Source organism: Streptomyces sp. H39-C1, assembly GCF_027158125.1.
Taxonomy (GTDB): Bacteria; Actinomycetota; Actinomycetes; order Streptomycetales; family Streptomycetaceae; genus Actinacidiphila; species Actinacidiphila fildesensis.
In genome coordinates this window covers 1-161,947 of the sequence record NZ_JAPVLS010000011.1, presented here as the reverse complement: position 1 = coordinate 161,947, position 161,947 = coordinate 1, and the positions used below count along the sequence as shown (strand labels likewise).

General features: G+C 71.9%; 141 protein-coding genes, 1 tRNA gene, 1 rRNA gene and 2 pseudogenes. 52 read left to right on the top strand and 93 right to left on the bottom strand.

What is annotated here, in order from left to right:
• The 6 genes from O3W51_RS10360 to O3W51_RS10335 all read right to left on the bottom strand — a co-directional run.
• Positions 1–633: aldo/keto reductase (locus tag O3W51_RS10360; protein WP_269285288.1), on the bottom strand; the 633-nt coding region annotated here is incomplete at its 3' end.
• A 45-nt stretch (positions 634–678) separates the two neighbouring features.
• Positions 679–1,719: an ABC transporter permease gene (locus O3W51_RS10355; protein WP_138354788.1), complete on the bottom strand. Its 1,041-nt coding sequence runs from the start codon at positions 1,717–1,719 to the stop codon at positions 679–681.
• The gene (locus O3W51_RS10350; RefSeq protein WP_269285286.1) at positions 1,712–3,310 is read right to left on the bottom strand and encodes a sugar ABC transporter ATP-binding protein; all 1,599 of its coding nucleotides are present in this window, start codon (positions 3,308–3,310) and stop codon (positions 1,712–1,714) included. The genes O3W51_RS10355 and O3W51_RS10350 overlap by 8 nt, the downstream gene beginning before the upstream one ends.
• Positions 3,311–3,312: 2 nt before the next feature.
• The gene (locus O3W51_RS10345) at positions 3,313–4,365 is read right to left on the bottom strand and encodes a sugar ABC transporter substrate-binding protein (RefSeq protein ID WP_138354786.1); all 1,053 of its coding nucleotides are present in this window, start codon (positions 4,363–4,365) and stop codon (positions 3,313–3,315) included.
• 187 nt (positions 4,366–4,552) lie between these two features.
• Complete coding sequence (locus O3W51_RS10340; protein ID WP_138354785.1) at positions 4,553–5,353, bottom strand: SDR family NAD(P)-dependent oxidoreductase; 801 nt, start codon at positions 5,351–5,353, stop codon at positions 4,553–4,555.
• Positions 5,350–6,696 (bottom strand): L-fuconate dehydratase, encoded by a 1,347-nt coding sequence (locus O3W51_RS10335; protein WP_138354784.1) that lies wholly within the window; start codon positions 6,694–6,696, stop codon positions 5,350–5,352. Before O3W51_RS10335 ends, O3W51_RS10340 begins: the two co-directional genes overlap by 4 nt.
• Before the next feature lie 109 nt (positions 6,697–6,805).
• Between O3W51_RS10335 and O3W51_RS10330 the strand changes: the two genes are divergently transcribed.
• Together O3W51_RS10330 and O3W51_RS10325 are read left to right on the top strand one after the other, a co-directional pair.
• Positions 6,806–7,828 carry a hypothetical protein gene (locus tag O3W51_RS10330; RefSeq protein ID WP_138354783.1) on the top strand — a complete coding sequence of 341 codons (1,023 nt, stop codon included), beginning with the start codon at positions 6,806–6,808 and terminating at the stop codon, positions 7,826–7,828.
• 171 nt (positions 7,829–7,999) lie between these two features.
• On the top strand, positions 8,000–8,947 hold the full coding sequence (locus O3W51_RS10325) for a PAC2 family protein (protein ID WP_138354782.1): 948 nt from the start codon (positions 8,000–8,002) through the stop codon (positions 8,945–8,947).
• Positions 8,948–9,030: 83 nt separating this feature from the next.
• On the opposite strand, the gene O3W51_RS10320 is transcribed toward O3W51_RS10325, so the two are convergent.
• The 5 genes from O3W51_RS10320 to O3W51_RS10300 all read right to left on the bottom strand — a co-directional run bounded on the left by O3W51_RS10320 (position 9,031) and on the right by O3W51_RS10300 (position 16,102).
• Positions 9,031–12,063 (bottom strand): NPCBM/NEW2 domain-containing protein, encoded by a 3,033-nt coding sequence (locus O3W51_RS10320; protein WP_443048264.1) that lies wholly within the window; start codon positions 12,061–12,063, stop codon positions 9,031–9,033.
• Positions 12,064–12,320: 257 nt separating this feature from the next.
• Complete coding sequence (gene mshC, locus O3W51_RS10315; protein ID WP_138354780.1) at positions 12,321–13,550, bottom strand: cysteine--1-D-myo-inosityl 2-amino-2-deoxy-alpha-D-glucopyranoside ligase; 1,230 nt, start codon at positions 13,548–13,550, stop codon at positions 12,321–12,323.
• Positions 13,551–13,721: 171 nt separating this feature from the next.
• A complete protein-coding gene (locus O3W51_RS10310) occupies positions 13,722–14,624 on the bottom strand; it encodes an SCO1664 family protein (protein WP_138354779.1) in 903 nt (300 codons plus the stop codon).
• Complete coding sequence (locus tag O3W51_RS10305; RefSeq protein WP_138354778.1) at positions 14,588–15,178, bottom strand: DUF3090 domain-containing protein; 591 nt, start codon at positions 15,176–15,178, stop codon at positions 14,588–14,590. Before O3W51_RS10305 ends, O3W51_RS10310 begins: the two co-directional genes overlap by 37 nt.
• 186 nt (positions 15,179–15,364) lie before the next feature.
• Complete coding sequence (locus O3W51_RS10300) at positions 15,365–16,102, bottom strand: histidine phosphatase family protein (RefSeq protein WP_138354777.1); 738 nt, start codon at positions 16,100–16,102, stop codon at positions 15,365–15,367.
• Positions 16,103–16,149: 47 nt separating this feature from the next.
• Here O3W51_RS10300 and corA point away from each other — a divergent pair, with 47 nt between their 5' ends.
• Both corA and O3W51_RS10290 read left to right on the top strand, forming a co-directional pair.
• Complete coding sequence (gene corA / locus O3W51_RS10295) at positions 16,150–17,142, top strand: magnesium/cobalt transporter CorA (RefSeq protein WP_138354864.1); 993 nt, start codon at positions 16,150–16,152, stop codon at positions 17,140–17,142.
• Positions 17,143–17,448: 306 nt separating this feature from the next.
• Positions 17,449–18,054 carry a hypothetical protein gene (locus O3W51_RS10290; protein WP_138354776.1) on the top strand — a complete coding sequence of 202 codons (606 nt, stop codon included), beginning with the start codon at positions 17,449–17,451 and terminating at the stop codon, positions 18,052–18,054.
• A gap of 144 nt (positions 18,055–18,198) precedes the next feature.
• Here the strand turns inward: O3W51_RS10290 and O3W51_RS10285 are convergent, their stop codons facing one another.
• Complete coding sequence (locus tag O3W51_RS10285) at positions 18,199–19,248, bottom strand: LLM class F420-dependent oxidoreductase (protein WP_138354775.1); 1,050 nt, start codon at positions 19,246–19,248, stop codon at positions 18,199–18,201.
• 126 nt (positions 19,249–19,374) lie between these two features.
• On the opposite strand from O3W51_RS10285, the gene O3W51_RS10280 reads away from it, so the two are divergent.
• Together O3W51_RS10280 and O3W51_RS10275 are read left to right on the top strand one after the other, a co-directional pair.
• Positions 19,375–20,355, top strand: coding sequence for an aldo/keto reductase (locus O3W51_RS10280; RefSeq protein ID WP_138354774.1), 981 nt, complete (start codon positions 19,375–19,377; stop codon positions 20,353–20,355).
• Positions 20,356–20,696: 341 nt separating this feature from the next.
• A complete protein-coding gene (locus tag O3W51_RS10275; protein WP_269285298.1) occupies positions 20,697–22,862 on the top strand; it encodes an ATP-dependent DNA helicase in 2,166 nt (721 codons plus the stop codon).
• A 105-nt stretch (positions 22,863–22,967) separates the two neighbouring features.
• Here the strand turns inward: O3W51_RS10275 and O3W51_RS10270 are convergent, their stop codons facing one another.
• A complete protein-coding gene (locus O3W51_RS10270; RefSeq protein WP_138353263.1) occupies positions 22,968–23,576 on the bottom strand; it encodes a hypothetical protein in 609 nt (202 codons plus the stop codon).
• A gap of 47 nt (positions 23,577–23,623) precedes the next feature.
• Between O3W51_RS10270 and O3W51_RS10265 the strand changes: the two genes are divergently transcribed.
• Positions 23,624–23,812 (top strand): DUF5703 family protein, encoded by a 189-nt coding sequence (locus O3W51_RS10265; RefSeq protein WP_138353264.1) that lies wholly within the window; start codon positions 23,624–23,626, stop codon positions 23,810–23,812.
• 110 nt (positions 23,813–23,922) lie between these two features.
• Here O3W51_RS10265 and O3W51_RS10260 read toward each other — a convergent pair whose 3' ends face one another.
• The 3 genes from O3W51_RS10260 to O3W51_RS10250 all read right to left on the bottom strand — a co-directional run bounded on the left by O3W51_RS10260 (position 23,923) and on the right by O3W51_RS10250 (position 26,650).
• Positions 23,923–24,774: a chaplin family protein gene (locus O3W51_RS10260; protein WP_269285278.1), complete on the bottom strand. Its 852-nt coding sequence runs from the start codon at positions 24,772–24,774 to the stop codon at positions 23,923–23,925.
• Positions 24,775–24,947: 173 nt separating this feature from the next.
• Positions 24,948–25,181 (bottom strand): chaplin, encoded by a 234-nt coding sequence (locus tag O3W51_RS10255; RefSeq protein WP_138353266.1) that lies wholly within the window; start codon positions 25,179–25,181, stop codon positions 24,948–24,950.
• 131 nt (positions 25,182–25,312) lie between these two features.
• Positions 25,313–26,650: a M20/M25/M40 family metallo-hydrolase gene (locus O3W51_RS10250; protein ID WP_381587868.1), complete on the bottom strand. Its 1,338-nt coding sequence runs from the start codon at positions 26,648–26,650 to the stop codon at positions 25,313–25,315.
• A 208-nt stretch (positions 26,651–26,858) separates the two neighbouring features.
• On the opposite strand from O3W51_RS10250, the gene O3W51_RS10245 reads away from it, so the two are divergent.
• The 3 genes from O3W51_RS10245 (at position 26,859) to O3W51_RS10235 (ending at position 31,290) form a co-directional block, all read left to right on the top strand.
• A tRNA-Leu gene (locus O3W51_RS10245) sits at positions 26,859–26,946 on the top strand.
• Positions 26,947–27,166: 220 nt separating this feature from the next.
• Positions 27,167–27,580: a hypothetical protein gene (locus tag O3W51_RS10240; protein ID WP_138353267.1), complete on the top strand. Its 414-nt coding sequence runs from the start codon at positions 27,167–27,169 to the stop codon at positions 27,578–27,580.
• Positions 27,577–31,290, top strand: a complete 3,714-nt coding sequence (locus O3W51_RS10235; protein ID WP_138353268.1) for a caspase, EACC1-associated type — start codon at positions 27,577–27,579, stop codon at positions 31,288–31,290. Before O3W51_RS10240 ends, O3W51_RS10235 begins: the two co-directional genes overlap by 4 nt.
• A gap of 28 nt (positions 31,291–31,318) precedes the next feature.
• Here O3W51_RS10235 and O3W51_RS10230 read toward each other — a convergent pair whose 3' ends face one another.
• The gene (locus O3W51_RS10230; RefSeq protein ID WP_138353269.1) at positions 31,319–33,517 is read right to left on the bottom strand and encodes a DEAD/DEAH box helicase; all 2,199 of its coding nucleotides are present in this window, start codon (positions 33,515–33,517) and stop codon (positions 31,319–31,321) included.
• A 544-nt stretch (positions 33,518–34,061) separates the two neighbouring features.
• Between O3W51_RS10230 and O3W51_RS10225 the strand changes: the two genes are divergently transcribed.
• Positions 34,062–34,280: a helix-turn-helix domain-containing protein gene (locus tag O3W51_RS10225; protein ID WP_269285296.1), complete on the top strand. Its 219-nt coding sequence runs from the start codon at positions 34,062–34,064 to the stop codon at positions 34,278–34,280.
• A gap of 23 nt (positions 34,281–34,303) precedes the next feature.
• Here O3W51_RS10225 and O3W51_RS10220 read toward each other — a convergent pair whose 3' ends face one another.
• A complete protein-coding gene (locus O3W51_RS10220) occupies positions 34,304–35,776 on the bottom strand; it encodes an SDR family oxidoreductase (protein ID WP_138353270.1) in 1,473 nt (490 codons plus the stop codon).
• Between the two features lie 290 nt (positions 35,777–36,066).
• Between O3W51_RS10220 and fahA the strand changes: the two genes are divergently transcribed.
• Complete coding sequence (fahA, locus tag O3W51_RS10215) at positions 36,067–37,314, top strand: fumarylacetoacetase (protein ID WP_138353271.1); 1,248 nt, start codon at positions 36,067–36,069, stop codon at positions 37,312–37,314.
• Between the two features lie 224 nt (positions 37,315–37,538).
• On the opposite strand, the gene O3W51_RS10210 is transcribed toward fahA, so the two are convergent.
• Positions 37,539–38,771 (bottom strand): alpha/beta hydrolase family protein, encoded by a 1,233-nt coding sequence (locus tag O3W51_RS10210; RefSeq protein WP_269285274.1) that lies wholly within the window; start codon positions 38,769–38,771, stop codon positions 37,539–37,541.
• A 91-nt stretch (positions 38,772–38,862) separates the two neighbouring features.
• Between O3W51_RS10210 and O3W51_RS10205 the strand changes: the two genes are divergently transcribed.
• The gene (locus tag O3W51_RS10205) at positions 38,863–39,456 is read left to right on the top strand and encodes a TetR/AcrR family transcriptional regulator (protein WP_244809104.1); all 594 of its coding nucleotides are present in this window, start codon (positions 38,863–38,865) and stop codon (positions 39,454–39,456) included.
• A 47-nt stretch (positions 39,457–39,503) separates the two neighbouring features.
• Here O3W51_RS10205 and O3W51_RS10200 read toward each other — a convergent pair whose 3' ends face one another.
• The 3 genes from O3W51_RS10200 to O3W51_RS10190 all read right to left on the bottom strand — a co-directional run bounded on the left by O3W51_RS10200 (position 39,504) and on the right by O3W51_RS10190 (position 42,602).
• Positions 39,504–40,472: a pirin family protein gene (locus O3W51_RS10200; RefSeq protein WP_138353274.1), complete on the bottom strand. Its 969-nt coding sequence runs from the start codon at positions 40,470–40,472 to the stop codon at positions 39,504–39,506.
• Between the two features lie 86 nt (positions 40,473–40,558).
• Positions 40,559–40,732 carry a hypothetical protein gene (locus O3W51_RS10195; protein ID WP_187144815.1) on the bottom strand — a complete coding sequence of 58 codons (174 nt, stop codon included), beginning with the start codon at positions 40,730–40,732 and terminating at the stop codon, positions 40,559–40,561.
• 112 nt (positions 40,733–40,844) lie between these two features.
• Complete coding sequence (locus O3W51_RS10190; RefSeq protein WP_138353275.1) at positions 40,845–42,602, bottom strand: acyclic terpene utilization AtuA family protein; 1,758 nt, start codon at positions 42,600–42,602, stop codon at positions 40,845–40,847.
• A gap of 132 nt (positions 42,603–42,734) precedes the next feature.
• On the opposite strand from O3W51_RS10190, the gene O3W51_RS10185 reads away from it, so the two are divergent.
• Positions 42,735–43,910, top strand: coding sequence for a DUF3533 domain-containing protein (locus O3W51_RS10185; protein WP_138353276.1), 1,176 nt, complete (start codon positions 42,735–42,737; stop codon positions 43,908–43,910).
• 14 nt (positions 43,911–43,924) lie between these two features.
• Here the strand turns inward: O3W51_RS10185 and O3W51_RS10180 are convergent, their stop codons facing one another.
• A complete protein-coding gene (locus O3W51_RS10180; protein ID WP_381587941.1) occupies positions 43,925–44,515 on the bottom strand; it encodes a hypothetical protein in 591 nt (196 codons plus the stop codon).
• A 149-nt stretch (positions 44,516–44,664) separates the two neighbouring features.
• On the opposite strand from O3W51_RS10180, the pseudogene O3W51_RS10175 reads away from it, so the two are divergent.
• The 4 genes and pseudogenes from O3W51_RS10175 to O3W51_RS10160 all read left to right on the top strand — a co-directional run.
• Positions 44,665–45,018: pseudogene (locus tag O3W51_RS10175) on the top strand (ASCH domain-containing protein); the annotation flags it as partial.
• Positions 45,019–45,090: 72 nt separating this feature from the next.
• The gene (locus O3W51_RS10170) at positions 45,091–45,633 is read left to right on the top strand and encodes an NUDIX domain-containing protein (protein WP_244809813.1); all 543 of its coding nucleotides are present in this window, start codon (positions 45,091–45,093) and stop codon (positions 45,631–45,633) included.
• A 238-nt stretch (positions 45,634–45,871) separates the two neighbouring features.
• Entirely contained in the window at positions 45,872–46,297 is a 426-nt protein-coding gene (locus O3W51_RS10165) for a YidH family protein (protein WP_244809106.1), read from the top strand.
• A 24-nt stretch (positions 46,298–46,321) separates the two neighbouring features.
• A complete protein-coding gene (locus O3W51_RS10160; RefSeq protein ID WP_269285268.1) occupies positions 46,322–46,630 on the top strand; it encodes a DUF202 domain-containing protein in 309 nt (102 codons plus the stop codon).
• Between the two features lie 24 nt (positions 46,631–46,654).
• On the opposite strand, the gene O3W51_RS10155 is transcribed toward O3W51_RS10160, so the two are convergent.
• On the bottom strand, positions 46,655–47,578 hold the full coding sequence (locus O3W51_RS10155; RefSeq protein ID WP_164293760.1) for an NADP-dependent oxidoreductase: 924 nt from the start codon (positions 47,576–47,578) through the stop codon (positions 46,655–46,657).
• Positions 47,579–47,618: 40 nt separating this feature from the next.
• Entirely contained in the window at positions 47,619–49,151 is a 1,533-nt protein-coding gene (locus O3W51_RS10150; protein WP_138353280.1) for an MFS transporter, read from the bottom strand.
• Between the two features lie 150 nt (positions 49,152–49,301).
• Between O3W51_RS10150 and O3W51_RS10145 the strand changes: the two genes are divergently transcribed.
• Positions 49,302–49,742 carry a MarR family winged helix-turn-helix transcriptional regulator gene (locus O3W51_RS10145; RefSeq protein WP_138353281.1) on the top strand — a complete coding sequence of 147 codons (441 nt, stop codon included), beginning with the start codon at positions 49,302–49,304 and terminating at the stop codon, positions 49,740–49,742.
• 34 nt (positions 49,743–49,776) lie between these two features.
• Here O3W51_RS10145 and O3W51_RS10140 read toward each other — a convergent pair whose 3' ends face one another.
• Both O3W51_RS10140 and O3W51_RS10135 read right to left on the bottom strand, forming a co-directional pair.
• Positions 49,777–50,670 carry a hypothetical protein gene (locus O3W51_RS10140; RefSeq protein WP_138353282.1) on the bottom strand — a complete coding sequence of 298 codons (894 nt, stop codon included), beginning with the start codon at positions 50,668–50,670 and terminating at the stop codon, positions 49,777–49,779.
• A gap of 65 nt (positions 50,671–50,735) precedes the next feature.
• On the bottom strand, positions 50,736–51,443 hold the full coding sequence (locus O3W51_RS10135) for a FadR/GntR family transcriptional regulator (RefSeq protein ID WP_138353283.1): 708 nt from the start codon (positions 51,441–51,443) through the stop codon (positions 50,736–50,738).
• Between the two features lie 115 nt (positions 51,444–51,558).
• Between O3W51_RS10135 and O3W51_RS10130 the strand changes: the two genes are divergently transcribed.
• The 3 genes from O3W51_RS10130 to O3W51_RS10120 are packed head-to-tail and all read left to right on the top strand — an operon-like array spanning position 51,559 to position 54,508.
• Complete coding sequence (locus O3W51_RS10130) at positions 51,559–52,095, top strand: gluconokinase (protein ID WP_138353284.1); 537 nt, start codon at positions 51,559–51,561, stop codon at positions 52,093–52,095.
• 36 nt (positions 52,096–52,131) lie between these two features.
• Complete coding sequence (locus O3W51_RS10125) at positions 52,132–53,529, top strand: GntP family permease (RefSeq protein ID WP_138353285.1); 1,398 nt, start codon at positions 52,132–52,134, stop codon at positions 53,527–53,529.
• A 40-nt stretch (positions 53,530–53,569) separates the two neighbouring features.
• Complete coding sequence (locus O3W51_RS10120) at positions 53,570–54,508, top strand: MBL fold metallo-hydrolase (protein ID WP_138353286.1); 939 nt, start codon at positions 53,570–53,572, stop codon at positions 54,506–54,508.
• Positions 54,509–54,726: 218 nt separating this feature from the next.
• On the opposite strand, the gene O3W51_RS10115 is transcribed toward O3W51_RS10120, so the two are convergent.
• Together O3W51_RS10115 and O3W51_RS10110 are read right to left on the bottom strand one after the other, a co-directional pair.
• A complete protein-coding gene (locus O3W51_RS10115; protein WP_232485619.1) occupies positions 54,727–56,007 on the bottom strand; it encodes a glucarate dehydratase family protein in 1,281 nt (426 codons plus the stop codon).
• An 80-nt stretch (positions 56,008–56,087) separates the two neighbouring features.
• Positions 56,088–57,011 carry an ADP-ribosylglycohydrolase family protein gene (locus O3W51_RS10110; RefSeq protein ID WP_138353288.1) on the bottom strand — a complete coding sequence of 308 codons (924 nt, stop codon included), beginning with the start codon at positions 57,009–57,011 and terminating at the stop codon, positions 56,088–56,090.
• Between the two features lie 156 nt (positions 57,012–57,167).
• Between O3W51_RS10110 and O3W51_RS10105 the strand changes: the two genes are divergently transcribed.
• Entirely contained in the window at positions 57,168–58,253 is a 1,086-nt protein-coding gene (locus O3W51_RS10105) for a phosphotransferase family protein (protein WP_164293766.1), read from the top strand.
• A gap of 6 nt (positions 58,254–58,259) precedes the next feature.
• Entirely contained in the window at positions 58,260–59,474 is a 1,215-nt protein-coding gene (locus tag O3W51_RS10100; RefSeq protein ID WP_138353290.1) for an acyl-CoA dehydrogenase family protein, read from the top strand.
• A gap of 227 nt (positions 59,475–59,701) precedes the next feature.
• On the opposite strand, the gene O3W51_RS10095 is transcribed toward O3W51_RS10100, so the two are convergent.
• A complete protein-coding gene (locus O3W51_RS10095) occupies positions 59,702–60,127 on the bottom strand; it encodes a hypothetical protein (protein WP_138353291.1) in 426 nt (141 codons plus the stop codon).
• A gap of 124 nt (positions 60,128–60,251) precedes the next feature.
• On the opposite strand from O3W51_RS10095, the gene O3W51_RS10090 reads away from it, so the two are divergent.
• A complete protein-coding gene (locus O3W51_RS10090) occupies positions 60,252–61,424 on the top strand; it encodes a helix-turn-helix domain-containing protein (RefSeq protein ID WP_269285258.1) in 1,173 nt (390 codons plus the stop codon).
• A 1-nt stretch (position 61,425) separates the two neighbouring features.
• On the top strand, positions 61,426–61,872 hold the full coding sequence (locus O3W51_RS10085) for a GNAT family N-acetyltransferase (protein WP_138353293.1): 447 nt from the start codon (positions 61,426–61,428) through the stop codon (positions 61,870–61,872).
• An 85-nt stretch (positions 61,873–61,957) separates the two neighbouring features.
• Here the strand turns inward: O3W51_RS10085 and O3W51_RS10080 are convergent, their stop codons facing one another.
• From O3W51_RS10080 to O3W51_RS10065, 4 genes are read right to left on the bottom strand one after another with little or no spacing between them, the layout of a single operon-like run.
• The gene (locus tag O3W51_RS10080; protein WP_138353294.1) at positions 61,958–62,944 is read right to left on the bottom strand and encodes an NADPH:quinone oxidoreductase family protein; all 987 of its coding nucleotides are present in this window, start codon (positions 62,942–62,944) and stop codon (positions 61,958–61,960) included.
• 13 nt (positions 62,945–62,957) lie between these two features.
• The gene (locus O3W51_RS10075) at positions 62,958–63,557 is read right to left on the bottom strand and encodes a TetR/AcrR family transcriptional regulator (RefSeq protein ID WP_138353295.1); all 600 of its coding nucleotides are present in this window, start codon (positions 63,555–63,557) and stop codon (positions 62,958–62,960) included.
• A gap of 56 nt (positions 63,558–63,613) precedes the next feature.
• A complete protein-coding gene (locus tag O3W51_RS10070; RefSeq protein ID WP_138353296.1) occupies positions 63,614–65,263 on the bottom strand; it encodes a class I adenylate-forming enzyme family protein in 1,650 nt (549 codons plus the stop codon).
• Entirely contained in the window at positions 65,260–66,042 is a 783-nt protein-coding gene (locus tag O3W51_RS10065) for an SDR family oxidoreductase (protein ID WP_138353375.1), read from the bottom strand. Before O3W51_RS10065 ends, O3W51_RS10070 begins: the two co-directional genes overlap by 4 nt.
• A gap of 257 nt (positions 66,043–66,299) precedes the next feature.
• Between O3W51_RS10065 and O3W51_RS10060 the strand changes: the two genes are divergently transcribed.
• A complete protein-coding gene (locus O3W51_RS10060; RefSeq protein WP_138353376.1) occupies positions 66,300–67,646 on the top strand; it encodes an alpha/beta hydrolase in 1,347 nt (448 codons plus the stop codon).
• Positions 67,647–67,695: 49 nt separating this feature from the next.
• Here the strand turns inward: O3W51_RS10060 and O3W51_RS10055 are convergent, their stop codons facing one another.
• The 3 genes from O3W51_RS10055 to O3W51_RS10045 form a co-directional block, all read right to left on the bottom strand.
• Positions 67,696–70,521: a penicillin acylase family protein gene (locus tag O3W51_RS10055; RefSeq protein ID WP_138353297.1), complete on the bottom strand. Its 2,826-nt coding sequence runs from the start codon at positions 70,519–70,521 to the stop codon at positions 67,696–67,698.
• A gap of 243 nt (positions 70,522–70,764) precedes the next feature.
• The gene (locus O3W51_RS10050) at positions 70,765–71,553 is read right to left on the bottom strand and encodes an aminotransferase class IV (RefSeq protein ID WP_138353298.1); all 789 of its coding nucleotides are present in this window, start codon (positions 71,551–71,553) and stop codon (positions 70,765–70,767) included.
• Between the two features lie 5 nt (positions 71,554–71,558).
• The gene (locus tag O3W51_RS10045; protein WP_269285253.1) at positions 71,559–72,278 is read right to left on the bottom strand and encodes an N-acyl homoserine lactonase family protein; all 720 of its coding nucleotides are present in this window, start codon (positions 72,276–72,278) and stop codon (positions 71,559–71,561) included.
• 178 nt (positions 72,279–72,456) lie between these two features.
• Here O3W51_RS10045 and O3W51_RS10040 point away from each other — a divergent pair, with 178 nt between their 5' ends.
• Both O3W51_RS10040 and O3W51_RS10035 read left to right on the top strand, forming a co-directional pair.
• Positions 72,457–73,890 carry an amidase gene (locus O3W51_RS10040; protein ID WP_269285251.1) on the top strand — a complete coding sequence of 478 codons (1,434 nt, stop codon included), beginning with the start codon at positions 72,457–72,459 and terminating at the stop codon, positions 73,888–73,890.
• Positions 73,891–74,017: 127 nt separating this feature from the next.
• On the top strand, positions 74,018–74,479 hold the full coding sequence (locus O3W51_RS10035) for a MaoC family dehydratase (protein WP_138353301.1): 462 nt from the start codon (positions 74,018–74,020) through the stop codon (positions 74,477–74,479).
• Between the two features lie 5 nt (positions 74,480–74,484).
• Here the strand turns inward: O3W51_RS10035 and O3W51_RS10030 are convergent, their stop codons facing one another.
• Positions 74,485–75,102 (bottom strand): TetR/AcrR family transcriptional regulator, encoded by a 618-nt coding sequence (locus O3W51_RS10030; protein ID WP_138353302.1) that lies wholly within the window; start codon positions 75,100–75,102, stop codon positions 74,485–74,487.
• Positions 75,103–75,168: 66 nt separating this feature from the next.
• The gene (locus tag O3W51_RS10025) at positions 75,169–76,329 is read right to left on the bottom strand and encodes an acyl-CoA dehydrogenase family protein (RefSeq protein ID WP_269285249.1); all 1,161 of its coding nucleotides are present in this window, start codon (positions 76,327–76,329) and stop codon (positions 75,169–75,171) included.
• A 63-nt stretch (positions 76,330–76,392) separates the two neighbouring features.
• Here O3W51_RS10025 and O3W51_RS10020 point away from each other — a divergent pair, with 63 nt between their 5' ends.
• Together O3W51_RS10020 and O3W51_RS10015 are read left to right on the top strand one after the other, a co-directional pair.
• Positions 76,393–77,043 carry a TetR/AcrR family transcriptional regulator gene (locus tag O3W51_RS10020; protein ID WP_138353304.1) on the top strand — a complete coding sequence of 217 codons (651 nt, stop codon included), beginning with the start codon at positions 76,393–76,395 and terminating at the stop codon, positions 77,041–77,043.
• Complete coding sequence (locus tag O3W51_RS10015) at positions 77,036–77,542, top strand: DUF402 domain-containing protein (protein WP_198358251.1); 507 nt, start codon at positions 77,036–77,038, stop codon at positions 77,540–77,542. The genes O3W51_RS10020 and O3W51_RS10015 overlap by 8 nt, the downstream gene beginning before the upstream one ends.
• Before the next feature lie 68 nt (positions 77,543–77,610).
• Here the strand turns inward: O3W51_RS10015 and O3W51_RS10010 are convergent, their stop codons facing one another.
• From O3W51_RS10010 to O3W51_RS09995, 4 genes are all read right to left on the bottom strand, one after another.
• A complete protein-coding gene (locus tag O3W51_RS10010; RefSeq protein WP_164293779.1) occupies positions 77,611–78,714 on the bottom strand; it encodes a Zn-dependent alcohol dehydrogenase in 1,104 nt (367 codons plus the stop codon).
• Between the two features lie 166 nt (positions 78,715–78,880).
• On the bottom strand, positions 78,881–80,281 hold the full coding sequence (locus O3W51_RS10005; protein WP_138353307.1) for an aldehyde dehydrogenase family protein: 1,401 nt from the start codon (positions 80,279–80,281) through the stop codon (positions 78,881–78,883).
• Positions 80,282–80,449: 168 nt separating this feature from the next.
• On the bottom strand, positions 80,450–82,687 hold the full coding sequence (locus O3W51_RS10000) for a molybdopterin-dependent oxidoreductase (RefSeq protein ID WP_269285244.1): 2,238 nt from the start codon (positions 82,685–82,687) through the stop codon (positions 80,450–80,452).
• Positions 82,688–82,818: 131 nt separating this feature from the next.
• The gene (locus tag O3W51_RS09995; RefSeq protein ID WP_244809108.1) at positions 82,819–83,439 is read right to left on the bottom strand and encodes a TetR/AcrR family transcriptional regulator; all 621 of its coding nucleotides are present in this window, start codon (positions 83,437–83,439) and stop codon (positions 82,819–82,821) included.
• Between the two features lie 118 nt (positions 83,440–83,557).
• Between O3W51_RS09995 and hmgA the strand changes: the two genes are divergently transcribed.
• The 3 genes from hmgA (at position 83,558) to O3W51_RS09980 (ending at position 87,069) form a co-directional block, all read left to right on the top strand.
• Complete coding sequence (gene hmgA, locus O3W51_RS09990; RefSeq protein ID WP_138353310.1) at positions 83,558–84,865, top strand: homogentisate 1,2-dioxygenase; 1,308 nt, start codon at positions 83,558–83,560, stop codon at positions 84,863–84,865.
• On the top strand, positions 84,862–85,608 hold the full coding sequence (locus O3W51_RS09985) for a GntR family transcriptional regulator (RefSeq protein ID WP_138353311.1): 747 nt from the start codon (positions 84,862–84,864) through the stop codon (positions 85,606–85,608). Before hmgA ends, O3W51_RS09985 begins: the two co-directional genes overlap by 4 nt.
• Before the next feature lie 90 nt (positions 85,609–85,698).
• A complete protein-coding gene (locus O3W51_RS09980) occupies positions 85,699–87,069 on the top strand; it encodes a type ISP restriction/modification enzyme (RefSeq protein ID WP_187144816.1) in 1,371 nt (456 codons plus the stop codon).
• A 181-nt stretch (positions 87,070–87,250) separates the two neighbouring features.
• Here the strand turns inward: O3W51_RS09980 and O3W51_RS09975 are convergent, their stop codons facing one another.
• Positions 87,251–87,514, bottom strand: a complete 264-nt coding sequence (locus O3W51_RS09975) for a hypothetical protein (RefSeq protein ID WP_138353313.1) — start codon at positions 87,512–87,514, stop codon at positions 87,251–87,253.
• Between the two features lie 277 nt (positions 87,515–87,791).
• Between O3W51_RS09975 and O3W51_RS09970 the strand changes: the two genes are divergently transcribed.
• Entirely contained in the window at positions 87,792–89,534 is a 1,743-nt protein-coding gene (locus O3W51_RS09970; RefSeq protein ID WP_198358252.1) for a serine/threonine-protein kinase, read from the top strand.
• On the opposite strand, the gene O3W51_RS09965 is transcribed toward O3W51_RS09970, so the two are convergent.
• The gene (locus O3W51_RS09965; RefSeq protein WP_138353315.1) at positions 89,504–90,298 is read right to left on the bottom strand and encodes an SGNH/GDSL hydrolase family protein; all 795 of its coding nucleotides are present in this window, start codon (positions 90,296–90,298) and stop codon (positions 89,504–89,506) included. The genes O3W51_RS09970 and O3W51_RS09965 overlap by 31 nt on opposite strands.
• A gap of 244 nt (positions 90,299–90,542) precedes the next feature.
• Between O3W51_RS09965 and O3W51_RS09960 the strand changes: the two genes are divergently transcribed.
• On the top strand, positions 90,543–91,733 hold the full coding sequence (locus O3W51_RS09960; protein ID WP_198358253.1) for a DUF5925 domain-containing protein: 1,191 nt from the start codon (positions 90,543–90,545) through the stop codon (positions 91,731–91,733).
• Between the two features lie 131 nt (positions 91,734–91,864).
• Here the strand turns inward: O3W51_RS09960 and O3W51_RS09955 are convergent, their stop codons facing one another.
• The 3 genes from O3W51_RS09955 to O3W51_RS09945 all read right to left on the bottom strand — a co-directional run bounded on the left by O3W51_RS09955 (position 91,865) and on the right by O3W51_RS09945 (position 94,539).
• The gene (locus O3W51_RS09955) at positions 91,865–92,239 is read right to left on the bottom strand and encodes a GntR family transcriptional regulator (RefSeq protein ID WP_198358254.1); all 375 of its coding nucleotides are present in this window, start codon (positions 92,237–92,239) and stop codon (positions 91,865–91,867) included.
• A 62-nt stretch (positions 92,240–92,301) separates the two neighbouring features.
• Positions 92,302–92,922: a CGNR zinc finger domain-containing protein gene (locus O3W51_RS09950; RefSeq protein ID WP_138353318.1), complete on the bottom strand. Its 621-nt coding sequence runs from the start codon at positions 92,920–92,922 to the stop codon at positions 92,302–92,304.
• Positions 92,923–93,021: 99 nt separating this feature from the next.
• Positions 93,022–94,539 carry a carboxyl transferase domain-containing protein gene (locus O3W51_RS09945; RefSeq protein WP_138353319.1) on the bottom strand — a complete coding sequence of 506 codons (1,518 nt, stop codon included), beginning with the start codon at positions 94,537–94,539 and terminating at the stop codon, positions 93,022–93,024.
• A gap of 173 nt (positions 94,540–94,712) precedes the next feature.
• Here O3W51_RS09945 and O3W51_RS09940 point away from each other — a divergent pair, with 173 nt between their 5' ends.
• Complete coding sequence (locus tag O3W51_RS09940) at positions 94,713–95,720, top strand: lytic polysaccharide monooxygenase auxiliary activity family 9 protein (protein WP_198358255.1); 1,008 nt, start codon at positions 94,713–94,715, stop codon at positions 95,718–95,720.
• A 95-nt stretch (positions 95,721–95,815) separates the two neighbouring features.
• Here O3W51_RS09940 and O3W51_RS09935 read toward each other — a convergent pair whose 3' ends face one another.
• A complete protein-coding gene (locus O3W51_RS09935; protein WP_138353321.1) occupies positions 95,816–96,262 on the bottom strand; it encodes a MarR family winged helix-turn-helix transcriptional regulator in 447 nt (148 codons plus the stop codon).
• 85 nt (positions 96,263–96,347) lie between these two features.
• On the opposite strand from O3W51_RS09935, the gene O3W51_RS09930 reads away from it, so the two are divergent.
• Positions 96,348–96,722, top strand: a complete 375-nt coding sequence (locus tag O3W51_RS09930) for a cupin domain-containing protein (protein ID WP_138353322.1) — start codon at positions 96,348–96,350, stop codon at positions 96,720–96,722.
• Here the strand turns inward: O3W51_RS09930 and O3W51_RS09925 are convergent.
• The 8 genes and pseudogenes from O3W51_RS09925 to O3W51_RS09890 all read right to left on the bottom strand — a co-directional run bounded on the left by O3W51_RS09925 (position 96,715) and on the right by O3W51_RS09890 (position 106,432).
• A pseudogene (locus O3W51_RS09925) lies at positions 96,715–97,575 on the bottom strand (esterase/lipase family protein). The gene O3W51_RS09930 and the pseudogene O3W51_RS09925 sit on opposite strands and share 8 nt — an antisense overlap.
• Before the next feature lie 111 nt (positions 97,576–97,686).
• Positions 97,687–98,925: an MFS transporter gene (locus O3W51_RS09920; RefSeq protein ID WP_269285233.1), complete on the bottom strand. Its 1,239-nt coding sequence runs from the start codon at positions 98,923–98,925 to the stop codon at positions 97,687–97,689.
• Positions 98,926–99,148: 223 nt separating this feature from the next.
• On the bottom strand, positions 99,149–100,135 hold the full coding sequence (locus O3W51_RS09915; RefSeq protein ID WP_138353325.1) for a slipin family protein: 987 nt from the start codon (positions 100,133–100,135) through the stop codon (positions 99,149–99,151).
• A gap of 237 nt (positions 100,136–100,372) precedes the next feature.
• Positions 100,373–101,341 (bottom strand): helix-turn-helix transcriptional regulator, encoded by a 969-nt coding sequence (locus O3W51_RS09910; protein WP_269285230.1) that lies wholly within the window; start codon positions 101,339–101,341, stop codon positions 100,373–100,375.
• 199 nt (positions 101,342–101,540) lie between these two features.
• Positions 101,541–102,569 carry a S1 family peptidase gene (locus O3W51_RS09905; protein ID WP_138353327.1) on the bottom strand — a complete coding sequence of 343 codons (1,029 nt, stop codon included), beginning with the start codon at positions 102,567–102,569 and terminating at the stop codon, positions 101,541–101,543.
• A 322-nt stretch (positions 102,570–102,891) separates the two neighbouring features.
• Positions 102,892–103,629: a DUF1684 domain-containing protein gene (locus O3W51_RS09900; RefSeq protein ID WP_269285228.1), complete on the bottom strand. Its 738-nt coding sequence runs from the start codon at positions 103,627–103,629 to the stop codon at positions 102,892–102,894.
• 194 nt (positions 103,630–103,823) lie between these two features.
• Positions 103,824–104,714 (bottom strand): LLM class flavin-dependent oxidoreductase, encoded by an 891-nt coding sequence (locus O3W51_RS09895; protein ID WP_269285226.1) that lies wholly within the window; start codon positions 104,712–104,714, stop codon positions 103,824–103,826.
• 467 nt (positions 104,715–105,181) lie between these two features.
• Complete coding sequence (locus O3W51_RS09890; RefSeq protein WP_269285224.1) at positions 105,182–106,432, bottom strand: DUF5685 family protein; 1,251 nt, start codon at positions 106,430–106,432, stop codon at positions 105,182–105,184.
• A gap of 290 nt (positions 106,433–106,722) precedes the next feature.
• On the opposite strand from O3W51_RS09890, the gene O3W51_RS09885 reads away from it, so the two are divergent.
• Both O3W51_RS09885 and O3W51_RS09880 read left to right on the top strand, forming a co-directional pair.
• Positions 106,723–107,166, top strand: a complete 444-nt coding sequence (locus O3W51_RS09885) for a cell division protein SepF (RefSeq protein WP_138353331.1) — start codon at positions 106,723–106,725, stop codon at positions 107,164–107,166.
• Between the two features lie 243 nt (positions 107,167–107,409).
• The gene (locus O3W51_RS09880; RefSeq protein ID WP_138353332.1) at positions 107,410–108,198 is read left to right on the top strand and encodes a polysaccharide deacetylase family protein; all 789 of its coding nucleotides are present in this window, start codon (positions 107,410–107,412) and stop codon (positions 108,196–108,198) included.
• A gap of 36 nt (positions 108,199–108,234) precedes the next feature.
• Here O3W51_RS09880 and O3W51_RS09875 read toward each other — a convergent pair whose 3' ends face one another.
• From O3W51_RS09875 to O3W51_RS09865, 3 genes are all read right to left on the bottom strand, one after another.
• Positions 108,235–109,449 carry an acyl-CoA dehydrogenase family protein gene (locus O3W51_RS09875; RefSeq protein WP_138353333.1) on the bottom strand — a complete coding sequence of 405 codons (1,215 nt, stop codon included), beginning with the start codon at positions 109,447–109,449 and terminating at the stop codon, positions 108,235–108,237.
• Positions 109,450–109,499: 50 nt separating this feature from the next.
• Positions 109,500–111,275 (bottom strand): MFS transporter, encoded by a 1,776-nt coding sequence (locus O3W51_RS09870; RefSeq protein WP_232485612.1) that lies wholly within the window; start codon positions 111,273–111,275, stop codon positions 109,500–109,502.
• A gap of 213 nt (positions 111,276–111,488) precedes the next feature.
• Positions 111,489–113,126: a glycosyltransferase family 39 protein gene (locus tag O3W51_RS09865; protein ID WP_269285218.1), complete on the bottom strand. Its 1,638-nt coding sequence runs from the start codon at positions 113,124–113,126 to the stop codon at positions 111,489–111,491.
• A gap of 374 nt (positions 113,127–113,500) precedes the next feature.
• On the opposite strand from O3W51_RS09865, the gene O3W51_RS09860 reads away from it, so the two are divergent.
• The gene (locus O3W51_RS09860) at positions 113,501–114,511 is read left to right on the top strand and encodes a phosphatase PAP2 family protein (protein WP_381587906.1); all 1,011 of its coding nucleotides are present in this window, start codon (positions 113,501–113,503) and stop codon (positions 114,509–114,511) included.
• Between the two features lie 85 nt (positions 114,512–114,596).
• Here O3W51_RS09860 and O3W51_RS09855 read toward each other — a convergent pair whose 3' ends face one another.
• The 3 genes from O3W51_RS09855 to exaC all read right to left on the bottom strand — a co-directional run bounded on the left by O3W51_RS09855 (position 114,597) and on the right by exaC (position 116,978).
• Positions 114,597–114,815, bottom strand: coding sequence for a proteinase inhibitor I78 (locus O3W51_RS09855; protein ID WP_138353336.1), 219 nt, complete (start codon positions 114,813–114,815; stop codon positions 114,597–114,599).
• A gap of 169 nt (positions 114,816–114,984) precedes the next feature.
• Complete coding sequence (locus O3W51_RS09850) at positions 114,985–115,362, bottom strand: DUF779 domain-containing protein (RefSeq protein ID WP_138353337.1); 378 nt, start codon at positions 115,360–115,362, stop codon at positions 114,985–114,987.
• A gap of 92 nt (positions 115,363–115,454) precedes the next feature.
• Entirely contained in the window at positions 115,455–116,978 is a 1,524-nt protein-coding gene (exaC, locus tag O3W51_RS09845; protein WP_138353338.1) for an acetaldehyde dehydrogenase ExaC, read from the bottom strand.
• A gap of 186 nt (positions 116,979–117,164) precedes the next feature.
• On the opposite strand from exaC, the gene ctaD reads away from it, so the two are divergent.
• Positions 117,165–118,859, top strand: a complete 1,695-nt coding sequence (gene ctaD / locus O3W51_RS09840) for an aa3-type cytochrome oxidase subunit I (protein ID WP_164293798.1) — start codon at positions 117,165–117,167, stop codon at positions 118,857–118,859.
• Positions 118,860–118,894: 35 nt separating this feature from the next.
• Here the strand turns inward: ctaD and O3W51_RS09835 are convergent, their stop codons facing one another.
• From O3W51_RS09835 to O3W51_RS09825, 3 genes are all read right to left on the bottom strand, one after another.
• A complete protein-coding gene (locus O3W51_RS09835; protein WP_138353340.1) occupies positions 118,895–120,163 on the bottom strand; it encodes a glycosyltransferase in 1,269 nt (422 codons plus the stop codon).
• Positions 120,164–120,342: 179 nt separating this feature from the next.
• Positions 120,343–121,674 carry an ABC transporter substrate-binding protein gene (locus O3W51_RS09830; protein WP_138353377.1) on the bottom strand — a complete coding sequence of 444 codons (1,332 nt, stop codon included), beginning with the start codon at positions 121,672–121,674 and terminating at the stop codon, positions 120,343–120,345.
• 49 nt (positions 121,675–121,723) lie between these two features.
• A complete protein-coding gene (locus O3W51_RS09825; protein ID WP_232485613.1) occupies positions 121,724–122,293 on the bottom strand; it encodes a hypothetical protein in 570 nt (189 codons plus the stop codon).
• Between the two features lie 93 nt (positions 122,294–122,386).
• Between O3W51_RS09825 and O3W51_RS09820 the strand changes: the two genes are divergently transcribed.
• Genes O3W51_RS09820 through O3W51_RS09810 form a run of 3 tightly spaced genes read left to right on the top strand, consistent with a single transcriptional unit; the run spans position 122,387 to position 126,166 of the window.
• Positions 122,387–122,866: a hypothetical protein gene (locus O3W51_RS09820; RefSeq protein ID WP_138353342.1), complete on the top strand. Its 480-nt coding sequence runs from the start codon at positions 122,387–122,389 to the stop codon at positions 122,864–122,866.
• 1 nt (position 122,867) lies between these two features.
• On the top strand, positions 122,868–125,462 hold the full coding sequence (locus tag O3W51_RS09815; protein ID WP_138353343.1) for a branched-chain amino acid ABC transporter permease/ATP-binding protein: 2,595 nt from the start codon (positions 122,868–122,870) through the stop codon (positions 125,460–125,462).
• Complete coding sequence (locus O3W51_RS09810) at positions 125,459–126,166, top strand: ATP-binding cassette domain-containing protein (protein WP_269285208.1); 708 nt, start codon at positions 125,459–125,461, stop codon at positions 126,164–126,166. The genes O3W51_RS09815 and O3W51_RS09810 overlap by 4 nt, the downstream gene beginning before the upstream one ends.
• Here O3W51_RS09810 and O3W51_RS09805 read toward each other — a convergent pair.
• Both O3W51_RS09805 and O3W51_RS09800 read right to left on the bottom strand, forming a co-directional pair.
• A complete protein-coding gene (locus tag O3W51_RS09805; RefSeq protein WP_232485614.1) occupies positions 126,135–126,734 on the bottom strand; it encodes a LysM peptidoglycan-binding domain-containing protein in 600 nt (199 codons plus the stop codon). The genes O3W51_RS09810 and O3W51_RS09805 overlap by 32 nt on opposite strands.
• Positions 126,735–126,888: 154 nt before the next feature.
• Entirely contained in the window at positions 126,889–127,425 is a 537-nt protein-coding gene (locus tag O3W51_RS09800; protein WP_138353346.1) for a transglycosylase family protein, read from the bottom strand.
• Between the two features lie 466 nt (positions 127,426–127,891).
• Here O3W51_RS09800 and O3W51_RS09795 point away from each other — a divergent pair, with 466 nt between their 5' ends.
• Both O3W51_RS09795 and O3W51_RS09790 read left to right on the top strand, forming a co-directional pair.
• On the top strand, positions 127,892–128,707 hold the full coding sequence (locus O3W51_RS09795) for a hypothetical protein (RefSeq protein ID WP_138353347.1): 816 nt from the start codon (positions 127,892–127,894) through the stop codon (positions 128,705–128,707).
• A gap of 223 nt (positions 128,708–128,930) precedes the next feature.
• The gene (locus O3W51_RS09790) at positions 128,931–129,179 is read left to right on the top strand and encodes a hypothetical protein (protein WP_138353378.1); all 249 of its coding nucleotides are present in this window, start codon (positions 128,931–128,933) and stop codon (positions 129,177–129,179) included.
• Between the two features lie 74 nt (positions 129,180–129,253).
• Here the strand turns inward: O3W51_RS09790 and der are convergent, their stop codons facing one another.
• From der to aroH, 5 genes are all read right to left on the bottom strand, one after another.
• The gene (gene der, locus O3W51_RS09785) at positions 129,254–130,711 is read right to left on the bottom strand and encodes a ribosome biogenesis GTPase Der (RefSeq protein ID WP_138353348.1); all 1,458 of its coding nucleotides are present in this window, start codon (positions 130,709–130,711) and stop codon (positions 129,254–129,256) included.
• Positions 130,712–130,760: 49 nt separating this feature from the next.
• The gene (locus O3W51_RS09780; protein ID WP_138353379.1) at positions 130,761–131,345 is read right to left on the bottom strand and encodes a lysophospholipid acyltransferase family protein; all 585 of its coding nucleotides are present in this window, start codon (positions 131,343–131,345) and stop codon (positions 130,761–130,763) included.
• 68 nt (positions 131,346–131,413) lie between these two features.
• Positions 131,414–132,091 carry a (d)CMP kinase gene (cmk, locus tag O3W51_RS09775; protein WP_187144819.1) on the bottom strand — a complete coding sequence of 226 codons (678 nt, stop codon included), beginning with the start codon at positions 132,089–132,091 and terminating at the stop codon, positions 131,414–131,416.
• A gap of 212 nt (positions 132,092–132,303) precedes the next feature.
• Entirely contained in the window at positions 132,304–133,389 is a 1,086-nt protein-coding gene (locus O3W51_RS09770) for a prephenate dehydrogenase (protein WP_138353350.1), read from the bottom strand.
• Positions 133,386–133,748: a chorismate mutase gene (aroH, locus tag O3W51_RS09765; RefSeq protein WP_138353351.1), complete on the bottom strand. Its 363-nt coding sequence runs from the start codon at positions 133,746–133,748 to the stop codon at positions 133,386–133,388. Before aroH ends, O3W51_RS09770 begins: the two co-directional genes overlap by 4 nt.
• Before the next feature lie 254 nt (positions 133,749–134,002).
• Between aroH and O3W51_RS09760 the strand changes: the two genes are divergently transcribed.
• Together O3W51_RS09760 and O3W51_RS09755 are read left to right on the top strand one after the other, a co-directional pair.
• The gene (locus O3W51_RS09760; RefSeq protein WP_138353352.1) at positions 134,003–134,365 is read left to right on the top strand and encodes a DUF952 domain-containing protein; all 363 of its coding nucleotides are present in this window, start codon (positions 134,003–134,005) and stop codon (positions 134,363–134,365) included.
• A 7-nt stretch (positions 134,366–134,372) separates the two neighbouring features.
• Positions 134,373–135,113 (top strand): nucleotidyltransferase domain-containing protein, encoded by a 741-nt coding sequence (locus O3W51_RS09755; RefSeq protein ID WP_269285200.1) that lies wholly within the window; start codon positions 134,373–134,375, stop codon positions 135,111–135,113.
• On the opposite strand, the gene O3W51_RS09750 is transcribed toward O3W51_RS09755, so the two are convergent.
• The 11 genes from O3W51_RS09750 to O3W51_RS09700 form a co-directional block, all read right to left on the bottom strand.
• Positions 135,078–136,097: an ADP-ribosylglycohydrolase family protein gene (locus O3W51_RS09750; RefSeq protein WP_269285198.1), complete on the bottom strand. Its 1,020-nt coding sequence runs from the start codon at positions 136,095–136,097 to the stop codon at positions 135,078–135,080. The two genes, O3W51_RS09755 and O3W51_RS09750, sit on opposite strands and share 36 nt — an antisense overlap.
• Positions 136,094–136,876 carry a nucleotidyltransferase domain-containing protein gene (locus O3W51_RS09745; RefSeq protein WP_198358263.1) on the bottom strand — a complete coding sequence of 261 codons (783 nt, stop codon included), beginning with the start codon at positions 136,874–136,876 and terminating at the stop codon, positions 136,094–136,096. The genes O3W51_RS09750 and O3W51_RS09745 overlap by 4 nt, the downstream gene beginning before the upstream one ends.
• 129 nt (positions 136,877–137,005) lie before the next feature.
• Positions 137,006–138,277: a pseudouridine synthase gene (locus O3W51_RS09740; protein WP_198358264.1), complete on the bottom strand. Its 1,272-nt coding sequence runs from the start codon at positions 138,275–138,277 to the stop codon at positions 137,006–137,008.
• Positions 138,277–138,939, bottom strand: a complete 663-nt coding sequence (gene scpB / locus O3W51_RS09735) for an SMC-Scp complex subunit ScpB (protein ID WP_138353357.1) — start codon at positions 138,937–138,939, stop codon at positions 138,277–138,279. Before scpB ends, O3W51_RS09740 begins: the two co-directional genes overlap by 1 nt.
• Complete coding sequence (locus tag O3W51_RS09730) at positions 138,936–139,976, bottom strand: segregation and condensation protein A (RefSeq protein ID WP_269285193.1); 1,041 nt, start codon at positions 139,974–139,976, stop codon at positions 138,936–138,938. Before O3W51_RS09730 ends, scpB begins: the two co-directional genes overlap by 4 nt.
• Before the next feature lie 104 nt (positions 139,977–140,080).
• Complete coding sequence (locus O3W51_RS09725) at positions 140,081–140,632, bottom strand: hypothetical protein (protein ID WP_269285191.1); 552 nt, start codon at positions 140,630–140,632, stop codon at positions 140,081–140,083.
• On the bottom strand, positions 140,617–141,690 hold the full coding sequence (locus O3W51_RS09720) for a ParA family protein (protein WP_138353360.1): 1,074 nt from the start codon (positions 141,688–141,690) through the stop codon (positions 140,617–140,619). The genes O3W51_RS09725 and O3W51_RS09720 overlap by 16 nt, the downstream gene beginning before the upstream one ends.
• A 353-nt stretch (positions 141,691–142,043) precedes the next feature.
• A complete protein-coding gene (ald, locus tag O3W51_RS09715; protein ID WP_138353380.1) occupies positions 142,044–143,159 on the bottom strand; it encodes an alanine dehydrogenase in 1,116 nt (371 codons plus the stop codon).
• A gap of 231 nt (positions 143,160–143,390) precedes the next feature.
• The gene (locus O3W51_RS09710; protein ID WP_443048262.1) at positions 143,391–145,742 is read right to left on the bottom strand and encodes a tetratricopeptide repeat protein; all 2,352 of its coding nucleotides are present in this window, start codon (positions 145,740–145,742) and stop codon (positions 143,391–143,393) included.
• Between the two features lie 237 nt (positions 145,743–145,979).
• Positions 145,980–146,603: an NUDIX domain-containing protein gene (locus tag O3W51_RS09705; RefSeq protein ID WP_203675201.1), complete on the bottom strand. Its 624-nt coding sequence runs from the start codon at positions 146,601–146,603 to the stop codon at positions 145,980–145,982.
• A 122-nt stretch (positions 146,604–146,725) separates the two neighbouring features.
• Positions 146,726–148,378, bottom strand: a complete 1,653-nt coding sequence (locus O3W51_RS09700; protein WP_138353361.1) for a CTP synthase — start codon at positions 148,376–148,378, stop codon at positions 146,726–146,728.
• A gap of 409 nt (positions 148,379–148,787) precedes the next feature.
• Between O3W51_RS09700 and O3W51_RS09695 the strand changes: the two genes are divergently transcribed.
• Entirely contained in the window at positions 148,788–150,593 is a 1,806-nt protein-coding gene (locus O3W51_RS09695; protein WP_244809116.1) for a glycoside hydrolase family 15 protein, read from the top strand.
• 98 nt (positions 150,594–150,691) lie between these two features.
• Here O3W51_RS09695 and O3W51_RS09690 read toward each other — a convergent pair whose 3' ends face one another.
• The 6 genes from O3W51_RS09690 to O3W51_RS09665 all read right to left on the bottom strand — a co-directional run bounded on the left by O3W51_RS09690 (position 150,692) and on the right by O3W51_RS09665 (position 156,662).
• On the bottom strand, positions 150,692–151,828 hold the full coding sequence (locus tag O3W51_RS09690; RefSeq protein WP_138353363.1) for a glycosyltransferase family 4 protein: 1,137 nt from the start codon (positions 151,826–151,828) through the stop codon (positions 150,692–150,694).
• Between the two features lie 194 nt (positions 151,829–152,022).
• A complete protein-coding gene (recN, locus tag O3W51_RS09685; protein ID WP_138353364.1) occupies positions 152,023–153,765 on the bottom strand; it encodes a DNA repair protein RecN in 1,743 nt (580 codons plus the stop codon).
• A gap of 52 nt (positions 153,766–153,817) precedes the next feature.
• Positions 153,818–154,714: an NAD kinase gene (locus tag O3W51_RS09680; RefSeq protein ID WP_138353383.1), complete on the bottom strand. Its 897-nt coding sequence runs from the start codon at positions 154,712–154,714 to the stop codon at positions 153,818–153,820.
• Between the two features lie 44 nt (positions 154,715–154,758).
• Complete coding sequence (locus O3W51_RS09675; RefSeq protein ID WP_244809118.1) at positions 154,759–155,565, bottom strand: TlyA family RNA methyltransferase; 807 nt, start codon at positions 155,563–155,565, stop codon at positions 154,759–154,761.
• 7 nt (positions 155,566–155,572) lie between these two features.
• Entirely contained in the window at positions 155,573–155,785 is a 213-nt protein-coding gene (locus O3W51_RS09670; protein WP_138353366.1) for a hypothetical protein, read from the bottom strand.
• Positions 155,778–156,662 (bottom strand): histone, encoded by an 885-nt coding sequence (locus tag O3W51_RS09665; protein ID WP_269285187.1) that lies wholly within the window; start codon positions 156,660–156,662, stop codon positions 155,778–155,780. Before O3W51_RS09665 ends, O3W51_RS09670 begins: the two co-directional genes overlap by 8 nt.
• A gap of 181 nt (positions 156,663–156,843) precedes the next feature.
• Here O3W51_RS09665 and O3W51_RS09660 point away from each other — a divergent pair, with 181 nt between their 5' ends.
• Complete coding sequence (locus tag O3W51_RS09660; RefSeq protein WP_138353367.1) at positions 156,844–157,191, top strand: SCP2 sterol-binding domain-containing protein; 348 nt, start codon at positions 156,844–156,846, stop codon at positions 157,189–157,191.
• Positions 157,192–157,321: 130 nt separating this feature from the next.
• On the opposite strand, the gene O3W51_RS09655 is transcribed toward O3W51_RS09660, so the two are convergent.
• Complete coding sequence (locus O3W51_RS09655; RefSeq protein ID WP_138353368.1) at positions 157,322–158,341, bottom strand: HAD-IIA family hydrolase; 1,020 nt, start codon at positions 158,339–158,341, stop codon at positions 157,322–157,324.
• A gap of 74 nt (positions 158,342–158,415) precedes the next feature.
• On the opposite strand from O3W51_RS09655, the gene O3W51_RS09650 reads away from it, so the two are divergent.
• Positions 158,416–159,684 carry a DUF1015 domain-containing protein gene (locus O3W51_RS09650; RefSeq protein WP_138353369.1) on the top strand — a complete coding sequence of 423 codons (1,269 nt, stop codon included), beginning with the start codon at positions 158,416–158,418 and terminating at the stop codon, positions 159,682–159,684.
• A gap of 90 nt (positions 159,685–159,774) precedes the next feature.
• On the opposite strand, the gene O3W51_RS09645 is transcribed toward O3W51_RS09650, so the two are convergent.
• Together O3W51_RS09645 and rrf are read right to left on the bottom strand one after the other, a co-directional pair.
• Positions 159,775–160,611: a hypothetical protein gene (locus O3W51_RS09645; RefSeq protein WP_194445647.1), complete on the bottom strand. Its 837-nt coding sequence runs from the start codon at positions 160,609–160,611 to the stop codon at positions 159,775–159,777.
• 1,213 nt (positions 160,612–161,824) lie between these two features.
• Positions 161,825–161,941, bottom strand: a 5S ribosomal RNA gene (gene rrf, locus O3W51_RS09640).
• Positions 161,942–161,947 lie beyond the last annotated feature (6 nt).

Genomic DNA, 161,947 nt, shown 5'->3' with positions numbered 1-161,947 from the left:
GGCGGTGGAGCGCTCGGCGCACACCGGCAGCAGGTCGTCGTACGCGGTGCGCTCCAGCAGGGTCCAGCGGCCGGCGCAGAGCACCACGTCGACGTCGAGGTCGGCGACGAGCCGCGCGAGCACCCCGCTGTCGTTCATGCCGAAGCCGATGGCTCCCACCAGGCCCTCGTCGCGCAGCGCGGCGAGCGCGGGGAAGCCGGTCGCGTAGACCTCCGGCAGGTGGTCCTCGACATCGTGCAGATAGACGATGTCGACATCGTCGGTGCCGAGCCGCTCCAGGGAACCCTCCAGCGTGGCCCGGATCCCGTCGGCGGTGAAGTCCCACTCACGGGCGCGGGCCGGGGTGTCGACGAAGCCCTGGCCGTCGGTCCGCTCCCCCGGGGCCAGCGGCCGCAGCCGGCGGCCGACCTTGGTGGACAGCACGTACGAGGAGCGCGGCCGGCCGGCGAGCGCCCGGCCGAGGCGCTCCTCCGACAGGCCGAGGCCGTAGTGCGGGGCGGTGTCGAGGTAGCCGCAGCCGAGGTCGAGGGCGGCCGCCGTGACGGCGGCCGCGGTCGCGTCCGGCATGGCCCGGTACAGATTGCCCAGCGGCGCGCAGCCGAGGCCCAGGCGGGGCAGTGGCGGTACGGGCATGTGTCGGTCCTTGTCGTCGCGTCGGCCGGTCGGTCAGTCGGTCGGTCAGTCCTGTTTCTCGCCGCTCGCGAAGCGGGAGATGATCAGCGCCACGATGATGATCGCGCCGTTGAGGAACTGGTTCCACAGCGGGGGCACACCGCCCAGCGTCATCACATTGACGACCAGCTGCAGGGTGAGCACCCCGGTCAGCGCCCCGAAGAGGGTGCCCCGCCCGCCGTTGAGGCTGACGCCCCCGATGACGGTGGCGGCGAACACCTGGAAGATCCAGCCGTTGCCCTGGCTGGCCGAGACCGATCCGTAGTGGCCGGTGTACAGGATTCCGGCGAACGCGGCGAGCAGCCCGCCGAGCCCGAGCACGATCCAGGTGATGCGGTCCACGCGGATACCGGCGGCGCGCGCCGCCTCGGTGTTCCCGCCGATCGCGTAGAGCGCCCGGCCGTGCCGCAGATAGCCGAGGGCCAGGCCGCCGACCGCGAAGAGCACCAGGCAGATCCAGATGGCGGCGGGCGCGCCGAACCAGGAGGCCTTGCCGAGGTAGGCGAAGGACTCCGGCACGTTGACGATCGACTTGCCCTCGGCCACCCCGATCTGGAGGCCGCGCAGCATGGTGAGCATCCCGAGCGTGGCGATGAAGCCGTTGACACGCAGCTTGAGGATGAGGAAGCCGTTGATGCCGCCGATCACCACGCCGACCGCCAGGCAGACCGGGATCGCGGTCCAGGACGGCAGTACGCCCAGACCGTGGAAGGTCGCGGGGCCCGACGAGGGCAGCACCAGCCACATGGCGATGACCGGGGCCACGCCGATGGTGGATTCCAGCGACAGGTCCATCCGGCCGCTGATGAGGATGAGCGCCTCGGCCAGCACCAGCAGGCTCAGTTCGGTGGACTGCTGGGCGACACCGATCAGGTTGTCGGAGGTCAGGAAGGCCGGCGAGACGATGAAGCCGATCACGCACAGCACCAGCAGCACCGGGATCAGCGACAGGTCCCGGTAGCGGGCCAGCTGGAAGCTCAGACCTCCCGGCCGGCGCGTCTTGGAGGTGCCGACCGGCTCCACGGTCAGCTGGGTGGTGTCACTCATCTTCGTCGTCTCCCTTACGGCCGCCCGGGGTCACGGGCAGTCCTTCCATCGCGGAGACCACGTCCCTGTCGGTCCATCCGCTGTCGAACTCGGCGATCACCCGCCCGTGGAACAGGGCCAGTACGCGGTCGCAGACCCGCAGGTCGTCCAGCTCGTCGGAGACGATGACCGCGGCGTTCCCGCTGTCCGCCACCTCCCGCACCACACCGAGCAGGGAGTCCTTGGACTTGACGTCGACGCCCGCGGTCGGCCTGATCGCCACCAGCACCCGCGGTTTGCGGGCCAGTGCCCGCGCGATGACGACCTTCTGCTGGTTGCCGCCGGACAGGTCGGAGACCGACTGGCCGGGTCCCGAGGTCTTGATGTCCAGCGAGTCGATCATCGACTGCGCGAACTCCCGGGTGCGGGAGGGCAGCACGGTGCCGTACGGGCCGAGCTGGTCCGTGACGGTGAGCGTCGCGTTCTCCGCGACGCTGCGGCCCAGCACCAGCCCCTGCCGGTGCCGGTCCTCCGGCACGTAGCCGATCCCGGCGCCGAGCGCGTGCGGCACGCTCCCCGGCCGTACGGTCCGGCCCGCGACGACGGTCCGGCCGGCGGTGGGCTTGCGGAGCCCCACCAGGGTCTCCCCCAGCGCCGTGTTGCCGCTGGCGGTCGCCCCGGCCAGGCCGAGCACCTCGCCGGGGCGCACGGTGAAGTCGATGGCCCGGTAGGCGCCGTCGAGCGCCAGCCCCTCGGCGCGCAGCACGGGTTCGTCCTCCCGCCGCACCGTGGCGCCCGCCTGCCAGGCGGTGGCGGACTGCGCCGAGTCCCCGGTCATCGCCTGCACCAGGTCGGCCTTGCCCAGCTCCGCGACGGGCGCGGTGAGCACATGCCGGGCGTCACGGTAGACGGTGACGGTGGTGCACAGGTCGTACACCTCCTGGAGGTGGTGGGAGATGAACAGGAAGGCGACGCCCTGCCGCTGCAGTTCGCGCAGCCGGGCGAAGAGCCGCTCGATATCCGCCGCGTCGAGCTGGGCGGTCGGCTCGTCGAGGATGATGAAGCGGGCGCCGAAGGACAGCGCTCGCGCGATCTCCACGAACTGCCGCTGCTCGACGGTCAGATCCTTGGCGCGCGCCGCCGGATCGACCTCGACGCCGTACTCGGCGAGCAGGTCACGGGCCCGCTGGCGCAGCTTCGGCCAGCGGATCCGGCCCTCCCCGAACCGGCCGGCCGCGAGGCCGTACCGGTTCAGGAAGAGGTTCTCCGCGACGGTCAGATCCGGGACGACCATGGACTTCTGGTAGACGCAGGCGACCTTCGACTGCCAGGCGGTGGTGTCCCCGAACGCGGGCGCCGCCTCGCCCTGGAAGGCGACGGAGCCCGCGTCCGGGGCGTGCAGCCCGGTCAGTACGGAGACGAGGGTGGACTTGCCGGCGCCGTTGCGGCCGACGAGCGCGTGGGACTCGCCGGCCTGCACCGTCAGCCGCACCCGGTCGAGCGCGACGGTCGGCCCGAAGCGCTTGACGACGCCCTCGGCGTGCACGGCCGGCGGCGGTGCCCCGGCCGCCGGCTCCTGGCGGGGGAGTTCCTTGGCTGGTGCCTGGGACATGGTCAGCTCTTTCCGAGCTGGTTGGCCCACAGCGCGGCGTCGTCCACGTTGCTCTTGGTGACGAGCGGGGCGGGCAGCTGGTCCTCCAGACCGTTCGGGATCTTGATGATGTTGGAGCCGTGGTCGGTCGGACCGGGCTGGAACGTCTTGCCGTCCAGCGCGGCCTTCGCGTAGAAGAGCGCGTACTTGGCGTAGAGGTCGGCGGGCTGCGAGACCGTCGCGTCGATCTTGCCCTCGCGGATCGCCTTCAGCTCCTCGGGGATCCCGTCGTTGGAGATGATGGTGATGTGGCCTGCCGTGCCCGGCGGCTTGAGCAGGTGCTTCTGCTCCAGCAGGGCGAGGGTGGGCTGCAGGAAGACGCCGCCGGCCTGCATGTAGATGCCGTTGATGTCCGGGTCCGAGGCGAGGGTGGCCTGCAGCTTGGAGGAGGCGACATCGCCCTTCCAGTCGGTGGCCAGCTCGATGACCTTGATGTTCGGGAACTTCTCCTTCATGCAGGACGCGAACGCCTCCGAGCGGTCCCGCCCGTTGATGGAGTCGAGCGCGCCCTGGAACTCGACGACCTTGCCCTTGCCGGCGAGCTGCTGGCCGAGGTATTCGCACGCCTTCTGCCCGTACGCCTTGTTGTCGGCGCGCACCACCATGTAGACGTCGCCCTTGTCGGGGCGGGTGTCGACGCTGATGACCGGGATCTTCTTGTCCGCCAGGCGTTCCAGGGTGGAGGCGATGGCGCCGGTGTCCTGCGGGGCCATCACCACCGCCTTGGCGCCCTGGTCGGTGAAGGTCTGGGTGTTCGCGACGAGCTTGGTGATGTCGTTCTGCGAGTTGCTGCGCGGCAGTGCGGAGACGACCCCGTCCTTCACGCCCTTCTCGATGTACTGCTGGTACGAGTTCCAGAAATCGCTGTCGGCACGCGGCAGGTCGATACCGACCTTGCCCGAGGTGCCCGCCTTGTCGTCGCTGCCGCGATTGCAGCCGGCGACGGCGGTGACCGCGAGGAGTGCCGCGCACGCCGTGACCATGGTGCTCGTGAGGGAACGCTGCCGCAGTCTCATCGTCGAGTCCTGCCCTTCTTGGTGTGTAGCGGCTCGGAATGCTTACGCCCTGGGAGGCGATGGGGAGTGGATCAGCGAGCGGTGTCCTGCGGCTTCGGATCCAAGGCGGAGGAGGGAGGCGACGCGGAGCGTCGTCGACCGACGACAACGCCGGAGCCGGAGTCGCAGGACACCGGGAGCCCGCTCCCTATTGCCCCCCAGGGCGTTGGGGGGTGGGGCGGAGTCTCAGTCCTTGCATGCCACCGTCGACGGCCAGTGCCGTCCCGGTGACGCTCCCGGCGGCGGGGCTCGCCAGGTAGGCGATGGCCGCGGCGACCTCGTCGGCGGCGACGAGGCGGCCCAGCGGTTGCCGGGCGTTCAGTGCGGCGCGCTCGGCGGCCGGATCATCGGCACGGTCGAGCAGTCTGCCGATCCAGGGGGTGTCGGCGGTACCGGGATTCACGCAGTTCACGCGTACGCCCTCGCGGACGTGGTCGGCGGCCATCGCGAGCGTCAGCGAGAGCACCGCGCCCTTGCTGGCGCTGTACAGGGCGCGCTGCGGAAGTCCCGCGGTCGCCGCGATGGAGCAGGTGTTGGTGATGGACACACAGCCGGGGCGGTCCGCGGCGGCGGCCCGCAGGTGCGGCAGCGCGGCCCGCGCGGTGCGCACCATGCCGAGGACGTTGATGTCCAGGACGCGGAGCCATTCGTCGTCGTCGTTCTCCTCGACGGTGCCGATCGCGCCGATCCCCGCGTTGTTGACGAGGATGTGCAGGCCGCCGAGGAGTCCGACGGCCTCGGCGACCGCGGCCCGTACCGCGGGGCCGTCGGCGACGTCCGCCGTGACGGCCAGGGTGCCGGGCGGCGCTCCCGCGGGATCGCGGTCCAGGACGGCGACGCGCGCGCCGCGCGCGGTGAGCAGGGCGGCGGTGGCGGCGCCGATGCCGGAGGCGCCGCCGGTCACGAGGGCGGTGAGCCCCCGCAACTCACGGTCTTGGATGTTGTTCATGCGGATCCTTCCTGGCGGGCCTGCGAAACAGTGCGGTCCTCCTGCCGGGCCTGCCAGACCGGGCCTTCCGGGTAGCGGTGGTCGGCGATGGATCGGGGTTTCATCCGGGCGGAGAAGCCGGGACGGGCGGGGGCGCGGTAGCGGCCGTGGTCGATGACGACGGGGTCCTCGAAGTGCTCGTGGAGGTGGTCCACGTATTCGATGACCCGGTCGTCCCAGCTCCCGGAGACGGCGACGTAGTCGAACATCGCCAGGTGCTGCACGAGCTCGCACAGGCCGACACCGCCCGCGTGCGGGCAGACCGGCACCCCGAACTTGGCGGCCAGCAGCAGGATCGCGATGTTCTCGTTGACCCCGGCGACGCGGGCCGCGTCGATCTGGACGAAGTCCACGGCGCCGGCCTGCAGCAGCTGCTTGAACATGACGCGGTTGGCGGCGTGTTCACCGGTGGCGACCTTGACGGGCTGCCCGGCGCGTACCGCGGCGTGCGCGAGGATGTCGTCCGGGCTGGTGGGTTCCTCGATCCAGTACGGGTCGTAGGCGGCCAGGGCCTTCATCCACTCCAGCGCGGCGGAGACGTCCCAGCGCTGGTTGGCGTCGACGGCGATCCGGATGTCCGGGCCGACGGCCTCGCGGGCGATCCGCATCCGGCGCAGGTCGTCGCCGAGATCGGCGCCGACCTTGAGCTTGATCTGGTGGAAGCCGTCGGCGACGGCTTCCTTGGACAGCCGGGCGAGCTTCTCGTCGGAGTAGCCGAGCCATCCCGGTGAGGTGGTGTACGCGGGGTAGCCGCGGTCGCGCAGCAGCGCGGCCCGTGCGGCCCGGCCGGGTTCCGCGGCGCGCAGGATGTCCAGCGCCTCCTCGCGGGTGAGCGCGTCGGTCAGATAGCGGAAGTCGACCATGTCCACGATCTGTTCCGGGCTCATCGAGGCGAGGAACTCCCAGACCGGCTGGCCGGCCCGCTTGGCCGCCAGGTCCCAGGCCGCGTTGATGACGGCGCCGGCCGCCATGTGCATGACGCCCTTCTCCGGGCCCAGCCAGCGCAGCTGCGAGTCATGGGTCAGTTCCCGGTGGAGTCCGCCAAGATCACCGGTAATACTGTCCACGCCGCGTCCCAGTACATAGGGTCGCAGGGAGCGGATCGCGGCGGCGGTGACATCGTTGCCGCGGCCGATCGTGAAGCAGAAGCCGTGCCCCTCCAGGCCGTCGGGGTCATCGGTGCGCAGAACTACGTAGGCGGCGGAGTAGTCGGGGTCGGGGTTCATGGCGTCCGAGCCGTCGAGCTGCTCCGAGGTCGGGAAGCGTATGTCGTAGACGTCGACCTCGGTAATGGTCGGACTCATGTACACCCCCGTCGTGAGACATCGGATCTTTTTTCGAACAACCGATGTATAGCGCCGAAAACCTCGCGAAGTCCAGGGGGTAGAGCCAACTTTGTGGAAGACAGATCGGATGTCTCGCGAGAGACTCCTGAAATGGCTGCGTCGTGGGGCGCTGGTGACCGCTGTGGTGCTCCTGGTCCCCGTGGTGGCCGTGGCCATCGCGCTGCGGCTCGAATACGCCGGGGATCCCGGCGCGGCGGGCCGCACCCGGGGGCATGACGCGGTCTGGCTCGGGCACGCCTGGGTCGACGGCCGGCACACCGCGGCCGACCTCGAAGCCCTGCGCGTCCAGGCCCAGGGCACCGGGATCCGGGACCTCTATGTGCACACCGGACCGCTGGAGCAGAACGGCAGTCTCGATCCGACGCTCTACCCGGGCGCGGCCTGGCTGATCGGCGAGGTCCACCGGATCCTGCCGGGCGTCCGGGTGCAGGCCTGGCTCGGCAACGTCATCGCGCACCACAACGGGGACGACGGGCTGCACCTGCCCGACGAGGCCACCCGCGCCCGCATCCAGGCCAGCGGTCAGCAGGTGCTGGCCGCCGGATTCGACGGCGTCCACCTCGATCTGGAGCCCAACTACTCCGGTGACAAGGACTTCCTGGACATCCTGGACCGGTTGCGCGCCACGACTTCGGCGCACGGCGCCGCGCTGTCGGTGGCCACCCACCAGATCGATCCGCTGCCGGGACTGCACACCATCGCGCTGTCGATGTTCGACCATCCCAAGTGGTGGTCGCAGAAGTACTTCGCCGAGGTCGCCCGCCGCGTCGACCAGGTCGCGGTGATGGCGTACGACTCGGCGATGCCACTGGAAAGCCTGTTCGGGGGTTACCTCGCCCAGCAGACCGCCCTCGCCCTGGAGGTCACCCCGGCCGGCACCGACCTGATCATGGGGCTGCCCGGCTACCACACCAGCACGAGCGGACACCATCCCTCCGCCGAGACCGTCACGGCCGCCGTGCGCGGCGCGCGACTGGGTCTGGCCAGGCACGGAAAGGACCGCGAGGCCTTCGGCATGGCGCTCTACGTGGACTACGCCGCGACCCCCGGCGACTGGGCCGCGTACCGGTCCGGATGGGGCGGGCGCTGACCGCCGCGGGAGCGGATCGTGACCGGACGCGTACGTGCGATGACCGTGGGGATCATCCTGGTACGAGGGCTGCGGAGAGGGCCTCCGTAAGCCGTAGGCTGGTCCCGCACTGACACGAACAGCAGCCGGCAGGGGACGGCCTCGCCCCCTCCGGCCGGAAGGAGGCGCTGGGTGATCGAGCTCGAGGGAGTACCCGAGCTGATCGACCCGGTCATGGTGGCCGCGTTCGAGGGCTGGAACGACGCCGGCGACGCAGCCTCCACCGCGGTCGGCCACATGGACCGGGAATTCAAGGGGGAAGTCTTCGCGGCACTGGACGCCGAGGACTACTACGACTTCCAGGTCAACCGGCCGACCGTCTGGCTGGACGCCGGGGTACGCAAGATCACCTGGCCGACCACGCGGCTGTCGGTGGTCCGCGTCCAGAACCCCCGGCCCCGTGACCTCGTCCTGGTCCGCGGCATCGAGCCGAGCATGCGCTGGCGCTCGTTCTGCAACGAGATCCTGGGCTTCGCCCATGAACTCGGCGTGGAGATGGTCGTCGTGCTGGGCGCGCTGCTGGGCGACACCCCGCACACCCGCCCGGTCCCCGTCACCGGAGTGACCTCCGACGCGGACCTGGCCGTCGCCCTGAACCTGGAGGAGTCCCGCTACGAGGGCCCGACCGGCATCGTCGGCATCCTGCAGGAGGCGTGCACGCACGCCGGCATCCCGGCGGTCAGCCTGTGGGCCGCCGTCCCGCACTACGTGTCGCAGCCGCCGAACCCCAAGGCGACGCTCGCCCTCCTCAACCGCCTGGAGGATCTGCTCGATGTGCGGATCCCGCTCGGCGAACTGCCGGAGGACGCGCGCGCCTGGCAGGTCGGGGTGGACCAGCTCGCGGCCGAGGACAGCGAAGTCGCCGAGTACGTACAGACGTTGGAGGAGGCCCGCGACACCGTCGAACTGCCGGAGGCGTCGGGCGAGGCCATCGCCAAGGAGTTCGAGCGCTATCTGCGGCGCCGCGACCCCGACACCGGCGAGGCCCATCCCTACCTCAGGGACACCTCATCGGGACCGCACCCCGCCCGGGGCGCCGCCAAGGAGGAGCCCGAACCGGACGACTCCGACGACGAGTAGCCCGGTACGCGGGACGACCGGCCGCCGGCCGGGTGCGCGCTGCGCATCCGGCCGGCGGTCGTCCGTCACGGGGTCCCGACGGGTCAGGCGCAGCTGAACTTCGCCGCGGCCCAGTCCCCGTGGTCACCGCTCTTGGAACCGTTGGTGTCGGTGATCTTCAGACGGACGTGGCGCGCCCCGCCGAGCGGGACGTCCACCGGCACGGTCGCGGAGGCGCCCGTCACCTTGGGCGAGGTCCACAGCACCTTGCCGTCGGCCTCGACCGAGAAGGCCACCTCCCCATAGCCGTTGATCTCGTCGTCGATCCCGGCGTCCGCGGTGAAGCGGGTGCAGCGGCCGCCGGTGTAGAGCTCGATGTCGGAGTCGGCGTGGGCGCCGATCCCCTTGGGGTAGACCGTGCCCGCCAGGGTGATCGGATGACCGTCCTCGGCGCCCGACTCCCCGTTGCTGCGATCGCGTTCGGGCGGCCCGTAGCCGTTCCCCTCGCTCAGCCACACCATGTCGCTCGCCCAGGTGTCGGCCACCGGTGGCGGCGGCATCGCGGAGACCGCGAACGGCTGCGCCGTCACCCGGGCCTGCCCGCCCGTCCGGTAGGCGGCGGAGGCCGTCAGCACCGCCTCCCCCGGTGCCGCGTTCTGCGGCGGGGTGACGGTGACCTGGACCCTCCGGGTCGTCCCGGCGGGAATGCGGCCCACCGGCGCAGGGGCGGTCACCGACCAGCCGGCCGGCGCCTTCAGCGTCACCTGGACTCCGGTGGCGTCCCTGCTGCCCGCCGTCACGTCCACCGGCACGGTGGCCGGCACACCCGCGCCGACCTCCTGCGCCGGCGGCGACGACACCACGGCGGCGCTGCCCGGCGCCTTGCCGCCGAGCGCGCTCGCGCCCAGCAGCCGGAGGGAGAACGCCTTCGCGGTGCTCAGCGACGGGGTCTTGACCTGCACCACGCCGCCCCGGTCGGCCGTGTCGAACCACCAGCCGCGCGAGGCCGCGTCGAAGGCGGCCTTGGAGGTGTACTTCGGCAGCGCGGACCCGTCCAGCAGCAGACCGGCAGGCGCGTCACCGGTGTGCACGGTGAACTGGTACGGGCGGGCGGTCTGCTTGCCCTGGAAGGTTCCGTTGCTGGCTCCGACGTCGACGGTCACGTCGCCCGCGCCGGACGACGGGGCCTTGACGGTGACCTTCTGCCGCGCGTACTTCCCGGCCCGGCTCTGCCGGGTGACGCCGTCGTCCTCGTACAGCGTGAAGGACGACGTGCCCTGCGGGTAGACGTCCCAGGCGACCGGCGAGGCCGGGGTGCGGTCCTGGTAGGACCTGATGCCGGGCCACATCGGCACGGCGGCACCGGCCTTGACGAACAGCGGCAGCGTGCCCAGCGGCGCGCTGTAGCCGTTGACCGTGGTCGGGCCCTGGTAGACGCGGCCGGTCCAGTAGTCGCTCCAGGTGCCCTTCGGCAGATAGATGCCGTCGCGCACCGCGGTGTCCTGGTAGACCGGCGCCACGAGGAAGTCCTCGCCGGACAGGAACTCGTACTTCGCCGCGTCGGACGCCGCCTTCGGGTCGTCCGGGTACTCCAGCGCGAGCGGCCGCACCTGGCCGACCCCGGTGCGGTTCGCCTCGGCCGCGTAGGAGTACGTGTACGGCAGCAGCGACTCCTTGAGCTTGAGGTACTGGCGGTTGATGGAGGTGTACGGCTCCCCGTACCGGTAGGGCTGCTTGTCGTTCGCGGCCCAGCCGTCCATCGTCATCACGGCCGGCAGGAAGGACTTCCACTCCAGGTCGCGGGTGTAGGTCTTGGGGCTGCCGCCGAAGATGCCGTCGATGTCACCCGAGGTGTAGGCGAGCCCGGACATCGTGGCGCCCGCGTACGTCGGGATCTGCCAGCGGATGTACTCCCAGCTGCCGGACTGGTCGCCCGACCACTGCACGCCGCAGCGCTGCGCGCCCGACCAGCTCTCGGGAGCCCAGGTGAAGCCGCGGGCGTCGCTGTTGTCCTCGATGCCCTGGTAGGCGTCCTTGCAGCCGTCGAGGGCGAACTTGTAGCCGCCGCCGACCCAGGCCACGTCGAGCTTGGCGATCCGCTGGCCGGCCTTGACCTGGTCGGCGAGTTTGCCGATGCCGTCCTCGGTCCACAGGCCGGTCTTCATCTTGCGGTCCTGGAGACCGGCGGAGGTCTGCGGGAGGTTCTCGTAGCCGCAGCCGTAGCCGTCGTTGACGAGCATCCAGCCGTTCGGCATGTCGTTCTTGACGTAGTCGTCGGCGACCTTGAGGGAGTCCAGGGTGTGCCGCTCGCCCCGGTTGGCGTTGTGCAGATAGCAGTCGGAGTCGCCGACCTCGAGCCCGTACACGGGCGGCAGGAAGGGGCGGCCGGTCAGCTGGGTGTACTGGCCGATGACGTCCTTGGCCGACGGGCCGGCGAAGTAGTACGCGTCGAAGCGGTTCTCCTGCTCGGTCGTCGCCACCGGATCGGTGAAGGCGTACGTGCCGGGCGCATAGGTGTTGCGGAAGGCGCCGTAGCCGGCCGTGGACAGGTAGAACGGGACGGAGTTGGGGTGCCCGCCGTCGTTCCAGTTGTCGTCGACGCCGACCTCGACGGTCTGGCCGCGGTGCGAGGTGTTACCGCGGCCGTTCTGCATCCCGGCGCCGTAGAACTGCTCGGTGGCGCCGCGCTCCAGGGTCTGGGTGGTCCTGGTGCCGTTCCACGTCAGGCCCTTGGACTCGGCCCAGACCTTGGTGCCGTCGGCGCGGTAGAGGGCGAAGCGCAGCGGGGACTTGTACGCGCGCAGGGTGACCTGGGAGGTACTCAGCTCGTACCGGTCACCCGCGTCCCGCCACCGGGTGGCCGGCGCGGCGCCCTGCGGCAGCACGATGTCGGTGCCGGTGGGGTCGCTGAACTTCCCGTCGGGCGCGAGCTCCACACGGAACGTCTGCCCGGACACGAAGGTGACCCGGACCTCGGCCTGGCCGGCCGTCAGGTGGTAGACGGGCCCGGCGGCGGAGAATCCGGTCAGATTCCCGACGGTGGTATCGGCGGGCGCGGCGGCGTGCGCCGTACCCGGTACCGGGACGAGGAGGGCCACGAGCAGGCCCAGCATCACCATCAGCGGCATCGCAGACATTCTGCGATGTTCTTGAGCATTCCTGTGCATGAACACCTCTCCGGCTGCATCTGCGCGCAGTTGGAAGCAAGAAATGAGCAACTGCGAGCGTGTATAGCGCAGATGCCGTGCTCCTGACCAGAGGGCCGTCGGGTGCCGGGTCACCGCTTCCGGCGCGGCGGGCCCCGTTCCGCTGTCCGCCGGGCGCAACGAAACGGCCCCGGCGGCGATCCGCCGGGGCCGTTCGGTTGCGCTACGAGCTGTCGTACGGGCTGTCGTTAGAGGGCGACGCCCAGGAGTGCGTCGACCGCGCGGGAGACCACACCGGGCGCTCCCTCGTCCGTGCCGCCGGACAGGGCCTGCGAGGCGGCCCAGCGGTCCACCGCGGCGAGCGCGGCCGGTGCGTCCAGGTCGTTCGCGAGCGCCTCGCGGATCTCCTCGACGAGCGCCTCGGCCGGCGGCCCGTCGGGACGGGACACCGCCGCGCGCCAGCGGGCGAGGCGTTCGACGGCGTCGGCGAGCACGCCGTCCGTCCACTCCCAGTCGGCGCGGTAGTGGTGGGCGAGGAGCGAGAGCCGGATCGCGGCGGGGTCGACCCCGTCACGGCGCAGCTGGGAGACGAAGACCAGGTTGCCCTTGGACTTCGACATCTTCTCGCCGTTGAGGGCGACCATGCCGGCGTGCACGTACGCCTTGGCCATCGGGAACTCGCCGGTGAGCACCTGGGCGTGCGAGGCGCCCATCTCGTGGTGCGGGAAGGCGAGGTCGGAGCCGCCGCCCTGGACGTCGAAGCCCATCCCGAGGTGGTCCAGCGCGATGGCCACACACTCGATGTGCCAGCCGGGCCGGCCGCGGCCGAGGGAGGCGCCGTCCCAGCTCGGCTCGCCCTCACGGGCGGCCATCCAGAGCATCGGGTCCAGCGGGTTCTTCTTGCCGGGACGGTCCGGGTCGCCGCCGCGCTCCGCGGACAGGATCCGCATCGCGGTCGCGTCCAGCCGGGAGACCTGGCCGAAGTGCGGGTCGGAGTCGACGGAGAAGTAGGTGTCGCCACCCAGTTCGTAGGCGGCACCCAGTTCCAGCAGCCGTTCGACCAGCGGGACGATCCCGGGTATGGCCTCGACGGCGCCGATGTAGTGGGCCGGGGGGAGCATCCGCAGCGCGGTCATGTCCTCCCGGAACAGGGCGGTCTCACGCTCGGCGAGCGCGGTCCAGTCGTCTCCGTTGGCGATGGCCCGCTCCAGGAGCGGATCGTCGACGTCCGTGACGTTTTGGACGTACTGCACCTGACGCTTCGTATCGAGCCACACGCGCTGCACGAGGTCGAACGCGTTGTAGGTGGCCGCGTGCCCCATGTGGGTGGCGTCATAGGGAGTGATCCCGCAGACATAGATGCGGGCGACCGGACCGGGGTCCAGGGTTACCGGGCCACCGGTCGCGGTGTCGTGGAGGCGGAGGTCGCGGCCACTGCCGGGAAGGGCAGGGACGTCGGAAGCGGGCCAGGCATACATGAGATGAGCGTAACCGGACGTGGGTTCCGGAAACGAACCGGCGGCAGGCACGAGTGCGGATGGGCCGGATTGGCCGTCTTGACTTTTCCGCGCGCCGCCGCCCGGGAGGGTCGGCTCCGGGTCCTCGGCCCGACGGCTGTGCCGGCAGGGCAGACCTGCGGCTGGAGACTCCTAGACGGGCGGCCAGGGAATGGCCGGCCACTGGCCGCTCGGCCGCGGGTAGCGACCGGTGCGCAGCAGATCCGCCACTCGGGTGCCGACCGCTGCCACCTCGGCGTCGGTGAGCAGCTCCGCGAGCCGGGCGCCCAGCCCGCCCTTCAGGGCGTCGGTGAGGCGCCGGAGCACCTCGACGGCGTCCTCGGGCAGCGGTTCGTCCGCCCAGCCCCACAGGAGGGTGCGCAGCTTGTCCTCGGCGTGGAAGGCGATGCCGTGGTCGATGCCGTAGAGCCGGCCGTCCGGTGCGGGCAGCAGATGGCCGCCCTTGCGGTCGGCGTTGTTGATCACGGCGTCCAGCAGGGCGATCCGGCGCAGCCGCGGGTCGTCGGCGTGCACCAGCAGCGCGGTGCGGCCGCCGCCCACCTCGGCCCGGACGACCGCCTTCCAGCCCTCGCCCGGCTCGTCCTCCTCGACCAGGGCCAGCAGCTCCGGCGCCTGGCCGGACTCCTCGTCGGCCTCGTCGATCCACAGCTGGCACATGCCCTCGCCGTACGGGCCGTCGCGCAGCACCGTCGGTGGTACGAGGCTCCAGCCGGTGGCCTCCGAGACCAGGTACGCGGCCACCTCGCGCTCGGCGAGGGTGCCGTCGGGGAAGTCCCACAGCGGGCGCTCCCCGGCGACCGGCTTGTACACGCACTCGGCGGTCCGGCCGTCGAGGGCGACCTCGCAGTACAGGACGGCGTTGGAGGCGTCGCGCAGCCGCCCGCGCACGGTCAGCTCGCCGCGGGTGAGCAGCTCCATGGCGTCCCCGGCAGCGCCGGACGGGCCGCCGGGCGGGCCGGTGGTGTCACCCGGATCGCCGGACGTACCGGCGTCGCCGGTCAGGCCCCCCGCCGGTACCCGTTCTGGCGCGGGCATACGTGTCCTTCCGGGTCCAGGGGCAGGCTGCACAGCGGGCACGGCGGACGGCCCGCCGAGACCACGTCCAGGGCCCGCTTGGCGAAGGACCGGGCCTGCGCGCCGGTCAGGTGGACCCGCAGCAGCGGCGGGCCGTTCTCGTCGTCCTCGCGCAGCTCCTCGGCCGCTTCGAGGGTGGCGTCGTCGGCGTCGGGCTCGACCTCGACGAGCGCCTGGGCCTCCAGGACCATGCGCTCCTGGGTGCTGTCCCAGGCCAGCGCCATGGTGCCGACCCGGAACTCCTCCTCAACGGGACTGTCGAGCGGCGCGGTGTCGGCCAGTTCGCCCGGCGCGACCGCGGGCACGACGGTGCTGCCGCCGGTCCGCCGAACGACCTCGTCCAGCAGCTCGTCGATCCGTTCGGCCAGCGCCGCGACCTGCGTCTTCTCCAGGGCGACGCTGGTGGTGCGGCCTGCGCCGGTCGCCTGCAGGAAGAAGATGCGCTGGCCCGGCTCACCGACCGTGCCGGCGACGAACCGGTCCGGTTGTTCGTAGAAGAAGACCTGACGGGGCACGTCCTGCTCCGTTTGCTCGACTGTGCGGCTGCTCGACTGTGGGACTGCTCAGCTGTGGCGGTGCTCAGTTGCGGCTGTGCTCAATTGTTTGGGCTCAGTTATGGGTGTGACCGGCCGTTCCGTACCGCCGGACACGGTCCGGGGCGGCGGAACACTGCCGGTCCACCACCCTACTGCGGAAGCCGATCACGGTGTGCCGGTGCCACCACCGACCACCGCGTCCCCCGTCGTGCCCCCGGCGGCGTTTCCGCCTGTTTCCGACGCTTCGGTGGCCGCCGCGGACGGCGCGGGCGCGAGCCCGGTGAGGTCGCCGGTGTCGCCGAGCCGCAGCAGGAACGGCCGGTAGGCGGTGTAGCGGATCGCGGTCACCGAGCAGGGGTCGACGGCGATCCGCTGGAAGAGGTCGAGGTGCATGCCCAGGGCGTCGGCGGCGATGGCCTTGATGATGTCGCCGTGCGAGCAGATGGCGTAGACCGCGTCGGGGCCGTGGCTCTCCTCGATCCGCGCGTTCCAGTCCCGTACCGCGTCGACCGCGCGCGCCTGCATGGCCCGCAGCGACTCGCCGTCCGGTCCGGGGAAGACCGCGGCGGACGGGTGGCGCTGCACGGTGGCCCACAGCGGTTCGTCGGCGAGCTCGGCGAGCTTGCGGCCCGTCCAGTCGCCGTAGCGGCATTCGCCGATCCGGTCCTCGGTGTGAACGGGCAGCTCGGGGCGGGTGTCCAGCATCGGCTGGACGGTCTCCCGGCAGCGCTGCAGCGGGCTGGTGACGACGGCGGCCAGCGGCACCACGGACAGCCGGGCGGCGAGCTCGGTGGCCTGGGCGCGGCCGCTGTCGTCCAGGGCGACGCCCTGGCTCCAGCCGGCCAGCACTCCGTCGGCGTTGGCGGTCGACCGCCCGTGGCGGACAAGGATCACGGTGGGCATGCGGGCCAGCCTACGTCGGTGGTGTGACTTCGCCGGATCGCGGAAGAATAGCCCTCGTGATCGTGGACTGCGCCATCTACAAGGACGGGCACCGGACCGAGGGGCCCGACGACCTCTCCGATGCCCTGGACCAGGCGCGGGCGTCCGGCGACGCCTTCCTCTGGATCGGACTGCACGAGCCGACGGAGGACGAGTTCGACCTGGTGACCTCCGAGTTCGGCCTGCATCCGCTGGCCGTCGAGGACGCCCTGACCGCACACCAGCGCCCCAAGCTGGAGGTCTACGACGATTCGCTGTTCGTGGTCCTCAAACCGCTGGAGTACGACGACGCGGCGGCGACGGTCACCGCCGGTGAGCTGATGGTGTTCATCGGTGACGCCTTCGTGGTGACGGTGAGGCACGGCGAGGGCAGCGCGCTGGCCGAGGTGCGGCGGCGGCTGGAGAAGGATCCCGAGCTGCTGAAGCACGGACCGCCCTCGGTGCTCTATGTGATCAGCGACACAGTGGTGGACCACTACGTGGAGATCGCCTACGAACTGCAGGTGGACCTCGAGGAGTTGGAGTCGAGCGTGTTCACCCCGAATGCCGGGGACACGGCCAACACCGCGAGCACGATCTACACCTTCAAGCGCCAGGCACTGGAGTTCCGCCGTGCCACCGGTCCGCTGATGGACCCGATGGCCCGGCTCGCGGGCGGCGGGGTGCCGTTCGTCTCGGCGGCCAGCCGGCCGTTCTTCCGCGATGTCGCCGACCACCTGACCCGGGCGAACGAGCAGGGCGAGAGCCTGGACCGGCTGCTGTCCGACATCCTCGCCGCGCATCTGACGCAGGTGGGAGTGCGGCAGAACGACGACATGCGCAAGATCTCGGCGTGGGCGGCGATGGCCGCGGCGCCGACGATGATCGCCGGCATCTACGGCATGAACTTCGACCACATGCCGGAACTCCACCAGACGTGGGGTTATCCGGCCGTCATGACGCTGATGGCGGGCATCGTCGCCCTCCTGTACGGGTTCTTCAAACGGCGCGGGTGGCTGTAGCGGGGTGGGGCGGGTGGTTGCGGCCGGGCGGTGCGGGTGGCGGTGACCGTGTGGGGTGGCGGGCAGACTGTGCGCGGCGGGTCGCCGTGACCGTATGGGGCGGGTGCCCCGCGAGGCGTAACTCCTGGCCCGCTGAGGCGTTGTGTTTGCTGACGGCCGTGGCGGGGAAGACCCCCGAGCCCCCACCACGGCCGCAGATCCCAGCGATCCGGTCGAGCCTCCTCATCCCGCACTGTCCTACCTCCTGGGTAAGGTGCAACGGGGGCTGAGGGGCCAACGAGGCCGTGAATCGCGAAGCAGGTGGACATGTTCAGCAAGGCGACGAGGAGCCGCCCGACCACGCGCCGGTCGGGTCCGGCGGGGTCGGACTGGTCGCCGTACGAGCGGCTCGAGGACGCTTCCGACGCCTACTTCCTGCACGCGGACGTCGCGTTGGACGCGATCAGGGGGGTGCTCGGACGCCGCAAGGTCCTCGGTTTCACCCTGGAGCGGGTGGTGGATCTGACGGAGGCCGGCACGTCTGTCTGGCAGGAGGCGGCGGTCTGCGACGGCCGGCGGCTGATCCTGTGGCACAGCGAGGAGTTGGCCGACGACAGCGCACCCGGCGGGACCGTACTGGACTCGTCGGTGCAGGTGCTCCCGTTGAACTCCATCGGCCATGTCGGGATGCGGACGCTGGTCGGGAGGAACGAGCAGGGAGTGCGCGTCGACCGCGGGGTGTACCTGGTACTCGCGACATCGATGCCGCACGAGTTGAGCGCCGTGCAGGGCGATCCGGACTCGCCGGTCGCCGCCGCCCGCTTCCGTCCGGAGGCGTTCCGGTTCAGCAAGTCGCTCGACGACGGCGGACCGGGCCAGATAGCCCGGCTCGTCGCGTTCGGACGGCTGCTGGGGCGGCTGGTGCCCAGCTAGGGCGTGTTGCGAAAGTCCCGCCTGGCCCACGACGCCTGGCACGCGCCCTAGAACCCGACGGCCCTCAGGCCGGACGCCGGTCCGCCGCCGGGACCTGCATACCGGCCCCGGCCCTCCGCGGGACCGGGGCCGGTCCTCTGCCGGCTACGCGAGGCCCGCGCGCTCCATGGCCTCGACTCCCGCGCGCAGTGCGGCGACCCGCTCGTCGAGCGTCCAGCCGGCCGGGGTGACGGTCAGGGTGGTGACGCCGGCGGCCGCGTACTCCTGCATGCGGTCCGCGATCCGCTCGACCGGGCCGAGCAGGCTGGTGCGGTCGATCAGCTCGCGCGGGACGGCGGCCGCGGCGCCGTCCTTGTCGCCCGCCAGGTACTTGTCCTGGATCTCGGCGGCTTCCTTCTCGTACCCCATGCGCTGCGCGAGCCGGTTGTAGAAGTTCTGCTTCCTGCTGCCCATGCCGCCGACGTACAGGGCGGTGTAGGGGCGGAAGATGTCGGCGAGCGCGTCCACGTCGTCACCCAGCGCGAGCGGCAGCGTCGGACAGACGTCGAAGCCCTCGAGGGTCTTGCCGACCTTGGCGCGGCCCGCGCGCAGCGGGGCCAGCGAGGTGTCCTCCATGTTCTCGGCGGCGCAGAAGAGCGTCAGCGCGCCGTCGGCGATCTCGCCGGTCTGTTCCAGGTTCTTGGGGCCGATCGCGGCGATGTACAGCGGGATGTGCTCGCGCACCGGGTGCACGGTGAGCTTGAGCGCCTTGCCGGGGCCGTCGGGCAGCGGCAGCGTCCAGTGCTCGCCCTCGTGCGAGAGCCGCTCGCGGGCCATCGCCTTGCGGACGATCTCGACGTACTCCCGGGTGCGGGACAGCGGCTTGTCGAAGCGCGTGCCGTACCAGCCCTCGGAGACCTGCGGTCCCGAGACGCCGAGGCCCAGCCGGAAGCGGCCGCCGGACAGCGAGTCGAGGGTGGCGGCGGTCATCGCGGTCATCGCGGGGGTACGGGCCGGGATCTGGAAGATCGCCGAGCCGATGTCGATGCGCTCGGTCTGCGCGGCCACCCAGGAGAGCACGGTCGCGGCGTCGGAACCGTACGCCTCCGCGGCCCAGCAGACCGCGTAGCCGAGCCGGTCCGCCTCCTGGGCGACGGCCAGGTTGTCCGCATCCATCCCGGCGCCCCAGTAGCCGAGGTTGATTCCGAGCCGCATGCCGCTCCCCTTACTGATGAGTAACGTCTCTGTCACTCCGGACTTTAGCGCCATGGCGTGCTTCGCGCGCCTGTCGGGTTCGTCACTGCTGCCCAATCAGCCACTTCACCAGTAATCTCAGCGGTCATGGAACAGAGGCACCTCGGCCGCACCGGGTTGCGCGTGTCGCGGCTTGGCCTGGGCACGCTCACTTGGGGGCGCTACACCGGGGAACGCGACGCGGCCGACCAGCTGAAGACGTTCTGGGAGGCGGGCGGCACGCTGGTGGACACCGCCGACGTCTACGCGGACGGCGGCGCGGAGTACCTGCTCGGGCGGCTCATCGAGGAGTTCGTCCCGCGCGCGGATCTGGTGATCGCCACCAAGGCGGGCAGCGTGCCCGATCCCGACCGGCGCTTCGACTGTTCCCGCGGCCATCTGCTCTCGGCCCTCGACGCCTCCCTGCAGCGGCTCGGCACCGACTACGTCGACCTGTGGCAGGTGCACGCCTTCGATCCGGCCACCCCGCTCGACGAGACGCTGCAGGCCCTCGACATCGCCGTCACCTCCGGCCGGGCCCGGTACGTAGGGGTGTCCAACTACTGCGGCTGGCAGCTCGCCAAGGCCGCGACCTGGCAGCGCGCGGTGCCCGGCCGCACCCCGCTGGCGAGCACGCAGATGGAGTACTCGCTGCTGCAGCGCGGCATCGAGCGCGAGGTGCTGCCGGCCGCACTCGACCTGGGCATCGGGCTGCTGCCGTCCTCGCCGCTGGGCCGGGGCGTGCTCACGGGCAAGTACCGCAGCGGCACCCCCGTCGAGTCGCGCGGCGGCTCGGAGGAGATGGCGGCCTTCGTCGACCCGTACCTCGACGACACCGCCCGGCTCATCGTCGACGCCGTCACCACCGCGGCCGACGGGCTCGCCGTCCGGCCGATAGACGTCGCGCTGGCCTGGGTCAGGGACCGGCCGGGAGTGACCGCGCCCATCGTCGGCGCGCGCAACGCGCAGCAGCTGGCGCAGGCATTGTCAGTGGAGGCCCTTAGTCTTCCGGGTGAGATCTGCCAGGCGCTGGACGATGTGTCGGCGCCGCTGCACCGTTACCCGGATCACGACTGGAGCACGCTCTGAGCGAGCCCGGCCGGGGATCCGCCGCACCACGCCGCACCACGGAGGCCCACGTGACCGAGGACCGCACCGACCAGGACGTCGCGACGCCCGGCGCCGACGGGCAACCGCCCACGGCCCCCGCCCGCCTCGCCGAGACGGAGCGGGCCCAGGAGCGGGTCATAGACGATGCCGCCGCGCCGCTCGTCCCCGCCCCGGCCGCGCGGGCCGGTGCCCGTGCCAAGCCCGCGGTCGACCTCGCGGACCTCGCCGCCGCCATGCGCTCCATCGAACGCGGCGACAACCCCTCGGCCCCCGCCCCCAAGGGCGATGCCGCGGCCGCCCGCCGCAAGCGCCGCGACGCGATGGCCGCGGAGACGGCGAAGCTCCAGGCCGCCGAGGCGGCGGCCGTGGCGGGCGTTCCCGTGCCGGGGGCGGAAGCTGCCGAGGGGGCCGAAGCCGCGGAGGGGGCGGAGGGTTCCGAGGGGGCGGACGAGGCGGCTGTCGTCGATGGTCCGGAGGCCGCTGCTCCGGAAGGTCAGGACGCCGCGGAATCCGCGCCTGCCGAGTCCGCCGAGTCCGCCGAGTCCTTTGAGCCGCCCACGCCTTCGGAGCCTTCGGAGGCGGAGGCCGAGAGCACCGACCACGCCGAGGAGGACGAGGAGGACGAGCCCGAGGAGGTCGTCGACGCCGAACCCGTCGCGGCTGAACCCGTCGCGGCCCCGGCTCCGGCCGTCCCCGCTGAACGGCCTGTCCGGGAGCGGGCGGAACAGGAACCGGTCCGTCTCGCGCGGGTGCCGGTGGTGTACGACCCCGCCGCCGTCGAGGCGGTGCGGGCCGTGCTGGCCGAGGGCGGGGCGCCGGCGGAGCTGGCCGAGCCCGCGGTGGCCGCGCTCGGCGAACGGGCGGCGCAGGCGCTGCGCGAGGATCCGTGGCAGGTGCTGTCGCTGGCCGGCGTGCGGGTCGAGCACGCGGACGGCTTCGCGCGGGCGCTGCTCGGCGCCGACTGCGGGCCCGACGACGAGCGCCGCGTACGGGCCCTGGTCGTATGGCTGTTGGAGCGGGCCGCCGAGCAGGGGCACACGGCCCTCGAATCGTCCGTGCTGCGCACCGCGCTGGAGAAGCAGTCGGTCTCCGGCGCCGAGGAAGGACTGAGCGCCGCCATCGCCGAGGGCCGCGTGCTGGTGTTCCAGGACACCGAGGACGTCCCCGGGGCGAAACCCGCCGCGGCGGACGAGGGGGACGAAGGGCCGCCGGTCCGGCTGCTGCTCGGCCTCGACCGCTACGCGCTCGCCGAGGAGAGCCTCGCGGACGGCCTGGACCGGCTGCTCAAGACCTTCGAAGGCGACGATCTCGACTGGGAGTCCGCCGCGGCCGCCACGTCGTCGCCGTCCGCCGCCGCGCTGGTCCGCGCCGCCGCCGTCAGCGGTCTCGTCACGCACACCGGCGGAGAGGCGGCCCGCGCCGAGCCGGCCGCGCTGGTCGCCGCGGCGCGGGAGCTGGGGCTGCGCGCGTACGCCGCCGCGTACACCGCGGAGGGTCGGCGACGGCTCGCCGCGCACCTCGGCGAGGACACCGCCGTCACCGTCGCCGGGCTGCTGTCCGGGCAGGAGGGTCCGGGCCGGGAGGCCGACGGGAGCCTGGCTCTGGACGTGCTGGCCGTACTGGACGCCCCGCAGCTCGACGTGGAGCTCTCGGCGACGCTCGTCGAGGCCGTTCCTGACGGTGCACGGCTGGTCCTCAGCGGCGACCCCGGGGTGCTGTGGTCGGCCGGGCCCGGCCGGGCCTTCGCGGATCTGCTGGCGGCGAAGACCTGTCCGCAGGTGGCGTCCCGGACCCCGGACCCGGGGCCGATCGGCGAGCTGGTGTCGGGGATCGGCATCGGGGAGCTGACGGCGGTGGAGGCTCCCGGTAAGGAGGTCGTCATCGTCCCGGTGCGCGACCCCCGCGAGGCGGTGCACCGCACGGTGCAGCTGGTCGCCGACTCGGTGCCGCGCGTCATCGGAGTGCCCGCCACGGAGACCCAGGTCATCACGCCGGGCCACGGCGGCGCGGTCGGCACCCAGGTGCTGAACGCGGCGCTCAAGGAACGGCTCAACCCCGGCCCGGGCCGGTTCGGCGGCTTCGACCCGGGCGACCGGGTGGTGTACGCGCCGGAGCCTGGCCTGACGCTGCCCGGCACGGTGCTGTCCGCCGATCCCGAGGGTCTGAACCTGGACTGCGCGGGCACCCGGGTCCTCGTACCGCGCGACCAGGTGGCGGCGCTGCGGCACGGGTGGGCGATGACGGCACAGCAATCCGCCGGGCTCCGCTGGCCCGCCGTGGTCGTGGTGCTGCCGGGCGACGCGGTGCAGGCGCTGACCCGTGCGTGGGTCTACACGGCCTTCGGCCGGGGCGAGCGCCACCTTTCGGTGGTGCAGGGCGCCGATCAGGGCCTGGCCCAGGCGGTGGCCGGCATTCCGGCGAAGGACCGCACGACCCGGTTGCGTTCGGTGCTGCGCGAGCAGGCGCGCGAGCAGGCGGCGGAGTGAGCCGCGCCGGGGCGGACGGAAACCCGTCCGCCCCGGCGCATGCTCTTGCTGCGGAGTCCGGGTCTTGTTGTCCGGGTTTAGTTGTCCGGGTTTAGTTGTCCGGGTTTAGTTGTCCGGGTCGAGGGCGCTCAGCTCGTCGTCGAAGACCGAGCTGACGTCGAACCGGCAGATGATCAGCTGGGGGTCGGCCTGATCGAACGGGGTGGCCAGCCAGTCCCCCGGATCGGTGGGCTCCGCGGCGGAGACCCAGAGGGTCGAGTCGCCCTCCTCGAGCCCGAACTCCTTGTGCCGCTGGGCGATCTCGTCGGGCTCGTACTCACCGAAGAGAATGCCGACGGCCGCGTTCACCCCGGTGTCCGGTCCGGAGTCGGCGTCGGCGACCCGCCGGGCCTGCAGCAGCAGCCGCTGCGGCTCCACGATGCTGTAATCGCGGCGGATCAGCACGCTGATCGCGGCAGGTTCATCGGAGCCCGCGTACTCGGGCAGCGTGTCACCGGACGGCACCTCGAACGGCGTGACCTCGTCATAGGCGTCGTAAAGCAGCTCGTCATAGGCCTCGGCGGCCGTGGCGAGGTCGTCAAAAGCGGTGTAGACGGCGGGGTCGTCCTCCCCCGTCCGGTTCTCGATCGCCTCAAGGTGGCGGTCCAGCGCGGCTTTGACCGCCTCAGCGGCGGCACGTACCTCGGCAACGGTGGGCTGCACGTCATCAGACATGGTGCAGACGCTATCCGCACCAGGGCGTTGCCCGCACAATAGATGCGATGCCGGAATACGAATTCACAGAGATGTACGTCCCCCGGGGTGTGTCCCGGAAGGACGCGACGCGACTGCTGACCGATCACGCGGAGTACGGCCACTGGGAGTTGGACCGGCTGCGCCTCTACCCCGACGGGAGCCGCCGGGTGCGGCTGCGCCGCCGGATCATCCGTCAGGTCAGAGCAACCTGGTGAGCTGATATCCACCCATAACGTATAAATGGGACCCCGCCACCGCGGGGTCCCATCGAGCCGTGCGCCGAGCCGCGCGGCGGCCTTCCGGCCACCCTGCGGCTCTCCTGCCGTCAGCGACGGGCGGCGCGGTTACGGCGGTAGAGCATCCCGCCGCCGAGCAGCAGCGCGGCACTGGTCGGCAGCGCCATCCCGATCGAGCCGCCACCGGTGGCGGCCAGCTGAGCGGTCGGGTGGTGCGCGGCCGGAGCGTAGGGCGACGAGGGCCCACCCGGGTTGGAGTGACCGGTGCCGGGGTTGCCCGGGGTGCCGGGGTTACCGGGCTGACCCGGGGTGCCGGGGTTGCCGGGCTGGTCCGGGTTGCCCGGAGTCCCCGGGTGCCCCGGATTCCCCGGGTGACCGGGCTGGCCCGGATGTCCAGGCTGACCGGGGTGGCCCGGGTGGCCCGGAGTACCCGGGTTTCCGGGGTGCCCCGGAGTGCCCGGGTGGCCCGGCTGGCCCGAGCAGTCGTCGCCGTGCGGCGCGTGCCACTCCGTGTTCCCGCAGCCGTTGCCCATCGCGGGGTTGAGCCCGCCGATCACGGTGATGCTGTTGCCGCACGCGTTGACCGGGACGTCGACCGGAACCTGCGCCGAGTTGCCGGAGAGAACGCCGGGCGAGTGCGAGGCACCGCCGTGCGCCACCGCCCCGGAACCGCCTGCTCCGCCCCGTCCTCCATGGCCCGAGACGTTCGCGCAGCTGTTGCCCATCGCCGGGTTCAGCAGCCCGATGACGTTCGCCGTGTTCCCGCACAGGTTCACCGGTACATGCACCGGCACCTGCACGTTGTTGCCCGACCCGACGCCCGGCGAGTCGGACGTGGTGCCGACCGCACCCGAGTCCGCAAACGCGAAGCCGCTGCCGGCAGCGAGAACGCCGCCCGTCGCGACCACGGTGATCAGGCCCTTTTTCGCGACCTGTCGCATAGCCTTCCCTACCTTCGCTCTCAGTGAGGCCCCGGGGTCGCGGCCCCGGGAAGGGAACGGACGGCTGTGAAATCCTTGTCCGATTCCCCCATAAAGACCGAGGGGCCCCGGAGCGCGGAAATAAGCACTCCGGGGCCGGCCCGGTTCAGACCCTCAAGGGGTCGAACATGACGTCACTTGTTGACGCAGCTGTTGCCGAAGGCGGGGTTCAGCAGACCGATCACGGAGACCGTGTTGCCACAGGCGTTGACCGGGACGTGGACGGGGATCTGGATCAGGTTGCCCGAGAGCACGCCCGGGGACTGCACGGCAGCACCCTGCGCGCCGGCATCGGCAACGGCCAGGCCCGCACCGGCGAGTACGAGACCACCAGAGACAGCAGCAGCAGCGACGATCTTCTTGATCATGGTTTCCTCCTAGTTCGAAATGCGGTCCCAGCCGCGGACCGCACAAGTCGTAACGACCCCGAAGGAAACGAGCTACGAAACTGCGGGAGCTTTCACCCGTCTCAGTTCGACTGACACAGGTGGTCGAATCATCAGCAATTTTCGATGAAACGGTCCAGCACTCGAACGCCGAACTTCAGCCCGTCCACCGGAACCCTCTCGTCCACACCGTGGAACATGCCCGCGAAGTCCAGCTCCGGCGGAAGCTTCAGCGGCGCGAATCCGAAGCAGCGGATTCCGAGGTCGTCGAAGGACTTCGCGTCCGTCCCGCCCGACAGGCAGTACGGCACCGCCCGCGCGATCGGGTCCTCGGCCTTCAGCGCGGTCTGCATGGCGTCCACCAGCGCACCGTCGAAGTCCGTCTCCAGCGCCTTGTCCGAGTGCACCGACTCGCGCTTCACCCGCGGGCCGAGGATCCGGTCCAGGTCGGTGAGGAACTCCTCCTCGTAACCGGGCAGGAAGCGGCCGTCGACGTGCGCTGTGGCCTGGCCGGGGATCACGTTCACCTTGTAGCCCGCGCCGAGCATCGTCGGGGCGGCGGTGTTGCGCAGCGTGGTGCCGATCATCTTGGCGATGCCGCCGAGCTTCGCCAGCGTCGCGTCCATGTCCTCCGGGTCCAGCTCGGTGCCCAGGGCGTCCGACAGCTCGTCGAGGAAACCGCGCACCGACTTGGTCATCCGCACCGGGAACTTGTGCCGCCCCAGCCGCCCGACGGCCTCGCACAGCTCGGTGATCGCGTTGTCGTTGTTGGTCATGGAGCCGTGCCCGGCCGTGCCGTCGACGGTGAGCCGCATCCAGTGCATGCCCTTCTGCGCCGTCTCCACCAGGTAGAGCCGCAGGTTCTCGTTGACGGTGAAGGAGAAGCCGCCGACCTCGCCGATCGCCTCCGTGACCCCTTCGAAGAGGTCCGGGTGCTTGTTGACGAGGTGCCGAGCGCCGTAGACGCCGCCCGCCTCCTCGTCCGCCAGGAACGCCAGCACGATGTCACGCGGAGGCCTGCGGCCGCTGCGCAGCCGGTCGCGCACCACCGCCAGCGTCATCGCGTCCATGTCCTTCATGTCGACGGCGCCGCGCCCCCACACGCACCCGTCGGCGATCTCGCCGGAGAACGGGTGGTGCGTCCAGTCGTCGGCGTTGGCCGGCACCACGTCGGTGTGCCCGTGGATCAGCAGCGCGGGCCGGGAGGGGTCCTCCCCCGCGATCCGGGCGACGGTGGACGCCCGTCCCTTGTGCGACTCGAAGATCTGCGGTTCGAGACCGACCTCGGCCAGCTTCTCGGCGACGTACTCGGCCGCGGCGCGCTCGCCGGGCCCCGAGTGATCCCCGTAGTTGCTGGTGTCGATCCGGATCAGATCCCGGCACAGGTCGACGACCTCGTCCTCACCGGTGATCTTCCTGTCGCTCCTCGCGCCCGAAATCGACTCGCTCACGCTGTCTCCTCGTCCCTCACGCACTCCCGCGCCCGCATCCGGCGACCGCGGCGGATTCCGCTCCCCATACTCCCCCCCCCCCCCCCCGCACCCAAGAGCCACCCGCCCCACGTCATGATCCCTTCACACCGGCACCCGTGATCGGGCCCCTGGGATCTTTGCTATGGTTTACCTCGTCGCCGCGGCCGAGAGGCCTGCGGTACACCCGGTCCGGGTGGCGGAATGGCAGACGCGCTAGCTTGAGGTGCTAGTGCCCTTTATCGGGCGTGGGGGTTCAAGTCCCCCCTCGGACACCACGTTTTTGATCATGTTGCGGGTCAGGACTCTTCCTGGCCCGTTTTTTTCGTCCGCGCGGCCGGACGCACCCTGCGCAGTACAGCGACGGGGCTGCGGGTATTCGGCCGAGCCTCGGGCCCTGGCCGAATACTCTCTGTCGTCAGCCGGTGATCCAGCAGTACGCTCTGTCATTTGCCGAGGTGGCTCACCTGTAGGTGAGCCGGTAACGGGGGGTTCTGGATGGTTGACGGGGAGCGGGCCTGGCGGCTCGAAGTACTGGCAGGCGGCGACACCTTGCGGCAGGAACGCCTCACGCGGGCGCTGCATGACGAGCTCGCGAAGGCCGACGGGGCAGCCGTCGGATTCCTGGAGGCCGGGCCGGCCACCGGTGACGGCCATAAGGGTGGGGTCGCCGGCGACGTGGCGTTGTGGGGCTCTATCGCCGCTGCCGCCCGACCCGCGTCCCAGGTCCTCATCGCCTTGGTCACGGAATGGTGTGCCAAGGAGCGCAACCGGAAGGTCGAGATGACCTACCGGGGCAACTCCGTCACGATCAGCGGGCGTCCGGACGAGATGCAGGAGCAGATGATCCGCGACTTCCTGGGGACAGTCCGCGAGGACGAAGGGAACAACGGGGAGAACGAGGCGGAGTGACCCGCCTCGTCCGCCGCAAGGCGCTACTGATCGGCAACGAGAACTACCACGACAGCCGGTTCGGACGGCTCCCGTCCACCCGGGCCGACACCTGGCAACTGCGCCAGGTTCTGGAGCACCGCACCATCGGTGCGTTCGCGTCCGTGAAGACGGAGACCGACCTCACCGCGGACGCCATGCGCTCCGCGATCAGTGAGTTCCTCGAAAGCTGCGAGTCCGACGAATTGGCCCTACTCTACGTCTCGGGGCACGGCACCCGGCTCGTGCAGGCCCGCGGCGAGTTCTACTTCGTCGCCTCGGACACCGACTTCGACGCGGTTGCCGCGACCGGGGTGAGCGCCGGGTTCGTCAACGAGCAACTCGAAGGGTGCTGGGCCCCGCAGAAGATCGCCCTGATCGACTGCTGCCGGAGCGGTGGCTTCGCCATGGGTCTGCGCACAGTCGACGGACCCGCTCCTCCCTCCGCCAAATCCGGTGAGGCCGCGCCCCTGACCAGTCGGGGCGTGTACGTGCTCTCCTCGTCACGGGCGGGCGAGGACTCGTTCAGCGGTGCCGAGAGCGACGCCGGCGTCGAGCCCTCCGTGTTCACGGCGGAAGTCGTCGAAGCACTGCGTACCGGCAAGGTCGGCAAGGACGGGACCGGCGAGGTGTCGGTGGACGACCTGTTCCACTATGTGAACGGGCGGATGCGGGCCAAGGGCTCGCAGCAGATACCCGTCAAGTCCGCGCACGGTGTCGACGACCGCATGATCCTGGCCTCCTGCCCGCTGGGAAGCGCACCGTTGCTGGTGCCGCTGACGCGGCGGCCGCCCGCCGAGCCCGGCACGCCAGCGGCGCCAACCCGCACCGCCGGTACCTGGCCGACATGGGACAGCCTCCTGAGCTACTACCGGGAGTGTGTCCTGGCGGACACGACGGAGACCCCGCTCATGCCGGTCCGGGACGAGGGAACCTCGTACGTCTGCCTGACCGGAACCGAGCGGTTCCTCTCCGGCGATCTGGACGACGACGACTGCACCGCCGTGCCCCCCGAGGCGGCCGCGCTGGTCGACGCGGCGGCCGAGCAGGACGCGGAACTCTGGGCGGGCTACCCGGCAGTGGTCCTCAACGGCCTGCGTGACGGGCGGACCTGGCGGACGCCGAAATTCGCTCCGCTCCTGGTACGCCGCGTCGAGGCGGTCCAGGAGGCCGGCGAGGTCCGCCTCAAGCCGTACGGACCCGTGCTGCCGCACCCCAGGCTGGCTCGCGACTGGCTGGGGGTGGAGCAGGCGGCCGACCTTGTCGACACCTACCAGCAGACCTGGCACGCCGGGCAGCACGATCGGATGGCGGTCGAAGTACGCCAGTTGCTGAGCCAGGAGTACGAACTGCCCTGTGTCCAGGAGCCCCGGCCGGACCAGCTCGCCGACTGGATCGACATCCGTACCCCGGGCAATGGTGCCCGCAATGCCGCGGTCCTCTTGCTGGTGCCCCGCGACAGCAAGATCACTAAGAAGCTCCTCGCGGATTTCGAGAACATCTCCCGGAAGAGCGCGCAGATCAGGGCGACGGCGCTCGCCGCACTCTCCCCCCACCCCGCAGAACGCGCGGGACCGGCCGGGTCTCCCGCCGAACGGGACCCCGGTTCCGTACGGCTCGTAACACCGCTGCCGTCCAACGAGGCCCAGTCCGCAGTGCTGCGTTCGGCCATGACGCGCCGCCTCACGGTGGCCACCGGGCCGCCCGGCACCGGCAAGAGCCAGCTGGTGGCCAATCTCGTCGCCACCGCTGTGGCGGCCGGCCAGAGCGTGCTGGTGGCCTCCACCAACAACCAGGCCGTTGACGAGGTGTGGCGCCGCTGCGAGCAGCTGTCGCCGGGGAGCGTCGTGCGCACCGGTCCCGCGGGCGGCGACCCCGACTACGCGGAGGCCGAGGCGACGACGCTACGCCGGCTGATGGTCTCCCCCGCCCCCGCGGTAAACGTCACCACCGCGGGGATGGACGTCGACGTGGCGAACGACCGGCTCGACGCCGTCCGGCAACAGCTCGCCCGCTCGGCGCACACCGAGCGGGTGTTGCGCGGGGCGGGCGAGGACCGCGAGCAGCACGCCGCCAGGCTCCACCTGCCTGTCTCCGCGCTGCTCGGGCTCCTGGCAGCGGTGCGGGACCCGGGAGCCCTGGAGCAGAAGGCGACGCGGAGGGCCACCGCGCGCCTCTTCGGCGAATGGCGTCGCAGAAAGCTGCTGGCCCGTTTCGGCATCGCGGCCTTCGACGGCACCACCATGGACGCCTGCACCGCGCTCGCCGACTTCACCCGTGCCGAGCGGACCTGGCGGGCCGAACGCGAGCGGGCGGCGACCGGGATGGACGACGCCGGCCTCACCGCTGCTCTCGACCTGGCGGAGTCCGCCGTCCGCACCTCATCCGCGGCGTTGCTCGACAGCGCCGTGCAGGGCGCCGGCCGAGCGGGACATCAGCGCATCGCCGGGCTCCTGACCGCCCGTGACGCCGGTGGCAGCGACTGGGCCGCGGTACGAAACGCCCTGCCTGCGGCGCGGGGCTGGGCCGTTACCAGCCTCTCGGCACGGCGGTTCCCGCCGGATCCGGCTCTGTTCGACCTGGTCGTCGTCGACGAGGCCAGCCAGTGCGCGATCCCGCACGTCCTGCCCCTGCTGTTCCGGGCCCGCCGGGCGCTGGTCATCGGCGACCCTATGCAGCTCACCCACATCACCACGATCGACCCCGACGGGGAAGCGGTGATCCGGCGCGCGGCCGGGCTGCACTCCGACTGGCTGGAGAAGCAGCGCCTCGCCCACCGGCGCCACTCCGCCTTCCATGCTGCGGAGCGCGCGGCGGGCGGCAGCCTCCTCCTGGACGAGCACTTCCGCTGCCACCCGGACATCGCCGATGTCTCCAACCGCCTCTTCTACGAAGGCCGGTTGACCGTGCTCACCGACATCCGTGCCCGTCCCGCCCTCGGCCGCCGTGCGGTCATCTGGGCGCCGGTCACTGGCCGTGCCGTACGCCCGCCCTCCGGCAGTTCCTGGGTCAACCACGATGAGATCGACAAGGTGGAGGCCAGCGTCCGGCATCTGCTGGAGCAACTCCCGGACGGGACCGGGGCCACGATCGGGGTGATCACACCTTTCAAGGCCCAGGAGGAGGCCCTGAAGCGGCGACTGCTCCCGTACGGCGACCGGGTGCGCACGGGCACGGTGCACACGTTCCAGGGCGGTGAGCGTGACGTCATGGTCTTCTCCCTGGTCGCGGGAGACGGCATGCACCCGGGGGCGATCAGCTGGGTCGACCGGCAACTGAACCTCTGGAACGTCGCTATCACGAGGGCTCGATCGCACCTCATCGTCGTCGGCGATGTCGAGCTCTGGCAGCGCCGGGGCGGCGTGGGAGCCGCACTGGTGCACGCTGCCAACGCCACAGACAGCGACCTGGGTGCCGCTGAACCGGACGAGCTGCTCAAGCGCCTGTACAAGGCGCAGTCGGGTCGCCCAGGGGCAACGGTGCAACTCGGCATCTCCGTCAACGGCCACCCCGCTGACGCGATCGTACGGACGGACAGTGGCTCCACCGCCGTCCTCCTGGACCGGGGCCCGGACGAAGGCGCTGACGAAGCGCGGCATCTACGGCTGATGCTGCGGCGCCGCGAACTGCTGGACGCCGAACGGGTACCCGCCTGGCAGTTGTACGACGAACAGCCCTCGGGCGGACGTTGACACCGGCGGTCGTGCCACGGGCGTCGGCTCACGAGGCTTCGTCCCCCGTGGCGGAGGTGGCGAGGCGGAGTTGTTCCTCCGCCACGATCTGGCGGGCCAGGGACTGTTCGGAGATGTCGACGGCCTCGGGGGTGGACTCCGCGGTGTCGCTGCGGCGGGCGTAGGCGTCGAAGAGGCGCTTCTTGCCGTCGAGGATTTCGAGCATGCGCTGGTCGATGCTGTCGGCCGTCAGGAGGCGGTGGACCTGTACCCGGCGGATCTGGCCCATCCGGTGGGCCCGGCCGATGGCCTGGGACTCCATGGTGGGTTTGACCTGGGGTTCGCAGAGGATGACGACGGACGCCGCCTGCATGTTCAGACCGACACCGCCCGCCTGGATCTGGCTGAGCAGCACCGCGTGGCCGGGGGTGGCCGTGAAGTCGTCGACGAGTTGCTGGCGTGCGGTGACGGCGACGCTGCCGGTGATGGGACCGAGGGCCGCGTCGCCGAGGGCTTCCCGCACCGTGATCAGGACGTCGCGGAAGAAGGAGAAGACGACGACCTTCGCGTTGTTCTCCGCGGCCTCCCTGACGAGTTCCAGCAGGCGCTGGAACTTCGCGGACTTCTCGGGGTCGGCGTAGGCGGCCCGTCGCATGGCCATGAAGTTTCCGGCGGTCACGGCCGAGCGGTAGGCGGCGAGGTCGGCGGCGGTGAACTCCTCCCACTCGTCGACCTGGATGAGCTCGGGGAGTTCGGTCAGCACGTCCAGCTGATTGCGCCGGAGATAGGCGGGGGCGACGGCGCGGCGGAACACCTCGGATCCGGCGACGGCGTCGCTGTTGCGGACATGGGGCACGAGATCGGGCTGGAGGTAGTGGACGAGGTTGCGGAACTCCTCGACCCGGTTCTCCATCGGTGTGCCGGTGAGGAACAGGACGTGGTCGGTACGGGCCGTCCAGCGGGCTACGGATCGGGAACGGCGGGCCGCCGGGTTCTTGACGTAGTGCGCTTCGTCGACCACGAGCATGCCGACCGTGGTCTCCTTCGGGACCTCCAGGGTGTTCAGGCCGTCGAACGTGGTGACGGCGACGTCACCGCACCGGAGCCACTCGTCCAGCGCGGCTTCGCGGTAGGGGCCGTGCACCCGGTACGCGTCCAGGGTGCTGCGGGATTCGATCTCCCGCGTCCAGTTGATCAGGACGCTGGCCGGGCAGACCACGAGAAAGTGCGTCTGCCCCTCCGCCTTGAGATGGGCGAGTGCGGCGATGGCCTGAATGGTCTTCCCGAGCCCCATCTCGTCGCCGAGAACCACCCGGCGCTGGGTGAGCGCGAATCGGGCCCCGAAGTCCTGGTAGCCGCGCAGCGAGACCCGGCGGTGGGTGTCGTCCAGCCGCTGGGCCCGCACCCGGCCGGAGATGTCGGTCGGCAGGAAGCCCTCGGCCGCGTCCACGTCCGGCGCCAGCCCGGCGATCTCGGCGAGCAGGCTGTAGTAGTCGGGGGAGCGGACCTGGAAGTCGATCCACGCCTCGTCGGCCGGAACCGGTGGCCGCAGCAGGTCCGTGGAGGCCTGGGCGAGCAGCAGCGGCGTGGCGTCGTAAGTGCACTGGACGAGAAGGGCGTCGATCGCCTGGACCGCGGCCTGTGCCTCCTTGCGGCCCGTCCGTCCGGCGAACAGCATGCGCAACCGCCCCCGGGCCGGCCGGGCGCCGGCCATCAGCGGGTCGAGTTCCCCGTCGATCCGACCGGCCGCCGCGACGGCCCGCGGAATGTCCGGCCCGGCGTTCACCAGCTGGTTCAATGCCGTTACCAGCGCCGTCGTACGAGGATCGGCGCTCGCGTCGGGATCGATGCGGACGGTGACATGCTCCTCGACCGCCTCGGCGATCTGCCGCGCGGCGGCTATCGCCTGAACCGCGCTCTGCACACCGATCCCGGGGAGCTGCTGGAGCGCGTACCGCCGGGCGTCCAACACCTGCCGGACCGTGGAGTACCCGGCCTGCTCCAGAGCGGTCAGCCGCAGCCGTCCCTCGGTCACGTCCTTGAGCCGGGAGACCGGAATGCCGTCCAGCTCACGACGGACCAGCTCGTCCTTCAACGGAGTCAGGGCGCTCCGGACCGCGCCGCGGACCCGCTCGTGATCGGCGATCACTCCCCTGGCAGCCGCCATGAGGGCGTCAGCCCGCAGAAGCACCTCCCTGGCCCCCTTGCCGGCAGGCACCGCCTTCCGCTCCAACCCCACCCCACCCATGGCGCCCCTCGTGATCCGCCCGCTCCGGTCCCGTCACATGATTCACCGGCCCAGGGCCGTCCGGACGGCTTATCCCGCATCACGTTCTCCGGCGTGCGGGGCGGTGGGGTGTTGTCCCCGCCCCCGGCGCGCGGGCTGCCCGCGACGCACGCGGTGAATGCGCCGCGGTCCGCCTGGGTCGGCAAGCTGTCGATTCCGGGCGGCCTGGCGCACGAGGTGGTGGCGTCGGGCAGCACCACGATGAGGTCGCTGTACTTCGAGCGGGGCCAGGGCCCGACCGGATGGACCGGTATCCAGCCCGTCGCGGTGGGCCCGCTGCTCACCCAACTCATCCACCAACTGGCCACCGGTGTGCTGCCCGCCCGCGTGCGCGCCGAGGCCGTCCTCATGGATCTGCTCGAACCGGTGCCCGTCGCCACCCTCGACGTGCCCCTGCCGCGCGACGGACGCGCCCGGGACGTCGCTCAGGCCCTGCTGAAACGACCCGGCCAACCACCGGACGCTCGCCGAGTGGGGCCGCACCGTCGGCGTCGGCGCGCGCACCCTGCTCCGGACGTTCGCCGCCGACACCGGCGTCCCCTTCGGGCGCTGGCGGACCTCGCTGCGGCTGAGCGCCGCGCTGCCGTACCTGGCCGCAGGCGAACCCGTCGGCCGCGTCGCGTCCCTGGTCGGCTACGACACGCCCAGCGCGTTCGTCGCCTTCCGCCGCGAGACGGGCCTCACCCCGGGTGCCTACTTCCGCACACCGCCGCGCGGCGAGTGAATGAGTCGGACGGGCAGGCCGGGTTACCAGGCGGCCGGGGCGTAGTCCTTGAGGAAGCAGCCGTAGAGGTCTTCGCCGAGTTCGCCGCGGACGATGGGGTCGTAGACGCGGGCGGCGCCGTCGACCAGGTCGAGGGGGGCGTGGAAGCCCTCTTCGGCCAGGCGCATCTTGTCGGGGTGGGGGCGCTCGTCGGTGATCCAGCCGGTGTCGACGGCCGTCATGAGGATGCCGTCCGTCTCGAGCATCTCCTGGGCGCTGGTGCGGGTGAGCATGTTCAGGGCGGCCTTGGCCATGTTGGTGTGCGGGTGGCCCGGGCCCTTGTAGCCGCGGCTGAACTGGCCTTCCATCGCCGAGACGTTGACGACGTACTTGCGGCGCGCGGTGGCCGCGGCCATCGCCGGGCGCAGCCGGCTGACGAGGACGAACGGCGCGGTGACGTTGCAGAGCTGGACCTCGAGGAGCTCGAGCGGGTCGACCTCCTCGACGCGCTGGATCCAGGTGTTGGTGGCGTCCAGGTCCGGTACGAGGCCGCCGGCGTCGATGGCGGTGCCGGCTTCGATTCGGGCCGGGGACGCGGAGCCGGTGGTCAGGGCCAGGGCGGTGATCGACTCGGGTGTCAGGGCGTCGTGGCCGGACGACGACGGGCCGGGCAGCGCGATCTGCGCGCCGCTGCCGAAGTGGCCCAGGACGGTGCGCGAGGGCAGCTCGCCGGCCGGCAGCGGGGCGAGTTCCGCGGCGACGAGCTCCGCGTAGGCGCGGGGGCTGCGGCGGACGGTCTGCGCGGCGTTGTTGATCAGGATGTCGAGCGGGCCCTCGGCGGCGACCTCGTCGGCGAGCGCGATCACCTGCGCGGGGTCGCGCAGGTCGATGCCGACGATCTTCAGCCGGTGCAGCCACTCCGGGCTGTCGGGCATCGCCTTGAAGCGGCGGATCGCGTCGTTCGGGAAGCGGGTGGTGATGGTGGTGTGCGCGCCGTCGCGCAGCAGGCGCAGCGCGATGTACATGCCGATCTTCGCGCGGCCGCCGGTGAGCAGGGCGCGGCGTCCCGTGAGGTCCGTGCGCGCGTCGCGGCGGCTGCGGTTCTCCTTCGCGCAGGGCGGGCAGAGCTGGTGGTAGAACGCGTCGACCTCGACGTAGCGGGTCTTGCAGACGTAGCAGGAGCGGGGGCGCTCCAGGATGCCGGCGATCTCCTGCGTCACGGACGTCGTGAGCATGTTGCCCAGCGTCTCGTCGTCGATGCGGTCGGCCGCGCCGGTGGCCGTGGCCTCGGTGACGGCCTTGTCGTTCGCCGTCTTCGAGGCGCGGCGCTCCTGGCGGCGGCGCTGCTTCACCGTGCGGTAGATGCCGGCGGTGGCGCGCCGGACGGCGATGGCGTCGGGGTGGTCGACGTCCAGCTCGTCGAGCTCCGCGAGGACGCTCAGGCAGAGCTCCAGGCGCGCCGGGTCGATGCCCGTCGAATCATCGCGCCGGGTTTCCGTCTGCTCACTCGCTGTCATGCCGTTACTGCCTTCTGGATTGTCTGTTCCGCCCCGAGTCCACCCGAGTCAGGCGGAACTCTACGTACGCACGTGTAGCACCACCAAACTCGAGGCCGTCGGCGCCCCCTGGATCTACCGTCGGTGTCCGGACCGGCACTTACCGTTGCCACGGTGCAGGTGCGGCGCAGGTGCATGGCCCCCGCGTCCGGCCCCGCGTGCGGCCCTCCTCCGGCCACGTCCGGCCCTTGAGACGGAGCCCCGGAGGCGGGAGATAGTCTCGGGACGTTCGTTCTCTCCCTGGAGGCCAGTTGAGCGCCAGCAGCCCGCTCACCGTCCCTGACGACTCTCCGTTCGGCGTACACAACCTGCCGTACGGCGTCTTCACCACCGCCGACCGGCCGGAACAGCGCCGGATCGGTGTCGCCATCGGTGACCACGTTCTCGATGCGGGCGCGGCGGCCCGCGCGGTCGGTGCGCTCGCCGAACCCGGATTCGCCGCGCTCGACGCCCCCTCGCTGAACCCGCTGCTGGCCGCCGGCCGGCCGGTCTGGACCGCGGTGCGCGCCGCGGTCACCCGGTGGCTGACGGACGAGGCCCTTCGTGCGGCCGTCGAGCCGTGCCTGGTGCCGCGCGCCGATGTCACCCTCCACCTGCCGTTCGAGGTGGCCGACTACGTCGACTTCTACGCGTCCGAGCACCACGCCACGAACCTCGGCCGGATCTTCCGGCCGGGCTCCGAGCCGCTGACGCCCAACTGGAAGCACCTGCCGATCGGCTACCACGGCCGCTCCGGCACGATCGTCGTCTCCGGCACGCCGATCACCCGCCCGTCCGGGCAGCGCAAGGCCCCGGCCGACCCGGTTCCGGACTTCGGCCCGTCCCGCCGCCTGGACATCGAGGCGGAGCTGGGCTTCGTCGTCGGCACGCCGACCGAGCTGGGCAGCCCGGTCGCGCTCGCCGACGCCGCCGAGCACGTCTTCGGCGTCTGCCTCGTCAACGACTGGTCCGCCCGTGACCTCCAGGCGTGGGAGTACGTGCCGCTGGGCCCGTTCCTCGGCAAGTCCTTCGCCACGTCGGTGTCGCCGTGGATCGTCCCGCTGGACGCCCTCGCGCAGGCCCGCACCACCCCGCCGGAGCGCGACGTCGAGCCGCTCCCGTACCTCGACGACCGGGACGCCGCGGCCGAGCCGTCCGGCTTCGACATCGCCTTCGAGGTCCGGCTCAACGGCCATGTCGTCTCGCGCCCGCCGTTCGCCGCCATGTACTGGACGTACGCGCAGATGCTCGCGCACATGACGGCCAACGGCGCGTCCCTGCGGACCGGCGACCTCTTCGCCTCCGGCACCATCAGCGGTCCCGAGCGCGAGACACGCGGCGCGCTCATCGAGCTGACGTGGAACGGCCAGGAGCCGCTCAAACTGGCGGACGGCAGCGAGCGCACGTTCCTCGACGACGGCGACGAGGTCGTCATCACCGCGACCGCGCCGGGCCCGAACGGAACCCGCATCGGCTTCGGCGAGGTGGCGGGACACATCGTGCCCCGCCCCACCGCCTGACGGTCACGGCCTGACGGTCTCCGCCTGACGGACTCCGCCTGACAGTCACGGCCGCAGGGCCGTCCGACCGCACACAAGCGCCCGCTGGACGTCGTTCCTACGATGTCCAGCGGGCGCTTTCCGCTGCTGGGCGTGTGCCGTCTGCGCCGCGTGGTCCTTGAGCGGGCCCTGCCTAGGTCTGCCGGTGCTGTCCGGCTCGTTCACCGCGGTGCTGTCCGGCTCGTTCAGACGGTGGTGGCGGTGCTGGTGGCGAGGGTGTCGTCGAGCCAGTCGTAGATGCGGGCGAGGGACAGGCGCATGGCGCCGGGGTGGCAGTGCGCGCCGGCGCCTCCTTCGGCGGTGAAGACCATGAGGGTTTTGGGGCAGGTCAGGTGGTGGTCGAGCTGCTCGGGCTGGCCCTTGAAGAATTCGTCGTCGGCGGCGTCGCAGACCAGGGTGGGGCACCGGATCTGTTCGGCGATGCCGTGGTGAAGGGTGTAGTCGAGGTAGGAGGCGCTGAAGGCGCGGGGGGTGTCGACGCCCATGACGTACATGCCGTGGTTGATCGCCCAGCGGGCGGTGGCATCCTGGGCCATGAGCTGCTCGAAGCCCGCGTCGAGTTCAGGGGCCGAGTCCGCGCGCAGGAGACGTTCGGCCGCGGCGCGGTCGCCGGGGATGTTGCGGACGGAGATCTGGCCGAGGTCATAGACACCGTCCACGGCTATCAGCGCGGCCAGGCGGTGCTCGAAGGCCGCTGCCCGGGGGGCGAGCACACCGCCCATGCTGGAGCCCAGCAGCGCGATACGGCTGGGGTCGACCTCGGGAAGGGTCTCGGCGAAGTCGATCACGGGGGTGATGACGTTCTCCCAGTCGGGGCGGAAGACCAGCCCTTCGCGGTGGCGCGGGCCGGGCTGTCCTGGGCCGTCGAAGGTCAGCACCGTGTAGCCGCGCTCCACGGCCGCCAGCGCGCCGCTGAAGTGGAGCTCCTCGGCGGTGCCGTCGAAACCGGAGTGCATGATCAGCGTCGGCCGGGGTGCGCCGGTGGTGTCGGCCCGGTAGAGGTAGCCGGGCAGCGTGGTGCCCTCGTACGGGATACGGACCGGCTCGATACGCGGGGTGGACAGCGCGGCGGCTGCTTGGAAGCAGGCCACGCTGCGGTCGTAGGCGTGGTCGTGGCGCGGGTCGCACGGGTGCCCGTGCAGGAAGAACTCAGCCGACCGGTAGTAGTTCGATGCCCGCAAGAACCCGTCCCGCGCACTGACCGGGTGACCGGCCTCCAGCGCCTTCCGCGCCTCGCCGGCCACCCGGTCCGCCGTCGCGAGCCACTCCGTGTGCCAACTGTCGTAGTCACCCTCAACGATGCGCTCACACGTCGAGACCACCTCACCGAAATCAGCGCCGCCATAAGCGATGTGACTCATCGAACGCAAGGTCTCGTACCAGAACTGGGTGTTGTCCGGGAACAGCAGCTGCTTCATCACGCTCTCCTTAAGCACAGATCTGTGCGTACGCCAGAACTGTAGACCCTCCGAGCGCAGCGAAGCAAATATTTGTGCTTACGATGTGGGGGTGACCCCGAAACCGTCGACTCCCCGCATCCGCAAGAGCCCCGAGCAGGTCCGCTCGGCCGTCCATCAGGCGGTCATCGACCTGCTGTCCGACCCCGGGGGCGCGGACCTGACCATTCCCGCGATCGCGCAGCGCGCCGGGGTGAACCACACCAGCGTCTACCGGCGCTGGGGCAGCCGTGAGGCGCTCCTGGCCGACGTGGTCGTCGCCCGGCTCGAGCGCGACTGGCCGCTGGCGGACACCGGCACCCTGCGCGGCGACCTCATCGCCTGGGCGGAAGCGGGGGTCGCGAGCATCCGCAAACCCGAAGGCCGGCTCCTCGTGCGGGCCGTCGCCCTGTCGATGCCGGGCAGCGCCCCGGCGCAGGGGGAACGCGCCCAGCACTTCGAACGCCGGATCCAGTCCATCGAACGCATCCGTGAGCGGGCCGCGGCCCGCGGCGAGATCCCCCCGCCCCTCGAAGAGATCCTCGACCAGCTCATCGCACCGCTCTACGTACGAGCGATCTTCGGCATCGACCCCCCGGCCACGGGCTACCCGGAACTCCTAGTGGACCGGCTGCTCAGCAACACGGGTGAGCCGGGAACGGCCTGAGCGACCGTCACCCGAAGAAAGATCCGTCCCCGGATCGAAAGCCCGGCTCAGCGCACCCGTCCCCGCGGCTTCAGGGGCACGGGAGGCAGTTCCGGGGCGGGCAGCGGAGCTCCGTCGTAGCCCCTCACATCCCCGAAGCGAGAGCCGCTCATCCAGTCCGAACGGGCCTGTGCGATGTCCTCGTTCGACCGACCGACGAAGTTCCACCACATGACGATCTTCTCGTCGAAGGGCTCGCCGCCGAGCAGCATCAGGCCGCTGTCCACGTCGGCGCGGATCGCGAGGTCGCGGCGGCCGCAGCCGAGGTAGAGCATCGAGCCAGGGGCGAGGCTTACGCCGTCGACCTCGGCCTCGCCGGACATCGTCAGGGCCGCGTACTCGAAGTCGGGGCGGAGCGGCAGGCGGGTGTCGGTGCCCGCTGCCAGGGCGAGGTCGGCGCCGACGAGGGGGGTGTGGGTGGTGCCGGGTGAGACGGCGCCGTCCAGTTCGCCCATGATGACGGTGGCGTGCAGACCGCCGCCTCCGGTGACGACCGGCAGGTCGGCGTGGTGCTCGAAGGCCGGCGCGGTGTTCCGGTGGGCCTCCGGGAGGGCGACCCAGAGTTGGGCGCCGTGCAGGAGCCGGGGGTGGTCGCGCGGCGATTCCTCGGAGTGCGAGATGGCCCGGCCGGAGGTCATCAGTCCCAGCTCGCGGGGGCGTACGGTCTGCAGACTGCCGAGGCTGTCGCGGTGCAGCACCTCGCCGTCGTGCAGCCAGCTCACCGTCTGCAGGCCCATGTGCGGATGCGGCGGGACCTGCATCCCGGACTCGCGCGCGATGTCGTCGGGGCCGTAGTGGTCGACGAAGCACCAGGCGCCGACCATCCGGCGGCCCAGGTTCGGCAGGAGGCGCCGTACCTGGGTGCTCTCGCCGAGCGTGACGGTGCGCGCGGTGAGGAGCTCGTGGACGGGCTCGGCCGAGACGTCTTCGCGGCCGCCGCACACGGTCGGTGCGGGCTTCACATCGAGGTTGCTCATATCCCGATCATTGCGCACCGGCCCGCCTGGACGTCGGGTCCGTGCCGACGGGTCCCTGCCGACGGGTCCCTGATGCCGTACGCCTGTCAGATGCCCGGGTGCACTCCGTGGACCAGGTCCATCGCCTCGCTGGTGTAGCGCTCGCGGGCGCTGAGGTCCAGGTCGGGGAAGTAGTCCTTGAGCCGGGTGACCACCTGCTGCTCGGACTCGTGGCAGTCGCGCAGCAGGAAGATCGCCTTGTGCAGAATCGACTGGTCCATCGAAATGCCCCCCTCGGAATGCCCACCCGCCTCTTGCGGTGGGCCGCTTCCTACGGTACGCAGACGACCGTCAGCACTTGGGCAAAGAGATCTACACGCCGGGCAAAGAGATTCACGCTCCAGGCAAAAGATCCATGGGAATGTCGACCGGGCGGGCCCGCAGATACTCGCCCAGGCTCTTGGCCTGCGGGTCGGGGCGGGTGGAGGCGGCGACGCCCTCGCCGAGCAGGCCGTGCAGGACGAAGTTGAGGGCGCGCAGGTTGGGCAGTTCGTAGCGGACGACCTCCAGCTCGGCGGACTCCGGGAGCAGCAGCCGCAGCTCGTCGACGCCGAGGTGGGCGCGGAGCCACGCGTAGGCCTCGTCGGTGCGGGCCCACAGGCCGATGTTGGCGTCGCCGCCCTTGTCGCCGGAGCGGGCACCGACCAGCCGCCCGAGCGGTGCCCGGACGGTGGGGCCGGACGGCACGGCCGGGCGTGGCTCGGAGCCGGCGGCCGGCCGCTCCTGACGCACCCGCGCCACCGTCGGCGGCCTCGGCACGTCCAGTCTGGTGCCGTCGGCCAGCACGACCTGGGCCGGCACCTCGTCGGCGGCGACCAGCGCGGGCCAGTACACCCCGTACTCGGTGGGCCGGGGGGACGCCTGTTCCAGATAGAAGCCGGGGTAGCTCGCCAGCGCCGTGCCGGCGACCGCGGTGAACAGCGCGCGGCCGACCTTGTCGCGGTCGGGGTCCTTGACGGTCAGCGTCAGCCGGGCGGTGTCGGCCGCGGGCCGTTCCATCCGCAGGTCGAACTCGTCGAACCGGTCGCTGCCGCCCGTCGCGTCGAGCAGGGACGCCTCCGCGAACCGCGCCTTGGCCTCGATGTCGAGGCCGGTCAGCACGAAGGTGGCGCTGTTGCGGAAGCCGCCGAGGTAGTTGAGGCAGACCTTGAGGGTGTCGGGCGCGGGCTCGCCGCGGGTGCCGGTGACCCGGACCCGGTCGGGGCCCTCCTGCTCCAGGCGCAGGGTGTCGAAGCGGGCGACGACATCGGCGTTCAGGTACTCGGGCCGCTCGATCTCGTAGAGCAGTTGCGCCGTGACGGTGTCGACGGTGACCGCGCCGCCGGTCCCCTCGTGCTTGGTGATGACGCAGGAGCCGTCGGGGTGCATCTCGGCGATGGGGAAGCCGGGGTGCACCGGGTACTCGATCTCGGTGAAGAAGGAGAAGTTGCCGCCGGTGGCCTGGGCGCCGCATTCGATGATGTGGCCCGCGGCGACCGCCCCGGCGAGCCGGTCCCAGTCGTCGAGCGCCCAGTCGAAGGCCCAGGCGGCCGGTCCGGTGACGAGCGCGGCGTCGGTGACCCGGCCGCAGATGACCACGTCGGCGCCGGCGCGCAGCGCGCGGGCGATGCCCCAGCCGCCGAGGTACGCGTTGGCGGTGACGGGCTCGATGCCGGAGTCGGCGAGGAGCCGGCCGGTGGACAGGTTGGCGAACCCGTGACCCTTCTCGCGCAGCTCGGGGAGACGGTCGAGGAGGTCGTCGCCCTCCAGGTGGGCGATGGTGGGGTGGAGGCCGCCGAGCGCGGCCAGTTCGCCGAGTTTGGCGGCGAGTCCGGCCGGGTTGAGGCCGCCCGCGTTGACGACGACCTTGATGCCGCGTTCCAGACAGCTGCCGAGCACCTCGTGCATCTGGGCGAGGAAGGAGACGGCGTAGCCGGCGTCGGGGTCGCGCTGCCGTGCCTTCCACAGGATCAGCATGGTCAGTTCGGCGAGGTAGTCACCGGTCAATACGTCGATCGGCCCGCCTTCGACCATCTCGCGGGCGGCGGACAGCCGGTCGCCGTAGAAGCCCGAGCAGTTGGCGATACGCAGGACGTCGAACGGTGCCGGCATGACGGTCACTCCTGGTCGGTGCTGGGCAGTGGTGGCCGCGCGCAGCATTTCGCGTGCAGTGGCCACCCGGCAAGGGGCCCGTACGGAGCACCCCCTCTCGCGTCGAAAGCGTAGGCCGCCTAACGTTCGTGCATGAGCTCTGCAGGGACGACCCCTCCGCCGCCGGACGAAACACCTTCCACCGCCCAGGATTCCGGTTCCACCACCCCGGATTCCGGCGCCTCACGGGGTGTTCCGGCGCTGCCGGACGGATCGGGCGGGTTCGCGGCCGAGCTGCGGGACGCGATCAGCTTCCGGGCTTTCCTGCTGGTCGTCGGAGGTCTGCTGATCCAGCTGGCCTTCATCGTGTCGTACCTGGGCGCGTTCCACTCCCCCACCCCGCACCGGATCCCGGCCGCCGTCGTGGCGCCCGCGCAGGTGGCGGGCAAGGTGGCCGCACAGCTCAACGGGCTGCCGGGCGAGCCGGTGAAGGCGGTCGTGGTGGCCGACGAGGCCGAGGCGCGGCGGCAGATCATGAACCGTACGGTGGACGCCGCGATCCTCATCAACCCGGCGGGGAAGACCGATTCGCTGCTGGTGGCGTCCGCGGGCGGCCCCTCGGTGTCGCAGACCGCCGCGCAGATCGCGCAGAGCGTCGAGAAGACCCAGCACCGGCAGGTGACGGTCACCGACATCAAGGCCCCCAACAAGGAGGACGGCCGCGGGCTGAGCTCGTTCTACCTGGTCATCGGCTGGGTGGTGGGCGGCTATCTGACCGCCTCGATCCTGGGTGTGGCGGGCGGCGCCCGGCCGGTCAACCGGCACCGTACGGCGATCCGGCTCGGCACCCTCGCGCTCTTCTCGGTGGTCTCCGGGCTCGGCGGGGCGATCATCGTGGATCCGGTGTTCTCGGCGCTGACAGGCCACTTCGTGGCGCTGTGGGCGATCGGCGCGCTGGTGGTCTTCGCGGCCGCCGCCGTCACCACGGCTCTGCAGACGCTCTTCGGCATCATCGGCATCGGGCTGTCGATCCTGCTCTTCGTCGTGATGGGCAATCCGAGCGCGGGAGGCGTCTATCCGGCGTCGCTGCTGCCGCGCTTCTGGAGCGCGATCGGGCAGTCCCTGCCGCCGGGCGCGGGCACCACGGCGGTCCGCAACACCGTGTACTTCGGCGGGAGCGCAACGGCCGGCCCGCTGTGGGTGCTGGCGGCGTACGCGGTCGCCGGTGTCGTCGTCGCGATGGCGACCGTCGTGGTACGCGACCGCCGGGCGGGGTCCGGTACCGACGGTGTCGCGGATCCTGTCACCGGGGCGGTCACACCAGGCTGACGTGACCGGTGCGGTCACACCGGGCTGACCTGGACGATCGCCTTGCCGGTGTTCGTCCTCGGTGAGGTGTTTGACCTTGGCGGCGGATCCGGCGCTGCCGATGACGCGCCCGGCGCCGAGCAGCCGGGCGATCTGACCGGCCGCGGTGCCGACGCCGCCGGCGGCGGCCGAGATGAACACCGTCTCCCCCGGCTGGACGCGGGCGACCTTCGCCAGGCCGACGTACGCGCTGAGGCCGGTGCCGCCGAGCACGCTGAGGTGGCGCGCCGCGGGACTCCCGGCAGATCCGGCAGCACCCGGGCGCCGGCGGCCGTCACCAGCGCGTGGGCGTGCCAGGCGACCCGGTGCCGGACGAGGCCGCCGACGGCCGGCGCCGGGTCGTGGGACTCGACGACGCGGCCGATCGCGCGGCCGTCCAGCGGCGCGTGGAGATCCCAGCCGCCCTCGTCCATCACCTCGCGCATGCAGGGATCGACGGACAGGTAGATGTTCTCGACCGGGGCGGGACCGGGGCCCGGTACCGGGACGGCCTCCTCGACGAAGGCGAAGTTCCCGGCGGTGGGGAGTCCCTGGGGCCGCCCGACCCGGCACGTCGGCCATGTCACCACTCCGGAGATGGCACGGTCGCTCGCCGTGCGCGTCCTGATCCGCGAACTGCGCGCCACGCGCGCCGCCGTCACGGGCCAGGAGCCGTCCCAGGAAACGCCTTTGACGCCATTGCCCAGCCTTTGACGCCGCGACCTAGGCTGGCTCCATGGGCTCCTACGATGATCTCCCGCCGTTCGAACTCGCCTTCCCCGGTCCGCTGCGCGACCGGCTGGTCGCCGCGGTCCTGTCCGGGGAGAAGATCTCCACGACCGGGCTCGTCGAGGACTACGAGTACTGCGGCGACGCGCTGCCCGTCGTCGGCGAACGGTCCGCCCTGATCGATTCGGCGGACCGGCCGGTGGCCGTGCTGGAGACCACGGAGGTCCGCGTCCTGCCGCTCGCCGAGGTGGATCTGGCGCACGCGGTGGACGAGGGCGAGGGCGACCGGACCGTCGCGCAGTGGCGGGCGAACCATGAAGGGTTCTGGCACAGCCAGGAGATGCGCGACGCGATCGGCGACCCGGAGTTCACCGTCACCGACGAGACCCTGGTCGTCGCCCAGCGGTTCCGCGTCGTGGAACGCCTCGACCCGGTGACCGGCGCCCCCGCCCGACCGCGTTCCGCGGACGAGCTGCTGGACATCGTCGACGAGAACGACGAGGTCGTCGGCCAGGAGCGGCGGGCCGAGGCGTACGCCCGCGGGCTGCGGCACCGCTGCGCGTTCGTGCTGGTGAAGGACGGCGAGGGACGGACGTTCGTGCACCGCCGCACCGCGGTGAAGCTGGTCTTCCCGTCGCTGTACGACATGTTCGTGGGCGGGGTCGTCGGAGCGGGCGAGACGTACGACGAGGCCGCGCTGCGGGAGGCCGAGGAGGAGCTGGGGGTGTCGGGACTGGCGCGGCCCGTACCGCTGTTCAAGTTCCTCTACGAGCGGGACGGGCACTCCTGGTGGTCCCAGGTGTACGAGGTGCGGTGCGAACTCCCGGTCTCCCCGCAGGTCGAGGAGGTCGCCTGGCACACCTTCCTGACCGACGGCGAGCTGGAGCGGCGGCTGGCCGAATGGCAGTGGGTCCCGGACGGCCTCGACGCGTTCCACAGGCTGCGTGAGTGGCGGGGGCGGCCTCCTGTGGCGTAGCCGTCCTGGCTCAAGAACGTGCTGGTGAAAGCCCACAACCGGAGCCCGGTGCGCACGGACCGGCCCGGAGGGCGGCTTCGTGACCCGCCGCTGGGTGATCGCGCCGCTCGCCCGCTGACCCATCGACCGACAGGGCCGGGGCCGCTCCGGCCCCGTAACGGTGGGCGCTCACCCGCCGGACACCGGCCGGACACCCGGCGTCCGGGTCCGGTACCGGGTCCGGACGTACAGTGACCGGGTGATCGTCTTCGTACGGGCGCTGCCCGGCAGGCTGCGGGCCGGGGTGTCGGCGGTCGGGCTGTGGTTCTCGCCGGCCCGGGTACAGGCGGAGGGCGAGACGCCCGACTACCGGTTCTCGCTGGCCAACGAGCGCACGTTCCTGGCCTGGATCCGGACCGCGCTGGCGCTGATCGGCGGCGGCTTCGCGGTGGACCAGTTCCTGCCGGACCTGCCGCGGACCGTCCGGGTCGTCCTGGCGCTGGCGCTGCTGGTGGGCGGCGCGATGTGCGCGGTGCGGGCCGTCAACTACTGGGTGCGCTGCGAGCGGGCCATGCGCCGGAACGAGGACCTGCCGCTCTCCCGCTTCCCGACGCTGCTGGCCGTGCTCGTGGCGGGCATCGCGGTGGTGATGGTGGCGATCGTGCTGCTCGGCCGGGCGGGCTAGGCCGTGCCGGAAAGGCCCGCAGGAGTGCGGGACCGCGATCCCGGTCTGCAGCCGGAACGGACCCGGCTGGCCTGGCGGCGGACGACCCTGTCGTGCGCGGTCGCCGCGGTGCTCGCGGGCCGGCAGGCGGTCCACCGGGGGCTGTCCGGCGTGGGGATCGTGGGAGTGGCGCTCGGCGCCTTGGTCTGGCTCGCCTTCCTGCTCGTCGCCCAGCACAGGATCCGCCTCATGGACGCGCCGCGGCCCCCCGGTAATAAAAAACCGGGGGGGGCCGCGGCGGTGGTGGGGTGCACGGTGGCGCTGGCCGTCTTCGGGGCGGCCGTGCTGTGGTGACGCCCGGGCCGGGGACCGGACGGGTCACATGGTGACGACGATCTTGCCGCGGGTGTGGCCCTCGGCGCTGAGCCGCTGCGCGTCCGCCGCCCGCTCCAGCGGGAAGGTGGCGGCGACCTCCACGGTGATCACACCGGCTTCGGCGAGGTCGCTGAGGGCCGAGAGGTCCGTGGCGTCCGGGCGCACCCACTGGAACCGGCCGCCCATGCCCAGCACCGCCGGGTCGGCGATGGAGACCAGCCGGCCGCTGTCGACGAGCAGGCCCGGGGAGACGGTCAGGGCGTCGCCGCCGACCAGGTCCAGTACGGCGTGCACGCCGTCGGGGGCCAGCGCCCGTACGCGGTCGGCGAGGCCGTCCCCGTAGGTCACCGGTTCCGCGCCCAGCCCGCGCAGGTACTCGTGGTTGCGCTCGCCCGCGGTGCCGATCACCCGGGCGCCGAGGTGCTTGGCGATCTGGACGGCCATGGAGCCCACGCCGCCCGCCGCGGCGTGGATGAGGACCGTGTCGCCCTTGCCGACGTTCAGCTCGCCGAGGAGCGCCTGGTAGGCGGTCAGGCCCGCCAGCGGAAGGCCGGCGGCCTGCTCGAAGCTGAGGTTGGACGGCTTGCGGGCCAGCGTGCGGACCGGGGCGCCGACGTACTCGGCGAACGTGCCGCGGGACAGGAAGTCCTCGCGCACATAGCCGATGACCTCGTCGCCCTCCTCGAACTCCGGGACGTCGGGACCGGTCCTGACGACGACGCCGGAGACGTCCCAGCCGGGAATGACGGGGTAGACCGCGTCGAGCATCGAGTCCAGGTAGCCGGCCTGCGCCTTCCAGTCGACGGGGTTGACCGCCGCGGCCCTGACCTTCACCAGGACGGTGTCCGGTCCGACCTTGGGGTCGGGGCGCTCGCCGTACTCCAGGGCCTCGGGCCCTCCGTAGCTGCGGTAACTGACGGCCTTCATGGTGATGGCTCCTGTACGCCGTGGGGGGATCGGGCGGGGATCAGACGACGCCGGCCTTGTCGGTCGCGTCGGACTGCTCGGCCGCCTTGAGGGGGGACGGGACGGTACCGGCGGCGGAAGCCGTCACCTCGACGGTCCGGGGTCCGTGGTTGGTCCGCAAGCCGAGCCAGCTGACCAGCCCGACCAGTGCGAAGGAGACGGCCGCGATACCGAAGGTGAGGCTGAAGCCGGATTCGGCGGGCAGCGGCGGTGCTCCGGCGGGCAGGTGCTCGATCGTCTTCGACGCCAGGATGGTGGTGACCACGGCGCTGCCGATCGCGCTGCCGGTGGAGCGGGAGATCGAGTTGATGCCGTTGGCGATACCGCTCTGGTGGTGCGGGACGCTCGCCATGATGACGGCGGGCATGGCCGCGTAGCCGAAGCTGACGGCCGCACCGACGATGAGGCCGGCGCCGATCACCGAGGCGGTGTGGCTGTGGTCGAGGGCCAGCCAGCCGAAGCCGGCGGCGCCGAGCACTGCGGCCAGGCCGAGCACGACCCGCGGGCCGCGGTGCCGGACGAGACGGCCGCCGATGGGCGAGGCGAGCAGCGAGACGATCGCGCCGGGGAGCAGGAACTCGACGGAGGCCCGGAGGATGGATGCGTCGAAACCGTAGCCCGTGAGCGCCTTGGGCATCTGGACGAGGTAGGAGACGCCCAGGAAGTTCGCGAACATGCCGAAGCCGACGAGGATCCCGGCGAGGTTGGCCATCAGCACCGGGCGGTGGACGAACATCCGCATGTCGACCAGCGGCTCGCGGACCTTGAGCTCGGTCAGCACCCAGACGGCGCCCATGACGACGGCGCCGGCGAAGCTGCCCAGCGTGCGGCCGGAGGCCCAGCCCCATTCGTGGCCCTGCGAGATCGGCAGCAGGAGCAGCAGGAGGGCGATGCCGAGGGTGAGCGCGCCGAGGATGTCGGTGCGGCCGCCGGTCTTGTGCCGGGTCGCGGGGACCATGGTGACGACCGCGACCAGGGCGAGGACGGCGAAGCCGGTCGCCATCCAGAACGCGTTGCGGTAGTCGGCGTCGGGGCCGGAGGTGAGCAGGCCCGTGGCGACCAGCGCGAGACCGCTGCCGAAGGCGAGGGTGCCGCTGACCAGTGCCATCGCACCGGGAAGCTTCTGCGGGCGGACCTCTTCGCGCAGCACCGACAGCGCCAGCGGGAAGATCGCGGTGGCGGCGCCCTGGAGCACCCGGCCGAGGATCAGCAGCGGCAGGGAGGTCGCGAGGGCGGCGATGACGGAACCCGCGACCATGACGCCGAGTACGGCCACCAGGGTCGGCTTCTTGCCGTGCTGGTCGCCGAAGCGGCCCAGCAGCGGGGTGAAGACCGCGGCGGACAGCAGGGTCGCGGTGGTCACCCAGCTGACGTTGGCGGTCGAGGTGCCGAGGTCGTTGCGGATCAGGCCCAGGATCGGGACGGGCAGGGTCTGCATCATCGACACGACCATGGCGGCGAGGCTCAGGGCGAAGACGATGACCGTCTCGTTCCGGTGCCCGGCTTCGGCGGGTGCGGTGGTGGCTTGGCTCATGGCTGGCGGGTCCTTCTCATTGCTTCACACCATTGCTTCACAACTTGGATGCTTGATGTCGTCAAGCAACTCGACAGACGGTAGACCTCAATAGTTAAGGACGTCAAGTTAATGATTGATGTCGTCAAGCATTTTGAGTACACTCGACCCATGAGCGCCACCACCCCGAACGTCCCGACCAAGCTCGAGCTCCTGGAGCTGCTGGCCGCCATCGGCACCGCCCAGTGGCGGGATTTCGCGGCCGCCGCCGCCCACCACGGCCTCACCTCCACCCAGGCCAAGGTCCTCGCCCAGCTCGACGGCCCGCTGCCGATGCGCGGTCTCGCGGCGCTGCTGGTGTGCGACGCGTCGAACGTCACCGGGATCGTGGACCGGCTGGAGGCGCGGTCGCTCGTCCGCCGCGAGGCGGACCCCGCCGACCGCCGGGTCAAGAACGTCGTGGCGACCGACGAGGGCCGCGACACCATCCGGCGCGTGCGCGAGGAGATGCAGGCGACGCACGGCGCGCTCGACGCCCTGGACGAGGACGAGAGCGCGACGCTCTACGCCCTGCTGGGACGGCTCCGCCCGGCGATGGAGAACAACGCCTGACCCGTCCGGGTAAAGCGCCTGAGACCCGTCCGGATCAGCGGCGGCGCAGCGCCGCCGCGAGCGCGCGCACCTCACGGCCCGCGAAACCGGGCTCCCGCCCCAGCGCGCGGACCAGGTCGTCTCGCACCGCGCGGGTGCGTCCCGCCGCGACCAGCGCCAGCGATTCGGCGAGCGCGGCCGGGAGCGACGGGTGGTACCAGGGCTCCGCGGCGTCCTCGTCGAACCAGCGAACGGCCGGGAACGAGCTGTGCACCTTGGGCTGGTGGTCGCCGAACCACGACCAGGTCCCGGGGTCGAGCGACACATTGACCACATGGCCGGCGGGCAGCGTACGCACCCACGGGCGTGACGCGTCCTGCTGCCAGCGCCAGTGGCCCGGGCTGGTCCTGCCCCGCTGGGTGACACCCACGTAGCGCAGCTTGCGGCGGATCACCGGCCACGGCTCGCGGCTCTCCTCGATCCAGCCGGCGAGCGCGCGGTGCAGGGTGTCGAAGGTGTTGCCCCGGAACACGACGTCCACGAGGGCGACCGGCCGCTTCCGGCGGGCCAGCGCGTACGGGTCGAGCCCCGCCGCGGCGAGGTGCTCGCGGAATCGTGCCCGCATCGCGGGCGTCCAGCCCTGGTCGCTGGTGCACGACACCGGCAGCCGCAGCAGCCGGCCCTCCCACGACGAGCCCTCGAACGCGCCGGTCAGCAGGTCGTACATGCTGTCCAGCGACCGTCCGACGAAGCACAGCTCGGCGCCGTCGGAGCGGGCCAGCACCTTCGCGGCGCATTCGGTGAGCGACGGCAGATAGCGGAGCCGGACCGGCGGCGCGCCCTCGGTGAGCGTGCCGAGCCGGTCCGGGCCGGCACCCGCGGACGTGGCGAGGTTCCAGCGGAACGGCTGCGGCGGGGCGGCGGGGGACGCGGTCGGTCGAGCGGGCATACGCCCCAGTGGATCACCACCGGCCGACCGGGTCATCCGGTTTTCCAGCCGCCTGCCCATGGTCGCTACGGCGCGAGGATATCCAGTTCGCGCAGCGCGCCCAGGCAGATCTCCCGCATCAGGCTCTCCGCGCCGGCCGCGTCCCGCGCCCGGACCGCCTCGGCGACCCGTACGTGCAGCGTGACCGCCTCGGGGTCGGGAGCGGTGAACATCACGTGGTGTTCGGTACGGCCGGTCAGCACCTCGGCCACGACATCGCCGAGCCGGGCGAACATCTCGTTGCCCGAGGCCTGGAGCATGACGCGGTGGAACGCGACATCGTGCACCAGGTACTCGCCCAGATCCGCGGCCCGGCCGGCCGCGGCCATGTCGGACGCGAGCACCGTCAGTTCCCGGCACTGGCCCGGGGTGGCGGCCAGCGCGGCGAGCCCGGCGGCCACCGGCTCGACGGCGGTGCGCAGCATCGTCAGCGAACGCAGCTGGCGGGGGCGGTCGGCGCCGGCCAGCCGCCAGCGGATGACCGCCGGGTCGAAGACGTTCCACTCCTCGGTGCGCCGCACCGTGACGCCGACCCGGCGGCGGGTCTCGACCAAGTGCATGGCCTCCAGGACGCGGACGGCCTCACGGACGACGGTGCGTGACACCCCGTACCGCACTTCGAGCTCGTCGATGCGCAGCACCGTGCCGGGCGGGTAGCCGCCCGAGGCGATGGCGGGCCCGAGTTCGGCCAGTACGCGGGCGTGCAGGCCGCCGCTCTCTCCCTGCTGAGGCATGGGTGACAGCCTATGTGCCACCACCTTGGTATGACGTTTTCATATCGAGCTCTTGAATAAGTAGTACCTATGGCGTTTATTGGTGCCAGCCGCTTGCACAAGGAGGTACGAGCGCATGACTGCCGAACCCGCGCAGCACCAGCCGCAGCACCAGCCGAGCCCCCCGGTCGTCGTCGTCATGGGCGTGTCCGGATCGGGCAAGTCCACGGTCGGCGGCCTGCTCGCCGAACGGCTGGGCGTCCCCTACGCCGAGGCGGACGACTTCCACCCGCCGGCGAACATCGCCAAGATGTCGGCCGGCCATCCGCTGGACGACTCCGACCGCGAGCCGTGGCTGGACGCCATCGCGAACTGGGTCACCGAACGCGACGGGCTGGGCGGTGTGGTCAGCTGCTCCGCCCTGCGGCGCCGCTACCGCGACCGGCTCCGCGCCGCCGCCCCCCGGTTGTTCTTCCTGCACCTGGACGGCCCGCCCGAGCTGATCGCCGCGCGGCTCGCGGCCCGCATGCAGCACTTCATGCCGCCCGGTCTGCTGCGCTCCCAGCTCGAAGCCCTCGAACCGCTGGACGCCGACGAGGCGGGTGCCGTCGTCACGATCGACGGCGGCCCGCAGCAGATCGCCGAGCGCGCGTACGCCGCGCTTCCCCGCTGACCCCCACATCCGCCGCCGTCCCCCTGGAGTACGAACGTGTCTGCACTCAGCGTCGAGCTGCTGGCCGCGACGACCGCGCCGCCCATCACCTCCGCCGGTGACACCCGGCTCGGCATCGCCGCACTCGTCGGCATCGCCGTCATCATCGTGCTGATCACCCGCTGGAAGGTGCACGCCTTCCTCGCCCTCACCATCGGCTCGCTCGTGCTCGGCGCGGTGGCGGGCGCACCGCTGGCGAAGGCCGTCACGAGCTTCACGACGGGTCTCGGCTCGACGGTCGCGGGGGTCGGCGTGCTCATCGCGCTCGGTGCCGTCCTCGGCAAACTGCTGGCGGACTCGGGCGGCGCCGACCAGATCGTCGACACCATCCTGGCCCGCACCAGCGAACGCCGGATGCCATGGGCCATGGCGGGGATCGCGGGCCTGATCGGGCTGCCGCTCTTCTTCGAGGTCGGCATCGTGCTGCTGATACCCGTAGTCCTGCTGGTCGCCCGGCGCGGCAACTACTCGCTGATGCGGGTCGGCATCCCGGCGCTGGCCGGGCTCTCCGTCATGCACGGCCTGGTGCCGCCGCACCCCGGCCCGCTCGCCGCCATCGACGCCATCCACGCCGACCTCGGCACCACCCTGGCGCTCGGTGTCCTCGTCGCGCTGCCCACTCTCGCCATCGCGGGGCCGCTCTTCGGCCGGGTGGCCGACCGCTGGGTGAAGGTCGACCCGCCGGAGAACCTCACCCCGGCCCGCGCCTCGGACAACCTCGAGCGGCGTCCCAGCTTCACCGCGACGGTGTGCACGATGCTGCTGCCGGTGGCGCTGATGCTCGCCAAGGCGCTGGTGGACATCATGGTCGACGACCAGCAGAGCCTGGTCTACCGGACCTTCGACGTGCTCGGCACGCCGCTGATCGCGCTGCTCGCCGCCGTCGTCCTGGCCATGTTCACCATGGGCCGCGCGGCCGGGTTCACCAAGGAACGGATCTCCTCGACCGTCGAGAAGTCGCTCGCCCCGATCGCCGGCATCCTGCTCATCGTCGGCGCGGGTGGCGGGTTCAAGCAGACGCTGATCGACGCCGGGGTCGGCAACATGATCCTCAACTGGTCCGACAGCTGGAACATCTCACCGCTGCTGCTCGCCTGGCTGATCGCCGTCCTCATCCGGGTCGCCACCGGCTCCGCGACCGTCGCCACGATCTCCGCGGCCGGCCTCGTGGCACCGCTCGCGACCGACATGTCGACAACTCATGCGGCGCTGCTGGTACTCGCCGTCGGAGCCGGCTCGCTGTTCTTCTCGCATGTCAACGACGCCGGGTTCTGGCTCGTGAAGGAGTACTTCGGGATGGATGTCCCGCAGACCCTCAAGTCGTGGTCGACGATGGAGACAGTGATCTCGGTGGTGGCCCTAGGCTTCGTCCTGCTGCTCTCGCTCGTTCTGTAGTGCGAGGCGGCGTCAGAGGACAGTCCTGGGGAGGGCACGCATGGGCACGACGGCGATTGTCGATACAACGGGCACGGAGCCGTATCTCATGGAACTGGCTCCGGACGTCCATGCGTTCTGCCAGCCCGACGGCGGCTGGTGCCTGAGCAACGCGGGCTTCGTCAGCGACGGCACGAGCACGCTGCTCGTGGACACCGCCGCCACCGAGCGCCGTGCCCGGCTGCTGCGGGACGCCATCACGACGGCGGGCGTGCCGCATCCGGAGTACGTGGTCAACACCCACCACCACGGCGACCACACCTACGGCAACGGCCTGTTCGCGGCGGGCGGCTCGACCGTCGTCGGGCACACCGCGTGCCGCCGGGAGCTGCTGGCGGCCGGCCGCCAGCTGCACGGGGTCTGGCCCGACGTCGACTACGGCGACATCGAGATCACCGCGCCCACCGTCACGTACTCCGAATCGATGCGGCTGCACACGGCCGGCTCGGAAATACGGCTGTTCCACCCCGGGGTGGCCCACACGCCGGGCGACACCATCGTGTGGCTGCCGCGCCAGCGCATCGTCTTCACCGGTGACCTGGTCTTCAACGGCGGCACGCCGTTCATCCTGATGGGGTCCCTGACCGGGTCGCTGCGCGCGCTGGACCTGCTGCGGTCGCTGGACGCCGAGATCGTCGTCCCCGGGCACGGCCCGGTCACCGACCCCGGCGTCTACGACACCATGGAGCGGTATCTGCGCAACCTCGGCTGTCTCGCGGACACCGGCCGCGCCGCCGGCCACACCCCGCTGCAGACCGCCCGCGCCGCCGACCTCGGGGCCTTCGCCCAACTCCGTGAGTCCGAGCGGCTGGTCGCCAACCTGCACCGGGTCTACGCCGAACTCGACGGCATCGCGCCGGGCGCCCCGCTGGACGTGGCGGCGGCGTTCGCCGACATGACGGAGATGAACGGCGGCGTGCCGGTGGCCTGCCACGCGTAATGCCCTTCCGGCGGATCATGGCTGTCCGGTCCAGCCGGTCTCCGGCCGGCAGGTGGCCCGTCGCGGCAGAACGGGCGGCTCCCCCGGCACCCGTTCACGCGGCGGTGACCGGTCCTCGGCGACACCGGGAGCCGCCGTTCCGGGTGGGGCCGCGCGTGATCGGCCGGACGGGCCTCAGCGGTGTCTATCGGGCCGCAAGGTGCCGCCCGGCGGCAATGTCACCAGCGCGGAACGGACGGCGTGCACCACCGCGGGTCGGCCTCGCGCATGGCCGCCGCGTCGTCGCGGTCCCGCATCGTGCCGTCGTCGTCCAGCCAGCGCTGGTGGAGCACCTTGAGGGCGTCCCGGTCGAGTTCGACGCCGAGGCCGGGCGCGTCGGAGACGGTGAGCCGGCCGTCGGTGAAGACATGCCGGGACGTGATGACGTCGTCGGTCTGCCAGGGGTAGTGCGAGTCGCAGGCGTAGTCGAGGTTGGGGACGGTCGCGGCCACGTGGGTCATGGCGGCGAGGCTGATTCCCAGGTGGGTGTTGGAGTGCATGGACAGGCCGACGCCGAAGGTGCGGCAGATCGCGGCCAGTTCACGGGTGTTGCGCAGCCCGCCCCAGTAGTGGTGATCGGACAGCACGACCTGGACGGCGCCCGTCGCGAACGCCTCCCGGATCTCCGGGAAGGTCGTCACGCACATGTTGGTGGCCAGCGGCACATCGGTGCCGGCCGCGACCTCCGCCATGCGGGCGGTGGTGCTGGCCGGGTCCTCCAGGTATTCGAGGACGTCGCCCAGTTCGGCGGCGACCCGCAGCGACGTCTCCACGGACCAGGCGCCGTTGGGGTCCAGCCGCAGCGGCTGACCGGGGAACTCCTCGGCCAGCGCCCTGACGGCGGCGATCTCCTCGTCGGGCGGGAAGACGCCGCCCTTGAGCTTGAAGGAGGCGAACCCGTACGTGTCGGCGAAGCGGCGGGCCTGGGCCACGACTCCGGCCGGGTCGAGCGCGGCGCCCCAGTCGTCACGGGGTGTGTCCGCGCCGGGGTGGTGCGCCCAGCGGTAGAAGAGGTACGCGCTGTACTCGACGGTGTCGCGGACCTTGCCGCCGAGCAGGGTGTGCACGGGCAGCCCGAGGATCTTGCCGAGCGCGTCGAGGCAGGCGACCTCGAACCCGGAGATGACGGAGAGCCGCAGCTTGTCGGCGGTCTGCACCCCGCGCAGCCCGCCGACGTCGACGGAGTCGGAGACGTCGTCGGGGTCGCCGCAGACCTGCTCGGCGAGCGTGAACAGCCCGTTCAGATCGCTGACCGCATGGCCGGGCAGAGCCTTGCCCAGGGGCGCGGCCAGCTCCAGGTACCGGCTGTCGCCGTACGTCTCGCCGACGCCGACCGTGCCGTCGGCGGTGACCACCTCGATGATCAGGCGCGGGGTGAAGGGCTGGTGCACGCCCTGGGTGTTGAGCAGCGGCGGGTCGGCGATCAGGATCGGGGTGAGCCTGACCTCCGTCACCGTCAGTGCCCCGGAGTCCCTCAGTGCCCTGGCGTTCGCCGCCGCTGTCTGCGTATGTGAATCCCGTTCACCCATAAGTCCAGAGGCTAGGCGGGGGCCGAGTCCGCGTCAACCCACGCCGGGAGCGCCTCCCTGGCCGCGTGCCAGGCCGCCGGCAGGGCCGCGACCCCGGTGCGGGCGGCGACCACACCGCCCGCGATCGCGCAGGTGGTGTCCATGTCGCCGCGGCCGGAGACGGTGGCCCACAGGCACTCCTGGAGGTCGTCGGGGTGGTTTCCCGCGCACCACAGCGCGAACGGGACCGTGTCGGGGGACGACACCCGGTATCCGGAGCCGAGCACTTCGGCGGCATGGCGGACCGAGGCGTACTCGGACATCCGGGAGGCGGTGCGCAGGCCGGAGCGGACGTCGGAGACGTCGAGCCGGTCCGCGACGGAGCTCAGGAACTCGGCACGGGCGGGGGCGGGACCACCCCGGCCGCGGGCCGTGAGCGCGGCGGCGACCGCGACCGCCACGGCTCCGGCGACGGCCTCGGGGTGGTGGTGCGAGACGGCGGCCTGGCGGGCGGCCAGTTCGGCGACCGTGTCCAGGTCGCCGCTGTGCCAGGCGCCGAGCGGGGCCACCCGCATGGCGGCCCCATTTCCCCAGGAGCCCTGGCCCTCGAACTGCTCGCCCACCACGGCCTGCCACGGCTCCCCCGCACCGATCCGGCGGAGCACGTCGTGCATCGAGGGACCGTAGCCGCGGTGGTCGTCGGCGGCGTACTCGTCGGCGAGGCGGCGCGCCAGCCGGTCCTGGTCGACCGCGCCACCGCTCTCCGACAGCTCTCGGAAGAGCGCGAGCGCCTGCGCGGTGTCGTCGCTCCACAACCAGGTGTCCTGCGGCGGCAGGACACGTTTCTCCAGCGCCTCGGGGCCCGCGAGCCGGAACATCGAGAACCAGCGGTCGCCGAAGGCGTCCCCGTGGGCGAGTCCGTGGAGCGAGTCCAGGGCGGCGGCGGGGATGTACATCTAGGCTCCTCGAAGGGCATGGACGGGCCGCCAGTCTCCCAGCCGGAACCGGCCCACAACACCGGATTCCGGATCCCTACTGGACGACATACCGACTGGTCGGCATGATGGCAGGAACGCCAGGACCAAGGTGTGCCGGGTGGTGAGGAGCAGACGATGAGCGGTACGGACAATCCACCGGGCAATCCGCCGGCCGGTTCGCCGGACAATCCCCCGGCCGATCCACCGGGGCTCGACCTCGGTCGGCTGCGCGAACATCTGGACCGGGAGCGGCCGGGACTGGTGCGCGGCGCACTGCGCGCCCGGCTGATCGAGGGCGGCCGGTCCAACCTGACGTACGCCGTCACCGACGGCGTCTCGCGGTGGGTGGTGCGGCGGCCGCCGCTCGGGCACGTCCTGGCCACCGCGCACGACATGACGCGCGAGCACCGGGTGATCAGCGCGCTGAGCGACACCCCGGTTCCGGTGCCCGGCACCGTGCTGCTGTGCGAGGACCCCGAGGTGATCGGCGCGCCGTTCTACGTCATGGACTTCGTGGACGGCACCCCGTACCGCACCTCCGCGCAGCTCGCCGGGATCGGCCCGGAGCGCACCCGCGCCGTCGTGCTGGGGCTCGTCGACACCCTGGTGGACCTGCACGCGGTGGACCCGGCAGCAGCCGGTCTCGACGGCTTCGGACGTCCTGAGGGCTTCCTGGAACGGCAGTTGCGCCGCTGGGGCAAGCAGCTGGAGGCGTCCGGCAGCCGGGAGCTGCCCGGTATCGCGGAACTGCACGCCGCCCTCGGCAAGGCGCTGCCCGTCTCGCCCGCGCCCACCGTCGTGCACGGCGACTACCGGCTCGACAACGTTCTCGTCGGCGACGACGACCAGGTCCGGGCCGTCCTGGACTGGGAGATGTCGACGCTGGGCGACCCGCTCACCGACCTCGGCCTGCTGGTGATGTACAGCGAGCAGGAGACCGTCCCGGACGCGCCCGTGTCCACCACCGGCGACGCGCCCGGCCACCCCAGTGCCCAGGAACTGGTCGAGCGGTACGCCGAGCGGTCCGGCCGCGACACCTCCGCCATCGACTGGTACACGGCCTTCGCGTACTTCAAGCTCGCCGTGATCCTCGAGGGCATCCACTACCGCTACACGCTGGGCCAGACCGTCGGTGCCGGTTTCGACCGGATCGGCTCCCTGGTCCCCGCGTTCATCGACCGCGGGCTGCTCAAGCTCCGGCTCCAGCCCCAGGAGGACTGAGGACTGATGGATTTCGCCTATGACGCCCGTACCGAGGAACTGCGGACGCGACTGACCGCGTTCATGGAGGAGCACGTCCACCCGGCGGAGCCGGTCTTCGCCCTCCAGCGCGAGCAGGCCGAGGGCGACGCCCGCTGGTCCGCGCCGCCCATGGTGGAGGAGCTGAAGGCGGAGGCCAAGCGGCAGGGATTGTGGAACCTCTTCCTGCCCGGCGAGCGCGGGGCGGGGCTGACGAACCTGCAGTACGCGCCGCTGGCCGAGATCACCGGCCGCAGCCCGCACCTGGCGCCGCCCGCGCTGAACTGCGCCGCGCCCGACACCGGGAACATGGAGGTGCTGAGCGAGTTCGGCACCGAGCAGCAGCGCAAGCAGTGGCTGGAGCCGCTGCTCGCCGGTGAGATCCGATCCGCGTTCGCGATGACGGAACCGGACGTCGCCTCGTCGGACGCCACGAACATCGAGACGCGGATCGAGCGCGACGGTGACTCGTACGTCATCAACGGCCGCAAGTGGTACATCTCCGGGGCGATGAACCCCAAGTGCGCCATCATGATCGTGATGGGCAAGAGCGACCCGTCGGCGGAACGCCACCGCCAGCAGAGCCAGATCCTCGTGCCGCGTGACACCCCCGGCGTCGAAGTACGCCGCGGCATGCGGGTGTTCGGCTACGACGACGGTGACCACGGCGGCCACGCCGAGGTGGTCTTCACCGACGTCCGGGTGCCGGCCGAGAACCTGATCGGCGAGGAGGGCGGCGGCTTCGCCATCGCCCAGGCACGGCTCGGACCGGGCCGGATCCACCACTGCATGCGCCTGATCGGCATGGCGGAGCGCGCCCTCGAGCTCATGTGCCGGCGGGCGACGGACCGGGTGGCGTTCGGCAAGCCGATCGCCGAGCAGGGTGTGGTCCAGGAGTGGATCGCGGAGGCGCGGGTCGAGATCGAACTGCTGCGGCTGCTGGTGCTGAAGACGGCCTGGCTGATGGACACGGTCGGCAACCGGGGCGCGCACACCGAGATCCAGTCGATCAAGATCGCTACTCCGGCCGCGGTGCAGGCGATCATCGACCGGGCGATCCAGGTGCACGGCGCGGGGGGCGTGGGTCAGGACTTCCCGCTGGCGGAGCTGTGGGCGGCGGCGCGAACGTTGCGGTTGGCGGACGGGCCGGACGAGGTGCACAAGCGGTCGCTGGCGCGTCGTGAGCTGAGGAAGTACGCGTAGTTGGCGGTCCGTCGTGGGGCGGGGCCGGGCTCTCCGGCGCGAGGGTTCGAAATCGACTATTTACGGGCCTGGCGGCCCACAAATAGCTCGGCAGCATTTCGAACCCTCCCCCAACCTCCGGCCGGGGGTGCCCCCAGCTGCGATCCCGGCCCCTCGCGTTCGGGCCCGCCCGGCTCGACCCGGTTGCCGGACCGCAGCGGGGAGTCGGGGCCCCGCACGGCTCGACATCAGCCGGAACGCGGCGCGAAGGGCTCCCGGTCGCGGTAGCGGGGCCTGCCGTCGGTGCCCGCAGGGTGCTGGTCGAGCCGGTACACCCGGTACGCGACACGGCACTTGGCGTCCGCGTAGAGGAGGCGGCCGGGACCGGAAGCCCCGGGTCGGTACCCGATGGGAACCGCGGCCTGGGCGAGGATCGGGTCGTGGCAGTAGTAACACCAGTCGTGCGGCTCGGCGACGACGGTCGCGCCGCAGGACGGCTCGCACGCGTAGAGCTCGACGTAGTCGGCATGTACACCCGTGCCCATGGGCACGGGACCGAGCGACCGGGCGCGGTACAGGCGTGCCTTGCAGAGCGCGCAGTTCAACCCCTGTAGCTGGTTGATCGCCAGCCGTTCCGGGTCGATCGCCAGCGGCTGCTCGTGTTCCGTGCCCACGACTTCTCCCTGTCACCATGAGTGATCGGCTTGTAGGAGTAGCGTTACGTGCACGGGCAGCAGGGCCCAGGACATGAGTGTCCGCTGCCGTCCGCACCCCTGCGGACGCTGCGGACACGGGGCGATGATGAGCGAAGAGACGTTCGGACAGGCACTCCGTAGGCTGCGCGGCAGCCGCTCCTTACGGGATCTTGCACAGCGTGCCACCTGTGGGAAGTCCTACGTGGCCGATCTGGAGACCGGCCGGCGCCGTCCGACGGAGGCGATTGCCGCTGCCCTGGACACGGCCCTCGACGCACACGGCGCGTTGATCGCACTCGCCGGTGTCCGCGCGGACATGCCTGTCCTCGCCCAAGCAGCGGCCCTTCAGCTTGGGTTGTCCGACGCTCTCGCCGCAGGGCCCATGACGGACGCGAGCCTGAACGAGTGGGACTACACCGTCGCGCGGCACGGGCGGGCGACACGGTTCCGTCCCGAGGGCGAACTGCTACCCGAGTTGCTCAGCGATTTCGCCGACCTGAAAAGGCTCCTCGGGCACCGTCATTCCGTTCACGTCCGGCGGCGGCTCACGCTGGCCGTGGCGCACATGTCGGGGCTGATGGCCCTCACGCTGCTCAAGCTCGGTGACGCTTCGAGCCGCGATTGGTGGCGCACCGGCCGGGCAGCCGCGGCGGCAGCGGAGGACCGAGAGGTCCTGTCATGGATGTACGCGCAAGAGGCGTACCAGCAGTACTACAGCGGCGACGTAGAGGGCGCCGTCGAGTTGGCCTGCCGGGCGCAGCATCTCGCGGGCGGTCTGCCGTGCGTAGGGCCCGCCCTCGCAGCCCCGCTGGAGGCCCGCGCTCACGCTCTGTTGGGCCGCCGAGAGGAAGCCGTCGCGGCACTTGCAGCGGCGGACACCGCGCTCGGTCGGCTCGATCCGGCGGACCGGATCGGTAGCGCCTTCGGGTACAGCGAGTCGCAGTTCAGGTTCCACAGCGGCAACGCCTGGACGCACCTGCGGGAGACGGCCCGTGCCGGTGAGCAGCAGGCCCGCGCGCTGGAGCTGTACCCGCTCGGTGACCACACGGACCGCGCGCTCATCCACCTTGATCAGGCAGTGTGTCTGGCGGCCGATGGGGATCCCGCGGGGGCCGCCGTCCTGGCGACCGACACCATCGTGACGCTGCCGGCCGACCACCGCTCCGCGCTGATCATCTACCGCGCCCGGGAGCTGGCAACTAGTGTTCCCGAGGCACAGGAAGTGCGGGCTCTGCGCGAGGTGTTGGCGCTGCCCCCCGGTGAGAGGGACAGCTGACATGGTGAACATCGAGCGGGCGACCGCGGCGGACGCCGAGACGATCTCCGAACTCCTCGGCGAGATCGAGGCGTACTACGGCGGCGAGTCAGTGCCCGGCGACATCGACCAGATTCACGCGGCACTGTTCAGCGCGCTGCCCATGGCTACGGTCCTGCTCGCGCGCGAGGGCGGCGATGTCGTCGGCCTGGCCAGCTACTCGTTCCTGTGGCCTGCGGCCGGCGCCGAAGCGTCGCTCTACCTGAAGGAGCTGTACGTCCGGGAGACGGCCCGCCGTCGCGGTGTGGCCGGTGTATTCATGGCCAAGCTGCGTGAGGCTGCCGATGAGGCCGGCTGCACCCGGATCGAGTGGACGGCGGACCGGGACAACCCGCCAGCGCTCGCGTTCTACGAGGCGTTCGGGGCGGAGCCTCGCGACGGAAAGGTGTTCTACCGGTGGGGCAAGTGACAGCGACGGGGCACGGCGCCCGGTAGCCGGGGGCGCGGAAGGTCCCGCCCTCAGTGGGCGGGACCGCTGCGCGACCGTGGTCGGGTCAGTCGTTGACGACGACCACGCGGCCGGTGGTCTTGCCGTCTGCTACTCGCTGTACGGCGGACGCCGCCCCGGCCAGGGGGACCCGTTCGCTGATGTAGGGCTTGACGCTGCCCTCGGTGGCGAGGCGGGTGAGGGTTTCGTGGGCCTGGAGGACTGCTTGGGGGTCCTTGGTGTTGTAGAGGCCCCAGTGCAGGCCGAGGATCGAGTAGTTCTTGACGAGGGCGTGGTTGAGGCCCGGGGTCGGGACCGTGCCGCTGGTGAAGCCGACGATGACGATGCGGCCCTCGAAGGCGATGCACTTGGTCGACCTGGTGTAGGCATCGCCGCCGACCGGGTCGTAGACGACGTTCGCACCGCGGCCGTTGGTGGCTTCCTTGACGACGGCCACGAAGTCCTCGCTGGAGCGGTCGACGACGAGGTCGGCGCCCAGGTCGCGGGCGACCTTCGCCTTGTCGGGGCCGCCGGTGACGCCGATGACGGTGGCGCCGGCGGCCTTGCCGAGCTGGATGGCGGCACTGCCGACGCCGCCGGCGGCGGCGTGCACCAGGAGGGTCTCGCCGGGCTGGAGGGCGGCGCGGCGGTGGAGTCCGAACAGGCCGGTCTGGTAGCCGATGTGCAGGGCGGCGGCCTCGGCGTCGTCGAGGGCGTCGGGGGCGGGCAGTACGGTCGCGGCGCTGATGACGGCGAGTTCCGCGAAGGCACCGTGCGGCAGGGATGCCGGGGAGATGATGCGGGCGCCGATGTCGAGGCCCGTCACGCCCTCGCCGAGGGCGAGGATCTCGCCGCAGAGCTCGACGCCGGGGGTGAACGGCAGCGGCGGGCGGATCTGGTACTGGCCGCGGCAGAGCAGGGCGTCGGGGAAGTTGATGTTCGCGGCGCGTACCCGCACCAGCACTTCACCGGGGCCGGGCTGCGGGTCCGGTACCTCGTCGAGGCGCATCGCCTCGCGCGGCTCCCCGTTCTCGTGCACGCGCCATGCCTTCACCAGGTACCTCCAGTTATCGGGGCTGCCGCACCGAGTGCAGCAGCATGTCTGCGAAGTCCTCGGCGACCGTGGTGGCGGACAGCGGGCCGTCCGCGCGGTACCAGGTGCCGAGGTGGTGCACCGAGCCGAAGAAGTAGTCGACGACGAGGTCGGGCCGCAGTTCGACGCGGAAGATCCCCTCGCGCTGGCCCTCCTCGATCAGGGCCCGGAACTTCTCGTGGTAGCGGCGGCGCTCGGCGCGTACCGCCTTCTGCTTCTCCGGGCTCAGCTGGTGCATCGACCGGAAGAAGATCTTGGTGTCGTCCAGGTTCTCGATGCTGGTGACGACGACGTCGGCGGCGGCCTCGGCCAGCCGGGTGGGTACGGGGGCGGCCTGGGCGGCGATGGAGTCGAGACGCTCGGTCTGCAGCCGCAGCACGCGGGCGTAGATCTCGTGCAGAAGATCGTCCTTGGAGCCGAAGTAGTGGTAGAGCGCGCCCTTCGTCACCCCGGCCGCCTCGACGATCTCCTGCACCGAGGTGCGGTCGTAGCCGCGCTCGGCGAAGAGGCGGGTGGCCTCGGCGAGCAGCCGCTCAGGGACCGCGGTTGCCTTGGTGGTCGTGCTGCGTGCCATGGCCTGCCCTTTCTCCGTACCGATGCGCCGGTCGAACATTCCGACCGGTATGGACCCTATCCGGCGCGGGCCTTCAGTTCGCGCCGGAGGATCTTGCCGCTCGTGGTCTTGGGCAGCTCCTCGAGGATCTCCACCTCGCGCGGGTACTTGTACGCGGCGAGCCGCTCCTTGCAGTACGCGATGAGATCCGCGGGTTCGGCCGGCCGGTCCGGCCGCAGGCTGACGTACGCCTTGACGCTCTCGCCCCGGTAGGCGTCGGGGATGCCGACGACGGCGGCCTCGCGGACGGCGGGGTGGGTGTAGAGCACGTCCTCGACCTCGCGCGGCCAGACCTTGAAGCCGGACGCGTTGATCATGTCCTTCTTACGGTCGACGACGTACAGCCAGCCGGCCTCGTCCATGAAGCCGATGTCGCCGGTGCGCAGTTCGCCGCCGGGCAGGGCCGCCGCCGACTCCTCGGGGCGGTTCCAGTAGCCGGGGACCACCATCGGGCCGCGGACGCCGATCTCGCCGTGCGTGCCGAACGGTACGTCCGCGCCGAGCTCGTCGAAGATCCGCACCACCGTGTCGGGACCCGGGACGCCGACGGACAGCGTGCCGGACTCCGGGTCGACGGGTGCCTCCTGGCCGGCCGGGACGCTCGCGCAGGGCGCGGTGCACTCGGTCAGCCCGTAGCCGTTGCGTATGTAGGGCCCGAACTTCTCGCGGAAGCCCTCGACGACGGCGGGCGGCAGCGGGGCGCCGCCGGAGTAGATGTAGTGGAACGACGCGAAGTGGTCCCGGGTGGCCTCCGGGCGGGCCATCAGCGCCATGAAGGCGGTGGCGGGGCCGACGGTGTAGGCGGGGCGGTACTCCTGGAACGCCTCCAGGACGACGCCCGCCTCGAAGCGGTTGGTGAGCGCCAGGGTGGCGCCGTTGGCGATGGCCGAGGAGAGCTGGGCGACCATCCCGGTGATGTGGAACAGCGGCGCCATCGCGAAGATCACCGAGCCGTCGGGCAGGGCGAGCATGCAGCGCTGCCGGTCGGCGTTGTAGGAGATGTTCCCGTGGGTGTTCATCGCGCCCTTGGGGGCGCCGGTGGTACCGGAGGTGTAGCTGATCAGCGCGGTGCCGTGGCGTTCGGGGGCCGCGGTGGGCGGCGGTCCCGCGGCGGCGCGGGCCGCGGTGAGCAGGTCCTCGGCATCCGTGGCGGGGAACCGGTCGCCGGGCAGGACGCGGTGGTCGTCGCGCGTCTGCAGGTCCAGCTCGCTGGTGACGAGCGCGATCGAGACCTGCGAGCCGGCCACGGTCTCCCGGACGTAGCCGTCCCAGGCACGGTCGGAGCAGACGATCGCCCGGACCCCGGCGTCGGCGAGGATGTGGGCGAGCTCATGCGTCTTGTACATCGGATTGACCGGCACGACCGTGCCGCCGGCCTTCCACGCGCCGAGCAGCGTGATCACGAACTGCGGGATGTTCTGCAGCATGACCGCGAGCCGGTCGCCGGGTGCGAAGCCGCGTTCCGCCAGATGGTTCGCCAGGCCGTCGGAGAGCTCGTCGACCTCGCGGTAGGACAGCCGTCCGTCGAAGTAGGCGAGGGCGGCGCGGTCCGGTACGCGGGCGACCGAGGCGCGGAAGGCGTGCAGCACGCTCGGCGGGGCGTCGGGCAGTGCACGCTGCTCCTCGGTGAAGTGCTGGAGCCACGGCTTGGCCGCGTACGAGATCACGTGCGGTCCCCGCCCTCGGAGCCCGTGATGTGCTCCAGTTTCTGCTGCAGGCGGTTCATTCCGTCGATCCAGTGCTCCGGGTCCGCGGCGCGGGCCGCGTAGTACCCGGCGACCTCGGGGTGCGGCAGGATCAGGAACTGCTCGGCGGCGATGCCCGCCATGACGGCGTCGGCGAGCTCCTCCGGCTCGATCGCGGTGGGCGCGAGCACCAACTCGCCCGCGGTGCCGGCGGCGCGCATCATGTCGGTCCGCACGCCCTGCGGGCAGACCGCGTGCACGCGGATGCCGCGGTGCCGGTAGGTGAGCGACAGCCACTCGGCGTAGGCGTAGGCGCCGTGCTTGGTGACCGAGTACGGCGCGGCGCCCACCATGGTGAGCAGCCCGGCGGCGGAGACGGTGGCGACGAAGCGGCCGCTGCCGCGTTCGAGCCATTCGGGCAGCAGCTCGCGGGCGGCCCGGACGTGGCTCATGACGTTGACGTCCCAGGAGCGTTCCCACTCCTCGTCGGTGGCGTCGGGGCCGCCGGTGCCGATACCGGCGTTGGCGCAGAAGACGTCGATCGTGCCGCCGAGCGCGTCGCGCGCCTTGCCGACGATGCCCGAGGCGTCGCCCGGTACGGCGATGCCGCCGATCTCGTCGGCGACGGCCTGCGCGGCTCCGGCGTTCAGGTCGTTGACCACGACCCGCGCGCCCTCGGCGGCGAATCTGCGGGCCAGCGCGGCACCGATGCCGCCACCTGCCCCGGTGACGACCACTCGGGCATCGCGCAGTGTTTCCACGACCACGATCGTGTCTCCTTCGACTCGACTGGCTACGGCTCCTCTCGCATACTAAGCGGTCGGTCAGGTCGACGGAAGAGCAAAATCGTCTGCGCGGGGTATGGCCGGTCTCCTCCCTGTTCGGGATGATGCGCGCACATGGCGCGGATCGAGGCCACGAGCGTGCGTGGCAGGCCGCGCCGGCTGGGGGGCACCTCCCAGCGGTGGCTGGGAGAGGGACTTCGGCGATACGACCGAGGGGGACCGCCGTGACAGCGATGAGTGTGCAGCCCTACTGGGAACTGACCTTCGACGCGGACGGGGACGTGGACACCCGGCAGCGTGATCAACTACTGGCGGGAGTGGCCGCTGAGGGAGTCACCGATCTGGTGATGTTCTCGCACGGCTGGAACAACGACCAGTCCATGGCGACCTGGCTCTACGACCGGTTCTTCGCGCCCTTCCCCGGGCTGCTCGGCACCGGCACGCGGATACGGCTCGGTTACGTCGGCGTGCTGTGGCCCGCCATGCGGTTCAGCGACGAGCCCATCCCGGACTTCACGCCCTCGCTGATCGCCCCCCTCCCAGCCACCGCGACCGTCCCGGCCGCCCCCGGCGGCCGGACGGAGCTCAGCGAGGAGACCTGCCGGGCCCTGACCGGCACGTTCCCCGGCCAGGACGCGACGGTGCGGCGACTGGCGGAGCTACTGCGGGAGTGTCCCGACTCCCCCGAGGCGTTAGGGGAGTTCGCGCGGCTGGTCCGCGACCTCGTGGCACTGCCGGCGGGCAGCCCCGCCGCCGCGTTCGCCGCGGACTCCGGCGACGGCGGGCCGCAGCCCGACCCGGCGATTCTCGCGGACGACCCGGTCGGGCTCTGCGCGGAGCTCACCGCGGCGCTCCAGGAGACCGGGGTCGATCTGGGGCCCGACGAACCCGGTGGACAGCAACTGTTCGGCGGGCTCGGGAAGAAGCTGTGGAACGGCGCTCACGAACTGCTCCGGCAGGCCACGTACTTCGCGATGAAGCGGCGGGCCGGTACGGTCGGGCAGCACGGTCTCGGCCCGGCGCTGGGCCGGCTGTCGCAGGCGGCGGGACCGGTACGGGTGCACCTGGTGGGGCACAGTTTCGGCGCCCGCCTGGTGTCGTTCGCGCTGCTCGGACTGCCCGCCGGGGCGCACAACGTCAAGTCCGTGACGCTGCTCCAGGGCGCGTTCTCGCACTACGCGTACGCGCGCCGGCTGCCCGGCGACGCGTCGCACTCGGGGGCGCTGCGCGACGCGGAGAACCGGGTGGACGGGCCCGTGGTGTCCTGCTTCTCCAGCCACGACACCGCGCTCGGGGTGATCTACCCGCTCGCGTCACGGCTGTCGCGCGACGACTCCTCGCTCATCGGGCTCGGCGACCGCTGGGGCGCGATGGGCCACGACGGCATCCAGGCCGTCGACGGCACCCGGCGGGCGACGATCGAGGACGCCCGGGCCGGCCGGTTCCCGGTGTCCGGGTGTGTGAGCGTGGACGTGTCGGCCGTGGTGTGCAGCGGCTCTCCGCCGGCGGGCGCGCACAGTGACATATGCCATGAGGAACTGGCGCGGGTGGTGCTCGCCGCGGGACGGATCTCGCACTGAGTCCCCGTCCCGCGGCGTGCACGTGCTTCCTGAACCGCGACCGGAACCGCTACCGGTGCGCGGGGAACTCCACGACCTGCTGGAACGTCGGCCGGTTCTGCCAGCTGATCTTGTCCTGGGTGATCCCGCCCAGCGGCCGCTGGATGATCGTGTCGGAGCACCACTGGTCGCCCGCCGAGCAGTTGGCGTCGGCCGGGTAGACGGTGGTCGCGGGCTTCGCGACCGCCTGCTTCAACGTGGCCAGCAGCACGTCACGGCAGGCGCCGAGGGTGCCGCCGCCGCAGAAGGCCTGCGGCGTCCAGCCCTGCACCGGGTCGCCGAGGACCGTCCGCAGGTCCTTGCCCGCGTAGCTCCACCAGCCGTACTGGAACGCGCTGCCCGCGTGCGCTCCGGTCGGCCCGTGGCCGGCGGACGGTGACTCGTCGATCGACAGGTTCGCGGTCAGCGCCGTGTACAGGCCGTCGCCGAGACCGGGCCGGAACGCGCCGTCGATCAGCAGCGGCCACCACGCGTCCATGGTGCGGACCGCGTCCGCGTTCGCGTACACGTGGGAGCCCGCGGAGGTCTCCTTGCGCTTGCTGCCCGCCGTGCCCCAGTCGGACAACTGCTGGACGGCGGTGGCCAGTTGCGGGTCGGTGACCGGTGCGCTGCGCAGCACGCGCAGCAGCTCCGGCAGGACGTCCTCACCGCGCAGGTCGGTCAGCGCGGCGTCGGCCATCGCCTTGGTGAGCGCGGACCGGGTCACCCCGCCCGCGGCGACGAGCTTCTTCACCCGGTCGTTCAGCAGGTCCCCGCGGTGCACGGGGCCGTTGCCGAAGCCGGCCGAGGTGAAGTCCTTGGCCTGCTTGTTGTTCCACGAGACGTAGTAGTCCTGGTCGACGGACTGCGGGTGCTGCGCGGGCGGGGTGTAGGTGGCGGTGTTCGACGCCGGGTCCCAGCCCTGCCACTCGTAGGCGGCCTCCGCCTTCACCGGGAACGAGGGGTCCACGCCGGCGGCGCGCACCGGATTCGTCCCGCTGTTGTAGTAGGCGGTCTGCCGCGAGTCCGCGTAGAACCAGTTGAAGGTGTAGTTGATGTGCTGGGTGGCCTGCTGGAACGTGGCCGCGTCATGGACGGAGCCGGGATCGTTCAGCATCTGGAAGCCGATGATCGAGTCGGCCTCGTGCCGGTACGAGCTGCGCAGCGTCGTGTACGCGACCGCCTTGCCGCCGACCGTCGCGCGGTACTCCACCGGCCCGTACGCCGTGCGGTAGACCTGCATCCGGTAGGAGCCCGCGGCGGTCGAGTCGGCGACGGTGGGCTTCCAGGAGTTGACGCGCTCCAGCTTCTCCATGGCCGTGCAGACACCGTGGTAGACGTAGTGCACGGCGTCCTGGCACAGCTCGACGGCGTAGGTGTCGGTGATGTCCTGGCCGGCCGAGGTGGCGCTCCAGGCGTAGTCCTGGCCGCGGCCGAGTTCCACGTACATCCCGAGCCCGGCGAACGAGGCGCCGCGCGCGCTGATCCCCGGGCCCTGGAGCTCCTGGAGCATCAGCAGCTGAGGTGCGAAGTAGCCGGTCTGCGGGCCGAACACGGCGAGCGGATGACCGCTGGCGGTGTGCGCGCCGCTGACCACCAGCGCGTTGGACATGCCCTTCTTGGTGGAGAACAGGTTCGCCGGCAGCGCCCCGTTGTCGAAGATGCCCTGCGCGTCCTTGAGCGGGCCTGCCTTGACCGGGGTCTTGGCGGCGGTCGCCGCGCCGCCCGTCCGGTCGTAGACCAGCGGCTCCGCGACGACCGTTCCGGGCACGGGCATCGCCGCGCCCTGCGGGTTCGCCGGCTTGCCCGCGTACGGGAAGCTGGATCCGTCGTGCACGGTGAGCATGGCCTCGGGGTCGTTGCGCTCCCGGAACGTCTCCCAGACCGTGGTGCCCTGGGTGACTCCGTACTTCTGCTGCGCGGCGAGCAGCGAGATCGCGCTCTCCACCTCACCGCCGCCGCCGGAGCCGAACAGCGCGCCGATGACCGAGCCGAGAGCGATCAGATCGGTGAGTTTGAATGGCTGGATTTCGCCGGCATTGGTGATCGCGTCGATCTGGCCGGTCAGCACGTACTCGCCGGGGAAGTAACGGCCGTTCTTGGACTGGGTGATGTAGGCGTTGATGCCGTTGACGTACGCCTGCGCGTCGGCCAGCGCCTGCTGCCCGCGTGCGCCGTTGCCCGCCGTGATCTGGTCGACCTGCGCCTGGAGGTCCGCCTCGGTGTACGGGGCGGCCCGCCAGAACTCCTGCTCCAGCTGCTGGTTGGCGGCCGCGCCGCCCGCGAAGGACGACAGCTGACCGCGTCCGACGTGCCGGAACAGGTCCATCAGCCACAGCCGGTCCTGCGCTGCCGCGTACCCCGCGCCGTACTCCGTTCCGTCGCGGGTGGTGCCCTTGATGTGCGGGACGCCGGTCTTCTTGTCGCGGGTGATGGTGACGTCGGCGCGCGGTGTCGTCACCGACGCGACCTGGCCGGACGGGACGCCGAAGGAGGCGTCGTTGAAGAAGTTGGTGATGGTGGCATCGGTGAGCGACGGATAGCCCGTGGCCAGGTTGGCGTACGGTCCGAGCTGGTCGGCGGCGTGCGCCGGCCGGGTGCCGAAGACCTTGTGGGCGAGGATGTCGGCGAGCGTCGCGTTGCCGTTCTCACCGGGCGGCAGGATGTCGCCGCACTGGCCCTGGCAGTAGTCGGTGGTGGGGTCCGCCGCCTGGGCCGCCTGCGGCAGCGGTACGACGAGGGTGACGCCGAGCGCGAGCAGCGCCGCGGCGGTCACCCGTCTGAACGTGCGGGTGACTGCCTTGCCCTTGCGGGTGCCTACCTTGCCGGTGCGTAGTCTGCCGTTGCGTTGTGGCATTCCTGCTCCTCCCGGAGGCCGATGCGCCGGAGGTTACCGCCGGTACGCTCACGCCGGAAGGTGAACATGCGTCACCTTTTTGTTCGGCTTTTCCGGCCGCCAACGGGTTTACCGACAAGCAACAGCCGTACCGGGAGGTAGGAGAGGACGTCCGCCGCTGGGAGGGCGGTTGGGACCGCCGTTGAGTACGCAGTCGGGACCGACGTTTCGACCGCGGTCGTGACCGACGTTTCGGACCACCGCTCAGAGGGCGTCCCACGGGGCGGAGTCGAAGAGCCCGATCACCCGCTTCACCAGATCCACATCCGTCGGCAGGATCAGCTCGTCCAGCCGGCCGACCGGAGCGATCCCCCGGGAGTTGCAGGCGAAGGCGCCGTCGAACGATGCCACGTCCGCCACCGTGACCCGCCGGTGCCGCCACGGCAGGCCCGCCGCGTCCATCTCCCGCTGGATGATCCGCATCGTGATGCCGTGCAGGGCGGGCGCGTCGGGCCAGACGACCGTGTCGCCGTCCGCGAAGCCGACGTTGGTGATCGAACCCTCGGCGATCACGCCGCCGGGTCCGACGAGCAGCGCCTCGTCGAACCCCGCGTCGTGCGCGGCGTTGCCGAAGTAGCCCTGGGCGAAGCCTCCGACGTGCTTCACCTGGGCCACGGGCCGCTGGTAGTCGACGGACATCAGGCTCTGCGGACCGCTCGGCGCGGGTCCCGGACCCCGGACCGTCACCATGAGGGAGACGTCGCCGGCCTCGTCGGGGCGGAAGACATTGACGCGCACCGACGCGTCGACGTCGTCACCCAGCGCGTGCCGGACCGCGTCCAGCACCCGCCCTCCGTCCAGGCCGGTACCGAACAGCTCCTGGGTGGCGCGGTCCAGCCGGTCGAGATGGAAGTCGAGACCGCGCACCGCGCGCCCTCTGACCTGCATGGCGGTGAAGTGGCCGTAGCTGCTGACCATGACGAAGCGCGCCAGGGTCTCGGCGGTGGCGGGGTGGCCGTCGAACTCGATACGGAAGGCAGGGGTACCAGTCATGCCGTTCACCCAATCACGTCGCCTCCGCCGGCCGGCTCCCACACCGACCCGTCGTGCGCGAAGAGCACCCGCCGCGGGTCCAACGCGCAGATCCGGTCCAGCCACGACGGGTAGGGCGGCAGCGGGTGCGCCACGCCGTCGAGCGCGGCACGCCGCGCCAGTTGGTCCGCCGCGAAGTGCGACGCGGCATCGCGCGCCTGCCCCGCGAGCACGACCGTGCCGTCGCCCTGCCGCACCACCAACGACTGGTGCCCGTCGGTGTGCCCGGGCGTCGGCACGACCAGGACCCCGGGCCAGATCTCGGCCTCCCCCGTCAACTCCTCGTAGACCGCGCCCGGGAAGTCCACGAGCTGACCGGCCGTGTACCCGCCCCGCCGGGCGGCCGCCAGCTCCTGCGCCTGCACCAGGACCGGCCTGCCCGCCAGCAGCGGGTTCCCCCCGATGTGGTCGAAGTGCAGATGGCAGTTGACCACCAGCGCGATGTCCCGCACCGCGACCCCGGCCGCCGCGAGCTCCTCCTCCAGCGGACGCCGCCTGGGCCGGTAATGCGCCTCCGTCTCCGGACCGGCGTCCCCGATCCCGGTGTCGAACAGGATCAGCCCCTCATCCCTGCGCACCAGATACCCGAGCACCGCCTCGACCCGCGGATACGCCTGACCGGCCTCCTCCGCAGGCCGGACGAAATAGCCGAGATCAAGCCGCCGCACCGCCGTGTCACCCTTCATCCGGCCATCCTCACGCCCGGCTCGTCCCGCGCCCCGCCGTTCCGCCGAGAGCTGACCGGCCGGTGCGCGGCCGGTTCCGGGCGGCGGCTTCGGGCGGGGTCTGGTCGCTACCGGCGGGTAGTGCGAGGATCGCGACGCACGGTGACGTGACGTCGAACAAGCAGAGGACGGGACAGCCATGGCGCAGCTGCACGATCTGACCGCGGTGGAGCAGGCGGAACAGGTACGAGGCGGATCCATTTCGCCGGTCGAGCTGACCGAGCACTATCTCGACCGCATCGAGCGGCTGAACGAGACCGTCGGTGCGTACATCACCGTGACCCCCGAGATCGCCCGCAAGCAGGCGGCCGACGCGGAGAGCGAGGCGGTGGCCGCGCGTCGCGAGGGGCGGGAGCTGCCGCCGCTGCACGGGGTTCCGGTGCCGGTGAAGGATCTCAACTTCGTGGCGGGGGTGCGCTGCACGCTCGGCTCGCGGGCGTACGCCGACCACGTTCCCGACATCGACGACCACGTGGTGACGAAGCTCCGCGAGGCGGGGACGATCCTGCTCGGCAAGACCAACACCCCCGAGTTCGGGCTGCCCTGTTACACCGAGAACCAGCTCGCGCCGCCCGCCCGCACCCCCTGGGACCTGGAGCTCTCCGCCGGCGGTTCCAGCGGGGGCGCCGCCGCGGCGGTCGCGTCCGGGCTGGCGCCGATCGCGCAGGGCAGTGACGGCGGCGGCTCGATCCGCATCCCGTCGTCGGTCTGCGGGCTGTTCGGCATCAAGCCGAGCCGGGGACGGATCAGCGGCGGTCCCGTGCAGCACGACGTGAGCGGTCTGAGCACGTCGGGGCCGATCGCCCGGAGCGTCGCGGACGCCGCCACGCTGCTCGACATCCTGGCCGGCCCGATGCCGGGCGCCCCGTACGCCGCGCCCTCGCTGCCGCCGGGCGCCAGCTTCGCCTCGTACGCCGGGGCCGAGCCCGGGCGGCTGCGGGTGATGGCGCTGCCGACCCCGCCGGTGCCGGGCGTCGAGCTGCACCCGGACTGCCGGGCGGCGTACGACGCGGCGGCGGAGCTGCTGCGGGGCCTCGGCCACCAGGTGGACGAGATGGAACTGCCGGTGGACGACAGCATCCGCGACGCGTTCAGCAAGGCGTGGGGGGTGATGTCGACCGTCTACCCGGTCGCCCCGGAGCACGAGGAGCTGCTGATGCCGCTCACCCGGCATCTGCGTGAGCAGGGCGGCCGGGTGTCGGGGGCGGAGTTCGCGGCGGCGCTGTACGCGTTCCGCGCGCTGGGACAGCTGATCGCGGACGCGCTGCTGTCCTCGTACGACGTCATCCTGACCCCGACGCTGGCCCAGCCGCCCGCCCCGGTGGGCGGGCTGCGCAATGACGCCGACCCGGAGGCGGAGTTCGCCGGCCTGGCGGCCTTCACGCCGTTCACCCCGCTCTACAACGCCACCGGCCAGCCGGCGGTGAGCGTGCCGCTGCACTGGACGCCGGCCGGTCTGCCGATCGGCGTGATGTTCGGCGGCCGGTACGGGGACGAGGCCACCCTCATCGCGCTGTCGGCGCAGCTGGAGGCGGCCCGGCCGTGGGCGCACCGGCGGCCCTCGATGTGGTGAGCGGACCCGTCAGGCAACGCTGAACCCTCCTGTGTCCGCCGTCCGGGCGTTGACACGGCCGACGCACGGAACCATGCTGAGCAAGCGCTTAGTAACCCGTCGGACAGTTGGGCACAGGAGGCATCAGATGTCGCAGGCCAGGATCTTCGCTTCGCTGGACGATCTCCGGGCGGCGGTCGGCGAGCAGCTCGGTACGACCGGCTGGCTGGAGATCGACCAGAAGCGGATCGACCTGTTCGCGGAGGCCACCGGCGACCACCAGTGGATCCATGTCGACCCGGAGAAGGCCGCGCAGGGACCGTTCGGCACCACCATCGCGCACGGCTATCTGACGCTGTCGCTGATCCCGTCGCTCACGCCCGACCTCTTCCGGGTCGAGGGCGTGAAGATGGGCGTCAACTACGGCGTCAACAAGGTCCGCTTCCCGGCGCCCGTCCCGGTCGGTTCCCGGCTGCGGGCGACCGCGCAGATCGCGGAGGTCACCGAGGTCGGCGGCGGCGTCCAGCTCGTCACCAAGGTGACGATCGAGCGCGAGGGCGGGGACAAGCCGGTGTGCGTCGCGGAGACGGTTGCCCGCTTCTACCTCTGAGAGCCCTACGGCTGCCGCGGGCCGACCATGCGCCCGACGAGATCGGCGTAGAGCACGCCGACGTCGTCCGGCGTACGGCGTCCGTCGGGGTTGAACCAGCGGGCGACGTCGATGCACAGCGACAGGATGGCGAGCGCCGTACCGGCGACGTCCGGCACGTCGAACTCGCCGGTCCGTACGCCGTCCTCGATGATCGAGCGGACCGCGCGCTCGGACTTGCGGCGCAGAGCGACGATCTCGGTGTAGTGGTCCTCGGCGAGGGCGCCCAGCTCGTACTGCACGACGCGCGCGGTGGTGTGCCGCTCCGCGTGCCAGCTGACGAAGGCCCGGACGGCGACGGCGAGCCGCTCGCCCGGCGCGCCGGCGCCGTTGGCGGCCTCTTCGAGCAGCCCGACCGAGCGCAGATGGCCGACCCGGCTGATCTGGTAGAGCAGCTCTTCTTTGGTCTTGTAGTGGATGTAGAGCGCGGCGGGGCTCATCCCGGCGCGCCCGGCGATGTCGCGGGTCGTCGTCGCGTGATACCCGCGCTCGGCGAACGCCTCGACCGCGGCGATCACCAGCCGACGGGCCGCATCGGGGGTGACGTCGCTCCACGCGTCGGGCGTTCCTGCCTCCACATCCATGGCCGACACCCTACAGCCAAGGTGAGCAAGCGCTTAGATACCGGCCGGTCGGTCAATCGGACCGGGCTAGAAGGCGGAGACCCCGGTCAGGGCGCGCCCGATGAGCAGCTTGTGGATCTGACTGGTGCCCTCGTACAACGTCATGACGCGCGCGTCCCGCAGCAGCTTCCCCGCCGGGTACTCGTCGATGTACCCGTACCCGCCGAACACCTGCAGCGCGTTGTTGGCGGCGCGCACCGCGGCCTCGCTCGCGTAGAGCTTCGCCACCGAGGACTCGGTGGCGAAGGGCAGCCCGCGGTCGATGTGGTCGGCGACCCGCCAGGTGAGGAGCCGGGCGGCGTCCACGTCCACGGCGATGTCGGATATCAGCTCCTGCACCAGCTGGTGGTGAGCGATCGGCTTGCCGAACTGCTCGCGCTCCCCCGCGTACGCCACGGCCGCGTCCAGGCACGCCTGGGCGATCCCGACACAGCCCGCCGCGACCGACATCCGGCCCTTGGCCAGGGCGGACATCGCGACCGAGAAGCCCTTGCCCTCGGGCGCGATCATCGCGGAGGCCGGTACGCGGACACCGTCGAGCACCAGCTCGGCGGTGGCCTGGCCGCGCAGCCCGAGCTTCCCGTGGATCTCCGTGCGGGTCAGCTCAGGGGTGTCGGTGGGCACCAGGAAGGCACTGACGCCCTTGTGACCCGGCGCCGTCGCGGGGTCGCCGGTGCGCGCGAAGAGCAGCACGACATCGGCCCAGGTGCCGTTGGTGATGAACATCTTCGAGCCGGTGATGACGTACGAGTCCCCGTCGCGCACCGCCCGCGTCGTCAGGTTCGCGGCGTCCGAGCCGGTACCGGGCTCGGTCAGCCCGAAGCAGCCGACCGCCTCACCGGACGTGAGCCGCGGCAGCCACGCGCGCTTCTGCTCCTCGCTCCCCCAGTACGCGATCGACTTGGCGACCAGCCCCAACGACACCGAGACGATGCCGCGCACGGCGGAGTCGCCACGCCCCAGCTCCTCGGTGACGAGGCAGTACGCGAGATGATCACCGCCCGAGCCGCCGTACTCCTCGTCGATGGTGAGCCCGAGGAACCCGAGCGCGCCGAGCTTCTTGACGATCCCCCGGTCCACACTCTCGGCGCGGTCCCACTCCACCACGTGCGGCGTGATCTCGCGCTCCGTGAAGTCCCTGGCGAGCTGCCGGACGGCGGTCTGCTCCTGCGAGAGCGCAAGGTCCACGGGGGGCACCTCCCATAAATTAGCACCGCTAGTTTTCAGTACGCAGGCCCTACTATGCGTGGCATGGCCCGCCCTCGCAAGCCCCTCCTGAACCGCGAACTCATCGTCGCCGCGGCGCTCACGCTCGTGGACACGGAAGGCCTGCAGGCGCTCTCGACCCGGCGGCTCGCGGCCGTACTCGGGGTCAGCGGGCCGTCGCTCTACAACCACTTCAAGGTCAAGGACGACATCCTGGACGCGGTCGCCGACACGGTCGTCTCCCAGGTCGATCTGTCGATGTTCCAGGGCGGCCCCGACTGGCGGACAGCGCTCCTGGAATGGGGCCGCTCCTACCGCGCGGCCCTCACCGCCCACCCCAACATCGTGCCGTTCCTCGCCCAGGGCCCCGGCCGCCGGCCGGCCGGCCTCCGCATGGCCGACGCCGTCTTCGGCGGCATGGTCGACGCCGGCTGGCCCCCCGCCCACGCGACCCGCATCGGCGCGCTGATGCGGTACTTCGTGGCCGGCTCGGCGCTCGGCTCCTTCGCCCGCGGCTTCGTCGACGACGCGGGAGCGTACGACCCGGCCGACTACCCGCACCTGGGCAGCGCGCATCTGCTGGCGGAACATCAGCAGCAGGTCGACGAGGGGGCTTTCGACCAGGGCTTGCAGGCCCTGGTCGACGGACTCTCCATCCAGTTCAAGGACGGCGGTTACGATGCCCCGCATGTCTGATGACGTGCGGGTGGAGTACCGGAAGTACGACGGATCGTTGCACTGGAACATGGCCATGCGCCGACTGGGCGAGGACGAGCACGGCGTCTGGCTCGGGGCGCCCAAGGGAAGCGTCTCGCGGAAGGGCCACGGCCCGGAGATCGTGTTCGCCGACGCGTACGTGCTGCTGTTCCCCCGCGAAGCGTGGTGGACCGGCACCTTCAACGCGGCGCCCCGCCGCACCGAGATCTACTGCGACATCACCACGCCGCCGCAGTGGCTCTCCCCCACCGAGGTCACCATGATCGACCTGGATCTCGACGTCATCCGCAAGCGCGGCGAGCCGACACCGCTCCTGGTGGACGAGGACGAGTTCGCCGAGCATCAGGTGCGCTACGGATATCCGGCCGACGTCATCGAGCAGGCCGCCGGAGCGGCGCAATGGCTCATGCAGCAAGTAGGCGACGGAGCCGAGCCGTTCACCACGGCCTACCGCGGGTGGCTCGCCCAGGTCGAGTAGAGACGGCGCGGCAGTCGATTTCGAACCGCCGCCCCGCAGGACCCGGGCACCGCACCCACCACGCACCATCAGTCGAAAACCACCAAAGCCCGGCCACCCCGCCCAGCCGTCATAGCCTCGAACGCCGCCGGGATGCCGTCCAGGCCAATGCGTTCCGTCACCATCGCGCCCAGGTCGAGACGCCCCGCCCGAATGTGTTCCGCGAGCACCGGCAGGTCCCTGGCCGGGTCGCTGTTCCCGTACACGCAGCCGGACAAGGTACGGCCGAAGTAGAACAGTTCCAGCGCGGAGAACGTGACCTGCTGGTCCTGGCCGCCGATGCCGACGACCGTCGTCCGCCCGCCGCGGCGGGTCGCCGACCAGGCGGTCCGGATGGTGTCGGCGCGGCCGACACACTCGATCGCGACGTCCGTCCCGTACCCGCCCGTCAGCTTGCGGATCCGCTTCGCGGTGTCCGACGTGCCGGAGGAGTCGTCGGAGGCGAGCACGAACTCGGTGGCCCCCGCCGCCCTCGCCAGTTCTTCCTTCGCCGGCGAGACGTCGACGGCGATCACCGGCCCGGCGCCCGCGATGCGGGCGGACTGCAGCACGGACAGCCCGACGCCCCCGACCCCGAAGACCGCGACCGACTCCCCGGCGCGGACCCGCGCGGCGTGGTGGACGGCCCCGTAACCGGTGAGGACCGCGCAGCCGAGCAGGGCGGCGTCCGTGAGCGGGATCCCGTCCGGCAGCGGCAGGATCGCGTTCTCAGGGACGACCGTCTCCTCGGCGAAGACGGCGGTGCCCAGGCCCGGGTACAGCTCGCTGCCGTCGGCGGAGAGCTTCGCGTACGGGACGGTGGCGGCGGCGCCGGCGTTGGCGCAGAGCCAGGGCTCGTCCAGGGCGCAGAAGTGGCAGGCCCCGCAGGAGGGCGCCCAGTTGAGGACGACGCGGTCGCCAGGAGCGACCGCCGTGACCCCCTCGCCCACCTCGATGACGGTCCCGGCACCCTCGTGCCCGAGGACGGCCGGGACGGGCTGGCGCAGGGTCCCGTTGGACAGCGACAGGTCGGAGTGGCAGACACCCGCGGCGGCGAGACGCACCCGGACCTGGCCGGGGCCCGGTGCCGGGATCTCGATCTCGGTGACGATCAGGGGCTGGCTGACGGCGGGAAGGACGGCGGCGCGGACCACGGGGTTCCTCTCGGACTCTCTGCTGGGACTGCTCGGGTCACCCGGCTCTGACGGTGTTCGGGCAGCCGGAAGCACGGTACTCAATCACTGCGGAACACCGGACGGGGGCCGGACCCGGAACCGGCCCTCGGAACCGAACCTGAGCACCGGACCGGAGAACCGGACCTCAGAACTGCAGCGACTTCGTCTGCAGGTACTCCGCCAGCCCATGGGCACCGAGCTCCCGGCCGACACCCGACTGCTTGTACCCGCCGAACGGCGCCAGCGGGTTGAACCGGCCGCCGTTGATGTCGACCTGCCCGGTGTCCATCCGGCGGGCGAAGGCCACGGCTTCGGACTCCTCGGCCGCCCAGACCGCGCCCGCGAGACCGTAGACGGTGCCGTTGGCGATGCGCAGGGCGTCGTCCTCGTCCTGGTACTTCAGGATCGCGACGACCGGGCCGAAGATCTCCTCCTGGGCGATGGTCATGTCCGGGGTGACGTCGGCGAAGACGGTCGGCCGGATGTAGTAGCCGTCGCCGAAGCCCTCGGGGGCGTCGGGCCCGCCCGCGACGACCCTGGCGCCCTCCTCGATGCCGCGCCGGATGTAGCCGCGGACCCGGTCGCGCTGTTTGGCGTTGACGACCGGCCCGAGCCGGTCCCCCGGCACGTACTTGGCGGCGGCGGCCGTGGCGATCTCCACGGCCTCGTCGTACCGGTCGGCGTCGACGAGCATGCGCGTCCAGGCGCTGCAGGTCTGGCCGGAGTTGGCGAAGACATTGCCGAGCCCCACGTTGACCGCCTTGGCGAGATCGGCGCTCGGCAGGATGACGTTGGCGGACTTGCCGCCGAGTTCGAGGGCGACGCGCTTGACGGCGGCGCCCGCGGTGGCGCCGATCTGCTTGCCGACGGCGGTGGAGCCGGTGAACGAGACGAGGTCCACGCCGTCGTGGGCGGCCAGCGCCTGTCCGGCGACCGGGCCGAGGCCGGTGACGAGGTTGAACACCCCGGCCGGGATGCCCGCCTCGTCGACGGCCTCGGCGAAGAGCTGCGCGGTGAGCGGGGTGTCCTCGGCGGGCTTGAGGACGATCGTGCAGCCGGCGGCGAGCGCGGGGGCGACCTTGGCGACGATCTGGTGCAGCGGGTAGTTCCAGGGCGTGATGGCGCCGACGACGCCCACCGGCTCCTGCAGGACGGTGGAGTTGCCGACCTTCTCCTCGAAGGCGTACGACGCGGCGAGCTGCGCGTACGAGCCGGCGACGGCGATCGGCAGGTCCGTGTGGACGGCGGCGGCGAAGCCGAGCGGGGCGCCGAGTTCGGCGCTGATCGTCCCGGCGATCTCCTCGCGGCGGGCGGCCAGCCGGTCGCGCAGCGCGCCGATGAGGGCGGCGCGGTCGGCGGGGGCCGTCGCGGCCCACGCGGGGAGCGCGGCGCGCGCGGCCCGTACGGCGGCGTCGACGTCCTGCGAGGTGCCGGCCGGCACGGATCCGATGACCTGCTCGTCCGCCGGATTGACCACCTCGATCGACTCGTGCCCGGCGGCGGGGCGCCAGGCCCCGTCGATGTACATGCCGTCGTGAGCCTTCACGTCGTCGTCCTCCCGGTAGGGGGCGGGTCTGCCTGACCCACCCAAACTAGCGCCGTTAGTTTTCGCACGCCAGAGGCCCTTCCGTGCTCTGGCTCACGTGCGGACCCACGCCCGCGCGCCGCCCTGACAGGACGGATCGGGCGACCGCCCACGCCCGCCGGACGGAGATCAGTCACCGCCCGGGAGACCCGGGAGACCCGGCACACCCGGCAGCGCCGAGACCTGCACCGGGAAGCCGTTGAGGACGGCCGTGCCGGAGAGCGGGTCGAGGCGGCTGCCGTCCAGGAGTTGGTTGACGTTGACCCCGGGGTGCAGCCCTGCCGTGGCGAGCCGGGTGCCGCCGCGGTCGTGGCCCCAGCCGTGCGGCAGGCTGACCACGCCCGGGCGTACGGCGTCGGTGACCTCGACCGGTGCCTCGATCTCGCCGCCGTCGCCCTTCACCAGGGCGGTCCCCCCGTCCGCGAGCCCGAACCGGGCCGCGTCCTCGGGGTGGACCTGCAGGGTGCACAGGTTGGTGCCGCCGGAGAGCGCCGGCAGGTTGTGCATCCAGCTGTTGTTGGAGCGCAGGTGGCGGCGGCCGATGAGGACGGGCCCCGAGGCCCGTTCGGTCAGGGAGCGCAGCAGCCGCGGCACGTCGGCGGCGATCGGCGCCGGGGCGAGTTCGATCCGGCCCGACGGGGTGCGGAGCACCTCGGGGATGCGGGGGGCGAGCGGACCGAGGTCGATGCCGTGCGGCTGGGCGAGGACCTTGTCGAGGGTGAGGCCGTACGGGCCGAGGCGGAGCATGAGGTCGAGCCGCCGCTCATATCCGGTCCGGCCGCCGAGCCGGGCCGCCAGCTCGGCCGGGTCGCCGCCGTGCAGCGGCGAGAGCGGGTCGGCGGTCGCGCGGGCGAGCAGCCGGACGATGGCCTGTTCGTCCACGGCGGCGGGGTCCGCGTCCGGCCCGGCGCCGGACAGGATCTGGACCAGCCGGGCGTAGATCTCGGGCTCGCCGGGGCGGCCGTCCTCCAGTTCCACGACCGGGCGGCTGTACCGCACGGTGTTGCGGACGGCGAGCGTGGAGAAGGCGAAGTCGTAGTGCGCGCTCTGCGTCGGCCGCGGCGGCGGCAGGACGACGTGGGCGTGCCGGGAGGTCTCGTTGAGGTACGGGTCGACGCTGACCATGAAGTCCAGCCCGGCCAGCGCCCGGTCGAGGCGGTGGCCGTCGGGCGCCGAGAGCACCGGGTTGGCGGCGAGGGCGATGACGGCCCGGACGCGGCCTTCGCCGGGGGTGTCGATCTCCTCGGCGAGGGCGGTGCTGGGGAGTTCGCTCTTCACCTCGGGGTGGCCGGAGACCCGGCTGTGCCAGCGGCCGACGGTGAAGCCCTTGCCGGGCGCGGCGGGCCGGGGTGCCCGTGCGGTCGGGGAGAGCGGGAACATGGCGCCGCCGGGCCGGTCGAGGTTGCCGGTCAGCACGTTGAGCACGTCCACGAGCCAACTGCACAGGGTGCCGAACTCGACGGCGGTGCTGCCGAGCCGCCCGTAGACGGCGGCGCTGGGCGCGGCGGCCAGTTCGCGGGCGAGGGCGCGGATCTCGGCGGCCGGCACCTCGCACACGCCCTCGACGGCCTCCGGGGTGAAGGCGGCGGCGAGCGCGCGTACCTCCTCCACGCCGGTCACCTGGTCCGTGAGCGCGCCGAGATCGGTGAGGCCCTCGGCGAACAGCACCTGCACGACGGCGAAGAGCAGCGCGGCGTCGGTGCCCGGCCGCAGCGAGACGTGCCGGTCGGCGACCTCCGCGGTGCGGGTGCGCTTGGGGTCGATCACGGTGATCCGTCCGCCGCGCCGACGCAGCGCTTTCAGCTTGCCGGGGAAGTCGGCGGCGGTGGCCAGACTGCCGTTGGAGACCAGCGGGTTCGCACCGATGATCAGCAGATGATCGGTACGGTCCAGGTCGGGAACCGGGATCGCGTTCGGGTCGCCGAAGAGATAGCCGCACGCGACGTGCTTGGGCATCTGGTCCAGGGTGCTGGCGGAGAAGATGTTGCGGCTGCGCAGCGCGCCGACGATCTGCGCGGGGTAGAGGCCGCCCGCGACGGTGTGGACGTTGGGGTTGCCGAGGACGACGCCGACGGCGTCGGGCCCGTGCGCGGCGGTGACCGCGCCGAGCCCGGCGGCGACGGCGGCGAACGCCTCGGCCCAGCCGGTCTCGACGAGCCGGCCGTCCTGGCGTACGAGGGGGCGGCTCAGCCGGTCGGGGTCGGCGTCGAGGGCGCCGAAGGTCGCACCCTTGGGGCAGATGAAGCCGGCGCTGAACACGTCGTCGCGGTCGCCGCGGGCGCTCGTGACCGTGTCACCGTCAAGGGTGAGTGTCAGACCGCAGGTGGCCTCGCACAGCGGGCAGATACGCAGGGCGGTACGGGTCATCGGGCTCTCCTGGGACGACGGCAGCGCACGTACAGGCGAGCATACCGACCGGTATGCATGTGGGAACCCCCAGGACGGCCCCAATCGGGGCGAGGGCTCGACGAACCGGCCTGCCGTCCAAGAGAGGCGGCCTACCGTGCGAGATAAGCGCGCAGCATGCGTTTAGTCTCGGCGATCACGGCCGGATCCCCCGCCGGATCGGTACGGAAGGCCAGCTGGAGCAGGGCGTCGGCGGCCTCCACGCTGATCACGAAGGTGAGCCGGGCGTACGCGTCCGCCGGGTCGAGGCCCAGCCGCCCGGCGAGCAGTTCCAGCAGCCGGTCGGCGACGTGGCGATTGGGCTCGGATTCGCCGGGGATGCCGAAGTCGACGAGCTCGAAGCCGGGGGTGACGCCCTTCATCGCGATGTACTCGTCGACGACCACCCCGACGGCGACATCGAGCGACAGCGGCCCGGCACCGGCGCCCGCCCCGGGCGCCGCCCCGCCTCCCGGTTCCGCGAGGCGGGCCGTGACGCGGTCCAGGTACCGGTCGAGATTGCGCTGCGCCAGGGCGTCGGCCATCGCGCGCTTGTTGGAGAAGAACCGGTAGACGGAGCCGATGGGGACGCCGGCGCGTACGGCGACCGCGCGGGTGCTGAGGCTCTCGTACCCGGCCTCGTCCAGCAGCTGGGCGCAGGCGTCGAGGATGCGGCTGAGGCGTTCGGTGCTGCGCTGCTGCACCGGGGTTCGGCGGAGCCCTTGGCCGGTCACGGCACACCCTCCTTTTCCGGCCACCCTAGCGGCGGCGGGGTCCAAGGTCATTGACGGTTCGCCGGTCCCATTCCTATGGTCGACCATAGGAATGGGACAACGGCACCGGGAGCGCACGATGGGCAACACGCACGACACGGACCTCACGTACTCCCCCGGTTTTGGGAACGAGCACGTCAGCGAGGCGGTGCCCGGAGCACTGCCGATCGGCCGGAACTCTCCGCAGCGCGCCCCGCTCGGCCTGTACGCGGAGCAGCTCAGCGGCACCGCGTTCACCGAGCCCCGGCACCAGAACCGCCGCAGCTGGCTGTACCGGATCCGCCCCTCGGCCGCGCATCCGCCGTTCCGCCGGGTCGACAACGGCGCGCTGCGCAGCGCGCCCTTCCTCGACGTGGAACCGGACCCCAACCGGCTGCGCTGGAGCGCGCCCGCGCTGCCGGACGTCCCCACGGACTTCGTCCAGGGCCTGGTCTCCGTCGGCGGCAACGGTGACGTGCTGCGCCGCGAGGGCATCGGCATCCACTGGTACGCGGCCAACACGTCGATGGCGGACCGGGTCTTCTCGTCCTCCGACGGCGAGTTCCTGATCGTGCCCGAGCACGGCACCCTGCTGCTCCGCACCGAGCTGGGCCTGCTCCAGGCCGGCCCCGGCGAGGTGGCCTTGATCCCGCGCGGGATGCGCTTCCGGGTGGAACTGCTGGACCCGACGGCCCGCGGCTATGTCTGTGAGAACTACGGGCAGGCGTTCCGGCTCCCCGACCTCGGCCCGATCGGGGCGAACGGGCTGGCCAACGCACGGGACTTCCTGGCGCCCGTGGCCGCCTTCGAGGACCGTGAGGAACCGGTCGAGGTGATCAACAAGTTCGGCGGCAACCTCTGGGCCGCGACCTACGACCACTCGCCGCTCGATGTCGTCGGCTGGCACGGCAACCTGGTCCCGTACGTCTACGACCTGCGGCGCTTCAACGTCCTGGGGTCGCTGAGCTACGACCACCCGGACCCGTCGATCTTCACCGTGCTGACCGCCCCCTCCGACACCCCCGGGCTGGCCAACGCCGACTTCGTGGTCTTCGCACCGCGCTGGCTGGTCGGCGAGGACACCTTCCGCCCGCCGTACTTCCACCGCAATGTCATGAGCGAGTTCATGGGCCTGATCGAGGGCGCGTACGACGCGAAGGCCGAGGGATTCGTCCCGGGCGGCGCCTCGCTGCACAACATGATGTCGGCGCACGGCCCGGACCGCGCCACCTTCGACAAGGCCAGCGCCGCCGAGCTGAAGCCGCAGAAGGTCGACGACGGGCTGGCGTTCATGTTCGAGACCCGCTGGCCCGTCGTACCGACCAGCGGCGCGCTCGCCGCCGATCACCGGCAGGAGGGTTACGACGAGGTGTGGCAGGGCCTTGAGCGGCACTTCCCCACCTCATGACCGCCTTCGCCCCGGACTCGATCGTCCTCAACCGCAAACTGCCGCTGTGGTACCAGGTCTCGCAGTCGCTGCGCGCCTCGATACTGGGCCGCCGGCCGGACGCCCCGCTGCGGCTGCCGACCGAGGACGACCTGGCCGGCCACTACGGCGTGAGCGTGCTGACGATGCGGCAGGCCCTCAAGGAGCTGGAGACGGAGGGGCTGATCAGCCGGCACCGGCGGCGCGGCACCTTCATCGAGCCGACCGCGCTGCGCGGCGCGCCGGTCCGGCTGCTGGGCTCGGTCGACGCGATCGTGGCCCAGCAGTCGGGTGAGCACACCGCGGTGCTCGGGCACGGGACCGCGCCGGTGCCGTCCTGGGCCGCCGAGCACTTCCCCGATCTGGCGGAGGCGGCCTTCTTCCGGCGGCTGCGCTGCGAGGAGAGCGGCGAGCCGACCAACTGGGCGGAGAACTCCGTCCGTCCGGAACTCGCCGAGCGCATCGATCTGGCCGATCTCGAACGGTGGCCGATGACGAAGGTCCTGCGGGACGCGCTCGGCGTGCGGATCAGCCGCATCACCGACACGGTGGAGGCCCGGCTGGCGGACCCGGAGACGGCGCGGCTGCTCCAGGTCCCGCTGCTCAGCCCGATCCTGCACTACACCGGGGTGACGTACGACGATTCGGGCCGCGCGGTGGACGTGGTGCGGATCCACTACCGGGGGGACCGGTTCTCGTTCACCGTGACGATGGAGGCGCGCTGACACCGGGCGCCCGTCGCTTTGCTGTCGGTGGCAATCCGCACAGGTCGCGCTTCCCGGGTGGCGGTGCGGCCGCGAGCGCGGCTCAGTACGATGCCGACGGTGGGAAGCGCATCCGCGAATCCAGGCGCTGGGGAGGCCCGTGACGTGACGCCGCCACGAGCTGCCGGCTCCAACTCCGGGGCGGGCCATGGCGCTCCCGTGCTCGCCGATCTGATGCCGTGGTCCGTGCCGCCGCTGCTGTACGGGCGGTCCTGGGCGGTGGCGCCCGACGCGAAGGCGCTGCGGGCCCGCTGGGACGCGCTGCTGGCGGCGCCGGACGACGCGGAACGTGAGCGGCTGCTGCGTCCGAGCCGGGCCCGCGGACTGCACACCCCGGCGCCCCAGCTCGCGGTCCCGGGACGGGACGGGCCGCCTGCGGCCACCACCCGGCTCGCCCGCGAGAGCGGGCCGTGCCCTGATCCGGTCCGCGTCCTGCACGGCGCCTTCGACCTGCAGTGGCTGATCCCCGACCACCGGCTCATCGACGCCGCCCGCCCGGAGCTGTGGCGGGTCGCCGACGAGCGGCAGATCTTCGCCGTGGAGCAGGCCCGGCTCCCGAACGTCCCCGGTCCCGCACTGGCGTTCGGCGCCGTGCTGCCCGACGGCCGGTCCCCCGCTGGGAAACCGGGCCGGATCCGGCCGCTGTACCGGCGGCCCGGCGGGCAGGACCCGAACTTCGCGCCCGGCCTGACCGAACTGCTCGGTGAGCTCCTCGGTCTGCCGGTGGGCGCCGAGGACCTCCTCGCCTGGATCACCGTCGCGAGTCTGCCCGCCCGGGACCAGCGGGACGGTGTCGTGGTGCCGCTCACCCGCGACCCGGAACTCTGGCTCGCGGCCGTCGAGCTGGGCCGTACGTCGATCTGGCTGCACACCCGGGGCGAGCGCTGCGCGGATCCCGCCGTGGGCCGGCCCGCCGGCCATCCCCGGCTGCCCGGCGGCCGGCGCCCGTACGTGCGCGCGCCGCTTCCCCCCGCGCCACGGGCCGGGGAGCTGGAGTACGACCCGGAGGAGGAGGCGCTGCGGATCGGGGACGGGCTGGTCTCACCGGTGCCGGCCGCCGCCTGGGAGTTCCACGCGGGCGGGGTGCGGGTGCTGGAGGCCTGGTACGAGCGGCGGACGGCCGTCGCGGCCCCGGGGACGCTGGAGGCGCTCCGCCCCGCGCGCTGGACCCGGGAGACGACCACGGAGCTGCTCGAACTCGTCACCGTGCTCACGCTGCTGGCCGCGCTCCGTCCGGAGCGGCGGAAGCTGGCGGAGCGGCTGGCGGCGGAACCGGGGTCGCGGCGGGCGCGCGCGGCGGGGATCTCCGCCGACGCGCTGCGCCTCGCGGGGGTGCTGCCCGCTCCCGCGGGAGCACGGCGCCCCGCCTCGGTGCTGGACCATCACGAGGAAGGGCCGGACGGTCAGTTCGCGTTGCTGTGAACCGTGGGCCGAGGCGCACAGGTCGGCTCGCACGGTGGCACGTTCGGACGGCGCGGGTGGTCGCCACAGGTGTCCGAACGCACGCGGACGCGCGTAGAGCTCCTGCCGTTCACGGCGAGCACACCGCAACGCCGCTGGCCGCAGCGCTGTGCCGGGACGGTGTGACCGCCGGAAGGTGGGATCAGCCGCGGCTGCCGAACAGCGAGCGCCGCAGGCGTCGCAGAGGCGCGAACAGCGACACCCGTGCACTGCGGCTCGCCTTGGTGCGCGCCGAATCCCGCGATGTCAGCTCCCGCATCAGCAACGTCGCCTCCGCACTCTCGCGGTGCGGTACGGCAGGGCCGCCCAGTATCGCGAGATGACGGTCCAGACGTGTGCTGGTCGTGCTGCTTCCGCAGTTGATGGCAGGCACTCTCGGCCTGCTTCGCATAGCTATTTGTTCCATGACACTCCCCACCCGTACGAGGGCACCCGGCCCGGGCAGGGTAACCCTATCGCCCCGACGCGTCACCTGCGCATCCCAGGTCCCGGATTCACCTTCCGGTCCTGGGTGTTGACGACTGAACAGCGAATTGCCGCCGCACGCAAGGCAGTTGGCGGCCACCCGACAGCCGGAGCCTACCCCCGGCCGCTCCCACCATCATCGCCGGGACCGGCTTCAACCACGCGTGCTTGAGGTAGATTTCCTCCGAATCACTCCGGTTACGGGCGGGGGTTCGCACATGAGCGAAGGCACGGGCGGTGAGCGGGTGCTCGCGGACCGCTACCGGCTGATCGGCGAACTCGGCCGCGGCGGCATGGGCGTCGTGTGGCGGGCCCGCGACGAACTGCTCGGCCGGGAGGTCGCGGTCAAGGAGGTGCGGGCGCCCGCCGGCCTCGACGAGCGCGAGGTGCGGCAGCTGTACGCCCGCCTGGAGCAGGAGGGCCGGGCTGCGGCCCGGATCATCCACCCGAACGTGATCACGGTGTACGACGTGGCGGTGGCCGGCGGCGCGCCGTGGATCGTCATGGAGCTCGTCCGGGGGCTGACCCTCGCCGACGTCCTCGACGCGGACGGCCCGATGACCCCGCGGCGGGCGGCGGACATCGGCGCGCACGTCCTGGCCGGTCTGCGCGCGGCGCACGCCGCGGGGGTGCTGCACCGGGACGTGAAGCCCGGCAACGTCCTGATCGCCAATGACGGCCGGGTCGTCCTCACGGACTTCGGCATCGCGATGATCGAGGGCACCGCGGCGCTGACCCGCACCGGCGAGCTGATCGGATCGCCGGAATACCTCGCACCCGAGCGGGCCATGGGGAACGCCCCCGGGCCGGAGTCGGACCTGTGGTCCCTGGGGGTGCTGATCTACCGGTCGGTGGAGGGGGCGTCGCCGTTCCGCCGCGATTCGGCGTTGAGCACGCTGCGCGCGGCCGTCGACGACGAACTGCCCGAGCCGCGCCGGGCGGGGCCGCTGGGTCCGGTGCTGGAGGGGCTGCTGCGCAAGCGCCCGGCGGACCGCATCAGCGGGAGCGAGGCCCAGGAGATGCTGGACGCTGTTGCGGCCGGCCGCACCGGGCCGCCGTCCACCGGGTATCCCCCGGCCGCTTCCGGCTCCTCGCCCCGGACGAAGCCGCTACCGCAACCGCTGCCGCGACCGGTGCCGCAGCCGATGCCGCAGCCGATGCCATCCGGCGGGACCGGCGGCCCGACACCGCCGACCGTCCCGGGGTACGGATCCCCGTACGGGCCGGGGCCCTCGTCCTACGGCGCCGAGCCGGATCCGACGCGGCGCCGGCGGGTCGCGACGGTGCTGGCGGCGGGGGCGCTGGTGCTCGCCCTGACGGCGGGCGTGGTGGCCTGGACGCTGCTGGACCACGGGACGGAGGACGACAAGGCGTCCACCGGCGGGACCGGAGCGAGTTCGAGCAGCAGTACCCCGTCCACCGGCACGGGAACGTCCACGACCCGGACCACTCCGCCGACGACCACGGCGGGTCCGACGGTCACGACGACCACGGCGTCCCCTTCGTCGTCCGGCATTCCGGTCGTCAAGGTCACCATCAAGGTGACCGCCGAGCGGGAGAGTTATACGGGGCCATGCCCGGCGCCGTCCGGCCAGGCACCGGAGTTCACCGCGGTGATCACGGTGGACCGCACTCCGGCGACGGTGGTGTTCCGCTGGACGACGGACAGCGGCCGCAACTCCGACCCCGGGTGGAAGACCGCCGAGTTCGCCGCGGACGGCCCGAAGTCCCGGACGTACCAGCACACCGAGCTGTCGTTCGAGGCGGGCAAGCAGAGCACCGACCGGATCGTGGTGGAGGTCGGGGCCCCGAAGCAGTTCCGGTCCGACCCGGTGTCGTTCACCGTGGACTGCCGACCGGATCCGCCGACGTCGACGACGCCGGCGGCCGGGGTGAACGGTACGGATCGGTCAGCGCATCGGTCAGCGCATCAGGCGGCGGAGCTGAACGCGGGCAGGTAGCCGCCGGACTGGCCGGCCGCCTTGGGGTGGTAGGACTCGTCGATCGGGAACGTCAGGCTGTTCAGCCAGGGTGATCCCGAGCAGAGTTCGTGCCCGGTGAAGGTGCCGCGCACATCGGCGAAGCTGAAGCCGTGGTTGGCGGCGCGCTTGGCCGTCACGGTGTCGAGCTCGTCGGCCGCGCCGTTGATCGCGGCACGGGAGGTGTCACTGAGCCCGCCCCAGCAATTTCCGTTGATCTTGTAGAAGTGCGGGTAGCCCACCACGACCACATGGGCGTTGGGGGCCTTGGCGTGGATCGCGTCGTATACGTTGTCGAGGAGACCGGGGAGGGTGTTGTCCGCGTAGGTGCGAGCCTGCGCGATCCGGGCCAGACAGGTGCTCTCGGAGTTGAGCACACAGGTGGTCATGACGTCGGAGAAGCCCGCGTCATTGCCGCCGATGCTGATGCTCACCAGTCCGGTGGACGCGTTGAGCGGACCGAGCTGGTTGTTGAGGACGTCACCGGTACGGGCACCGGAGCAGGCGGTGAAGGCGAACGAGGACGGGGCGTGGGCCGCCGACCACAGTGCGGGATAGGCCTTGGTACTGCGCTTGCAGTCACCGCTGGAGCTGTCGTAGCTGCCGGCGCCGACGCCTGCGGAGTACGAGTCTCCGAGGGCTGCGTACGAGGGCGCCGCGGCGTGCGCGGGGGCCGCGCCGATGAGCGCGAGGCCAGTGGTGAGGATCAGCGCGGATACGGCTGATGCCAACCGGGACAGTCTCATGGAACCTCCCTGGGCAGGATCTCTGCGAGACCTGTTGTACCCGCCGGTAACCCACGGGGGGAAGTGTCCTGACCATGAATCTTTGTCGTGTGCATTGCATTCATATGAAACGTCCGTAACGCCTCAACTCCACGCCGACCAGGCCGCGTCCAAACCTCTTCCAGGCCTCGTTCCGGCCTCGTTCCGTGCCGCGTTTCCGGCCTGGTTCAGGGGTTGATTTCCGGCCCGGAAAAGCACTGGGCGGATGCGGCCCCCGTGCCGGATCATGGGCCGCATGTCCGCAAAGCCCCATGACCCGAGGAGGCCTGTGCCGCAGAGCCTGCCCGACCCCGCACACGCCCGGCACGCCCCGCGCCCGCCGCACCGCGCGGTACCCGTCCATCTGCGCCTGGACGACAGCGATTCGCCGTCCGACGTCGTCGACGCGCTCTTCCTCGGGCGCTTCACCTCCGGCGAGCAGCCGTACTCCCGCGGCGCGTCCCTGGAGAACGTCAAGTCCGGCCTGACGCTGATCCCGTCGGACGCCGCCGTGCTGCGCCAGGCCCGCGACAAGGACCGCAGCGCCACGCTCGCCGAGGGCGACGGCTGGACGATCCTGATCTCCCGCTGGAACCGCGGCGCGGACGTCACGGTCGCCGCCGTCACCGACGAACTGGCCGATCAGGTGCTCGCGCGGGCCGTCGAGGACGCCGAGGACGAGCCCGAACCCCAGCCCGAGACCGTGAACATGGGCTTCTGGTACGTCTCACCGCGCCGCGGCCCGCACCGCACCACCCGGCAGATCTCCGCCGCCACCTGGGAAGAGCTCCGCGGCAACTACACGGCCCCGGTGGCCGAGGCCATGGACGGCCTCATGAAGCTCACCAAGGACGACATCACCGGCCGGCTGCTGCTCCTGCACGGCCCGCCCGGCACCGGCAAGACCTCGGCGCTGCGCACCCTGGCCCGCTCCTGGCGCGACTGGTGCCAGGTGGACTGCGTCCTTGACCCCGAGCGGCTCTTCAACGACGTCGGCTATCTGATGGACATCGCCATCGGCGAGGACGACGGCACGGCCGGCGGCCGCTGGCGGCTGCTGCTCCTGGAGGACTGCGACGAACTGATCCGCGGTCAGGCCAAGCACCAGACCGGCCAGGCGCTCTCCCGGCTGCTCAACCTGACCGACGGCCTGCTCGGCCAGGGCCGCAACGTGCTCGTCGGCATCACCACCAACGAGGACCTGGAACGGCTGCACCCCGCCGTCGTCCGGCCGGGCCGCTGCCTGTCGCGGATCGAGGTCGGCCCGCTGACCCGCGACGAGTCCGCCGCCTGGCTCGGCACCACCGAGGGCATCGGGCGCGAGGGCGCCACCCTCGCCGAGCTGTACGCGCTGCGGCGCGGCGCCGGCTCCACCATCCCGGCTCCGGCCCCGACCTCGGACGGTCTGTACCTCTGATCGGTACCGGGTTCGGGTGGGGCTTCGGCCGGGTGTCGCGGACGTCGCAGGTGCGGCGCGCGCCCCGGAGCGAGGACCTGCCCAACGGCGGGGGCCTGTCCGTCGGAGGGGGCGTGCCCGCCGGAGGGGGCCTAGCTGTCGTAGGCGGCGCGCAGCGCTTCCTGGACGGCGGCGAGGGCGGCCGTGCGGTCCAGCCCGAGGCGGTGAGCGCGCTGCGCGAACTCCGCGGCGGCGGCAGCGGCCTGGCGCTCGGCGGCGTCGCCGGCGGCGGCGACGAAGGTGCCGTTCCGGCCGCGGGTCTCGACGACGCCGTCGGCCTCGAGGGCGCGGTAGGCCTTGGCGACCGTGTTGGCCGCGAGGCCCAGCTCCTCGGCGAGGCCCCGGACGGTCGGGAGCTTGTGGCCGACGGGGAGTCGGCCGGTGCGCGCCTGATCGGCGATCTGCTCACGCACTTGCTCGAAGGGGGCGGTGGCCGCGTCGGCGGCGACGGTGATCCTCAGGCTCATGGCGGCGATCCTGGCACAACGGGCCCGGCCGACGAGTTCACCCACGACCAGGTCGGCGCGCGTCAGCTCCGGTCCGGTTCCGTGTCCGCCCCGGTGCGCGTGCGCTGATAGTGGCGGGCGACCCGGGCCCGGTTGCCGCACGCCGGCTTGCACCATTCCTGCCGGCCGTGTCCCTTGACGAAGTAGCGCACGCAGCGCGGTGCCGTGCAGGCCCGCAGCAGTTCCCGTTGCGGACCCGCCAGGAACTCGATGGCGGCACGGGCCAGAGCGGCGACGATCCGCACCCCCGGGTCGTCTGCGGTGGACAGCAGCCGGACGGCCGGAGTCTCACCCTGAAGCCAGACCAGCTGAGGGGCGACCGGTTCACCCGCGGCCGCGGAGTTGAGCCGGTCGAGTGCCTGCTCGGCGGGCAGGAGGCGGTCGGCGTCCGCGCGGCTCGGCGGGGCGGGGCTCACGGCCAGGGCAAAGAGCGCCCGGACCGCCTGCCGGAGGGCGACGACACGGTCTCTGAGCTCCTCGTCCGCGGCGAATTCCGCGCCGGCGGCGCTGTGCACGGAGAGCAGGCCGGCCCACTCCTGGATCCAGCGGGTCGTCTCCTCGACGGTGGTGAGGTCGTCGGCGACGCCGCCGTCCCCGTCGTGCCGGACGGTGCTCACCAGCTCCAACGCCAGCTGACGTGCCATGGATCTCCCCTCTCCACCGCGGATCCGGCCGTTCGACGACCTCACCCCAGCCTACGACCCCTAATGAGGGAGAAGGGCTCTCTCATTAGGGCGCGAGCCTCACGAAGGCAGCCCGAGGTTGCGGTACCTGGCCCGCCGGGCGGCCAGCCGTTCGCCGCGGTCACGGGCCCGCAGAGCGGCCAGCTCGGTACCGAGCAGAGCGCCGAGGCGGGTGAGGAACTCGCCGGGGTCGTCCGCCGCGTCGGGAGTCTCCTCGACGATGGTGTCGACGATCCGGTTGGCGAGCAGATCGGCGGAACTCACGCCCTGCCGCTCCGCGACCTCGAACGCCCGGTCCGTCGTGCGGTAGAGGATCGCCGACGCGCCTTCCGGCGGGAGCGGCGAGAGCCAGGCGTGCCGGGCGGCGATGACGCGGTCGGCGGGCAGCAGCGCCAGGGCGCCGCCGCCGGCGCCCTGGCCGAGCAGCAGACAGAGGGTCGGTGCCCGGAGGGTGACGAGGTCGGCGAGGCAGCGGGCGATCTCCCCCGCGAGGCCGCCCTCCTCCGCCTCCCGGCTGAGCGCCGCACCCGCGGTGTCGATGACGGTGAGCAGCGGCAGGTCGAGTTCGGCCGCGATCCGCATACCGCGCCGCGCCTCCCGCAGCCCGGCCGGACCCAGCGGGGCGGGCCCCGCCTCGTCCGGGCGCCGGTCGTGGCCGAGCACGACGCACGGCGTCGGCCCGAACCTGGCCAGCGCGAGCAGCAGTCCGGGGTCACGTTCCCCCGCGCCGGTACCGCTCAGCGGGGTGACCTCCCGCCCGGCGCCATCCAGCAGCGCCCGCAGTCCCGGCCGGTCCGGGCGGCGCGAGCGCCGGATCGAGTCGGCGGTGGAGACCTCGGCAACCGTGCCCGCCCGCCGGTCGGCACCGGAAACAGCCTCCACGTCATCACCCGCCTCACCGCACAGCACGTCCAGCGCCCGCGCCGCGACCCCGGCCAGCTGTCCCGCCGGAAGCACGGCGTCGACCAGGCCGTTGGCCAGCAGGTTCTCGGCGACCTGGACACCGGCCGGGAACGGCTCGCCGTACAGCGCCTCATGGACCCGCGGACCGAGAAACCCGATCAGCGCCCCCGGTTCCGCGGCCGTGACATGGCCCAGCGATCCCCACGACGCGAGCACCCCGCCGGTGGTCGGATGCCGCAGGTACACGAGGTAGGGCAGGCCGGCCGCCTTGTGGTCGGTGATGGCGGCCGCGACCTTGACCATCTGCAGGAAGGCGATGGTGCCCTCCTGCATCCGCGTACCGCCGGAGGCCGGGGACGCGAGCAGCGGCAGCCGCTCCCGCGTCGCCCGCTCCACCGCGGTCACCAGCCGCGTCCCGGCCGCCACCCCGATCGACCCGCCGAGAAACCCGAACTCCCCCGCGATCAGCGCCACCCGCCGACCCCGGATCCGTCCCTCACCCGTGACGACGGATTCATCGAGTCCGGTCCGCAGCCGCGCCTTCTCCACATCGGCCCGGTACTCCGCCGCCTCGGGCAGCACGGTGACGGGCTCGTCCCACCGACGCCAGCTGCCTGCGTCGACGACGGCCTCGATCAGTTCCAGCGCGGCAGGCCGTCGGCTCGGTTCAGTCATGCCGCCACCCTGCCACGGCCGATCACCGGGGCGCGTTCTTAATCAGCTCTCAGGGGCCCCTTAACGCGCCCATAAAGATCGGGTTTTCGCAGTTGGCGGCGGGGTTCTGACGGTTCTTCGGGGCTAGCGTGCTGCTCGTTGGGCCCGTGCCACCGTCGAAGGAGACCCCCGGAATGACCGTACGTCGCAAGGCTGCCGCAGTCGCTGTCATGGGCTTCGGGCCGCTGGTGCTGACCGGCCTGGCCTCCGCTCCCGCGAGCGCGCACGGCTCGATGTCGAACCCGGTCAGCCGGGTGTCCGCCTGCTACGCGGAGGGTCCGGAGAGTCCGCGGTCCGCCGCGTGCAAGGCCGCTGTCGCGGCGGGCGGGACGCAGGCGCTCTACGACTGGAACGGGATCCGGGACGGCGAGGCGGGCGGGCGGAGCCGGTCCAAGGTGCCGGACGGAAAGCTGTGCAGCGCCGGCAACACGGAGTTCAAGGGGCTCGATCTGGCGCGGGCGGACTGGCCCGCCACGGCCATGAAGAGTGGTTCCTTCACCTTCAAGTACCGGGCCACCGCCCCGCACAAGGGCTCCTTCGACCTGTACATCACCAAGGACGGCTACGACCCGTCGAAGCCGCTGAAGTGGTCCGACCTGGAGGCGAAGCCGTTCGCGTCCGTCACCGATCCGACGCTCAAGGACGGCAGTTACACGTTCTCCGGCAAGGTGCCGCAGCGCACCGGCCGCCATCTGATCTACAGCGTCTGGCAGCGCTCGGACAGCCCCGAGGCCTTCTACACCTGCTCGGACGTGGTCTTCGGCAAGGACTCCGGCGGCTCGGCGCCGGCGCCGGCCACTCCCTCGCACAGCGCCACGCACAGCGCGCCGGCCACCATCGCGCCGTCGGCGGCCGCGTCCGCGCCGTCCGAGGCGCAGATAGCCGCGGGCGCCTCGCAGTCCACCGTCCACCACGACCACACGGCGGCGACCATGCCCGCCGCGGGCGGCAACGCGCCGCAGACCGACGGCTCCGCCGCGCCCACCACGCCTGCCGCCGGCACGAATCTCGCCGAGACCGGCGGCTCCAGCAGTACGGGGCCGCTCGCCATCGGCGGAGCCGCGGTGATCGCGGCCGGGGCCACGGTGCTGCTCGCGACCGTCCGTCGCAGGGCTACCGCGGCGGGACGTCGCCGCTCCTGACGACCGCTCCCCCTTACCCGGGGCGGCTGCCGCCCCCCGGGCAGGGGCACTGCTGTGTCATGGGCACCCGCAGCGGTCGGCTACCGGTTGGTCGGCTACCAGTTGGGACGGATCGGGCCGCCCGGCGCCAGCCGGGCCAGGTCGTCCCGCAGGGCCTGCAGCCGGCGCTCGCCGAGGAGGGCGGCCCAGGGGCGTACGGCGTCGGCGGCGGCCGCCTCCGCGGCGCGGGTGCAGGCCCAGCCGCGGTCGGTGAGAACGACGAGACGGGCGCGGGCGTCGTCCGGGTGCGGGCGGCGCTCCACGTAGCCCTTGCCGACGAGTTCCTCGACCATCTGGCTCGCCGCCTGGCGGCTGACGCCGAGGTGTTCCGCCAGGTCGGCGGCGGTCGCGCCGCCCGGTGCCAGCCGGGCGAAGGCGAACCCGTGGGCGGGCCTGAGGTCGTCGAAGCCGCGGGCGACGACACCTTCGTGGATCACGGCGGTGAGACCGCCGGCCGCGGCGAGCAGGGTCGCGGTCAGGCTCATGGCGTCAGCGTTGTTCACGGGAACAGCTTGACACACTACGCAAGCTGCTTGACTATATTGTCAAGCAACTTGCTCAAGCAGGTTGACCATATGGAGGTACGCCATGCCTGTTGTCACCGCAACCGAAGCCGTCGTCCACGAGATGCACGGCGTCCGTTTCGTCTCGTACATCCTGCCCGCGCACGGCAGCGAGGAGCTGTGCGCCTGGCGCGGCGAGATACCCGGCGGCACCGCGGGGCTCGCCCACACCATCACCCGCGAGGAGGTCTTCCTCGTCCTGAGCGGCACGGTGCGGTTCAGCATCGACGGCGAGGTGTCCACCCTGGCGCCGGGCGACGCCGCCGTCGCACCCTCCGGCTCCTCCCTGGGCGTCAGCAATCCCACGGAGGAACCGGCCACGATGTGGGTCACCACCAGCGTGGGCCTGGAGGCCGTCCTCGCCGATGGCTCCCGCATCTCACCGCCATGGGTCAGCTGAGCACGGAAAGGCAGGTCGTCCGGGTGGCGTGCGCCGGGTCGAGGGCGTTCGCCGCCTAATGGAAGGCGATCCGGTCGGTCAGGCCGATCGCGACGTGCTCGGAGATGTCCACCGAGCACAGATCCTGCAGCAGCACATTGCGTACGTTCGACCCGGACAGGAACTGCGACGTATACGGCGTGACGACCTCGTCGTAACGGGTCGCGATGACGGTGTAGCGCACCCCGGGGACGGTGTCGCCGCCCGCGTTGAGGGTCTGCATGAAGACCGATCCGGCCACCTGGTCGGCGAGTCCGGGGACGATCGAGTGGATGGCGTCGGCCGCTCCGGGGAAGTACGGGAGCAGGTTGGCCAGCCCGTTGAGGGTGGTTCCGTGGTTGTCGGGAGCCAGGCCGACGAGGGCGTTCACCTTCGCCGCGCCACCGAGGAACTTCAGGTAGTAGCGCGGCATCATGCCGCCCTGGGAGTGCCCGACCAGGTCCGCCTTCGGCGCCCCGGTGGCCGCCAGCACCTGGTCGGTGAAGTCCGCCAGCTGCTGCGCGGAGTCCGCGATCGGACCGAGCCCGTCGAAGAACGGGATGCCGGGCAGCTGACCGTAGTCGAAGGAGAAGACGCAGTAGCCCCGGGCCACCAGATAGGGGGCGAACCCGAGCCAGTTGTCGGTCCCGTTGCCGAACGTTCCGTGCACGAGCACGACCGGCCGGGGGTGCTCGGCGGACGGCCGGCACGAGAAGTTGTTCCATCCGCTGGACGGGGCCGAATGTGCGGTTGCGGCGGTGGCGGCGGTCGGTGCGGCCGTCACCGCACATGCCAGAGCCAGCGCGGTGAGCATGCGCTTCCAGGGCAGCCTCATGTGATCTCCTCGCAGGTCAGGGAAGTCTTGGGACTCCACCCACGCTGTGATCCGGATCACAAGGTTGTTACGTTCACGTCAACTTACGCGCCAGTAGCAAAGGGCGGCTAGTTACGCGTCGGTAAAGAATTGGCCACCCCGGTCCGCAGCGGAGGTCACCTCGTCCGCTTCCGCCGCCGGGACCTGGAACAGGCAGTACGCCGCGGCGAGCACTCCCGCCGTACCGACGGCGGCGAGCAGCAGGCGGTGGTCGACGACCGCGACGAGGCCGGCGCCCACCAGTCCGCCCACCGCGGTGGGCGCGAAGACGAGCGTGCTCGCGGTGGCCGCGACCCGGCCGATCAGTGCGGCGGGCGTCTCCCGCTGGACGGCGGTCAGCGCCGCGATCAACACCCACGGCAGCCCGACTCCGATCGCCGCGCCGCCGATCAGGGCGGCGGAGACCCACGGAGTGGCGCGTACGGCGGCCCCGAGGGCGAACAGCAGCATGCCGGTGGCCGCGAAGACCCGTTCCGGCATCCGCCGCAGCAACGCCCCCGCGACCACTCCCCCGACGACCGAGCCCGCGCCCTGCCCCGCGTACAGCACGCCCACGAAGGCGGGCGAACGGTGCAGGCCCGCGTCGACCACCGCGTAGATCGCCGAGCTGCCGAGCGCGGAGAGCAGCATGGCGATCGAACCGACGGCCACCAGACGGCGCAGCAGCGGATGCTGGCGCAGGTACCTGATGCCCTCGGCGGTCTGTTCGCGCCAGCCCGTCGTGGCGGGGGCGGGCGGTTCCTCCCGCACCCGGACCATCGCGAAGACGGCCGCGGCGAGCGCGAAGGTGACGGCGTCGAGCACGGCGACGGAACCGCCGCCGTAGCGGACGTACAGGCCGGCGCCGGCGAGCGGGGCGAGCAGCTTCATCGCCTCGTTGGCGGTCATCCGCAGTCCGTTGAAGTCGCCGCGCAGTTCGCCGGGGACGGTGGCGGTGACGACGGCGGCCTCGGCCGCGTCGCAGAGCACCGCCGCGGTCCCGTACAGAACGAGCACGGCGAAGAGGATCCAGACCAGGTCCGCCGTACGGACCACGAGCAGCAGCGGCAGCAGGGCGGCCATCGCGGCGTTGACCAGCACCAGGAGCGGGCGGCGGCGCACCCGGTCGACCACGGTGCCGAGCAGCGGACCGGCCAGCGTCGGGGTCCACAGACAGACGCCGACCAGCGCGGCGAGGCTGCTGGAGCCGGTCAGCGACTTCACCCAGATACCGGCGGCCAGCATCATCGCCGAGCTGCCGAAGCCGGAGACCAGCACCCCGGCCAGATACCTTCCCGCGTCGCGGTCGCGCAGGACCCCCCAGGCCGTCATGACTCCCAATCTAATGCTTGGGAGTCATGACGGCAACGGGCCCGACAGGGCGGAACAAGCGGCATCCGGGCGGCACTCACCAAGGGCTACGGCTGGGGCCGGGAGGCCGGTGCGGTGAGCGGCACGGTCGGCGGACAGCGAGCGACGAACAGCGGCGGCCGGCGGACTGTTCGGTCCATCGGTCACTGTTCCGTCGCGTCGGTCGCTCGCTCGACCGCGGTGGTTACTCCTCGTTCTTGGCCTGGGAGTTGCTCTCGACCGGCGCTGGCGGCGCCGACGTCAGCGCGGGCGTCGGATCAGCGGGGGTCGGCACGGCGGCGAGCGGAGGGATCGGGGGGACCGGGGGGATGGGTACGACGTCGGGTACGGGCTCGTTCGCAGGTGGTACGGGTGCGGCGGCGGGCTCGGGATCCGCGGCGGGCCGTACGGCGGCGGGCTCGGCGGCCGGTGCCGGCGGCGTGGGCGCGGCGCGCTCCAGGAAGCGCAGCAGCTCGACCGGGAACGGCAGCACCAGCGTCGAGTTCTTCTCCGCCGCGACGGCCACCACCGTCTGGAGCAGGCGCAGTTGGAGGGCGGAGGGGTTGTCCTCCATCTGCTTGGCCGCCTGGGCGAGCACCTTCGACGCCTGCAGTTCGGCGTCCGCGTTGATGATGCGGGCGCGCCGTTCACGCTCCGCCTCGGCCTGCCGGGACATCGACCGCTTCATCGCCTCCGGCAGCGACACGTCCTTGATCTCGACCCGGTCGATCTGCACACCCCAGCCCAGCGCCGGGCTGTCGATCATCACTTCCAGGCCTTCGTTCAGCTTCTCCCGGTTCGACAGCAGCTCGTCCAGATCGCTCTTGCCGATGATCGAACGCAGCGAGGTCTGGGCGACCTGGGACACCGCGAAGCGGTAGTCCTCGACCTGGATGACGGCGTCGACGGCGTTGATGACCTTGAAGTACACGACCGCGTCCACCTTGACCGAGACGTTGTCGCGGGTGATGCCGTCCTGCCCGGGAATGGGCATCGTCACGATCTGCAGATTGACCTTCCGCAGCCGGTCCACCCCTGGAATGACCATGGTGAATCCGGGACCCTTGGGCTCCGACCTGAGCCGGCCCAGCCGCAGCACGACACCCCGCTCGTACTGCCGCACCACCCGGGCGGCGGCCACCCCGTAAACGGCCCCGGCCGCAAGGACGGCGGACACCAGCTCCACGATCATTTCGGCCCCCTGCCGTATACACGTGCAGTGTTTCCAGCGTACTGCGGGAACCCCCGCCGAGCGCCGCTCGTACGGGCGGGGCGGTGCACGGCAGGGGCGCCGGGGTCCCACGGGGCAGCCGCACCGCACGGACCTCTCCACGCCGCCGCACCGCACCGCCACACCACGCCGTCCGCCGCACCGCACCGCCACACCACGCCGTCCGCCGCACCGCACCGCCCGCCCGAACCGTGCCCGTCAGTCCGGCGGCGTACGGTCCGCCGCGCGCAGCAGCCGGGCGGCCACCACTCTCAGCTGCTCGGCGAGCTCGGGCGGTTCGTGCACCTCGAACTCCGCTCCGAGGAGGGCGATGAAGACGGTGAGGCCGTCGAGCGACTCGGCGCCCGTCCGCAGTTCGCAGGTCTTGTCGTCGATCGCCTCGACCGTGCCGAAGCCCGTCCAGCCGAAGTCGGCGACCGCCTGCGCCGACATGTGCAGGGTGACCCGCGCCTGGTAGCGGTAGGCCCTGGTGGTGACCCCCTTGGCGACGTACGCCGCCGCGTCCTCCGGGGGTTCGCGCGGTGCGAAGCGCGGTCCGGTGGGTGACTTGGGGTCGATCCGGTCGACGCGGAAGGTCCGCCAGTCCTCCCGGCCGGTGTCCCAGGCGAGCAGGTACCAGCGGCGCCCGTGGTTGACCAGGCGGTACGGCTCGACCGTGCGGCGGCTGGAGGTGCCGCTGTGGTCGCTGTAGTCGAAGCGCAGCCGTTCGCGGTCGCGGCAGGCCGCGCCGATGGCGGTCAGCACGTCCTGGCCGACGGTCGCCCGGCCGGGCGGGGGCGCGTGGACGGTGATCGCCTGCATGGCCTGGACCCGGTGCCGCAGCCGTGACGGGAGCACCTGCTCCAGCTTGGACAGCGCCCGGACGGAGACCTCCTCGATCCCGGCGACGGTGCCGCCCACGCCGGTGCGCAGGCACAGCGCGACGGCGACCGCCTCCTCGTCGTCCAGCAGCAGCGGTGGAAGCGCGGCGCCCGCGCCGAGCCGGTAGCCGCCGGCCGTGCCGGGGGCGGCGTGCACCGGGTAGCCGAGGGTCCGCAGCCGGTCGACGTCGCGGCGCACCGTGCGCGCGGTGACGTCCAGGCGCGCCGCGAGGTCGGGGCCGGACCAGTCCCGCCGGGACTGGAGGAGCGAGAGCAGACGCAGCAGCCGCGCCGAGGTCTCCAACATGCGGTCAGTCTGCCAGCCGTCGCGGACAGCCACTGACCGCATGGGGCGGAGGTTCACGGGTGCACGGCTCCCGAAATCCACGGGGGTCCACGGGGGTACGGCACCTCTGTACGGGCACATGGCAGAGCCCCCGCCGGCAGGGTCGGCGGGGGCTCCGTCCTGTTCGCTGCAGGCCGTCGCCGGTGTCGGTGGTGGTGCGTCAGTAGACGCTGACTCCGTAGGCACTGAGCGCTTCGGTGACCGGCTGGAAGAACGTCGTCCCGCCGGAGGAGCAGTTGCCGCTGCCGCCCGAGGTGAGGCCGACCGCGATGGAGCCGTTGTAGAGCGAACCGCCGCTGTCGCCGGGCTCGGCACAGACGTTGGTCTTGATCATGCCGTAGACGATGTCGCCGCCGCCGTAGTTCACGGTGGCGTTGAGTCCGGTCACCGAGCCGCTGTGGATGCCGGTGGTGGAGCCGCGGCGCTTGACGGGTTCACCGACGTAGGCGTTGCCCGCGCTGGCGATGTCCTGGCTGCCGACGGCGCCGGGGTGCGCGATCGAGGAGTTGTCGTAGCGGACGATCCCGTAGTCGTTGTTCGGGAAGCTGTTGCCGGTGGTCGGGCCGATGGAGGTGCCGGAGGACGTGGTCCAGGCCGGGTAGCCCTCGGTGCAGTGGCCCGCGGTGAGGAAGTAGTACGTGTTGCCGCTGCGGACGTTGAAGCCGACCGAGCAGCGCCACTGGCTGGTGTAGATGGCGTCCCCGCCGGAGAGCAGCTTGCTGAACTTCCCGGCCACGCGGTTGATGCTCACGGCGTCGCCGTAGCTCGCGGTGGCCTTGGTGAGCTTGGCCAGCTGGGCGGCGGTGACCCGGCTGTCGACGCTCACGGCGAGCTTGTTGGTCAGCGGGTCGACGGACCACGCCGAGCCCGCGATGTCGGCGGACCTGGCGGCCTCGCCTGCCTTGTCGAGTACTGCCGAGCTGAACCGGACGGTCCTGGGTGTCGCTCCGGCCGCCCGTACGGCGTCGGCGGCCCTGGCCGAGGTGACGTTGACGACGGTGGTCTTCGACGCCGCGTCGTAGTAGCTGCCCGCGGTGGCCGCGGTGCCGAGCGAGGTGGCGACCGCTGCGGCGGCCTCCGGGGTTGCCGTCGCCGTGGGGGCGGCGTTGGCGGCGGGCAGCGTGAGCGCGGTGACGGCCACCAGGCCGGACGTCACAGCGAGCAGGCCGGCGCGTCGGGTGATTTTCATTCATTCCTCCTGTGGGGGGTGGAGGTCAGCTCGGCCTGTCAGCGCCGCACCGATTAACGAACTCGACGTGACCCTGACAAGCACTGGACGGGAGTATTCAGAGCCCGCGCGGAACACACAAGGGCGCCTTTCGGCCGCGCTGTTCGGACGCGACGGCGCCCCGGCGACCGTACGGACCACCGAGGCACACCCGTGCTGACGACATCTCAACCGGCCGCGGCCGTCTCTCGAACGGACCTCGGCCGGAGCATCTCGAACCGGAACCGGAACCAGCCACCGAAGCCGGTCCCACCGGGTTTCGAACCGGGTTTCGAGCCGGGTCTCAGCTGGTGAGCACCTTGCTCTCGCCCGCTTCGAGTGCGAAGGGCAGCGTGTTGCCGGGCGGCGGGAACGGGCAGACGAAGGCGTCGGCGAACGCGCACGGCGGGAGCAGCGTCCGGTTGAAGTCCAGCACCACGCGGCCGTCCGCGGCGGGCGCCGGGGTCCGCAGGAAACGGAAGCGGTAGCTGCTCCTTCCGCTGGTCGCGTCGGCGATGACGCCCCAGAGCGTGCCGTCCTCCTCCACCGCGACCGCGAGCGAGTGCTCAGCGCCGTCCACGGTGAAGGCCAGTTCGCCGCTGACGCCGAGTCCGCGCTCCCGGCCGTCGGCGTGCGGCGCGCGCACGGCGCGTCCCTCGGGGTACGGGCGGAAAACCGCCGGCAGCACCCACCGCTCGTCGTAGTCGAACGCGCCGATCCCCGCGAAATCACGCCGGGCGTCCGAGGCCGGGTCCCAGATCCGGAGGGCGAGCAGCCCCTCGCGGTCGATCGCCACGATCCGCTTCTCGCCGAACAGCACCGGCTCGCCCTCGGGTTCCAGCCGCCCGAAGACGCCATCGCCCTGGTGGACCACCGAGCCGTCCTGCTCCCGCCACTCCCCCGGCAGCCCGGGGATCTTCCCGTCCGCCGCGTCGGCGAGCCAGTACGTGCCGGTCAGGGCCAGTGGCCCGTACGGCGCGGCGACCGACTCGGCGCGCCGCTCGCGCCAGTTCTTCCAGTCCTGCTCAGTCTCGGAACTCATGGTCATCAACCTTCCATAGCGGCTGCCGCAGGCCGAGATGATCGCGCGGCGTCGTGCTCCCCGTACTCCGGTCGGCGGCTGCCCTCCGGCCGGACGGTGGGGCAGTGGCCGGAATTGGCCCGTCCGGATCGCCGGCGGCGGTCAGCCGACCGGACGGCCCACCGTGCCGCACACCGGGCGGCTCACCGTTCCGCTCACCGTGCGGTCGCCGGGCGGCTCACCGGACGGTCCAGGCCGAGGTGTTCGCGCAGCGTCGTGCCGGGCTGGAAGCGGCGGAACAGTCCGCGTTGCTGGAGCACGGGCACGGTCGCGTTCACCAGCCGGGCCAGATCCCGCCGCGGATCGGCGGGCCGTACGTGGAAGCCGTCGGTGATCCCGTCGCGGTGCCAGTCGCCGAACAGGTCGGCGAGGACCACGGCGTCGGCCGGATCGAACAGTTCGACGGCGAGCGAGGCCAGGACCGTGAGCCGGTCCGGGTCCCGGCCGTACGCCGCCGCCCGGCGGCGCAGGTCAGTGCGGGCTTCGTACGCCAGCCGCTCCGAGTGCGGACCGCCGACCCGTACGTACGCCACGTCCGCGTGCCGCGCGGCCGTCTCGCGCGGCGCCTCCAGCGTCGCGTCGACCGCGAGCACCGGCCGGCCCTCCAACGGTCCGGGTTCGACTGACGTCACGTCAGGGAACCCGGCGGCGTCCGCCCAGCCGTCCCGCAGCAGGGCGTCCGCGTCGGGGAGCAGCGGCGTCCAGCCGGCCCGGCCGCGGCTGACCCGGTCGAGGGTGGCGAGCGCCGCCGGGACGGGGACCGGCCCGTGGTGCGTGGCGGTGACGGCGGCCACCAGGCCGATCCGGTCGGTGGCGGGTGCGACCTGCGTGAGGACGGCGAGCGCGTCGAGCCGTCCGGCACCGCCGTAGGCCGGCGCCGGGACGTCGTCGAGCGTGACGAAGTCCAGCGCGCCGCGCTCGGCGAGCCGGGCGAGCTCGATGCAGGAGGAGGCCTCGTACGGTTCCGGATGCCGTTCCCGGCCGTCGATCGCGAAGGCCAGGTGCAGCGGGCGGATGGGCCGATGGCCTGGAGGGGTTTCGGGCATGCGGAGACTCCGTGGACACACTGGAGGAGCACGGGAGTTGCCTTCACGCACGCCGCGTCCCTCAACGCGACCGGGTCGTCATGACCGTGGCCCGAGGCTAATCCCACAGCGTCGCCCACTGTCAAGCATGTCCAACTGGTGGGCGCCGCGTCTCAGCGTGGTTGACGGATGGGGACGGCGGCTGTTCCACTGACCCCATGCGCAGCTGTCAGTTGGTCACCCGCGACCACATCGACTTCGGTCGAGTGTGGTCGTCCTCGTGTTGTCGCTGACCCTTTAGGGCCTGCTCGGCCGGCCCTGGCTCCGCCCGCCCGCGCGCACTGTCCCACTCCCGCCGCGGCCGCTTCACCTCAGGCTCTCCCGTAGCTCTCCCCGTCAGCCCGGTCTTCCTTCCCGCACCCACGCCACCTTCTCTCCCTCCCTCGTTACGCACCTTTCGAGTTCGAGAAGGACTCTTCATCTCCCGTTCAACACCCGCAGTCACAACCGCAATCGCAGCAGTCGCACCCATCACAGCAATCGCAGCCATCGCAGCAGTCGCAGTCGCAGTTCGAGCACCATCCCTCGCGGCGCCTGCCGTTCCACGGGTCCTCGTAGTGGTCCCGGCAGCAGAGCTGGCAGGTGCAGCACAGCCCGCTCCACAGCGCGCACCCGGCGATCAGCCCTCGCCGGCGCGGCGGCTCGGGCGGCGGGAAACCGTTGGGCGGGAAGCCCGGCCCACCGGGCGCGTACGGGCTCTGACCAGGACCGTACGGATTCCCGCTCAGCTGCGGCAGCTCCAGCTGCCCCAGGTCCAGACCCTGGGCCCGGCCGAGACCCTGCCCTTCGAGCGCGTTGGGGTGGGTGTGTGCGCAGGAGCCGCCGAAGGCGCGGTCCACCGAGCGCCGCAGCTCATGGGCGAGCAGGACGTGAACGAGCCGGCCGTCGGTGAACTCGGTGTCCTTCAGCGCCAGCCGCACCCCGCGCACCGCGTCGTCGCACAGCCGCCGGGCCTCGTCGCGGCCGGTGCCCGTCGCCGTCAGCGGGTTCCACGCACCCGACGCGGCGTCAGCCGTCTGGTCCTCGACCGCGTCCAGCAGATGCGCCAGCCGGCCGAAGAGCCGGCCGGCCTCCTCCAACGGCGCACGGTTCCCGGGCCGTCCGGCGAGGACCGCCGTGTAGCCGAAGGCGGCCGCGGTCGCGGTCTCGGTCGGCTCGGTGACCGTCAGCAGCGGGGTGCCCGTCCTGGCCAGCGCCTCGATCCCGGACTGCCGGTCCACCGCGTCCACCAGCACCGCCGTGTCGAACCCGAGCCCGCCGCCGGTCCGCGCGCCGGCCCGGTCCCAGCGCCGGGCGACGGTCCGCGCCGCCGCCGCGACCGGCCGCCGCCCCATGGCGCCGTCCCGGTCGTCGATATGGTCACGCATCTTCGCCGACGCCAGCACGAGCGAGACGGCGGCGGCCAGCCGCGCGCCCTCGCCCGTCGCCACCGGCGCGGTGCGCATCCCGCGCAACGGACAGGGCCCGGCGGTCCGCCGCCACTTCGCCGACGCCGCCGCGCCCGGGACCTGGGCCTCGACCAGCGCCGAGATGATCAGCCCGTCGTAGTTGGTGGCGATGCGGGCCAGCTGCCCGTGGTCGTCGCGCAACGCGAGGCACAGCCCGCACAGGTGCGCCATCCAGGAAGTGGCGAGTCCCTCCGACATCCGGTGGCGACACGGCCTGATAATTCCGAACAACGCTCCCCCAGCGGCTTCATCGTACGATCGGCCCGACATGCTACCGATGGAACGATCTCATGACTGGCGTACCGCCGTCCGGCCGTGCGGCGTCACCCGGAAGAGGGGAGCGCTCCCATCACTTCGTCACCATCCGTATGCCTATGGCTACCTGACTCCCCGACACCTATCTTGTGCACCAGTACCGTCACAAGTCCCCTGGGTGGCGGCTATCCGCTTGGCGCATCATCGGCATCATGGACGACCATAGGGGTGCGGACGATATTGACCGCGTGTGAGAGGAGGCGTCCATGGGTTCGGTTCGACGGGCGAGTGCCTGGCTGGGCCTCGTCGACGACAACGGCGACGAGAGCTACTACGACGAGGAGTACGCCGACTACGGCGAGGGATCCGAGCGCGGCGACACCTGGGTGACCGACCCCAGGGTCCAGGTGGCGAGCGAGACGGCCGAGGAACAGGGCCGCCAGATCGCCACCGTGACCCCGGACGGCTTCCGGGATGCCCGCGGCATCGGCGAGCTCTTCCGCAAGGGCGTGCCGGTGATCGTGAACCTTACGGGTATGGAGTCGAGCGACGCGAAGCGCGTCGTCGACTTCGCGGCGGGTCTCACCTTCGGGCTTCGCGGCTCGATCGAGCGCATCGCCACCCGTGTCTTCCTGCTGACCCCCGCCGACTACATGGTCCTCAACGCCGAGTCGAAGCGCGGCGCCGACGGATTCTTCAACCAGAACTGATCAACCACGCTCAGCACCACGGAAGCACGGTATGGACAACGCTGTGAGCAGCTTGGGAGTCGTCGTCAACGGTCGTTGGTAGTCGTCCTTGGTCACCCTCGGACGGCCACCGGGCGGCCCGGCGGTGAAGCAGCATCCGGCGGTCGGAGCCTTGGCGTGTGTCTTTTTCGGCTTCGCCCTTGATCCGCCCGGACTCGGCGCGTCCCTCATCGAGCCGGGCCGTCGGCCGCTCAAGATGGTCCCATGCCAAAGCCCCGCAGTCCGCTGCCCCGCCGCCGCTTCCTCGCCGTAAGCGCCACAGCTCTGCTCGGCCTCGGTGCCGCGGCGGCGCCGGCGGCCGCGCGTGCCCGGCGGGTCCCCGCACCGGAAACCGAGGTCAACGCCGGTTCCATGGTGATGGCCCTCACCTTCGACGACGGCCCCAGTCCGCAGTACACGCCGCAGGTGCTGGACGTCCTGCGCGCCCACAGCGTCCATGCGACGTTCTTCGTGTGCGGCGACAACGTCGGGCTGTACCCGGACGTGGTGCGCCGCATCGCCGCGGAGGGGCACTCGCTGGGAAACCACACCTGGTCCCACCCTCATCTCAGTGACCTGTCCGCCGCGGACGTACGCGACCAGATGCAGCGCACCCAGGACGCCGTCACAAAGACCGGTGTGCGGGCGCCGGTGCTGTTCCGTGCCCCCTACGGCGACTTCGCGGACGCCTCGCTTGCCGTCTGCGCCGACCTCGGGCTGCGCCCGATCTCCTGGTCGGTGGACCCGACGGACTGGGCCAACCCCGGCACCGGCACCATCGCCGACCGGGTCGTCGCCGGTGCGGCCACCGGTGCCATCGTGCTGAACCACGACGGCACCGAGGGCGGCGACGACGATCCCGCGCCCGGCAGCGGCGGCGACCGCTCACAGACGGTGGCCGCGCTGAAGAACTACCTGCCCCGGCTGATCGACGCCGGCTACACGTTCACCACCCCTGATGCCCATCCACCGGGCAGGAGCGGGGTGACTCCGCAGGCTCCGGCAGGACGCTGACCTGCGGCGGCGCTCACCGGAAGGCGTCGAGTCCGGTCACCTGAAGGCGTCGAGTCCGGTGAGGGCCTTGCCCAGGACCAGTTGGTGCATCTCCACGGTGCCCTCGTAGGTGAGCACCGACTCCAGGTTGGTCGCGTGCCGCATCACCGGATACTCCAGCGAGATGCCGTTGGCGCCGAGGATGGTGCGCGAGGTGCGGCAGATCTCGATCGCCTCGCGCACGTTGTTGAGCTTGCCGAAGCTGACCTGCTCCGGGCGCAGCCGCCCGGCGTCCATCCGCTGCCCGAGGTGGTGGGCGAGCAGGATGCCCTTGTGCAGTTCGACCGCCATGTCGGCGAGTTTGGCCTGGGTGAGCTGGAAGCCGCCGATGGGCCGGCCGAACTGTTCGCGGGTCTTCGAGTACTCCAGCGCCGATTCGAAGCTGCTGCGGGCCGCGCCCATCGCGCCCCAGACGATGCCGTAGCGCGCGTGGCTCAGACAGCTGAGCGGGCCCTTGAGGCCGGCGCCCTCGGGGAGCACGGCACCGGCGGGCAGCCGGACGTCGTCCAGGACGAGTTCGCTGGTGACCGAGGCGCGCAGGCTCCACTTGTGCTTGATCTCCGGCGCCGAGAAGCCGGGGGCGTCGGTCGGGACGACGAAGCCGCGGATGCCGTCGTCGGTTCGGGCCCAGACCACGGCGACCCCGGCCACCGAGCCGTTGGTGATCCACATCTTGCGGCCGTTGAGCACCCAGTCTCCCCCGGACTCCGTCCGGGAGGTGCCCCCACCGTCGCGCTTGGCGTACGTCCGCATCCCGGCCGGGTCGGAGCCGACGTCGGGCTCGGTGAGGCCGAAGCAGCCGATGACCTCGCCGGAGGCCATCCGCGGCAGCCACTCCTGGCGCTGCTCCTCGGAGCCGAAGCGGTGGATGGCGTACATCGCCAGCGATCCCTGTACGGAGACCAGCGAGCGGATCCCGGAGTCGGCCGCCTCCAGTTCCAGACAGGCCAGGCCGTACTGGACGTTGCTGGCGCCCGCGCAGCCGTAGCCGGTGAGGGACATGCCGAGCGCGCCGATGGCGCCGAGTTCCCGGGCGAGCTCCCGGATGACGGGCAGCTCGCCCGACTCGTACCAGCCCGCCACGTACGGCAGTACGCGGTCCGCGGCCCAGTTCCTGACGGTCTCGCGCACCGCGCGGTCCTCGTCACTGAGCAGATCGTCGATCCCGAGCGGATCGTACGGATCGAACGGCGGCAGCGCGCTCCCGGACATGACGGTCTCCTGGGTGAGCTACGAGGTGATCTACAAGGTCGTGGACGACGCTACGTGCGTGCTCCCGCCACGTAAAGTCCCGCCTGCTGTTCGCCCGCGGACACCAGGCGTTCGGCGTCGGGCGCGTGGTACTGAGCGGGCAGCGGGTGGCCCGAGTGGTCCGGGTGGTGGCCGGAGTGGTCCGGGTGCTTCGCGAGGGACGGCCGGTGTTCCGCGGCGGACACCTCGTGGGCGGGGGTCTCGACTTCTGCGAATCCCTCCGCTTTCAGGAGGAGGGCGCCGCAGTCCATCACCCGCGGGAGGCGGAGCGCGGCGAGCGCGCCCAGCAGCAGCAGGCCGGCGCTGACGACGAGCGTGACGTGCAGCCCGGTCACGAAGGAGTGCCGGGCGGCCTGCCGCAGCGCGGCTCCCGCCGGGCCGCCGAGCCGGCCGGAGACGTCGTACGCCTCCCCCAGCGAGTTCCCCGCGGCGGCGCCGTCGGCGGACGGGACGCCGGGGACGTGCGCCACGCCGGGGCCGTACGCGGCGTTCATCACGCTGCCGAGCAGCGCGATGCCCATGCCCGCGCCGAGTTGGTAGGAGGTCTCGCCGATGGCCGCGGCGCCGCCCGCCTGAGCGGCGGGGGCTTCGCTGAGCATGGATTCGTACGCACCGAAGATCGTGGTCTCCAGGCCGAATCCGAGGAGCACGAAGGCGCCGGTGAGCAGCATCGGCCGGTCGGTCTGTCCCATCAGGGTCAGGGACAGGACGGCGACGGCGGTGAGCACGAACCCGGTGCCGACCATGGCGCGTGGCCCGAAGCGGTGCAGCAGGCGCGAGCCGCACAGTCCGGCCGCCATCGCGGCGAAGGTGAGCGGCAGCAGGCGGAGCCCGGTCGCGAAGGGGCTGAGGCCGAGCACCAGTTGCAGGTACTGCACGGCGATCAGTTCGAGGCCGACGAGCGCGAGCATGGCCAGGACGATGCAGCCGACGGAGGTACTGAAGGTGGGGCGGGAGAACATGCCGATGTCTATGAGCGGGTGTTCGCGGCGCTTCTGCCGGCGCACGAAGAGCACCAGCAGCACCGCGCCGACCACGACGGGACCGATCGCCCCGGGGTCGAGCAGGCTCGCACCGCCGCCGAGGCGCTTGACCCCGAGGACCACGCCGAGGACGCCGAACGCCGCCATGAGGGCGCCGAGGACGTCCCACGGGCCGCAGCCCTCGCCCTTGGACTCGGGGAGCAGCCAGCGCGAGAGCGGCAGGATCACGGCCATCAGCGGGATGTTGATGAGGAAGACCGATCCCCACCAGAAGTGCTCGACGAGGAAGCCGCCCAGTACCGGTCCGACCGCGGCGCCCACGGCGGCGACGGCACTCCACACGCCGATGGCGACCGCGCGCTCCCGGCGGTCGGGGAAGACCTGGCGGAGTATCGACAGCGTCGCCGGCATGATCATGGCGCCGCCGACCCCGAGCAGCGCCCGGGCCGCGATGAGGACGTGCGCGCCGGTGGCGAACGCGGCGAGGGCCGAGGCGAGGCCGAAGAGCCCGTAGCCGATCAGCAGGATCTTTCGCCGTCCGACGCGGTCGCCGAGGGTGCCGAAGAGGATCAGCAGCGAGGCGGCGACGAGCGGATAGGCGTCGACGATCCACAGCAGCTGTATCGCGCCCGGGTGCAGGTCCTCGGTGAGCGCGGGGACCGCGACGTGCAGCACGGTCGCGTCGAGCGCGACGAGCAGCAGGCTCACGCACAGGACCACCAGGACGGTCCAGCGTCCGGCCGGACGCTGATGCGGTGGGACGGCTGCCGGCCTCACCGAGCCGACCGTTGTCGTCCCAGTCATCTACGTACCTCCCAGCGGGGTGCTCTCACTACCTCGGAACTGGACGTCGCTACACCATTCCGGTTGACCGGCGGTAAAGGCGAGTGAGACGACAGAGTACGCCAGGTGGAGGTCTGGTCATGTGGCCCACCTCACCTTGACGGAATGACCCGCTCCGGGGGCGGCGGCGGGACGGTGCGCCGGTTCCCTTGCGGGGCCTGGCCAGGACCGGGATCAGCGCAGCGTGATGACGGTGGCGGTGCCCAGCGACCCGGTGGTGCGGATGGTGCGGGTGGTGACGGAGTGGCCGTCGATGAGGTCGCGCAGCGCGGCGGCGCCGGGCTGCAGCCGGCCGTGCCGGAAGAGCACGAAACTGACCCTGGTGCCCGCCGGGAAGTCCGTTTCCGCCGCCTGGGCGTAGGTGATCGCGTCGCAGCCCGAGTACCAGCCCATTTCCGGTTCGTACCCGGTGACCAGCAGGCACGGACCGTCCGAGGCGAGTTGTTCCGCCACCGGAACCGTCGAGTCACGCTCCGCGTTCGGTGCGGGCATCGCCCCGCGGGCCACGGACATGGCGGTCGCCGGCACGGTGATGGCGGCGAGCAGCGCCACGGCCGTCAGGACGTGCGCGGACCAGCGGCCGGTCAGGTCGGCGATCGCCTGCACTCCGAGGATGGTGAGCAGCACCACCGACAGGTAGATGAAGCGCGGCTCCCCGTCGGTGGCCATCCCGAGCAGGACGACGACGAGCACGGCCGTCGACCCGAGGAACACCTTCCGGCGGGCCGTCCGGCCCTCGGTCCCGGTGCTCAGGCGCCGCCGGAACGCGGCGCCCGCCGCGTAGAGGCCGGCCGCCATCACCACCGCGCCGAGGTCGCCGGCCAGTCGGTACGGGAAGATCCCGAGGTAGTAGACGAATCCGTCGCCCACGTAGGCGCGGTTCGCGTGCGAGGTGGCGGAGAAGATCAGCCCCAGCGGCCAGCCGGCCACCTTCGTCGCGTAGACGAAGTGCGGCACCAGGCCGGCGAGGAAGACCGCCGCCGCCACGGCCAGCCGGCCGCGCTGCTCCAGCCAGGCGCGCGGCCCGTAGGCGGCGACGGCGGCGATCGCGATCGCGACGAGGTTCCCGGCGACGCCGTAGCGCAGGTAGAACGCGGCCAGCGCGACGGGCGGCACCCAGAGCAGGGCGCGCGAGGAAGGTTTCTCCTGCGCCCTCGTCAGCAGGTACACCACGATCAGCAACAGGCCGGTGGAGCCGATGTCGTTGAGGAACTCGGGGAGCCGGCGCAGGAAGCCCAGCCCGCCCAGCACCAGCAGCGCCGCGACGGCCGCCCGTCGCGGGGTCGTCCAGCGGGCGGCGACGACATACGTGACGGTGAGGGTGAAGAGCGCCAGGACGAGCGCCACCGCCCTGACCGCCCCGACGGTGTCACTCAGGCCCAGCGCGAGCCGGCCCAGCACCGGCAGTCCGATCGGCCGGTAGGTGCCCCAGCCCGCGTCCGGGGTGCCGTCCAGCCAGGACCGCGCCTTGTTCGCGTAGACCGCCTCCTCGTGCCCGAGGTACGGCTCCTGGTCCTGCAGCGCGGCCCAGACCACGGCGGCCGCCGCGAGCACCGCGGCGGGCAGCGCCCAGGACGGGACATGGCGCAGCCGGACCACGAGCCAGGCCAGCACGTACGGCGGTTTGCGCCCGGCGGTCGCCCAGGGGCGGGCCAGCAGCCACGCGGGAGCGGCCACGAGCAGGAACGGAAGGGGCTGCCAGCCCGGCAGCGGGCCGCCGACGCCGACGGCCGGCAGGATCTGCTGGACGACCGCCGCTGCGGTGAACACGACAGCGACGACGAGTGCCGGCTGCCTCCCGGGGCGGACCACGGCGTGCTCCTCTGGTTCGTCCTGCGCTTCGATCCTGACGCTGCGTTACCTGCCGCGCCCGGCGGGCCCGAAGGCCCAGGTCACGCGGGTACCGCCGAGGCGGCCCCAAACGCTATCGCACGTTCCGGGACCCATGATCACCGCGGCGTCCCGCCATTCGGACGGGAAACGCAGTGCATCCCTGAGGGTAATAGCCGATAAAAAGGCGGTTGTGATGTGAGTATCGACACCCGAACATAAAATCCAGAGTTCCCGAATTTTCACTCAATCCGTGAGTGCCAAAGGAACGGGTGAGACGCACTCCACATCACATCGTCATTACAAAGACGCTCGTTCGGCCGATCACTGCTGTCACACGCTGTAACGTCGATTCGGTGCGTACCGATGAGAAGCTCCACCGACCGGCGGAGTACCCGACCACACGCGACCTACCGCGTATGAGCCGAACACGCCTCTGGCTGTTCGGCTCGACGCTTGCGGTCTACGTGGCCATCGTCGTGGGCGTCGTCACCTCCTCCAAGCTCGTGACGCTGGACTGGCAGGTGATGCTGTGGCGCCCCTACAAGCAGTGGCCCCAGATCCACGCGGCCCTGGACTACTTCGTGGTCCTGGGACAGCGCGGCCCGACGGCCGTGATGGTCGCGGCCTGGCTGGGCTGGCGGGCCTGGCGGCAGCGGAGCCTGCACCCGATGCTGGCCCTCGGCGCCTCCCTCCTGTTGCTGAACATCACCGTTGGCGCCGTGAAGTACGGGCTCGGAAGGCTCGGCCCGCACTACGCCACCGCCGTGGGATCCCCCGAACTCTTCGCCGGCGGCGATATATTCCCCTCGGGCCACACCGCGAACGCGGTCGTGACCTGGGGCGTTCTGGCATATCTGGCGACCACGCCACGGGTACGCCGGTGGGCTTCGGTCATCGCCGCGCTGCTGGCCCTCGGGGTCGGTATGACCACCATCTACCTCGGCACCCACTGGGTCAGTGACGTGCTGCTCGGCTGGGCCGCCGGCCTGCTGGTGCTGCTCGCGCTCCCCTGGTTCGAACCCGCGATGGCCTGGGCCGAGGACTTCCTGGTGGCCGCCTGGCACCGGCTCCGGCACGGTTCCGGACTCGCTCCCGTCCCGGCCCGCACGCTCGGGCAGCGCCCCGGCCTGGTGACCCAGCGGGCCTCCCAGACGGGCGGCCAGCCCGCGCTGGAGCCCGTCGGCGCCGCCACGGGTGGCCATGCGGCCACCATGCCGCACGCTCCGGGACGGCCGCCGGCCGCCCGCCACGAGCGCACCCCCGTCACCCCGACCGGCAGCCGCCGGCCGCCCGCGGAACGGCCCGTCCGCCCCATCCCGCTCGCCCACCAGCAGGTGCGCGGGCGCGGCGCCGCAGGCAGCTAGCGCCGCTTCCGACGACTCCAACGACCACGGGAGGCCGTGCGAACCGCTCCGGCGGTTCCCACGGCCTCCCGCCGTTTCCCGTCGGTCAGCCCTGCCAGCAGCGCGTCACTCTGCCGTCCGCGACACTGAAGTTCAGCCGTCCCGCGACGTACTCCATGGTGATGATCGCCCCCTCCGGAAGGGAACGGACCGTGGTCCAGCCATGCTCTCTCGCGCGCCGTTCCGCCTCGTCCTTCGGCAGCCCTGTGTAGGCCTTCGCGGGGTCGTCCGGGGTCCGGGGTCCAGGTGTCGGTATCGGTGCCATACCCCACCGTAAGCACGCGGCGTACATCCGGGAAGGCGCGTACGGGCAGTACCCGGCATTGATCGTCACGCTTCTGTCACAGAATCCGCTGAGGAGTTTGATCTCTCGCGGAAATGTTCGGAAAGCGGTTAATTCACCGTGGACACAGCATGCGCATGGCTCGCGCACATCATGTCCGCAATGCCTTCAACTCTTCGTCCGTCAACAGCCGGGAGCGGATAAGAAAGCGATTTCCCGTCGGTGCCTCCAGGGAAAAACCACTCCCCCGCCCGGGCACCACGTCAATCGTCAGATGCGTATGGCTCCAGTACGCGAACTGGTCCCGGGCCATCCACACCGGCACCGGTTCCATGCCCGCCACGCCCAGGTCCCCCAGGTGCACGTCCGAGTCCCCGGTCAGGAACTCGCCCGCCGGGTAGCACATCGGCGAACTGCCGTCACAGCACCCGCCGGACTGGTGGAACATCAGCGGACCGTGCTCGTCGGCCAGCCGCCGCAACAGTTCCGCCGCCATCCCGGTCACCTCGACCCGGTTTGCCACATCCATGCTTCACCGTCCCTGTCTCGAACCCGACCTGCGACCCCCGTGCGCCCCGCAGACCCCCGGACCGCATTCTGCGGACCGGGGGTCGTGAGCGGCTAGAAGAAGCCCAGTGCGTTGGGGCTGTAGCTGACCAGCAGGTTCTTGGTCTGCTGGTAGTGGTCGAGCATCATCTTGTGGTTCTCTCGGCCGATGCCGGAGTTCTTGTAGCCGCCGAAGGCCGCGTGGGCCGGGTAGGCGTGGTAGCAGTTGGTCCAGACGCGGCCGGCCTGGATGGCGCGGCCGGCGCGGAACGCGGTGTTCATGTCGCGGGTCCAGACGCCGGCGCCGAGTCCGTAGAGGGAGTCGTTGGCGATGGAGACGGCGTCGTCGAACTGGTCGAAGCGGGCGACGGAGACGACGGGGCCGAAGATCTCCTCCTGGAAGATCCGCATGCTGTTGTCGCCCTCGAAGATCGTCGGGGCCACGTAGTAGCCGCCGGAGAGGGCACCGCCGAGGTCGACGCGTTCGCCGCCGGTGAGGAGCTTGGCTCCCTCGGCGGTGCCGATGTCGATGTAGGAGAGGATCTTCTCGAGCTGGTCGTTGCTGGCCTGGGCGCCGATCATCGTGCCGGTGTCGAGGGGGTTGCCCTGCTGGATCGAGCGGGTGCGCTCCAGGGCGTCGCCGAGGAAGCTGTCGTAGATCGACGCCTGGATGAGGGCGCGGGACGGACAGGTGCAGACCTCGCCCTGGTTGAGGGCGAACATCGCGAAGCCTTCGAGGGCCTTGTCGTAGAACTCGTCGGGCGCTGCCGCGACGTCGGCGAAGAAGATGTTGGGGCTCTTGCCGCCGAGTTCGAGGGTGACCGGGACGATGTTCTGGCTCGCGTACTGCATGATCAGCCGGCCGGTGGTGGTCTCGCCGGTGAAGGCGACCTTCGCGACGCGGGGGCTGGAGGCGAGCGGCTTGCCGGCTTCGGTGCCGAAGCCGTTGACGACGTTGACGACGCCCGGCGGGATGAGGTCCTGGATCAGGTCCATCAGGTACATGATCGAGGCCGGGGTCTGCTCGGCCGGCTTGAGGACCACGCAGTTGCCGGCGGCGAGCGCCGGGGCGAGCTTCCAGACGGCCATCAGGATCGGGAAGTTCCAGGGGATGATCTGCGCGACCACTCCTAACGGCTCCTGGAAGTGGTAGGCGACGGTGTCCTCGTCGATCTGGGAGATCGACCCCTCCTGGCCGCGCAGCACGCCCGCGAAGTACCGGAAGTGGTCGATGGCCAGCGGCAGGTCGGCGGCCAGCGCCTCACGGACCGGCTTGCCGTTGTCCCAGACCTCGGCGACGGCCAGTTCGGTGAGGTGCTGCTCCATCCGGTCGGCGATCCGGTTGAGGACGGACGCCCGCTCGGCGGGGGCGGTGCGCCCCCAGGCGGGGGCCGCCGAGTGCGCCGCGTCCAGGGCGAGTTCGACGTCCGCCGCGGTGGAGCGGGCTATGTCGACGAACGCCTGGCCGGTGACGGGCGTCGGGTTCTCGAAATATCCCCCGGCGGCGGGGGCCGTCCATTCTCCGCCGATCCAGTTCTCGTAGCGGGAGGGGAAGGAGGCGGGGCTGCCAGAGTTTCCGGGGGGCTGATAGACCGTCATGAGCCTGCTCCTTTTGATGATGCCGAGAGCTGATGCGGCGCACGCTACTGCTAGTGAACCGGCTCGGCCAGATGGCTTGCGCACTCTCGCGTGATGGTCAGGTCGGCGAGCATGATGGGCTCATGGCGGTTTAACTGACGTGCGTCGTGGAACGGTTGGCGGCGATCGGACAGCGAAAGGAAGCCAATGACGGCACCTGCGAAGGAGGAGGCCGCTGCCGAACCGGCGCGTGCGCCGCAGCCGGGCAGCGTGGTGGTGGACTGGCTCACCACGACCGATCACAAGAAGATCGGCCATCTCTATCTGATCACGTCGTTCGGGTTCTTCCTGGCGGCCGGGCTGATGGCGCTGATGATGCGCGCCGAGCTGGCCCGTCCCGGACTGCAGTTCCTGTCGAACGAGCAGTTCAACCAGCTGTTCACGATGCACGGCACGATCATGCTGCTGCTCTTCGCGACTCCGGCCTTCGCCGGTTTCGCGAACGAGATCATGCCGTTGCAGATCGGCGCGCCCGATGTCGCGTTTCCGCGGCTGAACATGTTCTCGTACTGGCTGTATCTCTTCGGCGGGCTGATCGTCCTGGGCAGTTTCCTCGTCCCGGACGGGCCCGCGAGCTTCGGCTGGTTCGCTTACGCGCCGCTGAACAGCATGACCCGCTCCCCCGGAATCGGCGCCGATATGTGGATCATGGGACTGGCACTGTCCGGTTTCGGCACGATCCTCGGCGCGGTGAACTTCCTGACCACGATCATCGGAATGCGCGCGCCCGGCATGACGATGTTCCGGATGCCGATCTTCACCTGGAACGTGCTGTTCACGTCGATCCTGGTCCTGATGGCGTTCCCGGTGCTGGCCGCGGCGCTGCTGGTGCTGGAGTCGGACCGGCGGTTCGGCTCGATGGTGTTCGCGCCGCAGAACGGCGGGGCGCTGCTGTGGCAGCACCTGTTCTGGTTCTTCGGCCATCCGGAGGTCTACATCATCGCGCTGCCGTTCTTCGGGATCATCTCCGAGATCCTCCCGGTGTTCTCGCGCAAGCCGATCTTCGGATATCTGACGCTGGTCGGCGCGACCATGGCCATTACCGGTCTTTCGATGGTGGTGTGGGCCCACCATATGTTCGTGACCGGCGCCGTTCTGCTGCCGTTCTTCTCCTTCATGTCGTTCCTGATCGCGGTGCCGACCGGTGTGAAGTTCTTCAACTGGGTCGGCACGATGATCAACGGTTCACTGTCGTTCGAGACGCCGATGCTGTGGTCGATCGGATTCTTGGTGAGCTTCCTCTTCGGCGGGCTGACCGGAGTCATTCTCGCCTCCCCGCCGCTGGACTTCCATGTCAGCGATACCTACTTCGTCGTGGCGCACTTCCACTACGTGGTGTTCGGGACCGTGGTGTTCGCGATGTTCGCCGGTTTCTACTTCTGGTGGCCGAAGTTCACCGGAAAGATGCTGGACGAGCGGCTGGGGAAGATCCATTTCTGGACGCTGTTCTTCGGCTTCCACATCACGTTCCTGGTGCAGCACTGGCTGGGCGTCGAGGGAATGCCGCGCCGGTACGCCGACTATCTGGCGGCCGACGGATTCACCACGCTCAACACGATCTCGTCGATCGGTGCGTTCCTGCTCGGAATGTCGACGCTGCCGTTCCTCTACAACGTCTGGAAAACGGCGAAATACGGCGAGAAGGTGACGGTCGACGATCCCTGGGGATACGGCCGCTCCCTGGAGTGGGCCACCTCCTGCCCACCGCCCAGGCACAATTTCACGACGCTGCCGAGGATTCGCTCCGAATCCCCCGCCTTCGATCTGCACCACCCGGAGGTGCCGGCCGGGGCGCTGTCGGCGCTGGACGCCGACGAAGTGTCGCTGGACAAACGTCGCTGACCAAACGTCACTGAGCAGGCATCAATTACCAGGCGTCACTTGCCCAGCGTCCGCCGGGCCTTGCGCCCCGCCGCCATTGCCACGTCGCCGAGGGCGTACGCAGCGCCCAGCACCTGTCCGCCGGCCGACATCACGGCGGCGCGCCCGCGGCCACCGCGCCGGGCGCGGGCGTCGAGCAGCCGCTGGAAGAGGGTCTCGTGCAGCCGGGCGATCCGGTCCGGGTCGTACTGCTCGCCCTTGACCGACGCCGCGCGGCCCATCGTGACGCGCAGCTCGTCGTCGTTGATCAGCCGCAGCAGCGCGGCGGCCATCGCGTCGATGTCGCGCGGCGGTACGAGCAGGCCGTCCACGCCGTCGGAGATGATCTCCCGCGGGCCGAGCGGACAGTCGGTGCTGACGACGGGAAGGCCGGCGCGCATGCCCTCGACGATCGTCATGCCGAACGACTCCATGCTGGAGGAGACGGCCAGGATCGACGCCTTCGCCAGCTCCGGCTCCAACGGCGAGGCGGGGCCCATCAGGCGGACGGCGTCCTGCGCGTGCAGCTCGACGACGAGGGCGGCCAGCTTCTTCCGCTCGGCGCCCGCGCCGTACAACCGCAGGGTCCAGTCCGGCCGTTCGGCGGCGACCTTGGCGAAGGCCCGGATCAGGTCGTCGTAGCACTTCGCGGGTGCCAGCCGGCCGGCGGCGACCACGACCGGTTCGGTGCACGGCGAAGGGTCGTCGTCGGAGGCCGGGACGCTGTTCGGCACCGGGGTGACCCGGACTCCCGGAATCCGGCGGCGGTAGGCGGCGGCGTCGGCCGCCGTGGTGGTGACCACCGCGTCCAGCCGTGGGTACAGCCGGCGCAGCAGGAGCACGAGCTTGGTGGAGTGGGTGTCGAGGGTGAGGTGCTCCTGGGCGACGCGCACCATGGTGCGCGGGGCCTGCCGCGCGATGTGGACGTTGAGCCCGGGGCGGGTGCCGACGACGACGTCCGCGTCGAGCTGCGCCAGGTGGCGGGCGATGCGCTCGTCGGTGAGGGCGCTGTAGTGGTCATGGCGGCGGTCGGACGCCGGGAAGACCGTGGCGGGGACGGCGCGCCGCGGGTCGTCGAGGTCGGAGTCCTGGCTGTCCTGGCGCAGATCGACCAGGTGCCGCAGCCGGACGCGGGGGTCGTAGACGAACTGCGGCTCGTCCAGGTGCCGGAAGACGGAGACGATTTCCACATCGTGCCGCTCGGACAGCTTGCCGGCGAGGTTGCACGTCGTACGGATGGTGCCACCGATTCCGTACGCGTTGTGGATCAGGAATGAGATGCGCATGCGTTTCCGTGTCTCCCGGTTGCCCGGCGGATTCCCCGCCCGTTGCCGTCCGCGGACGACAGACGGACGTCAGACGGACGATAGCAAGATCTGGCCTTTGTCCCCTGCTGTGTCCAGGGGTCCCTGGCGCGTCCAGGCGTCACTTGCCGCGTCCAGGGCGACGGTGGCCCGACACAGCCTCAGGGGCTGTACGGCAGCTGGGGCACGGTGAGGCAGTTGCCGGCCGGGTCCCCGCCCTGGGTGACCCATCCGCCGTGGCCGTCCTGGGCCGCGTCCGACCAGCGGGCGACGGACAGACAGGTGCGGCGGGTGGCGGGCGGATCCGGCAGCGCGGCGAAGGTGACCGGTGCCAGCAGCCCCCGGGCGTCGTAGGGCTGCGCGCGGCCCATGAACCGCTCGACGCAGCCGCGGTCGGGGGCCGCCCCGCCGGCGGTGCAGCCGGTGAGGGCGTCGGTGAACCACATCGCGGCGGCCCAGCCCTCCAGCTGCCACTGCGAGAACTGCCCGGCGTCCTTGCCGTGCGCGCGCTGCCAGGCCGCCATGCCGTTACGGAACGCGTCGACGGCCGGTTGCCCGGTCTCGTCGTAGTTGCGGCTGCCCGAGGTCGCCCACAGCGCGTTCCGGCAGCCGGCCGCGCCCTGGTAGTCGGCGGGCACGGTCGTCGCCCAGTTCTGGACGTTGGTGACCTTGGCGGAGACCGTCACACCGGCCGCCTGCATCGCCCGGCACAGCTGGCCGTTGCCGTGGGTGTCCATGGCGTCGAAGAGGATGTCGACACCACGGGCCCGCAGATCGGCGGCGACGGCGCGGAAGTTGGGCAGGGCGAAGTCGACTTGTTCACTGATCGTCTTGTATCCCTCCGCCCGCAGCCCCTGGAGGAGCTGTTGCGCGTACCGCGCCGAGGCGGACTGGTTGTAGTGGACGACCGCGGCCGTCCTGGCCTGCTGCCGGTCCTTGAACCAGCGGTAGACCTCGGTGCCCGCGTACAGCGTGCCGCCCCAGCCGGGGGTGCCCCCGCGGGGGGCGTCGCTCCCGTAGATCCCGTACAGGTGCGGATAGGTGTCGTACGCCGTGCCGATGGGGATGCCGCCGATGTCGGGGACGCCCTTGCCGCTCACGTACGAGGCTCCGGCGTAGTCGAGGGCACTGGTCGCCACCAGGGCGAACACCTTGTCCTGGTCGACAAGTCGGCGTACGCATTCGTTGTTGCCCACCCCACTGCCGCCGTCGTCGCAGGTGACCGCCTCCACCCGGTGCCCGTTGACGCCGCCCTGGGCGTTCAGCGCGTCGATGTACGCGAGCGCGCCGTCCCGCGGTCCGCTGAACGCTCCCCCGCCGACCGGGCTCGTGGCGCTGGTGACGATCCCGACGCGGACCGGCGCCGGCGCGGACGTCGTCGCGGACGGCGGGTCGGCGAAGTCGCGCTCCGGCAGCCGGCTGCCACAGCCCGCCGCGACCAGGACCGTGGTGAAGGCCAGCACCGCCACGGCGGTTCGGGACGAGGCCGGCAGCCGCCGGCCCGGGTCCTTCGCCCCGCGGAACGAGACGGACACCGGACGGTCAGCAGCCCGGCACGGCGGTGCCACCGGCGTCCAGGGCGATCAGGGCGCAGAGGCTCTTGACCGACACCTTCCACACCTGGTTCTGCAGCACGGACGTGCCCAGGGTGTTCGGCAGTACGTCGGCGCCCTGCAGCGAGAGCGTGTACGTCACTTCGGCGGCCGTGGCCGAGGTGAGACGGACCTGGTTGACCTTCGCGCGGACCTGGCCGACCCGGGGGTCGCCCGAGAACGCGGCGAGCAGCGGCCCGAGGTGGTCGCCGTTCTCCAGCAGCTTCGCCTTGTCGCCGGCGCTCGTGCCCGGGGCGAAGAACTTCTCCCAGTTCTGCCGGATCTGCTGCTCGGCCGCTCCGCTGTCGGCCGGGGGCGAGGTGGCGGTGGCCGAGGAACCGCCGGAGGGCGTGTCGGAAGGAGTGCCGGAGGGCGTGCCGGTCGCGGAACCGGTCGCGGTCGCCGGTGATTTCGACGGCGTGTCCCCGCCGTCCCCTCCGCCCCCGCAACCGGTCAGCGCGACCAGCATCGCCGTGGTCAACGCCATCGCGACCAGCGTCGCGCGTGCGGAACGGACCATGTGTCCCACCATCCCCCGGCTCGGGCCGTGCGGTTCGGGGTATTGCCCCCACCGGCATATTGGCGCTAATCGGTGAACATGCCCATACGCCGTGTGAAGCGAGATGACGCCACACCCGCATTCGTCCCGTGGGGCGCATACGTCCACCGGGCCGGCTGGCTGCTTCTCGCGGCGGGCGCCGTACTGTGCGGACTCGGCTGGTACGGGATCGCAGGCGAGCGCTACGCGGAGCGTCAGATTCCGTATCTCGCCTCCTCGTCGATCCCCGGAGGGGCTCTCATCGTCGCGGGCGCCGTCCTGATCGCCCGGCCGCCGGACCCGGGATCCGCCGGCCAACAGGCGCCCACCGCCGATGTCCTGGTGGCGGAACCCTACGAGAAAGCGGAAGCCGCCGAGGGAACCGGACCCGTCGCCGTCTCCACCGCCCCGCCCGTCGCGGTCCCGGGCGGCACGCTGCTGCACCGCCCCGACTGCCCGCTGGTGCAGGGCAAACCGGAGGCGGCGCCGGCCGGGCCCGATGACATCCGGTCGCGGGCCCTGACGCCGTGCCCGGTGTGCGAGCCGGGCCGCTGACGTGGCGTCGCTGACGTACGACCTGACCCTCGCCGGGCTCTCGGTCGGCAGCGCCGCCGCGCTCACCGGCATCGGGCTGGTGGTCACCTATCGCGCGACGGGGGTGTTCAACCTCGCGCACGGCGCGATCGCGATGGTGACGGCGTACGTCCTGCGGGAGCTGGTGGTGGTCCACGGCTGGCCGCCGGCACCCGCGGCGGCCGTCAGCCTGCTGGTGGTCGCGCCGGGCATCGGACTCGCGCTGGACCGCGTCGTGTTCCGGCCGCTGGCGGCCCGCGAGGCGGGCCCGGCGGAGACGCTCGTCGCCACGCTGGGGGTGTTCGTCCTGCTGGTCGGCGCCGCGTATCTGGCGTGGGGAGGCGACGCGCGCGGCGACGCGCCCGTCATCGTGCCGGACGATCCCTGGGCGCAGCTCGCCGCGGTGGTCGCACTGGCGGGCGCGGTCGGCGCCGTCACCCGCTGGACGCGGTTCGGGACGCGGCTGCGGGCGGTCGTCGACGACCGGCGGCTCGCCGTGCTGGGCGGGATCGACGCGGACCGGGTCGCGGCGGCCGGCTGGGCGTTCGGTGCCTTCGCCGCGGGTCTGGGCGGGGTGCTGCTCGCGCCGTATCTGCGGCTCGATCCGTACGGGCTGTCGCTGCTGGTCATGGAGACGATGGCGGTCGCGGTCGCCGCCGGGATGCGCAGTCTGCCGGTGGCGGTCGGGGTCGCGGTGGCGGTCGGCGTGGGGCAGAGCCAGCTCACCCGGCTGCATCCGGGCGGCAGTTGGCAGGAGCCACTGCTGCAGGCCGTGGGCGCCAACCTGTTCGTCGTCGCCCTGCTGATAGCGGCGCTGCTGATGCCCGCGATCGGTGACGCGTCGCCGGATGCCGCGCCCGCGCCGCCGGTCACCGCCCGGTTCCGGGCTCCGCCCTGGGCCTGGGCGGTCTGCGGCCTCCTCTTCCTGCTGCCGCTCGGCCTGGCGGGCACCGATCTGACCACGTCCGTGCAGGTACCCGCGATGGGGCTGATCCTGCTCTCGCTGGTCGTCGTCACCGGCCTCGGCGGCCAGATCTCCCTCGGGCAGGCCGCCTACGCCGGGCTCGGCGCCCTGTTCACCGCGCTGCTCGCGGCCGGCCGCTTTCCCGCGGTGCCCGCGCTCCCCGAACTGCCCGCGCTCGCCCTCGCGGTGCTCCTCGTCGCTCCCCTCGGGCTGCTCACCGGTGCGCCGGCCGTCCGGCGGCGCGGTCTGGCGCTCGCGCTCGCGACGTTCGCGGTGGGGGTCGCGGTGAGCCGGTTCGTCTTCGCGCAGCCGTACGCCACCTCGGGACTGGATCTGCGGCGCCCCGCCGGGTTCACCGCCGACCGGGCGTACTACGTCCTCGAACTCGTGCTGCTGGCCGCCTCGCTGGTCTCTGTGCACCTGCTGCGCCGGGGCAGGACGGGACGCGCCCTGGCCGCGATCCGCGACCACGAGGCGGGCGCCGCGGCGGCCGGGGTGCCCGTGCCCGCTCTGAAGCTGTTCACGTTCGTGGCGGGTGCGGGGTTCGCGGCGCTGGGCGGCGGACTGCTCGGGATGGGCGTCCGGAGCTTCGACGTCGCGTCCTTCGACCCGCTGCGCGGGCTGTTGTGGTTCGCCGCCGTGGTCGTCCTCGGCGCGGACAGCCCGCTCGGCGCGATGGCCGCGGCGGCCCTCCTCGTCGGTCTCGACGCCGGGACGAAGGAGGGCGTCGCCGCCGCGGTCGTCGGCGTCCTCGCCGTGCTGCTCGGCCGCACCCCCGGCGGCCTTCCCGCCGCCCTGCGGCTCCGGTACCCGGCCTTCGCGGCGGCTGTCCTGCCGGCTCGCGACCGCCGCCCGGTCCTGGTGCGCCGCCCGAAGGCGCGTGGGGCCGTGGCAGCCGGCGAAGCACGGCTGACCGCGCGACGGATATCGCTCGGCTACGACGGCATCACGGCTGTCGACGGCGTGGACCTCACCGTGTCACCGGGCAGGGTGACGGCGCTGACCGGGCCCAACGGGGCCGGCAAGAGCACGCTGTTCGACTGTCTGTGCGGAACGGCCCGGCCGCGACGCGGCCGGGTGCTGCTGGACGGCCGGGACATCACCCGGCTGCCGCCGCACCGCCGGGCCCGGCTCGGGCTGGCACGCACGTTCCAGCAACTGGCGGTCTTCCCCGGGCTGACGGTCGGCGAGAACATCAGGATCGGCGCGGAACAGGGCGCGGTACGCGACCCGGAGGCGGTCGAACGGATCCTGCGGCTGCTCGCGCTGGGCCCCGTACGCGACGTTCCCGCCGCGGGCCTGCCGACCGGCACGCTGCGCCGGGTGGAGCTGGGACGGGCGCTGGCGGGCGCGCCCCGGGTGCTGCTGCTCGACGAGCCCGCCGCCGGGCTCGACAGCGCCGAGATCGGAGCGCTGCGCGACGTGCTGCGCGCACTGGCCGCCGACGGCATGGCGCTGCTGCTCGTGGAGCACGACCTCGAACTCGTCGGGGCGCTCGCCGACATCGTGTACGTCATGACCGACGGCCGGATCACCGCGACGGGCCCGCCCGGCACCGTGCTCACCACCCCACCACCGTCGGAGACGGTGCCGGAGCCAAGGGGCTCCCGATGAGCGTGGAGATCGCGCTGTACGGGGCGAGGGTGCGCTACGGCCCGCTGGAGGCGCTGCACGGGGTCGATCTGGTGGTGCCGCGCGGCAGCGTCACCGTGCTGCTCGGGCGCAACGGAGCGGGCCGTACCACCGCGCTGCACGCCCTCGCCGGCTCGGTGCCGCTGAGCGCGGGCCGGGTGCTGTGGCGGGGCGCCGACGTGACCCGGCTGCCCGCGCACCGGCGGGCCCGGCTCGGGCTGGCGTTCGTACCGGACCGGCGGCCGGTCTTCGGCTCGCTGACCGTGGCCGAGAACCTGGCGCTGTTCACGGACCAAGGGCAGGACCACGGCCAGGAGCCCGCACTCGACGCGCTCGAGGCGCTGGCCACGTCCGAGGTGTTCGCGGTGTTTCCCGCGCTGCGCCCGCTGCTCGGCCGCCGGGCGGGGACGCTCTCCGGCGGCGAGCAGCGGATGCTGGCGGTGTCGCGGGCACTGCTGACGCGGGCCCGGCGCGCGCCGCTGGACGAGCCGGGCCTCGGACTGTCACCCCGGGCCGCGGCGCACGCCTACGGGGCGCTGGGGGGCCTCACGGCGGGCGGTGGGCGCACCGTCGTCGTGGCGGAGCAGCGGCTGCCCGCCGCGCTGCGCCCGGCGACCACCGTGGTCCATGAACTGCGGCGCGGGGAGGTGGTGTTCACAGGCGAGCCCGCGGAGCGTCCGGAATGAGCAGCGTCGTGCCGACGTCGAGCCGGTCCGGGTCGGCGCCGATCACCTTCTGGTTGACCCGGTACAGCTCCTGCCAGCCGCCGCGCACCGCGAACTTCGTGGCGATCGACTGCAGGGTGTCGCCCGCCACGACGGTGTGCACGCGGCCCGTGAGGTTCTGTTCCTTGGCGCAGACGGGCCAGGCGTCCCAGCCCTGGACGCGCTGTACCTCCTGCGCGACGGCGATCTGCTGCGCCGGGGTGGCCAGATCGGCCCGCGGCGCGTACTTCAGACCGCCGAACTCCTCCCAGGTCGGCTGCCAGAACTGCAGTCCGCCGTAGTAGCCGTTGCCGGAGTTGATGTGCCAGTCGCCGCTGCTCTCGCACATCGCGAGGCCCTCCCACACCGTGGGGCGGGGGACCGCCGGGGTGCCCGCGTGGGCGGCGGTCCCGGTGGTGGTGGGCGTGTCCCCGTGCGCGGGTGGGGTGTCGGCGCGGGCGGGTGCGGCCGAGAGCGGGAGCAGGGCGGCCAGGACGGTGGCGGCGGTTGCCGCGAGGACCATGGCCCGGCGCCCGACCAGTACGTTCATGCGATGAAATGAGGACAGGTCGTTCATAGCGGGTCACGCTAAGCACGCCCTGTCCGCTCCCGGCGCCCGGCGCGCGCGGCGCGCCGGGCGTCCCACCCGGTCGGAGCAGCCGTCCTGAACCGATGTCAGGCCGAATGCCACGCCGAGGAAGCCGTCACCAGGCGGGCCACCAGGCCGGCGCGCGGACCGCCAGCGGGGCTCCGGCCGCCCGGGACGTGACCGCGATCGCCGCGCGCTCCTGGCTGCGGCTCGGGTGTTCGGCGGCCTGCGGCGGCTGCGCCTTCGGCCGTACCGTCTTCGTCTTCGGGGGTGTCGCCTTGGGAGTGCCGGCGGACGGCGCGTCGCCGTACGCTCCGGCGCGGCGGGCGCAGACCGGCCACGCTCCCCAGCCGCTCGACCGCTGCACCTTGGTCGCTATCGCGATCTGCTGCTCGCGGGAGGCCTTGTCGGCGGTCGGGGCGTACTGCGTGCCGCCGTTCGACCGCCAGGTGCCGGCGGCGAACTGCAGTCCGCCGTAGTAGCCGTTGCCGTTGTTGATGTGCCAGTTGCCGCCGCTCTCGCACTTGGCGATGCGGTCCCACACTCCGCTGTCGGCCGCCGCGGCCTGTCCTCCGGCGGCCAGGACGGCCAGCGGGCTCAGTGCCGCCATGCCGGTGAGCACAGCGATGACTCGGTACTTGGCCAAGACCATGGATTCCCTCTCCACGGACCCGGGGTTCCCCCTACGTGCCTCGAGAACGCGCACCGGCGCGTCTGACGCCGGTGCCCGTCCGAACCCGGGCGGTGCTCTTTGCACACGAGCCGAGAACCTAGACACCCCAGGTGCACCGAATCAACCAAATCCGGTTCGTTGCAGGCCACTTGACGGTTACCCGAAGTAAGGACGTATTTTCGCCGTCCAATTGACGCGTCCTTGTCACCCTAAATCGTGATGGGTGCCGCACCGGCTGTGACCCACTTCACCGCGGCAGGAACTTCCCTCCGGACGGAATCTCGACAGGGAGTGAGATCCTCCGGGTCGCCGGTCACCCTGCGCACCCGGCGGCGGGAACGGATGTGCCGCAAAGCGTGACCCTCACCACAGGTCGTCCGTTGTCACTGTGCGCGGGGGAACGCCCTGCGCAGCAAACCGCAGCCGCACAGTCAAGGAGGCCTCCGTGCCGCCCATGCTCGACGTCAGCGCCGAGGTACGCGCCGAGATCGGCGAGGAGGAGGCCACGCGTCTGCTCGCCGGGGAGAACGCCCCGGGGACGTACGACTGCACCTCCTGCCGCACCCCCGGCGACACCGGCCAGGAGCGCACCAGCACCGTCCTGTTCGTCAGCGACGAGACCGCGGTGCTCGCCTTCGCCCACGCGACCTGCATCCCCTCGCAGGTGGTGCCGGTCTCGGAGGAGCAGCTCCAGGGCGCGGTGCGCAGCATCACCGCGGACGACGCGGCCGGCGGCACGGCGTCCGCCCTGGTGGACGGCGCCCGGGAGGCCGGGGCCGCGGCCGCGCCGCGCCAGGCGGTGCTGGGCATCACCTGCGGGCTCGTCCTGGTCGAGGGAACGCTCCGGCCGGCCCTGGTGGTCGAACCGACCGGCGCCATCAGCCGCCCGGGCTCCACCGCCGACGGGGACGACTTCCTCCCCCTCATGATCGAGCAGGGCTTCATGCCCCAGCTCGACCTGGCGGTACCGCCGCCCGCCCTGAGCGGCTGGTCGGTGCTGCTGGCCATGGGCCAGTTGCACGCGGTCCTGCAGCCGAGTGCCGGCGGCCCCGCCGTCTCCTGGTGGCAGGCCCACCAGCCGCTGCAGGTGAGCGATGGCTGGCGCAGCGCGGTGAACCGCACCAACGAGGTGTACGTCTACGCCGCCCCGGCCGACTCGATCGGCCGTCAGCCGCGCGAGGACCTGATGCGTGACGCGCTGGAGCGCGCGGCCGCCCGCGGGCTGCTGGTCGGTGCGACGATGCCGCTCTCGGGCACCTGAGCGGCCCGTGCGGCCCGGGGCCCCGCCTCGCACCACCGAACGGCGCAGCGCACCGCTGAACGAAGGGGCGCGTACGGAAACCCGTACGCGCCCCCTCTCGTGCGACCGAAGATCCGCATTTACCCCGTGCTGCCCGCATCTTGGACGGTAAGCAGTCGTTGGCACATTCGTGCACACCTTTGACGCCTTCTCCCGAGTCCCCTACCAGAGCCAGATTCCGTCGATGCGCAGCGCGCAGGATCCCTCCGGGGTCGGCTCGGGCACGCCGATCTACGACGCTCTCTACTCGGAGTACCGCAGGCTGTTCCGAGCCCTGCCGGGTGACCGCTCCGGCGAGGAGGCCATGCAGTTCAACGCGTTCTCGGCGTGGCACGAGCAGCCGTACGACGCCGCGCCGGGCCGGCACCGCGGCAACCGCCCGGCCGCGGCGCTGCCGCCGGGCCGCACCGACAACCGGATGTACGGGCTCTAGACGAGCTCCGGACGGGTCACACACGGCCGGTCGTGGGGAGCGGGCCGCACGGGCCCGCGCCCCACCGGCCACGACTACTTGTTGCGGCCGCGCTTCTCGCGGACCCGCACCGAGACCTGGATCGGCGTGCCGACGAAGCCGAACTCCTCACGCAGCCGGCGCTCGACGAAACGACGGTAGCCCGCCTCGAGGAAGCCCGAGGCGAAGAGCACGAACCGCGGCGGCCGGGTGCCGGCCTGCGTGCCGAACAGGATGCGGGGCTGCTTGCCACCGCGGATCGGGTGCGGGTGGCCGGCGACCAGCTCGCCGAGGAAGGCATTGAGGCGGCCGGTCGGGATACGCGTCTCCCAGCCCGCGATGGCGGCCTCGATCGCCGGGACGAGCTTCTCCATGTGACGGCCGGTGAGCGCCGAGACGTTCACCCGCGGCGCCCACTGGACCTGGACGAGATCCTGCTCGATCTCGCGCTCCAGGTAATAGCGGCGCTCCTCGTCGATCTGGTCCCACTTGTTGTAGGCGATGACGACGGCGCGCCCGGCCTCGACGGCCATGGTGATGATGCGGGTGTCCTGGACGCTGATCGACTCGGTCGTGTCGATCAGGACCACCGCGACCTCCGCCTTGGTCAGCGCGGCAGCGGTCCGCAGCGACGCGTAGTAGTCCGCGCCTTCCTGCAGGTGCACGCGGCGGCGGATACCGGCGGTGTCGATGAACTTCCAGGTGATGCCGCCGAGCTCGATCAGCTCGTCGACCGGGTCGCGGGTGGTGCCGGCGACCTTGTCGACGACCACGCGGTGCTCACCGGCGACGCGGTTGAGCAGGCTCGACTTGCCGACGTTCGGGCGGCCGATCAGGGCGATGCGGCGCGGGCCGCCGATCCCAGCACCGAAGGTCATCGCGGGCGCCTCGGGCAGCGCCTCCATGATCGCGTCGAGCAGGTCGCCGGTGCCACGGCCGTGCAGCGACGAGACGGCGTGCGGCTCGCCCAGGCCCAGGTTCCACAGTGCGGCGGCGTCCGCCTCGCCGGACTGGCCGTCCACCTTGTTGGCGGCGAGCACGACGGGCTTGCCGGACTTGCGCAGCAGCCGGACGACGGCCTCGTCGGTGTCGGTGGCGCCGACCGTGGAGTCCACGACGAAGACGACCGCGTCGGCCGCCTGGATCGCGAATTCGGCCTGGGCGGCGACGGAGGCGTCGATGCCGAGGACGTCCTGCTCCCAGCCGCCGGTGTCGACGATGGTGAAGCGGCGGCCGTTCCAGTTCGCCTCGTAGTTGACCCGGTCGCGGGTGACGCCCGGCTTGTCCTCGACGACCGCCTCACGGCGGCCGATGATGCGGTTGACCAGCGTCGACTTGCCGACGTTCGGGCGGCCGACGACGGCGAGGACCGGGAGCGGGCCGTGGCCCGCCGCCGCCAGGTCGCCTGCGACCTCTTCGAGGTCGAAGCCTTCCTCGGCCGCGAGTTCCATGAACTCCGCGTACTCGTCGTCGCCGAGCGCGCCGACGTCGCCGTGTTCGTTCTGGTTGTCCATGAAAGCTTCTCCGTCGATCAACAGTGGTGGCTGCGGTACCTGATGTGGTTCAGCGGCCGGTGGCTTGCTTGGCGTGGGCCAGGTGCGCGGTGAGGCGCTCCTGGATGCGCAACGTGGCGTTGTCCATCGCCGAACGGGTACGTCGGCCGCTGGGGTCGCCCGCCTCGAACGGGTCGCCGAAAACGATGTCGATACGGCTGCGCAGTGGTGGCAGCCCCGATATCACCCGTCCCTGGCGGGCGCTGCCCAGGACGGCGACGGGTACGACGGGCGCGCCGGAGCGCACCGCGAAGTACGCCAGGCCGGAGCGGAGTTCCGAGAAGTCACCGACCCCGCGGGTGCCCTCCGGGAAGATCCCGAGCACTCCGCCGCGCGCCAGCACGCCGAGCGCGGCCGTGATGGCGGTGCGGTCGGCGCTGTAGCGGTCGACGGCGAGCTGCCCGATACCGCGCAGGAACGGGTCCAGCGGGCCGACGAACGCTTCCTTCTTGACCAGGAAGTGCACGGGTCGCGGGGAGGTGCCGATGATCATCGGCCCGTCCACGTTGTGCGCGTGGTTGCCCGCCAGAATGACCGGCCCGTGGGCCGGCACCCGCCAGGCGCCGAGGACGCGGGGCCGCCACAGGCCGTTCATCAGGCCAATGCCGATGCGGCGGCCGACCGCCGCTCCGCGCGGGCCGGGCGCCGTCAGGGTCTGGGACGTCACCGAGCCGCTCGCTTCTCCTCGATCAGGGTGACGATGCACTCGATGACCTGGTCGAGGGAGAGGTCCGTGGTGTCGACCTCTATGGCGTCGTCCGCCTTGGCCAGCGGCGAGGTCTTCCGGCCGGAATCGGCCGCGTCCCGCTTGACCAGGGCGTCCTGGGTGGCCTGCACGCTCTGCGCGCCCTTGAGCTCACCGCTGCGCCGGGACGCGCGGGCCTCGGCGGAGGCGGTCAGGAAGATCTTGAGAGTGGCGTCGGGCAGCACCGTGGTGCCGATGTCCCGGCCCTCCACGACGATGCCGTCCGGCGCGGCGGCGGCGGCCGCGCGCTGCAGGCCGACCAGCCGGGTGCGCACCTCGGGCACCGCGCTGACGGCGCTGACCGCGGCGGTGACCTCCTGGGTGCGGATCGGCCCGGAGGCGTCCTCGCCGTCCACGGTGATGGTCGGGCCGACGGGCTCGGTGCCGGAGACGATGACGGGCTTGGCGGAGGCGTTGGCCACGGCCTCGGTGTCACTCACGTCCACGCCGTTGCTCAGCATCCACCAGGTGATCGCCCGGTACTGGGCGCCGGTGTCGAGGTAGCTGAGGCCGAGCTTGGCCGCGACGGCCTTGGACGTGCTGGACTTACCCGTGCCCGAGGGGCCGTCGATGGCGACGATCACCGGAGATTCCACAGCGCGAGGGCCTTCCTTGGGCACGGTTACGGGGTGAGGTGGGCCCGGCTGACGCCGGAGGCCATCCCATAAGGTTACCGGCCGGGTGCCAGCACACGTACCACAGCCGTTGTCCCCGGCCGCCGGAACCCGTCACATCGGGCCGCCGGGGCGGCCGCGGGGCCATCGGGAGCCGTCGCGGGACCCCGCGCCCCAGGTCCGCCGCGGGACGCTCAGGACCGGATGGACCAGCCCCGGTCGCGCAGCGCGCTCGTCAGGCCCGGCGCCGCCGCCGGCTCCACCATGAGCTGCACCCGGCCGGCCTGCTGGCCCGTCGAGTGCTCGATGCGGACGTCCTCGATGTTCACACCGGCCGCGCCCGCGTCGGCGAAGATCCGCGCCAGCTCGCCCGGCTGGTCGCCGATGAGCACCGCGACGACCTCGTAGGCCTTGGGGGCCGTGCCGTGCTTGCCGGGGACCCGGTCCCGGCCGGCGTTGCCGCGCAGCAGGATGTCCTCGATCCCGGCGGCGCCGGTGCGGCGCTTGTCCTCGTCGGCGGACTGCAGCCCGCGCAGCGCCTCGACGGCGCCGGTCAGGTCGGTGGCGACCTCGGCGAGCACATCGGCCACCGGGCCGGGGTTGGCGGCCAGGATGTCCATCCACATGCCGGGTTCCGATCCGGCGATACGGGTGACGTCGCGGATGCCCTGCCCGCACAGCCGCACCGCGGTGTCCTCGGCGTGCTGCAGCCGGGCCGCGACCATGCTGGAGACCAGCTGCGGGGTGTGCGAGACGAGCGCGACGGCCCGGTCGTGCTCGTCGGCGTCCATCACCACCGGTACGGCGCGGCACAGGGCGACCAGTTCCAGGGCGAGGTTGAGCACCTCGGTCCCGGTCTCCCGGGTGGGGGTCAGCACCCACGGGCGGCCCTCGAAGAGGTCGGCGGTGCCGGCCAGCGGGCCGGAGCGCTCGCGGCCCGCCATCGGGTGCGTACCGATGTAGCGGGACAGGTCGCAGCCCAGCGCCTGCAGATCGCGGCGCGGACCCGCCTTGACGCTGGCCACGTCGAGGTAGCCGCGGGCCAGGCCGCGGCGCTGCGCGTCGGCGAGGGTGGCCGCCACGTGGGCCGGCGGTACGGCGACGACGACGAGGTCGACCTGACCCTCGGGGGGCAGCGCGCTGCCCGCGCCGAGGGCGGCGGCGGTGCGCGCGACGGACGGGTCGTGGTCCTCCAGGTACACCTCGACGCCGCGCGAGACGAGGGCGAGCGCGGCGGAGGTGCCCATCAGGCCGGTTCCGATGACCAGGGCGGTCCTCACTGAGCGATGTCCTTGCGGAGCGCGGCGGCGGCGCCGAGGTAGACATGCCCGATCTCGCTCCTGGGCAGCTCGCTCTCGACGTGCGCGAGGATGCGGACCACGCGCGGCATGGCGCCCTCGATGTCCAGTTCCTGGGCGCAGACCAGCGGTACGTCCACGATGCCGAGCCGGCGCGCGGCCACCGCCGGGAAGTCGCTGTGCAGATCAGGGGTGGCGGTGAAGATCACGCTGATCAGGTCGTCCACCGCGAGCCGGTTGCGCTCCAGGAGGGCGGTGAGCAGCTCGGACACCTGTCCGTGCATGTGTTCCGCCTCGTCCCGCTCCAGCTGGACGGCTCCGCGGACCGCTCGTACCGCCACGTCACTGCTCCCTCATGCCCTCGGATCCGAACCCGGCAAGCGTAACCAAGTGATCAGGCACACGGTCGCGGCGACCGCCCAGCGAGACGGGCGGCCGCCGCACGGCACGGGGTGCGTCCCGCCATGGCACGCCTTTCCGAAAGACCGGCCGGGGTCGCTTCCCGCGAATCTCCCGGCGACGAACGTGGTCAATCTCTCCCGGAGCGGACACATCCGCCACTTGGAGGTCACCGGCGTCCGGTACAACGATGGACATGATCCTTCACCTCGTCCCGCTGGACACCTGGCTCCACGAGCCCGACCGCCCGTACGCGCCCGCCTCCCTCGCCGAGGACGGCTTCGTGCACTGCTCCCCCGACGAGGCCGTCACCCTGGCCGTCGCCGACGCCTTCTACCGGGACACGGCCGGGCCGCTGATGGTGCTGCTCATCGACGAGGAGGCGCTCGACCACCCGGTGCGCTGGGAGGCCGCGGACCCGGCCCCGCCGCCCGGCGTCGCCGAGGGCACCCTCTTCCCCCACGTGTACGGCCGGATCAACCGCACGGCGGTGACCGGGATGCTGGAGGTCGAACGGGACCCGGTGGGCCACCCGCTGCGGCTCGCCCCCTGGTCATAATCGCCGTATGCCCGGACACGAACTCGTACGCCGTCACACCGTCTACTCCTGTGTCATGGGCTCGCGCGCCTTCGGGCTGGCCACCGAGGACAGCGACACCGACCGCCGGGGCGTCTACGTGGCCCCCACCCCGCTCTTCTGGGGTTTCACCAAGCCCCCGACGCACGTGGACGGCCCGGCGGAGGAGCAGTTCTCGTGGGAGGTGGAGCGCTTCTGCGAGCTGGCGCTGCGCGCCAACCCCAACCTCCTCGAATGTCTGCACTCACCCCTCGTGGAGCGACTGGACGACACCGGCCGCGAGCTGCTCGCGCTGCGCGACGCCTTCCTGTCCCGGCAGGTCGACGCCACCTTCCGCGGCTACGCGGCCCAGCAGCTGCACAAGATCGAGCGCGACATCCGCAACCACGGGGCACCGCGCTGGAAGCACGCCATGCATCTGCTGCGGCTGCTGATCAGCTGCCGTGACGTGCTGCGCAGCGGTGAGCTGCGGATCGACGTCGGCGAGCACCGGGACCGGCTGCTGGCCGTCAAGCGCGGCGAGGTCTCCTGGGACGAGGTGCGGGTCTGGATGGCGGAGCTGCACGAGGCGTCGGACGCGGCGGCGAGCCGCTCGCCGCTGCCGACCGAACCCGACCGGGCCCGCGTCGAGGACTTCCTGGTCCGGGTGCGCCGCGCCTCGGCCGGCGCCCCGGACCCGTTCCCGGCTGCCGCCTCAGACGCCGTCCCACAGGGCACCGAACTCCAGTAGCTCCTCGCGGTACTCGATCCGCCCGGCCCAGTCGGCGGGCCAGGCGGCCGCGCCGAGGTGGGCGCCCGCGAAGGCGCCGGCGAGGCAGGCGATCGAGTCCGAGTCCCCCGAGGTGCAGGCCGCCCGCCGCAGCGCGGTGACCGGCTCGTCGGGGAAGAGCAGGAAGCACAGCAGCCCGGTGGCGAGCGCCTCCTCGGCGATCCAGCCGGCCCCGGTGGCCAGACAGGGGTCCGCCTCCGGGTCCGGGTCGCGCAGCGCCGCCTCCAGCCGGTCCAGCGCCGCCAGGCAGTCGTCCCAGCCGCGTTCGATGAAGCTCGTCGGCAGCGGGTCCTGCGCGTACGTCCACAGGTCGTCCAGCCAACGGTGGTGGTAGACGGAGCGGTTGGCGGTCGCGTAGCCGCGCAGCAGGCCGACCAGGTCGTCCGGCCGGGCGCCCTGCGCGAGCAGCAGCACCGCGTGCGCGGTGAGGTCGCTCGCCGCGAGCGCGGTGGGATGCCCGTGGGTCAGCGCCGACTGGAGCTGCGCGGCGCCCGCGCGGGTCTCCTCGTCGAGCCCCGGCACCAGCCCGATCGGCGCCACCCGCATATTGGCGCCGCACCCCTTGGAGCCGGTCTGGCTCGCGTCCTGCCAGACCCGTCCCTCGTGGCTGAGCCGCTCGCAGGCCACCATGCAGGTCCTGCCGGGCGCCCGGTTGTTCTCCGGGGACCGCCACCACTCGACGTACTCCTCGCGCACCGGCCGTGCCAGCCGCAGCGGTGCCAGCGGCCCGCGCTCCATCGCGGTGCGCAGACCGCGCCCGAGCGCGAGCGTCATCTGGGTGTCGTCGGTGACGATCGCGGGCCAGAGCAGCCCCATCTCCCGCCACGGGCCCATCTTCTTCAGGATCGAGGGCACATCGTTGAACTCGGTCGGGAACCCGAGCGCGTCACCGAGCGCCAGCCCGATCAGCGCGCCGGTCGCCGGGCGCCGCTCGTCGCCGCTCATGCCGCCACCCGCGTCCGGACCACGAGGTCGTGCAGGGCGTCGTGCGCGGTGCTCTCGTCCGGCAGCCGGGAGGCGGCCTGCGCCTCGTCCAGCGCGGCGTGCAGCGTCTCGACGTCCCGGGCGACGTGGGCGATGCCCATGCCCGTCGCCGGCCCGTGTTCGGCCACCGCCTTGGCCTCGATGAGCTCGCCGAGGTAGGCGGGGGCGGTGACCTGGCCCAGCAGCGTCGGCAGATGGGCCTCGACACCGCCGCCGCGCATCAGGTGGATACCGGTGAGCAGCGCGCGGAAGGTGTAGAGCAGCGGCTTGAGCTCGCCGTTCTTCTCGTACAGCCGCCACTGCGTCGCCGCGAACCCGCGGTAGTGATGGGCGTGGCCGCGGGTGATCACACCGGGCGCCAGGGCGGCCAGCTCGCCGTGCACGTCACTGGTGTGCACGACCAGTGGGGAGAGCAGCTGCTCCAGCACATAGCCGTTGCGGCGCAGCATCAGCCGGCAGAACTTCAGCAGGTCGTGCGTGACCAGATCCAGCTCCAGGCCCTCCCGGTCCCACATCCGGGTCTGGGTCTCCTCGCCCTCCCGCAGGCCGATGAGATCGGCCAGCGGCAGGAGGTGGACTCCGCGCAGATCGACGTCCGAGTCACGGGACGGGAATCCGTACAGGTGCGCGCCGGAGACGGTGGCGAGGAGCAGGGGCAGTCCCCGGCCGGTCAGCTCGGCGAGGACCGGGCGCAGATCGGGCAGTCCCGCGGCGCTGAGCGGGTCGGCGTGGATGGTCATGGTCACCATCCTCCCCGGACCGCGGGCCGACGGGCCAGTGGTTTCGGGGTCGGAACCCAACGGAAACGGCCGGTCGGAACGGCCCTGAGGACCGTTCCGGCCGGCCGGAACGCGTTCGCGCGGAACGACCTAGAGGTCGACCTCGCCCATCAGCATGCCGACCTCGGTGTTGGTGAGGCGGCGCAGCCAGCCGGACTTCTGGTCGCCGAGCGGGATCGGTCCGAAGCTGGTGCGCACCAGCCGGTCGACCGGGAAGCCGGCCTCGGAGAGCATCCGGCGCACGATGTGCTTGCGGCCCTCGTGCAGGGTCACCTCGACCAGGTAGTTCTTGCCGAGGTTCTCCACGACGCGGAAGTGGTCGGCGCGCGCCAGACCGTCCTCCAGCTCGATGCCGTCCTTGAGCTGCTTGCCGAGGTCACGCGGCAGCGGGCCCTGGATCGCGGCCAGGTAGGTCTTCTTGACGCCGTACCGCGGGTGGGTCAGGCGGTGGGCCAGCTCCCCGTGGTTGGTCAGGAGGATCAGGCCCTCCGTCTCGGTGTCCAGCCGGCCGACGTGGAAGAGCCGGGTCTCACGGTTGGTGACGTAGTCGCCCAGGCACTGGCGGCCGTCGGGGTCCTCCATGGTGGAGACGACGCCGGCCGGCTTGTTCAGCGCGAAGAACAGGTACGACTGGGTGGCGACCGTCAGGCCGTCCACCTTGATCTCGTCCTTCTCCGGGTCGACGCGCATGCCCTGCTCGACGACGATCTTGCCGTTGACCTCGACGCGGTGCTGGTGGATGAGGTCCTCGCACGCACGGCGCGATCCCATCCCGGCACGGGCGAGGATCTTCTGCAGCCGCTCGCCCTCCTGGTCGTTGCCGAAGGTCTTCGGAGTCTTGATCTCCGGGCGGTTCTCGTACCGGGAGCGGTTGCGCTCCTCGATCTTGGCCTCGAGCTCGCGCGACTTCGCGGGGATCGGCTTGCGGCCGAGGTTGCCGGTCGCGCGGTAGCGCGGCTTCTCGGGGGGCACGCCGCCGGGCCGGTTCGCGCCCGACTGTCCGGTGTTCCCGACGTCGTAGCGACGCTCCTCGGGACGGGGGTTCTGTGCGCGCCGCTCCTCGTCACGCTGCTGGCCGCTGCCCGAGGTGCGGGGCGTGCTGCCACCGCCACGGGGGTAGCCGCCGCCGCGGGAGCCCGGGCCGCCGGCGCCGCTGCCACCGCGGGAGCCCGCGCCACCGGCGCTGCTGCCACCGCGGGAGCCGCCACCGCCACCGGCGCTGCTGCCACCGCGGGAGCCGCCACCGCTGCCGGCGCCGCTGCCGCCGCGGGAGCCGCCGCTACCGGAGCCCCCGCCCGCGCCGCGGGGGTTGCCGCCCCGGGGGTTCCGGTTGCCGCCGCTGTTCCTGTCGCTGCTTCGCATCAAAGTTCCGTCGTCGATTGAGTCGTCGTATCTGCATCGTCCGGTGCATCCGGGTCGAACGACGGAACCCCTTCCAAGGAGTCCGCCTCGACGGCGTCCGCCTCCGGCAGGAAGGGGGCGAGCTCGGGTAGCTCGTCCAGGCCTCTGAGGCCCATCCGCTCCAGAAAGTAGTTCGTCGTCCTGTACAGGATCGCACCTGTTTCGGGTTCCGTCCCACCCTCCTCGACCAGACCGCGCTGCAGGAGGGTGCGCATCACACCGTCACAGTTGACTCCGCGGACCGCCGAAACCCGTGATCGGCTGACCGGCTGGCGGTACGCGACGACCGCCAGCGTCTCCAGCGCGGCCTGCGTGAGACGGGCCTGCTGGCCGTCCAGAACGAACTTCTCCACGGCCGGTGCGAAGGCCGGCCGGGTGTAGAACCGCCAGCCGCCGGCGACCAGCCGCAGGTCGAAGCCCCTGCCCTGGGCGGTGTAGTCCTCGGACAGCGAGCGCAGGGCGGCGGCGACCGCGCGCTTCGGACGCTGGAGCACCGTCGCCAGCTGCTCCACGGTGGCCGGCTCGTCCACGACCATCAGGACGGCCTCCAGCGCGGGCCGGAGGTCGAGGGCGGCCACCTCGGCGGAGAGCGGCCCGGCGGGCGCCGCTGCGTCTTCCGTCATTTTTCTTTGCCCTCCGGGTCGAATTCATCGGTGACGAGCCGCCGCGCGGTCTCCTGATCGCCGCCCGTCCAGCGCACGAGCAGCGCGCCGAGCGCCTCCTCCTGGTCCAGCGCGACCACTTTCTCCCGGTACAGCTCCAGGAGGGCCAGGAAACGCGCGACGACGGTGAGGGTGTCCGGGGCGTCCGCCGCGAGGTCGGCGAAGCTGGTCTCCCCCAGCTCGATCAGCCGGGCCACCACCAGCTCGCCCTGTTCCCTGACGCTGACCAGCGGCGCGTGGATGTGGTCGGTGTAGATCTGCGGCACCGGTTTGGGCTGCATCGCCTTGACGGCCAGCTTCGCGAACCGCTCGGGGCCGACGCTGAAGACGACCTCCGGCAGCAGGTCCGCGTGCTGCGGTTCGAGACCGACCGTGCGGGGGTGGTGCAGCGCCTCCGCCTCCAGCCGCTCGGCGAAGATCGCCGCGATCCGCTTGTAGGCGCGGTACTGCAGCAGACGGGCGAAGAGCAGGTCGCGCGCCTCCAGCAGCGCCAGGTCCGCCTCGTCCTCGACCTCGGCGGTCGGCAGCAGCCGGGCCGCCTTCAGATCGAGCAGGGTCGCGGCGACGACGAGGAACTCGGTGGCCTGGTCGAGGTCCCAGTCGACCCCCATCGCACGGATGTGCGCCATGAACTCGTTGGTGACCGTGGACAGCGCGACTTCTGTCACGTCCATCCGGTGCTTCGAGATCAGCTGCAACAGCAGGTCGAACGGCCCCTCGAAGTTCACCAGCCGCACGGTGAAGCGGCCGTCGGGTGCCGGTCCGGGGACGGCGTCGGCCGGGGTATCGGCGGAGGCGTCGGGCGGGTCCTGGACGGCAGGCGCCACGGGTACCGCCGGTTCGACGGGCTCCGGGACCGCGACAGGTGCCGGGTCCACGACAGGCGCCGGCTCCGCCGCGGGCCCCGTGACGGGAGCCGCTGCCGCGGCCGGGCGGCCCGGCCCCCGGCCGAGGGCTCGGCGGGGCGGCTGGGGGGCGTCGTCGTCGGTGATCGGCATCGCTGTCCATCGTGCGGGGTCGGCGGGGGCGGCCCCCCGGCAGGGAGCCTACTGAGCCGCCCCGTCCGACGTCGCCGTGGCCACGCCGACCACCGCCCGGTGGCTCAGCGGCCCCGCAGGCGGCGCACCAGGATGCTCGCGTCCCCGCGGGACTCCAGATCCGCCAGCACCACGGCGACCGCCTCGCGGACGATCCGGCCGCGGTCGATCGCCAGGCCGTGTTCACCGCGCAGCACGAGCCGCGCGTGTTCGAGATCCATCAGCTCCTCGGCGGAGACATAGACGGTGATCTTCTCGTCGTGCCGTTCACGGCCGCTGGGGCGCGGCCGCTGCTGTTTGCGGCGCGTCTGCTGCACCGGCACCGGGGCCGTGGGCGGCTGGCCCGCGGCCTGTGGACGGCGGCCCTGCGGGATCCCCTCGCGGCCGCTGTGCTCGGCCGGGGTCCCGTCCTGGCCGCCGCCGTCGGGCGCTGTGCCCGTCTGCGGCTCGTTCCCGTCCGCCGGGGCGTCGGGTACCGGCCGCAGCCGCCCGTCGGCCTGAGGGGCCTTCTGGGCGTCCGCGTTGGCGTGCTTACGGGGCTGCGAGGCCTGCAGCCCCATGCCCCCTGTGGTGCGGAACAGTTCGTCCGCACCCGGGAGACTCACTCGGCGTGACACCGGGCGAGCACCTCCCTGGCGAGCTGACGGTAGGCGGCGGCACCAACGGAGTTGGACGCGTACGTCGTGATCGGCTCGCCGGCGACGGTGGTCTCCGGGAAGCGCACCGTACGGCCGATGACCGTGTGGAACACGTGCTCGTCGAAGGCTTCGACCACGCGGGCGAGCACCTCACGGCTGTGCACCGTGCGGGAGTCGTACATCGTGGCGAGGATGCCGTCGAGTTCGAGTTCGGGGTTGAGCCGTTCCCGGACCTTCTCGATGGTCTCGGTCAGCAGAGCGACACCGCGCAGCGCGAAGAACTCGCACTCCAGCGGCACGATCACCGAGTGCGCCGCGGTGAGCGCGTTGACGGTCAGCAGGCCGAGCGAGGGCTGGCAGTCGATGACGATGTAGTCGTAGTCGGCCATCAGCGGCTTGAGGGCGCGCTGCAGTGTCGACTCGCGCGCCACCTCGCTGACCAGTTGGACCTCGGCCGCCGACAAGTCGATATTGCTCGGCAGCAGGTCCATACCGGGCACCGCGGTCTTCAGCAGCACCTCGTCCGCCGCCAACCCGCGTTCCATCAGCAGGTTGTAGACGGTGATGTCGAGTTCCATCGGGTTGACGCCGAGTCCGACCGAGAGCGCGCCCTGCGGATCGAAGTCGACGAGAAGTACCCGGCGGCCGTACTCGGCGAGCGCGGCGCCCAGGTTGATGGTCGAGGTCGTCTTGCCGACCCCGCCCTTCTGGTTGCACATCGCGACGATTTTCGCCGGGCCGTGGTCGGTGAGCGGATTGGGGATCGGGAAGTACGGAAGCGGGCGTCCCGTCGGACCGACCCGCTCGCGGCGCTGACGGGCAGCGTCCGGGGCGAGTGTGGCCGCGTATTCGGGATCCGGCTCGTACTCCGCGTCTGGGTCGTAGAACTGACCGTCCTGCAGATCGTCCTCGTATGGCGCCATGGCGTGTGTGGGGTGCGTCTCCGTGTTCTTGTCGGCCCGGCGTGCCTCGAAGGTGCGGACCGCGACGGAACCGACGGTCTCGAGCCTGTTGGGGCTCTCGACCTGAACGGTCATTCCTGGTTGACCACCCCCGGGAGCAAATGTCGACTCATTCACAAGTCGTCTTACCTCCTTGGTGACCAGGAAACTTCTCGATAGGTCAGCGCGACAGCATGCCGACGGTTGGCGACTCTATGGCGTGTCAGTGGTTCACAGCAACACAATCCGCCGGACACGGCACGATGTGTCGGTAACCGAACACCCCGCTGTCAAGGGCGTAACCGCGTCGTCGCCGATGTTTCAGCGCGGTACGAAACGGTGAAACTGGTACGTTCGACGCACTCGGCCGGGCCTTGGGTCTCCAAGGCCCGGCCGTTGTCGCCGTGTTGACGTGTAGACGTTTCGCGCGCCCGTCACACGCCCGCTGATCAGCCCAGCAGCGTGTGCAGGTCCGTGCTGTGCAGGTCGTGCGCCTCGGCGACCGGACCGTAAACGACCTGTCCCTCATGGGTGTTGAGGCCCAGCGCCAGCGCGGCGTCGCGGCGCAGCGCCTCACGCCAGCCGCGGTTGGCCAGTTCCACGATGTAGGGCAGCGTGGCGTTGGTCAGCGCGTAGGTCGAGGTGTTGGGCACCGCGCCCGGCATGTTGGCGACGCAGTAGAAGACCGAGTTGTGGACCTCGAAGGTCGGGTCGGCGTGCGTGGTCGGACGCGAGTCCTCGAAGCAGCCGCCCTGGTCGATCGCGATGTCGACAAGAACCGATCCCGGCTTCATGCGGGACACCAGCTCGTTGGTGACGAGCTTGGGCGCCTTCGCACCCGGGATCAGCACCGCGCCGATGACCAGGTCGGCCTCGAGGACGGCCTTCTCCAGCTCGAAGGCGTTGGAGGTGATGGTCTGGACGCGGGTGCCGAAGATCTTGTCGGCCTCGCGCAGCTTGTTGATGTCCTTGTCGAGCAGGGTCACGTGGAAGCCCATGCCGAGCGCGATCGTGGTCGCGTGCCAGCCGGAGACACCGGCGCCGATGACGACGGCCTTGCCGGCCTGGACGCCGGGGACGCCGCCGGGCAGCACGCCGCGGCCGCCGACCGAGCGCATCAGGTGGTACGCGCCGACCTGCGGGGCGAGCCGGCCGGCCACCTCGGACATCGGGGCGAGCAGCGGGAGGGCGCGGTTCGCGGTCTCCACCGTCTCGTACGCGATGGCGGTGGTGCCGGACTCGAGCAGTGCGTCCGTGCAGGCGCGGGACGCGGCCAGGTGCAGGTACGTGAAGAGCGTCTGGTCCTTGCGGAGGCGGTGGTACTCCTCGGCGATCGGCTCCTTGACCTTCAGCAGCAGATCGGCGGTGGCCCACACCTCGTCGGCGGTGCCGAGGATGTTCGCGCCGGCGCCGGTGTACTCGGCGTCGGGGATGGAGGAGCCGAGACCGGCGCCCTGCTCCACGTAGACCTCATGTCCGTGGCGCACGAGCTCATGCACGCCGGCGGGGGTGATGGCCACGCGGAACTCGTTGTTCTTGACCTCGCGGGGGATGCCGACCTTCACGTCGATCACGGTCCTTGCACTCATTGGAAGACAGGAATGGCTGCAGCTGTCCGTACATGGCGCGAGAAAGCGTCACACGTCGGACCTGACCGCGATGTGCGCGGCGGAGCCCAGTCTAGTGAAGGAAGACTCTCTGTCTAGCCTTACAAAGTGATTAGTTTGGCCGAGAACGATGACAGATTCGTAGGCCTGGGGCGCTGACGCCTTCAGGCCACCGTTTTTCGGGCCCGCTCAGCCAGGGACTTCACCCGGGCTGAGCAGGCGCTTCGCGGCCGCGCGCTGCAGACGTGCGCCGCCCGGGTCGCCGAGCCGGTCGAGGGTGTCGGCCATCCGCAGCAGGACGGCGCCTTCCAGCCGTTCGTCGCCGGCCTGCCGGGCCCAGTACAGGGCGTCACGACAGGTCCGCAGAGCGTCCTCGGGATGTCCCGCGTACTCCTGGACCCGGGCCGCCTCGCTCAGCGCGCGGGCCTGGGCCGGCAGGTCGCCGAGCCGCCGGTGGGCGCCCGCGGCGGCCCGCCACTCGCGCAGCGCGGGGCCGTAGCGGCCGGCGTAGGTGTGCAGTGCGCCGAGGCGGCCGTGCAGCCGGGCCGCGTGGCCGGTCTCGCCGCGGGCCAGCCGCAGCGCGAGCGCCCTGCCGTACCAGTCCGCGGCCCGCTGCGGGTCGTCGAGCTCCAGGTACGTACCGCCGATGGCCTCCATCGCCCGGCCTTCGGCCTCCCCGTCGTCACCGGTCCGCGCCTCGCCGAGGGCCAGCCGGTAGCGGTCCAGCGCCTCCCGGGTCCTGCCTGCCTCCACATCGAGGTCGGCGAGGTTGATCAGCGCCGCCGCCTTCTCCCGGGGCAGCCCGCGGCGGGTCGCCACATCGAGCACCAAAGCGTGCAGCTGATAGCGCTCCCCCGCCGTCTCCCGGTCCGCCGGATCCACGCCCAGTGCCCGCACCAAGTTGGCGACCAACCGCCGTGCCAGAGTGTCGAGTTCCCCGTCGGCGACCGCCGCGTGGGCCGCGGCGAGCAGCGCGGGGAGCCGGGCCCGCAGCCATACGGCGGCGGCGGACCGCGACGCGAAGCGCATCGAGCGCGGCAGGCCCTCCAGCGACGCCCGGCCCGGGGAACCGTCGGGCTCCAGCGTGATGCGGCACGACTGCAGCAGCCGCACCGTCCGCTCCAGCATCCGGGCCCTGGCCAGCTGGACCTCGCCCGTCCGGTCCCGGGTCTCCAGCAGAGCGCGCAGCAGCGGTTCGAGACAGCCGGGCACCCGGTACTGCGGTGGCAGCGGCGGATCCACCGGATCCCCGTGCAGCAGCCCGTGCGCGGCGAGGTCGTCCAGCGTGCTCTGCGCCGCGGTCACCGAGCAGCCGGCCAGCGCCGAGGCGATGTGCGAGTCCACCAGTCCGGCCGGCGCGAGCGCCAGCAGCCGCAGCATCCGGGCGGCGGTGGGCGGCAGCGAGTCGTAGACCAGCCGGAAGGCGCGCACCAGCTGGGGCGGCGCGGTGGCGCGCGGTGACGCCTCCGGCGCGGTGGCGTGGGCGACGGATGCCGCCGCGGGAGCTGGCCCGGCCTCCGGTTTCGCGGTCACCTCCGCGCGCGCCTTCGGCCCGGACCCGGCCACCCGCTCGGAGCCCGCCTCGGTCCCGGTCCCGGGCGCACCGTCGGAGCCGGTCGCGGCAGCCGCTTCAGGCTCCGCCGGCGGCACGGCGCCGCGCCCGGCCTGGGGCCCGGTCTTCGCCGCGGTCTTCGCCGGAGGCGCCGGTTCATCCGGTACCGCGCGCAGCCGGCTGGTGGCGTCGGTCACCGACAGCCGCGGCTGGGCGGCGAGCCAGGCGGCGACCAGACGCAGCGCGGTGGGGTGCCCGGCGCACTCCTGGACGAGGGTCTCGGCCGCCCGCGGGTCACAGGTGACCCGGGTCGGGCCGATCGCCTGCGACAGCAGATCGACGGAGGCGGCGGTGTCCAGCCCGCCGAGGGTGCACGGCCGGACGTCGGGGACACCGGGCAGCGGTCCCTCGGACGTCGCCACCACCAGACTGCCGGGCCCTTCCGGGAGCAGCGGCAGCAGCTGGTCCGCGTGCGAGACGTCGTCGAGCACCAGGACCGTGCGGCGGCCGGCCAGTGCCGCGCGCAGTGCCGCGTACACCTCACCGGGCTCCGCCTCCGGCAGCGGCGACCCGGCACCGAGGGCCCGCAGCAGCGCCCGCGCGGCCTGTTCCGGAGGGGTGCGCTCGCCGCCGCTGCCGGTGAGCCGTACGAAGTGCTGCCCGTCGGCGTAGCGCGCGGCGACGTCCCGGGCGAGATGGACGGCGAGCGCGGTCCGCCCGGAGCCGGGCCGTCCCGCGATGAGCAGGACGCGGCTGCCGTCCGCCACCTTGCCGCCCAGCGTGGCCAGGCCCGGCCGGTCGATGTCGGCCCGCAGCCCGTCCAGTTCCCGGCGGCGCCCGACGAAGTGCGGCACGTCCCCGGGCAGGGCGCAGCCCGGCACCGACGGTGGGGGCGGGACCGGGTCCTTCGCCTCCGGCCCATGGCCGGGTGACGGCACGAAGTCCGCGTCGGCCACCGATTCACCGGCGTCCAGCACCTGATCCGCCACGGGCACTCTCCCGTTCTGCCTGCGCGCACGAGCCCGCCGCCGCTGCGAACGGGAACACCATCGAGCCTAGGCCCTGTCCGGGCGATCACGAACGGCCACCGCGCGGCCTCGCGCGGAGTCCGGGACGGTCGCCCGGACGGCCGGACCCGGTGCACGGGGACATGCCCGGCCCGGGGGCCCCGCGCAGCCGATCCGCACAATGATCACTCCATCGGATCAGCGGCGCGCCGACACCGCTTATGCCGTGAAGGGCCGGGCCGGCCAGGGCGCGTCGGCGGGCCGCAGCGCGTCCACCCCGTCGCCGGACAGCGTCGCGTGCAGCGCGAGGATCCCGGCCACCAGGCAGCTGTTGTGCAGATGCCCGGCCAGCACGTCGCGCACCAGCTCGGCCAGCGGCACCCGGGCGTACTCCATGTCGGCCTCCTCCCCGGTGACCTCGTACCGCTCGCCCTCCGCCTCGGCGATGTCGCGGGCCAGGAAGATCCGGACGGCTTCGTCGCTGCCGCCGGGAGAGGTGTAGAGATCGGTGAGCACCCGCCACTCCCCGGCCTTGACGTGCGCCTCTTCATAGAGCTCGCGCTGCGCCGCGTGCAGCGGGTTCTCACCGGGCACGTCGAGGAGCCCGGCGGGCACCTCCCACAGCTTCTGCCGTACCGGGTGCCGGTACTGGCGCAGCACCAGGACCCGGCCGTCCTCGTCGAGGGCGACCACGGCCACCGAGCCCGGGTGGACCTGGTAGTCGCGCTTGGCGGTGCCGCCGTCCGGCATGACGACCGCGTCCGTGCGGACGCTCGTCTTCGCCCCGGCGAACGGCGTCGAGGTCGCGGTGACCTGCCACTCCTCGGCGATGTCCTGCAGCATGATGCCCTCCGTGAACCGGTGAGAACGTAACGGCCCGGTGCGAGCGCCGGGCCGGCAGACAGAACGGTGCTGGGGACGGATCACGAAGATCCGTCCCCAGCACCGTACCGATCAATCGATGATCAGCCCTGCTGGCGCTTGACCGCCGCCGCGACCAGACCCGCGAAGAGCGGGTGCGGGCGCGTCGGGCGGGACTTCAGCTCGGGGTGCGCCTGAGTGGCGACGAGGTACGGGTGCACCTCGCGCGGGTACTCGACGTACTCCACCAGCTTGTTGTCGGGCGAGGTCCCGGAGAAGACCAGTCCGGCCTTCTTCTCCAGCTCGGCCCGGTAGGAGTTGTTGACCTCGTAGCGGTGGCGGTGGCGCTCCTCGGCGTACGGCTCGCCGCCGTACACCTCGCGCACGATGGAGCCCTCGGTGAGCTTCGCCGGGTACAGGCCCAGCCGCATGGTGCCGCCCAGGTCGCCCTTGCCGTCGACGATGTCGAGCTGCTCGGCCATCGTCGAGATGACGGGGTGGCCGGTCGCCGGGTCGAACTCGGTGGAGTTCGCGTCCGGGATGCCGGCCAGCGAGCGGGCCGCCTCGATGACGACGCACTGCAGGCCCAGGCAGAGTCCCAGCAGCGGGATCTTGTTCTCGCGGGCGTAGGTGATCGCCGAGACCTTGCCCTCGACACCGCGGTCGCCGAAGCCACCGGGTACGCAGACCGCGTCGACGCCGGAGAGGTGCTTCTTGGCGCCGGCCGGGGTCCTGCACTCGTCCGAGGTGACCCACTTGATGGTGACCTTGGCGTTGTTGGCGAAACCGCCGGCGCGCAGCGCCTCGGTCACCGACAGATACGCGTCGGGCAGGTCGATGTACTTGCCGACGAGCGCGACCGTGACCTGGTGCGCGGGCTGGTGGACCCGCTTCAGCAGGTCGTCCCACTGGGTCCAGTCCACATCACGGAACGGCAGGTCCAGCTTGCGGACGACGTAAGCGTCCAGGCCCTCGGTGTGCAGCACCTTGGGGATGTCGTAGATCGACGGGGCGTCGATGGCGGCGACGACCGCGTCCTCGTCGACGTCGCACATCAGCGAGATCTTGCGCTTGATGGCGTCCGGCACCGGGCGGTCGGCGCGCAGCACGATCGCGTCGGGCTGGATGCCGATGCTGCGCAGCGCCGAGACGGAGTGCTGGGTCGGCTTGGTCTTGAGCTCACCGGAGGGGCCGATGTACGGCAGCAGCGAGATGTGGACCACGAAGACGTTGTCGCGGCCGACCTCGTGCCGGACCTGGCGCACCGACTCCAGGAAGGGCAGCGACTCGATGTCGCCGACGGTGCCGCCGACCTCGGTGATCACCACGTCCACGTCGTCGGTCGCCATCCGGCGGATCCGGGACTTGATCTCGTTGGTGATGTGCGGGATGACCTGGACGGTGTCGCCGAGGTACTCGCCGCGACGCTCCTTGGCGATGACCGTGGAGTAGATCTGGCCCGTGGTCACGTTCGCCGAGCCGTCGAGATTGACGTCCAGGAAACGCTCGTAGTGGCCGATGTCGAGGTCGGTCTCGGAACCGTCGTCAGTGACGAAGACCTCACCGTGCTGGAACGGGTTCATCGTGCCCGGGTCCACGTTGAGGTACGGGTCGAGCTTCTGCATGGTGACCCGGAGGCCGCGCGCCTTCAGCAGCGCACCGAGGCTGGAGGCCGTGAGCCCCTTCCCGAGGGAGGAGGCGACACCCCCGGTGACGAAGATGTGCTTGGTCGTCGTGGATTTGGGCGCAATTGCCAAGAGGGGGCTCCCGTGGTCGCGAGGTGAGGGTCGGGACGGCACGGAATCAGGGGGAGTGCCGTCGCGGCGGTTCAGTGGTTCGGCCCACCGGCCCACGGGCTACCAGGGTAACAGCGACCGTGGGCGGCTGTGTCCGGCGGCGACGTCACTAGCCCGCTTTTAGCAGCTCGCAAGGGGACTCATGGCATGCTCGGGCATGAGCGGAACAAGTGCACCCGACCGGCCCAGTGAAGACAACCGCCACGCGCGCACCTCCCTCCCCGACGACGTATCCTGCTCGGACACATCGCTGCGAGCCGGCCGGCACGGCATCAACCCCGCCCGCTCCCGGAACACGAGCTCGTCGAAAATCCCCAGACCGCAAGACCGGCCCTCCGAGGCCGGCGCCGTCATTCGACTGGAGATGCAGGTGGCCGGGCGCATCGAGGATTACGCACTCATCGGCGATATGCAGACCGCTGCACTGGTCTGCCGGGACGGCACGGTCGACTGGCTGTGCCTGCCCCGGTTCGACTCCCCCGCGGTCTTCGCCGGCCTGCTCGGAACCGAGCAGCACGGATTCTGGAGGCTGGGCCCGGCCCACGCCGCCGGAACCGGTCCGCCCGCGGCGACGCGACGGCGTTACCGGGGCGATTCCCTCGTGCTGGAATCCGAATGGGACACCCCGCGCGGCACGGTCCGGGTGATCGACTTCATGCCGCCCCGTGACGGCGCCCCGCAGGTGATCCGGATCGTGGAGGGCGTCAGCGGGCGGGTGCCGATGCGCTCCGCCCTGCGGATGCGCTTCTCCTACGGCCAGATCGTGCCGTGGGTGCACAAGGTCGGCGACCGCACGGTCGCGGTGGCCGGGCCGGACTCCGTCTGGCTGGACACCGAGGTCGACACGTACGGCAAGGACCTGACGACGTACGCGGACTTCACCGTCTCGCCGGGTGAGCGGGTGGCCTTCACCATCAGCTGGGAGCCCTCGCACCGCCCGCCGCCGTCGCTGCCGGAGCCGGAGGCCTCGCTGGAGTCCACCGAGCAGTTCTGGCAGGACTGGGTCGACCAGTGCACGTACCACGGCCCCTACCGGGACGCCGTGGTCCGCTCGCTGATCACCCTCAAGGGCCTCACGTACGGGCCCACCGGCGGCATCGTCGCCGCTCCGACGACCTCGCTGCCCGAGGACATCGGCGGGGTCCGCAACTGGGACTACCGGTTCACCTGGCTGCGCGACGCGGCGATCACGCTGTCCTCGCTGCTGCGCACCGGCTACCGGGACGAGGCGCGGGCCTGGCGCGAGTGGCTGCTGCGCGCGGTGGCCGGCGACCCGGAGAACCTGCAGATCATGTACGGCATCGCCGGCGAGCGTGAGCTCGGCGAGAACGAGCTGCACTGGCTGCCCGGTTACGAGGGCTCCACCCCGGTCCGGATCGGCAACGGCGCCGCCCACCAACTGCAGCTGGACGTCTACGGCGAGGTCACCGAGGCCCTGCACCTGGCCCATATGACCGGGCTGGCCCGCAACGACTACGCGAGCCTGCTGCAGCTCAAGCTGATCCGCTATCTCGAATCGCACTGGAACGAGCCGGACGAGGGCATCTGGGAAGTGCGCGGCCCGCGCCGCCACTTCGTGCACTCCAAGGTGATGACCTGGGTCGCGGTGGACCGCACCGTCAAGCTCATCGAGTCGGGCGAGGCGGACGGCCCGCTGGAGCGCTGGCGCGAACTGCGCGACGACATCCACCGGGACGTCTGCGAGAAGGGTTACGACAAGGAGCGCAACACCTTCACGCAGTCCTACGGCTCCCAGGAGCTGGACGCCTCGCTGCTGCTCATCCCGCAGATGGGCTTCCTGCCGCCGGACGACAAGCGCGTCATCGGCACCATCGAGGCGATCCAGCGCGAGCTGAGCACCGAGGACGGCTTCATCCTGCGCTACCCGACCAACAGCGGCGAGGACAACCTCGACGGGCTGCCGGGTGACGAAGGGGCCTTCCTGGCCTGCTCGTTCTGGATGGCCGACGACCTGGCGATGATCGGCCGGGTGGACGAGGCCCGCCAGCTGTTCGAGAAGCTGCTGGCGCTCCGCAACGACCTCGGGCTGCTCGCCGAGGAGTGGGACCCCCGGCTCAAGCGCCAGGTCGGCAACTTCCCGCAGGCGTTCAGCCATGTGCCGCTCATCGACACGGCGCTGCGGCTGAGTGCCTGCGGAGCGTACGGCGGCGGCTGACCCGCACGCGTGGGGGCGGGGCCACACGGCCCCGCCCCCACCGCTCAGGCGTTCGCGGCTCTGGGGTTCAGCGCTGCGGGGGTCCGCGGCTCAGGGGTTCAGCGCTGCGCCAACTCGTCGTAGATGCTCAGCACCTGGGCGACCGTGTCGTCCTCGGTCGGCCAGGTGGCGGCCTGGGCCCGCCCGGCCGCGGCGAGCGCGAGCCGGCGCTCCGGTTCGTCGAGCAGCCGGGCCACCATCCGGGCCAGCGCGCCCGGATCGCCGTACGGCACCAGCTCCGCCGCGTCACCGACGAGTTCGGGGATCCCGCCGACCGCGGTGGCGACCAGCGGCACCCCCGCGTGCAGGGCCTCCTGGGCGATCAGGGCGCGCGCCTCCCACCGGCTCGGCAGCACCACCACATCGGCGGCGGCCAGCAGTTCCGTGACATCGGCCCGGCGGCCGATCAGCCGGACGGGCAGCCGTTCGGTGTCGATCCGCTGCTCCAGCGCGGCCCGCCGGGAGCCCTCTCCCGCCACGATGACCAGGGGCCGGGGGTCGTGGTCCGCCAGCATGCGGCAGGCGTCCAGCAGGAGGTCGTAGCCCTTGTGCGGCTCCAGCCGGCCGACGGCCAGCACCAGGGGCCGGTCCACTGCCCCGAACTCGGCCCGTGTCTTCTGCCGCATCCGCTCGGCGTCGCCATGCGGCTCCGGGGCCGCGACCCTGGGCACCGGCACCGCGACCGGCGCCAGCCGCGCGTCCCGGGCGCCCAGTGTCCTGGCCCGGTCCACCAGGTCGGAAGAGGCCCCGAGCACCACGGCCGCGGCCCGCACCACCCGGCGCTCCAGCCAGCGCAGCAGCCGGGCTCTGGCGCCCTCGACGAGGACCGCGCTGTGCCATGTCACCACCAGCGGGGTGGAACGGCCGCTGAGCGCCAGCGACGACAGCAACCCGGCGCGCAGGCCGTGCGCGTGCACCACGTCGGCGTCCGTGCAGGCCACCCGGAGTTCCGTGATGACCGTCGCGTCGGACCTGGCCGCCCGGTGGGCGATCTCCACCGGCTCGAACCGGGCGCCGGTGGCGGTGAGGGCGTAATCGTTTTCGGCGGCGGCCGGGCCGCACACCGTGACCCGCACTCCGCGGGCGACGAGGCCGCCCGCGAGCGAGCTGACGTGCGCACCTGCGGGACCGCCCGCCCCGCCCAGCACGAGGACGGCGTGCAGCTGTCCTCGCGGGGGGATCGGAGTGCTGCTCACCCGGGTACAGCTCCTGACTCGGCGTCGGACGACGGCTGTTGCGCCGTACCCCAAGGATGCCAGGCCCCCACGGCATGCCGTGGGCACCGACCGCCTCCCGGCCCGGGTACGGGCGCCGTGGATCACTCGAACGAGTGCGCTTACGCGCCGTGCCGGGCGTGGCCCCGGCCGGGCTCGACCGGGACCGGCCGGGCTCAGCTGGTGGCGCGGGCCGCGGCCAGCAACTCCTCGGCGTGGGCCCGGCCGAGTTCGGAGTCCTCGAGCCCGGCGAGCATACGGGAGAGCTCCCGCACCCGGTCCTCTCCTTCGAGAACGGTGACACCGCTGCGGGTCACCGAACCGTCGTTCGTCTTCTCCACGAGCAGCTGCCGGTCGGCGAACGCCGCCACCTGCGGGAGGTGGGTGACCACGACGACCTGCGCGGTCCGCGCGAGGCGCGCCAGCCGGCGGCCCACCTCGACCGCGGCCTTGCCGCCGACACCGGCGTCGACCTCGTCGAAGAGATACGTCGGCACGGGATCCGATCCGGCGAAGACGACCTCGACGGCGAGCATCACGCGCGACAGCTCACCACCGGACGCGCCCTTGGCGATCGGCCGGGCCGGGGCGCCGGGGTGCGGGGCGAGCTGGAGCTCGACCTCGTCGGCGCCGGTCGCGCCGAAGGCGACGAGCTGGCCGCCGACCTGGATCCCCTCGGGATCGGCGGTCTGCCGGATGGCCACCCCGACGCGGGCGTGCGGCATCGCCAGTTCGGCGAGTTCCGCGGTGACCGCGGCGGCGAAACGGTCCGCCGCCTCGGTACGGGCGTCGCTCAGCGCCTGCGCGAGGTCCCCGAGCTCGGCCCGCAGCGCGTCCCGTTCCCCGGTCAGCTCCGCGATCCGCTCGTCGTCGCCCTCCAGCTCACCGAGCCGGGCGGCGCTCTGCTCGGCCCAGGCCAGCACCCCATCGATGTCCGAGCCGTACTTGCGGGTCAGATGGGAGAGCACCGCCCGCCGCTCCTCCACCGCGGCGAGCCGCAGCGGATCGGCGTCCAGGTCGTCCGAGTAGCCGGCGAGCTCCTGGGCGACGTCGCCGACGAGGATGCCGATCTCACCGATGCGTTCGGCGAGCGCCGCGAGCGCCGGGTCATGGGCGCGGACGGCCTCCAGCGCGCGCTGGGCCCCGGAGACGAGGGTGTTGGCGTCATTGCCCTCCGGGTCCTCGGGATTGCCCGCGAGCGCGGCGTGCGCGACCGCCGCGGCGGAGGCCAGCGCCTCGGCGTGGCCGAGCCGTTCGGCCTCCGCGGCCAGTTCGGTGTCCTCGCCGGGCAGCGGCTCGGCGTCGGCGACCTCGCCGATCCCGAACCGGATCAGATCCGCCTCCTGGGACCGCTCACGGGCCCGGGTGGTCAGCTCGTCGAGCTCGCCCGCCACCTCCCGCAGCCGCCGGTACGCCGCCCCGTACTTCGCCAGCGGTACGGCCACGGCGTCGCCCGCGTACCGGTCCAGCGCCTGGCGCTGCCGGGCGGGGCGCAGCAGGCCCTGCTGGTCGGTCTGGCCGTGCACGGCCACCAGGTCGTCGGCGAGCTCGCCGAGCAGCCCGACCGGCACGGAACGCCCGCCGACATGGGCCCGCGACCGCCCCTCGGCCGAGACGGTACGGCTGATCAGCAGCGCGCCGTCGTCGAGTTCCGCCCCCGCCTCCTCGGCGCGGACGGCGGCCGGCGAGTCCCGGCCGAGCGTGATCCGCCCCTCGACCACCGCCGCCTTCGCACCGATCCGCACCAAAGCGGGATCGGCCCGGCCGCCCAACAGCAGGCCGAGGCTCGTGACGACCATGGTCTTGCCCGCACCGGTCTCGCCGGTCACCGCGGTGAAACCGGGTGAAAACTCCACCACGGCATCCTCGATGACACCCAGCGACCGGATCCGCATCTCCTCCAACACGGATACGACCATACGAGGTTTGCGGCCCGGCGCGCGACGGGCATCGGCCACCGGCACTCCCGGGTTACTGCGGCGCGCCCCGCCAGCCCGCGACGGGCAGGGCGAACTTCGCCACCAGACGGTCCGTGAAGGAGGCGTGGTGCAGCCGGGCGAGGCGTACCGGCACCGCCCCCCGCCGTACCTCCACACGGGCCCCGGCGGGCAGCTCGACGGTGCGCCGGCCGTCGCACCACAGCACGCCGTGCGGTGTCTTGGGCTGCACCTCGACGGCGAGCACCGAGCGCGGCGAGGTCACCAGCGGCCGCGCGAACAGCGCGTGCGCGCTGATCGGCACCATCAGCAGGGCCTCGACCTCGGGCCAGACCACCGGGCCGCCGGCCGAGAAGGCGTAGGCCGTCGAACCGGTCGGGGTCGCGCAGACCACGCCGTCGCCGCCGAATCGTGACACCGGACGGCCGTCGACCTCGGTCACGACCTCCAGCATCCGCTCGCGCGCCTGCTTCTCCACCGACGCCTCGTTGAGCGCCCAGTCGGTGTGCACCACATGTCCGTCGTTGCGGACGAGGACGTCGAGCGTCATCCGCTCCTCGACCTCGTACTGCTTGGTGACCACCCGGTCCACGACCTTGTCCAGGTCGTCCCGCTCCGCCTCGGCGAGGAACCCGACCCGCCCCAGGTTGACCCCCAGCATCGGTACGCCGGAAGCGCGCGCGAACTCCGCGCCGCGCAGCAGCGTCCCGTCACCGCCGAGGACGATGATCAGTTCGCAGCCCTCGACGGCCCCGGGGCCGCCCTCCGTCACCAGCTCCACCTCGGCGGGCAGCGGCAGTTCCGCGGCCAGGTCCGCGGCCTCGTCCGTCAGGACCCGCACCCCGATCCCGCAGCGCAGCAGGCCGAGCACGACCCGTTCCGCGCTGCGGATCGCGGCCGGGCGGCCGGTGTGCGTGAGCAGGAAGATCATGCGGCCCTTCGGCCCGGCACAGTCCTGCGTTTCGGTGTTCGTCGTCAACGGGGCCCCTCCGCCACAGCACGGTCGACATCCGCCGGGTCCAGATCGGGCGCACCGGCGCGCAGCCACAGAAAGTACTCCACATTGCCGGAAGGTCCCGGCAGCGGACTGGCGGTGACGCCCATGACACCCAGTCCGAGCGCCGCGCCCTGCCCGGCGACCGTCCGCACGGTCTCGGCGCGCAGCTGCGTACTGCGCACGACACCACCGGTGCCCAGCCGTTCCTTGCCGACCTCGAACTGCGGCTTCACCATCAGCACGAGATCCGCGTCGGGCGCGGCGCACCGCACGAGCGCGGGCAGCACCAGGCCGAGCGGGATGAACGACAGGTCGCCGACGATGATGTCCGCGGGCTCGCCGTCGATGTGCTCCAGCGTCAGCTCGCGCACGTTGGTGCGGTCCTTGATGACGACCCGGTCGTCGCTCTGCAGCGACCAGGCCAGCTGGCCGTAGCCGACGTCGACGGCGACGACGGTCGCGGCGCCGTTGCGCAGCAGCACATCGGTGAAGCCCCCGGTGGAGGCCCCCGCGTCCAGCGCGCGCCGCCCCTCGACCTTCAGACCGAGCGGGGTGAACGCGGCCAGCGCGCCGGCGAGCTTGTGGCCGCCGCGCGACACGTAGTCGGGTTCGTTGTCGTCCTTGGCCACCACCACGGCCGCGCTGGTCTCCACCTGCGTGGCGGCCTTGGTCGCGGTGGCGCCGCCGATGGTGACCCGCCCCGCGGCGATCAGCTGGCTGGCGTGCTCGCGCGAGCGCGCCAGATTTCGGCGCACCAGCTCGGCGTCGAGTCGGCGTCGTGCCACGTACGGTTCAGCTCCTGTTGTCGTCGAGTGCGGTGAGCGCTTCGCGCAGCCCACGGTGCACATCCTCGTACACCTCGATGTGATCCGCGGTCGGCAGGTCGTCGGCGTCGCTCAGCCGCACGATCAGCGTGTCCACCGCGGCCTGGCCGGTGGGCGCCGGTGCCAGGCCCAGCGGAGCGATCCCGTTCGGCGGCCCCTCCCCGGGCAGCGGTTCACTCATCGGAGGCCGTCTTCTTGCGGGCGGCGGTCTTCTTGGCGGGTGCGGCCTTCTTCGCGGCGGGGGCCTTCTTCGCCGGAGCGGTCTTCTTCGCCGGCGTCGTCTTCTTCGCTGCGGAGGTCTTCTTGACCGGAGTCGGCTCCTTGGGCGGAGCCGTCTCCTTGGCCGCAGGGGACTTCTTGGCGGGAGCCGTCTTCTTCGCGGGAGCGGCCTTCTTGGCGGGCGGGGCGGTCTTCGTGGCGGCCGGCGACGTCTTCTTCGCCTTGGCCGGAGCCTTCGGCTCGGTCGCCGCGGGCCGCTCGGGCTGCACCGTCTCTACGGGCTTTGCTGGCTTGGCCGGCTTCGCTGACTTCGCGGACGTCACGGACCGGACCGGCGCTACGAGCCGCTCGGTGGCGGCCGGCCCGGCGGGAGCCTCCGGATCGACGGGGTAGACCGGCTCGGCCGGCTCGGCCGGCTCCATCGGGTCGACCGTGATCCGCTCGAAGAGCGGTGACGCGGTCCCGGTGGAAGCGGCCCCGAAGCCGGCGTCCGCGTCCTCCTCGTCCTCGAGGTTCCGGACGCGGCGCTCCAGCGCCTCCAGGACCACACCAACCTTCGTGACCTCGTCGGCGACCCGTCCGACCCGGCTCATCGCCTTGTCGACCTCCTCGCGGATCAGCCCGATCAGCAGATCGCGGTTGGCCCGTCCGGCCGCCATCAGCTCGTCCGCCAGCGTCTGCACCTCCGGCGGAATGCTCTCGCCGATCCTGCGCTGGACGGCGTCGACATCTATCCCCGTCTGGTCGAGCAGCTCCCTGGCCACCCCCACCGCCCGCCGCCGGGTCGCCTCGGTCAGGCCGCCCGCGATCTGCAGACAGGTACGCAGCGCGTCCCGCATCGCCCTCACTCCTCGCCTCGCCATTGCCTCGCCATTGACGTATCCGCACCTGACGCTACCCGTACTGCCCGGCTCACGGCGTACGGTGCCCTGAGGTACCGTCGATCGAACGGATCACATGATCGTGGCGCGGGCGACCCCGGCGCCTGTACGCACCACCCGAACGGGAGACGCCCGACCGATGGCGACCATCGAGGAGTGCCGCAGCGCACTCGACCAGCTGTCGGAGAACCTCACGCGGGCCAACGGCGACATCCGCAGCGCCACGTCCCTGGACCGGTCGCTGAGCTGCCACATCACGGACCTCGGCACGACCTTCGTCGGACGGCTGACGGACGGCCGGATCCATGACGTGACGACGGTGCCCGGCGCGCCCGCCGAGAAGGCGCAGATCCGGCTGGCGATGGCCGGCGACGACCTCATCGCCCTGGTCGGCGGCGAACTGAGCTTCGCCAAGGCGTGGGGGAGCGGCCGGGTCAAGCTGGAGGCCGGCCTGCGGGACCTGCTGCGGCTGCGCTCACTGCTCTAGGGCGTGTTGCGAAAGTCCCGCCTGGCACGCGACGCCTGGACGCGCCCTACGGGCGAACGGCGCCACTTTCGACACACGCCCTGGCGGCACCCGGCCGGCCACCGACCTCCGACCACCGACGGCCCGGGGCTCAGAACCCGAGCCGCGCCAGCGCCTTCCCGGCGTCCGACTCGCACGCGCCGTCGCCCGCCGCCGCCCAGGCGGCCGCGCACAGGGCCCGCAGTCCGTCGAGGGCGTCACCATCGCCCTCCACCGTGAGCGCGTCGCCGTCCGCCGAAGCCGTCCAGCCGCCGCAGCGCGCCCCGTCACCGTCCACCGTGACCTCCGGCTGCGGTTCCAGCAGCCCGCGCAGATCGGCCGCCACATACGTCGGCCGGTGCTTCGGCACGGCGGCGAGCAGCTGCGCCGCCGTCGTCACACCCGTCAGCACCAGCAGCGAGTCCACCTCGGCGCCGGTCGCACCCTCGATGTCGGTGTCCAGCCGGTCGCCGACCACCAGCGGTCGCTTCGCACCGGTCCGCAGGATCGTCTCGCGGTGCATCGGCGGCTGCGGCTTGCCCGCCACCTGCGGCTCGGCGCCGGTAGCGATCCGTACGACCTCCACGGCCGCGCCGTTGCCCGGCGCGATCCCGCGCGGGTTCGGGATCGTCAGATCGGTGTTGGACGCGAACCACGGCACACCGCGCGCCACCGCGAACGAGGCCTCCGCCAGCAGCGACCAGCGCAGCTCGGGATCGTAGCCCTGCACCACGGCCGCCGGACCGTCCTCCGCCGACGCCACCGGCTCGAGACCGCGCTCGCGCAGCGCCGTCTGCAGCCCCTCGCCGCCGATCGCCAGCACCCGCGAGCCCGCCGGCACCTGCTCGGCGATCAGCCGGGCGACCGCCTGAGCCGAGGTGATCACGTCCTCCGCTTCCGCGGGCACGCCCAGCTCCGTCAGATGTGCGGCCACCGTCTGCGGGGTGCGGGCCGCGTTGTTGGTGACGTACGCGAGGTGCATCCCGTGCTCGCGCGCGGTGGCGAGGGACTCGACGGCGTGCGCGATGGCCTCGCCTCCCGCGTACACGACCCCGTCGAGATCGAGCAGAGCCGTGTCGTACGCGGCGTCCAGTGCTCGGTCGGAACCGCTCGGACTGGTCCGGTGGGTCATCGCGTGTCCGCTCCTCGTATGTCGTCCATCACCTTGATCATCCCCCATCGCCGCGGGCCACGTAGCATGCCCTGATGACCACTTCAGGACCCGCTCCCCACGGCTTGCGCCTCGCGCCCTTCCGCGGGCTCCGCTACGTGCCGGAGAGGGTGGGCAGCCTGGCCGCCGTCACCTCGCCCCCGTACGACGTCGTGGTCCGGCCGGACGGGCAGCGTCATCTGGAGACCGCCGACCCGCACAACGTCGTCCGTCTCATCCTGCCCCACAACGCCGATCCCACCAGCCGCCACCGGCAGGCCGCCACGGCCCTCGACCGGTGGCAGCGCGAGGGCGTCCTCGCCCCCGACCCGGAACCCGGGCTGTACGTGTACGAGCAGCGGGACGGCGACCATCTGCAACGCGGCCTGATCGGCGTCCTGCGGCTCACGCCGCCCGAGGAGCGGATCGTGCTCCCGCACGAGGACGTCATGCCGGGGCCGGTGGCCGACCGCGCCGCCCTGATGCGCGCGACCGGCGCCAACCTCGAACCGCTGCTGCTCGCCTACCAGGGCGGCGGCACCGTCGCGGAGATCGTCGACCGTACGGCGGACACCGAACCGCTGCTCGCCACCACCACCGAGGACGGCATCCACCACAAGTTGTGGTCGATCACCGATCCGGGGACCCTCGCCGCGATCGACGCCGACCTGTCGCCCCGCCAGGCGCTCATCGCCGACGGCCACCACCGCTGGGCAACCTATCTGCGGCTGCAGGCCGAGCAGTCCGGGCCGAGCCCCTGGGATCACGGCCTGGTGCTCCTCGTCGACACCGCCCACTACCCGCTGCGGGTCCGTGCCATCCACCGGGTGCTCCCGCAGCTTCCGGTCGCCGACGCCGTCGAGGCCGCCCGGCACGCCTTCCGCGTGACGGACGTCGACGGACCGCTGCCGGTGGCGCTGGACGCGCTGGCGGCGGCCGCGGCGGAGGGCAACGCCTTCCTGCTCGCGGGCGACGGCCGGTTCCGGCTGCTCGACCGGCCGGATCCACTGCAGATCGACCGATCCGTACCGCACGACCGGCCGCGCGAATGGCGGCAGCTCGACGCGACGGTCCTGCACAGCCTGCTCCTCGACGACATCTGGCAAGTGCCCGACGTCCCGGAGCACATCAGCTATCTGCACACGACGGAGTCGGCCGTCGAGCAGGCGGAGCGGCACGGCGGCACGGCAGTCCTGATGCACCCCGTGGACGAGGCCGTCGTCCGTGAGCTGGCCCGCCAGGGCGTCACGATGCCCCGCAAGTCCACCTCCTTCGGACCGAAGCCGGCCAGCGGCCTGGTCATGCGCAGCCTCGAACTGGGCTGAGCCGACGCCCGAGCTCGCTCCGCAAGGACGCAACGCGAAGAGGCGGCGCCCCCGCGTGGCGGGGGTGCCGCCTCTCAGTTGTGCGAGCGCTCAGGCCTTGCTGGTGCCCGTACCGGGCTCCTTGAAGGGCGAGTCCAGGAACGACGCCGGATCGGCCTCGTCCGTGATGTCGACCTCGGCCTCGGTGATCTCGACGTCGTCCTCGTCGTCCTCGTCATCGTCCGCGTCGTCCTCGGACTCCGCGTCCGCCGGCACGACGGACTCCGCCAGGTCGTGCGACTCCGCGGGGTCCTCGACGAGCGCGTCCACGAACTCGACGCCGTCCAGCTCGGCGAGCCGGTCGGAGGCGTCCGTGCTGCCGCTCTGGTCGGCCTCCGCCGCCTTGGCGAACCACTCGCGCGCCTCGGGCTTGCGGTCCACGGCGAGCAGCGCGTCGGCGTAGGCGTACCGCAGTCGCGCGGTCCACGGGTTCATGGCGTTCGCCGCCAGCTCGGGACCCTGCAGCGTCACCACCGCGGCCTCGGGCTGGCCCATGTCCTGCCGGGCGCCCGCGGCGACGAGCCGCATCTCGACCTGACCGGCCTTGTCCAGCTTCTGCACCTCCGGCGCACCCGCCATCGCCAGCGCGCGCTCCGGACGGCCCATGCCGCGCTCGCAGTCCGCCATGACCGGCCACAGGTCCACGGAACCCGTCATCCGCTTGGTGGCGCGGAACTCCGCGAGCGCCTCGCCGTAGCGAGCGGTCGCGTACGAGGCGAAGCCGGCGGCCTCCCGCACGGCGGCGACGCGCGACGCGAGCCGCAGGGCGATCCTGGAGTACTCGTAGGCCGCCTCCGGGTCCTCGTCCAGCAGCTGCGCCACCATGACCAGGTTGCGCGCCACATCGTCGGCGAGCGTCTTCGGCAGGCTCATCAGCTCCTGGCGCACGCTCGGGTCGATCTCCTGACCCGTGACCTCGTCCGGGATCGGCAGCCGCTTGACCGGCTCCCGCTCCTCACGGCGGTCCTCACGCCCGGCGCTCTCGAACCGTCCGTGGCTCTCCTCCGCCGGCCGGCGGCTCTGGCCCCGGTCGTCGTCACGGCGCGGCCCACGCGGGGGCGCGTCACGGCGGTCGTCCTGACGCGGACCGCGCGGCGGCCCGTCACGACGGTCCTCACGCGGGCGGTCGCTGCCGGGACGGCTGCTGCTCGGACGGTCACTGCTGGGACGGTCGCTGCCCGACCGCTCGTAGCGCGGACGGTCCTCACGGGGACGGTCCTCACGCGGACGCTCGAAGCGCGGCCGGTCCTCGCGGGGACGGTCACTGCTCGGTCGGTCGCTGCTGGGACGGTCGTACCGGGGGTGGTCGCCCTGGGGACGGTCGTCGCGGCGGAAGCTGCCGCCGCGGTCGTCCTGGCGGGGGCCGCGCGGCGGGCCGTCACGGCGGTCGTCACGGGGACGGTCACTGCTGGGGCGGTCGTAGCGCGGGCGGTCGCCCTGCGGGCGGTCGTCACGGCGGAAGCCGCCGCGGTCACCGCTCGGCGGGCCGGAACGCGGACGGTCACCCTGCGGACGGTCGTCACGACGGAAGCTGCCGCCACGGTCGTCGGGACGCGAGCCACCACGCGGCGGGCCGTCACGACGGTCGCCACTCGGCGGGCCGAAGCGCGGACGGTCACCCTGCGGGCGGTCATCGCGACGGAAGCCACCACGCGGCGGGCCGGAACGCGGACGGTCACCCTGCGGACGGTCGTCACGGCGGAAGCCGCCGCGGTCACCGCTGGGACGATCCGTACGCGGGCGGTCTTCACGCGGACGGTCAGAACGGGGGCGATCAGAGCTCGGGCGGTCAGAACTCGGGCGGTCGGTACGGGGTCGGTCGTCACGACGGTCATCCCGGCGGAAACCGCCGGCCCGGTCACCATCGCGGCGCGGGCCGCCGGTGCGGAAACCGCCCCGGTCGCCACCGCTCTGTCGCGGCTCCCGGCGCTCAGGCCGATCCGACCGATCCTCGGGCGAGTTGGACATCGTCGTAACTCCTTGGTTCGTGCTGCTGTAGTGCCAGTCTCTCGTACCTGCCGAGTGACCGCGCACCGGTGGGGCAAAACAAAAAGACCCTCGGTCCCAGCGCAGAGGCCGGGACCGAGGGTCCATAAAGATTGTTCGGCGGCGTCCTACTCTCCCACAGGGTCCCCCCTGCAGTACCATCGGCGCTGAAAGGCTTAGCTTCCGGGTTCGGAATGTAACCGGGCGTTTCCCTAACGCTATGACCACCGAAACACTA

Coding starts and splice junctions, on each gene's coding strand:
- O3W51_RS10330 (WP_138354783.1), top strand. CDS start 6,806: ATGTCTCGCGAGAGACTCCTGAAATGGCTGCGTCGTGGGGCGCTGGTG.
- O3W51_RS10280 (WP_138354774.1), top strand. CDS start 19,375: ATGGAACAGAGGCACCTCGGCCGCACCGGGTTGCGCGTGTCGCGGCTT.
- O3W51_RS10285 (WP_138354775.1), bottom strand. CDS start 19,248: ATGCGGCTCGGAATCAACCTCGGCTACTGGGGCGCCGGGATGGATGCG.
- O3W51_RS10090 (WP_269285258.1), top strand. CDS start 60,252: ATGATGAGCGAAGAGACGTTCGGACAGGCACTCCGTAGGCTGCGCGGC.
- O3W51_RS10120 (WP_138353286.1), top strand. CDS start 53,570: ATGGGCACGACGGCGATTGTCGATACAACGGGCACGGAGCCGTATCTC.
- O3W51_RS09870 (WP_232485612.1), bottom strand. CDS start 111,275: ATGACTGGGACGACAACGGTCGGCTCGGTGAGGCCGGCAGCCGTCCCA.
- O3W51_RS09915 (WP_138353325.1), bottom strand. CDS start 100,135: ATGATCGTGGAGCTGGTGTCCGCCGTCCTTGCGGCCGGGGCCGTTTAC.
- O3W51_RS09900 (WP_269285228.1), bottom strand. CDS start 103,629: ATGAGTTCCGAGACTGAGCAGGACTGGAAGAACTGGCGCGAGCGGCGC.
- O3W51_RS10140 (WP_138353282.1), bottom strand. CDS start 50,670: ATGCCCGCTCGACCGACCGCGTCCCCCGCCGCCCCGCCGCAGCCGTTC.
- O3W51_RS10150 (WP_138353280.1), bottom strand. CDS start 49,151: ATGAGCCAAGCCACCACCGCACCCGCCGAAGCCGGGCACCGGAACGAG.
- O3W51_RS10100 (WP_138353290.1), top strand. CDS start 58,260: ATGGATTTCGCCTATGACGCCCGTACCGAGGAACTGCGGACGCGACTG.
- O3W51_RS10035 (WP_138353301.1), top strand. CDS start 74,018: ATGTCGCAGGCCAGGATCTTCGCTTCGCTGGACGATCTCCGGGCGGCG.
- O3W51_RS09885 (WP_138353331.1), top strand. CDS start 106,723: ATGGGTTCGGTTCGACGGGCGAGTGCCTGGCTGGGCCTCGTCGACGAC.
- O3W51_RS10130 (WP_138353284.1), top strand. CDS start 51,559: ATGACTGCCGAACCCGCGCAGCACCAGCCGCAGCACCAGCCGAGCCCC.
- O3W51_RS09655 (WP_138353368.1), bottom strand. CDS start 158,341: ATGACCCACCGGACCAGTCCGAGCGGTTCCGACCGAGCACTGGACGCC.
- O3W51_RS09985 (WP_138353311.1), top strand. CDS start 84,862: ATGACCGCCTTCGCCCCGGACTCGATCGTCCTCAACCGCAAACTGCCG.
- O3W51_RS09875 (WP_138353333.1), bottom strand. CDS start 109,449: ATGTCCGGGAGCGCGCTGCCGCCGTTCGATCCGTACGATCCGCTCGGG.
- O3W51_RS10200 (WP_138353274.1), bottom strand. CDS start 40,472: ATGAGCAACCTCGATGTGAAGCCCGCACCGACCGTGTGCGGCGGCCGC.
- O3W51_RS09960 (WP_198358253.1), top strand. CDS start 90,543: ATGCGGCCCCCGTGCCGGATCATGGGCCGCATGTCCGCAAAGCCCCAT.
- O3W51_RS09895 (WP_269285226.1), bottom strand. CDS start 104,714: ATGCCCGAAACCCCTCCAGGCCATCGGCCCATCCGCCCGCTGCACCTG.
- O3W51_RS09930 (WP_138353322.1), top strand. CDS start 96,348: ATGCCTGTTGTCACCGCAACCGAAGCCGTCGTCCACGAGATGCACGGC.
- O3W51_RS10300 (WP_138354777.1), bottom strand. CDS start 16,102: ATGCCCACCGTGATCCTTGTCCGCCACGGGCGGTCGACCGCCAACGCC.
- O3W51_RS10210 (WP_269285274.1), bottom strand. CDS start 38,771: ATGAAGCAGCTGCTGTTCCCGGACAACACCCAGTTCTGGTACGAGACC.
- O3W51_RS09705 (WP_203675201.1), bottom strand. CDS start 146,603: ATGCTGCAGGACATCGCCGAGGAGTGGCAGGTCACCGCGACCTCGACG.
- O3W51_RS10290 (WP_138354776.1), top strand. CDS start 17,449: ATGTTCAGCAAGGCGACGAGGAGCCGCCCGACCACGCGCCGGTCGGGT.
- O3W51_RS09835 (WP_138353340.1), bottom strand. CDS start 120,163: ATGCGCATCTCATTCCTGATCCACAACGCGTACGGAATCGGTGGCACC.
- O3W51_RS10145 (WP_138353281.1), top strand. CDS start 49,302: ATGAGCGCCACCACCCCGAACGTCCCGACCAAGCTCGAGCTCCTGGAG.
- O3W51_RS10110 (WP_138353288.1), bottom strand. CDS start 57,011: ATGTACATCCCCGCCGCCGCCCTGGACTCGCTCCACGGACTCGCCCAC.
- O3W51_RS10085 (WP_138353293.1), top strand. CDS start 61,426: ATGGTGAACATCGAGCGGGCGACCGCGGCGGACGCCGAGACGATCTCC.
- O3W51_RS10230 (WP_138353269.1), bottom strand. CDS start 33,517: ATGGGTGGGGTGGGGTTGGAGCGGAAGGCGGTGCCTGCCGGCAAGGGG.
- O3W51_RS09755 (WP_269285200.1), top strand. CDS start 134,373: ATGCCCGGACACGAACTCGTACGCCGTCACACCGTCTACTCCTGTGTC.
- O3W51_RS09790 (WP_138353378.1), top strand. CDS start 128,931: ATGCGCAGCGCGCAGGATCCCTCCGGGGTCGGCTCGGGCACGCCGATC.
- O3W51_RS09920 (WP_269285233.1), bottom strand. CDS start 98,925: ATGACGGCCTGGGGGGTCCTGCGCGACCGCGACGCGGGAAGGTATCTG.
- O3W51_RS10265 (WP_138353264.1), top strand. CDS start 23,624: ATGCCGGAATACGAATTCACAGAGATGTACGTCCCCCGGGGTGTGTCC.
- O3W51_RS09720 (WP_138353360.1), bottom strand. CDS start 141,690: ATGACCGTTCAGGTCGAGAGCCCCAACAGGCTCGAGACCGTCGGTTCC.
- O3W51_RS09855 (WP_138353336.1), bottom strand. CDS start 114,815: ATGGCACCGATACCGACACCTGGACCCCGGACCCCGGACGACCCCGCG.
- O3W51_RS09965 (WP_138353315.1), bottom strand. CDS start 90,298: ATGAGACTGTCCCGGTTGGCATCAGCCGTATCCGCGCTGATCCTCACC.
- O3W51_RS10335 (WP_138354784.1), bottom strand. CDS start 6,696: ATGAGTCCGACCATTACCGAGGTCGACGTCTACGACATACGCTTCCCG.
- scpB (WP_138353357.1), bottom strand. CDS start 138,939: ATGACGGAAGACGCAGCGGCGCCCGCCGGGCCGCTCTCCGCCGAGGTG.
- O3W51_RS09745 (WP_198358263.1), bottom strand. CDS start 136,876: ATGACCATCCACGCCGACCCGCTCAGCGCCGCGGGACTGCCCGATCTG.
- mshC (WP_138354780.1), bottom strand. CDS start 13,550: ATGTATGCCTGGCCCGCTTCCGACGTCCCTGCCCTTCCCGGCAGTGGC.
- O3W51_RS10240 (WP_138353267.1), top strand. CDS start 27,167: ATGGTTGACGGGGAGCGGGCCTGGCGGCTCGAAGTACTGGCAGGCGGC.
- O3W51_RS09950 (WP_138353318.1), bottom strand. CDS start 92,922: ATGGCACGTCAGCTGGCGTTGGAGCTGGTGAGCACCGTCCGGCACGAC.
- O3W51_RS09650 (WP_138353369.1), top strand. CDS start 158,416: ATGACCACTTCAGGACCCGCTCCCCACGGCTTGCGCCTCGCGCCCTTC.
- O3W51_RS09680 (WP_138353383.1), bottom strand. CDS start 154,714: ATGATCTTCCTGCTCACGCACACCGGCCGCCCGGCCGCGATCCGCAGC.
- O3W51_RS10000 (WP_269285244.1), bottom strand. CDS start 82,687: ATGACCCGTACCGCCCTGCGTATCTGCCCGCTGTGCGAGGCCACCTGC.
- ctaD (WP_164293798.1), top strand. CDS start 117,165: ATGACGGCACCTGCGAAGGAGGAGGCCGCTGCCGAACCGGCGCGTGCG.
- O3W51_RS10310 (WP_138354779.1), bottom strand. CDS start 14,624: ATGCCCGCGCCAGAACGGGTACCGGCGGGGGGCCTGACCGGCGACGCC.
- der (WP_138353348.1), bottom strand. CDS start 130,711: ATGGACAACCAGAACGAACACGGCGACGTCGGCGCGCTCGGCGACGAC.
- O3W51_RS10255 (WP_138353266.1), bottom strand. CDS start 25,181: ATGATCAAGAAGATCGTCGCTGCTGCTGCTGTCTCTGGTGGTCTCGTA.
- O3W51_RS10320 (WP_443048264.1), bottom strand. CDS start 12,063: ATGTCTGCGATGCCGCTGATGGTGATGCTGGGCCTGCTCGTGGCCCTC.
- O3W51_RS10015 (WP_198358251.1), top strand. CDS start 77,036: ATGTCTGATGACGTGCGGGTGGAGTACCGGAAGTACGACGGATCGTTG.
- O3W51_RS10270 (WP_138353263.1), bottom strand. CDS start 23,576: ATGTCTGATGACGTGCAGCCCACCGTTGCCGAGGTACGTGCCGCCGCT.
- O3W51_RS09810 (WP_269285208.1), top strand. CDS start 125,459: ATGAGCGTGGAGATCGCGCTGTACGGGGCGAGGGTGCGCTACGGCCCG.
- O3W51_RS09880 (WP_138353332.1), top strand. CDS start 107,410: ATGCCAAAGCCCCGCAGTCCGCTGCCCCGCCGCCGCTTCCTCGCCGTA.
- O3W51_RS10190 (WP_138353275.1), bottom strand. CDS start 42,602: ATGCCGGCACCGTTCGACGTCCTGCGTATCGCCAACTGCTCGGGCTTC.
- O3W51_RS09945 (WP_138353319.1), bottom strand. CDS start 94,539: ATGACTGAACCGAGCCGACGGCCTGCCGCGCTGGAACTGATCGAGGCC.
- O3W51_RS09780 (WP_138353379.1), bottom strand. CDS start 131,345: ATGAACGGCCTGTGGCGGCCCCGCGTCCTCGGCGCCTGGCGGGTGCCG.
- O3W51_RS10020 (WP_138353304.1), top strand. CDS start 76,393: ATGGCCCGCCCTCGCAAGCCCCTCCTGAACCGCGAACTCATCGTCGCC.
- hmgA (WP_138353310.1), top strand. CDS start 83,558: ATGGGCAACACGCACGACACGGACCTCACGTACTCCCCCGGTTTTGGG.
- O3W51_RS09665 (WP_269285187.1), bottom strand. CDS start 156,662: ATGCGGGACGCGCTGCGTACCTGTCTGCAGATCGCGGGCGGCCTGACC.
- O3W51_RS09850 (WP_138353337.1), bottom strand. CDS start 115,362: ATGGATGTGGCAAACCGGGTCGAGGTGACCGGGATGGCGGCGGAACTG.
- O3W51_RS10195 (WP_187144815.1), bottom strand. CDS start 40,732: ATGGACCAGTCGATTCTGCACAAGGCGATCTTCCTGCTGCGCGACTGC.
- O3W51_RS10135 (WP_138353283.1), bottom strand. CDS start 51,443: ATGCCTCAGCAGGGAGAGAGCGGCGGCCTGCACGCCCGCGTACTGGCC.
- O3W51_RS10220 (WP_138353270.1), bottom strand. CDS start 35,776: ATGACAGCGAGTGAGCAGACGGAAACCCGGCGCGATGATTCGACGGGC.
- recN (WP_138353364.1), bottom strand. CDS start 153,765: ATGGTCGTATCCGTGTTGGAGGAGATGCGGATCCGGTCGCTGGGTGTC.
- O3W51_RS10340 (WP_138354785.1), bottom strand. CDS start 5,353: ATGAACAACATCCAAGACCGTGAGTTGCGGGGGCTCACCGCCCTCGTG.
- O3W51_RS10105 (WP_164293766.1), top strand. CDS start 57,168: ATGAGCGGTACGGACAATCCACCGGGCAATCCGCCGGCCGGTTCGCCG.
- O3W51_RS10055 (WP_138353297.1), bottom strand. CDS start 70,521: ATGCCACAACGCAACGGCAGACTACGCACCGGCAAGGTAGGCACCCGC.
- O3W51_RS10260 (WP_269285278.1), bottom strand. CDS start 24,774: ATGCGACAGGTCGCGAAAAAGGGCCTGATCACCGTGGTCGCGACGGGC.
- O3W51_RS10350 (WP_269285286.1), bottom strand. CDS start 3,310: ATGTCCCAGGCACCAGCCAAGGAACTCCCCCGCCAGGAGCCGGCGGCC.
- O3W51_RS10185 (WP_138353276.1), top strand. CDS start 42,735: ATGAGCTCTGCAGGGACGACCCCTCCGCCGCCGGACGAAACACCTTCC.
- O3W51_RS09660 (WP_138353367.1), top strand. CDS start 156,844: ATGGCGACCATCGAGGAGTGCCGCAGCGCACTCGACCAGCTGTCGGAG.
- O3W51_RS09730 (WP_269285193.1), bottom strand. CDS start 139,976: ATGCCGATCACCGACGACGACGCCCCCCAGCCGCCCCGCCGAGCCCTC.
- O3W51_RS09800 (WP_138353346.1), bottom strand. CDS start 127,425: ATGGTCTTGGCCAAGTACCGAGTCATCGCTGTGCTCACCGGCATGGCG.
- O3W51_RS09975 (WP_138353313.1), bottom strand. CDS start 87,514: ATGGAACAAATAGCTATGCGAAGCAGGCCGAGAGTGCCTGCCATCAAC.
- O3W51_RS09905 (WP_138353327.1), bottom strand. CDS start 102,569: ATGAAAATCACCCGACGCGCCGGCCTGCTCGCTGTGACGTCCGGCCTG.
- O3W51_RS10030 (WP_138353302.1), bottom strand. CDS start 75,102: ATGGATGTGGAGGCAGGAACGCCCGACGCGTGGAGCGACGTCACCCCC.
- O3W51_RS09750 (WP_269285198.1), bottom strand. CDS start 136,097: ATGAGCGGCGACGAGCGGCGCCCGGCGACCGGCGCGCTGATCGGGCTG.
- O3W51_RS10355 (WP_138354788.1), bottom strand. CDS start 1,719: ATGAGTGACACCACCCAGCTGACCGTGGAGCCGGTCGGCACCTCCAAG.
- O3W51_RS09670 (WP_138353366.1), bottom strand. CDS start 155,785: ATGAGTGAACCGCTGCCCGGGGAGGGGCCGCCGAACGGGATCGCTCCG.
- O3W51_RS10275 (WP_269285298.1), top strand. CDS start 20,697: ATGGCCGCGGAGACGGCGAAGCTCCAGGCCGCCGAGGCGGCGGCCGTG.
- O3W51_RS10155 (WP_164293760.1), bottom strand. CDS start 47,578: ATGAAGGCCGTCAGTTACCGCAGCTACGGAGGGCCCGAGGCCCTGGAG.
- O3W51_RS10050 (WP_138353298.1), bottom strand. CDS start 71,553: ATGACTGGTACCCCTGCCTTCCGTATCGAGTTCGACGGCCACCCCGCC.
- O3W51_RS09760 (WP_138353352.1), top strand. CDS start 134,003: ATGATCCTTCACCTCGTCCCGCTGGACACCTGGCTCCACGAGCCCGAC.
- O3W51_RS09980 (WP_187144816.1), top strand. CDS start 85,699: ATGCCGACGGTGGGAAGCGCATCCGCGAATCCAGGCGCTGGGGAGGCC.
- O3W51_RS09970 (WP_198358252.1), top strand. CDS start 87,792: ATGAGCGAAGGCACGGGCGGTGAGCGGGTGCTCGCGGACCGCTACCGG.
- O3W51_RS10045 (WP_269285253.1), bottom strand. CDS start 72,278: ATGAAGGGTGACACGGCGGTGCGGCGGCTTGATCTCGGCTATTTCGTC.
- O3W51_RS09910 (WP_269285230.1), bottom strand. CDS start 101,341: ATGTTGGAGACCTCGGCGCGGCTGCTGCGTCTGCTCTCGCTCCTCCAG.
- O3W51_RS09955 (WP_198358254.1), bottom strand. CDS start 92,239: ATGAGCCTGAGGATCACCGTCGCCGCCGACGCGGCCACCGCCCCCTTC.
- O3W51_RS09825 (WP_232485613.1), bottom strand. CDS start 122,293: ATGGTCCGTTCCGCACGCGCGACGCTGGTCGCGATGGCGTTGACCACG.
- exaC (WP_138353338.1), bottom strand. CDS start 116,978: ATGACGGTCTATCAGCCCCCCGGAAACTCTGGCAGCCCCGCCTCCTTC.
- O3W51_RS09940 (WP_198358255.1), top strand. CDS start 94,713: ATGACCGTACGTCGCAAGGCTGCCGCAGTCGCTGTCATGGGCTTCGGG.
- O3W51_RS10345 (WP_138354786.1), bottom strand. CDS start 4,365: ATGAGACTGCGGCAGCGTTCCCTCACGAGCACCATGGTCACGGCGTGC.
- O3W51_RS09805 (WP_232485614.1), bottom strand. CDS start 126,734: ATGAACGTACTGGTCGGGCGCCGGGCCATGGTCCTCGCGGCAACCGCC.
- O3W51_RS10060 (WP_138353376.1), top strand. CDS start 66,300: ATGAGTGTGCAGCCCTACTGGGAACTGACCTTCGACGCGGACGGGGAC.
- O3W51_RS10075 (WP_138353295.1), bottom strand. CDS start 63,557: ATGGCACGCAGCACGACCACCAAGGCAACCGCGGTCCCTGAGCGGCTG.
- O3W51_RS10040 (WP_269285251.1), top strand. CDS start 72,457: ATGGCGCAGCTGCACGATCTGACCGCGGTGGAGCAGGCGGAACAGGTA.
- O3W51_RS09740 (WP_198358264.1), bottom strand. CDS start 138,277: ATGCGAAGCAGCGACAGGAACAGCGGCGGCAACCGGAACCCCCGGGGC.